Annotated in this window: 209 protein-coding genes and 1 tRNA gene (2 of these 210 cut by a window edge); 142 read left to right on the forward strand and 68 right to left on the reverse strand. The window is 42.4% G+C overall.

Features of this window, described 5'->3' with window-relative positions:
- The 24 genes from fliG to NEJAP_RS03760 form a co-directional block, all read left to right on the forward strand.
- A protein-coding gene (fliG, locus tag NEJAP_RS03645; protein ID WP_201349344.1) for a flagellar motor switch protein FliG crosses the window boundary here: on the forward strand, positions 1-824 show its 3' portion. It extends 181 nt beyond the left edge of the window; the window shows 824 of its 1,005 coding nt (coding positions 182-1,005); its start codon lies off the left edge, out of view; its stop codon occupies positions 822-824.
- A 9-nt stretch (positions 825-833) separates the two neighbouring features.
- Positions 834-1,634, forward strand: coding sequence for a FliH/SctL family protein (locus NEJAP_RS03650; protein ID WP_201349345.1), 801 nt, complete (start codon positions 834-836; stop codon positions 1,632-1,634).
- On the forward strand, positions 1,621-2,967 hold the full coding sequence (gene fliI / locus NEJAP_RS03655; RefSeq protein WP_201349346.1) for a flagellar protein export ATPase FliI: 1,347 nt from the start codon (positions 1,621-1,623) through the stop codon (positions 2,965-2,967). Before NEJAP_RS03650 ends, fliI begins: the two co-directional genes overlap by 14 nt.
- Positions 2,968-2,969: 2 nt before the next feature.
- Entirely contained in the window at positions 2,970-3,413 is a 444-nt protein-coding gene (gene fliJ / locus NEJAP_RS03660) for a flagellar export protein FliJ (RefSeq protein ID WP_201349347.1), read from the forward strand.
- 125 nt (positions 3,414-3,538) lie between these two features.
- Positions 3,539-5,230: a flagellar hook-length control protein FliK gene (locus tag NEJAP_RS03665; RefSeq protein ID WP_201349348.1), complete on the forward strand. Its 1,692-nt coding sequence runs from the start codon at positions 3,539-3,541 to the stop codon at positions 5,228-5,230.
- Between the two features lie 82 nt (positions 5,231-5,312).
- Entirely contained in the window at positions 5,313-5,822 is a 510-nt protein-coding gene (locus NEJAP_RS03670) for a flagellar basal body-associated FliL family protein (RefSeq protein WP_201349349.1), read from the forward strand.
- A gap of 20 nt (positions 5,823-5,842) precedes the next feature.
- Entirely contained in the window at positions 5,843-6,823 is a 981-nt protein-coding gene (gene fliM, locus NEJAP_RS03675) for a flagellar motor switch protein FliM (protein ID WP_201349350.1), read from the forward strand.
- Between the two features lie 25 nt (positions 6,824-6,848).
- On the forward strand, positions 6,849-7,253 hold the full coding sequence (fliN, locus tag NEJAP_RS03680; protein ID WP_201349351.1) for a flagellar motor switch protein FliN: 405 nt from the start codon (positions 6,849-6,851) through the stop codon (positions 7,251-7,253).
- The gene (gene fliO, locus NEJAP_RS03685) at positions 7,253-7,678 is read left to right on the forward strand and encodes a flagellar biosynthetic protein FliO (RefSeq protein WP_201349352.1); all 426 of its coding nucleotides are present in this window, start codon (positions 7,253-7,255) and stop codon (positions 7,676-7,678) included. The genes fliN and fliO overlap by 1 nt, the downstream gene beginning before the upstream one ends.
- The gene (gene fliP, locus NEJAP_RS03690; RefSeq protein WP_201349353.1) at positions 7,675-8,412 is read left to right on the forward strand and encodes a flagellar type III secretion system pore protein FliP; all 738 of its coding nucleotides are present in this window, start codon (positions 7,675-7,677) and stop codon (positions 8,410-8,412) included. The genes fliO and fliP overlap by 4 nt, the downstream gene beginning before the upstream one ends.
- A gap of 9 nt (positions 8,413-8,421) precedes the next feature.
- On the forward strand, positions 8,422-8,691 hold the full coding sequence (fliQ, locus tag NEJAP_RS03695; RefSeq protein ID WP_201349354.1) for a flagellar biosynthesis protein FliQ: 270 nt from the start codon (positions 8,422-8,424) through the stop codon (positions 8,689-8,691).
- 3 nt (positions 8,692-8,694) lie between these two features.
- The gene (gene fliR, locus NEJAP_RS03700) at positions 8,695-9,480 is read left to right on the forward strand and encodes a flagellar biosynthetic protein FliR (protein WP_201349355.1); all 786 of its coding nucleotides are present in this window, start codon (positions 8,695-8,697) and stop codon (positions 9,478-9,480) included.
- Positions 9,473-10,609 (forward strand): flagellar biosynthesis protein FlhB, encoded by a 1,137-nt coding sequence (gene flhB / locus NEJAP_RS03705; RefSeq protein WP_201349356.1) that lies wholly within the window; start codon positions 9,473-9,475, stop codon positions 10,607-10,609. The genes fliR and flhB overlap by 8 nt, the downstream gene beginning before the upstream one ends.
- A gap of 120 nt (positions 10,610-10,729) precedes the next feature.
- Positions 10,730-12,847: a flagellar biosynthesis protein FlhA gene (flhA, locus tag NEJAP_RS03710; RefSeq protein WP_201349357.1), complete on the forward strand. Its 2,118-nt coding sequence runs from the start codon at positions 10,730-10,732 to the stop codon at positions 12,845-12,847.
- 39 nt (positions 12,848-12,886) lie between these two features.
- Positions 12,887-14,347, forward strand: coding sequence for a flagellar biosynthesis protein FlhF (gene flhF / locus NEJAP_RS03715; RefSeq protein ID WP_201349358.1), 1,461 nt, complete (start codon positions 12,887-12,889; stop codon positions 14,345-14,347).
- 16 nt (positions 14,348-14,363) lie between these two features.
- Positions 14,364-15,179 (forward strand): MinD/ParA family protein, encoded by an 816-nt coding sequence (locus NEJAP_RS03720; RefSeq protein ID WP_201349359.1) that lies wholly within the window; start codon positions 14,364-14,366, stop codon positions 15,177-15,179.
- Between the two features lie 24 nt (positions 15,180-15,203).
- Positions 15,204-15,914 (forward strand): RNA polymerase sigma factor FliA, encoded by a 711-nt coding sequence (locus NEJAP_RS03725; protein WP_201349360.1) that lies wholly within the window; start codon positions 15,204-15,206, stop codon positions 15,912-15,914.
- Positions 15,915-16,023: 109 nt separating this feature from the next.
- Complete coding sequence (gene cheY, locus NEJAP_RS03730; RefSeq protein WP_028471202.1) at positions 16,024-16,410, forward strand: chemotaxis response regulator CheY; 387 nt, start codon at positions 16,024-16,026, stop codon at positions 16,408-16,410.
- Positions 16,411-16,432: 22 nt separating this feature from the next.
- Positions 16,433-17,245: a protein phosphatase CheZ gene (locus NEJAP_RS03735; protein WP_201349361.1), complete on the forward strand. Its 813-nt coding sequence runs from the start codon at positions 16,433-16,435 to the stop codon at positions 17,243-17,245.
- A 13-nt stretch (positions 17,246-17,258) separates the two neighbouring features.
- A complete protein-coding gene (locus NEJAP_RS03740; RefSeq protein WP_201349362.1) occupies positions 17,259-19,331 on the forward strand; it encodes a chemotaxis protein CheA in 2,073 nt (690 codons plus the stop codon).
- A gap of 25 nt (positions 19,332-19,356) precedes the next feature.
- Positions 19,357-20,547 (forward strand): protein-glutamate methylesterase/protein-glutamine glutaminase, encoded by a 1,191-nt coding sequence (locus NEJAP_RS03745; protein WP_201349363.1) that lies wholly within the window; start codon positions 19,357-19,359, stop codon positions 20,545-20,547.
- A 100-nt stretch (positions 20,548-20,647) separates the two neighbouring features.
- Positions 20,648-21,421, forward strand: coding sequence for a ParA family protein (locus tag NEJAP_RS03750; protein ID WP_201349364.1), 774 nt, complete (start codon positions 20,648-20,650; stop codon positions 21,419-21,421).
- A 6-nt stretch (positions 21,422-21,427) separates the two neighbouring features.
- Complete coding sequence (locus tag NEJAP_RS03755) at positions 21,428-22,327, forward strand: chemotaxis protein CheW (protein WP_201349365.1); 900 nt, start codon at positions 21,428-21,430, stop codon at positions 22,325-22,327.
- A gap of 34 nt (positions 22,328-22,361) precedes the next feature.
- Positions 22,362-22,772: a DUF2802 domain-containing protein gene (locus NEJAP_RS03760; protein ID WP_236591052.1), complete on the forward strand. Its 411-nt coding sequence runs from the start codon at positions 22,362-22,364 to the stop codon at positions 22,770-22,772.
- Here the strand turns inward: NEJAP_RS03760 and NEJAP_RS03765 are convergent.
- Together NEJAP_RS03765 and NEJAP_RS03770 are read right to left on the reverse strand one after the other, a co-directional pair.
- Positions 22,769-23,038 (reverse strand): EscU/YscU/HrcU family type III secretion system export apparatus switch protein, encoded by a 270-nt coding sequence (locus NEJAP_RS03765; protein WP_201349366.1) that lies wholly within the window; start codon positions 23,036-23,038, stop codon positions 22,769-22,771. The genes NEJAP_RS03760 and NEJAP_RS03765 overlap by 4 nt on opposite strands.
- A complete protein-coding gene (locus NEJAP_RS03770; RefSeq protein ID WP_201349367.1) occupies positions 23,035-24,924 on the reverse strand; it encodes a flagellar hook-length control protein FliK in 1,890 nt (629 codons plus the stop codon). The genes NEJAP_RS03765 and NEJAP_RS03770 overlap by 4 nt, the downstream gene beginning before the upstream one ends.
- Positions 24,925-25,070: 146 nt before the next feature.
- Between NEJAP_RS03770 and ccmA the strand changes: the two genes are divergently transcribed.
- From ccmA to NEJAP_RS03830, 12 genes are all read left to right on the forward strand, one after another.
- A complete protein-coding gene (gene ccmA / locus NEJAP_RS03775; protein ID WP_201349368.1) occupies positions 25,071-25,706 on the forward strand; it encodes a cytochrome c biogenesis heme-transporting ATPase CcmA in 636 nt (211 codons plus the stop codon).
- The gene (gene ccmB, locus NEJAP_RS03780; RefSeq protein WP_201349369.1) at positions 25,706-26,413 is read left to right on the forward strand and encodes a heme exporter protein CcmB; all 708 of its coding nucleotides are present in this window, start codon (positions 25,706-25,708) and stop codon (positions 26,411-26,413) included. The genes ccmA and ccmB overlap by 1 nt, the downstream gene beginning before the upstream one ends.
- A 14-nt stretch (positions 26,414-26,427) precedes the next feature.
- Entirely contained in the window at positions 26,428-27,183 is a 756-nt protein-coding gene (locus NEJAP_RS03785) for a heme ABC transporter permease (protein ID WP_201349370.1), read from the forward strand.
- 40 nt (positions 27,184-27,223) lie between these two features.
- Complete coding sequence (gene ccmD / locus NEJAP_RS03790) at positions 27,224-27,370, forward strand: heme exporter protein CcmD (RefSeq protein WP_329610949.1); 147 nt, start codon at positions 27,224-27,226, stop codon at positions 27,368-27,370.
- On the forward strand, positions 27,367-27,828 hold the full coding sequence (ccmE, locus tag NEJAP_RS03795) for a cytochrome c maturation protein CcmE (protein WP_201349371.1): 462 nt from the start codon (positions 27,367-27,369) through the stop codon (positions 27,826-27,828). The genes ccmD and ccmE overlap by 4 nt, the downstream gene beginning before the upstream one ends.
- Complete coding sequence (locus NEJAP_RS03800) at positions 27,825-29,810, forward strand: heme lyase CcmF/NrfE family subunit (protein WP_201349372.1); 1,986 nt, start codon at positions 27,825-27,827, stop codon at positions 29,808-29,810. Before ccmE ends, NEJAP_RS03800 begins: the two co-directional genes overlap by 4 nt.
- Before the next feature lie 61 nt (positions 29,811-29,871).
- Positions 29,872-30,360: a DsbE family thiol:disulfide interchange protein gene (locus tag NEJAP_RS03805; RefSeq protein WP_329610929.1), complete on the forward strand. Its 489-nt coding sequence runs from the start codon at positions 29,872-29,874 to the stop codon at positions 30,358-30,360.
- A gap of 2 nt (positions 30,361-30,362) precedes the next feature.
- Entirely contained in the window at positions 30,363-30,827 is a 465-nt protein-coding gene (locus NEJAP_RS03810) for a cytochrome c-type biogenesis protein (protein ID WP_201349373.1), read from the forward strand.
- Positions 30,824-32,077 carry a c-type cytochrome biogenesis protein CcmI gene (gene ccmI, locus NEJAP_RS03815; protein WP_201349374.1) on the forward strand — a complete coding sequence of 418 codons (1,254 nt, stop codon included), beginning with the start codon at positions 30,824-30,826 and terminating at the stop codon, positions 32,075-32,077. The genes NEJAP_RS03810 and ccmI overlap by 4 nt, the downstream gene beginning before the upstream one ends.
- Before the next feature lie 62 nt (positions 32,078-32,139).
- A complete protein-coding gene (gene zipA, locus NEJAP_RS03820) occupies positions 32,140-33,615 on the forward strand; it encodes a cell division protein ZipA (protein WP_201349375.1) in 1,476 nt (491 codons plus the stop codon).
- A 114-nt stretch (positions 33,616-33,729) separates the two neighbouring features.
- Complete coding sequence (gene ligA, locus NEJAP_RS03825; RefSeq protein WP_236591054.1) at positions 33,730-35,796, forward strand: NAD-dependent DNA ligase LigA; 2,067 nt, start codon at positions 33,730-33,732, stop codon at positions 35,794-35,796.
- Positions 35,793-36,011, forward strand: coding sequence for a YheU family protein (locus tag NEJAP_RS03830; protein ID WP_201349376.1), 219 nt, complete (start codon positions 35,793-35,795; stop codon positions 36,009-36,011). The genes ligA and NEJAP_RS03830 overlap by 4 nt, the downstream gene beginning before the upstream one ends.
- 68 nt (positions 36,012-36,079) lie before the next feature.
- On the opposite strand, the gene NEJAP_RS03835 is transcribed toward NEJAP_RS03830, so the two are convergent.
- Positions 36,080-36,721, reverse strand: a complete 642-nt coding sequence (locus tag NEJAP_RS03835; RefSeq protein WP_201349377.1) for an HPP family protein — start codon at positions 36,719-36,721, stop codon at positions 36,080-36,082.
- Between the two features lie 87 nt (positions 36,722-36,808).
- The gene (mnmC, locus tag NEJAP_RS03840; RefSeq protein WP_201349378.1) at positions 36,809-38,779 is read right to left on the reverse strand and encodes a bifunctional tRNA (5-methylaminomethyl-2-thiouridine)(34)-methyltransferase MnmD/FAD-dependent 5-carboxymethylaminomethyl-2-thiouridine(34) oxidoreductase MnmC; all 1,971 of its coding nucleotides are present in this window, start codon (positions 38,777-38,779) and stop codon (positions 36,809-36,811) included.
- Between the two features lie 401 nt (positions 38,780-39,180).
- On the opposite strand from mnmC, the gene tviB reads away from it, so the two are divergent.
- The 12 genes from tviB to NEJAP_RS03900 all read left to right on the forward strand — a co-directional run bounded on the left by tviB (position 39,181) and on the right by NEJAP_RS03900 (position 53,933).
- A complete protein-coding gene (gene tviB / locus NEJAP_RS03845) occupies positions 39,181-40,461 on the forward strand; it encodes a Vi polysaccharide biosynthesis UDP-N-acetylglucosamine C-6 dehydrogenase TviB (protein WP_201349379.1) in 1,281 nt (426 codons plus the stop codon).
- A 9-nt stretch (positions 40,462-40,470) separates the two neighbouring features.
- Positions 40,471-41,490, forward strand: a complete 1,020-nt coding sequence (locus NEJAP_RS03850) for an NAD-dependent epimerase/dehydratase family protein (protein ID WP_201349380.1) — start codon at positions 40,471-40,473, stop codon at positions 41,488-41,490.
- Positions 41,491-41,579: 89 nt separating this feature from the next.
- Complete coding sequence (locus NEJAP_RS03855) at positions 41,580-42,770, forward strand: hypothetical protein (protein WP_201349381.1); 1,191 nt, start codon at positions 41,580-41,582, stop codon at positions 42,768-42,770.
- Positions 42,767-43,825, forward strand: a complete 1,059-nt coding sequence (locus tag NEJAP_RS03860) for a glycosyltransferase (protein WP_201349382.1) — start codon at positions 42,767-42,769, stop codon at positions 43,823-43,825. Before NEJAP_RS03855 ends, NEJAP_RS03860 begins: the two co-directional genes overlap by 4 nt.
- A 103-nt stretch (positions 43,826-43,928) precedes the next feature.
- The gene (locus NEJAP_RS03865; RefSeq protein ID WP_201349383.1) at positions 43,929-46,067 is read left to right on the forward strand and encodes a bi-domain-containing oxidoreductase; all 2,139 of its coding nucleotides are present in this window, start codon (positions 43,929-43,931) and stop codon (positions 46,065-46,067) included.
- Entirely contained in the window at positions 46,067-47,884 is a 1,818-nt protein-coding gene (locus NEJAP_RS03870; RefSeq protein ID WP_201349384.1) for a heparinase II/III family protein, read from the forward strand. The genes NEJAP_RS03865 and NEJAP_RS03870 overlap by 1 nt, the downstream gene beginning before the upstream one ends.
- A 2-nt stretch (positions 47,885-47,886) precedes the next feature.
- On the forward strand, positions 47,887-49,104 hold the full coding sequence (locus tag NEJAP_RS03875; protein WP_201349385.1) for a glycosyltransferase family 4 protein: 1,218 nt from the start codon (positions 47,887-47,889) through the stop codon (positions 49,102-49,104).
- Positions 49,101-49,709: a sugar transferase gene (locus NEJAP_RS03880; RefSeq protein WP_201349386.1), complete on the forward strand. Its 609-nt coding sequence runs from the start codon at positions 49,101-49,103 to the stop codon at positions 49,707-49,709. The genes NEJAP_RS03875 and NEJAP_RS03880 overlap by 4 nt, the downstream gene beginning before the upstream one ends.
- Positions 49,702-50,376 carry an acetyltransferase gene (locus NEJAP_RS03885; protein ID WP_201349387.1) on the forward strand — a complete coding sequence of 225 codons (675 nt, stop codon included), beginning with the start codon at positions 49,702-49,704 and terminating at the stop codon, positions 50,374-50,376. The genes NEJAP_RS03880 and NEJAP_RS03885 overlap by 8 nt, the downstream gene beginning before the upstream one ends.
- On the forward strand, positions 50,373-50,801 hold the full coding sequence (locus NEJAP_RS03890) for a MaoC family dehydratase (RefSeq protein ID WP_201349388.1): 429 nt from the start codon (positions 50,373-50,375) through the stop codon (positions 50,799-50,801). The genes NEJAP_RS03885 and NEJAP_RS03890 overlap by 4 nt, the downstream gene beginning before the upstream one ends.
- Before the next feature lie 17 nt (positions 50,802-50,818).
- Positions 50,819-51,994: a DegT/DnrJ/EryC1/StrS family aminotransferase gene (locus NEJAP_RS03895; RefSeq protein WP_201349389.1), complete on the forward strand. Its 1,176-nt coding sequence runs from the start codon at positions 50,819-50,821 to the stop codon at positions 51,992-51,994.
- 1 nt (position 51,995) lies between these two features.
- Positions 51,996-53,933: a polysaccharide biosynthesis protein gene (locus tag NEJAP_RS03900; RefSeq protein WP_201349390.1), complete on the forward strand. Its 1,938-nt coding sequence runs from the start codon at positions 51,996-51,998 to the stop codon at positions 53,931-53,933.
- A 46-nt stretch (positions 53,934-53,979) separates the two neighbouring features.
- Here the strand turns inward: NEJAP_RS03900 and NEJAP_RS03905 are convergent, their stop codons facing one another.
- Positions 53,980-54,834 (reverse strand): LysR family transcriptional regulator, encoded by an 855-nt coding sequence (locus NEJAP_RS03905; RefSeq protein ID WP_201349391.1) that lies wholly within the window; start codon positions 54,832-54,834, stop codon positions 53,980-53,982.
- Positions 54,835-54,986: 152 nt separating this feature from the next.
- On the opposite strand from NEJAP_RS03905, the gene NEJAP_RS03910 reads away from it, so the two are divergent.
- On the forward strand, positions 54,987-56,186 hold the full coding sequence (locus NEJAP_RS03910) for an MFS transporter (RefSeq protein ID WP_201349392.1): 1,200 nt from the start codon (positions 54,987-54,989) through the stop codon (positions 56,184-56,186).
- A gap of 183 nt (positions 56,187-56,369) precedes the next feature.
- Here the strand turns inward: NEJAP_RS03910 and NEJAP_RS03915 are convergent.
- The 5 genes from NEJAP_RS03915 to rpsU form a co-directional block, all read right to left on the reverse strand.
- Positions 56,370-56,446, reverse strand: a tRNA-Ile gene (locus tag NEJAP_RS03915).
- 126 nt (positions 56,447-56,572) lie between these two features.
- Positions 56,573-58,411 (reverse strand): RNA polymerase sigma factor RpoD, encoded by a 1,839-nt coding sequence (rpoD, locus tag NEJAP_RS03920; protein ID WP_201349393.1) that lies wholly within the window; start codon positions 58,409-58,411, stop codon positions 56,573-56,575.
- A 161-nt stretch (positions 58,412-58,572) separates the two neighbouring features.
- Complete coding sequence (gene dnaG / locus NEJAP_RS03925; RefSeq protein WP_201349394.1) at positions 58,573-60,372, reverse strand: DNA primase; 1,800 nt, start codon at positions 60,370-60,372, stop codon at positions 58,573-58,575.
- A 32-nt stretch (positions 60,373-60,404) separates the two neighbouring features.
- Entirely contained in the window at positions 60,405-60,854 is a 450-nt protein-coding gene (locus tag NEJAP_RS03930) for a GatB/YqeY domain-containing protein (RefSeq protein WP_201349395.1), read from the reverse strand.
- A 52-nt stretch (positions 60,855-60,906) separates the two neighbouring features.
- Entirely contained in the window at positions 60,907-61,122 is a 216-nt protein-coding gene (gene rpsU / locus NEJAP_RS03935; RefSeq protein WP_028471240.1) for a 30S ribosomal protein S21, read from the reverse strand.
- Between the two features lie 172 nt (positions 61,123-61,294).
- Between rpsU and tsaD the strand changes: the two genes are divergently transcribed.
- From tsaD to folK, 3 genes are read left to right on the forward strand one after another with little or no spacing between them, the layout of a single operon-like run.
- Positions 61,295-62,323 (forward strand): tRNA (adenosine(37)-N6)-threonylcarbamoyltransferase complex transferase subunit TsaD, encoded by a 1,029-nt coding sequence (tsaD, locus tag NEJAP_RS03940; protein WP_201349396.1) that lies wholly within the window; start codon positions 61,295-61,297, stop codon positions 62,321-62,323.
- Positions 62,324-62,364: 41 nt separating this feature from the next.
- On the forward strand, positions 62,365-62,721 hold the full coding sequence (gene folB / locus NEJAP_RS03945) for a dihydroneopterin aldolase (RefSeq protein WP_201349397.1): 357 nt from the start codon (positions 62,365-62,367) through the stop codon (positions 62,719-62,721).
- The gene (gene folK / locus NEJAP_RS03950) at positions 62,718-63,242 is read left to right on the forward strand and encodes a 2-amino-4-hydroxy-6-hydroxymethyldihydropteridine diphosphokinase (protein WP_329610930.1); all 525 of its coding nucleotides are present in this window, start codon (positions 62,718-62,720) and stop codon (positions 63,240-63,242) included. Before folB ends, folK begins: the two co-directional genes overlap by 4 nt.
- On the opposite strand, the gene NEJAP_RS03955 is transcribed toward folK, so the two are convergent.
- From NEJAP_RS03955 to NEJAP_RS03990, 8 genes are read right to left on the reverse strand one after another with little or no spacing between them, the layout of a single operon-like run.
- Positions 63,233-64,348, reverse strand: a complete 1,116-nt coding sequence (locus NEJAP_RS03955) for a hypothetical protein (protein ID WP_201349398.1) — start codon at positions 64,346-64,348, stop codon at positions 63,233-63,235. The two genes, folK and NEJAP_RS03955, sit on opposite strands and share 10 nt — an antisense overlap.
- Before the next feature lie 10 nt (positions 64,349-64,358).
- Positions 64,359-64,676, reverse strand: coding sequence for a thiosulfate sulfurtransferase GlpE (glpE, locus tag NEJAP_RS03960; RefSeq protein ID WP_201349399.1), 318 nt, complete (start codon positions 64,674-64,676; stop codon positions 64,359-64,361).
- Positions 64,677-64,691: 15 nt separating this feature from the next.
- Complete coding sequence (locus NEJAP_RS03965; RefSeq protein WP_201349400.1) at positions 64,692-65,513, reverse strand: symmetrical bis(5'-nucleosyl)-tetraphosphatase; 822 nt, start codon at positions 65,511-65,513, stop codon at positions 64,692-64,694.
- 28 nt (positions 65,514-65,541) lie between these two features.
- Positions 65,542-65,928 (reverse strand): Co2+/Mg2+ efflux protein ApaG, encoded by a 387-nt coding sequence (gene apaG / locus NEJAP_RS03970; protein WP_201349401.1) that lies wholly within the window; start codon positions 65,926-65,928, stop codon positions 65,542-65,544.
- A gap of 10 nt (positions 65,929-65,938) precedes the next feature.
- Positions 65,939-66,748: a 16S rRNA (adenine(1518)-N(6)/adenine(1519)-N(6))-dimethyltransferase RsmA gene (gene rsmA, locus NEJAP_RS03975; RefSeq protein WP_201349402.1), complete on the reverse strand. Its 810-nt coding sequence runs from the start codon at positions 66,746-66,748 to the stop codon at positions 65,939-65,941.
- The gene (gene pdxA, locus NEJAP_RS03980; RefSeq protein WP_201349403.1) at positions 66,738-67,745 is read right to left on the reverse strand and encodes a 4-hydroxythreonine-4-phosphate dehydrogenase PdxA; all 1,008 of its coding nucleotides are present in this window, start codon (positions 67,743-67,745) and stop codon (positions 66,738-66,740) included. The genes rsmA and pdxA overlap by 11 nt, the downstream gene beginning before the upstream one ends.
- Positions 67,745-69,043, reverse strand: coding sequence for a peptidylprolyl isomerase (locus NEJAP_RS03985; RefSeq protein WP_236591055.1), 1,299 nt, complete (start codon positions 69,041-69,043; stop codon positions 67,745-67,747). Before NEJAP_RS03985 ends, pdxA begins: the two co-directional genes overlap by 1 nt.
- Positions 69,030-71,723 carry an LPS-assembly protein LptD gene (locus tag NEJAP_RS03990; protein WP_201349404.1) on the reverse strand — a complete coding sequence of 898 codons (2,694 nt, stop codon included), beginning with the start codon at positions 71,721-71,723 and terminating at the stop codon, positions 69,030-69,032. Before NEJAP_RS03990 ends, NEJAP_RS03985 begins: the two co-directional genes overlap by 14 nt.
- A 66-nt stretch (positions 71,724-71,789) precedes the next feature.
- Between NEJAP_RS03990 and NEJAP_RS03995 the strand changes: the two genes are divergently transcribed.
- The 3 genes from NEJAP_RS03995 to djlA are packed head-to-tail and all read left to right on the forward strand — an operon-like array spanning position 71,790 to position 74,336.
- Positions 71,790-72,821 carry an aminoglycoside phosphotransferase family protein gene (locus NEJAP_RS03995; RefSeq protein ID WP_201349405.1) on the forward strand — a complete coding sequence of 344 codons (1,032 nt, stop codon included), beginning with the start codon at positions 71,790-71,792 and terminating at the stop codon, positions 72,819-72,821.
- Complete coding sequence (gene murU, locus NEJAP_RS04000; protein WP_201349406.1) at positions 72,818-73,489, forward strand: N-acetylmuramate alpha-1-phosphate uridylyltransferase MurU; 672 nt, start codon at positions 72,818-72,820, stop codon at positions 73,487-73,489. The genes NEJAP_RS03995 and murU overlap by 4 nt, the downstream gene beginning before the upstream one ends.
- Before the next feature lies 1 nt (position 73,490).
- Positions 73,491-74,336 (forward strand): co-chaperone DjlA, encoded by an 846-nt coding sequence (djlA, locus tag NEJAP_RS04005; protein WP_201349407.1) that lies wholly within the window; start codon positions 73,491-73,493, stop codon positions 74,334-74,336.
- Between the two features lie 2 nt (positions 74,337-74,338).
- Here the strand turns inward: djlA and NEJAP_RS04010 are convergent, their stop codons facing one another.
- Positions 74,339-75,454: a DUF3530 family protein gene (locus NEJAP_RS04010; protein WP_201349408.1), complete on the reverse strand. Its 1,116-nt coding sequence runs from the start codon at positions 75,452-75,454 to the stop codon at positions 74,339-74,341.
- A 107-nt stretch (positions 75,455-75,561) separates the two neighbouring features.
- Here NEJAP_RS04010 and rpe point away from each other — a divergent pair, with 107 nt between their 5' ends.
- The 16 genes from rpe (at position 75,562) to NEJAP_RS04090 (ending at position 94,433) form a co-directional block, all read left to right on the forward strand.
- On the forward strand, positions 75,562-76,245 hold the full coding sequence (gene rpe / locus NEJAP_RS04015) for a ribulose-phosphate 3-epimerase (protein WP_201349409.1): 684 nt from the start codon (positions 75,562-75,564) through the stop codon (positions 76,243-76,245).
- The gene (locus tag NEJAP_RS04020) at positions 76,239-76,916 is read left to right on the forward strand and encodes a phosphoglycolate phosphatase (protein WP_236591056.1); all 678 of its coding nucleotides are present in this window, start codon (positions 76,239-76,241) and stop codon (positions 76,914-76,916) included. Before rpe ends, NEJAP_RS04020 begins: the two co-directional genes overlap by 7 nt.
- 234 nt (positions 76,917-77,150) lie before the next feature.
- Positions 77,151-77,792 (forward strand): XrtA/PEP-CTERM system exopolysaccharide export protein, encoded by a 642-nt coding sequence (locus NEJAP_RS04025; protein WP_201349410.1) that lies wholly within the window; start codon positions 77,151-77,153, stop codon positions 77,790-77,792.
- A 30-nt stretch (positions 77,793-77,822) separates the two neighbouring features.
- Entirely contained in the window at positions 77,823-79,406 is a 1,584-nt protein-coding gene (locus NEJAP_RS04030) for an XrtA system polysaccharide chain length determinant (RefSeq protein WP_201349411.1), read from the forward strand.
- Positions 79,403-80,341 carry an XrtA-associated tyrosine autokinase gene (locus tag NEJAP_RS04035; RefSeq protein WP_201349412.1) on the forward strand — a complete coding sequence of 313 codons (939 nt, stop codon included), beginning with the start codon at positions 79,403-79,405 and terminating at the stop codon, positions 80,339-80,341. The genes NEJAP_RS04030 and NEJAP_RS04035 overlap by 4 nt, the downstream gene beginning before the upstream one ends.
- A 14-nt stretch (positions 80,342-80,355) precedes the next feature.
- Entirely contained in the window at positions 80,356-81,774 is a 1,419-nt protein-coding gene (locus NEJAP_RS04040) for a TIGR03016 family PEP-CTERM system-associated outer membrane protein (RefSeq protein ID WP_201349413.1), read from the forward strand.
- A gap of 111 nt (positions 81,775-81,885) precedes the next feature.
- Positions 81,886-82,758 carry an XrtA system polysaccharide deacetylase gene (locus NEJAP_RS04045; protein ID WP_236591057.1) on the forward strand — a complete coding sequence of 291 codons (873 nt, stop codon included), beginning with the start codon at positions 81,886-81,888 and terminating at the stop codon, positions 82,756-82,758.
- Positions 82,759-82,842: 84 nt separating this feature from the next.
- Positions 82,843-83,871, forward strand: a complete 1,029-nt coding sequence (locus NEJAP_RS04050) for a FemAB family XrtA/PEP-CTERM system-associated protein (protein ID WP_201349414.1) — start codon at positions 82,843-82,845, stop codon at positions 83,869-83,871.
- The gene (locus NEJAP_RS04055) at positions 83,871-85,091 is read left to right on the forward strand and encodes a TIGR03087 family PEP-CTERM/XrtA system glycosyltransferase (RefSeq protein WP_201349415.1); all 1,221 of its coding nucleotides are present in this window, start codon (positions 83,871-83,873) and stop codon (positions 85,089-85,091) included. Before NEJAP_RS04050 ends, NEJAP_RS04055 begins: the two co-directional genes overlap by 1 nt.
- Complete coding sequence (xrtA, locus tag NEJAP_RS04060) at positions 85,088-86,653, forward strand: exosortase A (RefSeq protein WP_201349416.1); 1,566 nt, start codon at positions 85,088-85,090, stop codon at positions 86,651-86,653. The genes NEJAP_RS04055 and xrtA overlap by 4 nt, the downstream gene beginning before the upstream one ends.
- Positions 86,650-87,795, forward strand: coding sequence for a TIGR03088 family PEP-CTERM/XrtA system glycosyltransferase (locus tag NEJAP_RS04065; protein WP_201349417.1), 1,146 nt, complete (start codon positions 86,650-86,652; stop codon positions 87,793-87,795). Before xrtA ends, NEJAP_RS04065 begins: the two co-directional genes overlap by 4 nt.
- A 50-nt stretch (positions 87,796-87,845) precedes the next feature.
- A complete protein-coding gene (locus NEJAP_RS04070; protein ID WP_201349418.1) occupies positions 87,846-89,747 on the forward strand; it encodes an XrtA/PEP-CTERM system amidotransferase in 1,902 nt (633 codons plus the stop codon).
- 25 nt (positions 89,748-89,772) lie between these two features.
- The gene (locus NEJAP_RS04075; RefSeq protein ID WP_201349419.1) at positions 89,773-90,981 is read left to right on the forward strand and encodes a TIGR04063 family PEP-CTERM/XrtA system glycosyltransferase; all 1,209 of its coding nucleotides are present in this window, start codon (positions 89,773-89,775) and stop codon (positions 90,979-90,981) included.
- Positions 90,981-92,159: a glycosyltransferase family 4 protein gene (locus NEJAP_RS04080; RefSeq protein WP_201349420.1), complete on the forward strand. Its 1,179-nt coding sequence runs from the start codon at positions 90,981-90,983 to the stop codon at positions 92,157-92,159. Before NEJAP_RS04075 ends, NEJAP_RS04080 begins: the two co-directional genes overlap by 1 nt.
- Entirely contained in the window at positions 92,152-93,423 is a 1,272-nt protein-coding gene (locus NEJAP_RS04085) for a putative O-glycosylation ligase, exosortase A system-associated (protein ID WP_201349421.1), read from the forward strand. Before NEJAP_RS04080 ends, NEJAP_RS04085 begins: the two co-directional genes overlap by 8 nt.
- 41 nt (positions 93,424-93,464) lie before the next feature.
- Complete coding sequence (locus NEJAP_RS04090; RefSeq protein ID WP_201349422.1) at positions 93,465-94,433, forward strand: polysaccharide deacetylase family protein; 969 nt, start codon at positions 93,465-93,467, stop codon at positions 94,431-94,433.
- A gap of 6 nt (positions 94,434-94,439) precedes the next feature.
- Here the strand turns inward: NEJAP_RS04090 and NEJAP_RS04095 are convergent, their stop codons facing one another.
- Positions 94,440-94,829: a tetratricopeptide repeat protein gene (locus NEJAP_RS04095; RefSeq protein ID WP_201349423.1), complete on the reverse strand. Its 390-nt coding sequence runs from the start codon at positions 94,827-94,829 to the stop codon at positions 94,440-94,442.
- 402 nt (positions 94,830-95,231) lie between these two features.
- Between NEJAP_RS04095 and NEJAP_RS04100 the strand changes: the two genes are divergently transcribed.
- Both NEJAP_RS04100 and NEJAP_RS04105 read left to right on the forward strand, forming a co-directional pair.
- A complete protein-coding gene (locus NEJAP_RS04100; RefSeq protein WP_201349424.1) occupies positions 95,232-96,518 on the forward strand; it encodes a 3-deoxy-D-manno-octulosonic acid transferase in 1,287 nt (428 codons plus the stop codon).
- A 3-nt stretch (positions 96,519-96,521) separates the two neighbouring features.
- Positions 96,522-97,949 (forward strand): oligosaccharide flippase family protein, encoded by a 1,428-nt coding sequence (locus tag NEJAP_RS04105; RefSeq protein WP_201349425.1) that lies wholly within the window; start codon positions 96,522-96,524, stop codon positions 97,947-97,949.
- Between the two features lie 28 nt (positions 97,950-97,977).
- Here the strand turns inward: NEJAP_RS04105 and NEJAP_RS04110 are convergent, their stop codons facing one another.
- From NEJAP_RS04110 to NEJAP_RS04120, 3 genes are all read right to left on the reverse strand, one after another.
- A complete protein-coding gene (locus NEJAP_RS04110) occupies positions 97,978-98,991 on the reverse strand; it encodes a polysaccharide pyruvyl transferase family protein (protein ID WP_201349426.1) in 1,014 nt (337 codons plus the stop codon).
- Positions 98,992-99,057: 66 nt separating this feature from the next.
- The gene (locus NEJAP_RS04115) at positions 99,058-100,047 is read right to left on the reverse strand and encodes an acyltransferase family protein (RefSeq protein WP_201349427.1); all 990 of its coding nucleotides are present in this window, start codon (positions 100,045-100,047) and stop codon (positions 99,058-99,060) included.
- Between the two features lies 1 nt (position 100,048).
- Complete coding sequence (locus NEJAP_RS04120) at positions 100,049-100,681, reverse strand: GDSL-type esterase/lipase family protein (RefSeq protein ID WP_201349428.1); 633 nt, start codon at positions 100,679-100,681, stop codon at positions 100,049-100,051.
- Positions 100,682-100,940: 259 nt separating this feature from the next.
- Between NEJAP_RS04120 and NEJAP_RS04125 the strand changes: the two genes are divergently transcribed.
- Together NEJAP_RS04125 and NEJAP_RS04130 are read left to right on the forward strand one after the other, a co-directional pair.
- Positions 100,941-103,535, forward strand: coding sequence for a VanZ family protein (locus tag NEJAP_RS04125; protein WP_201349429.1), 2,595 nt, complete (start codon positions 100,941-100,943; stop codon positions 103,533-103,535).
- 117 nt (positions 103,536-103,652) lie between these two features.
- Positions 103,653-105,980, forward strand: coding sequence for a hypothetical protein (locus tag NEJAP_RS04130; protein WP_201349430.1), 2,328 nt, complete (start codon positions 103,653-103,655; stop codon positions 105,978-105,980).
- Positions 105,981-105,994: 14 nt separating this feature from the next.
- On the opposite strand, the gene NEJAP_RS04135 is transcribed toward NEJAP_RS04130, so the two are convergent.
- The 4 genes from NEJAP_RS04135 to asnB form a co-directional block, all read right to left on the reverse strand.
- Positions 105,995-107,572 (reverse strand): hypothetical protein, encoded by a 1,578-nt coding sequence (locus NEJAP_RS04135; protein WP_236591058.1) that lies wholly within the window; start codon positions 107,570-107,572, stop codon positions 105,995-105,997.
- Positions 107,573-107,774: 202 nt separating this feature from the next.
- Entirely contained in the window at positions 107,775-108,830 is a 1,056-nt protein-coding gene (locus NEJAP_RS04140) for a GNAT family N-acetyltransferase (protein ID WP_236591059.1), read from the reverse strand.
- Entirely contained in the window at positions 108,802-109,998 is a 1,197-nt protein-coding gene (locus NEJAP_RS04145) for an aminotransferase class I/II-fold pyridoxal phosphate-dependent enzyme (protein ID WP_201349433.1), read from the reverse strand. Before NEJAP_RS04145 ends, NEJAP_RS04140 begins: the two co-directional genes overlap by 29 nt.
- 2 nt (positions 109,999-110,000) lie before the next feature.
- On the reverse strand, positions 110,001-111,899 hold the full coding sequence (gene asnB, locus NEJAP_RS04150; RefSeq protein WP_201349434.1) for an asparagine synthase (glutamine-hydrolyzing): 1,899 nt from the start codon (positions 111,897-111,899) through the stop codon (positions 110,001-110,003).
- 212 nt (positions 111,900-112,111) lie between these two features.
- On the opposite strand from asnB, the gene NEJAP_RS04155 reads away from it, so the two are divergent.
- The 3 genes from NEJAP_RS04155 to NEJAP_RS04165 are packed head-to-tail and all read left to right on the forward strand — an operon-like array spanning position 112,112 to position 115,432.
- The gene (locus tag NEJAP_RS04155; protein ID WP_201349435.1) at positions 112,112-112,363 is read left to right on the forward strand and encodes a phosphopantetheine-binding protein; all 252 of its coding nucleotides are present in this window, start codon (positions 112,112-112,114) and stop codon (positions 112,361-112,363) included.
- Between the two features lie 19 nt (positions 112,364-112,382).
- Entirely contained in the window at positions 112,383-114,176 is a 1,794-nt protein-coding gene (locus NEJAP_RS04160; RefSeq protein WP_201349436.1) for a hydrolase 1, exosortase A system-associated, read from the forward strand.
- The gene (locus NEJAP_RS04165) at positions 114,146-115,432 is read left to right on the forward strand and encodes a glycosyltransferase (protein ID WP_201349437.1); all 1,287 of its coding nucleotides are present in this window, start codon (positions 114,146-114,148) and stop codon (positions 115,430-115,432) included. The genes NEJAP_RS04160 and NEJAP_RS04165 overlap by 31 nt, the downstream gene beginning before the upstream one ends.
- 44 nt (positions 115,433-115,476) lie before the next feature.
- Here the strand turns inward: NEJAP_RS04165 and NEJAP_RS04170 are convergent, their stop codons facing one another.
- Entirely contained in the window at positions 115,477-116,709 is a 1,233-nt protein-coding gene (locus NEJAP_RS04170; RefSeq protein WP_236591060.1) for a pyridoxal-dependent decarboxylase, exosortase A system-associated, read from the reverse strand.
- Positions 116,709-118,295, reverse strand: coding sequence for an acyl-CoA ligase (AMP-forming), exosortase A system-associated (locus NEJAP_RS04175; RefSeq protein ID WP_201349438.1), 1,587 nt, complete (start codon positions 118,293-118,295; stop codon positions 116,709-116,711). Before NEJAP_RS04175 ends, NEJAP_RS04170 begins: the two co-directional genes overlap by 1 nt.
- 133 nt (positions 118,296-118,428) lie before the next feature.
- Here NEJAP_RS04175 and NEJAP_RS04180 point away from each other — a divergent pair, with 133 nt between their 5' ends.
- The 6 genes from NEJAP_RS04180 to pepA (NEJAP_RS04205) all read left to right on the forward strand — a co-directional run bounded on the left by NEJAP_RS04180 (position 118,429) and on the right by pepA (NEJAP_RS04205) (position 124,652).
- Positions 118,429-119,208: a S1 family peptidase gene (locus NEJAP_RS04180; protein ID WP_201349439.1), complete on the forward strand. Its 780-nt coding sequence runs from the start codon at positions 118,429-118,431 to the stop codon at positions 119,206-119,208.
- 90 nt (positions 119,209-119,298) lie between these two features.
- Complete coding sequence (locus tag NEJAP_RS04185; protein ID WP_268927849.1) at positions 119,299-119,760, forward strand: low molecular weight protein-tyrosine-phosphatase; 462 nt, start codon at positions 119,299-119,301, stop codon at positions 119,758-119,760.
- 457 nt (positions 119,761-120,217) lie between these two features.
- On the forward strand, positions 120,218-121,084 hold the full coding sequence (locus NEJAP_RS04190) for an N-acyl amino acid synthase FeeM domain-containing protein (RefSeq protein WP_201349441.1): 867 nt from the start codon (positions 120,218-120,220) through the stop codon (positions 121,082-121,084).
- A 366-nt stretch (positions 121,085-121,450) separates the two neighbouring features.
- Positions 121,451-122,257, forward strand: a complete 807-nt coding sequence (pepA, locus tag NEJAP_RS04195) for a flocculation-associated PEP-CTERM protein PepA (RefSeq protein WP_201349442.1) — start codon at positions 121,451-121,453, stop codon at positions 122,255-122,257.
- Between the two features lie 354 nt (positions 122,258-122,611).
- Positions 122,612-123,418 (forward strand): flocculation-associated PEP-CTERM protein PepA, encoded by an 807-nt coding sequence (gene pepA / locus NEJAP_RS04200; RefSeq protein ID WP_201349443.1) that lies wholly within the window; start codon positions 122,612-122,614, stop codon positions 123,416-123,418.
- Positions 123,419-123,845: 427 nt separating this feature from the next.
- Positions 123,846-124,652: a flocculation-associated PEP-CTERM protein PepA gene (gene pepA / locus NEJAP_RS04205; protein ID WP_201349444.1), complete on the forward strand. Its 807-nt coding sequence runs from the start codon at positions 123,846-123,848 to the stop codon at positions 124,650-124,652.
- Between the two features lie 176 nt (positions 124,653-124,828).
- On the opposite strand, the gene NEJAP_RS04210 is transcribed toward pepA (NEJAP_RS04205), so the two are convergent.
- From NEJAP_RS04210 to NEJAP_RS04220, 3 genes are all read right to left on the reverse strand, one after another.
- Entirely contained in the window at positions 124,829-125,713 is an 885-nt protein-coding gene (locus NEJAP_RS04210) for a ThiF family adenylyltransferase (protein ID WP_201349445.1), read from the reverse strand.
- Between the two features lie 38 nt (positions 125,714-125,751).
- Entirely contained in the window at positions 125,752-126,639 is an 888-nt protein-coding gene (locus tag NEJAP_RS04215) for a GNAT family N-acetyltransferase (RefSeq protein WP_201349446.1), read from the reverse strand.
- A 188-nt stretch (positions 126,640-126,827) separates the two neighbouring features.
- Positions 126,828-127,589: a PEP-CTERM/exosortase system-associated acyltransferase gene (locus NEJAP_RS04220; RefSeq protein ID WP_201349447.1), complete on the reverse strand. Its 762-nt coding sequence runs from the start codon at positions 127,587-127,589 to the stop codon at positions 126,828-126,830.
- Positions 127,590-127,873: 284 nt separating this feature from the next.
- Here NEJAP_RS04220 and NEJAP_RS04225 point away from each other — a divergent pair, with 284 nt between their 5' ends.
- The 3 genes from NEJAP_RS04225 to NEJAP_RS04235 all read left to right on the forward strand — a co-directional run bounded on the left by NEJAP_RS04225 (position 127,874) and on the right by NEJAP_RS04235 (position 133,658).
- The gene (locus NEJAP_RS04225; RefSeq protein ID WP_201349448.1) at positions 127,874-128,728 is read left to right on the forward strand and encodes a ThiF family adenylyltransferase; all 855 of its coding nucleotides are present in this window, start codon (positions 127,874-127,876) and stop codon (positions 128,726-128,728) included.
- Positions 128,729-129,033: 305 nt separating this feature from the next.
- Positions 129,034-131,850 carry an XrtA/PEP-CTERM system TPR-repeat protein PrsT gene (prsT, locus tag NEJAP_RS04230; RefSeq protein WP_201349449.1) on the forward strand — a complete coding sequence of 939 codons (2,817 nt, stop codon included), beginning with the start codon at positions 129,034-129,036 and terminating at the stop codon, positions 131,848-131,850.
- A gap of 314 nt (positions 131,851-132,164) precedes the next feature.
- On the forward strand, positions 132,165-133,658 hold the full coding sequence (locus NEJAP_RS04235) for a TIGR03013 family XrtA/PEP-CTERM system glycosyltransferase (protein ID WP_201349450.1): 1,494 nt from the start codon (positions 132,165-132,167) through the stop codon (positions 133,656-133,658).
- A 63-nt stretch (positions 133,659-133,721) separates the two neighbouring features.
- On the opposite strand, the gene prsR is transcribed toward NEJAP_RS04235, so the two are convergent.
- Both prsR and prsK read right to left on the reverse strand, forming a co-directional pair.
- A complete protein-coding gene (gene prsR / locus NEJAP_RS04240; RefSeq protein WP_201349451.1) occupies positions 133,722-135,086 on the reverse strand; it encodes a PEP-CTERM-box response regulator transcription factor in 1,365 nt (454 codons plus the stop codon).
- Positions 135,087-137,195: an XrtA/PEP-CTERM system histidine kinase PrsK gene (gene prsK, locus NEJAP_RS04245; RefSeq protein WP_201349452.1), complete on the reverse strand. Its 2,109-nt coding sequence runs from the start codon at positions 137,193-137,195 to the stop codon at positions 135,087-135,089.
- Between the two features lie 507 nt (positions 137,196-137,702).
- On the opposite strand from prsK, the gene NEJAP_RS04250 reads away from it, so the two are divergent.
- The 4 genes from NEJAP_RS04250 to NEJAP_RS04265 are packed head-to-tail and all read left to right on the forward strand — an operon-like array spanning position 137,703 to position 140,774.
- Positions 137,703-138,470, forward strand: coding sequence for a hypothetical protein (locus NEJAP_RS04250; protein ID WP_201349453.1), 768 nt, complete (start codon positions 137,703-137,705; stop codon positions 138,468-138,470).
- Positions 138,471-138,496: 26 nt separating this feature from the next.
- The gene (locus NEJAP_RS04255; RefSeq protein ID WP_201349454.1) at positions 138,497-138,784 is read left to right on the forward strand and encodes a hypothetical protein; all 288 of its coding nucleotides are present in this window, start codon (positions 138,497-138,499) and stop codon (positions 138,782-138,784) included.
- On the forward strand, positions 138,781-139,686 hold the full coding sequence (locus tag NEJAP_RS04260) for an HprK-related kinase A (RefSeq protein ID WP_201349455.1): 906 nt from the start codon (positions 138,781-138,783) through the stop codon (positions 139,684-139,686). The genes NEJAP_RS04255 and NEJAP_RS04260 overlap by 4 nt, the downstream gene beginning before the upstream one ends.
- Positions 139,683-140,774, forward strand: coding sequence for a nucleotidyltransferase family protein (locus NEJAP_RS04265; RefSeq protein WP_201349456.1), 1,092 nt, complete (start codon positions 139,683-139,685; stop codon positions 140,772-140,774). Before NEJAP_RS04260 ends, NEJAP_RS04265 begins: the two co-directional genes overlap by 4 nt.
- A 148-nt stretch (positions 140,775-140,922) precedes the next feature.
- Here the strand turns inward: NEJAP_RS04265 and NEJAP_RS04270 are convergent, their stop codons facing one another.
- Both NEJAP_RS04270 and NEJAP_RS04275 read right to left on the reverse strand, forming a co-directional pair.
- The gene (locus NEJAP_RS04270) at positions 140,923-141,546 is read right to left on the reverse strand and encodes a GAF domain-containing protein (RefSeq protein WP_201349457.1); all 624 of its coding nucleotides are present in this window, start codon (positions 141,544-141,546) and stop codon (positions 140,923-140,925) included.
- A 20-nt stretch (positions 141,547-141,566) separates the two neighbouring features.
- Positions 141,567-142,409, reverse strand: coding sequence for an ExeA family protein (locus NEJAP_RS04275; RefSeq protein WP_201349458.1), 843 nt, complete (start codon positions 142,407-142,409; stop codon positions 141,567-141,569).
- 282 nt (positions 142,410-142,691) lie between these two features.
- Between NEJAP_RS04275 and NEJAP_RS04280 the strand changes: the two genes are divergently transcribed.
- The 6 genes from NEJAP_RS04280 (at position 142,692) to NEJAP_RS04305 (ending at position 148,284) form a co-directional block, all read left to right on the forward strand.
- Complete coding sequence (locus tag NEJAP_RS04280) at positions 142,692-144,023, forward strand: ExeA family protein (protein WP_201349459.1); 1,332 nt, start codon at positions 142,692-142,694, stop codon at positions 144,021-144,023.
- Between the two features lie 27 nt (positions 144,024-144,050).
- Positions 144,051-144,956 carry a D-alanyl-D-alanine carboxypeptidase family protein gene (locus NEJAP_RS04285; RefSeq protein ID WP_201349460.1) on the forward strand — a complete coding sequence of 302 codons (906 nt, stop codon included), beginning with the start codon at positions 144,051-144,053 and terminating at the stop codon, positions 144,954-144,956.
- A 441-nt stretch (positions 144,957-145,397) separates the two neighbouring features.
- Positions 145,398-145,976: an anthranilate synthase component II gene (locus NEJAP_RS04290; protein WP_201349461.1), complete on the forward strand. Its 579-nt coding sequence runs from the start codon at positions 145,398-145,400 to the stop codon at positions 145,974-145,976.
- 40 nt (positions 145,977-146,016) lie between these two features.
- A complete protein-coding gene (gene trpD, locus NEJAP_RS04295; RefSeq protein WP_201349462.1) occupies positions 146,017-147,039 on the forward strand; it encodes an anthranilate phosphoribosyltransferase in 1,023 nt (340 codons plus the stop codon).
- A gap of 4 nt (positions 147,040-147,043) precedes the next feature.
- A complete protein-coding gene (trpC, locus tag NEJAP_RS04300) occupies positions 147,044-147,856 on the forward strand; it encodes an indole-3-glycerol phosphate synthase TrpC (RefSeq protein ID WP_201349463.1) in 813 nt (270 codons plus the stop codon).
- 17 nt (positions 147,857-147,873) lie between these two features.
- Positions 147,874-148,284, forward strand: a complete 411-nt coding sequence (locus NEJAP_RS04305) for an OsmC family protein (protein WP_201350461.1) — start codon at positions 147,874-147,876, stop codon at positions 148,282-148,284.
- 32 nt (positions 148,285-148,316) lie between these two features.
- Here the strand turns inward: NEJAP_RS04305 and NEJAP_RS04310 are convergent, their stop codons facing one another.
- Positions 148,317-148,604: a DUF4124 domain-containing protein gene (locus tag NEJAP_RS04310; RefSeq protein ID WP_201349464.1), complete on the reverse strand. Its 288-nt coding sequence runs from the start codon at positions 148,602-148,604 to the stop codon at positions 148,317-148,319.
- Between the two features lie 224 nt (positions 148,605-148,828).
- On the opposite strand from NEJAP_RS04310, the gene rpsF reads away from it, so the two are divergent.
- From rpsF to dnaB, 4 genes are all read left to right on the forward strand, one after another.
- The gene (gene rpsF, locus NEJAP_RS04315; RefSeq protein ID WP_028469697.1) at positions 148,829-149,254 is read left to right on the forward strand and encodes a 30S ribosomal protein S6; all 426 of its coding nucleotides are present in this window, start codon (positions 148,829-148,831) and stop codon (positions 149,252-149,254) included.
- 23 nt (positions 149,255-149,277) lie between these two features.
- A complete protein-coding gene (gene rpsR, locus NEJAP_RS04320) occupies positions 149,278-149,505 on the forward strand; it encodes a 30S ribosomal protein S18 (protein ID WP_028469698.1) in 228 nt (75 codons plus the stop codon).
- 154 nt (positions 149,506-149,659) lie between these two features.
- On the forward strand, positions 149,660-150,109 hold the full coding sequence (rplI, locus tag NEJAP_RS04325; RefSeq protein WP_028469699.1) for a 50S ribosomal protein L9: 450 nt from the start codon (positions 149,660-149,662) through the stop codon (positions 150,107-150,109).
- An 82-nt stretch (positions 150,110-150,191) separates the two neighbouring features.
- Positions 150,192-151,577, forward strand: a complete 1,386-nt coding sequence (gene dnaB, locus NEJAP_RS04330) for a replicative DNA helicase (RefSeq protein ID WP_201349465.1) — start codon at positions 150,192-150,194, stop codon at positions 151,575-151,577.
- Positions 151,578-151,677: 100 nt separating this feature from the next.
- On the opposite strand, the gene NEJAP_RS04335 is transcribed toward dnaB, so the two are convergent.
- A complete protein-coding gene (locus NEJAP_RS04335) occupies positions 151,678-152,109 on the reverse strand; it encodes an acyl-CoA thioesterase (RefSeq protein ID WP_201349466.1) in 432 nt (143 codons plus the stop codon).
- 53 nt (positions 152,110-152,162) lie between these two features.
- On the opposite strand from NEJAP_RS04335, the gene NEJAP_RS04340 reads away from it, so the two are divergent.
- Positions 152,163-152,789: a class I SAM-dependent methyltransferase gene (locus NEJAP_RS04340; RefSeq protein ID WP_201349467.1), complete on the forward strand. Its 627-nt coding sequence runs from the start codon at positions 152,163-152,165 to the stop codon at positions 152,787-152,789.
- A 31-nt stretch (positions 152,790-152,820) separates the two neighbouring features.
- Here the strand turns inward: NEJAP_RS04340 and bioA are convergent, their stop codons facing one another.
- From bioA to NEJAP_RS04370, 6 genes are all read right to left on the reverse strand, one after another.
- Positions 152,821-154,116 carry an adenosylmethionine--8-amino-7-oxononanoate transaminase gene (gene bioA / locus NEJAP_RS04345; protein WP_201349468.1) on the reverse strand — a complete coding sequence of 432 codons (1,296 nt, stop codon included), beginning with the start codon at positions 154,114-154,116 and terminating at the stop codon, positions 152,821-152,823.
- 114 nt (positions 154,117-154,230) lie between these two features.
- On the reverse strand, positions 154,231-155,214 hold the full coding sequence (locus tag NEJAP_RS04350; protein WP_201349469.1) for an SLAC1 anion channel family protein: 984 nt from the start codon (positions 155,212-155,214) through the stop codon (positions 154,231-154,233).
- Between the two features lie 74 nt (positions 155,215-155,288).
- On the reverse strand, positions 155,289-156,005 hold the full coding sequence (tsaA, locus tag NEJAP_RS04355) for a tRNA (N6-threonylcarbamoyladenosine(37)-N6)-methyltransferase TrmO (protein ID WP_201349470.1): 717 nt from the start codon (positions 156,003-156,005) through the stop codon (positions 155,289-155,291).
- Positions 156,006-156,065: 60 nt separating this feature from the next.
- On the reverse strand, positions 156,066-156,806 hold the full coding sequence (locus NEJAP_RS04360; RefSeq protein WP_201349471.1) for a sulfite exporter TauE/SafE family protein: 741 nt from the start codon (positions 156,804-156,806) through the stop codon (positions 156,066-156,068).
- Positions 156,807-156,833: 27 nt separating this feature from the next.
- Positions 156,834-158,471: a Na/Pi cotransporter family protein gene (locus NEJAP_RS04365; RefSeq protein ID WP_201349472.1), complete on the reverse strand. Its 1,638-nt coding sequence runs from the start codon at positions 158,469-158,471 to the stop codon at positions 156,834-156,836.
- A 123-nt stretch (positions 158,472-158,594) separates the two neighbouring features.
- Positions 158,595-159,299, reverse strand: coding sequence for a ComF family protein (locus NEJAP_RS04370; protein WP_201349473.1), 705 nt, complete (start codon positions 159,297-159,299; stop codon positions 158,595-158,597).
- A gap of 88 nt (positions 159,300-159,387) precedes the next feature.
- Here NEJAP_RS04370 and bioB point away from each other — a divergent pair, with 88 nt between their 5' ends.
- The 7 genes from bioB (at position 159,388) to NEJAP_RS04405 (ending at position 165,281) form a co-directional block, all read left to right on the forward strand.
- On the forward strand, positions 159,388-160,431 hold the full coding sequence (gene bioB / locus NEJAP_RS04375; RefSeq protein WP_201349474.1) for a biotin synthase BioB: 1,044 nt from the start codon (positions 159,388-159,390) through the stop codon (positions 160,429-160,431).
- A 77-nt stretch (positions 160,432-160,508) separates the two neighbouring features.
- A complete protein-coding gene (bioF, locus tag NEJAP_RS04380) occupies positions 160,509-161,663 on the forward strand; it encodes an 8-amino-7-oxononanoate synthase (protein WP_201349475.1) in 1,155 nt (384 codons plus the stop codon).
- Positions 161,663-162,466, forward strand: a complete 804-nt coding sequence (gene bioH, locus NEJAP_RS04385) for a pimeloyl-ACP methyl ester esterase BioH (protein ID WP_201349476.1) — start codon at positions 161,663-161,665, stop codon at positions 162,464-162,466. The genes bioF and bioH overlap by 1 nt, the downstream gene beginning before the upstream one ends.
- Complete coding sequence (gene bioC / locus NEJAP_RS04390; RefSeq protein WP_201349477.1) at positions 162,459-163,259, forward strand: malonyl-ACP O-methyltransferase BioC; 801 nt, start codon at positions 162,459-162,461, stop codon at positions 163,257-163,259. Before bioH ends, bioC begins: the two co-directional genes overlap by 8 nt.
- Positions 163,259-163,945, forward strand: a complete 687-nt coding sequence (bioD, locus tag NEJAP_RS04395) for a dethiobiotin synthase (RefSeq protein ID WP_201349478.1) — start codon at positions 163,259-163,261, stop codon at positions 163,943-163,945. Before bioC ends, bioD begins: the two co-directional genes overlap by 1 nt.
- A 95-nt stretch (positions 163,946-164,040) precedes the next feature.
- Entirely contained in the window at positions 164,041-164,286 is a 246-nt protein-coding gene (locus NEJAP_RS04400) for a hypothetical protein (protein ID WP_201349479.1), read from the forward strand.
- A 62-nt stretch (positions 164,287-164,348) separates the two neighbouring features.
- Complete coding sequence (locus NEJAP_RS04405; RefSeq protein ID WP_201349480.1) at positions 164,349-165,281, forward strand: putative metalloprotease CJM1_0395 family protein; 933 nt, start codon at positions 164,349-164,351, stop codon at positions 165,279-165,281.
- Between the two features lie 102 nt (positions 165,282-165,383).
- Here NEJAP_RS04405 and NEJAP_RS04410 read toward each other — a convergent pair whose 3' ends face one another.
- The 4 genes from NEJAP_RS04410 to xseA are packed head-to-tail and all read right to left on the reverse strand — an operon-like array spanning position 165,384 to position 169,091.
- On the reverse strand, positions 165,384-166,145 hold the full coding sequence (locus tag NEJAP_RS04410; RefSeq protein ID WP_201349481.1) for an alpha/beta fold hydrolase: 762 nt from the start codon (positions 166,143-166,145) through the stop codon (positions 165,384-165,386).
- 60 nt (positions 166,146-166,205) lie between these two features.
- Positions 166,206-166,832, reverse strand: a complete 627-nt coding sequence (locus NEJAP_RS04415; protein ID WP_201349482.1) for an FKBP-type peptidyl-prolyl cis-trans isomerase — start codon at positions 166,830-166,832, stop codon at positions 166,206-166,208.
- A gap of 44 nt (positions 166,833-166,876) precedes the next feature.
- Positions 166,877-167,719: a M23 family metallopeptidase gene (locus NEJAP_RS04420; protein ID WP_236591061.1), complete on the reverse strand. Its 843-nt coding sequence runs from the start codon at positions 167,717-167,719 to the stop codon at positions 166,877-166,879.
- Positions 167,712-169,091: an exodeoxyribonuclease VII large subunit gene (gene xseA, locus NEJAP_RS04425; protein WP_201349484.1), complete on the reverse strand. Its 1,380-nt coding sequence runs from the start codon at positions 169,089-169,091 to the stop codon at positions 167,712-167,714. Before xseA ends, NEJAP_RS04420 begins: the two co-directional genes overlap by 8 nt.
- A gap of 144 nt (positions 169,092-169,235) precedes the next feature.
- On the opposite strand from xseA, the gene guaB reads away from it, so the two are divergent.
- The 3 genes from guaB to tadA all read left to right on the forward strand — a co-directional run bounded on the left by guaB (position 169,236) and on the right by tadA (position 173,027).
- Positions 169,236-170,705, forward strand: coding sequence for an IMP dehydrogenase (gene guaB / locus NEJAP_RS04430; RefSeq protein ID WP_201349485.1), 1,470 nt, complete (start codon positions 169,236-169,238; stop codon positions 170,703-170,705).
- Positions 170,706-170,798: 93 nt separating this feature from the next.
- The gene (gene guaA / locus NEJAP_RS04435; RefSeq protein ID WP_201349486.1) at positions 170,799-172,379 is read left to right on the forward strand and encodes a glutamine-hydrolyzing GMP synthase; all 1,581 of its coding nucleotides are present in this window, start codon (positions 170,799-170,801) and stop codon (positions 172,377-172,379) included.
- 87 nt (positions 172,380-172,466) lie between these two features.
- A complete protein-coding gene (tadA, locus tag NEJAP_RS04440) occupies positions 172,467-173,027 on the forward strand; it encodes a tRNA adenosine(34) deaminase TadA (protein WP_268927826.1) in 561 nt (186 codons plus the stop codon).
- Here tadA and mltF read toward each other — a convergent pair.
- A complete protein-coding gene (mltF, locus tag NEJAP_RS04445; protein WP_201349487.1) occupies positions 173,022-174,503 on the reverse strand; it encodes a membrane-bound lytic murein transglycosylase MltF in 1,482 nt (493 codons plus the stop codon). The genes tadA and mltF overlap by 6 nt on opposite strands.
- Positions 174,504-174,597: 94 nt before the next feature.
- Between mltF and purL the strand changes: the two genes are divergently transcribed.
- Entirely contained in the window at positions 174,598-178,500 is a 3,903-nt protein-coding gene (purL, locus tag NEJAP_RS04450) for a phosphoribosylformylglycinamidine synthase (protein ID WP_201349488.1), read from the forward strand.
- A 58-nt stretch (positions 178,501-178,558) separates the two neighbouring features.
- On the opposite strand, the gene NEJAP_RS04455 is transcribed toward purL, so the two are convergent.
- The 5 genes from NEJAP_RS04455 to NEJAP_RS04475 form a co-directional block, all read right to left on the reverse strand.
- Positions 178,559-178,900: a rhodanese-like domain-containing protein gene (locus NEJAP_RS04455; protein WP_201349489.1), complete on the reverse strand. Its 342-nt coding sequence runs from the start codon at positions 178,898-178,900 to the stop codon at positions 178,559-178,561.
- Positions 178,897-179,334, reverse strand: a complete 438-nt coding sequence (locus NEJAP_RS04460; RefSeq protein ID WP_201349490.1) for a DsrE family protein — start codon at positions 179,332-179,334, stop codon at positions 178,897-178,899. Before NEJAP_RS04460 ends, NEJAP_RS04455 begins: the two co-directional genes overlap by 4 nt.
- 71 nt (positions 179,335-179,405) lie before the next feature.
- Positions 179,406-180,005, reverse strand: coding sequence for an OmpA family protein (locus NEJAP_RS04465; protein ID WP_028469724.1), 600 nt, complete (start codon positions 180,003-180,005; stop codon positions 179,406-179,408).
- 191 nt (positions 180,006-180,196) lie between these two features.
- Positions 180,197-180,496, reverse strand: coding sequence for a YciI family protein (locus NEJAP_RS04470; protein ID WP_201349491.1), 300 nt, complete (start codon positions 180,494-180,496; stop codon positions 180,197-180,199).
- 13 nt (positions 180,497-180,509) lie between these two features.
- On the reverse strand, positions 180,510-181,046 hold the full coding sequence (locus NEJAP_RS04475; protein ID WP_028469726.1) for a septation protein A: 537 nt from the start codon (positions 181,044-181,046) through the stop codon (positions 180,510-180,512).
- Positions 181,047-181,115: 69 nt separating this feature from the next.
- Between NEJAP_RS04475 and NEJAP_RS04480 the strand changes: the two genes are divergently transcribed.
- The 4 genes from NEJAP_RS04480 to rluB all read left to right on the forward strand — a co-directional run bounded on the left by NEJAP_RS04480 (position 181,116) and on the right by rluB (position 184,027).
- Positions 181,116-181,952 carry a PHP domain-containing protein gene (locus NEJAP_RS04480; protein WP_201349492.1) on the forward strand — a complete coding sequence of 279 codons (837 nt, stop codon included), beginning with the start codon at positions 181,116-181,118 and terminating at the stop codon, positions 181,950-181,952.
- A 25-nt stretch (positions 181,953-181,977) separates the two neighbouring features.
- Complete coding sequence (locus NEJAP_RS04485; RefSeq protein ID WP_201349493.1) at positions 181,978-182,598, forward strand: L-threonylcarbamoyladenylate synthase; 621 nt, start codon at positions 181,978-181,980, stop codon at positions 182,596-182,598.
- Positions 182,599-182,708: 110 nt separating this feature from the next.
- Positions 182,709-183,101, forward strand: a complete 393-nt coding sequence (locus tag NEJAP_RS04490; protein WP_201349494.1) for an H-NS family nucleoid-associated regulatory protein — start codon at positions 182,709-182,711, stop codon at positions 183,099-183,101.
- Between the two features lie 80 nt (positions 183,102-183,181).
- On the forward strand, positions 183,182-184,027 hold the full coding sequence (rluB, locus tag NEJAP_RS04495) for a 23S rRNA pseudouridine(2605) synthase RluB (RefSeq protein WP_201349495.1): 846 nt from the start codon (positions 183,182-183,184) through the stop codon (positions 184,025-184,027).
- Positions 184,028-184,104: 77 nt separating this feature from the next.
- Here the strand turns inward: rluB and NEJAP_RS04500 are convergent, their stop codons facing one another.
- From NEJAP_RS04500 to ubiG, 3 genes are read right to left on the reverse strand one after another with little or no spacing between them, the layout of a single operon-like run.
- Positions 184,105-184,845, reverse strand: coding sequence for a YciK family oxidoreductase (locus NEJAP_RS04500; protein ID WP_201349496.1), 741 nt, complete (start codon positions 184,843-184,845; stop codon positions 184,105-184,107).
- 30 nt (positions 184,846-184,875) lie between these two features.
- Positions 184,876-185,556 (reverse strand): HAD family hydrolase, encoded by a 681-nt coding sequence (locus NEJAP_RS04505; protein WP_201349497.1) that lies wholly within the window; start codon positions 185,554-185,556, stop codon positions 184,876-184,878.
- A gap of 2 nt (positions 185,557-185,558) precedes the next feature.
- Positions 185,559-186,281 (reverse strand): bifunctional 2-polyprenyl-6-hydroxyphenol methylase/3-demethylubiquinol 3-O-methyltransferase UbiG, encoded by a 723-nt coding sequence (gene ubiG / locus NEJAP_RS04510; protein WP_201349498.1) that lies wholly within the window; start codon positions 186,279-186,281, stop codon positions 185,559-185,561.
- A gap of 209 nt (positions 186,282-186,490) precedes the next feature.
- On the opposite strand from ubiG, the gene gyrA reads away from it, so the two are divergent.
- The 10 genes from gyrA to pyrF all read left to right on the forward strand — a co-directional run bounded on the left by gyrA (position 186,491) and on the right by pyrF (position 198,807).
- Positions 186,491-189,157 carry a DNA gyrase subunit A gene (gyrA, locus tag NEJAP_RS04515; protein WP_201349499.1) on the forward strand — a complete coding sequence of 889 codons (2,667 nt, stop codon included), beginning with the start codon at positions 186,491-186,493 and terminating at the stop codon, positions 189,155-189,157.
- A gap of 66 nt (positions 189,158-189,223) precedes the next feature.
- Positions 189,224-190,306 (forward strand): 3-phosphoserine/phosphohydroxythreonine transaminase, encoded by a 1,083-nt coding sequence (serC, locus tag NEJAP_RS04520; RefSeq protein ID WP_201349500.1) that lies wholly within the window; start codon positions 189,224-189,226, stop codon positions 190,304-190,306.
- A gap of 22 nt (positions 190,307-190,328) precedes the next feature.
- Positions 190,329-191,426, forward strand: a complete 1,098-nt coding sequence (pheA, locus tag NEJAP_RS04525; RefSeq protein WP_201349501.1) for a prephenate dehydratase — start codon at positions 190,329-190,331, stop codon at positions 191,424-191,426.
- Positions 191,427-191,500: 74 nt separating this feature from the next.
- Complete coding sequence (locus NEJAP_RS04530) at positions 191,501-193,717, forward strand: bifunctional prephenate dehydrogenase/3-phosphoshikimate 1-carboxyvinyltransferase (protein WP_201349502.1); 2,217 nt, start codon at positions 191,501-191,503, stop codon at positions 193,715-193,717.
- Positions 193,704-194,393, forward strand: a complete 690-nt coding sequence (gene cmk / locus NEJAP_RS04535) for a (d)CMP kinase (protein WP_201349503.1) — start codon at positions 193,704-193,706, stop codon at positions 194,391-194,393. Before NEJAP_RS04530 ends, cmk begins: the two co-directional genes overlap by 14 nt.
- A 52-nt stretch (positions 194,394-194,445) precedes the next feature.
- Positions 194,446-196,128: a 30S ribosomal protein S1 gene (gene rpsA / locus NEJAP_RS04540; protein WP_201349504.1), complete on the forward strand. Its 1,683-nt coding sequence runs from the start codon at positions 194,446-194,448 to the stop codon at positions 196,126-196,128.
- 83 nt (positions 196,129-196,211) lie between these two features.
- Positions 196,212-196,508 (forward strand): integration host factor subunit beta, encoded by a 297-nt coding sequence (locus NEJAP_RS04545; RefSeq protein ID WP_028469740.1) that lies wholly within the window; start codon positions 196,212-196,214, stop codon positions 196,506-196,508.
- A gap of 43 nt (positions 196,509-196,551) precedes the next feature.
- Complete coding sequence (locus NEJAP_RS04550) at positions 196,552-196,857, forward strand: LapA family protein (protein WP_201349505.1); 306 nt, start codon at positions 196,552-196,554, stop codon at positions 196,855-196,857.
- A gap of 1 nt (position 196,858) precedes the next feature.
- Positions 196,859-198,040 carry a lipopolysaccharide assembly protein LapB gene (lapB, locus tag NEJAP_RS04555; protein WP_201349506.1) on the forward strand — a complete coding sequence of 394 codons (1,182 nt, stop codon included), beginning with the start codon at positions 196,859-196,861 and terminating at the stop codon, positions 198,038-198,040.
- Positions 198,041-198,096: 56 nt separating this feature from the next.
- Complete coding sequence (gene pyrF, locus NEJAP_RS04560) at positions 198,097-198,807, forward strand: orotidine-5'-phosphate decarboxylase (protein WP_201349507.1); 711 nt, start codon at positions 198,097-198,099, stop codon at positions 198,805-198,807.
- Here the strand turns inward: pyrF and NEJAP_RS04565 are convergent.
- The 8 genes from NEJAP_RS04565 to NEJAP_RS04600 all read right to left on the reverse strand — a co-directional run bounded on the left by NEJAP_RS04565 (position 198,800) and on the right by NEJAP_RS04600 (position 207,393).
- Positions 198,800-199,789 carry an ROK family protein gene (locus NEJAP_RS04565; protein ID WP_236591062.1) on the reverse strand — a complete coding sequence of 330 codons (990 nt, stop codon included), beginning with the start codon at positions 199,787-199,789 and terminating at the stop codon, positions 198,800-198,802. The genes pyrF and NEJAP_RS04565 overlap by 8 nt on opposite strands.
- A gap of 68 nt (positions 199,790-199,857) precedes the next feature.
- Positions 199,858-200,751 (reverse strand): AEC family transporter, encoded by an 894-nt coding sequence (locus NEJAP_RS04570; RefSeq protein WP_201349508.1) that lies wholly within the window; start codon positions 200,749-200,751, stop codon positions 199,858-199,860.
- A 21-nt stretch (positions 200,752-200,772) separates the two neighbouring features.
- Positions 200,773-201,261, reverse strand: coding sequence for a universal stress protein (locus NEJAP_RS04575; protein ID WP_201349509.1), 489 nt, complete (start codon positions 201,259-201,261; stop codon positions 200,773-200,775).
- 36 nt (positions 201,262-201,297) lie between these two features.
- A complete protein-coding gene (locus tag NEJAP_RS04580; RefSeq protein ID WP_201349510.1) occupies positions 201,298-204,195 on the reverse strand; it encodes an FAD-binding and (Fe-S)-binding domain-containing protein in 2,898 nt (965 codons plus the stop codon).
- Entirely contained in the window at positions 204,164-204,304 is a 141-nt protein-coding gene (locus NEJAP_RS04585; RefSeq protein ID WP_201349511.1) for a hypothetical protein, read from the reverse strand. Before NEJAP_RS04585 ends, NEJAP_RS04580 begins: the two co-directional genes overlap by 32 nt.
- Positions 204,305-204,315: 11 nt before the next feature.
- Positions 204,316-205,704, reverse strand: a complete 1,389-nt coding sequence (locus NEJAP_RS04590; RefSeq protein WP_201350464.1) for a TRAP transporter large permease — start codon at positions 205,702-205,704, stop codon at positions 204,316-204,318.
- A gap of 2 nt (positions 205,705-205,706) precedes the next feature.
- Positions 205,707-206,231, reverse strand: a complete 525-nt coding sequence (locus tag NEJAP_RS04595; RefSeq protein WP_201349512.1) for a TRAP transporter small permease subunit — start codon at positions 206,229-206,231, stop codon at positions 205,707-205,709.
- Between the two features lie 94 nt (positions 206,232-206,325).
- Positions 206,326-207,393, reverse strand: coding sequence for a TRAP transporter substrate-binding protein (locus tag NEJAP_RS04600; protein ID WP_201349513.1), 1,068 nt, complete (start codon positions 207,391-207,393; stop codon positions 206,326-206,328).
- Positions 207,394-207,795: 402 nt separating this feature from the next.
- On the opposite strand from NEJAP_RS04600, the gene pdhR reads away from it, so the two are divergent.
- The 6 genes from pdhR to NEJAP_RS04630 all read left to right on the forward strand — a co-directional run bounded on the left by pdhR (position 207,796) and on the right by NEJAP_RS04630 (position 216,853).
- Positions 207,796-208,554: a pyruvate dehydrogenase complex transcriptional repressor PdhR gene (gene pdhR, locus NEJAP_RS04605; protein WP_201349514.1), complete on the forward strand. Its 759-nt coding sequence runs from the start codon at positions 207,796-207,798 to the stop codon at positions 208,552-208,554.
- A 269-nt stretch (positions 208,555-208,823) separates the two neighbouring features.
- A complete protein-coding gene (gene aceE / locus NEJAP_RS04610; RefSeq protein WP_236591063.1) occupies positions 208,824-211,484 on the forward strand; it encodes a pyruvate dehydrogenase (acetyl-transferring), homodimeric type in 2,661 nt (886 codons plus the stop codon).
- A 91-nt stretch (positions 211,485-211,575) separates the two neighbouring features.
- A complete protein-coding gene (aceF, locus tag NEJAP_RS04615; protein ID WP_201349515.1) occupies positions 211,576-213,513 on the forward strand; it encodes a pyruvate dehydrogenase complex dihydrolipoyllysine-residue acetyltransferase in 1,938 nt (645 codons plus the stop codon).
- 164 nt (positions 213,514-213,677) lie between these two features.
- Complete coding sequence (wecB, locus tag NEJAP_RS04620; protein WP_201349516.1) at positions 213,678-214,799, forward strand: non-hydrolyzing UDP-N-acetylglucosamine 2-epimerase; 1,122 nt, start codon at positions 213,678-213,680, stop codon at positions 214,797-214,799.
- 96 nt (positions 214,800-214,895) lie between these two features.
- Positions 214,896-216,149, forward strand: a complete 1,254-nt coding sequence (gene wecC, locus NEJAP_RS04625) for a UDP-N-acetyl-D-mannosamine dehydrogenase (RefSeq protein ID WP_201349517.1) — start codon at positions 214,896-214,898, stop codon at positions 216,147-216,149.
- A gap of 122 nt (positions 216,150-216,271) precedes the next feature.
- Positions 216,272-216,853 (forward strand): PEP-CTERM sorting domain-containing protein, encoded by a 582-nt coding sequence (locus NEJAP_RS04630; protein WP_201349518.1) that lies wholly within the window; start codon positions 216,272-216,274, stop codon positions 216,851-216,853.
- A gap of 102 nt (positions 216,854-216,955) precedes the next feature.
- Here NEJAP_RS04630 and NEJAP_RS04635 read toward each other — a convergent pair whose 3' ends face one another.
- The 3 genes from NEJAP_RS04635 to NEJAP_RS04645 all read right to left on the reverse strand — a co-directional run bounded on the left by NEJAP_RS04635 (position 216,956) and on the right by NEJAP_RS04645 (position 220,373).
- Complete coding sequence (locus NEJAP_RS04635; protein ID WP_201349519.1) at positions 216,956-218,299, reverse strand: UDP-glucose dehydrogenase family protein; 1,344 nt, start codon at positions 218,297-218,299, stop codon at positions 216,956-216,958.
- A gap of 56 nt (positions 218,300-218,355) precedes the next feature.
- A complete protein-coding gene (locus NEJAP_RS04640) occupies positions 218,356-219,699 on the reverse strand; it encodes an O-antigen ligase family protein (protein WP_201349520.1) in 1,344 nt (447 codons plus the stop codon).
- A 128-nt stretch (positions 219,700-219,827) separates the two neighbouring features.
- Positions 219,828-220,373 (reverse strand): hypothetical protein, encoded by a 546-nt coding sequence (locus NEJAP_RS04645; protein ID WP_201349521.1) that lies wholly within the window; start codon positions 220,371-220,373, stop codon positions 219,828-219,830.
- A gap of 264 nt (positions 220,374-220,637) precedes the next feature.
- Between NEJAP_RS04645 and NEJAP_RS04650 the strand changes: the two genes are divergently transcribed.
- From NEJAP_RS04650 to NEJAP_RS04690, 9 genes are all read left to right on the forward strand, one after another.
- Positions 220,638-222,083 carry an undecaprenyl-phosphate glucose phosphotransferase gene (locus NEJAP_RS04650; RefSeq protein WP_236591064.1) on the forward strand — a complete coding sequence of 482 codons (1,446 nt, stop codon included), beginning with the start codon at positions 220,638-220,640 and terminating at the stop codon, positions 222,081-222,083.
- 205 nt (positions 222,084-222,288) lie between these two features.
- A complete protein-coding gene (locus tag NEJAP_RS04655) occupies positions 222,289-222,711 on the forward strand; it encodes a serine O-acetyltransferase (protein ID WP_201349522.1) in 423 nt (140 codons plus the stop codon).
- Positions 222,712-223,180: 469 nt separating this feature from the next.
- Positions 223,181-223,849: an O-antigen ligase family protein gene (locus tag NEJAP_RS04660; protein ID WP_329610931.1), complete on the forward strand. Its 669-nt coding sequence runs from the start codon at positions 223,181-223,183 to the stop codon at positions 223,847-223,849.
- A gap of 62 nt (positions 223,850-223,911) precedes the next feature.
- Positions 223,912-225,090 carry a hypothetical protein gene (locus NEJAP_RS04665; RefSeq protein ID WP_201349524.1) on the forward strand — a complete coding sequence of 393 codons (1,179 nt, stop codon included), beginning with the start codon at positions 223,912-223,914 and terminating at the stop codon, positions 225,088-225,090.
- Entirely contained in the window at positions 225,087-225,845 is a 759-nt protein-coding gene (locus tag NEJAP_RS04670; protein WP_201349525.1) for a polysaccharide pyruvyl transferase family protein, read from the forward strand. The genes NEJAP_RS04665 and NEJAP_RS04670 overlap by 4 nt, the downstream gene beginning before the upstream one ends.
- A gap of 17 nt (positions 225,846-225,862) precedes the next feature.
- The gene (locus tag NEJAP_RS19335; RefSeq protein ID WP_329610950.1) at positions 225,863-226,222 is read left to right on the forward strand and encodes a polysaccharide pyruvyl transferase family protein; all 360 of its coding nucleotides are present in this window, start codon (positions 225,863-225,865) and stop codon (positions 226,220-226,222) included.
- The gene (locus tag NEJAP_RS04680; protein WP_201349526.1) at positions 226,219-227,289 is read left to right on the forward strand and encodes a glycosyltransferase family 4 protein; all 1,071 of its coding nucleotides are present in this window, start codon (positions 226,219-226,221) and stop codon (positions 227,287-227,289) included. Before NEJAP_RS19335 ends, NEJAP_RS04680 begins: the two co-directional genes overlap by 4 nt.
- Entirely contained in the window at positions 227,286-228,623 is a 1,338-nt protein-coding gene (locus NEJAP_RS04685; RefSeq protein WP_201349527.1) for a hypothetical protein, read from the forward strand. Before NEJAP_RS04680 ends, NEJAP_RS04685 begins: the two co-directional genes overlap by 4 nt.
- A gap of 24 nt (positions 228,624-228,647) precedes the next feature.
- A protein-coding gene (locus NEJAP_RS04690; RefSeq protein ID WP_201349528.1) for a bi-domain-containing oxidoreductase crosses the window boundary here: on the forward strand, positions 228,648-230,686 show its 5' portion. 136 nt of this gene lie beyond the right edge of the window; only the first 2,039 of its 2,175 coding nucleotides appear in the window; the start codon lies at positions 228,648-228,650; its stop codon lies off the right edge, out of view.

The raw sequence follows: 230,686 nt of genomic DNA on the forward strand, positions 1-230,686 counted from the left end.
ATTTCATGCATTTGGTAAGTGATCAGACGGGTATCGGTATCAATAATGACCGTTATATCCGCGCTATGCTGAATCAGGCTTTGGGCGAAGAGAAAGCTAAAACATTGCTTGATCGAATACTTATGAGTACCAATACGTCGGGTCTGGATACTATGCGTTGGATGGAGCCTCGACAAATTGCGGAAACTATCCGTTTTGAGCATCCGCAAATACAGGCTGTTATTGTTTCTTATCTTGATCCTGACCAAGCGGCGACTGTGCTGGCATTTTTTGATGATAAGGTGCGTTTAGATATTGTTATGCGTGTAGCGGCATTGGATCAAATACAACCTCAGGCACTTCAAGAGCTCAATGACATGTTAGAAGGGCAGTTTAGTAGTGCTCGTTCTGGTAAATCTCGAACGCTGGGTGGCGTGAAGCAGGCTTCTGAGATCATGAACTTTATTGACAGTACAATCGAAGCTGAGTTGATGGAGAGTATTAGAGAGGTCGATGATGGCCTCGCTACACAAATACAAGATCTGATGTTTGTGTTCGATAACCTTATCGATGTGGATGACCGAGGTATTCAGGTTATTCTGCGCGAAGTTTCTACTGATGTATTGATTATTGCTCTTAAGGGGGCTGAAACTGCTTTGCAGGAAAAAATCTTCAAGAATATGTCTAAGCGTGCAGCTGAGTTGTTGCGCGATGACCTTGAGGCGAAAGGCCCTGTTCGTGTGAGTGAAGTAGAAGAAGCACAAAAAGAAATTCTTACTGTTGCACGTCGTTTGGCTGATGAAGGAGAGATCATGCTGGGTGGTGGCGGTGATGAGATGGTCTAGGCTATCGATATGAAGTCATCAGAAAAGTTGCCTATTCGCTTTGAGTCTTCTGAGTTGGTTAAGCCTGTTGAAAGCTGGCTGCTTCCTGAAGTGAATAGTCGCCATGTTGTCGGTTTTCATACAAAACCTGTTGAGCCCAAAGTCGATGCTATTACTGTTGTTGATGAAGAGATTGTTGCTGAAAAGGTAACGCTTGCTGAGTTAGAAGAAATACGCGAGCGGGCCTACGAAGAGGGTAAGGAAGCGGGTCGGCTGGCAGGATACGATGCTGGTTTTCAGGAAGGTGATCAGCGTGGTTTTGCAGAAGCATTGGATAAAGGTAAGGTCGCAGTTGACGAGCAGTTACAAAAAGTAGAAGCGTTGATTAAGTCATTGGATCTACCGTTGCAAAACCAGCATGATCAGATAGCTGAGTTGGTGACAGAATTGTCTTTGCATGTCGCAAGCGTGATAACTAAGCAGCAGTCCTCTGACTATAAAAATATTGTGCGTTCTTCTGTTTTAGAGGCTGTAGAGCTGCTCCCTAAGCAGTCGGGCGAGCTAGTAATTACAGTGCACCCAGATGATGTGGAAGCGGTGTCGCTTATGGCTGATCAACAGCCAAGGTGGCGAGTAATCGCAGATGAGCAACTGGCTATGGGTGGCTGTTTGGTATCCACGGATGATAGTGTTATTGATTACTGCATAGAAACTCGATTCTCTGATGTATCCGAGCAATTGAGAGAGAGGCTTCAGAAGTTTCGGCATTCTAGCGTTTCTGAAAATGACCTCCCACATAGTCGTAAAGAGGCTGGTGATGAGTCGTCCTGATTTATCGCAAACAATTAAAAGCTTGGTTAGTCCCTCTTTGTCTGAGCCAAAGCCACGTATTGAAGGGCGAATAACGCGCTTAATAGGTTTGACTATTGAGGCGGTAGGTTTGCAAGTGGCGGTTGGTGATAATTGTTTGATTATTCTGTCTGCAACTCATGAAATTGAAGCTGAGGTTGTCGGTTTTTCTGGAGATCGAATTTACTTAATGCCTTTGCATGCAGTCGAAGGGCTATCTGCAGGAGCTAAGGTGGTTCCGCTTCGAGCGGGTCGAGACGTGCCTGTTGGCTTTGGTTTGTTGGGTCGAGTCTTGAATGGTGTGGGTGAGCCGCTTGATGGTAAAGGGCCCCTAGATTGTCAGCAGTCGACGACTCTGGCGGGAGAGGTTATTAATCCGCTATCGCGTTTTCCTATTGTTAATACGCTTGATGTGGGAATCAAAGCTATTAACGCGCTATTGACGGTAGGAAAGGGGCAGCGTTTGGGGTTGTTTGCTGGAAGTGGTGTAGGTAAGTCTGTATTGCTGGGAATGATGACGCGGGCTACTGAGGCTGATATTACGATTGTTGGTTTGATTGGTGAACGTGGTCGAGAGGTTAAAGAGTTTATTGACCATAACCTTGGAGCGGAAGGTTTAGCTCGTTCTGTTGTCGTTGCTTCGCCTGCTGATGACTCTCCTTTAATGCGTTTGCGTGCTTCTCAATTAGCTACCCGTATTGCTGAATATTTTCGAGCCCAGGGTAAAAATGTATTGCTGTTGATGGACTCTTTAACTCGTTATGCTCAAGCACAACGTGAGATTGCGCTGGCGATAGGTGAGCCGCCTGCAACTAAGGGCTATCCTCCTTCTGTGTTTGCAAAGCTTCCGAAAATAGTTGAGCGTGCGGGTAATGATGCTACGGGTGAAGGCTCGATAACGGCTTTTTATACAGTGTTGACCGAAGGTGATGATCAGCAGGACCCTGTTGCGGATGCCGCGCGAGCTATACTAGATGGTCATATAGTGTTATCGCGACGTCTTGCAGAGCAGGGGCATTATCCGGCTATTGATGTAGAGGCTTCTATAAGCCGTGCTATGCCGCAAATTGTTACGCAGGAGCATATGGCGGCGGCGATGCGTTTTAAGCAACTGTTCTCAAAATTTCAGCAGAATGAAGATTTAATCGCTGTTGGTGCTTATGTGCGAGGGAGTGATCCAACAACGGATTTTGCTATTGAGCGGATGCCAACAATGCAGCAGTTCTTGCAGCAGGGGTTGCATGATGCTTATGATGTTGATGGTAGTTTGAAAATGTTAACAATGGCCTTGCAGCCAAGTGAGCCACCAAGGTAAGTATGAAGAAACGTTCTGGGCGCTTAAAAGTTGTATTGGATCTGGCTGAAAAGCGTAAGAAGGATGCAGAGCGCTTTTTGGCAGAGCATATTCAGCGGGTTGAAACTGATAAAGGTCAGTTGGTTCAATTGGAACAGTATTTAGCTGAATATCAACAGACTTTCCGCCAAGCAACTGAGCAAGGTTTGACGATCGATCAGTTGCAAAATTATCAGGCCTTTATGAATAAAATTGCAGTAGCGATTGAGCAGCATAAAAAATCTATGCAGTTGAATAAAAATCAGTTAGAGCATGTGAAGCAATATTGGGCACAAATGCATGGTAAGTTTAAGGCAATAGATTCATTGGTTGATAAGGCGATTGATGATGAAAGGAAGGTGGTTGATAAAGCGCTTCAAAAGCAGCTTGATGAGCGCTCTCAGCTGAGTAGGACAAATTATATTTAAAATCCACTGCTTCGGTTTGTAATAAAGTACGTTTCTTTCCTGTCATGAACTGTTTTGTCGTTTCTGATTAATTGGCCTCGTTTTTGCTGAGATAATTATGTTAAGTCTAATTGGCGGAAAACTATATGGCTCCTCAAGTTGCTCAGCTCAGTGTTCTTCTTCAACCTGCTAGTGTAAAAAATTTACCAACTATGGCTGGTATTCCTTCTAGTGCGCCATTAACAGATGGTTCGCTAGTGCCTGCTCAATTTAGCGAGCTGTTAAAAGAGATGGGGTTGGTGGCGAATAATGATGTGACTCCTTCTTCGTTAGCCGCAGGAATGGAATTGCCTGTTGAGGGACAAGAGTTGCCTGTTTTGCCCTCGGAATTGCCGTATTCTCCATTTCCTTTATCAGAAGCTGTTACTGACAAAGGTGGTGAAGAGCCTGTCATTGTTGCCGCGTCAGGTTTTTTGCCTGAATTAGATATGACAATGCAGGGAGATATAACAGGAGGGGGTGCTCAGGTAGTAGAGCCTTCTCTGGTGCAGACAGCACAGGCAGCGCAGGCAGCGCAGGCAGCACAGACAGCACAGGCAGCGCAGGCAGCGCAGGCAGCGCAGGCAGCACAGACAGCACAGACAGCACAGACAGCACAGACAGCACAGACAGCACAGACAGCACAGACAGCACAGACAGCACAGACAGCACAGACAGCACAGACAGCACAGACAGCACAGACAGCACAGACAGCAACCGCACAGACAGCACAGACAGCGCAGGCAGCGCAGGCAGCGCAGGCAGCACAGACAGCACAGACAGTACAGACAGCACAGACAGCACAGACAGCACAGACAGCACAGGCCGCACAGGCAGCACAGGCAGCACAGACAGTACAGGCCGCACAGACAGCGCAGACAGCACAGACAGTACAGGCCGCACAGACAGCGCAGACAGCACAGACAGCACAGACCGCACGGACAGCACAGACAGCACAGACAGCACAGACAGTAGAGACAGCACAGACAGAAGAAAATGGACAGGTAATACAGGCCACTGCAAGTGCACAGGTGATGCCAGTGCAGCAGGTGGCTTCTGAACCGCGTATAGATTCAAAGAAGGAGCCACTGCAGCAAACTCGTGATAATAATGTGTCTTTATCTTCTGCAGTTGTTGGTGTGAATGGCTCTCGTCAAGAACCTGTTGCAAATGGTGTCATTGGTCAGCAGGCCGCTGTTTTTCCTGTGATTCCTATAGGTCAGAAGGAGGTGTTGGCAGGCGGGAATACGTTGTCGCAAGGCAGTGCTGCTGAGTCATCTGATGTTGCTGCGCAAATGCGAGATCGGCCAGGTGATATATATTCATTAGGGTCGACTCATCAACCAACGCTTGTGAAGCCTACAGCGAGTATCCAAATGCAGATGCCGATAGGTATGCCACCAATGCATCCGGGTTGGCAGCAGGCGATGTCTGAACGGGTCATGTGGGCAGCAGGTCAGCAAGTACAAACCGCAACCATGCAGTTGGATCCTCCTGAATTAGGTGCTTTGCAGGTTAAGCTGCAAATCTTTCAGGATCAGGTAAATGTTACTTTTACATCACCTAATGCTGGCGTTAGGGATGCAGTTGAGCAGAGTTTGCCTCGATTGCGGGAAATGCTAGCTGAACAGGGTATGGATCTTGGTGAGTCTTTTGTTAATGATGAATCGTCCGACCAAGGGCGCCAACAAAGAGAGCTGCTCTCCGATGGGAGTTATCCAACAGTAGGTGAGCAAGAGGTGGTCGGATCGCCAGAAAAAGGCAGTGTAGGATTATCTTTAGTAGATTATTATGCATAGACGATAGTTAGCTATCTATATGTTATATTTAAAGGATAGTTTTGTATCTTGTTGTTGTGTGGTAATAATTTAGGGGTTTGTAATGGCTGAAGAGATAGCTGCGGAAGGTGCTGAGGGCGGAAAATCAAAAAAGAAGCTCATTATATTTATAGCGATTGGTTTTGTAGTTGTTGCATTACTGGGCGCAGGAGCTGCTTATTTTTTATTAGGTAATGAGGCTGCTGAGCCGGCCGTTGCTGCTGAGCCAGTACGTAAAGATGCAATATACTCTAAAGTACGTACGTTGGGTGGTAAACCGTCATTTGTCGCGACACTTAAATCTGCGGATGGGAAAAGGCATTTTTTGCGTACTTTTGTTGAGGCTAAAAGCAGAGATCAGGATGTTGTTGATGCATTGACTTTACATATGCCATTGGTTGTTTCTCGTTTGAATCATCTTTTTAGTTCGCAGTCATTTGATGAGTTACAAACGATTGAAGGTAAAGAAAAATTGCGACAAGCGTCCACACAGCTAGTGCAAGAATTTTTGCAGGAAAAAATCGGAAAGCCTGGTATTGAGAAAATTTTATTTACTGATTTTGTGATGCAGTAAAGTCAGGAGACTGAATATCAATGTCGGTTAAAGATCTACTATCTCAAGAGGAAATTGATGCGCTTCTACATGGTGTTGATGACGGAGATGTTGAAACTGTAGAAGAGCCAGAAGAGTACGAGTCTGGCGATATTCGGCCTTATGATCTTGCCAGTCATGAGCGTATCGTCCGTGGCAGGATGCCGACACTTGAGATGATTAACGAGCGCTTTGCTCGTTTTACTCGAAGTAGTTTATTTAATTTACTAAGAAAAACGACTGATGTGACCGTTGGTGGTGTTCAGGTCATGAAGTATGGTGACTATATCCATACACTTTATGTCCCAACTAGCATGAACTTAGTAAAGGTAGCTCCGTTGCGAGGTACTGCCTTATTTATTATGGATGCTAAATTAGTCTTTAAATTGGTAGATAATTTTTTTGGTGGAGATGGGCGGCACGCTAAAATTGAAGGGCGTGACTTTACTCCGACAGAAACACGTCTAGTTTATAAAACACTGGATCTACTTTTTTTAGACTTGGTAGAGGCTTGGAAGCCTGTGATGGAATTGAATTTTCAGAAGGTGGGTCACGAAATGAACCCGGCAATGGCTAATGCTGTAGGGCCTTCTGAAGTTGTGGTTGTGAGCACTTTTCAAGTCGATTTGGAAGGCGGTGCAGGCGAATTCCATATAACCATGCCTTACTCTATGCTAGAGCCTATCAGGGACCTATTAGTTTCAGGTTTTCAGCGTTCTGAAGATGAAAAAGACGATCGTTGGGTTAAAGCATTGCGGCGCGATATTATACTGGCTCCTATGAAGTTGGATTTGTGTATTGCTAAGCGAGAATTAACGCTGCGTAATGTAATGGCATTGGAAGCGGGCGATATTATTCCCATAGAAATACCTGAAAACTTAACCTTGAAAGCCAATTCCGTCCCTGTTTTTAATTGTAAAATGGGCACGTCGCGTGGCAATCTTGCCGTTAAAATTGTTGATCAAATAGCTAAGCATGAATAATGTATAAACTACCAGAGTTGCCTGTATGAGTGATGAAACAGAAAATAACGAAATGGACAGTGATCAGCAAGCAATGGCTGATGAGTGGGCTTCTGCATTAGAAGAGCAAACAGAGGAAGCTGCATCAGTTGATTTTGACGAGCTTTTAGATGAGTCCGTTCCTATCTCGGATCCTAAGTTAGATGTTATTCTGGATATACCAGTGACGTTGTCAATGGAGGTCGGGAATACGGATATTTCTATTAGAAACTTACTGCAGCTAAGTCAGGGGTCTGTAGTTGAGTTGGATCGCGTGGCAGGGGAGCCGCTAGATGTAATGATCAACGGGACTTTAATAGCTCATGGTGAAGTTGTTGTTGTTAATGATCGTTATGGTATCCGGTTAACTGATGTGATTAGCCCGCAAGAGCGAATTAAGCATTTACGTTGATGAATAAATACTGTCTGAAAGGTCTTAAGTTCGCACTTTTATTGTTATCGAGCATCTCTTTGGCTGCGGAGGATGTGCCTGCATCTAATGTTAGAGAAGATGTTTTGACTTCACAGGCTATTATGCAGGTGCTTTTTGGTCTCGCGTTAGTAATTGTCATTATTCTTATACTTGCCTGGGTCCTGCGTCGAGTATCTAATCTTCAGCAGTCTCATCAGAAAATGAAAATTGTGTCTTCTCTTTCTCTTGGTACGCGTGAAAAGGCTGTGTTGATTGAGGTTGGTGATAGACAAGTTTTGTTAGGTGTGTCTCCTGGCTCAGTATCGTTATTGGAATCTTTCTCTGAGCGTGTCATAACAGCTTCACCTGATAGTGAGTTTGATAAAAAGTTAAAACAAAGCCTTGATGCGGGGAGCTCTGAATGAGGCTTGCATGTGTAGTTATGCTTGCGTTATTTTCGGGGCACGCGATGGCTGCTGATGTCGGAATACCTGCATTTAATCTGACGACCAACGAAGCAGGTGAAACTAGTTACAGCGTGACGATTCAAATTCTTGCGCTAATGACTATGCTGACTTTCTTGCCAGCTATGTTGATGATGATGACGTCTTTTACGCGCATTATTATTGTTTTTGCTATATTACGCCAAGCTTTGGGTTTACAGCAGTCGCCGTCAAATCAGGTGATGATGGGTTTGGCTTTATTTTTAACTTTTTTTATTATGACTCCGGTACTAGAAGAAGTTAATGAAGTGGCGATTCAGCCATATATTAATGAAGAGTTGGATACACTGAGTGCTCTTCAGGCTGCGGGAGAGCCTTTTCATCGTTTTATGATTCATCAAACGAGGGAGAATGACCTAAACTTATTTCTACGCATCTCAAAATCGCCTCCTGTTGAGTCTGCGGATCAGGTGCCTTTTACTGTGCTTGTTCCCGCCTTTGTAACCAGTGAGTTGAAAACAGCCTTTCAAATTGGCTTTATGCTGTTTATTCCTTTCCTAGTTATCGATTTAGTTGTAGCTAGTGTGTTGATGGCGATGGGGATGATGATGCTTTCACCTGTTATTATATCTTTGCCTTTCAAAATTATGCTGTTTGTCTTGGTGGATGGGTGGGCTATGATTATAGGTACGCTTGCTGCCAGTTTCGGAATCTAGGAGTGCTGCATGACACCTCAGATAATGCTAGATGTTTTTGGTGAAGCCATCTGGCTTGTAATTACTTTGGTGTTGGTTATTGTTGTACCTAGTTTGCTTGTAGGGTTGTTAATTGCTATTTTTCAAGCAGCAACCCAAATCAATGAGCAGACGCTAAGTTTCTTACCGCGTTTGATGGTTATTTTATTGATTATTTTGTTTATGGGGCCTTGGATGGTCACTAAGCTGACTGATCAATTTCATAAGATTTTCGAAAGCATTCCTGTCATGATTGGGTAGCCTATGTTGGATATAGGTTTGCTTCAGTTAGAGCAATGGACATCCACCTTTCTATTTCCTTTTTTTCGTATAGCATCATTTTTAATGGCCATGCCCATGATTGGTACACAGCTAGTGCCTATGCGTATTAGGCTGGGGTTAGCTTTGGCGATGACGGCTGTGCTATTGCCAGTGCTCCCTGTACCACCTGTTGCTGATGGTTTGTCGTTTCAAACGTATATTTTGATAGCTCAGCAAATCTTGATTGGGGCGATACTAGGGTTTACATTGCATATTATGTTCCAAATATTTGCTGTAGGTGGGCAGTTGATTGCAAACCAGATGGGGTTGGGGTTTGCGTCTATGACTGATCCTGTCAACGGCGTTTCAGTCGTTGTGTTGGGGCAGTTCTACCTCATGTTGACGATGCTGATGTTTCTTGCCATGAATGGTCATTTAGTGATGATTAATGTGGTTACGCAAAGTTTCGATATACTGCCTGTTGCAGTGGTGGATTTTTCAGCTATCAAATTTATGGATGTTGCGTTAGCGGGCACTTGGATGTTTAGTGGTGCATTGCTTATGTCGCTGCCGGCTGTTACATCGCTGCTAGTGATTAATTTATCTTTCGGCATTATGACTAAAGCCGCTCCTCAGTTGAATATCTTTGCGATCGGTTTCCCCTTTACGATGGTGATGGGGCTTTTAATTACGTGGGTTAGTTTGTCAGGCTTTTTGGGGCAGTTCGAATTAATTGCTGATCATGCGTTGGGTGTAATAAGTCAGTTGATCGAGGTGACTGATGGCTGAAGAGTCGGGCCAGGAAAAAACCGAAGACCCCACCCCCAAGCGCCTGCGGGAGGCGCGAGAAAAAGGGGATATACCACGTTCAAAAGAGCTCAATGCAACTGCGCTGTTGCTGGCCGCTGCTGGCGCTATGCTGTTATTTGGTGCCAGCGCTGGGCAGCGAATAGCAGCAATGATGGTGGGGAACTTTGATTTAAGCAGAGAGGAACTCTTTGATAGTCGTTTGATGTTGATTCACTTTGGTGCCTCTGTTGTAGAGTCTATATGGGCTGTATTGGGGTTTATGGTGATGGTCGCGTTAGCTGCTTTGATTGGGCCTATGGCATTAGGAGGGTTGAATTTTAGTGCGCAGGCCATACAGCCGAAAATGAGTCGGCTTGATCCTTTGGCGGGCCTTAAGCGTATGTTTTCTGTTAAGGCGTTGGTGGAACTAGCTAAAGCGTTTGCTAAATTTTCTTTGGTTACTGGGTTTGCTATTACTGTCTTGATGCTTCTCATGCCGGAGCTTTTTGCCTTGGGTGGGCAGGATGTGAGAGTGGCTATTTCTCATGCTGTTGAGTTGGTTGGTTGGGCATTTTTGGTGATTAGCAGTAGCTTGATTATTATTTCTTTGATAGATGTGCCTTTTCAACTTCATGATTATGCTGAAAAGTTAAAAATGACTCTTCAGGAAGTAAAAGATGAAATGAAAAACACGGAAGGTAAACCTGAAGTGAAAGGGCGGATCAGGCAGATGCAGCGTGAAATTGCGCAGCGTCAAATGATGACGGATGTGCCGACTGCCGATGTGGTTATTACAAACCCTACTCACTATTCGGTTGCGCTTAAATATATGTCTGGAGAACGAGATGCTCCTATTGTCGTGGCTAAGGGGGCTGATTTTGTTGCGTTAAAGATTCGTGAAATTGCCAAGGAGCATGATGTTCCTGTCTTATCTACGCCGCCTTTGGCGCGCGCTCTGTATCACAGTACGGAAATTGACCAAGAAGTTCCCGCTGCGCTTTATAAGTCGGTAGCGCAAGTGCTTGCTTATGTCTTTCAGCTGAAACGCTATAAGAGTAACCAGTCAGAAAAGCCTATGCCATTAAATGATAATGACATGGAAATACCTAAGGATTATCTGCATGACTAAATTCTGGCTTAAATCTTGCAAAAAAACTCGCTAAGTTAGTTGTTTATTTGAATATAGATGTTTTTGTGTCAAATAAATGGCGTTGTGTCGTAAGTGTTGTTTTTTTGACGTGAGAATGTATTGGATAGAACCGCTTTATTAAGTACTGCGCGTGGTGCCAGTCGGGGTAACTTGGGTGTTCCCTTTTTATTGCTAATTATTTTAGCGATGGTGACATTGCCTGTACCGACCTTTCTTCTTGATGTTCTTTTTACGTTTAATATTGCCCTGTCTATCGTTGTTCTTCTTGTTGGAATTTACGCTCTTCGGCCATTAGATTTTGCTGTTTTTCCTACGATTTTGCTAGTAGCGACATTGATGCGTTTGGCACTTAATGTTGCTTCAACTCGTGTTGTACTCCTTTATGGTCATGAGGGGGGGGATGCCGCCGGGAAGGTAATTGAAGCCTTTGGTTCTGTTGTTATTGGCGGTAATTACGTTGTCGGTATTGTTGTGTTTTTGATATTGGTTATTATCAACTTTGTTGTTGTTACTAAAGGCGCGGGCCGTATTTCTGAAGTGAGTGCTCGCTTTACCTTGGATGCCATGCCAGGTAAGCAGATGGCAATTGACGCTGATTTGAATGCAGGTCTTATTAATCAAGAAGAGGCCAAAGTAAGGCGCGAAGATGTTACCCAGGAAGCTGATTTTTATGGCTCGATGGATGGTGCCTCTAAGTTTGTTAGAGGTGATGCTGTTGCTGGAATATTGATTCTTGTTATCAATATTCTAGGTGGGTTGATGATTGGCATGATTCAACATGATTTGTCGTTTGATACAGCGGCTGAATACTATGCTTTGTTAACCATTGGTGATGGGTTAGTTGCACAGATACCTTCGCTATTACTTTCGACGGCTGCTGCCATTATGGTGACAAGGCAAAATAGCTCCCAAGATATGGGTAAGCAAATTTTTAGCCAGTTATTTGCTTCACCCAAAGCGCTTGTAGTGGCATCAATTATTTTGGCAGTGATGGGAAGTGTGCCAGGTATGCCGCATGTAGCCTTTCTGTCGCTTGCTGCCGTTGCTGGTGCAGCTTCATGGTTAATTATTAAAAAGAAAGAAGAGGAGGAGGCGCTGGCAGGAGAAGAGGCTAAGCAAGCGCAATTACCTGTTGATTCGGAGGCATCAGGAGAGCATAAAGAGCTTGATTGGGCAGATGTTATGCCGGTTGATATGATTGGGCTAGAAGTGGGCTATCGTCTAATCCCTATGGTCGATAAGCTACAAGGAGGGCAACTGCTTAATAGAATTAAAGGTGTTAGGAAGAAGCTCTCACAAGATCTTGGTTTTTTGGTGCCTTCAGTGCATATAAGAGATAATTTAGATTTGATGCCGGGTGCTTATCGGATTACGTTGATGGGTGTTATTGTTGGGGAAGCTGAAATATATCCGGACCGTGACTTAGCGATTAACCCAGGACAGGTTTTTGGCTCTCTAAAGGGGGTTGATGTGAAGGACCCTGCTTTTGGCCTTGATGCCACGTGGATTGAATTAAGTTTACGCGAACAAGCTCAAACGCTTGGTTATACGGTTGTGGATGCAAGCACCGTTGTTGCTACTCACTTAAATCAGATACTGCAAAGCCATGCACATGAGCTCTTAGGGCATGAAGAAGTTCAGCAGTTATTGGATATGTTAGCTAAGGGCTCGCCTAAGTTAGTAGAAGACCTTGTACCTGCAAAACTATCTATTAGTAGTCTCTTAAAGGTATTGCAAAGTTTGTTGATGGAGCAGGTGCCGCTTAAAGATTTCAGGAGTATTGCAGAGGCTTTATCGGAAGCGGTAACGCGTACGCAAGACCCGGTTGCATTAACAGCGGCGGTGCGAGTGGCAATATCTAGGTTGATTGTTCAAACTATTAACGGTTCTGAAGCTGAGATCCCCGTTATTACTATGGACCCCCAATTGGAGCAGCTGTTGCTTAATTCAGTTCAGCAAAGTCAGCAGGCTGGAGAAAGCGGTATGGTGCTTGAGCCTGGTATGGCAGAGCGATTGCAAACTTCATTAATTGCAGCGGCTCAAAAGCAAGAGATGTTGGGGCAGCCTTCGATTTTATTAGTAGCGGCACCTGTTAGGCCTTTGATGTCTAAATTTGTGCGCTATAGTGAACAGCTGATTCATGTTCTTTCTTATCAAGAAATACCTGAAAATAAAAAAATTACTATTGTGGCAACTGTAGGCGGTCAGAATGCTTAAGGTTGAGGTAATTAGTAGCTCGCCACGGGTGAGGTGTTTATGAAAGTGAAACGTATCTTTGCCCCCGATATGCGTCAAGCTATGCGGCGTGCTAGAGAGGAGATTGGGCCCGATGCGGTTATTGTGTCAAATCATCGGGTGGCTGGTGGTGTCGAGGTTGTTGCTGCGCATGAGCATGAGTTTGAAGCAGCTCAGGCAGAGTTTAAGCGAGACTACGAGAAGAAGAAGCGCAAGGATGAGCAGGTACGTATTCTTACGGCAGATAAAAGTAGGCAAGGCTTGGATGATGAGCTAAAAAAAGCGCGCTTGCGTATTGCAGAAGCAAACGATCAAGTGGAAAAAGAACCTCTTTATCAGGCAGAAGGTAAGCGGAATCTTCAAGTTGAGCAGGATGAAGAGGATGACTTACAGACAATTCTTGAGTCGCTTAAAAATCGTCAAGAAGCACGTAAGGCCACATTTCTAGATGATTTGGATGAAGAGGATGTGCCCTCTATAGATGTTGAGCGTGCCCCTGTTATCTTGCAGAAAGAAAATGCTGCGATAGAGAGAATGCAACAAGAAATACAGCAGTTGAAGTCTCTGCTTGAGCAGCAAGTTCAGGTGCCTTCACGGAAGATTTGGGTTGAAGAGGCTGTGCAGCGTAAACCCGTCGCTCCTTTAGATGTATCAGAAAAGCTGGTTAAGCGGTTTGAAAAAATTGGTCTCACTAGTACTTTAATTACTCAGCTTACACGGGGTCTTGAAGCAGATCTTGAGATAGCAAAGGCTTGGCGGGTTACATTGTCAAAACTAACGGATGCTGTGCCTGTTATGAGTGAAGACTATATAGACAGGGGAGGGATGATTGCCTTTGTTGGTCCTACTGGTGTTGGTAAGACTACTTCCATTGGAAAGTTAGCCGCGCGTTATGTGCTTCAGCATGGTAGCGCTAGTTTGGCGCTTGTTACGACAGATACTTATCGTATTGCAGCACATGAGCAGTTAAGAACCTTCGGTCGGATTTTGGATGTGCCAGTTAGAGTGGTGGATGAGAATAACCCCTTGGAAGATGTATTGTTGTCGTTGCGGGGAAAACGTCTAGTATTAATTGATACAGCAGGTATGAGTCATCATGAAGGTCCAAGTGAAGCTCAAAAAGAGATGCTTACGAGCGTTTCCGTTAGGCTCAAAAAACTGTTGGTACTTTCGTGTTCAAGTCAGCGCCAAGTGTTGGAAGATGCCTATGATAACTACCAGAGCATTGGCTTAAACGGGTGTGTTTTGAGTAAGCTGGATGAATCGGGCAGTTTAGGGGAGGCTTTAAGTCTGGTGGTAGAAAAGTCGCTGCCTATAGCTTATGTCACTGATGGTCAAAAAGTACCCGATGATATTGAAGTCGCACAACGTAATGATCTCGTGAGCAGGGCGGTAATTACTGCACAAAAAACACTGGAAAGGGAGCGTGAGCGCGCGTTGTCTTCAACGGGAGGATCGTCTGAACTGTCGTCAGCCGGCTAAGTACAGATCATAATTGATGAAAAAACAGCACTCAGTGAAAGTTATCGCGGTTACCGGTGGTAAAGGTGGCGTTGGTAAAACGAATGTTTCGGTTAATTTGTCTATAGCCTTGGGTGAGATGGGGCGCCGAACCGTGTTAATGGATGCAGACCTTGGTTTGGCTAATGTTGATGTTATGTTGGGTTTGCGTCCCAAAAAGAATATTAGCGATGTGCTGTCTGGAGAGTGCCGGCTAACTGATGTGATGCTCGATGTGACTGATAATGTGAAAATTGTTCCAGCCTGCTCGGGAACTCAGGAGATGACATCACTTAGTGCTCATGAGCATGCAGAGTTAGTCTATGCTTTTAATGAAGTAGCAGAAGAAATTGATGTGCTAGTAATTGATACTGCTGCCGGTATTTCCGAGTCGGTGGTGAGTTTTGTGCGTGCCGCTCAAGAGGTGCTTGTGGTGGTTTGTGATGAGCCTACTTCCATAACTGATGCTTATGCGCTTATCAAGTTATTGAATAGAGATTATCGCATGACTCGCTTTAGAGTCTTGGCGAATATGGTAGAAACTGATGTTGAAGGTAGAAATATGTTTAGTAAACTTTCAACGGTAACGGATCGTTTTCTGGATGTAACACTTCAATACGTTGGCTCAATACCTTATGATGAGCATGTAAGGAAATCTGTTCGACGCCAAATACCTGTTTTGAAAGCATTTTCTAAATGCAAAGCAGCAATTGCGTATCGGCAACTCGCTAAGAAAGTAGATGACTGGCCAGTCCAAGATGCTCCGCGAGGGCATTTGGAGTTCTTTGTGGAGCGCTTGGTTCAGGGTGTTTAAATTTCGGGTCTGGAAAGGGGCTCCATGTATAACCCGCTAGAAATTTCGTCAAGTCATGAGCTCATTGAGCAATATGCACCGCTTGTAAAACGTATCGCCTATCATTTGATGGGGCGTCTTCCCGCAAGTGTTGTTGTGGATGATCTAATACAATCGGGTATGATCGGTCTATTAGAAGCTGCAAAAAAATATGATGCCGCCAAGGGGGCCAGTTTCGAAACCTATGCAGGTATTCGTATACGTGGTTCTATTATTGATGAGGTACGTAGAGGCGACTGGACTCCTCGTTCAGTTCATCGTAACAGCCGTCGTATTACTCAGGCTATGCAAACGTTAGGAGCATCGTTAGGACGAGACGCAACGGATATTGAAATTGCGACTGAGATGGGTATTAGTGTTGTAGATTATCATGACCTACTTAAAGACTCAGTAGAAAGCCGCTTGTTTAGCTTTGAAGAGATGACAAGCTCTGATGGAGACAGTCCAGGAGAGCAGTTGCCAGGTGTCGAGCCCAGCCCCGTAGCCCACACTGAAAAAAATGCTTTTAAACTAGCTTTGGCAAATGCTATAGATTCTTTACCCGAACGCGAAAAACTAGTCCTAGCACTTTATTATGATGAAGAACTGAACCTGAAAGAGATAGGTGAAGTTTTAGGTGTTAGCGAATCACGAGTGAGCCAAATTCATAGTCAAGCAGCCCATCGACTTCGTGGTCGATTAAGAGAATGGCAATAAAATTTTCTCTATCTCTCCATTTTCTTGAAAAATGGTCTAAATTCTAATCAGGCTAAAATGATAAATCGGGTGCATTAATCCATATGCTTCTGAATTGGGGGATATTGTCTTGAAAAAAGACATCAAGATTCTAGTGGTGGACGACTTTTCTACCATGAGACGTATTATAAAAAACCTACTCCGTGATCTTGGATTTAATAATGTCATTGAAGCGGATGACGGCAAAACGGCATTGCCGATTTTGCAACAAGGTGGTGTGCAGTTTCTTGTGACTGACTGGAATATGCCTGGTATGACTGGTATTGATCTTGTCCGGGCAGTACGTGCTGATCCAAAGTTGGCAGGTATGCCTATCTTGATGGTTACGGCAGAGGCTAAGCGAGAGCAAATTATTGCTGCTGCTCAAGCAGGGGTTAATGGCTACGTTATTAAGCCATTTACGGCAGCTGTCTTGAAAGAAAAGATAGACAAGATTTTCCAACGTATCGGAAGTTAATCTGTTAAGGAACTAACTAATTATGACTGAAGCAGATTTGCATCGTGGGTTGGATGGTTTTGAATCCTTGCTGCAGGAAAAAGCGACTGAGCTGGTTACAGTGTTGGAAAGTGGCGATATAAACAATGCGCTGACTATTATAAATGACCTGCAGCAAGTTAAGCATTTGGCCTTTTATAATGAAGTCGGGTATCTGACAAGAGGCCTTCATGAAGCAATTAAGTCTTTTTCTGATGATGTGAAAGTTCAAGGCGAAGCTGAAAATGCACAAGATGACTCTATTCAAGGCATGGCTGATGCATCTGAAAGGCTAAGCTATGTTATTGAGCTGACTGAAAAAACTTCTCATGAAACAATGGATCGTGTCGATAAGTCGTTAGCGTTAGTTGATAAAATGGATGATCAGAGTAGGCGCTTTGCCGGTTTGTTATCGATGGTAGGGCAGCTGGAAGCTGAGTTTGAGGGGTTGAGAGGTGGATATGACCGTACTTGCCAGCTTAAACAAGAGTCAGAACAAACAGTTAAAGATTTGCGGGCTGAACTCACAGAGATATTAGTCGCTCAAAGTTACCAAGATATAACGGGGCAGCTTATCCGTCGTGTAATAACTCTAGTAACTCAAGTGGAAGGTAGCTTAGTGCAGCTTATGGATATGGCTGCAAAAGTTGAGCGCATAAGCGGTTTAAGTACAGAGAAGCCAGCAAGTAACACTAACCAGAAAGCTAAAAAAGACCCAATTGAAGCAGAAGGGCCACAACTCTCGGGGAAAAATAATCCAGACGTGGCCTCTGATCAAGATGATGTTGATGATTTGTTATCAAGTTTGGGTTTTTGAATAGGAGCTTCTAATGAGCTTGGATGTTGACCACGAAATTCTCGAAGATTTTCTTGTTGAGGCAGGAGAGATACTAGAACAGCTATCTGAGCAGCTAGTTGATCTTGAAAAATCCCCAGATGATAATGATCTTTTGAACTCGATTTTTCGGGGCTTCCATACTGTAAAGGGTGGTGCTGGTTTTCTTCAATTAGATGCAATGGTGGATTGCTGTCATAAAGCTGAAAATTTATTCGACTTGCTCCGTAATGGAAGTGTCAAAGTAACTCCTGAGCTCATGGACGTAGTGTTACAGTCGCTAGATGCCGTAAATATAATGTTTGGCAATGTGCGAGCGGGTGAAGTGCTAGAAGCGGCTTCGCCGGCCTTGTTACAAAAATTGGCAGATTTTGCGTCGGGCAAAGTTGAATCTGAACATGAGCCTGTACTTGATGTAATAGTTGCTCCTGTTGAAGAGGTCTTTGTAGAGGAATCAGCTCAATCTAGTGCGCCTTCGGTTCCCAGTGCAGACTCTGCAAATGATGAGTTTGATATGTTGCTGGATGATGTCCTTCCTGAGGCAGAGGCCGTCGTCGAAGATGACGGTCTCATTACTGAAGATGAGTTTGAAGCGTTACTGAATGACCTGCATGGTGATGGTGCACCGGGGGTCTCCTCTGAACCTGAGATTGTTGAAAGCAAAGAGGCTGCTGATAGTGGTTTAATTTCAGAAGATGAGTTTGAGAATTTACTAGATGAATTGCAATCTCATGGTCAGGGAGCCTTTGCAAGTACTGAGAATGCTGCACCTGCTATGCCTGTTGAGACTGCGCCTGCGCCGGAACCGGAACCTAAAGTCGAGCATCAGGTAAGTGAACCTGCTAACACTGTGAAAAATACGGCAGCTACACCCGCTGCAGCTTCTTCTAATAAAACCGTAGTAACTGAAAGTAATGTTCGAGTTGATACGCGCTTATTAGATAAAATCATGAACATGGTTGGAGAGCTGGTTTTAGTACGAAACAGATTGGTTCGTTTAGGTGGTGCTCGTGAAGACGAGGAGATGACCAAAGCGCTAGGCATTCTTGATATGGTGACAGCGGACTTGCAAATGTCCGTAATGAAAACCCGCATGCAGCCAGTCAAGAAAGTGTTTGGGCGCTTTCCCCGCTTGATCCGTGACCTATCACGCAGCTTGAAGAAAGAGATACGTCTTGAGCTGCGCGGTGAAGAAACCGACCTTGATAAAAATCTCGTTGAAGCGTTAGCCGATCCTCTAATACATTTAGTTCGCAACTCTGTTGATCATGGTATTGAATCTCCTGAAATTCGTGAAGGAACCGGAAAAGCCCGTGAAGGACATGTCCTATTATCGGCGGAGCAAGAAGGTGACCACATTCTGTTGATAATACAGGATGATGGCGCTGGAATGGATCCTGAGAAGTTGCGTATGTTGGCGGTTGATCGTGGGATGTTGGATCAAGAAGCAGCTAACCGGCTTTCAGAGCAAGAGTGCTTCAACTTGATCTTTCAAGCAGGCTTTTCAACCAAAACTGAAGTGTCAGACGTATCTGGTCGTGGCGTTGGCATGGATGTGGTTAAAACTAAGATTACACAGTTAAATGGCACTTTGCATATAGATTCTGTTTTAGGACAGGGCACTCGAATTGCTATTCAAGTTCCGCTGACATTGGCGATTATGCCAACCTTGATGGTTATGCTGGAGAACCAGGCCTTTGCATTACCATTAGTTAACGTTAATGAAATTTTTAATCTTGATCTAACAAAAACGAATGTAGTTGATGGCCAGCAGGTGATCATTGTTAGGGATCAGGCTTTGCCTTTATTTCATATGAAACGTTGGTTAGTGGAAGGGCAGGAAAACGCTGAACTTCCTGAACAAGGACATGTGGTTATTCTTACTGTCGGGACTTTGCGGGTTGGCTTTGTGGTTGATCAGCTAGTAGGGCAAGAAGAAGTCGTGATTAAGCCTTTGGGCACTATTTTGCATGGTACTCCTGGGTTATCAGGAGCCACTATTACTGGTGATGGTCGAATTGCTCTAATTATTGATATTCCTAATTTGTTGAAGCGTTACGCGTCTTAGTAATATTGTCTGAATAGGGGCTGCTATGCCGGTAAAAGTGTTAATAGTCGATGACTCCGGTTTTTTCAGGCAGCGTATTAATGATTTCTTATCGAATGATAACCGCTTAGAAGTTATTGGCACGGCTTCTAATGGCCGTGAGGCTGTTGAGTTAACTAAGCAGTTGAAGCCGGATGTTGTGACTATGGATGTAGAGATGCCGTTGTTAAATGGCATCGATGCTGTTCGTATTATTATGCGAGACAATCCCACTAATGTTTTGATGCTGTCATCGCTTACCCATGAGGGTGCTCAAGTCACCTTGCAGGCTTTGGAGGCAGGAGCTGCTGATTATCTAACAAAAGATATACGTTCTTGGATTAATAAATCCAATGCCATGCAAAATACGTTAGTTGAGCGTGTTGTTGCGCTGGGGAAAAGTAGGGGAGGGAGGTATCGATCACCAGCCTTTACTACTAAACCGTTGAAGGCGGGTGCTACCTCTAGTATTCACAGCTTTGGTGCAGCCACTCCTGCTGTACATTCTAAAAGGGTAGAGGCAAAAAGCGCTGGTTTGCCATCTGCTCGAGCCTCTGTTGATTTAAAAGCGGCTTTGCAGACTCGCTCTTCGCTTGTAAAGAGAGCGAGCCATGCGGCTAGTTTTCCGAGCAGTTGCAAGTTAATTGTTATAGGTTCCTCTACAGGGGGGCCTGCAGCTTTGCAGACTATTCTAACAGCCTTACCTGCTAGTTTTCCTTACCCTATATTGCTTGTGCAACATATGCCTAAGACTTTTACATCAGTCTTTGCCTCCCGTTTAAATCAGCAGTGTGCTATCGAAGTGAAAGAAGCTGAAGATGGCGATAGATTCAAGGCTGGGCGCGCTCTATTAGTGCCTGGAGGGCAGCAAGTAATGATTGAAAGTCGACAGCCTGACCGTGTGAAAATTTTGCCCGGGGATGAGCGATTAACCTACCGTCCCAGTGTTGATATTGCATATGCGGCTGCTGCAAAAACTTATGGAAATAAAGTGCTGGCGGTGATTTTGACCGGTATGGGAGCTGATGGGGCAGAAGGTGCTCGCCTTCTTAAGCAAGCTGGGGCTGTTATGTGGGCACAAAATGAAGCTAGTTGTACTATTTATGGCATGCCTCAAGCGGTTGTTAAAGCAGGGCTTGCGGATGATGTCTTAGATTTGAATGATATTTCTAGGTTGTTAATGAGTGGCGGAAAATAGCAAAGCATTTCTATGATTTTAAATGTAATGCATTGTATTAAGTAGATATATCATCAGTTATCCTCATTTTAAATAGACACAGTCATACCGGGAATATGCTATGCAGGTTTGGGCAATTGCAAATCAAAAAGGCGGTGTTGGGAAAACAACAACAGTTGTGACTTTAGCTGGGTTATTGGCAGAGGTTGGTTACAACGTTTTGATGATTGACCTTGATCCGCATGGCTCTTTGACTAGTTATTTCCACTATGATCCTGATGAGTTAGATCATAGTATCTATGATCTTTTTGTTACGCAGAATGAAATCACGCAGAATCAAGTTAACTCTTTGTTATGTAGCACATCTGTGGATCGTATACAGCTGATGCCTGCATCAACAGCGATGGCAACATTAGAGCGGCGTGCAATCGATCATCAAGGGATGGGGTTGCAGATTGCGAAAGCGTTGCGGCATGTTAAGGATCGTTATGATTTTGTTTTGATTGATAGCCCGCCAGTATTAGGCGTACTAATGGTAAATGCGTTAGCTGCATGTAATCACTTAATTGTTCCTGCCCAAACGGAGTTTCTTGCGCTTAAAGGGCTAGAAAGGATGGTTCGAACAATTAGTATGATTAATCGTGCTCGCAAGAAAAAGTTGAACTATACCATTATTCCCACGTTTTATGATCGAAGAACTCAAGCGTCGGTAAGCTGCTTGAGAGAGCTTCATAAGTGCTACCCAGATGAGCTGTCCAGTGCAGTTATTCCCGTCGATACAAAATTTAGAAACGCTAGTATGAAGGGGGTTGTGCCTTCTTCGCTAGATGCTGGTAGTCGAGGCGTTCATGCCTATGCTCGCTTATTACGCTCTTTAATTGAGCAGCGAAGGTAACTGTTAATGGATAAGAAACCCCCAGCCGGTCGTCAGCATCAAGTAGTTTTCGAATACCTTGAGGCATTGTTGTTGGATCCTTCTGAGGAAGATGGGAGTCATCTTGAACAGGGTAATGAGAAGAAGCCCGTAGAAGATGAAACTACTTCTCATGATGTATTGCTTGCAGATGCTGAATTAATGAACACACTAAAAGCAGAGCCAGAGCCAGAGCCAGAGCCAGAGCCAGAGCCAGAGCCAGAGCCAGAGCCAGAGCCAGAGCCAGAGCCAGAGCCAGAGCCAGAGCCAGAGCCAGAGCCAGAGCCAGAGCCAGAGCCAGAGCCAGAGCCAGAGCCAGAGCCAGAGCCAGAGCCAGAGCCAGAGCCAGAGCCAGAGCCAGAGCCAGAGCCAGAGCCAGAGCCAGAGCCAGAGCCAGAGCCAGAGCCAGAGCCAGAGCCAGAGCCAGAGCCAGAGCCAGAGCCAGAGCCAGAGCCAGAGCCAGAGCCAGAACTTAATTGTGTTTTGGTGAATGTTTGTGGTCTTAAGCTGGCTATTCCTTTTGAAGGAATAGAGGGCGCGTTGTCATTGAGCACCGTAACCCTGCAGTTGAGTAACCAATACGATTGGGTTCTTGGTAGTTTTGAGCGTTCTTCATTCTCTACTGCGATTGTTGATACCGGGCAATGGTTGCTAGCAGATAGGTATGATGCTGCTCTCTCTCGCTATGCTGAACTGATTGTTTTGGATGGTAAAAATTGGGCTTTGATGTGTGATGAGCTTGTAAAGTCTGTACGCATACCGCACAGTCGTATTAATATGAACAGTAATAAGCAAGGTCGCCCCTGGATGCTTGGTACATATATGGAAGAGCGTTGTGCGATTGTGGATGTGGCGGCATTAGTAGAGCAGTTTGAGCAAGCAAGCTAACATCGCGATATTAAGTTTGTAGTAGGGTAGTGCATTGGCAGAATCAAGTGTGTGGTTAGTCTCTTTTCTGAGTGTCATGGTTGTTATCTTTGCGGGAATCAGTATTTATACTTTTTATCGGCAAAAGCAGCATGAGCGCCAATATAAGGCTTTAGTGACAGTCTTGCGTAATGAAATTCGCTCAATTACCGGTAGTTCCATTGGCATGGGGAAGCGCTTGGTTGATATAGAGCAGAAGCTTAATATTACGGTAGAAAAACAACTTGAGCTTGAGAATAGGGATCCTGGTGAGTTGGCTTATAATCAGGCGGCACGTCTCATGGAGATGGGTGCTGATGTTGATGATCTAGTCAAAGATTGCGGTATCGGTCGCCCGGAAGCAGAGTTGATGGCTTTATTGCATAAAGAGCTACATACGCATCAAGGTGTTGAGCACAAAAACTAGCTTTTATTCTTTAGCTTGTAAGCAAACGCGATTACTTCTGCAATAGCCTTGTAGAGCGCTTCTGGTATTTCTTCGCCAATTTCAAGGCGTATTAACACTTCTAATAATTCAGGGCTTTGGTGAACATGAATTTCATGTTCATTTGCCAAGGCTAAAATTTGTTGGGCAATATCTCCCTTACCTTTCGCGACAATAGTGGGCGCTGTGGCAGTGCCGTGATTATATTTTAGCGCAATAGCAGATGCGTTTTTTTCTTCATCGTTCATGTTTTGATATCAATTAATTGCTTCTGGATAGGCGTCTTTTGGGGTTTAGGTTTCCCTTGCTTACAGATAAGAGTGGGTACGTTAAGCCCGAGTGTATTGAGTTGCTCTCTAAAACCACCTAGTTGGTTTCTTATCGACGTTACTGTGTCATGGTGTGAGCAAGTGAAAGCGGCGGTTAACTCACTCTGCTCCTGATTGAGGCTAAGTTCTGCATCAATGCTTTTTGATGCGTCTAAATCAAAATGTAATCGGACTTTCCAGACTGTTTCCAGTTCTTGGCGGCTATTTTGCTGACTTCTATGGCTAATACGTAATTCAACATTGTCTAGTGTTTCTTGGTTACGGATAGGAAGGTCTAATTGAAAGAAGCGCTCATTTGACTCTATTCTCTCTTGTCGGCTTTGGATGCTCGTTAATTGGTTGGTCGTTACACGCGCCAGCATTTTATCGACGGTTGATTGGACAAGCTGTTTTTGTGAATCCGGTAGTTGTTCTGCAAGAGCCTGTAGTTTTCCTAAAAACTGCTTCATATCTTTTGGGGATGATTGGTTGTTGGCTAGCCTGTTCTCGGTAAAGAGCCCGCCATAGTGAATATTTTGTTTAATAGTTTGCTGCGCTTCTGCGGTACCGGGGCGTACGCCAAACAGCTGCATTAATGACTGCACTACTTTGTCTATTTGCCCAGCAGCGGTTGAGTTGGTGGCTGCGGTGCTGTTTAAAAGCTGTTGTATACCTGCGCCTAAAGAGATTTGTTGTGGGAGTTGCTCGCGCAAGCTGTTTTGTAGAGACGTTGCTTGTTGAGGCGTCAGTTGTGATGTGACTGTTCCTCCTTTATCTTTCGGAAGAGGTTGAGTCCAGCTAATGTTAATTTGATCCGTATGGTTTCGGGATACTTGTATTTGTTGTAGTGGAGGCAGGTTGGCTGAGGTTTGTAGTGTTACTGTTGCCCCCTTAGCGTTGAGTGTCAGTATATTGGCAGCTTGTTCTGTCGAGTATTTAGTGTTTGGTAGTGCTAGTGTATTTGGTTGTGTTCTTATCAGCTGAGCTGTCGGTTGCGCTTGTTGTGTCGTTGTTTGTGGGTTCATTTGGGTCAAAGTGTTTTTTGTTTGCTCTGGGGGCGCTTGGACTTGTGTCGCTGGGGTGGGCGTCGTACTTGTCTTTGCTGGCTCGGAAGCTACTTGAACTTGTGTAGCTGGAATAGGCGTCGTACTTGTTTTGATTGGCTCTGCTGTTGGTAGCGATACCAGAGGTGTCGTTTGTGTTGTTGGCTGTGTAGAGGGTGCTTGAGTTGAAACGGCTGGCTGTATTGTGTTTGTGGTAGTAAGCGCTGGTATGCTTGTCGTTGGTGTTGTCATCTGAAGAGGTGCTGGTTGTTGCGGTGGTGAAAGTGTAGGGCTGCTCTGAGGTGCTGTTGTCTGAGAAGGCGTTATAGGTAGACCTTGTGTTTGTGATATGACTTGAGCATTAATCGTTTGTCCACGTGGGATGGTATTGGCAAGCGTAGTTATATCTTTTTCTGAGCGAATAACTGGCACCGCAGGTGTTTGGTAAGTCCTAGTAGTTGTGATCTTTTCTGCCAAGGGGGGAGTTATAGGTTTCTCAGAGGCTGGTGTTGAGGCTAATTTAATAGCTAATTGACCATTGTTAGTACGAGAAATAAGTACCTTGCTACCCGCCGGTATAGGTTGTTGGGCTTTCAGCTCCATCAATACGCTATTGCTTTCTAATTTTAGCCTGAACACGTTGGGGCTTAATTGATCCTGAGACACTTGCCGAACTGTTGCCTGTAAGCTTCCGCTGGCAGGAATGAGCTTTTCGGCACTCCCTGTGCGTGTGCTTCCTGATGAATCCAGTAAAGTAAGTGATTGAGGAGTGATGGTGTTCATGAATAAACACTTTTTACAATAAATCTGATCAAGAGCAATGCCCCAGCTGAGTCTAATTTGTATATAATGCCCTGCTTATGCATCGGCCAGTAACCTATTTAGTGTAGCGCTATACTTTTTAAAGCGCAGTTTTTGAGGAAAAGGTGTTGTTAGAACCGCTGTTAAACATTGTTGATCTGTATTGCGAACGAGATGAACGTGTTCTGTTTGAGGGGCTTTCTTTTGGTCTTGTAGCCGGGGAATTAGTTCAGATTGAAGGTGCTAACGGCAGTGGGAAAACGACTCTTTTAAGAATTCTAAGTGGTTTGTCTGGCGACTATGAAGGTGACGTTTTTTGGTGTGGCGAATCTGTCGAAAAAGTGAGAGATGACTTTTTCTCATCCTTGTTGTATTTCGGTCACCAGCCAGGCGTTAAAGGTATGTTAACGCCTGTAGAAAACTTGCAATGGTATAGTGCTATACATCCGGCTTTATTAGCCGAGAAAATTTTTCCAGCATTGGAAGTGGTGGGTCTTAAAGGTTACGAAGATGTACCTTGCCACTCTTTGTCTGCTGGGCAAAATCGACGTGTTAGTTTAGCGCGATTGTATATGAATACTGCCAAGTTATGGATTCTAGATGAGCCTTTTACTGCAATCGATAAAAGCGGAGTTGCAGCTAAAGAGCGCTTACTAGCAGATCATGTTGCTTCGGGAGGAAGTGTTATTTTAACAACACATCACGATTTGACCTCCTGTGGGTCGGTAACAAAGATTAATCTTGATCAATTGATGGGAACTTGATGGCTGAATTGTGTACTAACTCTGCGGAAATATCGTTGGGGAAATTATTTTCAGCTGTGTTGAAAAGAGACCTGTTGCTGTCTTTTCGGCGTAAAAGTGATTTGGTTAACCCGTTGATTTTCTTTGTGATGGTAGCGACTTTGTTTCCTCTAGGTGTCAGTCCTGAGCCAAATTTCTTGGCCGACGTAGCGCCTGGAGTGGTATGGGTGGCTGCTCTTTTAGCAACGCTGTTGTCTTTAGATGGTATATTCCGCTCGGATTATGAAGACGGCACTTTAGAACAAGTGATTTTAAGTCCTCAGCCGCTTATGGTGGTTTGTTTGGCAAAAGTAATGGCGCACTGGATGACAACAGGTTTGCCACTGGCGTTGATGTCTCCTTTACTCGGAGTCATGTTGTTTTTACCTGCCAGTGCGATGTTTGGCATGGTGCTAAGCTTGTTAATTGGCACCTTGGTACTGAGTCTTATTGGCGCTATTGGCGCAGGATTAACAGTAGGTTTAAAACGTGGTGGTGTGTTGATCTCTTTACTGGTCTTGCCACTGTATATACCCGTACTGATTTTTGGTTCAGGCGCAGTACAAGCTGCTGTTGCCGGGTTGCCTTTAGAAGGATATTTGGCATTGCTTGGGGCCATGTTGGCTTTAGGGATAGTATTGGCGCCATTTGCAATTAGTGCATCTGTACGCATTTCAGTTAGTGGTTAAGAGGTAAATGAAATATGGCAGGAAGTAGTTGGTTGCCACGCTGGTTTTATCAATTAGCATCCCCTCGGTGGTGTTATGATTTTACGGGTAAGTTACTGCCGGGTTTTCTTATAGCAGCTATTTTATTATTAATAGCAGGGGTGGTTTGGGCGTTGGCGTTTGCGCCACCGGATTATCAGCAAGGCAATAGCTTTCGCATCATGTATTTGCATGTACCTTCCGCTATTCTTGCGCAGTCATGTTATATGTTGATGGCAGTTGCCGGTGCAGTGGGTCTTATTTGGAAGATTAAAGTGGCCGATATGGTGGCGTATGTATGTGCACCTATTGGCGCATCTATTGCTGTCATGGCGCTTGCCACCGGTGCTATTTGGGGGAAGCCTACGTGGGGTTCATGGTGGGTGTGGGATGCACGTTTGACCTCTATGCTGATTTTACTTTTCCTCTATATGGGGGTGATGGCGTTGTATGCTGCCATGGATAATGAATCCATGGCTGCAAAAGCCGCTTCTGTTTTATCTTTAGTTGGTTTGGTCAATATTCCAATCATTAAGTATTCCGTGGAGTGGTGGAATACTCTGCATCAACCCGCGACATTTACGTTAACTGAAAAGCCCGCGATGCCTGTTGAGATGTGGTTGCCTCTATTAGTGATGGTTGTAGGTTTTTATTGTTTTTTTTCTGTGTCTTTAATGCTCAGATTGCGAAATGAAATTATTCGTCGTGAGCGCCGCTCCGGCTGGGTTCGTGAGTTAATAGCTTCTAAGTGAGGTCGTAGTGCAGTTCGAAACGATGTCTGAATTTATTACAATGGATGGCCATGGACTTTATGTATGGCTGTCATATGGGATTGGATTATTGATAATTATCGGCAATTTAGTCTTACCATTATTTAAACGTAAAGAGCTAATAAAAAGCCTAGCTCGGCGCCTACGTAGGGAGAATAATACTCAATGAATCCTAAACGAAAAAAGAGGCTTACCCTCGTTATCTTTCTTGTTGTTGGCGTCAGTGTGGCAGTAAGTTTGGCATTATATGCGTTAAATCAAAATATAAATCTATTCTATTCACCGCTGCAGATTGTTAATGGAGAAGCGCCTCAAGGTACGCGTATTCGTGCTGGAGGAATGGTTGTTGAAGGCAGTGTCGTGAGAGACCAAAAAAGTTTACATGTGAAGTTTGAAATGACTGATTATGCTAAGACGGTACCGGTTGAGTTTACAGGCATTCTTCCAGATCTGTTTCGTGAAGGGCAAGGCATTGTTGCACAAGGGTCATTAGATTCGCAGGGTGTTTTTCAGGCTGTAGAAGTGCTGGCTAAACATGATGAAAACTATATGCCACCTGAAGTGGCTGATGCATTGGAAAAGTCCGGGCAAATGCCGGTACCTCCTAAAGAGGCGTTTAATAAATGATTCCTGAGCTTGGGCAATACTCACTCATATTGGCGTTAAGTCTTTCTGTTCTATTATCAGTAGTGCCGCTTGTTGGCGCTTACACTTCTAATAGTTTGTGGATGGGCTTTGCCCGGCCTTTATCAAAAGCACTATTTTTATTTTTACTGATTAGCATGATATGCCTTGGTTATGCTTTTTTGACAGATGATTTCTCAGTAGCCTATGTTGCGGGTAACTCCAATTCAGCTTTGCCAGTATATTACAAGTTTAGTGCTATCTGGGGAGGGCATGAGGGATCTTTATTGCTGTGGGTCTTTATTCTAAGTGCTTGGACCTACGCTGTTGCAGTGAAAAGTTCAGAATTACCTTTGGATATTGTGGCTCGCGTATTGTCAGTCATGGGGATGATTAGCGTTGGCTTTACATCGTTTACCTTGATGACCTCGAGTCCCTTTACACGTTTACTGACCAATACTCCGCTTGAAGGTGGAGATCTAAATCCTTTGTTGCAGGATATCGGTCTGATTATTCACCCTCCAATGCTTTATATGGGATATGTGGGTTTCTCTGTTGCTTTCGCTTTTGCCATTGCTGCTCTTATGAGTGGTCGCTTGGATGCCGCGTGGGCGCGCTGGTCACGCCCGTGGACAAATGTTGCATGGGCATTTCTGACGTTTGGTATTGTGTTAGGCAGCTGGTGGGCTTATTACGAACTTGGTTGGGGCGGTTGGTGGTTTTGGGATCCTGTTGAAAACGCATCCTTTATGCCGTGGTTGGTCGGAACTGCATTGGTTCACAGCTTAGCTGCTACTGAAAAACGTGGTGTGTTTAAGAGCTGGACAGTTCTGCTTGCCATTTTTGCCTTCTCGTTAAGTTTATTAGGTACCTTTTTAGTACGTTCTGGTGTTTTAACATCGGTACATGCTTTTGCTTCTGATCCTGAGCGTGGTTTTTTTGTATTAGTCCTGCTCAGTATAACGGTGGGAGGCTCATTTCTTCTGTATGCGATTAAAGCTGCCCATGTCAAAAGCGAATCGTCTTTTGAATTAGTTTCTCGAGAAAGCTTCTTGCTGATCAACAACATTATGTTGGTTATTGTTTGTATGATGGTTTTGTTGGGTACTTTATATCCATTGATTATCGATGCGATGTCTCTGGGTAAAATATCGGTAGGGCCTCCTTACTTTAATGCGTTATTTGTACCATTGGTTGCTGTGATGGTGGTTTTCATGGGTATTGGGTCTATTGCTCGTTGGAAAAAGACAGAGCCAAACTACTTATTAAAACAACTCGGCATTCCCGCGGTTTCCGCTGTTTTGCTAGGGTGTGCTTTTCCGTTGATTTACGCTGGTACATTTGAGCTTAAAACGGCATTAGGTATGGTGCTGGCTTTTTGGGTGGTAATTGCAGTCGTGCGTGATCTTTTTAATAAAATCAAAAACAAACGCACTGTTTCAGCAGGCTTTACAGGTTTGTCTCGTAGCTATGTTGCTATGGCGTTGGCGCATGTTGGCGTGGCTGTCTCTATTGTCGGTGTCGCGCTAGTCTCGATTTATAATGAAGAGCGTGACCTGCGTATGGCGCCTGGTGATACGTTAGCATTTGAAAATTTTACATTCATCTTCGAAGGTTCGAAAAACATTGAAGGTCCGAATTATACCTCAGATATGGGTGTTCTGACCGTACTAAAAGACGATAAACCGTATTCTGTAATGTACCCTGAAAAACGTCTTTATACCGCTCGTGGTAATGTGATGACAGAGGCAGATATTGACCCTGGTTTATTTGGTGATCTGTATGTTGCTATGGGTGAACCTTTAGAAGGCGATGCTTGGGCGATTCGTGTTCAATATAAACCTTTCGTACGTTGGATTTGGTTAGGTGGTTTAATGATGGCGCTGGGAGGGGTGTTAGCAGCAAGTGATCCACGTTATCGAAAGCAGCTGGCGCGTAAATCGACTAAAAATAAGTCGCTTTCCTCTGAAAGCGTAACCGCATAAGGAACATGAACATGCGTCGTTTAGTACTTTTTGTTCCATTGTTTATTTTTTTGTAATGGGCGTGTTGTTTTGGAAGGGTTTACAACTTGATCCTACCGAGCTGCCATCAGCGCTTTTGGATAAACCGATACCTGAATTTAGTTTGCCTTCATTGCTAGATGATGGTCGTATGCTCACACAAAAAGATTTACAGGGTAAGCCTGCATTACTTAATGTTTGGGCAACGTGGTGTCCTACGTGCAAGCAAGAACATGCTCAGTTAAATAAAATAGCACGCGAAGAGGGCGTTGCTATTTACGGTATTAACTACAAAGATGATCGCGGAGCAGCAAAGGAATGGTTGCGTCGTTATAGAGACCCTTATGTATTGAATATCTATGATGAGCAAGGAACATTAGGTTTGGATCTGGGTGTCTATGGTGCACCTGAAACTTATGTTTTAGATGCCCAAGGAGTTATTCGTTATAAGCATGTGGGCGCAGTAACAGAGAAAGTATGGTTAAAACTGCGTACTGTAATGCAACAGGTTTCTACAGAGTCTCAGGGGTAGTGATGAGATTAGTTATAGTAATTTTTACATTGCTGTTCTCAATGGCTGCTACTGCAACCATTGATACATATGAATTTAAAGATGATGCAACGCGCGAGCGCTTCCAACAATTGACCAATGAGTTACGCTGTCCGAAATGTCAGAATCAAAACTTGGCAGGGTCAAACTCTCCTATAGCTTCTGATTTACGCAGAGAAATATATCGGATGGTGGAGGACGGTCAAAGTGATGGGCAAATTGTTGATTTTATGGTGGCTCGTTACGGAGAGTTTGTGCTCTATCGACCTCGAGTGACAGGTAATACATGGATTTTGTGGTATGGCCCTTTTGTCTTGCTTGCGATCGGTGCTGTTGTGCTCTTAATGCTCACCCGTAAACGTAAAAAAACAGCTGTTATAGATAAGAAATTGAACGAACAAGATAAAGCACGTTTAGCAACACTGCTGGATAAGGGAAAGTCTAAATGATTCAATTATGGCTAGGTATAGCACTACTCACATTGGTAGCGCTTTCGTTTATTTTTATTCCTTTTATTAAAGCAAAGAGAACGCAACAGACGGTAGCTGAAGTTGGTCGTAAGCATAAAAATATCGATATATTTCAAGAGCGCTTATCTGAATTAGATGCGGAGCGTGCTGCAGGTAATTTGCAAGACCAAGAGTATGACGCTTTAAAATTAGAGCTTGAAAAGAACCTGTTAGAAGATGCCAGTGAAGATGATTCAGCTGTTGTTGAAAATCCGATTGGCACAAAGCAATTAGTGACTGTTACGTTGATGGCATTGCTTGTACCTGTTATTGCTTTTGGATTGTATTTTGAATATGGAAGTGCGCGACAGTTACAGGTGGCTATAGATCATCCCAAACAGTTTGATTTTGAGAATGGTAAGCAACCGACAGTTGATGAAGCAATTCAGATGTTGGTGAGTGAGCTTAAGGAAAATCCAGAAAATGCTGAAGGGTGGTACATCTTAGCGACAACGTATATGAATTTGGGTAAGTTTGAGGAAGGCGTCTCAAGTTTTAAGCGCGTTCTTGATATATTACCCAATGATGCACCTCAGTATGTTGGTGTGATGGGGCAGTATGCTCAAGGTCTGTACTTTGCTAAAGGTGGCAAAATGGATCAGGAAGTAAGGCAGCAAATTCAGCGTACGCTGGACCGAGAACCGTTGGAAGTAACCTCTTTAGGTTTGTTGGGAATAGATGCCTTTGAGCAGTCTCGTTTGGAAGATGCTATCGCTTACTGGCGAAAGGCTTTGGCTAATGCAGAGCCTGGGGCTGCAGAGTCTTTAAAAACAGGCATTCAAAGAGCATTGGAGCAACTAGCTAAAGAGGGTAAGGCTGTACCTGATGTTCCAGAGCTTGCGAGTGCTTCAGTTCAGCTGAACGTAGCTATAGATCCACAGTTAAGTGATCAGTTATCAGCAGATCAGGTTGTTTTTGTCTTTGCTAAGCCTGTTGGAGGAAGAATGCCGGTAGCTGCAGTGCGCTTAACGGTTGGCGAATTACCAACAATGATAACGCTTGATGATAGTTTAGCAATGACGCCGCAAGCAAAGCTGTCTTTGCATCCGAATGTTGAAATAGCGGCACGAATTTCCATGACTGGCCAACCTGAGGCTGTAGCAGGTGATTTACAGTCAGCAAATGTTCTGGTTTCAGTTAAAGAACTATCTGAACCGGTAAACCTTCTTATCGATCAGATTGTTCAGTAAGGCTGTTCGGTTTATAGTAAGCGTATGATTGAGTTAATGTTTTCTGAGGCAAGTGTTTAAACATGGATATCGGCTTAAAAGAGTGGTTAATAATTGGGGGGCTTCTGCTTATCGGCCTAATTATTTTCGATGGCTGGCGCCGGATGAAAGGACAACGTAACACTTTGAAAATTGATATTGACAGAGATTTTACAGACTCTGACGATACTGATGTGGCTGAGGGCGCTCATAATCCAGAGTTACCCAATGGCGGTGCTAGGGCATTGCCAGATGATTATCATGATCAGTCTTACGTTCATGAGAGAAAACCTTTAAACACATCGGAGCGAATTGATCCTGGATTTGATCATTTGAATGATCGTGTTGAGTCTAAAGCTGAGCCCCAAACAGAAAGCACTTATAAAACAGAAGAAAATCCTAAGGTTGCTTATCATCAGTCAGAAAGTAACCACTCAAATGCTCTAGCTTCAAAGCCGCAGCCTGAGTTTGATTATAACGAATCGCCTGAACATGTAGCTGAGCAGCCTTACTCTCAGCCAGAAGAGCTGCCTGTAGAGCTAGATCCTTTATTTGATGATATTCCTGAAATATTATCTCCTGTTAGGCAAGCAACGGTTGAGCAATTAGATACGACACCAGCAGAGCACAATACAAGCGATAATGAGCCAGCAGTTCCTGAAAAGTCTGAATACCTAGATCTTGAGCAGCCCATTACAGTGCTGATGCGTCAGGCCTCTGAGAAGCAGGCTGACGATAGTCCGCAACAATCGCAAGAAGAGATGTTCTTCTATCCTGATGAGCAGGTACCTAGTGACGATGATAGTGATAGTCTTTCAGGAGCGAATCTGGAACTTGGTTCTGAATCTCATATTGAGCATCAAGAAACTGAAAGTGTTGCTCACTATGAGGAGCCGAAGGTTTTACATAATGCTAATGCTGACAACATTGGTGAGCCTGTTATTGATACAGAGCATGAGAGTAATTCGATTACAGAATCTACGGTTGAAGATTTAGAGCTCAAGCCCGAACAAGACTCTCTGTTTGAAAGTGAGCATTTAGATAGTGCTAGGAGTGAGCGTAAAGCTCTTGAACAAGCTCCTGAACCTGAAGAAGTGTTAGTCATAACGGTGGTTGGAAAACAGCAGCCTTTAGATGGACAAACACTGCTTCAAGTCGTACTGGCGTGTGGGATGCGCTTTGGTGATATGAATTTGTTTCATCGATTTGAAGAAGGTGTCGACAAGGGCCCTGTGCAGTTTAGTATGGCAAATGCGGTTAACCCAGGAACATTCGATTTAGATCATATGTCCGAGATGACGACGCCGGGTGTTAGTTTCTTTATGTCGATGAGTGAACCTGAAGATGCTAAGAATGCCTTTGAGTGTATGTTAGCAACAGCCGAAACGGTTTCAAAGCATTTGGGAGGTGATCTGCTAGATGAAAATCGTTCAGTGATGCGTCCACAAACCAAAGCGCATTACCGTGAACGTATCCGCGAATTCGAAATGCATAACCTTCACCGACGTAATCTTTCTTAAGATATTCTTAATTTAATCTGTTGGTCTTTTGATGGTTCTTTTGAGTATAAGTATACCCAGAACCTCAAAAGGCTTTAGTGCGCTTGTTCATATAATATAGTTCCAAAATACCTTATGTCTGATAATAAAACATTGTTTCAGGGTGATGCTGCTATGGCTGATATATTGATAGAAATTAAGCAGCTTCGCGCTGAGATTGATCAGCATAATTACCGGTACCACGTACAAGATGAACCAAGTATCCCCGATGCTGAGTACGATCGACTATTTAAGCAGTTACAGGCTTTAGAGCAGACTCATCCTGAACTTATATCAGATGACTCACCGACTCAGCGAGTAGGTAGTACGCCTATAAGCGGATTTGAAGAAGTTAAGCATGAAATGTCGATGCTATCACTTGATAATGCTTTCTCTGAAGAAGATTTGCGTGACTTTGATCGGCGTGTACGTGAGCGCTTAGATGGTTTGCTAGAAATTCCTTATGCCTGTGAGCCTAAGCTTGATGGTATTGCTGTTAGCTTGATGTATGAAAAGGGAGAACTGATCAGAGGCGCAACGCGTGGCGATGGCTCAACCGGTGAAAATATCACGCACAATGTTAGAACGATTCCTTCTATTCCGTTAAGGCTTATGGGTGAAGGTATCCCTGAACGCCTTGAGGTACGTGGCGAAATTTATATGCCTAAAGCGGGTTTTAATGCGTTGAATAAGCGCGCGTTGGCTAAAGGCGAGAAAGCATTTGTTAATCCTCGAAATGCGGCAGCAGGAAGCTTACGTCAATTGGACGCACGTATTACAGCTACGCGGCCATTAGAAATGTGCTGCTATGGTATTGGCGTCTTTTCTGGTGGTGTAATGCCAGATACTCATGTGGGTTCTATGCAGCAGTTGAACCGTTGGGGTTTCAAGATAAGTCGCTACCTTGAATTAGTCGAAGGTGCAGAAGGTTGTTTTGGCTATTATCAACGCATGGCCGAGTTGAGAAATACCCTTCCTTATGAGATAGACGGTTTGGTATTCAAGGTAGATCAATACCAGTTACAAAAAAACCTTGGCTTTGTATCAAGATACCCGCGTTGGGCCATTGCGCATAAGTTTCCTGCACAAGAAGAGATGACTCAAGTTGATAGTGTGGAGTTTCAGGTAGGCCGTACAGGCGCTATTACGCCTGTCGCTCGCTTACAACCCGTTTTTGTCGGTGGTGTTACTGTCAGTAATGCAACGCTGCATAATATGGATGAAATCGAGCGATTGGATTTGCACGTAAAGGACTGGGTTGTTATCCATCGCGCCGGTGAAGTAATTCCTAAAGTCGTTAGAGTGGTTGCTGACAAGCGTCCGGCTGATGCCAAAGAGGTCTGTTTTCCGAAGCGTTGTCCTGTTTGTGGATCAGACATAGAAAAAATTGAAGGTGAAGCGATTGCGCGTTGTAGTGGTGGCTTGAGTTGCTCGGCGCAACGTAAAGAGGCTTTACGCCATTATGCGTCCCGTAAGGCCATGAATATTGACGGTCTTGGTGAGAAACTGATTGATGCGCTAGTAGATAAAGACTTATTAAAATCTATTGCTGATATTTATCTATTGAAGCATGCCGACATAGCGGGCCTAGAGAGGATGGGAGCTAAATCAGCAGATAACCTTTTGGTTGCCATTGAAAAGTCTAAATCAACAACATTGGCTCGTTTTATCTATTCGTTAGGTATTCGTGAGGTGGGAGAGGCCACTGCACGAAATTTAGCCAACGTTTATGGTGATCTCGATGCCGTAGTTGCTGCGAATGAGGAGCAATTATTGGCCGTGCCTGATGTGGGAGAAGTAGTAGCGCACCATATCAGAACGTTTTTCCAGCAAACGCATAATCTTGAAGTGGTTACTGCCTTGACAGAAGCGGGCGTTCATTGGCTGCAGCAAGAGTCAATGCCACTGGAAAACCAGCCTTTACTTAATAAAGTGTATGTTCTGACTGGTACACTTGAACTAATGAGTCGAGATGATGCTAAAGCAAAGTTGCAGCAGTTAGGCGCTAAAGTGTCTGGCAGTGTTTCGAAAAAAACTGACTGCGTAGTCGCAGGGCCAGGGGCAGGTAGTAAGCTGGCAAAAGCAGAATCTCTAGGTGTGTTAGTGTTAGACGAAAAAGCGTTTGTGGCGTTATTAGTGTCTTATGGAGTGGTTTCGTCATGATAGTGCCAATAGAGTCTATTTCTGCTGAAGCTTTAGAGGGTTTGATAGAAGAGTTTGTTACACGCGATGGTACTGATTATGGCTACGAAGAGACGCCTCTTATTTCGCGTGTGGAGCAAGTTAAGAAGAAATTGAAAAATAAAGAAATCGTAGTCTTGTTTAACGAAGCGACAGATGAAGTTAACTTGGTGTTGAGTGAACGCCTAAAAGGCTAAGCTCTTGAGTATCAGTTTTTGTTTCAAGATTAAAATCATTCCTTGGTTTTTGCTAACCGCTTAATTGTTTACGCCCAGCTTTCAATATGCGATCCACTGATTAATAAACGTAAAAGGTCTGAACGACACACTATACCGAGGAGTTGGTTGCTCTCATTAAAAACTGGCATCGCGTTAATTTCATATTCTATGAAGCTAGATGAAATAACGGAGATGTCTGTTTCTGGAGATGCAGCAATCAGCTGTTGAGTATAGAAGTTGGCAATGCTAACGGGCGAGTCTTTGCCGTGCTCTATGATATCGATATGTGAAATGATACCAACAGGGTCGTCTTCTGCATCTGTCACCATTAAATGGCTGACATGTAACTCCTGCATTCTTGCCCATGCTGTTTTGAAGGTTACTTCGCGAGCAATAGTATGAACAGGATGACTCATTACCTGGGCAGCTTTAAGTTTGGTAGCTTGCGGTTTCTTTTTTTCAGGGTTGAGCGCACTGTAAGTATTTGCTGATTGTTCTTGTGGCTGTTTGGCTGATTCTTTGTTTAGGATGTGAGTAAAGTTTTCACCGTCGGCGTGTACCTTTTTTTCTATGCCTGCACTGTCGTGTAGGCCTTTGGAAGGTGCAGTGCTTTCGACGCCACGGGTTGGGAAAACCGACTTCACCGGCGTTTCAATTCGGTTGCCGTGGTCAATTACTATTAACGACATAGGTTGTTTTCCATAGGTTACTACCTTGTTTATATTAGCTCATGGCTTGAGTATCGGCTGTTATTGCAACTCCTTGATAGTAGCCATCTATTTCTTTCCTTTAATAAGTGACTTGATGATAAAGCGTGCCGGGTGCAGTGCTTGGCTTATCTCTCGTGGGATAGGCAGCGGTTCAGAGCATATGCTTGAAGCCAGATACTCTGCTATTAGCGGTGCAGTAATTAGGCCTTTAGAGCCGTGTCCTACATTCAGGTAAAGACCCTTATGTAATTCAGGGGGGGCATTCTTAAACCTCCAATTTTTATCATCCCGTAACTTAGCGTATTGTTCAAAATAAGCTGCAGCGACGGGTGCTGGGCCTGCAATAGGTAAATAATCAGGTGTTGAGCATCGGTAACCGACTCTTCCGTTCCAGTGATTAGGGGGCGGAAGGTGTCTCGCAAAAGAGCTGGCCGCATTGGATATCATACTTAAATTACTATGGTGGTCGGCCTCTCTTACCTGTGGAGACTGGTCGTGTAGATCAAATGTTGCGCCGAAGGTATAAAGGTTGTTTAAGGGGGGAGATATATAGCCTTCACCGCAGATAACCGTTTGTAACTCACTTTGGGAGTCATCAGTTTGACTAATAGAGACTTGTCCACGGATCTTTTTAATAGGTAAGTGATTGAGTTGTTCAAACTCTTTTGCATGGGCTGCAGATGCAACAATAACAATATCGGCAGCATGCATTTGATTGTTATGATCTAGCACTGCCCAACGTTGATCAGATGTTTGGGTTAATGATGAGATCGTTGTGGAAAGTGTTAATTGTATTTTTGGATGATCAGTTATTTTTTCGCAAAAAGCTTTGGGTTGTACCCATCCAGCTCTTGGAAAAAATAATGCTTGGTGTGCTATGGGCGTACCGGCAATTTGCGAAGCTTCAGTAGCTGATTTAAGAGAAACCACATCGCTAGAGTAATCTCCACTGTCTGCGATAGCATTTTGCTTCGTTGCTTCTTTTTCAGACATGGCGAGCTGTAATACACCGCATTGTGATGCTGTTTGATTATCTAAGCATTGATAAGTGCCCAGCAGTCGCAGGGTATATTCTAGGCCACACAGGTGTAACTCCCCTCCCAATGTGGGCTTGGTTGGTAGTTTTGCATAAAGCGCTCCTTGACGATTCCCGGAGGCTTCTTGGCAAATGTCATTACAGCGATCAATTAACTGGACTTTGATGCCTCTTCGGGCGAGGGCTTCTGCCGTACTGCAGCCTGCAAGTCCTGCCCCTATAATAATAGCGCTTCTTGGTTTCTTGATTTTAGGGAGAGTAAACCAGGGGAGTTTTGTTGGTGTTGTCGCTGTTTTGGGTTGAGTCATTGTTCCTGAGAGCATGTCTCTTTTCTTCCCAAAGCCTGGTCTTTTCTTAATATCAAAGCCTTCTTCAGCCAACCCTTTTCTAACAAAGCTAGCAGCCGCGTAAGTAGCTAGTGTTCCGTTGTTTTTTGTAAGCCTAGCGACATGAAAAAAAAGTTCTTGGCTCCACATGGCAGGGTTTTTTGCCGGGGAAAAACCATCGAGATACCACGCATCAATCGCAGAGTCGATGCGCTGTAAGCTAGTAGCTGCATCGCCAATACAAAGGGTTAAATAAAAACGGCCTTTATCGAAGATGAAGCGATGCATACCCTGAATATAAGGAGGGTATTGCTCCAGCAACTGCTTTGCATAGTGTTGGAATTGAGGTTGTTGTGTGAGTACTTTTTTTAAGTCGATGTATGTAAGAGGATGCAGCTCGGTCGAAATGAAATGCGCTCCATGTAGATGGGGTGTAGGTAGTTGGTTTAATGTGTCTAGGGTGCAAAGTAAGTTTGAGCCGGTCCCAAAGCCTGTTTCAGCAATTGTTAGATCGCTCATTAGCTTTTCATTGCAGCGTTCGGATAATTTATTGCCATCAATAAATACGTATCGACTTTCAGCAATACCATCTGCAAGGCTGCAATAAAAATCACCGAATGATTCCGAAAGTAGCGTTCCTTCGGACCAGGCAAGCCGGGCATGATGTTGCTTCATTTAAAGCCTATTCGTTAGTTAAAAAGTGTATTGTAAGGTAAGAAAGAGTGGGGATCGAATATAGCGCAAAATGAGCCTGGAAATGCGAGGTGTAAAGGTTAACATTACCTGACTAAACAGTGAATATTGATAATGGATTATCATTTTTTTTTGGTGAGGAGTGCAGCATAGTACAGGCCTTTTTGCTGTGCTAAACTTGCCAGCTATCTTATAAATTAAAAGAAGATTTCCGGCCTTATGTGAACTACTCTTTAAGGCTGTATGGCTAGTTTATTGCTTCTTTTGAATATTTGATCTCAAAAAAGAGTGGTTTAAAAATAATCTCATATTGAGTAAATATTAATTAACTGAATTTAATGACATTTGGCTCTTTTTCGAGCTTTTTATTGAAAGGCATTTCGATGAACTTTACAACTCATGATACTCGTATAGCAATTCTTGGTTTAGGTTATGTTGGACTTCCGCTGGCTGCCGAGTTTGGTAAGCACATACCAACATTGGGTTTTGATATTAATAAAGCTCGATTAGAAGAGTTGCAAGGCGGTTTTGATAGTACTTTAGAAGTCAGTAAGGAAGAGCTTGTACAAGCATCACTGTTAACATATAGCTCTGAAATCGATGCACTTAAAAAATGTAATGTGTTCATTGTGACAGTGCCCACTCCAATCAATGAGCATAAACAACCTGATCTTACTCCATTGCTAAAAGCGAGTGCAGTGATTGGGAAGGCTCTGAAGCAGGGCGATGTTGTCATTTATGAATCCACTGTGTATCCAGGAGCTACAGAAGAGGAATGTGTGCCTGTTTTAGAGCGTGAATCTGGCCTTGTGTTTAATAAGGATTTTTACTGTGGATATAGCCCTGAGCGAATTAACCCAGGCGATAAAGAACACCGTGTTACCAGCATCCTAAAGGTAACTTCGGGTTCAACACCGGAGGTTGCTGATTTTGTTGACAACCTTTACCGCTCAATCATCACAGCAGGGACTTATAAAGCAAGCTCTATCAAAGTAGCTGAAGCTGCTAAGGTTATTGAGAACACGCAACGTGATGTCAATATTGGTTTGATCAACGAACTCGCAGTGATTTTTAATAAGCTAGATATCGATACTGAAGAGGTCCTCAAAGCAGCTGGGACTAAGTGGAACTTCTTGCCATTTCGTCCGGGCTTGGTTGGCGGTCATTGCATAGGTGTAGATCCCTACTATCTAACTCATAAAGCTCAATCTGTTGGCTATCATCCCGAGATAATTTTAGCTGGGCGACGTTTGAATGATGGTATGGGTGCTTATGTTGTAAGCCAATTAGTTAAATCTATGTTGAAGAAGAGAATTCAAGTAGATGGTGCTCGTGTGCTGGTATTAGGTCTTACTTTTAAAGAAGATTGCCCTGACCTGAGAAACACGAAAGTAGTTGATATTGTAGGTGAGCTTTCAGATTATGGCATTAATGTTGACTGCTATGACCCATGGATTAATGCTGCTGATGCAGAGCATGAGTACAACATCACCCCAGTATCAGTACCTGCTCAGGGGGCTTATGATGCAGTAATTATCGCAGTAGCTCATAAGCAGTTTAAAGAGATAGGTGTTGAAGGTATTCGTGCATTCGGCAAGACTGAGCATGTTCTTTATGATCTTAAATATATTCTACCAGCCGATGCTGCCGACCTTCGTCTTTAAGGAAATAAAATGACTCGTTACGAACAGATTAAAACAGAACTGTTGGCTAGCCCTAAAACGTGGTTAGTAACAGGTGTGGCTGGCTTTATTGGCTCTAATTTATTGGAAACATTGCTGAAATTGAATCAGCGAGTAGTTGGCTTAGATAATTTTGCAACGGGGTTTCAACATAACCTAGACGAGGTTGAATCCCAGGTGAGCGCTGAGCAATGGGCGTGCTTTCAATTTATTGAAGGAGATATTCGTCAGCTGAGAGATTGCCATACTGCCTGTGCCGGTGTGGATTATGTACTTCATCAAGCTGCATTGGGGTCTGTGCCACGTTCAATTGATGACCCTATTGCGACTAATGAAACAAATATTAGTGGCTTTTTAAATATGCTGGTAGCAGCGCGCGATGCAAAAGTTACAAGCTTTACTTATGCCGCAAGTAGCTCAACTTATGGTGATCATCCTGCCTTACCTAAGGTAGAAGAAAACATAGGTAATCCATTATCTCCTTATGCCGTAACAAAATATGTCAATGAACTGTATGCCGATGTTTTTTCTCGCACTTATGGTTTTAATACAATAGGGCTGCGCTATTTTAATGTTTTTGGTAAACGTCAAAACCCAAATGGTGCTTATGCTGCCGTTATACCTAAATGGGCTGACTCTATGATTAGCGGTGAAGAAATTTTCATTAATGGTGATGGTGAAACGAGTAGAGATTTTTGTTATATCGAAAATGCAGTGCAAGCAAATTTGTTGGCTTCAACTGCTGATGAGAATGTTAAGAATGAAGTGTATAACGTTGCGGTTGGTGATAGAACAACACTTAATGAATTATTCGATGAGCTGAAAAATGCACTCGAAAATAACAGTGTTGTATATCAAGTTGATCGAATTTATCGTGACTTCAGAGTTGGTGATGTAAAACATTCTCAAGCTGATATAAACAAGGCGGCAGAGAAGCTTGGTTACTCTCCTAATTACCGCATATCAGAAGGGATTGAAATAGCGATGCCTTGGTATATAGCTAATAGATAAATACTATTATTTTTTGTTGAATTATTAGGGTGTTTAGTAAATAAACACCCTTTTGTTTTTTGTGAGCTAGTCCCATAAGGTAGGGTCTATTGAGTCGTATTTTATCAAGCAAGGCTTCTTTACTATTATCACCACTTGTTTTTAGTGCTGGAGTTGCTGCTGCTCGTTTGTCACCAATTTTAATTGGTATTGTCCTTACTGCTTTTTTGGGCGAGGGGTTATCTGATTTTGTTTCTTTTCTTTTGATAAGTAATATTTTAATTTCTTTTTCTTCGCAGGGTGCTCAGTCTTTAATAATTAGTTCTGAAGATAAAAACAATACTACAGAGTACAGCGGTTTTTCGTTTTTTGTTTTGGTTATTCTTTATTTGTTATTCGCTACCGCAGATTTTATTTATTTTAACTTGTATTCTTTTTTTGAAAGCCTTTTAGTGCTGTGTTACTCATCAGGTTATCTTGGTATTAATTTATATTGTGCAGTTCTTAATAGAAATAAAGAAAATGTTAAAGCCGGTCTTTGTTGGTTGTTTACTGCTGCGGTTGTTTTTGTTGCTTCATTTTTAGTAGTTATTTTTTCTGAGTCTTATTTGGTTTTTTTAACTACCTACTCAATGTTATGGTTTTTTTGGTGTCTCTATGTATTGAAAGATGTTATTGAAGTAAAAGTTTTCAAAATATTGTCTGTATTGAAAATTAATAAAAAGAGTTTTGCAATGCTCTCAATGTTTGGTTGTATTCCAATGCTGGGGATGTACCTATTAAAGGTCGATTACGATAGTGGTGCTTCGGAATCTCAAATGTTAGGCTTTGCAGTAGGTTTTCAGATGTTCTCAATGTCTTTGTTTTTACCAGGGATCCTAGGTGCTTTGGTTGTGCCGCGTTTAGTTGAACTATTATCGAAGTCTAAAGAAGTAGGTTTTCGCTGGAAAAGCTTACCGTTGCTTTTTTATGTATTGTTAAGTAGTAGTCTTGCTGTTCTTGGTAGTGTTTTTTCATTCGATATTTTTTCTTTATATGTAGATGCCCCATTAATTGAACAAATTGACTTGCTGAGGTCGTTTTTATGGGTGGCGGTGTTAGGCGCTGTTAATGCTTATTTTATTCAAATAGTAATGGCTAAAAGGCAATATGAAAGTTTGTTTATGTCATCTATTTTGTGGTTGCTGGTTATTGTATTTGTTGGGTCTGTATATGCACCTGCTCCGATATATTTGTCGTTAGGGAGTGCATATGTTGCATCAACATTTTATCTGCTTATTACTAGCAGGAGAGTAGTATGAAAAAAGTGTATTTCTTAGCTAATGCCTATAGCCCTCATGTAAGGCAATGGCTTTATAAAAATAAAGAAATTAATGTTGATGTTGATGTTCTTACTATAGATGTTGATGGGCCGGTTAAGCCGGAGGCCAACATTAGTTACATAGGTCTTCCAATTTTAAGAAAATTCAAGTTGTTACAGTATATCTATGCCGGACTTTATTTACGCTGTAGCAGAAAATATATTGGCTTGTTACATGCTCATAACACGTCCGGATACGGGTTAGTTGCATATCTGTCAGGGCGAGATTACTACCTCACAACCTATGGCAGTGAAATCTATTCTTGCGATCATAAGAGCGCTCTCTATTATAGAGTCATAAAGATGATACTTGATAAAGCATTAAGAGTGTCATCTACAACGCAAAAAATGAAATGTTATCTTATTGAAGAGTTAAAGATTTCTCAAAATAAAATATTTAATTTTTCCCTAGGTGTTAATGATGCCTTTTCAAAATCAACTATTACTGAAAAAAAGCAATTCATAATATTTTCTAATAGACGTATTGGAGAGTTATATAATACTGATCTTATAATCGATGGGTTTTATGAGTTTGTTAAGAAAGTTCCTAGCGCTAATGCCAAACTTATATTGTTGGAAGGTGATCTCGATCCTAAATATGCTGAACTTATTTACAATAAAGTAGATAGTTATGGGTTGGGAGCTAGTGTTGAGTTTGTTAAAGGGTTTGTTGCTGAAAGTGAGCTAGTAGAGTGTTTTAATAGATCCAGTTGCTCTATTTCTATACCAAAATCTGACCAGTTATCTTCATCGATTTTAGAGTCTATATCCGCAGGTGTCTTGCCAATAGTGAGTCAATTATCAGCATACGATATTTTGATTTCTTCAGGTGTCGTCTCTGTTGTTGAAAATTCAGTGGTTGATAGTTTTGAAGATGTTTATGATAAATTTATTAATAATGAGTTGGATGACTTTAGAGTAAAGTTAATGAATTTTTCTAATAATTTAAATCAAGATGTTAAGGGTGATTTGAAGAAATTCTATTCTGAAAATTGAAATTATTGAATTCTTGCTTGTGAGTGATTTGTAGATTAATTTTTTATCTAAATTGTAATTTTGATAAAATAAAACCAATAATATATGGCTGATGGGTTTATAAATGAAACAGGTTTTGCAGGATATGATAAAAGGTGGATCTACTATTGTTGAGTCTCCTACACCTCAAGCTACCCAAGGTAACCTAGTCATAAATACAACGACTACCTTGATTTCAGCTGGAACTGAGCGAATGTTGGTTGGTTTTGGTAAAGCCAGTTTAGTTGAAAAAGCGAGACAGCAGCCTGATAAAGTCAAAATGGTGCTTGAGAAAGTACAAACAGATGGACTGATGACAACGATAGATGCAGTAAAGTCAAAGTTAGCACAACCTTTGCCTCTTGGTTACTGCAATGTAGGCGTTATTGCCGACCTAGGAAAGAATACTGATGGGTTTAAAGTGGGCGATCGTGTTGTTTCTAATGGCCCGCATTCTGATGTAGTTCGTGTAGGTAAAAATCTTTGCGCAAAGATACCAGAGAGCGTAACTGATGATGAAGCAGTTTTTACTGTTGTGGCAAGTATTGGGCTTCAGGGTTTGCGACTAGCTGAGCCAACTATAGGTGAGTGTTTTGTTGTAACCGGTGTTGGTTTAATTGGGTTACTTACTGTGCAGTTGTTGAGGGCGCAGGGGTGTCGTGTACTTGCTATTGATTTTGATGATTCAAAATTAGAGCTTGCTCATAAATTTGGTGCAGAAGTTTGTAATCCTGGCAAAGGTGAAGACCCGGTTGCCGCTGGTATGGCCTTTAGTCGTGGTGTTGGTGTTGATGGGGTCATCATTACCGCTTCTACTAAATCGAATGATCCTATTACTCAAGCAGCAAGAATGAGCCGTAAGCGTGGCCGTATAGTGTTAGTTGGTGTGATTGGTTTAGAGTTAGATAGAGCAGATTTTTATGAAAAAGAGCTTAGTTTTCAAGTGTCCTGTTCATATGGGCCAGGTCGATATGACCCTAGCTACGAAGAGGCTGGACAAGACTACCCATTAGCGTTTGTTCGCTGGACTGAGCAACGAAACTTTGAAGCGATACTCGATATGATGGGCAGTGGAGCCCTTAATGTTAAGGAGCTGATTAGTCATCGATTTAAATTTGAAGATTCTGCTAAAGCTTATGATTTGTTAGTAGCCGATAGCACAGCTTTGGGTATTTTGTTGCAATACACGAGTAGTCTGTCTTCTCGGCATGTAGCCACTGTTAATCTAACTCCCGTTTCTGAATATCAAAAAGAGGGGCCTATTGTAGGCTTTGTAGGTGCTGGCAATTATGCATCTAGAGTGTTAATTCCTGCCTTTAAAGCAGCCGGTGCTGAAATGCATAGTATTGCTACATCTGGAGGAGTTAATGGGGTAATACATGGCGGTAAAGCAGGTTTTTCAGAAGCGACCACTGATACTTCATCTATGATAAGCAATAACAGCATTAATACTATAGCTATTGCGACTCGACATAGCAGCCATGCAAGTTTTGTTGTTGAGGCATTGAAAGAAAATAAAAATGTATTTGTCGAAAAGCCATTAGCTATTACTCATAATGAATTAAATCTCGTCAAAGAAATATATAACCAAAAATTGTTAGAAAACAAAGCGCCAAGGCTAATGGTTGGGTTTAACCGTAGATTCTCACCCCAAATACAAAAAATGAAAGCGTTACTCGAGCCGATAAAAGAACCTAAAAGTTTTATTATGACAATGAATGCCGGCCGCATACCTTCAGAGCACTGGACTCAGGATAATTTGATAGGAGGAGGGCGAATTATTGGTGAAGCGTGCCATTTCGTTGATTTAATGCGTTTTTTAGCAGGTTCCAAAATTGTATCGGTTCAAGCCAGGCGAATGGGACAGGTTGAAGGCATTGATATAGTGGAGGATAAAGCGGCTATTATATTGGGCTTTGCGGATGGTTCTTTTGGAACTATACATTATTTGGCCAATGGCTCGGCAAGCTTTCCTAAAGAGCGAATTGAAGTTTTTGCAGCGGGTGGCACTTTGCAGCTCGATAATTTTAGGAAGCTGACAGGCTATGGTTGGAAAGGTTTCAAAAAAATGAATTTGTGGAAGCAAGATAAAGGGCAGAATGCGTGTGTTGCTGCCTTTTTAGATAGTATTAAAGCAGGCAGTGAAGCTCCGATAGATGCTAATGAGCTATTTGAAGTCGCCAAGGTAACAATTGAAATTGCTGAACAGTTGCGTGCGCAATAGTGTTTATTATTAAAGTGAAAACAGCACTTTCATTAGGTGTTGTGAATTTTTTACGCTTTATTGTCTATAAAATAGGTATATCTACTGGATTGAACTCAGTAAGAAAAATTAATGCTCAAACGGAATTGGGTGATTTCTTTCTTCCATACAAAGGTCAGATACAGCACCTGAAAGTGAACGATCAATGGCTTGGTGCACATACTTTTTTTGGGAAAAAGAGTAGTGTTCTGGGCGTGCCTAATTGGCAGTTGAACTGTTTGACTCATGACTCTGTATGCTACGAAAAAAAACCGTGGTTTCTTATTTCAGATTTTGATAAAAACATAGGTGACATTAAAGGGATATGGGAAGCATCTCGATTTGACTGGGTCCTCTGCTATGCCCAAAGTGCAGCTAACGGTAATGAAAATGATTTAAACCGTTTGAACCTCTGGTTGAATGACTGGTTATCTAAAAACCCTCCATATTTAGGTATTAACTGGAAGTGCGGTCAAGAAGCATCCATTCGTGTTATGCATTTAGCTATGGCGGCAAAAATTTTAGGACAGTCACAAAGAAGCAGCATTGTACTGATGGCGCTTGTTAAAGCGCACCTCAAACGTATATCACCAACTATTATGTATGCTATTGCTCAAGATAATAACCATGGCACTTCAGAGGCTGCTGCGTTATTTATCGGTGGAAGCTGGCTGTCTATTAATGGTGATATTGACGGCCTAAAATGGGAAAAACAAGGTCGTAAGTGGCTTGAAAATAGGGCTGAACGACTCATTGAGAGTGATGGTAGTTTCAGTCAATACTCAATGACTTATCATCGCGTAATGTTAGATACATTCTGCATGGCAGAAGTTTGGCGTAAAGAGCTAGCTTTACCGGCGTTCAGCCCGCATTTATACGCTAAGTTAGACGTTGCTATTTTGTGGCTTTTCCAGATGACTCAAAGAATATCAGGAGATGCTCCAAACTTAGGTGCAAATGACGGCGCTCGGTTGTTGCCCCTAACGGGTACTGACTATCGTGATTTTAGGCCTTGTGTTCAACTTGCTTCATGTGTTTTCTTGGGTAAGTCTGCTTATCCTGAAGCCGGCGACTGGGATTTACCATTACAATGGCTGGGTTACTCTAAACCAAGCATAGAGATAGAAGAAGCTACTTCAGTAGACTTAGAAGGTGGCGGCTATGCTTTGTTGAGAAGAAAGCATGTTTTTGCTGTACTTAACTATCCGCACTTTAAATTTAGGCCCAGTCAGTGCGATGCGTTACATGTTGATTTTTGGTACTACGGCGAGAATATTCTTCGAGATGGCGGGACTTACAGCTATAACGCAGGTCAAAAATTTATCGATTACTACGGTGGAGTTGAGAGTCACAATACCGTGCAGTTTGATTCGCATCAGCAGATGCCTCGTTTAAGTCGTTTCTTATTGGGGAATTGGCTTAAAACGAAAGAGAAATCAGGGGTGGTTGAGAATAAAGAATGTACTATGTTTTCAGCATCATACCAAGACGGGCTCGGTTGTACTCATAAACGATACCTCTCCCTGAGCGATAATAGCTTTCAAGTGATTGATGCTGTAAGTGGCTTTAAAAGTAGTGCTATTTTACGTTGGCGCTTACAGCCGGGAGAGTGGGAATTAATAGGTTATACCCTTATAAGCCCTAAATTTCGTATTCAAATTAGCGCTGATGTATCTATTACACGATTGGAATTAGTACATGGGTTTGAGTCTAAGTATTACTATCAAGAATCTGAATTACCTGTTTTGGAAGTTGAAATAGAACAGGCTGGCCATATCACAACGGAAATAATTTTTTAATTATGCGTATTCTTTATTTTCATCAGCATTTTTCCACACCAGAAGGTTCTGTTGGAATTCGTTCCTATGAAATGGCGCGCCGGCTTATTTCTCATGGCCATCAAGTTACTATGGTTTGTGGTAGTTACGGCGGAGGCCAAACCGGCTTAGAAGGCCCTTTCCTATCGGGTAAGCGTATAGGGACGGTTGATGGAATAGATATTATCGAATTTGATTTGGCTTACTCTAATGCTGATGGCTTAACCGCCCGTGCTTCTACTTTCTTAAAATTTGCTCTAAAAAGTATCGGTGTTTCTTTAACGCATAACTATGATGTATTGTTTGCTACATCGACCCCTCTCACGGCTGGAATACCGGGGATTTTTGCTCGCTGGTTACGTAGAAAACCTTTCGTATTTGAAGTGCGCGATCTTTGGCCCGAATTGCCAAGAGAAATGGGTGTCATTACTAACCCTATAGTTTTATCAGCCCTGTCTATTTTAGAGTGGCTTTCTTATCGATCTGCTTATCGCTGTATCGGTTTGTCCCCTGGAATTGTTGAGGGTATTCAAAAAAGAGGTATCAAAGGTGAGGACGTTGTATTAATTCCTAACGGCTGTGACTTATCCATCTTTTCTGGAAACATTAAACCATGGCGGCCTGAGGGGGTTGAGAAAACTGACTTAATGGCTGTTTTTGCGGGTACTCATGGTGTGGCTAATGGTTTAGATGCTGCACTTGATGCTGCTATAGAGTTAAAAAAACGTGGCCGTCTAGATATTAAGATAGTTTTAATAGGGCAAGGAAAATTAAAGTCTAAGTTACAACAGCGAGCAAATGTCGAGCAGCTTGAAAATGTGCTTTTCTACCCCCCAGTAAATAAGAAAAAACTGGCTGAGTTGATGGCTTCAGCTGACATCGGTTTACAGTTACTGGCAAATGTACCCGCATTTTATTTTGGTACATCGCCCAATAAGTTTTTTGACTACATATCAGCTGGACTACCAGTATTGAATAATTACCCTGGTTGGCTTGCTGAGATGATCATTGATAATGACATTGGCTATTCGGTTCCACCAGAAAGTGCATCAGCTTTTGCTGATGCACTTGAGCATGCCGCCGATAATCGTGCTTTATTACCTATGATGGGGCTAAATGCTCAGGTTTTAGCTGCAAAAGAATTTGATCGTCAAGTTTTGGCTGAGCAATGGGTTACGTGGGTTGAAGGAGCTAAGAGGTGAAAAGGTGCTTCGATTTTTGTATAGCTTTATTTGCTTTGCTCGCATTGTTGCCTGTGATTTTTGTCATATCAATACTGATTTATTTCAAATTAGGGTCGCCTATAATCTTTATTCAAGAGCGGCCTGGATTACGTGAAAAAGTTTTTAAAATGATGAAGTTTAGGACAATGCTCAATAGTCTTGATAAGGACGGAGTTATATTGCCCGATGAGCAGCGCATGACGAGATTTGGTAGTTTTTTACGTTCATCAAGCCTTGATGAGCTGCCGGGGCTGATAAATGTGTTGAAAGGTGATATGAGCTTGGTCGGACCCAGACCTCTACTGGTAGAATATTTACCTCTTTATACAGAGGACCAGGCCCGCCGACATAATGTGAGGCCTGGTATTACTGGCTGGGCGCAAGTTAATGGTCGCAATGCAATTAGTTGGGACGCCAAGTTTATCTTAGATGTTTGGTATGTGGATAATCGCTCTGTTTGGCTGGATATTAAAATACTGCTTATGACAATCAGAAAAGTTATTCTTCGTGATGGCATTAGTGCTGAGGGTGAAGTGACAATGTCGAAGTTTGTAGGTGCGCCAAAAGGTAACGACAATGAGTAATGCAATATATGCTGTGTTTGGTGCTAGCGGCTTTGGTCGAGAAGTAATGCCTTTGGTAAGGCAGCAGTTACAATCTAATGGAGTGCCTCTAAGCGATATTTATTTTGTTGATGACTCACCGCAATCTGACATATTAAATGGACATGTTGTGTTGAGCTACACTCAATTTCTATTGTTAACCGCTGTAGAAAAGTATGTGGTAGTAGCAATTGCTGATGCATCTATACGTACTCTGATTACAGAGCGCTGTTCTTCCGATGGCTTGGGAATGCTTAGTGTGGAGGCTGCAAATGTATTTAAAATGGATAATGTTTTGATTGGAAAAGGAAGTATTTTATGCCCTTTTGTAACACTGACTTCTAATATTCGAATCGGTAAAGGCTTCCAAGCAAATATTTATAGTTATGTTGCACATGATTGTGTTATCGGTGATTACGTTACTTTTGCTCCAGCAGTGAAGTGTAATGGAAATATTGTGATTGCTGATAATGCATATATAGGTACAGGTGCGATAATAAAGCAAGGTCAGCCGGGTAAACCTCTTGTGATTGGTAAGGGAGCAGTTGTTGGCATGGGTGCGGTTGTAACCAAGAATGTAGCAGATGGTGCGGTTGTTGTAGGCAACCCTGCGAAGCCATTACGACGAGTAGGATTGGGTGGTAAATGACAGAGCTAATTCTAGGTAATATTCCTATAGAGGATATTTGTGAAGGAATGAAGGCTAGTTATTCCCAAACAATTACAGACGCCGACGTTAAAGCGTATGCGGGTTTATCAGGCGACCATAACCCTGTTCATGTCAGTGATCACTATGCTGAATCCTCTCATTTTGGTAAGCGAATTGCACATGGCTTAATGTCTGCAGGGTTCTTCTCTGCATTATTTGGTATGAGGTTGCCAGGTCCTGGTTGTGTATATGTCTCCCAGAATTTGAAATTTCTGCGTCCTGTCTATATAGGCGATACAGTCATCGCTTCTATTGAAGTTAAATCTGTTGACGCGTTGCGACGTAGAGTTCAATTTAAAACTGTTTGTACTGTATCTGATAAAGTTGTGATTAATGGTCAGGCAGAGATCTATATACCTGCATAAATGTATAGGAGCTTTTAGTGTTAAACACCCCTTTTTCCCCTTGGCCAAGCTTTACTGAAGAAGAAGCCCAGGCAGTTCAGCGCGTTCTACTTTCCAATAAAGTTAATTATTGGACGGGGCAAGAAGGGAGGCGATTCGAGGAAGAGTTTGCTGTATTTTCTGAATGTTCGCATGCAATAGCTGTCGCTAATGGTACGCTGGCATTAGATTTGGCTTTAAAGGGCGTTGGGCTGGTTGTAGGTGACGAGGTCATTGTTACAAGTCGAACTTTTATAGCTTCAGCCTCTTCAGTTGTAACAGCAGGCTGTGTGCCAGTGTTTGCTGATGTGGATAGTGACAGTCAGAATATTACGGCTGCTTCCATTGAGGCGGTTATAACATCGAAAACACGCGCTATTATTTGTGTTCACTTGGCTGGCTGGCCATGTGATATGGACCCGATAATGGCGTTGGCTGCTAAATATGATTTAAAAGTTATTGAAGACTGCGCACAGGCTCATGGCGCAAAATACAAAGGACGTTCAGTCGGCTCTATTGGTGATATCGGATGCTGGTCATTTTGCCAAGATAAAATCATGACTACCGGTGGTGAAGGTGGGATGGTAACTACCAATGACAGGATTCTTTGGCTGTCTATGTGGGCTTATAAGGATCATGGGAAGTCTTGGCAAGCTGTTTATGAGAGGCAGCATGAACCTGGTTTTCGTTGGTTGCATGATAGTTTTGGAACCAATTGGCGCTTAACTGAAATGCAGTCTGTTATAGGAAGAATTCAGCTCAAGCGGATGCCTGCTTGGTTAGCGAGCAGAACAAAAAATGCTCATACGATCCTTAATAGTGCGCATGACTGCTCAGCATTACGAGTACCTCTTATTGAAGAGGGAAGTGTACATGCATGGTATAAATGTTATATGTTTATCAGGCCTGAATTATTAAAAGAAGGTTGGAGCCGCGATAGAATAATCGAAAATATTATTGCCCAAGGTGTTCCTTGCTTTTCTGGTTCTTGCTCTGAAGTGTATTTAGAACGTGCTTTTGATAACACTAATTGGCGTCCTGAACCTCGTTTATCAATAGCAAAAAAATTAGGTGAAACAAGTTTAATGTTTTTGGTTCATCCTACTTTGACAAAAGCCGAAATAGATAAAACATGTGCAGCTTTACGGCAAGTAATGTCCGAGGCAACTGCCTGATATGTTATCGTCGATTCTGTATCTCTCACGTAACCTTAAACGTTTGCTGTTTGTATTGTTTGATATCTTCGCATTGGTAATGTGTTGCTGGTTAAGTTTTGTTTTACGTTATGAAGATTGGACGGCTAACGGCTTTGTTCACTGGCCATCTTATTTTATAGCGCCGTTAGTAGCGATTCCTATTTTTGTCCGTATGGGGCTTTACCGGGCAGTGATTCGCTATATTGGTTATAAAGCGCTCTGGACGGCAGTTAAAGCCATAACAATTGCAATACTAGTATGGGCTGTATTCACCCATTTTCTGGGCTTGGAGCTAATAGTCCCTCGGTCAGTAATCCTTATTTTCTGGTTTATTTCTATTGTTGTTATTGGTGGTTCTAGAATAGTGGCTAGGTGGGTGATTTTGCATCAATTCCCTGGAGGAGAGCAGAAAGCTAAATCGCAATCGGAGCGAGTGATTATTTATGGTGCAGGTGCGGCAGGGCGGCAGATGGCAACTGCCTTATATCACTCTAAAGAGTTTTCTGCTGTGGCTTTCGTTGATGATGATGAACGACTCAAAGGCGGCGATATTCACGGCATTCGGGTCTATTTACCGAGCGATATTGATGATGTTATCGAAAAGTTTGATGTGAATGCTATTTTGCTTGCGTTGCCTTCGGCTTCAAGGCTGCGTAAGCGCGAAATAGTTGATTCGCTTGTTAGTTTTAACCTGCGTGTGCTTACTCTACCTGGTCTTTCAGATATAGCTGGTGGGAGAATCAGTGTTAATGATGTTCAAGAAGTCGATATTGCTGATCTGTTAGGAAGAGATGAAGTGAAGCCTGATCAAGCTTTGTTAGATGCTTGTATCACTAATCAGAGCGTAATGGTTACCGGAGCGGGTGGGTCAATTGGCTCTGAGTTATGTCGACAGATTTTGCAACAAAAGCCGTCCTGTCTAGTGCTATTTGAGCTATCTGAATTTGCTTTATATAGTATTGAACATGAGTTGCGCGCTTTGGCTGGAGACTCGATTAAGCTGGTCCCTATTCTGGGTAGTGTCTTAGATAAAACATACTTAGAAAGGGTCTTGAATCAGTTCCAAGTAGCCACGGTGTATCATGCAGCCGCTTATAAGCATGTGCCACTCGTCGAGAGTAATATTTTAGCAGGTGTACGTAATAACCTCTTTGGTACTTACTTTACTGCAGAGGCTGCCATAAATTGCGGTGTCAAAAATTTCGTTTTGATCTCTACTGATAAGGCGGTAAGGCCTGCTAATGTAATGGGGGCCAGTAAACGTTTTGCGGAGTTAGTGCTCCAAGCGTTAAGTGAAAGAGAAGAGGGTGTTTCCCCTATTCGTTTTGCCATGGTGCGTTTTGGTAATGTACTGGGTTCTTCTGGTTCAGTGATACCGCTGTTTAAGAAGCAAATTCAAAGTGGCGGGCCTGTTACTGTGACGCATCCAAAAATCACGCGCTATTTTATGACAATCCCTGAAGCAGCATCTTTAGTTATACAAGCCGGTTTTATGGGGGCTTCTGGTGATGTATTTGTGCTTGATATGGGGGAGCCGGTGAAAATTAAAAATTTAGCAAAGCAGATGATAAATCTAACGGGTTTATCGGTAAGGGATGATAGTACCCCTGATGGTGATATAGAAATTGTATATAGCGGCTTGCGAGATGGTGAAAAGCTATATGAAGAGTTGTTGATAGGCGATGATGTGCTGGAAACTGATCATCCAATGATTATGCGAGCCGAAGAAGTAATGCTGGCTTGGGATGAGTTGAAACCAATATTGGACAGTATGATGGCATCGCTTGATGAGTACGAATATGAAAAAGTCAGGCAGCTGTTGTTAGATACGGTTAATGGTTATGCTCCTCAACATGAGATTAGAGACTTAATGTTTTTAAAAGGTAAAGAGAGTAAGCCAGCACTCTATCACCACTAGAAGAGATTTGTGTACCTGAATATAAAGCTCTTTTTGTCATATTAAATTAGTTGTTAGCAAATAGTGGGCTCTCTTTAATTGTTTGTGCTAGTCGCTGGGTTGCTTCATTTATCTGGGTTGCGGTAAACATTGTAATCTCAGTTTCTGGCAGAGATGGTAGCTCTTTCTCTATTACCACTAGATCCTCTTCCAGAGTATGGCGTGGAATAACTCCAATGCCGATGCCTGCGCGAACTGCGGCCAAAACACCTGCACGACTTTGGCTAGTAAAAGCAACTCTATAGGCTCTAGATGACTCCTCAAGTGCCTTTCTAGCATAACTTCTGTGGTAGCAACCCTCATCAAAAACAGCCAGTGGCAAAATAGACTGCTGATGGACATTATGATCCTCAGCGCGAACCCACACTAGATCGTCACGACGCAAGCGTATACCGCCGCCAGAATTGGCAGGCATCTCTACTAGTGCAATATCAATCTTCTTTTGTTCTAGCATATCCGTTAGATGGTTTGGTCTGTGGTCGCAAAAGACTTCTAGCTGAGCTTCAGGATAACTAAGATTAAAGGCTTTAAGCAGTGGTGTTAGTGTACGGCTTGCGTATTGATCGTGAGTGCCTAGGCGGACTTGTCCTGTGATATCAATATTCTGAAATGAACCGACAATCTGGTCATGCAGGTTAAGCAATTGTTGGGCATGCGATTTGAGTTGTATGCCTGTGGCCGTCAGCCTAACGCCGTGCTGCCCTCTCTCCATAAGTGGGTTGGTAACTAGCTCTTCAAGCCGGTTGAGCTGCATGCTGATTGTTGAGGGAGCCTTGTGTAGCCGGTTTGCGGCTGCCGTTAGATTAAGTGTTTCAGCAACGACCATAAAGGTACGTAACAGAGTAATTGGCAGATCTCTCATATTTTCAAACCAGAATTCATTAATATTGAATGTAACTATCAATATTTATCGATTTACCGAATAAAGGCAAGTGCTTAGGATAACTCGATCTAGTTTTAGGCTGGTATTTATAAGTTATTAAGTAGTGGCTCAATAGTTATGGAGAGTATTTGATGCGTATGACCACCACCTTTGGAATGAACCAGATCGTCAGTCATGGTTTTGGTGTATTTCTGTTTGCTGCACTAGTGCCTATGATGCGTGAATCTATAGATATCAGTCATTGGCATTTGGCAATGATTGGTGCGCTGACTCAACTATCTTATTTAGGAGGAGCTATGCTGTTAGGGCTAATAGGCCATCGTATAGATTCCGGTCGATTGGTTCTTATAAGTGGTTCTATAACTAGTTTACTGCTGTTCGTGATGGCTGCTCTTAATGATCCGATAGAGGTTTTGTTGGTGCTGACTTGTATGGCAGCCAGTGCTGCAATTAGTTGGGGAGCGATTGTTGAATTGATTACTCGCTACGCACGCCCAGCGCTTTGTTCTACGTGTTTATCTAGTGCTTCCAGTGGTACCGCTTGGGGTTACGGTTTGAACGGTTTGTTTATTCTGCTGTTGGTGCCATTCTTTGGCTGGCGTAGTGGCTGGTTGCTTGCTGGAATGTTGGGTTGTCTTAGTATTATTCTAACTTTCATATTGTTGAAAACGCTTAAAACACCTGCTGCTACCGGCTCGGAAGATGAAGTAACCGCTTTATCTTCTCGGGAGTTATTTCGTGTTATTGCAGGCGAGCGAGCAGCATTCTTTGCTTGTCTCATATGTTTTATGGTTGGTTTTGCCACGATGCCATTTTCTACTTGGTTAAATATTTATCTGGCAGAATTAATGCTGCCTCCTGCTCTGGGTGGCTATGCATGGACGGTAGCTGGAATTACTGGCATGGTCGCTGGTTTTCTCTCAGGTAGGCTGGCGGATAGCAAAGGGCATGGTGTGGCGCTATTAGTCGTGTTTGGTGGGTTTGCTATGGGGCTTGTGGCATTTGCTTACAATCCCGCATATTTTGCGGTATTTGCTGGGTTTGGTTACGGTCTAATGTATTTCCCTATGTGGGGAATTATCGCTGGTTGGGTTAATAAGCATTATTCTTCTATAGCGACGATGCAGATAAACGGTATTGGAATGGTTACTTTTGGCTTAGGAGGGGCGTTAGGTAACCTTATGGCTGGGTTAATTCAGGATATCAACCAAAGTTTAGAATACGTCTATTGGGTAATTACAACGGATGCTTTTTTCTTAGTATTGCTGGCTATATATATTTGTCGGACTGAGCGGGAAGTAGAGAAGCACTATGTGGGTAGTCTGCTTTGATAAAGATTGTTTTATGTTGAAATATTCTGAAATTATGAATAGTTGTAGATATTCGGCATTAGTGTAATGGTTTTGTGCGTATCTAAAGGAAGTGAGATCAATTAAATCGTATAGTGCTAGATAATTTAGATGGTATTTAGCCATCAAGAGGAAAGGGTAACTTGTTGCTTTTATAAGTAAAAATGGTGGGCCTTGCAGGACTTGAACCTGCGACCGTTCGATTATGAGTCGAGCGCTCTAACCAACTGAGCTAAAGGCCCATTTTTACTTTTTTTGGGTAACTCATCGGTTATGATTCTAACCAACTGAGCTGTAGGCCCTAAAAGAGACGCCAATAATACAGATTCTGTATCATTGGCGCAATAGGTTGATATGCAAAGAGAAAACTATTCGTCTAAGAAGCTGCGCAAGTGATCAGAACGGCTAGGGTGACGTAGTTTTCTCAACGCTTTTGCTTCAATCTGGCGAATACGTTCGCGAGTAACATCAAACTGTTTACCCACTTCTTCAAGTGTATGATCAGTGTTCATGTCGATACCAAAGCGCATTCTAAGCACTTTAGCTTCGCGAGCAGTTAGGCCTGCCAGTACTTCGCGTGTTGATTCTCGTAGACCTTCGCCAGTTGCTGAATCAACAGGTGATGTATGGTTGCCATCTTCGATAAAGTCTCCAAGGCTAGAGTCTTCATCATCACCGATAGGTGTTTCCATCGAGATAGGTTCTTTAGCAATTTTAAGAACTTTTCTGATTTTATCTTCTGGCATCTCCATGCGTTCAGCTAATTCTTCAGGTAATGGTTCACGCCCCATTTCCTGTAGCATTTGACGAGAGATGCGGTTCAGTTTATTGATCGTTTCGATCATATGAACTGGAATACGAATCGTACGTGCTTGGTCAGCGATAGAGCGGGTGATAGCCTGTCGAATCCACCAAGTAGCATAAGTAGAGAACTTATAACCACGACGGTATTCGAATTTATCAACGGCTTTCATCAAACCGATGTTACCTTCCTGAATAAGATCTAGGAACTGTAAACCGCGGTTGGTGTATTTTTTTGCAATAGATATAACCAGACGTAAGTTGGCTTCCACCATCTCTTTTTTGGCACGTCGAGCGTGAGCTTCGCCGATAGATAGGCGGCGGTTAACATCTTTTATATCTGACAAAGAGATCTGTGCTTCATCTTCGAGCTGGATCAGCTTGCGTTGAGCGCGCTGAAGGTCGGGTAGATTGATCTTCATTGCTCTTGAATAGTCTGCACCTGATGCAATCATCTTTTCAAGCCAAGCTGTATCTGTTTCGTTACCTGGGAACTCTTTGATAAAGAAAATTCTTGGCATTTTACAGCGTTGGACACAGATACGCATAATGGTGCGTTCTTGTTGTCGCGTACGTGCGATGAAATCTCTTACGCGTACAACGAGTGTTTCATAGAAGCGTGGAGATAGTTTTATCGGCGCAAAAGAAACAGCAAGTTCATCCATCGCAATAGTAAATTCTTTGCTATCCCGGCCATGTTGTTCAACGGCCCCGTAGACGGCGAGCAAATTTTCTTTAATGAGAGTGAAACGAACACGTGCTTCTTCAGGGTCTGGGCCGCGATCACCTTCTTCTTCGTCATCGCTGTCATCGCCGTTTTCGTCTTCTTCTGCCTCAGCGTCTTCACCGAGCTCTTCTTGAATAGCCGCAGCTTCAGCAGCTTGCGCTGCAATAACGCTATCAGGGTCGATGTAACCGCTGAATATGTCACTGAGACGGCCTTCTTCTTGAAGTACTGAATTGTAAGCTTCAAGGATGATCTCTACAGAACCTGGAAAAAAGGCTAAAGCAGACATGACTTCTCGAATGCCTTCTTCTATACGCTTAGCGATGACGATTTCGCCTTCGCGCGTCAGAAGTTCAACGGTACCCATTTCGCGCATATACATGCGGACAGGATCAGTTGTGCGTCCAGCGTCAGATTCAACTAAGGCAGCAACCGCTTCTTCGTCAGTATCTACTGAAGAATCACCTTCTTTCATCAATAGCGTTTCGGCGTCAGGGGCAACTTCAGACACAGGAATACCCATGTCGTTGATCATGCGGATTATATCTTCCACCTGATCGGGATCGGCGATATCCTCAGGCAGGTGATCATTCACCTCAGTATATGTGAGATAGCCTTGTTCTTTACCGCGAGCTATCAGTTCTTTGAGACGAGATTGCTGCTGAGAGATGCCAGTCATAGATGTCCTACGATGATGCGATTTTGAACTACAAAAAATGTGAGCGCGATATTATAACGTTGAGCTCTTGTCAAAGCTAGCTTAAACCTATGATACGTACTTCACAGGTTTAACCTTAGCCTATTTTTAGAATGTTGGGGTGAAATTAAAAAAACAACCGCTCATTTTATAGATGTTAATGATCGCAAGCGCTCTTTTTCATTAGGCGTGAGCGAAGATAAGGGTTTTTTCTGTAACTCTTCGAGTTCGTGCTCTTGTTGTCTTGATAGTAGTCTTGCCCATGCTTCATCAAAAAGAAGGTTAGGGTCGCCATTTAAAACAGGATCAAGATGGGATATTTCGCTGAGTTGTAGTAGGTGGTTGTTCAGGTTTGAATCGTCACGCCAGTCTATAAGCAGAGGGCCGAGCGAGGTGGTATTGGTGTTTTTAAGGTAATCGATTAATAGGCAAAGTAAGTCAATATGAGGCTCGTTCAAATCTGCAAGTTGTTTTGAGTCATACACCTTAGTGGCCAGTTTTGGGTAGTGTAATAGTAGCGAAATAATATGGCTACAGAGGCTAGCGGTTTGTTGTTTTTGACTTGTGATTGAACGCTTTTTTGTTGGTGTAAATGAGTGTGCCTTTGTGTCTTTGGGGGGGCGAGCAGTTGGTTCTGGTGTGCTTTGTGTTAAATTGATGGTGCTATTAATTTGCTCAAGACTCAGGCCAGTTACTTTACAAATGCGGTCGAGCATCATTTGCTGGAGTAGGCTTGTTTGCATTTGATGAATGAGGGGTAGTGCTTTGTTGCTAAATCTTGCTTGCCCGTCCATGGTTGTCATGTCGGTGTCTTCTGCCAAAGAGCGAAAGAAAAATTCTGAAAGAGGTAGTGCTTCGTCGAGATGTTTTTCAAACCCTTGCTTTGATTCACTGCGTACTAATGTGTCAGGGTCTTCGCCTTCGGGAAGAAATAGAAAACGAGCTTCTTGCCCGTCTTTAATCACAGGCAGTGTTGTTTCAAGAGCACGTTCAGCCGCTTTTCTGCCGGCGTTGTCGCCATCAAAGCAAAATATGATTTCAGGTACGGTCTTGAATAGGCGCTCAAGGTGCTGAGTTGTTGTGGCTGTGCCGAGCGTAGCGACGGCGTATGTTATGCCAAATTGAGCAAGGCTAATAACATCCATATACCCTTCAACTATAATGATGCGCTCTAACTTTTGTGAAAGTTTACGTGCTTCATAAAGGCCATAAAGCTCGCGGCTTTTGTGAAAAGTATCAGTCTCTGGGGAGTTTAAGTATTTGGGTTTGTCGTCGCCAAGTACTCGTCCGCCGAAAGCGATCACACGACCGCGCATATCACGAATAGGGAATATGATTCTTTCTCTAAAGCGGTCGTAAAGACTGTCTTTTTCTTCATGCCTAATGAGCATGCCGCTTTTCTCAAGCAGTTCTAAGTTGGTTGGAGTGCCGCCTATCTTCTTCAGTAGGTTGTCCCAGCCAGGAGGGGCGTAGCCAACACCAAATATTTTTGCAATTTGTCCCGTTAGCCCTCTGGATTTAAGGTAGGCAACGGCCTGGTCGCGATGAGCGTGTGTCTTAAGTTGGTCTTGGTAAAAAATGGCGGCTTCATCAAGAATATTGTATTGCGCTTTGTATTCGTTGCGCTGTTGCTCTTGATGTTCGTCTCTAGGTACGTCAACACCAACAAGTTTGGCGACTTCTTCCACAGCTTGGGGGAATTCAAGGCGATCATATTCCATAAGGAATCCGATAGCATTGCCGCCTGCGCCACAGCCAAAGCAGTAATAAAATTGCTTATCAGGGCTTACTGAAAAGGAGGGAGACTTCTCTTGATGGAAAGGGCAGAGTCCAGAGTAATTTTTGCCGGATTTTTTAAGTTTTACACGACCATCAATCAGGTCAACAATGTTGACACGAGCAAGAAGGTCATCAATAAAGTTTTGCGGTATACGTCCGGCCATCTTCTACTCAATCATGGGGATTGAAGAGAATCTTAACGTGCTAGACGCTCTTTTACGAGTTTCGAAACCATACCCATGTCGGCACGGCCTTGTAATTTTGGCTTTAATGCAGCCATGAGTTTGCCCATATCTTGAGCTCCGCTCGCGCCAGTGGCAGCGATAGCTTCGTCTAAGGCAGTACTTATTTCTTCATCCGTTAGCGATTGCGGCAAGTAGGTTTTAATCACCTCCAGTTCTTGTCGCTCGATATCCGCCAGGTCAGTGCGGTTCGCTTTATCATATTGTGAGATTGAATCACGTCGTTGTTTAGACATTTTGTCCAATACGGCAATAATTCTTGCATCATCCAACTCAATACGCTCATCGACTTCGATGCGTTTGATTTCTGCCAAAATTAAGCGAATGGTGCTCAGCAGTGCTTTTTCTTTTGCACGCATTGCTGCTTTCATTGCTTCAGTAATCTGTTTTTTGAGTACTGGCATTATGGCCTGGCCTGTGTTGGATAATGGTTAAATCTCGAAAAGATGCTGCGTCTTAGTACATGCGTACGCGACGTGAAATATCACGAGATACTTTCTTAGCATGACGCTTAACAGCTGCTGCTGCTTTACGCTTACGAACAGATGTTGGTTTTTCGTAGAATTCGCGCTTACGTACTTCAGCTAGAACACCAGCTTTTTCGCAAGAACGCTTGAAACGACGAAGTGCAACATCAAATGGCTCGTTATCTTTTACTTTTACTGCAGGCATGTTTATTTAACCTAAATCTATTGATATAAACCCATTCAAGAGAATGTTCTCAAATGAGGCGCTAAATTTTAAGGCCAAGCTTATTAATTGTCAAAGTGATATTCGTGTAATTATGCGATATATAAGTGATAATGCAGTTGTTCTTAGGTATTTAATTGAGTGATAAGTAAAGATGATAGTGTTGGGGATTGAAACCTCTTGTGATGAGACCGGTGTGGCTCTTTATGATCATGAGAAAGGCTTGCTGGCAGATACTCTCTACAGCCAAGTAGCGATGCATTCTGAATACGGGGGTGTTGTTCCTGAGTTAGCATCGCGAGACCATATTCGTAAGCTCTTACCATTGGTAACTGAAACACTAAAACTGGCAAAGTTAACAGCAGCTGATATAGACGCTGTTGCCTATACAGCAGGCCCCGGTCTCGTTGGTGCGTTGATGGTGGGTGCTGCTACCGGCCGTTCAATGGCGATGGGGTGGGGAGTGCCAGCTATCGGTGTACACCATATGGAAGGGCATTTGCTTGCTCCTATGCTTGAAGATAATCCGCCTGCTTTCCCATTTGTCGCGCTCTTGGTGAGTGGAGGGCATACACAACTTGTTAAAGTTGAAGGTATCGGCCAGTACCAGTTGCTCGGCGAGTCGTTAGATGACGCCGCCGGAGAAGCTTTTGATAAAGCGGCTAAAATGCTGGGCTTAGATTACCCGGGTGGGCCACTAATTGCTAAGCTTGCTGAAAAAGGCGACCGTACACGGTTGCGCTTTCCCCGTCCAATGACTGATAGACCTGGGTTGGATTTTAGCTTTTCTGGTTTGAAAACTTTCACGATGAACACGATTCGTGATCTTAAAGTTGATGGACTGCTTTCTGAAGCTGATAAAGCCGATATTGCTGCTGCATTTGAAGAAGCTACTGTGGATACGTTGGCTATTAAGTGTCGTCGCGCCTTGCAGCAGACAGGGTTAAAGCAACTTATTATCGCCGGTGGTGTTAGTGCTAATCAGCGTTTACGCGATGGCCTTGAAAAAATGGTTAAGAAGGAAAAGTCTCAACTTTTTTACGCGCGCCAAGAGTTTTGTACCGATAACGGCGCAATGATTGCCTACGCTGGATGTCAGCGCTTGCTCGCAGGGCAATCAAGTGGCTTGGCGATTGAGGCTAAACCGCGCTGGGCAATGGATCTTTTAGAATCTTGTCGTTAACTTAATACGAATTGAATATTTAATAATCAGGTGGTAGTTGCGTGGATATTGTTTATATCAGGTCCTTACAGGTGGAAACGGTCATTGGTATTTATGACTGGGAAAGGGAGATTCGCCAAGCAGTTGTATTGGACTTGGAAATGGGTACTGATATTCGACAAGCAGCACTCACTGAAGATATTGAAAGTACATTAAACTATAAAAGTGTTTGTGATCGTTTAATAGAGTTCATAAGCAACAGTGAGTTTTTGTTAGTTGAGACGATGGCAGAAGAGATTGCGGCGCTTGTTATGCAGGAGTTTAACGTACCTTGGATTAAGCTCAGTTTAGGAAAGCCAGCGGCTATTCCGGCAGCAGCCAGTGTTGGCGTTGTTATCGAAAGAGGAGCGCCTCTTTGATTTCGCGCGTATATCTGAGTATTGGTAGTAATATTGAACGTTACCATCATGTGGCGGCAGGTTTGGATAAGCTGGAGATGCTTTTTTCTCCTCTAATTATCTCTTCTGTTTATGAAAGTGAAGCGGTAGGTTTTAACGGAAACCCATTTTTGAACTTGGTAGTTGGCTTAGATACAGAGTTAAGCGTGGGTGCTCTGTTACAAGTGCTTAAAGGCATTGAGGATGAAAATGGACGAGTGCGTGGTGGGCCTAAGTTTGCTCCTCGAACATTGGATGTGGATATTCTGACCTTTGGAGCGCAAGTAGGTGAGATTGATAAGGTTCAGTTGCCACGAGACGAAATTCTGACTAATGCATTTGTTTTATGGCCCTTGTCAGAGTTGGCGCCGCGTGAAATTCATCCTGTTGTTAATCAGTCTTATCAGTCTCTCTGGGATGAATACGATAAAAAACAGCAGAAGTTATGGGTTGTTGATTTTCAATGGAAAGACCAGTTGATCTCAGCGGCTGATCAACCCTGACATATCTCTAATTGTAGACGCTTTAACTCGCTTCCTAGCGCCGCTCCTTTATAGCCTTTCGTGATCAGTTCTTGAGGTTTAATACCGTTTAACTTGGTCAGAAGGGCTTCCAGCTTTTCAGTTTCTAATTTCTTTCGGTATAGCGCTAGGCTTAGTAGCTGGCATGCCTCTAATAATGGTTTAAGACGCTCAGGGCGCCGCAGTAAATCAAGCGCTTGAATGAAAGAGAGTTTCTGTTCAGCGCTTGTTGTTTCCCAGTGGTGCAATGTTACGATACTTTTACGTACTTGGGTCGCTAAATCCCTATAATGATTTGGTGTTTTTAGTTGTTGGCAAAGGTTGCGTAATTCGCTATCTGGGGCGGATTCGTCCATAAAACACAATGAGGATAATGCCGCAAAACGGACTTCTTTGCTTGTGCTTTTGGAAAATGATTTCTGTAGAACCGCTGCTTCTTGTGAGTCAATGAGCATAACGAAGTGTGGGAAGAGTGTCTTAAGTGCATGGGCATCATGGAGCACTTGGAAAAAAGTGAGTGGGGATGTTTCTCCTAGAGAACGCTCCATTTCTTGCCAGACTCGTTCCCGCGTTAAGTGCTCCAATTCGTCAGTAGCTGAAATGTCTTGCATTAACCCTAATGTTTCAGGAGCGAGTGTAAAGCCCAAGTGGGCGTAGCGTGCAGCGAAGCGAGCAACGCGCAAAACGCGAAGAGGGTCTTCGCTAAAAGCTGGAGAAACATGACGTAAACTTTTAGCTATTAAGTCTTTTTGGCCTCCGTATGGGTCAAATATCTGTCCATCATCAGATTGCGCCATAGCGTTAATGGTTAGGTCGCGGCGTGAAAGGTCTTCTTCTAAAGTTACATCTGGACTGGCGTGATATTGAAATCCACTATAGCCCTTGCCGCTCTTGCGTTCTGTGCGAGCTAAGGCATACTCTTCGCCACTTGTAGGATGGATAAAAACAGGAAAGTCACAGCCGACAGGTTTGTACTTCTGTTCTAGCATCTCTTGAGGGGTGGCGCCGACAACAACCCAGTCTCTATCATAAACAGGATAGTTAAGAAGTTGATCTCTAACGGCGCCGCCTACAAGGTATATTTTCATGGTGATCCTGTTATGCTTCTATTTTATCAGGATGGGATGCTGACCAAGCTTCAAACCCACCATCAAGACTGCTAACTTCTTCAAAGCCCTGCTTTGCTAAGTAGTCCGCTGCTGATTGGCTGCTAATACCGTGGTAGCAGCAAACAATCAATGGTGTTTCAAACTCAGCAGCCATCATAAATTCATGAAGGTTGTCATTAGATAGGTTAAAAGCACCGGGGATATGGCCTTGTTGGAAGCTCTGGGCATCTCTAATGTCTGCAATGACAGCACCTTTATCTAGCCATTCAATGGCTTGTGCAGAACTAATACAAATATACTGACTCATGATAGTTTTCCAGTTCTAAAAATTGTTTTTTTGTAAGCTGGGTGTTTCAAAGTAAGCTAAATCATCTAATCGCAATGCCGTTAGCTTATCTCCCCAAATGCAGCCCGTATCCAGTGCATAAATATTAGCAGTGTCGGTTTTTCCTTGTAATGCAGCCCAGTGTCCAAAAACAATACGTTGTTCGGCTGATTTCCTATTATCGTGTTTGTACCAAGGAAGGAAGCCATTGGGTTGGGTTTCGAGGCCGCCCTTTGAAGCAAACTCAAGCTCATTTTGGGAGGTGCAAAAGCGCATGCGTGTGAAGTAATTAGTAATCAGCCGAAGGCGGTCCCAGCCGCTGAGTTGGTTGCTCCATATTTTAGGGGTATTGCCATACATGTGCTCAAAAAATGCTTTCGCTTGAGGTGATTTGAGAGTGCTTTCTACCTCATTGGCTAGTTGATGTGCTTTTGTAATAGACCAGCGAGGTGGAATGCCCGCATGTACCATTGTAAAGTTAAGGCTTTTATCTGAATGTAATAATGGCTGTTGCTGTAACCAGTCCATTAGCTCGCTTCGATCAGAAGCATTCAGAATTTCGTCAAGTGTATCGCTCTTTTTTTTCTTTACTGCACCGTTATGAATAGCGAGTAGGTGAAGGTCGTGATTTCCAAGAACGCTAATGGCTTGGCGGTCTAGCTGCTTAATGAAGCGTAACGTTTCTAATGATTTAGGGCCTCGGTTTACTAGGTCACCACATATCCAAAGAGTGTCACTCTTGTTGAAACTGATGGCTGCTAAAAGATTTTGTAGTTCATCGAAACAACCTTGAATATCACCGATAGCATAAGTTGCCATGCATTACCTTTTATTAATTCAGAGACCTTCAGTGTAGGGCGTTTGGTTGTGCTAGTGTGAATGCTGGGATGGGAGCATTGAAGCGCTCACCTTCAGCAGTTTCCATCGTGTAGTGGCCAAACATACTGCCAACCCGCGTGGCTAAAACAGTGCCGCTGGTATATTGATAGCTACTGTTAGGTTGAATTAATGGCTGTTCGCCTACAACACCTTCGCCTTCTATTTCTTGTACATGCTCATTGCCATCAGTTACAACCCAGCGTCGGCTGAGTAGTTGCACTGCTTGGCTGTATTCATTGGTGATAGTTATATTGTAAGAGAACACAAAGCGGTGCGATTCTGGGTCCGATTGCTGAGGAAGAAAGCGCGTCTCAATATCTATTTTTATTTGTGTGCTGGGGTCAAGTTGATCCATATAAGCTCTGTTATCTCTCTTGTGGCGTCAAAAAATCAGCAATGGTAATAAAGTCCTTTAACGATAAGCGTTCTGGACGTAGCGAAGGATCGATATTAAGCGCTTCTAACTGCTCCGTGCTGATAATCTCTTTTACGTTATTACGCAATGTTTTACGGCGATGAGCGAAAGAGGTTTTGACAACCTGTTTTAGCAAAGCAGGATCTTTAGCTACAAAAGGAAGTTTTTTATGGGGAGTTAGCCGCACAATAGCTGAATCTACTTTAGGGACCGGGTTAAAAGCTTCTGGGGGAACAATAAATAAAGGTTCAACATCGCAATAATATTGCGCCATAATGCCCAGTCGCCCGTAATTGTTTTCGCCTGTTTTTGCGGCTAATCGGTCAACCACTTCTTTTTGTAGCATGAAGTGCATGTCTAAAATATCGCCAGAGTGGCTTAATAAATGAAAGATTAGCTGTGTAGAAATATTGTAAGGTAGGTTGCCAACAATTCTTAGCGGGCGGCCATCGTCGCATAAGCTCTTGAAATCAAATTTCATTGCGTCAGCTTCGAAAATTTGAAATTTATCTTCGTACCTGAAAAACTTAGTACGCAGGATAGGTGGTAAATCTCTATCTAGTTCAATAGCATCGAGTGCTCCAGCTTCTGCTAGAATTTCTTCTGTTAAAGCACCAAGACCCGGACCAATTTCAACCATGTGGTCGTTAGGGTGAGGGGCTATTGATCGAATGATTTGCCTAATAATTCCTTGGTCTTGTAGAAAGTTTTGACCAAAACGTTTGCGGGCTTTATGCATAGCGGGTTGTTTATTGCTCATGAAAACTCTTTGACTTGTTGCGCGACATCTCGCCCGCATAATGAATAGCTAACGTTAAGCTGCCTGTATCTGCTTTACCTGTTCCAGCAAGGTCTAAGGCCGTGCCATGATCAACAGATGTTCTAATAATCGGCATGCCAAGTGTAATGTTGACTGCGTTGCCGAAGCCTTTGTATTTCAAGACAGGTAGGCCTTGATCGTGATACATCGCTAGCACAGTATCGCATTGATCTAAATATTTAGATGTGAATAGTGTGTCAGCTGGGAGCGGCCCTTGTAACTGGTAGCCTTTACTGCGTAACTCTTCGAGAACGGGCTCTATCGTATCGATTTCTTCTCTTCCCATATGGCCGCTTTCGCCAGCATGCGGGTTGAGACCTGCCACGATTATTCTGGGATTTTCTATACCAAATGTATGTGCCAGATCGTATTGTAATACTTCAATTACATCATGCAATAAGGGTTGTGTAATTGCTGTTGCAACTTGGCTAAGAGGGATGTGAGTGGTGACAAGAGCAACTTTCAACCCTTCTGTTGCAAGCATCATGACTACTTTTTTTGTGCCAGTAAGCTCTTCTAAAAACTCAGTATGGCCTGAGAAAGCGATGCCTGCATCATTAATAATTCCTTTATGGACCGGTGCTGTCACCATCGCATCGAATTGACCATTCATACAGCCATTTGCCGCTAGTGTTAATGTTTCCAGAACATATTTGGCGTTTTCGCTGTCTAGCTCTCCAGGTGTAGTTGTTCTACTTAATTGAACAGGTAATACTTTTATGGTCCTTGCTTGCGTTGGCGATGGATCATCCTCGACATTAAACTTTTCGATTACGATGGGTAAGTCTAATTGGCGCGCGCGTGCATACAGAAGCTCAGGGTCGCAAATGGCAATCAATTCATCAGAGTGTGAGTTTTGTGCTATCTGAATGATTAGGTCTGGGCCAATACCCGCTGGTTCTCCGGCGGTAATGGCGAGTCGTTTACAGAATGTCATTATTGTTTTATCTCAACGTAAGCTGCCGAACGCATTTCGCGAATCCAGTTACCTAGTTCTTCCGTAAATTTACGTTTACTAATGGTTGCTTTGGCTTGAGACTCTAATAGTTTTTCGCCCATGTCTTGCGTGCGTCGATCTTGGACTTCAAGAATATGCCAGCCAAAACGAGATTCAAAAGGAGCACTGACTTCATTAATAGAGGTGCGAGCCATCACTTGTTCAAATTCAGGTACCATTTGTCCTGGAGTAGCCCAATTCAGATCTCCTCCTTCTGAGCCGCTTGCTTGGTCGTCGCTTAGTTCTTTAGCTAAAGCAGAGAAAGATTCACCGTCTTGAATGCGAGTGTAAAGGCGCTGAATTAGTTTTTGTGTTTGTGCTGGCGTGCGGATTTCACTTGGTTTTAATAAAATATGGCGCACTTTGGTTTGGTTGACAAGCTGCTCCTTGCCTCCGCGCTTGTCCCTGAGTTGAGTGATGTAAAAGCCACTAGGTGCTTTGACCGGAGCGCTTATATCACCAGGTTTCATGTCGCTAACAATAGCAGCTAGTTTTTCAGGTAACTCTGTACTTTTTCTCCAGCCTAAATCGCCGCCATTGAGTGCGTTTGGAGCACTGGAAGCGGCGATAGCCATTTCTGCAAAATCAGCATTATCCATCAATGTTTGATGGATTGAGTTTGCTTTTGTCTCAGCTGCTTGGATTTGTTCAGCCGATGCCTGCTCTGGGATGCCTATTAAAATGATACTAAGTAACAACTCTGTTTGATTGGCGGTGGCGGCATCCGACTTAAGGAAATTCTTTATTTCTAAATCTGAGACGCGGATGCGACGGCTAACATTGCTCTGTTGAACTTGCGCGATGAGCATCTCTTTACGAATCTGCTCACGTGCTGCCGTATAGTCCTGGCCTTCAGCAAGTAGGGCCTCTCTAAACTGAACAAGTGTCATGCCATTGCGACTGGCAATATTGTTGATAGCATCATTAAGCTGTCGATCGGTAATTTTGATACCTTGCTTTTTTGCCAATTGCAGCATGAGGTTATCAAGCACTAGGCGATCGAGTACCTGCGGTCCCAGTATGTTATCAGGTGGAATGCGCTGGTTTCTTGCCGTTAGTTGATCACGGATGATTTTAATTCGCTGTGTGAACTCAGACTCTAAAACGATATCATCATTGACAATTGCGACAACGCTATCCAGCTTAACGGGAGCTGCGTGTAAGTGACTAGCCAGTATTATTGAAGCCAGAGTTGTAAGGCTGAAATTACGTATTTTCATAAAGTTAGAATTGATCATTTGTCTCTTCGCGTTGTTCAAAACCAGTTATTTTTTCGATGAAATCGGAGTCGCCGCTGCTACCAACACTACCCAGTCCTTTAAGGACAAACTGTAAATATAAGGCGGTGTCTTTTTCATCATTATCTTTTAACCATTGTCGTGTAATTACCCTTGTTTTCCAGCAACAGCTTTCATACTCCAAGCCGAAAGCGATATCTATATTATCACTTGTCATCCAATCATATTGCCAAACACCTAGGGTTGACCAGTTTTTACTGACAGGCCATAAAAAAGAGGTGGTGCTTTGTTCTCGAACATCTTCAGAAAAGCGGTAGCTGAGGCTGATGAGTCGGTTAATATCTTCTTGATACCTGACTGCTAGGTTGTTTTCTGTATTTCGGATGTCTTCATGGTTGAAGTTGGCATTAAATGTGACATTCACACGCTGGTTAGGCCGCCAGTTTACTCGTGTGGCAATATCTGAATATTTTGACGTGCTGTCGGTTGGCGTTGTGCTGTCAAGCGATACTGCCCTGTCGGCGAAATAAATAGCTTGCCCAACACTGGCGCTGACTGCTTCGCGACCTTTTGGGTCTATGAGTCGAGAAGTTAGCCCAAGAGATAGTTGTTTGGTATCGCCAATACGGTCGTAACCACTGAACCTGTTATTCCTAAAAAGTGAAGCATAGTCAAAGCTGTAGGTTGTGGTATCAAAAACAGGGGAGGCGGACTGGTCGTGTTCTGGTACGTATAAAGCGAAAAGGCGAGGTTCCAATGTTTGCTGATAACTATTGTTTAATAATTTGAAATCTCGCTCAAAGAATAGACCTGAATCGATGCTAATAATGGGCACACTAAGAGAGGGGGAGTCGTTTAACCCATTTACTTGATTGTTAAGAGAGTATTGGGAATACCAAAGTTTTACTCCGGGTTTTATGTATCCACTATCATTGCGAAAAGCAGCAGTGAGTTCTGGTTCTATATGTAAGCGGGTGCCAGTAATTCGGTCACGCCCTGTTAATCCTGTTAAATCTCTATCAAATTGTGTGAGCTGTGCGAAGTAGCTAGCTGTTAACCACTTTTGATTAAGCGTGGGTGTTCCAGAGATTTGTATCTGTGGGAGGCGACGGTAAGGGGTAATGTTATCATCAATAGTTTGGTAGCTTTGCAATAACAGCTCTGATTTCCACTGATTTCCATAGTAAGTTAGTGCTCCACTGCGGTTTAGGTGAACTTCCTCTGAAACGCTTAATTTGGTGCCTAAATCGTCAAAATAGTCATTATCACTAACATGGAGATAATTTATGTCACTTCTCCAGTTTTCTGCAGGGGTGCCTGTGTGGCGTATACCCAGTAACCATCTGTTCTTATCGGTTAGATTATCACCTGCTAAGTAGGAGGTGTTAAGGGTATTTGTCGAAAAGGTATTCATATATCTGAATTCATTTTCTAACAGGAGTCCGCGCTTTTCAAAGAAGCGGGGAGTAAGGGTGTCATCCATGTTCGCGGCTATGTTGAAATAGTAAGGCGTGTCAATATTTAGCCCTTCTGACTCTGTGTAGCGAATGGATGGGTATAAAAATCCGGATTGCCGTCTGTCATCAATGGGAAAACGGAAATAAGGTACGTATAGCACGGGAACGCCAGATAAACGCAAGGTTGCACTTTCAGCTAAGCCAAAGCCTTTGTCTTGGTCTATCTTTATTTTTTTAGCAGAAACTTCCCAGGTGTCTGAAGTCGGCGGGCATTGGGTGTAAGTGCCTTCTTTAATGCTGATGGTTTTGTCTTCATTGCGGGATATTTGCGCGACTGAACCACGGATGCTGTTTTTGTATAATACGTACTGAGCATCGTCTAATGTTGTTATTTTAGTTGATGTGTTGGCTTGAGCGCTTTTCCCCGTAAATAATAACCCAGGTTCTCTGTATGTGGCTCCACCTGTTAGGTTGATGAGCCCTGTTTCCTTATTGATAGTTGCTGAGTTGCTAAAGAGGCTGCGAGAACCTTGAATAATTTTTACGCTACCGGAAAGCGCGGTGCCTTGACCAAGTTCAGTGTGGGCCTCTGATGCATTAGCGATAATGGGTTTGAGGTTGAAGGGGGTTCCATCATCTTCTGGGAGTTCTGGTTCAATATAGCGACCGCTACAATGGCTAGGTGTATCTTCGGTATTAAGGTAAGGATACCAACCTAAGTGAGCGTATGATGCGTCAGTTTGTGAAGAAGTTGCAGAGGTTTCTGGATGGTTTTCCTGCGACTTTGTTGGCGTCTTGCTTTCTTTTGCATTGGCTTGAGGTTTCGGCTCGGTTGCTGATAAAACGGCGGGTGTTGTTTTAGTCGGCAAAGCTCTTTTAGTATCAATCTTTGGGTAAAATGTTGCTGGCTTGTTTTTTGTGGTCGTTAATTGGTCGGGGTAAGCCGCTGGAGTTTTTGTCTTTTCGGAAATTAACGTAGGTAGTATTTTGTTGGGCGGTACTTGTTTGGCTTCCTGCGGAAGGGTACTTGAACAATCCCAGCTGCCATTTTCCTGACGGCAGTTCCATCCGTCTTGATTTGCTAAAGCGGGCTGATGTTGTGCTAAAAGCGCCGTTGTTATAGCAATGCTGAGTTTGTGCGAAGTGTGTTTGAAAAAAGACATTCCAGAAGTTCCATTAACGGATAAACGGCCAGTATATTTAGCGATAGACTCTTTATTCATTTGTGTAACTGGCAAAGTCTGGAATAATAAACATTCAAACGATGATGTACCAGAGGAATCAGCACAATGGGCCAACGGTTATCTGCTTTATTAGAGTGGATTGAAGAATTAAGGGCTTCTCTGGAAGTGGATATCGATGACGGCTGGGAGTTGCAGCCTGTTTCTGGTGATGCGAGCTTTAGGCGGTATTTTCGAGTTAGCTCTAATGGGAACTCGTGGATTGCTGTTGATGCGCCACCTGAACATGAGAATAGTAAAGCTTTTGTAGAAATTGCTGAAGCTTGGCGTCGGCAGGGTGTTCATGTACCTAAAGTAATTAGTGTTGATTTGAAGCAAGGTTTTATGCTGCTGAGTGATTTTGGTGATCGTTTGTATTTGCCAGCTTTACTTGAAGTTGGTTCTGAGCAGCTGTATCGATGCGCTGTTGATGAGTTATTTAAGATTCAGCAATGTGAAAAGGACTCTCTTCCTCATTATGATGGCGCTATGTTACAGAGAGAGATGTCTCTATTTTCCGAGTGGTTCTTAGAAAGGTTGTTGGATGTTGACTTAACCTCTTTCGATAGAGGTGGTCTTCGAGTGTCATTTGAGTCTTTAGAGCGCAGTGCTCTGGAGCAGCCGCTTGTTTGTGTACATCGTGATTTTCACTCACGTAACTTGATGGTTACATCCGAAGATGCGCCAGGGATTATTGATTTTCAAGATGCTGTTAAAGGCCCGATAACTTACGATCTTGTATCGCTGTTTCGTGATTGTTATATAAGCTGGCCTGATGATGAAGTTTATGCGTGGGTTGAGCAGTTTCGTGCTGGGCTTATTGTAAAAGGACAGTTGTCTGATGATGTTTCTATAGCTTCTTTTGAGCGTTGGTTTGATTTAATGGGAATGCAAAGGCATTTAAAAGCCATCGGGATTTTTGCTCGCCTAAGCATCCGTGATGATAAGCATAGTTATTTGCGGGATATACCGAGAACCTTGAAATATATAATTGCTGTTTGTGGTAAGTATCCAGAGCTAAGCTTATTTAAAGAAATAATCGACTTGAAAGTAGTGCCTGCTATGCGCGCTGTTCGCCATTTTGATGATGTGTCTCTATGAAAGCGATGATATTGGCAGCGGGCCTTGGAACTAGGTTGCGCCCTTTGACGTTAACAACTCCTAAGCCTTTGGTGTTGGTTAATGGGAAGGCATTAATTGAATATCATATAGAGAATCTCTCTAGGGCTGGTTTTACAGATATTGTAATTAATCATGCATGGTTGGGTGAGAAGATTGAAGCTGCATTGGGTGACGGTTCACGGTGGGGCGTTAGTATTTCTTATTCTGCAGAGGCGGAACCGCTAGAAACGGGAGGTGGGATTTTTCAAGTGTTGGATCACCTTTCGGGTGATGGTGAAGCATTTGTTGTTGTTAACGGGGATATCTTGTCGGATTTTGATTTTTCTTTGTTGCAGCAATTAACACCTGATGTTGCTCACTTGATACTAGTGGATAACCCAGAGCACAATTTAGAAGGAGACTTTTCTTGTAAGCCAGATGGCTTACTGAGTATGCAAGGCGATAAGCAAACTTTTTCAGGTATAAGTGTATTAACATCTAAGCTCTTTGTTGATTGTGGCATCGGTGCTTTTTCTTTGGGCCCATTGTTGAAATCCGCAATTGCTAAAGGAAGCGTTAGTGGATCGGTTTATCATGGCGCTTGGATTGATGTTGGTACTCATGAGCGATTAGAGCAAGCTGAAAATTATATAAAAGAGAGCAGATGAAATGGCATTTGACCCGCAGTCAGTAGGACAAAACTTTGGCGCATCAATTTTAAAATATCGTAACGGAATAATAATCGGCGCTGTAGTGGGGTTGTTAAGCGGAGGTTTTTGGGGGCTGGTTTTTGGTGGTGTTGTTGGAGGAGTGTTAAGTAAGGCTGTTGTTAAAGCGTTGACTGGAGGTGCTTCTCCTCAAGCAGCTTTTTTTAGAGCAACATTTGCTGTGATGGGAAAAGTGGCTAAAGCAGACGGTCGTGTAACAGAGGAAGAAATACAGTTTGCGCGTGATGTCATGGCGCGAATGAACCTGTCTGAAGAGCGAAGACGTGAGGCTATGGAGTATTTTTCCGAAGGGAAGGATGCCGCGTTTGATATTGCTGATGTGTTAAGGCCGCTGTCTCGTGTTATTCAATCACAAGCGTCTGTAAAAATTATGTTTGTTGAAATTCAGCTGCAAGTTGCGATGGCAGATGGGCAGATGGAGCCTGCTGAGCTGGCTGTGGTGCAAGAGGTTTGTACGCTTTTGCGTATGTCTGGTGTTGAAATGGCTGCTCTCATGTCTCGAATGCAAGCGCAGCAAGCTTTTCAGCAGCAAAGCTATCGACAGCATCAGCATTTTCAGAAAGCGTCTGAGCAGGGGTTGTTAAAAGAAGCGTATGGTGTGCTCGGTGTTAAAGATAGTGATTCTGAAGCTGATATTAAAAAGGCTTATCGTCGATTAATGAGCCAGCATCATCCTGATAAATTGGTAGCAAAAGGGTTACCTCCGGAAATGATGCAGCTTGCAAAAGAAAAAACTCAGGAAATTCAAGCTGCGTACGATCGTATTAAAACGGCTCGTAAAAATTGACTCTAGATAGGGTTCTGTTTTGGGGGGCGAGTAGCGCCGGGTTGTTGGTTGATGCTAGGGGCTGGTTTTGGCGGGATGTTAATGATTTGTTTTTCAGCTTTGATAATGTAGCTTGTTAGAAGTCCGCGAGTATAGCGAAGCAACCATTCTTGTCCTGATAGCTGGTTGGTTATTTGTGGGAGGCGGCTTTGGTGGTAGTTACTTAAGTTGTGTCTGCGTGCCGTTTCGATTCGTAGTTTAGAGGCGTCTTTATAGGGTTTTATTGTGTGTCCTGGGGGCGCGCTATAAATGTCTAAGCTGATTGTTTTTAATTTAGGGATTAAGTCCAGAAGTATGGGCGCGCTAACGTCTTGAGATTGCTGGGCATTAATAATGAGTAATTTTATATCGGCTTGATCTTGTAGGTTGTCTGCAAGCGCTGTTGCCCAGGTTGCTCCTGTACCTACGCCAATTATTACGAAGCGCTTAATGCTTTTTTGTTGCAATGCTTGGATGGCTGCTGCGCCACGTTGCATAATAAGTTTATAGTTTTCAGGAGAATGGTCGGTTTTTGGTGTTGCTTCTTGGATGCTTTGCGCCATGTTTTCTGACGGAGTAACGGGAGGATCTATCTCATCAGCTACTGACCTATCTCTGATGATTTTTAGTGACGGTAGTGTTCTTATTGGATTTGCGTTTGTCGCTGTTTGTGGGAGAGAAAGAGCAAGAGTCGCCCATCCATAGTTACTTAAACCGATTCTAAGAGGATTGGTAACAATTGGCCAGTTGGGGTGCGTTCTATCATCAGGAAAAATAATGGCGCCACCATGTATTATGGCTGAGCTGCTTTCTTTGTAAAAAGCATGAAACTCATTTTCGCCAGAGCCAAGTTGAATGATTTCGGAGTCTGCGTCTTGTTGTAACTGAGATAGGTCGGTTAGTAGTGAGTTTAGAGGATTGGGTTCGCTTCTCGGTATCGATTTTTTTTGCGTTGATGGTGTGAGGCTTGAATCGTTGGTTGTTTCTTCTGCTAATACTGGTTTTTGGTCTTCTTGTGCCCATGACGATTGGCTGTAGCTGATAATTAAGCATAAGGTCGAAATAAAAATATAATAAATCTTGTGAGTTTTAGTTTTCATATGCTGATTATCGGGAAAAATAACTATCCTGCAAGTCTGGCGCTGTTTATATGATTCTGCTTGGGTACAATGGTGCTTCTTAAATACTGTGATGGAAAGTGAATATTATGTCCGATTTTAAAATAGCCCCTTCAATCTTGTCTGCAGACTTTGCTCGCCTGGGTGAAGAGGTTGAGAATGTTTTGAAAGCTGGTGCTGATATCGTTCATTTTGATGTGATGGATAATCATTACGTTCCAAACTTAACGATTGGTCCTATGGTATGTAAAGCTTTAAGAAATCACGGTATAACAGCGCCTATTGATGTGCATTTGATGGTGAAGCCGGTTGATCGAATGATTGCTGATTTTATAGCGGCAGGGGCTACTTACATAACATTTCATCCAGAGGCATCTGAGCATATAGATCGATCCTTGCAGATGATTCGTGATGGTGGATGTAAGTCGGGATTGGTGTTTAATCCAGCGACTCCTTTGCATTATCTTGATTATGTGATGGATAAAGTGGATATGATTTTGCTGATGTCGGTTAACCCTGGTTTTGGTGGCCAGTCCTTTATCCCAGGTACATTGGATAAACTAAGAGATGTTCGAAAACTAATTGATGAAAGTGGTCAAGATATTCGTCTAGAAGTGGATGGAGGGGTTGGTGTAGCTAATATTGCAGAAATAGCAGCGGCAGGCGCTGATACCTTTGTGGCAGGTTCGGCTATTTTTAATACCGATAATTACGAGGAAACCATAGCGGCAATGCGTGTCGAACTAGCGAAAGCTGGTGGCCTTAATTGCTAGTTAAAAATCTGTTTGATGGAGAGCTTCCTCGGCTGGTAATGTTTGATTTGGATGGGACGCTAGTTGATAGCGTTCCAGACCTGACTTCGGCCATTAATAGTGCGTTTAATAGTCTTGAGCTTTGTTCGGTGGAAGAAGCTGACGTGCGGTTGTGGGTTGGCAATGGCGCTCAGAAACTTGTTGAGCGGGCGTTAAGGTATGTTGTGTCAGAATGGTCTGATGCTATGTATGAGCAGGCTTTTTCACATTTTATGGCGAGCTATGAAGATTGCCTTGCTGAGAAAAGTTGTTTGTACTTAGGTGTTCGGGAAGTGTTAAGTAGTTTTCAAGAACTAGATGTGCCAATGGTTATAGTGACTAATAAGCCTATCGCTTTCGTTGGTCCGCTGTTGTCTAGCTTAGATATTGATTCATTTTTTTCTTTAGTGTTGGGTGGTGATTCTCTGAGTGTGAAAAAGCCGGACCCTCTGCCTTTGAATACTGTTTTAAGTGAATACAAAGTGCGCCCAGAACAAGCGTTAATGGTTGGGGACTCTGTTAGTGACTTTTTAGCGGCAAGGTCTGCTGGGTGTCCCGTTGTTTTAGTTTCGTATGGGTATAATCATGGGAAGGGTGTTGTTGAAATGGGTGCGGATGGGGTTGTTTCGAATTTGTTTGACTTGTTTAGATGAGTTTGTTTGAAATGTTCTCTGCAGTACTTATTTTAAAGGGGTATAATTATTTTTTTTGTTTTAAATGAAAAAAATAAAAGAAGTTAAGAGGTACGTTCTTGATAATTTAGTAGGGGTAAATGATTTAATCGACTGATGTTATTCGTAATGTTAGGAGATTATGCTAAATTTAGTTGTATTAAAGCGCGTAGGTTAATGATTGCGTTTCTAATTTAGATGTGAGGAGAGCTGTAGATGCTTATTTTTCCAGGGAAAATATCAAAAAAATTTTTGGTGTTGATTACAGCGTCATTCGTAGGAATGATGTCAGGTTGTGCTAGTAATAATTCATACCCCCCCGTTTCTGAAGAGTCGCGATATGAGCAGCCCGACTATAACTATGTTATTGGTGCGGGAGATGATGTTCAAATTTTTGTCTGGGGTAACGCTGAGCTTTCGACAACTGTACCTGTTCGCCCAGACGGAAAGATTACAACTCGTTTAGTTGAAGACTTAGAGGCAAGCGGTAAGACGTCGACTGAGCTGGCTAGAGAAATCGAAACCATATATTCAGAATATATTAAGAACCCTGTGGTTACTGTAATCATCGATGACTTTATCTCCATACCTACTCAGCAAATTAGAGTTGTTGGGGAAGGCGCTAAACCTCTTAAAATCCCTTATAGCAAGCACATGACACTTCTTGATCTTATGATTGAGGTTGGTGGATTGACTGAGTTTGCCGATGGCAACAAAGCTGTCTTAGTAAGAAGCTTCGAAGGTGAACAGAGCACTTATGGTTTAAGGCTTGATAGCCTTCTGAAGGATGGAGATATAACCGCTAACTTGGCATTGAAGCCGGGCGATATAGTGATTATCCCTGAAGCGTGGTTCTAGTTTTAATAATTACTTGGCGTGCTATAACTTATGCGTGACATTTTAAATCAGCTTTCTGAATATATTTGGGGTGTCTGGCGTTTTCGCTGGATTGGACTTCTTGTTATCTGGCTTGTGGCTATTAGTGGGTGGGTGTTTGTTTCACTCACCCCAGAGAAATATTTGGCGACAGCAAGAGTGAATGTAGATACAAACACCATACTAAGACCGTTGCTGCGGGGGTTGGCTATTCAGCCCGATGTTGATCAGCGTATCGCCCTTATGAGCCGGACGCTGTTGAGTCGTCCGAATCTTGAAAAGCTTATGCGTATGGCCGATATGGACCTATATATAAGAAATGAATCGGACAAGGATAAGTTGCTCGATGAGATTCTTGGTTCAATAACGCTTGCTGGCGACAGGCGAAATGCATCCTTGTATTCGATCTCTTTTAAGCATGAAAATCGTGATACGGCGAAAAAAGTAGTTCAATCGTTGATTACCGTTTTTGTTGAAAGTGCCTTAGGTGATAAGCGTAAGGATAGTTCTGGGGCTCAAGAGTTCTTAGACCGTCAAATTGCTGATTATGAGCAGCGTCTTGTCGATGCTGAGAAGCGCTTGGCGGACTTTAAGCAGCGCAATGTTGGAATACTTCCTGGAGAGACAGGGGGGTATTACAAGCGTTTAGAGGGTGAAACCAATAAATTGGAAATAGCCCAGCTGCAGCTCCGGGAGCTAGGAACACGTCGTGATGAGTTGAAACGTCAGATTGAAGGTGAAGAGCCTGTTTTCTTATCAAGCCAAGTCGAAAACTCTCCTGAAATTAGAGCTTTAGAAGGCCGTATTTTGGCATTAGAGGGCTCTCTAGATGGGCTGTTGTTGAAATATACAAAAAAACACCCTGATGTTCAGCAGACAAATGACATGATTGCTGCTTTGAAATCTCAAAAGCGAGCAGAGGAAGCTAAGGTAAAGGCATCGCTACCTGATCAGTTTTCTGGCTTGCTAGACAGCCCTGTTTATCAGCAGATGCGAAGTATGCTAGCTGAAACAGAGGCTTCTGAAGCAGAGCTTACAACGCGTGTTGAGGAATATCAGAGACGAGTGAAAGAGCTTGCTCAAAAAGTTGATAATATTCCTTTAATCGAAGGTGAGCTCCAGCAGCTAGACCGCGATTACGATGTTATCTCACAGCAGCATAAAACGTTATTGAGTCGAAGAGAGTCTGCGCTGATATCGGAAAACGTTGGGCAGCAAGCAAATGACGTGAAGTTTCGTGTGATAGATCCTCCGTTTGTTCCGCAGCGCCCTAATGAGCCCAACAAAACATTAATGAATGCAGCCGTACTAGTGTTGGCACTCGGTGGTGGTTTGGGTATGGCTTTGTTGATATCCCTGTTTCGTCCAGTGATTAGTAATCGAGCAACCTTGGCTCAGGTTACTGGTCTTCCTGTGCTAGGAACAGTGAAAATGCTTGATTCACCTGTATTAAAGAGGAAGGCGCTTAGGAATAATCTTGCTTTCTTTTCTCTGGTTGCGTGTTTGTTTGCAGTTTATATAGGTATTTCTGTATTTCATGGGATGGATTTTCTTGTGGCTGGGGTTGATGGTTATCTAAGGATGGTATTTGTATGAGTATTATAGAAAGAGCTATACAAAAGCTAGACCCTAAGGCAAGCGTTGAAAAGAGTGAGACTCCTCTTAATCAGGCGCCGATAGCTGCAACTTTAGAAAAAAAATCTGCTCCACATGAAGAAAAGAAGCATTTAAAGGAAGCAAATATAGAGCCAGCCATAGCGGATAGCATTATTCACATACCACTGGCGCGTTTAAGTGCGCTGGGTATGGTGACTCCTAATGCACCAAGGACTCCAATAGCAGAAGAGTATCGTGCTATTAAGCGTCCACTTCTTCTTAATATTGAGGGAGAGGGGGCCGCTCAAGTAGAGCATGCAAATCTAGTGATGGTTGCGAGTGCACTTTCTGGGGAAGGTAAAACGTTCTCTGCTATTAACTTAGCAATGAGTATCGCAATGGAGCAGGATAAATCAGTTCTTTTTGTTGATGCTGATGTTTCTAAAGCAGCGGCAGGTGAATTACTAGGTGTTCCTGATGAGGCGCCAGGTCTGATTGATCTTTTGGAAAATAAGGGTGTTAAATTTAAAGACGTAGTTCTTAAGTCTAATATTCCCAATCTGCGCATTTTGCCAGCGGGTAATTTGCATCAGCGCTCAACCGAACTATTAGCCAGTGAGAATATGCGTTCATTGATGCTAGAGATATCACGACGCTATTCTGATCGAGTCATTGTGTTTGATTCTCCTCCTTTGTTATTAACAACGGAAGCTAGGGTTTTATCAAACTTTATGGGGCAGATTGCTTTTATTGTTGCTGCTGAACAGACATCCCAAGAAGCGGTTGTTGAAGCTTTACAGCATCTCAGTAGCGATAGCATTGTTGGTATGGTGCTAAATAAATCTCAGCGGCAAACAGCTGGGGGTTATGGTTATGGTTATGGTTATGGTTATGGTGGAAGACAAGGTGAAAACCAAACTGTTGCGGTGAAATAAAGGATTGTTGAATAATGTCTCGCAAACTGAATAACGTATTGGCGCTCGGTGCGCTGCTTGGTGGAGCTGTTTCGGTTAGCGCTAGTGCGGCTGATTGGACATCAACTAAGTCGGTAACCCTAAGTGAAATTTATACCGATAATGCTGACCTTTCACATGATCAGCAGAAAAGTGAGCTGATAACCACGATAACGCCCAACCTTTCTCTTCAGGGGAAAGGGGGACGAGCTAACCTTACGTTAAATGCTTCTTTGGAAGTTAATAATAGTAGTGGTGCTTCAAGCTCATTTAATCCGCGTTTAGGTGCAGACGGGGATGTTGAGATATTAGAAGACTTTTTGTTTGTTGATGCATCGGCAAATATTACGCAAAATACTATTGATGCCTTTCGCCCTAGTGGTACGGACCGACTAAGTGACACCGATAACACGACTAATACATATAACTACCAATTAAGCCCGCATTTCACGCAACGCTACAAAGGAGTTGCTGAGCTTACCGGTCGTTACACATATAACTATCAGTTAAACAGTGATAATGATGTTGGTGATAGTAGCAGTCAGGCTTTTGTCTTAAGCTTAGATAATGGTACGGATTTTACCCAGTTAACATGGGGTGGAACTCTTAACTATAAAGATTCAGGTGGTGATTCAAGTAGTGAGTTGTTATCAACAGATGCGAGTTTAGGTTATAAGTTTAACCGTTCTTGGCAAGTTCGTGGATCGACCGGGTTTGAATGGAACGAATTTGATACTCAGAGAAGTGATAATGACGGGGTTCGATGGGATGTATCTGCTATCTGGACACCAAGCAGCCGAACTTCTTTGAATATAGGCTATGGCGATCGATTTTTTGGTAGTACGCCCACTTTAGATTTTACTCATCGTAGCCGCAGGAGCCTTTTCTCTGCAAGCTATTCTCGAGAGCTTACAGATTCGGCATCGTTGTTGAGTGAGCAGAGCGCTTTTAATACAACTAATGCCGCTGGGCAAGCAATTGATCCGATTACTGGAGATCCGTTACCTCTGACCAATTCGACATTTAATATTGCCGATGGTGTTTTTGTTAATGAAAAATTTCAATTGTCTTATACTTTAACAGGTAAGCGCAGTTCGTTAACGGTTGGTGCTAGTCATTCTATTCAGAAGTTTGAGAGTGGCCGTACTGATGAAACGTTGGAGAAGTATAATGCTTCAGCAAGTCGACGCTTATCTAGTGTTCTGGATGTTGATCTAGGTTATGTTTTAAGTCGACAGCAGCGTGACGGTGATGAGGACGCTATTACATCTGAATATAGTGCTGGGCTGGCTCGTAAGCTAGGCAAGGATAGTCGCTTAAAATTGACTTATCGTTTTATTGATAGGGAGTCAGACGACCTTACGAATGATTACCAAGAAAACCGCCTGCAGTTATCTTTTACAACAAGTTTATAGCACCTCAATATATATGATTAGTTTGCTTGTCGGGCATTCATTGTGAAGTGGCTTGGATGAGCTGCTTTTGTTGTGCGAGCTAAGTTAAATGCTAACCCTAAGGCTAATGTTATGAGTGAAAAAATGTCTGAAACGGTAGGGTCAATTGTAAATGCAATGACAGTTGATGTAGAAGATTATTTTCAGGTGTCGGCTTTTGAAAAAAATATTTCGCGTGATGACTGGGCTAGTCATTCTAGTAGAGTAGAAGAAAATACAGATCGTATTTTGGCCTTGTTTGCTTCACATAATGTTAAAGCTACTTTTTTTACGTTGGGTTGGCTTGCAGAGCGTTATCCAACGATGATTCACCGTATTGTAGAGCAAGGCCATGAGCTAGCAAGCCATGGATGGGATCATCAGCGTGCTACTAACCAAAGCAAGAGTGAGTTTCGCCAAGATATAAGTCGTGCTAAGTCTATGCTAGAAGATGTTTCTGGGCATGTAATAAAGGGCTATAGAGCGCCCAGCTACTCCATATGTGAAAAAAACCTTTGGGCGTTAGATATTCTTGCTGATGAAGGGCACTTATACAGCTCTAGTATTGTTCCAATAAAGCATGACCACTACGGTATGCCTGATGCCTCACGATTTGCCTTTGAAGTAGCGCAAGGTCGTTTGCTTGAAATTCCTGTCACTACCGTTCCGGTTTTTAACAGGAATATAAATTGCGGTGGCGGGGGGTGGTTTCGCTTATTTCCATATGCGTTTACACGCTGGGCACTGAAGCAAGTTAATCAAGATGAAAATATGCCTTGTAACTTTTATTTTCATCCATGGGAGATTGATCCTTATCAGCCTAAAATTGATGGGCTCTCCTTTAAAACAAAATTCAGACATTATCTTAATTTAAACAAGATGCATGGCCGATTGGAGGACCTGTTGCAGGACTTTCGCTGGGGTCGTATGGATGAAATATTTTTGGATCATACTAAGCTTCGTTAATTGGTAAGTGTGATCTTTATAAATTCTTAAATTATATATGCAGAATGTATAAACGCTTTCTGCAAGAAAAGTAACGGAGTACCTATGAGTCTCGAGGTCTTGGCACTACAAAGCAAAGACATTGCAAAATGGGATGCATATGTTGAAAAAAGTGATCAATCCACCTTTTTTCATCGGGCTGGCTGGAAAGAGGTCCTTGAAAAAGCATTTGGACATAGCACTCACTTTCTATTTGCAGAAAGAGACGGCGTTGTCGAGGGGATTTTACCTCTAGCTCATGTTAAAAGTATGTTGTTTGGTAATAATTTAGTATCACTTCCTTTTTGTGTTTACGGGGGATTGGTTGCTGATAGTGATGAAGTAGCTATTCGTTTAATTAATGCTGCATCGAGTCTTGCTGATGATTTAAAAGTAGATGCACTAGAGTTGCGAAATACGAGCCCTTCGGGACAAGATTGGCCGAGTAAATCGCTTTACTATACGTTTCGCAAAGAGATCACAGGCGATAACGAAGCGAATATGCTGAGTATTCCTAGAAAACGCCGAGCTATGATTCGCCAAGGTATTAAAGCCGGGCTCTCAAGTGAGGCTGATGATGGTTGGGAGCGTGTTTATAATACTTATGCGGAAAGTGTTCGAAATCTAGGCACGCCAGTATTCTCCGCAAAGTACTTTCGTGTTCTTCGAGAGGTTTTTAAAGAGGATTGCCGAGTACTCATGATTACTCATGACGGCGAAGATGTTGCTGGTTTGATGAGCTTTTATTTTAAAGACCAGGTTTTACCTTATTATGCAGGTAGCTACGACTCAGCTAAGACTCATAAAGCGCATGATTTCATGTACTGGGAGTTAATGCGACGTGCTAGTGATGAGGGCGTGAGGCTGTTTGATTTTGGGCGAAGTAAAGAAGGAACGGGTCCTTTTCTATTTAAAAAAGGGTGGGGCTTTGAGCCGGAGCTGTTGCACTATGAATACTACCTTGTAAAGGCGACCTCCATTCCAGAAGTAAACCCGAATAACCCTAAGTATAAATTGTTCATTGACGCATGGAAAAAATTACCAGTACCAATAGCAAATAAGCTCGGTCCTTTATTGTCTAGGAGCTTAGGTTAATGAAGCCTGCGCTATTACTGTTATGTCACCGAATTCCGTATCCGCCTAATAAAGGAGATAAGATTCGTGCATTTCATCTATTAAAGTTTTTAGCCAGCCACTATAGAGTCTACTTGGGCGCTTTTGTTGATGACCCAATGGACTGGCAGTACGTTAAAGATGTCGAAGCTATTTGTGAAGACTGTAAATTTTTAGAGTTAAACCCATTACGCGCCAAGGTAAAGTGTATGAAAGGTTTCATTACAGGAGAGGCGTTATCAGTGCCTTATTACCAAAGTAATGAATTGCAGGAATGGGTACGTTCAGTAATCGCTGATCATGATATTACAAAGGCTATGGCAGTATCTTCAGTAATGGCGCAGTTTTTAAGCGACCCTAAACTGAACTTAGATAAGAAAATAATTGATATTGTCGATATTGATTCAGATAAATGGCTGCAGTACTCCAGTATGAAGTCTTGGCCTTTGAGTTGGGTATATCGCAGAGAAGCTAAGACTCTATTACAGTATGAAAAATTTGCAGTAGAAAACTTTGACGCTAGTTTGTTCGTATCTTCTCCTGAAGCCGAAATGTTTAAGAAGAAAATGCCAAGCGATGCTCACAAAGTTGGATATTACAATAATGGCGTTGATAGTGAGTATTTCTCTCCGTCTGAAGATTACCCCCTTCCATATGAGCAAGATTCACTTCCAATCGTTTTTACAGGGGCAATGGATTATTGGCCCAATATTGATGCTGTTTGTTGGTTTGTCAGTGATGTGTTACCAGAAATCAGAAAATTAGATACACGATTTTGTTTTTATATAGTCGGCAGTAAGCCCAGCGACAAGGTTATGCAGTTAGGCTCGTTAGAAGGCGTTGTCGTTACGGGGCGTGTAGAAGATATTAGGCCTTATATTCATCATGCGTATGTTTGCATCGCTCCGATGAGAATAGCTCGTGGTGTACAAAACAAAGTATTAGAAGCTATGTCTATGCAAAGGCCTGTTATCGTTAGTGATATGGGACTTGAAGGCATAAATGCTCAGCATGGTGTCGACGTGCTGATTGCCAATACGGCAAAAGAGTATGTAAGCGTTACCAGCGCATTACTTGATAATAGTTACAATGATATTGGTCTAGCGGCGAGACGGACGGTAAAAAAAGATTTTAATTGGAGTGAGAGTCTCCCTATAGTAAGAGAGCTGCTAAATAAGGTTCAGCAGGAGAAGCACGTATGACAAGTGCCGCAAACGATAGCATGACTATATCAACACGTTCGTCATGGCGTTACTTCTTGCCTATAGTTGTTGTTTACCTTTTATTACTGACAGTCTTTTTTTATGACACCGTTGAGTCTATGGTGTCTATTTGGAGCCGTTCAGAAACATTTACACATGCTTTTCTAATATTGCCTATCTCTATTTGGTTGGTTTGGGAAAAGAGAACACATCTGAAAGTGATGACTCCCAAACCTTCTTGGCAAGGTATGGCAGTACTCTTTGCTGTCGGCTTTTTATGGCTTTTTGGCTACCTCGTTGATGCACTTGTTGTGCAACAACTTGCGTGGGTAGCTGCATTTGTCGCTGGTGTATGGGCGATACTTGGAAATAGAACGACATGGGTTATAGCATTTCCGTTGGCATTCTTAATATTCATGGTTCCTTTCGGCGAAGATTTGGTGCCAGGGATGATGGAGTTTACAGCTGATTTTACGATCGGGCTGATAAGGCTAACAGGTATTCCTGTTTATAGAGAAGGGCTGTTTTTCACACTGCCTTCAGGGAACTGGTCGGTAGTTGAGGCTTGCAGTGGTATCAGGTATTTGATTGCTTCGGTTACTTTGGGATGTTTGTATTCTTATTTAACTTATACCAGTGCAAAGAAGCGCTTTATATTTATTATTGTTTCGATAATCGTTCCGATTATCGCCAATGGCCTAAGGGCATATATTATTGTCATGCTTGGGCATGTTAGTGATATGACGATTGCGACAGGTGTTGATCATCTAGTTTATGGCTGGGTGTTCTTCGGCATTGTTATTTTTATAATGATTACCATTGGTGCTCGGTTCAGAGATGATGTTGATAGCACGGTGCATATTGAGCCCTCAATATCCGCAAGCACGAAGGAATACGGTTTTAGTAAGGTTTTGCCGTTAGCTGTTCTCACTATTTGCCTAATTGGTGTTTGGCCAGCTTTGGCATACGTTATAGATCAAAATGAAGATTCTTCAGGCCAGCCTACAGAGATGCTTACTCTTGCAGACGTTGCTGATTGGAGTTCATCAAATCAAGCTGCCTGGGCTTGGAAGCCCTCAAACCGAGGAACTGAGAAACTTGAACAGTTTTTTGAAAAAGACGGTTTCAAAGTAGCGGTCTACTTACAGTACTTATTTAAGAAGCGCAATAATGTTGAGCTAATTAATTCACAGAATACTTTGCTTGATCCTGAGCAGAGTCAATGGCGAATTGTAGGAAATGATAAAAGACAGCTAACGCTTTCTACTAGAACAATTGAAGTTAAAGAAACCTTGTTGAAAGGTGAAGATAAACAGCTAATGATCTGGTCATGGTATCGAATTGGTGAGCGTTACACTTCTAATAAGTATGTAGCGAAACTTCTTGAAGGGTTTAATAGATTAACGTTTGGTCGCCAAGATGAAGGTGAAATCATTGTGGCTATGGAGTTTGATGAGAATATAGATTCTGCCGATCAGGTGGTTGTACTGCAAAGCTTTGTAAAAGGCTTGTTACCCAATGTTGAAAAATCTGTCGATAGTAAAGTGGCTAGCGCGAAATGAGTATTAGAAATAAGCCGCCACTCATTGTGCATATTATTTACGCTTTGGGGACCGGCGGGTTAGAAAATGGTTTAGTTAATATTATTAATCGCATGCCACCTGATCGGTATAAGCATGTCATTATTTGCTTAACGCACGCTACTGATTTTGCGAAACGGATAACGGCTCCAGACGTTAAAGTAATAGAACTGCATAAACGTGAAGGTCATGACCTGGGTGTGTACTGGCGGCTCCAAAAACTACTTTGGCAGCTTAAGCCAGATTTAGTGCATACTCGAAATCTTGCAGCGTTAGAGATGCAAGCTCTTACTCTTTTATTACCAGGTGTTAAGCGTGTTCATGGCGAGCATGGTAGAGATATCTATGATTTACATGGACAGAATAAAAAATATAACCGTTTAAGAAAGGTTATGAGTTATGTGATTCACCGCTATATAGCAGTCAGCCAAGATTTAGAAAGCTGGCTTCTAACGACAGTAAATATTCCTCGTGAGAAAGTTGAGCAGTTATACAATGGGGTCGATTTAGCACGCTTTAATCAATTTGATGACTCCGTGAAGATAGGCGTGCTACCAACTGAGTTTGAAAATGATTGTTTGATTATCGGTACTGTGGGCCGGGTTGCTGCAGTCAAAGATCAGCAAACACTTTTAAAAGCGTTCGATATTCTTGTTAAAAGTGGCTCAGAACTTTCGGATAAGCTGCGATTAGTAATAGTCGGAGATGGTCCACTTTTTACTGCATTAGAAGAGCAGGTTCATGACTTAGGTTTAGATAAAAAAGTATGGTTGGCAGGGGATAGAAAGGATATTCCGGCCCTACTTAGATCGATGGATATGTTTGTATTACCATCTTTAGGTGAAGGTATATCAAATACAGTATTAGAAGCGATGGCAACAGGCTTACCTGTTATAGCAACACGGGTAGGTGGTAACCCAGAGCTTGTAGACGATCAGAGTACTGGTGCATTAGTACCTGTAGGTAATAGTGAAGAGCTGGCGCGTGTTTTATTAGATATCGTAAATGATAAAGACAAATTATCCGCAATGGGTGCTGCAGGCTTAGCAAAAGTGCAGAAGCAATTTCATTGGGATATAACCGTAGCCAATTACTTAGCAGTTTATGATGAGTTGTTGAAGTAAATCAGCAGCAGATCATTTAGAGCAAAAATAGATAAGGATAATAGAAATCGATGTGTGGAATCGTCGGCGTTTTCGATTTAGCAGGTAAAAGAGAGTTCTCGCGTGAGCTTATTTCACGGATGAATGAAACCCAATTCCATCGTGGCCCAGATGAAGGCGGAATCCATATCGAACCCGGAGTAGGTTTTGGACATCGTCGTTTGTCGATAATTGACCTTTCTAGTGGCCAGCAACCGTTATTTAACGAAGATGGTTCTGTAGTCGTTACATACAACGGTGAAATCTATAATTTCCCTGAGCTTTCTGAAGAGCTTAAAGCTTGTGGTCATCAGTTTAAGACACATTGCGATACTGAAGTGATTGTTCATGCTTGGGAAGAGTGGGGTGAGGCATGTGTTGAGCGCTTTAGAGGGATGTTTGCATTTGCTATCTGGGATAGAAATCAGCAAACACTTTTTCTGGCTCGAGACCGTTTGGGAATAAAACCTTTATTTTATTCAGCGTTACCTGATGGCTCATTTGCTTTTAGTTCAGAGTTAAAGGCACTCAAGACCCTGGAGAACTTACCTCGAGAAATTGACCCTACTTCTATAGAAGATTATTTCACGTTTGGTTATGTGCCAGAACCAAAAACAATTTTTAAAGGCGTTTGTAAACTTCGTCCTGGTTATACGTTGCTAATTAAGCATGGTTCGAGTGTTATTGAACCGAAAGAGTATTGGGATATACCGTTCACACCCGTCAATTATACCTCTGAAGAAAACTTAAAAGCAGAACTCATTGAACGTATGAGAGATGCGGTTGATGTGCGTATGGTTGCGGAGGTTCCTTTAGGGGCTTTCTTATCTGGTGGTGTGGACTCTAGTGCAATTGTTGCCATGATGGCGCAGTTACAAGAAAAACCAGTACATACCTGTGCGATAGGTTTTGATGTAAAGCAGTTTAACGAAACCGAGTTTGCCAAGCAGGTAGCTGATCAATACAAAACGGATCACTTTGAAGGGCTTGTTGGTAGTGATGATTTCGACCTACTAGATACATTGGCTGACCTATACGATGAACCTTATGCAGATAGTTCGGCTATACCTACTTACCGTGTATGCCAACTTGCGAAAAAGCAGGTCACTGTAGCTTTATCCGGTGATGGTGGTGATGAAAACTTTGCCGGTTATCGTCGTTATCGCTGGCACATGAATGAAGAAAAGCTAAGAGCGGCTATACCGTTGAGTGTTAGAAAGCCAATATTTGGCTTGTTAGGCAAGCTTTACCCTAAAGCAGATTGGGCGCCACGCGTATTTAGAGCAAAAACAACTTTTCAAGGTTTGGCAAGAAGCTCCGTCGAAGCGTATTTGCATACTGTTTCTTTGTTATCAGAAGAGCAGCGTGACCAGTTGTTTAGTGATAAGTTAAAAACGGCTCTAAAAGGATACCAGTCGATAGAAGTCTTTAATGAGTATGTGGCAAAAGCACCTACACAGGACCCGTTGTCACTCATTCAATATCTGGATATGAAAACCTACCTAGTTGGTGACATTCTTACTAAGGTGGATCGAGCAAGTATGGCACATGCGCTTGAGGTTCGAGTTCCGCTATTAGATCATAAATTTATTGAGTGGGTTTCAGGCTTACCATCAAACCTCAAGTTAAAAGGGCAAGAGGGGAAGTACGCACTGAAAAAATCTCTGGAGCCATACTTGCCTAATGACGTGCTGTATCGAGCCAAGATGGGGTTTGGTGTACCTCTTGCTAAGTGGTTTAGAGGCCCATTAAAAGAGAAGGTAAATGAAAGTTTGCTCGGCGATACCATACGCCAGAGTGGTCTTTTTAATATGGAGTTTATCGAACAAGTGATAAAACAGCATCAAAGTGGAGCACGCGACTACAGTGTGATTATTTGGACTTTGTTAATGTTTAATGCATTTCTTGAGCGTGAACTCGATATTACGGCTTGATACAGATATAAGGGAAAGATAATACGTGAAAATTTTACACATTCTAGACCACTCTATTCCGCTGCATAGTGGCTATACATTTCGCACTCGCTCAATTTTAAAGCAGCAGCGTGTCTTAGGGTGGGAAACAGTTCATGTTACGTCTGGTAAGCACACGCTAGACTCTGCGCCTGTAGAAAGTGTAGAAGAATTTTTATTTTATAGAACGCCAGCTAAGTCATCTGTTCTTGATAAGCTGCCATTACTTAATCAGTTATCAATTATTGACCAGCTAACAAAAAGAGTCTGTGAAGTAATAGAAGAAACGAAGCCGGATATCCTGCATGCTCACTCTCCTGCGCTAACCGGTGTTGCAGCATTAAGAGCAGGGAAAAAATACGGTATACCGGTAGTTTATGAGTGTCGAGGCTTTTGGGAAGATGCGGCTGTTGATCACGGTACTTGTAAAGAAGATGGTGTGCGATACAAGCTGACTAGAGCGCTAGAAACTTACGTATTTAAAAATGCTGATGCGGTGACAACGATTTGTGAAGGTTTACGTAAAGATATTGTTGCCAGAGGTATTGGTAACGAAAAAATAACAGTGATTCCTAATGCTGTTGATATAGATAAGTTTAGTGTGATAACCCACAGTGACCAGGGTTTAGCAGAAAAACTACAGCTTCAAGGGAAAAAAGTTTTGGGGTTTATAGGCTCATTCTATGCCTATGAAGGACTGCTTCTTTTACTTGAATCTCTCCCTGAGATGATAAGCAATGATCCAGATATTCGTTTGTTGCTGGTAGGTGGTGGCCCACAAAATGATTTAATAGAAAGTAAAATTAAATCATTAAATTTACAACAGTTTGTAGTGACTACAGGGCGTGTTCCGCACACAGAAGTGCAGTCTTACTATAGCTTGGTGGATATATTTATATATCCTCGCTTGGCAATGCGTTTAACGGAACTAGTAACACCTCTAAAGCCACTTGAGGCAATGGCCCAAGGCAAGCTAGTTGTAGCATCAGATGTCGGTGGACATAAAGAGTTAATCGATGATGGTAAAACGGGGCGTTTGTTTAAAGCCGGTGATAAAAAAGATCTGGCTCGGGTTGTGCTTGAAGTGCTGGATCAAACGGAAAATTGGGACTCCTTCAAGCAGCAAGGAAGAAAATATGTAGAAGAGCAACGGAATTGGCCTGTGAGTGTCGGCCAGTATCAACATGTGTACCCTAAGATTTATAAAAACGGATAATGGTTAATTTACTTGTAGTAACGACACTATTCCCTAACAGTGTTCAACACCGTCATGGGATTTTTGTAGAAACCAGACTGAAAAAAATTATGGAAACAGGGCAAGTTAATGCAGTCGTTGTTGCGCCTGTTCCTTGGTTTCCTATTAAAAGTAAATACTTCAGTCAATATTCACAGTATGTCGATATACCATCCAAAGAGCATCGAAACGGTGTGGAAATATACCACCCGCGTTATTTGGTCATTCCTAAAGTTGGAATGCTACTTACGCCATTTTTTTTAGCATTGGCTATTTTTCTTACTATTTTTAAGGTTAGAAAGCAGGGCTATAAGTTTGATCTAATCGATGCTCATTATTTTTATCCCGATGGCGTTGCTGTAGCTTTAGCTTCATACTTTTTGAAGTTGCCCTTTGTTATTTCAGCTAGGGGATCAGATATAAACTTAATTCCCAATTATTTATTGCCACGAAAAATGATTTTATGGGCCGCCTCAAAAGCTCAAGCATCCATTACCGTTTCTTCGGCATTGAAAGAGAAAATGCTTGCCTTGGGGGCTGTAGAAGAAAAAATACATGTTTTAAGAAATGGTGTTGATGATGTTTTGTTTTCACCAAAAAATTATCAACAAATGCGCCACAATTACTCGTTAAAAAGAGCAACACTTCTTAGTGTGGGGAATTTAACAGAGTTGAAAGGTCACGACCTAGTTATCAAAAGCTTATTAGAGCTCCCGGACTGTGAGCTCATCATTGTTGGTGGCGGGGAGCTGGATAAACCGCTCAAACAACTTGCTGAGACATTGGGTTTATCGGAAAGGGTTCGTTTTATGGGTACGCTAAAGCAGCCAGACCTAGTTGAGTTGTACAGTGCAGCTGATCTGCTCGTACTAGCCTCTAGTCGTGAAGGTTGGGCTAACGTGCTGTTAGAAGCAATGGCTTGCGGGGCTCCTGTTGCAGCAACAAGTGTTGGCGGGACTCCTGAACTGGTTAAATCACCTGAAGCAGGAGTGTTGGTCAAAGAGCGCAATGCTTCTGGTTTGGTTAAGGCGATTAGTAAGGCTTTATCGCTGAATATAGATAGAGATTTAACACGAGAATACGCAAAAAAATTCTCATGGGATCAAACGGTAGAAAATCAAATTAACTTATATACAAAAATAGTGGAATCGCATGCGTGACCTTCTCATAACACTGATTGTATTTGGGAGCATTCCATTTATTTTACGTAGGCCCTATATAGGGATACTGATGTGGTCATGGTTAAGCTATATGAATCCACATAGGTTGGCTTATGGGTTTGCTTATGACATGCCGTTTGCGCAGGTGATTGCCATCACCATATTTATGGCATTTGTATTTAATAAAGATAGGCAAAGCATACCATTTAGTGGGACTGTAGTTGTTTGGGTCTTATTCTTGATATGGGCATCCCTAACAACCTATTTTGCTATCTATCCAGACTTTGCAGCTGAACAATATATACGAATAATTAAGATACAAATATTTACTTTCTTAACTATGGCGCTGATTACCAATCAAGATAGAATTAATAAGTTGATTTGGGTTATTGCTCTTTCCATTGGTTTTTATAGTATTAAAGGTGGGATATTCACAATAATGACCGGTGGTTCCTTCCGCGTGTGGGGCCCAGCAGGTTCATTTATAGAAGATAATAATGAGTTAGCATTAGCCTGTTTAATGGTTATACCTCTTATGTATTATTTGATGGTTCAGTTAAATAATCGTTGGTTTAAATACGCAATGGGCGGGGCAATTTTCTTGAGTTTAGCGTCTGTTATTGGTTCACAATCCCGCGGTGCACTCATAGCTATTGCTGCTGTACTTGGCTTTTATTGGCTTAAAACCAAAAGTAAATTCGTTTCGGCATTTGTTATTCTTTTTATAGTAGCAGCCGGCTGGAATTTTATGCCAACGAGTTGGCATGAGAGGATGGATACAATCGGTAACTACGAAGAAGATGCATCAGCGATGGGGCGAATTAATGCTTGGATCTACAGCATTAATATAGCAAATGATCGACTGTTAGGAGGAGGCTTCAGCTCTTGGTCAACGAATACATATGCAGTTTATTCTCCCGATGCTGAATTGGTAGTTGTTGCGCATAGTATCTATTTTAATGTGTTGGCTGATCATGGCTGGATTGGGCTTATCCTGTTTCTTTTAGTTCTAATATTCACCTGGAATAATTTATCCCGAATTATTAAACGTACTCGCGGTGATCCGGGCATGTCACAACAAAATTTATTAGCAAGAATGTTGCAAATAAGCTTTATAGCCTACCTAACAGGTGGGGCATTTTTAAGCCTCTCTTATTTTGATTTGCCATGGCATTTAGTCGCTATAACGTTATTGATCAGCTCACAAATAAATTTGAAGAGTGAGGCGCTACCAAAAACGAAATTTAAAAACTCCATGGTTTAGTTTTTAGTGGTTCTCGATATAACTTTCAGGTGTTAAAGAAGATGAAACAGTGCATCTTAAAGGCAATAAGCGTTGCATTGCCTTTAGTTCTTAAAACAAAAGGTAAACAGCATTTATCAATACTGATTTACCACCGAGTGTTGCCTGAATATGATTTTATGAGGCCATCAGAGCCAACGATAAAAGAGTTCGACTGGCAAATGTCGTTAGTTTCACGTTACTTTACTCCACTCTCATTAGCCCGGGCTTTAGAGTTAATGGATAGAGGCGAGTTACCTGAAAATGCTATATGTGTGACTTTCGACGATGGTTATGCCGACAATGAAAGCTGTGCTCTACCTATCCTTAAAAAATGGAAGATTCCTGCCACTGTATTTGTGTCTACCGGTTTTATAAATGGTGGCCGCATGTGGAATGACACAGTGGTGGAAACTATCAAGTGTGCTGGAGAGTATATTGATTTACGTAAAGTAGGTTTGGACGAATATGCATTTAAGGATTCTGAATCTAAAAGAACAGTCGCGCAAAAAATACTGACAGAAATTAAGCACCGAGAGGTGGGACAGAGAGCCGAGACCGTTGATTTTATAGAATCACTTGCAAAACAATCACTACCTAATGACCTTATGGCGACTGACCAACAGATTTTAAACCTAGATGCAGCGGGTGTCGAAATAGGTGGTCATACAGTTAATCATCCTATATTGGCAAAATTAAATGATGCGCGGGCAGAACAAGAAATAATCGACGGTAAAGTACATCTCGAATCTGTTCTTAGTAAGAAGTTAAGATATTTTGCGTACCCGAATGGGAAGCTCGGGGATGACTACTTGGAAAGTCAGGTCAGGATTGTAAAAGAGGCAGGGTTTGAAGCAGCTGTTTCGACTACGTGGGGAGTCTCCACGCGCAATAGTGATCGTTACCAACTTGCGCGCTTTACACCCTGGGATAAGAGTCCAGATAAATTTTTACTAAGATTGCTTCTAAATCAGAAGAGTGTGAAATTGTAGTATGGATTACCACTTACCGGCTTTTTCTAGTTTTCTTTTTAAGCCTTGTAATGGGAACTTATTATTATAAGCTTTTACTGCGTAGAGTTTAGCTTCTTCGTAGCGCTCCATTTCTAACAGCAACAATCCTAAGTTGTATTGGACTTGGGCGTTTTTTGGTACGATTTTTTCAGCTTGTTTGTACTGAATTAGTGCTTTATCTAATTTATCTAGCTTATGTAAGAGGATTCCGTAAAGCATTAAAGTAGTGGCATCTTCTGGAGAGAAGCTGATAGCTCTTTGCAGGTAGCATTCGACTGGGCTAATTTTTGCTGCTTTATACTTATTAATACCATGAAGTGTTCGTAATTTTATAGCTGTATTTAATGCGCGATGATGGTTCGGAAAGGCGCGCAACGTATAGTCTATGTCGCCATATAAGTTATGCTTTTGCTTGGCCCCTCCCTGTAAACTCTCTACATTTTGATTAAAATGAGCTCCTTCAACTAAACGTAAGGCTTCATGGTGTTTATTTCTCTTAGTGTAATCATAAGGGCCGTAGGCCTGTTTTTTTCCTTGACAGGAGATACCAGAAAAATCTTGTCCTATCCATGGAGCACTTAGGCCACTACTGTTAGCGCTGGTACTAGTTGCGAGTATTAAACTGCCAGTACATAATAATAATTTATAGTACTTAAAAGTATTTAAAAAAACATTGTTGTATGCTCCCGTTTACTTGCAATGTTATCATAAACACAAAGTATTTCTCAGGCAAATATTGTTTCTGTGAAGCATTTAAATAATTACAGAGAGTTCATAGTGATATATGTAAAAAAAATTAAAGAAATTATTTTTTGGTTTATGTATAAATTTTTGCTAAAAATGGTTTCTAGTAATTACGATGAACCTGAGCTTAACTCTGATCTGCAAGAAAGTAGTAATGGAGTTGAGGAGAGCATATGGTTCTTTTGTTCAACAATTGGTGAGCTTAATGCATGCTCTTCATTTATAGATAAAAAATATGCTAAAACTAAGATAGTGTTTATAACGGATAGGATTTTTTATAAAGATTCTTTCTTGGATAAATATCCCAATGCTAGTGTTTTAGAAGTTAAAAGCGAAAGCTCAAATATAGAGTCAATTTTAAATAGATATTCTCCTCAAGAATTTTATATATGCGAAATCCCCTGCTCTCCGAATGATGCGCCTTGTCGATTTCCATATGAAGTTCTTAGGGCTATTAAAAAATCAGGGGCTAAAATTTATATTATAAATGGCTGGCTATATCAATATGAACCAGCATGTATGCAAGATAAAATCGAGCGTTTTTTGTTTAGCCGTTATTACATTCAAATGTTTGACGGTATTACAGTTCAAGCTGAATCAGTAAAGGATTTTCTGGTTGAGAAAGGTGCTGATAAAGATAGAATATGTGTGACAGGAAATATGAAGTTTGATGCTTTGTATAACCAAAAAATATATACGAGAGATAATGTGAGTGAGTTTTTAATAAAACAACTTTCCAAAACTAAACATGTAGTTGTTGCTGGTTGTTTAATAAATGAATTTGAGTACGAACAGGTAGCCAAAGCATTCTCGGAAGTGTTAATGGTTTTTCCTGATGCAGTTTTTGTATTTGCACCTAGGCATCCAGAGAAGCAAGATCAGCTAAATTTTATTGAAAAAATATTAAATGAGAATAATCTAACTTATGAATTTAAAAGCAAGATAACAAATCTTGTAGATTTCAATAAAAAAGTTCTGGTTCTTGATACATTAGGTGAACTTAAAGTATTTTATTCTGTGGGCGCTGTCTGTTATGTTGGGAGAGATCATAATATTTTGGAGCCATTGTTTTTAAATAAAAAAGTTATTGTTCCTGAAGGATGGAATAATCAGTACCCTAGTTATCCCGTCTTCGACATTGTTAACAAGAAGGGACTCGTTACTGTACATAAAGAAAAAGAGCTAGGAAATGATCTAATAACACTTATGCAAAGTGGCTCTCAAAATTTTGATATTAATAAAGCTCTTGTAGCTTTGAGCGGAGTAACGGAAAGAAATGAAAAATTTTTTAAATCCATCGATTCTGAAATTGGTAGTTGATTTGTGAGTACGTTTAAAAAATCATTAATATTGTCGTTTGTGCAAAAGTACAGTGAGCTTTTGATTGGGTTTATAGCAAGTATTATTTTAGCTCGTTTATTAATGCCTGAAGAAGTTGGATTATACTCTATCGTAGCGACTATTATTGTGGTTGCTCACATGATTCGTGATTTTGGAGTATCTTCATATATCGTACAGGAAGATGATTTAGACGATCAAAAGCTAATATCAGCATTTCTAGTCACATGTTTTTGGTCATACTCAATAGCTTTAATTCTTTATACTAATTCAACAAATATTGCGGTTTTTTTTAATCGAAATGAAATCGTATCCATTTTGAATCATGTGATTATAAATTTTTTAATTATACCTTTCGGATCTGTTTCATTAAGTTTACTCCGTAAAGAAATGAATTTTTCTGCTTTGTTAAAAGTTAATTTAATCTCGGCATTATTTGGAGCGATAGTGTCTGTAGGAATGGCATTTTCAGGTTATAGCTATATGAGCTTGGTCTGGGGGAGTATAGCGACAACGGCTATGACAGTTTTATTAAGTAGCTTCTTCAGGCGAGAAATTTCTATTGTTGTTCCAAGTTTGGCGAGCATTAAAAATGTTTTTATATTCGGCTCAAAATCATCATATATACATATATTGTTTGTTTCCGTAGCTCAACTACCAGAGATTTTAATTGGAAAATTTTTTGGTATGGCTAATGTCGGTTTATATAGCCGTGCAAATGGCCTAGTAAAGTTATTTCATATGGGAGTGATGCAGGGCATTATCCCAGTATTATTGCCGCATTTGGTTAATAGAATGAAAGAAAAAGGTGACGTTAAGGCAGAATATTTTAAAAGTATAGATTTTATTTGTACAATATCTTGGCCGTTCTTTATTTTTTTGGCATTAATGAGCGAGGAAATTATAGAAACATTATATGGTGTTTCATGGGTGTCCGCAGCGCCATTGGTTATATGGCTTTCTTTATCCGCTGCTGTTGGAAGTGTATATTCAATTAATACACATTTTTTTGTAGCAGTAAAAAGTATTGATTTAGATGTGAGGAATCAGTCTGTTTCTCAAATATTTTCTATTATTGTAATGGTAGTAGCATCTTTTTATGGGTTATACCCATTATTATTCAGCATTGTTATAAGTAAGATTTTTTCACTTTTAGTTTCAGTATATTATTTATGTAAAGCTATTAATTTTCAATACTCAGATATATTGAAAAATTTAAGAAAGGCTGGTGTGGTTTCTCTTACTTGTTTTGTTTTTTTATATTACGTAAAGAGTATTGCCTTTTTGGATAGTTCGAACCTCTTTATACAATTGTCAATAATTGGTGCTTTGTTTTCTATTGTATGGATAGCTTCTTTGATAATAGTTAAATCTGAAATTATAAATTTTTTCAAAAAAAATGATAATGTATAAGGAGGGAGCAACTCCTTATACCTGTTTTCTAAAGATATCTTTTTAAGATCCTTTTTATTTTTTGTGATTTGTTTTCACTTCTAGGTTCAATTTTAGATAGTGTTTTTAAAAAAATAATTTGATCATGCTTAGCTCTTACTAGGTTTCTATCCTTAATAGCTATTGTTAATGATTTATAATACTCATAATTGCTTTTAAGTAATACTATTGCATTTTCTAAAGCCTGCGTGTTGTTAAGAGGAACACATAATTCGGGGATGCTGTTTTCAGAAAACAAATTTTTTGTTTTGTTGTGATAATCAAAGCCTATAATAGGTATCTCGGCTCTAATACTTACTAATAATGCATGGAACCTCATAGCAATAGTTGCTGAGGAGTGCCTTAGGCAGCTTATATCAAATGATTCAGGAGTATTTTGGTACCCTAGAGACTCTGAAAGTTCATAATCTTGAATAGATGCCTGTGATTCATGCCGAGCTGAACCAAAATAGAAGGGGAAAGGTTGTACTGTTTTATAGTGTTCATTGATTTTATTATTAAGTGAGTTTACATCCCATTCAGAGCCATCCCAAGGTCTTAAGTTGAGCGATACTGCACTCATGTCAATATCATCTGCTTTTGGAATATGATGTTTTGACCACCAATATAAGTCAGTCCCTACAATAATTCTATCGTCACCAATTATTTCTTTTGATTGACTATCCCTGACATGAAAATATGTAGCTATATCCAATAAATACTTTGTTTCCTCTTGAATCTTTTTATCGCTGTTCTTTGCTGATATTCCGAGAACGACTAAAGGGGTTTTAAGTTTCTTTGAGAGTTCTTTTCCATGTTGAAAAAAGCTATAATTTGGCCAGATGCTTCCACCTCCTACAACTATGAGGTCAACTGAGTTCATTATGTCGATACCAGGGAACCATGAGGTGAACATTAAATCGTGATCTTTGAAAATTTGGCACATTGATAGCTGCAGTAAATCGTCCCCTGCGTTTAACTTTCCATAGTATCCTATGATTATTATCTTAAGCTTTTCTTTCATAATAACTCTTTTAATTTAGGTAGCTGATACTTATAAACTAAGGCGGACTTTATCTGCTGACTGTCCTTATTTTGTGTATTTTCGAATGCTCAACATGATAGGCTTTTCAATGTGCTTACTGATAGTGCTAGCTATTAATAGGCACGTTGTTAGTGCTATTAATATGCTAACCGTACTGGGCAAGCCGTTTTCATTAAGTGTATAAATTATTTTAAAACCAATCATCTGGTGTACTAAATAAAGTGTATACGAGATGCTTCCGAGCCATATCAGAGGCTTCTGTTTTATAAAACTTAACCTATCATTGATCGCAAGTGCAAACAATATAAAGAATGAAGTACAAAATGCACTGCTGATCACATCGCCTGTAATGAGTTCTGCTGCTAAGCAGGATAGTAAAATTATCAATTTGTATAAAGAGAAGCCTTCTTCCTTCCATTTATAAAAATAAATTCCAGCAATAAATAAGTGGGTGAATTGCAAAACAAAAAATGTTTGTATACGCCAAGGCACATCAATGTTAGCGTTTAGTAAATAGTAAGTAGTAATCATGGCGCTAAGCCATAGTGGTGCTATAAAATTTATGTTTTTCAATCTAGAAGTTAAGAACAAAAATAACATAACGAAATAGAAATTTAACTCCCATGCTAAACTCCAGTAAACACCATCTACTGCTGGAACATAGAAGAATGCTTGGAGCATCGTTAAGTTCACTATGAGCTGTGAAAAAGTCAGGCTTTGATTTGGTAGGGGAGAGAGATAGCCTAGTGTAAATGTGAGTAATACAGCAGCCCAGTAGGCCGGATAGAGTCTTGAAAGACGTGAAACACTAAAGTCTTTCCAGGACTGGCATTTTTCTAATGTCATGAATATTACAAAGCCCGAGATTATGAAAAAGAATTGCACGCCTAAATGCCCCCAGGGTATTGAGAAGGCCGTGGGAGTTGTATGTTGGTATACTTGCTCATATCTTGTTGTATAGTGGAATAAGACAACACTCAGCGCCGCTAGGCCTCTAAATACATCTAATTCTTCAAATCTATTATTTTTTGTCATTTTAAATTACTTGAGAAAGTATTGATTTTAAAGTTGAGTAGCCGCTTTCATTTAAATGGACTCCATCACCTGAATGATACTCACTCTTCAATTGCTGTTTCGAATTAATAAGGCTCTGATAGTTATCGATAAATGTACAATTTTCTTTTGTTTTACAAATAGCTTTATATTCTTTATTAGTAGCAGCTATTGTTTTGTTTATTTTTTTTGTCTTAGACTCATCAACAGGCAAAATAGCTAAGAGAAATATGGATACGTCTGCATTAATTAAATTTAGAATACGCTCAACATTCTTCACTGTGTTTGTGAATCCTTGCTGAATATCATTAACGCCAATTTCGATGATTATTTTATCAGCCTGTTTTATTGATTCCATAGTGGTGATTCTAGAGAGAAGGTTTTCAGATGTATCCCCTCCTAGCCCAAAATTGACTGATTTATTTGAAATGTCAGATACAGACATTCCTTGAGTTATGCTATCGCCTAAAAATAGAACCGATCCTGATGTTGTATTTTTGTCTACACGTCTTAAGTGTGCCTGCATCTCCACTTGGAATGCTGTCAAAACCGGCTGCCCTTTACTCGTTATTGTTTTAGCGCTCAGTAATTGAGCAATACTGGCTTTAGGGATCATTATAAGAATTATTATTGTTGTTATAATTGAATATAGTGTTAATAGTTTCTTGTGATTTTTCATAGATAGTTTTGTATTTTAGCTTATATTCAGGGTAGCAGAGTTAGTGTGAGTATTCTTTTATCTTCCATCATTAATTAAGTACTTGTCTTTATCTTTGTCAGTATCTATTGTTCGGTTACGAATCATAGTTGAAATGTTATGATTTGCCACTGATCGATAGTTTACATGTTACTGTTACTTAAGAGTGATCTATTTAATGCGATTTGTTTTTTATTTTGTATGCTTTCTCATAGCTTATGGCTCTCTTTTTCCTTTCGAATTCTCAAAAAACATTGATGATGCTGTTTTTCTAGCATTTGTTAATTCGTGGAACGGCCAAACCAGTCTAGGTGATGTGTTAGGTAACATTATTCTTTTCATGCCCTATAGTTTTTTTGGCTTGGTAGCATTTTCAAAAAGCAAAGCCAGTATGACGTTAATTGCTACTCTTTCTGTATTCGGAGTTCTCCTTGCGTTCGCATGCCAAGTTGCGCAATTGTATTTGCCAAGTCGTTCGCCTGCTTTAGTTGATGTGTATTGGAATACCCTTGGTTTAGTGCTAGGTATAGCTTTTGCTTATTCTGATAGAGTACGTACTTTTGTTAGGAGTGTTGAGCTATATTCGTTTTCACTTCCTCTTGTTTTGCTTGGCTTATGGTGTGCTTCAAGATTAGTTCCTTTTGTTCCCAGCATTGATCTGCAGTCGTATAAAAACGCACTTAAGCCTCTGCTAGTTGCTCCAGAGTTTGATTTTTATCAGTTTCTTTTTTTTGTTGCGGCTTGGTTAGTTGCAGCTCATTTGTTTTTTTACTTATGCAAATCAAGAGTGAAATTTTTACTCTTGATAGGCGCTGTTCTCACTGTTTCTTTACTCGAAATTATTATTGTAAAAAATGATTTGTCTGTAACGGATGTAGCGTCATGGGTGTGCGCTTTATTGCTGTGGCCGTTACTTCCAAAAAAAATCTCTAAAAGGTCACTCTACTTAGTTTTTGTATTGTTGGCGGGCGTTGTATCAGGGAGTTTGTTGCCTTTTGAGTGGCAAGTAAATAGCGGTGCTTTTGAATGGGTTCCGTTTTCCGGATTTTTGAGTGGTTCTATGTTAACAAGTGCGGGTGTCTTTGCTCAAAAGTTGTTTGTTATAGGGGCTATATTCTTTTTGCTTTGTGAGTCTGGCCGATTGTCTCAAAAAGCTATTGCCGTTGTTTTTTCTGTTTTTCTTGCTATTGAAGTTTTGCAGAATTGGCTTGTTGGGCATTCAGCAGAAATTACCGACCCATTATTAGTATTGTTCTGTGGTTTATTGTTTCGCAGGGTTCTTCAGAGCTCCCTTAAAAAGCCTGTACTTCTTACTGAAACAGAAAGTGTTGTTACGCAGGTTTCAAAACCTGTTGAAATGGCGAGCCTTTCAAGCTCCTGTGATTTTAAACGGCGTTGCTTGGTTGTTATTGCAGGTATTGTCGTTGCTGTGTCCATTATGATCGCTTTTTATTTTCTGGTTCGCCTGCCGGGTGTCCCCTACAACATTCGTGAATTATTTAGGTTTGAAGCCTCTGGGTTCGATCTGCTTTTTGTAAGTCTGGCATTGTTGTGGTTTGGTGTGGGGGCTGCATGGATGGGAGAAGTCATTGCTAAGAGCCGTCGGCCCGTTATAGTTGCACCTGTTGCCGCTACGGTAGTCGCTATTATATTGTACTTCTTATTCTTTTTTGGTGTAACAGGCGAAAGTATTAGTGATGTTGCGGGCTCATCTGTGTGGGTTCATCGTGTAGGAACTAGAGGTGTCTTTGGGCCGTTAGGCGTCAGTTTTGTTGAGTTCTTTGGTGCAGATAACTTGCGTTTGTTAACAGAGCCTGTAGAGCCTATTGTAAGATTTGGGGCATTATTCGGGCCGGTTCTTATTTTGTTAGGCATCTTTTTTGCTACATTGTTTAAGACACGATGGCTTCCATTACCCTGGAGGAAAAAAGGTGTTTTACGATACTTCCTTATCTATTGCCTATACATGTTGCCTTGGTTTCTTGTATGCAAAGTTATCGCATTTGATTTATCTTCAACTGACAACCTTAACGAGTTAATTGCACGTGATGGGCCGTGGGGGCTCGGAGGTGGAGGCTATCTTTATTTGTTAGTATTCATCGTCGTTTTTTCGGCAGTACTACTTTCAATATCGCTTATTCGAGTTCGTTTTTTGACCATATCAGCTGCATGTTTAGCCGTACTCGCCTTAATCCCTGTTGGCTGGTTCTTATTGAACAAAGGTTTGGTTGAGAATGTTGGTAAATACGGGTTGAATTACTCTGGTGTCGATTTTTTGTTAGGACCCGACCGGAAAAATTTGGTTTCATCAGATGCATTATTCTTACGATGGATCGTAGTGCAGTTAAGTGGCGTTATCGTTTTAGCTATTGGCGCTCATTTATACCTACGCTGGGTTGGCGTGTCTATCTTGAGTAGGCATGAAACTGTTTTATCGAAAAGTGCTGTCACAATGTTACAAGATATTGAAGTGAACTTGAGCACTTCACAGTTGGATTTTTTAAATGAACTAGCGTCCGTAAAAAAACAAACGATATCATTTATCGTAAGGTCTATTATAGATAACGCGATGAGTGAAGAGCTGGGCAGTTCAGATGAATTTCTCGAAAGTTTAGAGAAAAGCATTTCTGAATACTCTCGTATGAAAGTATGTGTTATTCGTGTAGAGCTAAACCAAATAAAGTGGGTTGCTGTAGTGGCCGCTAAAGGTAATGTGAGCGATTCAAGAGTAATTCGCAAAACGCTTGAGCAGTTTATGAAGAGTTGCTCATAAGGGTGTTTTTAATGTATAGCTTTTATTGTTAGTAATTAATGTATATAGGAATTCATGATTAAGTTCCGTACTGCTTTAAGAATACTGGTTTGCTATTTGCTTTTTATGAACTCATCTATGGCAGCTGAGCCCTCACCTGCATTGCCTTTTGGTAATGTCGGTGCACTACAGGCTTTAGGGTTGCTTCCTGTGTTTGATAATACGGGCCGAAAAATATCAGCGGACACTGATATTAAATGGTCTGGTGAAGGTGGCGAGCGAGGTGAAATTGGACTTTTCCCAGAAGACCACGCTGCATTTTTAGCCGGTAATACTGATTTGTTACCAGGCATTTTGCAGTCTGCTGATCAAGCACCTCCGGCGTCTTTTAGTTTTGGTCATGCTCCCAATTTATATTGGTTACCTTATCTGATGACGGGTGATAAAAAATACCTAGGTCATATGGAAAATTACTATCGTAAATTCTGTGACAAAATGAGTAAACCGTATGATAACTGGGTGGGCTGGCAGCAATCGGGTCGTTATCTGGCCTGGACTTTGCGGCAGTTAGTACAATTGGCTTATTTAGAAAAAAAAGGGCTGACAAAAAATACGTATTACTTAACGGCTTTGAGTAATGCAAAAAAATATTATTTAAATAATGTCATTACAGCCTCTAATGAAAAGCCATACTACGAGGTTTGGAGGGTCTTAGCTTTCAACTCTGTTACCTATAAGTCCTTCGGTTGGACTGGGTGGATGGAGAGTATGGTAGGTCAAACGCTCAACTATACTGTTCGTCTTGGATTTAATGATTGGCTCCCTATAGCACAGTGGCAATTCGAACACTTAAATCGACGTGTGAATTTATGGTCTGTTAAAGCGGTAGATAATGATCATGTGTTTTTTTATGACCGGGCTAAGAAAGGAGAAATTACGGATTATAAGAGTGCTAAGTTGTGGGCTACCACGCACGGCTGGGAAGAGGTGGCGGAGTATTCAACTAGTATTATGAACAAACCCACTTATAAAAAGTGGGACAAAGGCACTTTGTTTACTGCTGATGCTAAAGTTGATGGTAGGTTTTTTACTTACCGTAATCGCGCTCAGTATGCATACGCATGGGCTGCTTTGGCCGCTCAAAATGACATTGAAGGTGCTGCTGAAATTGCAAACCTTCTGCGTGAAAAAATTGATGAACGTGGCGATCGTTGGGATTACAAGAATTATCAATCGGGATATCCATTTAGCATTAAGCCGTCAAAAAATCTTACACATAAAGTGTGGGATCCTATTAGAGACAATAAAGGCAAGGTAGCAAAATCTTCTTGGAGCTCTCTGCCAATTAGTTCCAAAGATAATCCGCATATCTTAAAGATTTCAAATTTGGACCCTTCTGGTGAAATTACTGACTTATTAGAGAGTCGTGGTTTTAATTCCTCCAAAATGTATGGTTACTCTCATGTGAAGGGGACTTTTACTGCGTGGGTAGGACAAGCATTCGATAGACATTCCAAGGTTGTTTATTACCCTTGGGGTGGGGGGCATGCCGACTCTTCAATTAATGGAATCTGGAAGCTGGACCTCAATAAGTTAAAATTTGCGGTGGAATCAATGCCATCCGATCCTGACTTGCAAGGCTCTGAGTGGTCTGACAAGTATAAAAAGCTGGGAGGTAATGGCTCATTTACTACGTATATGGATAGAGATGGTGTGATTTCTTACGTTCTCCCTGATGGGCGGCCGCCATCTCAGCATACATATGGAGGTGTAGCGAAAGTGGGGGATATATTGTTCACTACTCGAAATCGTAAATATGCTTACAATGTGAAGACCAAAGAATATAACGTTGATGGTTGGAAAAAAAATGGATCCCTGTTTCAGACAAGTATCCAAAATGTGGTGTTTCCATATAAAAACAAAGTGTTTGGTATTCTGAAATCAGAACTCCAGTACTCAGGATGGAATAAGCTTGAGTCGGCTGAAAGCACAGATATTGTAGATATTGATGCCCCTCCTAGAGGAATCAACTTTGTGGGCCAGCATTTGATATTTCAGATGACTGAATCAAAAATTATGGCGATGAATTTTCATAAGAAAAGCGGTAAAAACGTTTATGCCGTATTTGATATGAAAACTGAGAGTTGGAGTGATCTAGTAGAAACGTATGGGTTGCCAGCGCATAACTATACGCAAGAAATGCAGGCAGGAGTCTATATCCCTTCTTGGGGGACTAAAGGCTCGGTTTTACGTGAGTTTAGTTATGGCTCGTTAAGAGGGCAGTGGTATTTGTTGGATTTGGCAACCAGTCAGTACACGCCATTTTCGTTTACTGGCTATGAGGTTCAAGCAGGTACTTTTGTTGGTAATAAAGCATTTATAGCAGATATTGGTGGAATTAAAGCACTTTTCTACCTTGCGGTTAATAGCAAAGTATCTGAAGTATATGTAATGAGAATTGAGTAATTCAGCATTACTTGTTATTTAACTTCTAAGTTATAACGCTCACCTAAATATTCTAGCGTAGCTATTAGGCCATATTGTTTGGCAGAATTTATCAAATCAATATTGAAGAGGTTTCTCATAATAGGGAAATCTTCATCAATGACGCGTGATAAATACGGCTGAGATAGTGGCATATCCGGTGTTTCTTTGTGTCTATTTTTCAATCTAAATGACAGTTTTCGAGTAAACGGTGGTCGTTGAGTGCTCAAAAAAGTTTTTAATCGATATTTTAGAGGCCTCGCACCATTTAAAGAGAAACCATAATCACTAGGATAGTTAGCCAGACGAGAGTTTACTTGGGATATCATGCGGCCTTGAAGGTAGCCTAAATCTTTATAATTTAAAGGTATCTTTGATGTGTTTGAAATGGCTGCGGGCTCAAGAAACGGGAAGAGCATCTTACCAAAGCGCTGGTTTAATTGTGCGTCACGGCCTGTCCAAAAGCGTCCTCTAAAATGAGGATATAGCTGCTCTATTTGGTAGCGTTCTAAATGTTCATTGCTGCTATTAATGGCGCTCTTCATACACGCAGCCATTTCTTGTCGGTATTCTGTTTCTTTAAATGTTGAACTAAAGGCGCTTCGGTTATATTGAGAGTAAAATGTAGAAACAACATCCTGAGCTCTCATCTTCTTATTAGGGATATAAAAGAAGTTTCTATAGATTTCACCTAAAGATCCATTTAAAGGGATCTGCTCGTTTGCATGGCGTTTGAGCCGATCGCTGCGGTCAGTGCCAAAATCAAAGATCCCATATTCAACTTTCCAGCCATCAAAAGCATAAAAATTGGCTTGAGTTATTTCATTATAACTATCTGGTTCGATGACTGGTGCTTTGCTTTTATTTATACACTCCAACTCTAGGCTTTCGGCCTTTGCGACGGTTTGTGCAATGACAACATCTTCATCATTATCGTTGCCATAGACGAAAAGCTTTGGTTTCACGCCATGTCGCATCAACATTGCTAATGATAACCGCGAGTCAAACCCCCCAGAGAATGAAAGTTTTATATTATCACCGTATGCGCTAGCAACAGGCTCAAATACGCAATCAAGCTGCTTACAATGGTAGCTTGCTACTTGATCTAGCGTCATATGGGCGGCGCAGTCATCGCTATCTAAAACTGGGCTGGTGAGTTGAAGAGTTTGCGTTTCTTGACTTGTGATTTTTAGAATGGAATTTGCTGGTAAAGTGCTAACGCCTTTGAGAAGTGACTTATTCCCAAAAACAGCACCATTGATAACATATTCATAGCAAGCCTGAGTATCGAAAAATTTAGGCTCTGTTATATCGCACATGGATACAAATGAGTTTGAGTATACGCACTGCTGAGAGTCAACGTAGATTTGACTGCAACCTAATCCGTCTGAGATGAGGTAAGTGCAACCTGCTTTTCTCAGTATGACAACATATGTTCCTGTCATCTCTTGCCATGTAAAAGTTTCGGCATTGAAATTATTTAGGAGGCTACTTAATCCCAAAAGTGATTTACTGCCTTTATAGGAAAAAGTCCCTAGCGATACAATAAAATCCCCATTTTCAGCTTCTTTCAATGCCGGCGTGTTACCTGATAGGTCGTTAAATAAGATCAGCTTCTTACTGCCCAAATCAATTGTGAGGTATTTCGAAAAGCCGTTTTCAGCCATGATGTTGATATGGCGTTCGACGTTATTTTGAAATTTCTCTTTGTCACATAAAACAAAAAAACTCATTGAGTTCTCCAATTAATACAGGCAGCCGAGCGTACAGGTGTTTTTATGGTTTTAATTTTTTTAGTAAGGTTGCCGCTTTTGAATAAGCACTAATGTGGTACATGGTGCGAATTTCATCACTCCATTTGGTGTGCCATTCCATAACTTTTCCATAGAATTCAATGCGATCTACTAACTTATTGTCGAAAATATACTCAAAAGCATCTTGTTTAAGTAATAATGCTGGTGAGGATATTTTGATACTTTCATCATAAGTTGTTTTTAATATGATAATTGAACCATTACCCATGATGCATAAATCAGTGGCTACTAAGTCATCGTTATACCAAAACTGAAAAACGATAGCGTTACCTTTTTCTGCAAAGTTGGTCAGCATATCAGTGTAAAAGCGCCCTTGATCATTATCAGCACTAATAGCGGTATTTAATTCAGATTTCCAGCCTGCGCCCTCAAGTTTACCGTAAGCCTGAATCGCTGATGACATTTCGTTAGCAGATGTCAATTGAACAAGGCGGGTAGTAACTTCTTCTCTTTCTAAGCGGTTTCTCTGCTTACGAAGGTTTTGTCTTAGGTTTTTTCCGCGTTTAGCCCAATATTCCTCAAAGCTTTCTTTTATAGTCACTCTAGCCGTTTCGATATAAGGCATAGTGCTGAATTGGTTGCTCTGTTCTGGCATAACCAGTAATTCTGGATCTTGTTGAGTAATACTTAGGGCCAGAGAAGTAAATGAGAGTTTTTTGCGTAGAGACTGAGCCAAGCTTTGCGTTGAAACGTCAGCTTTTTGCATCCAGCATCCTATTGGTGCTTGAGATGGTTGGAATGTGCTCCAAAAGCCTAAACGAGACTCTATAACAATAGCCATGGCCGTTATTGAGTTGCCTTCTTGGTATATAGCGAGTTTTTCAGTGCCTGCGCCAAAGTGCTTAATCAATGGAGCTACAAAACTACTGTCCAATAACGGTGTAGATGTCGTCTCGCTATTAAGTTGGTCCCATTGGTTTTTATGCGTATTAAAATCACTTATAGGGTAAAGGCTCCAGCCTATCGCTTGCATTGTTTCGTCCACTTCGTTATTTGATTGCGAGTATGATTTTTTCAATCATCCAATCGAGTTCTTTTAATGTTAGTTCTTGATGGCAAGGAAATTGAAACACATGAGAAGAAAGCGTCATGCTATTTGGGCAAAGCTCTTGATTTATTTCCTCATCAAGAAACTCACCAAATCTCCAAATAGGTACTCCTTGGCGCTTGAGCGTATCAAATGCTTGTTCTGGGCTATTCACAAATAGCGGGAAAACAAGAGGTACACATTCTTTGTCTAAAGCGTCAAATAATGGATGAGCATTTGCAAGACCCGCAAGAGCAGTGTGTAGCTTTTCGTAGTTGGCTCTGCGTTTAGAGATGATTCGCTTGTAATCACTCTTTTTGATGGTCGTCAAAGAGGGGGTTGAAGTGTTTTTATGAATCCAGTTTTGATCAAGGCCGTAGCCGCCTTCTGAAGATGAAGGGCTGATAGCGGTGCTAACACTACTTTTTCGTAGGCGTTTGATAGAGTTCCACGTCAACTCTTTTACTTTCAATATGGCTTTTAAAAACTTACCGAGAAAGCCAAAGCGACCGTAATTGATGGCTCTCTCGACAATGTTAAAAAATGATTTTAATTGCAGTGAGGCAGGTTGGGATTCAAGAGCAATTGTGTTGAGTGAGTGCTTTGATGACGCTAATACTCCACCGTCGAAGCAAGGGAAGAACTTCATGCTGCTGGCAATCGAATAATCCCCTACAGTGCCTACAGGCACGCCATCTTTTGAACCAAAAAAAGCATGAGCGCAGTCTTCTATTAAAACAATACTGTTTTCATCACAAAGCTTTTTTACTTTACAAAGATTTTGGATACGACCGAAGTAATGAGTAACAATAATTGCCTTAGTAGATGAAGTGATTTTATCTAGGATATCGTCATCGTTAATTGATGTATCTGCGTTAATTTGATAAAAAACAGGCGTAGCTACACGCCATAATACTGGCGATATCATTGATTCACAGTGGTATGCAGGAATCAAAACTTCGTCATTTTCAGTGACCCCGGCATGTTCTAGGGCAAGTGCTATTCCAGCACGTCCGCTAGTTACATGTATTTGCTCAGAGTTTGATAGTATTGACTTAACATCTCTGGATTTAGACGATAGTTTGATCGATTTTTCAGACAATACTGGTGCTAAGGGGATTGCCGGTGAAGGGTAGAAAACCCGATTGTTTTGTTGCATGTTCATCCCTTGCCCTTACTCTCTAACCATAACTCAAGCACCATAAGAATCCAGATAAGCTCGCCATAGTATGCTGCGTGTCCATCGCGATGCAATTTTATCAAATGATCTAAAAACTCTACTTTAAAATATGAACGCTCTTTTAGTTTCAGTAAGCTTTCATAGGCTAAGTCCTGCAAGGGTTTGTGCGTTTGCATCCAAACCCCGAATGGCAGGCCAAACCCTTGTTTTTTCTTGGTAATCGTTTCATTTGGAAGCCAGTTCGTCATAGCTTCTTTATAGAAGTAGCGTAGTTTTTGTCCTTTTAGTTTCCAATCATCGGGTATTTCGCAGGCTAGTGCCAGCATCGCATCATCAAGCATGGGGTAGGCAACTTCGACCCCCGCTAGCGCACACATGTGGCTGACTTTCCTTAAGTCGTTGTCAGCGAGCGTAAACTGCCAATCTAAAAATAGCATTCTGCTCAATGATGTTGCATTTTCAGGAGCATTATAGACTGACTCTAATAATTCTAGAGGGTAACTAGTCGAAATTTGATTAATAAAGTCATCATTGAAAATTTCTGACGGTGCATGCTGGTTAAGAAAGTTATAAGTCTGCATACGACCAGGCAGAGGTACGTTTGCCTGATTGACGTAGCTATTAGCTTTGCTTACTAATGGCAATTGTTTTGGAAATGCTTTCAATAAAGGTTCTATTGCATTGTTGCGTAAACCTTTAGGGATGCTGTTGTATACTTCAAATACTTTTTGTTTCGCATAGCGTTCATTACCAGCAAAAAGTTCATCACCACCATCACCACCTAATAGTAGCTGCACTCCATCTTTGGCGGCTTCTTTGGCACAAAAGTAGGCAGGAAGTGCCGAGGAGTTGCCAAAGGGCTCGTCATAACTAGCGACGATCTTAGGTAAAGCGTCGACAATGTCTTCAGGCGTAACATAATATTCATGTAGTTTAACGCCAAAATGTTTTGCTGTTATGCGAGCAAAAGCCATTTCATCATAGCCTTTAGCAGAAAAGCCGATGGAATAGGCATGTGCTTGGTTGCCGCTTAATTCAGAGAGCATTCCTGTAACAGTTGAGCTATCTAAACCACCACTCAGAAATGCAGCTACTGATTTGTTTTGTGGGATTGATCGCTTCACTGAATCTTTTAATGTGACGCGCAGCTCTTCGCACTTATCTTCAAAGCTTGATGATTGAGTTTGTTTGAAGGTCGGTAGCCAGTATCTATCTTGGCTTATAGCACCATCTTTCCAGCAGATAGAGTGGCCTGCTAGCAGTTTGCTCATGCCTTCATAAATAGGCGTTGGGCTTGGAACCATATGAAAGTACACATAGTTATACAGGCCTTGATCTCTTAGCTGAATGCTTACAGAGTCGTGTGCTAGTACGGTACCGGCGGTACTTCCAAAGATAATGTGTTTATCGCACTGGGTATAATACAGTGGAATACTGGCTAGGCGATCAACACCGCAAAACAGTGTTTGATTGTTATTGTCAATGATAATAAAGGCAAATGATCCTTGGATTCGCTTGGCACATCCTTGGCCTTCTGCTTCATATAAGCTGAGTAACGTAGCAGCATGGCTCTGTTGTTTTGCTAACGCTGTTAATTCTTTTGTAGGCCACCAGGGTGTACCGATGACAGTAACGCTAATGTTATTCGCTGTGTGAACTTCAGCAGTGGAAGCTAGATAATTTTTCGAAGCGCTATCGCTTGCTGTCGATGTAATTGTTAGCGGACTATTCAGTGCTTGTTTCATGTTCATGGCATTTGTGGTGCCATTAGCTTTAGCGCCTGAAATACCTAACCAACCATAAAATGCAGGGGCTAGCAGTGGTGTAGAAGAATTATTACTTTCATGGTTATGTAAGGTATTTACTACATTCCCTGTCATTATATGTCCTAGTGTCTGCTGATGTTAAGATTTCATGGTTTATGATTTGTATGTATGACGTTCAGTTTATCGTGCTTTTTTAATAATGTCGTTATTGTTCTCTTGATCGGTTTATTATTTTACTGTTGAACAATTTTGCTGATTAATCCTGAGATGCTAACATTACAATCGTGAGTTTTACCTTAATAGCATGACAATAGTAGGAGTTTTGTGTGATTACATTGGATGAAGTGAAGCAGCTTATTGGAGATGCTTTACAGCTTGGCTCTAGAGTTGATGATTATGATGAGTCTACCCCTTTGCTAGGTAGTATTCCTGAGTTTGATTCAATGGCTGTAGTGATGGTGATAACCGCCATTGAAGAGAACTATGGCGTAGCGGTTGAAGATGACGAAATTAGTGCTGAAGTGTTTGAAACGATAGGAACACTTTTTAGTTTCGTTAACAACAAACTTTCGGCGTAATTAATACAGTAAAAACTCTATGACTCCCCAGTTCGTGAATGGCCCTTCGGGGCGACTATTTATCACACAACATTCTGCTAACGCTGTTGCCTCATCCGAATGGATTATTTATTTACCTGCATTTGCAGAAGAGATGAATAAGTCAAGAAGCATGGTGCGTGCCCAAGCTGCGGCTTTTGTAAAAGCCGGTGCTACAGTCATTGTGCCTGATTTATTTGGGACGGGTGATAGCGAAGGTGATTTCGGCGATGCGAATTGGGGTGTTTGGAAACAGGATATCCGTTATCTGGTTCTCAGTGCTCGCCAACAAGGTGCTAGAAAGATTACCTTGTGGGGGTTACGAGCGGGCGCCTTAATGGCTTTAGATCTAATGGATGAAGGTTTAGATGGTGTGTCTGAGTTAATACTATGGCAGCCCGTCCATAGTGGAGAGCAGATGCTGACGCAGTTTTTAAGGCTGCGTATGGCTGCTGGAATGATGACCGGGGAGCAAGAAACGGTTGCACAGTTGAGAGAACGGCTGAGTGCAGGAGAGAAGCTTGAAGTGGCTGGATATGATGTGGCTCCTTCAATGTTGTCTCAATTGGATCAGGTTTCATTAAAGAAGATGGCTCTAAAGCAGCCGCTAAAAATTAATTGGTTGGAAATAGTTGCTTCCGAAGGTCGAGCGTTATTACCTGTATCACAAAAGCTGATTACGTTATGGCAATCTCAAGATATAGAAATTTATTCTAAAGCAGTTGTTGGTGAGCCTTTTTGGACAACTCAAGAAATAACGTTAGCGCCTAATCTAATTGATGAAACGGTGCAGTTGATTTCGCCTTCTTTGACATCAGGTATCTCCTCTGCAGAATTGCCGGCATCTAGATTACCTGACTCTGACCTTGTGGTTCCTGAGTATAAGCTTCAGGGAGCAGTACAAGCACTAGATTCTGAGCAGCCGTTTGTATTTTCTTGTGAAGGTGAGGAGTTAGTTGCTGTACTGCATTTGCCTAAAACCCCTGAAAAAGCAGGGGGAATTGGCGTGCTAGTGATTGTTGGGGGGCCTCAATACCGTGTTGGTAGTCATCGTCAGTTTTTACATCTTGCGCGGCACTTAGCGAAAGAAAATATTCCTGTCATGCGTTTTGATTATCGTGGGATGGGAGATGCTTCCGGTGAATTATTAGGTTTTGAGAATGTCCAAGTTGATATTCAAAATGCTATAGATAACTTTATGCAAAAAGTACCTGAACTTGAGGGTGTTGTGTTGTGGGGGTTGTGTGATGCGGCGTCGGCGGCGTGCTTTTATGCACCAAGTGATAAGCGAGTTGCAGGGTTAGTGATTTTGAACCCTTGGGTTCGAAGTGAGGCTGGTGAGGCCAAGGCATTTTTGAAGCATTATTATTTGCAGCGTTTATTTTCTCGTCAACTTTGGTCAAAAGTCCTTAAAGGCAATTTCAATATATCCGCATCTTTGGCTTCTTTAGTGTCTATGCTCAAGCGCTCTAGTAGTTCTGAAGATAAGAGCGTTGTGGAAAGTGAAATAGCTTGTACTGTTGAGCCTCTTAAGCAACCTTCTACAAACTTGCCAGAAAAAATACAGTCTTCACTCAAAGCTTATCAAGGCCCTGTTCAATATATTATGAGTGGAAATGACCTCACTGCTGCTGAGTTTGATGATGCGGTTAAAGGGTCAAAAAGTTTTACGCGATTACTTAAACAAAAAAGAATGCAACGTGAAGACTTAAAAAGTGCTGATCATACTTTTTCTAAACGTGAATGGAGAGATAAAGTAGCAGCATGGACAGTGAATTGGATTCGCACGCTCTAAATAAGGTTCTTTTAATTGCCTTTCATTATCCGCCGGTTAATGTAAGTAGCGGGATTCAAAGAACGCTCGCTTTTTCGCGTTATCTGCCCGACAGTGGCTGGCAACCAATAGTGCTTTCTGCTCACCCTAGAGCTTACCCTTTTGTTAGTGATCAGCAACTGAGAGATATACCCCAAGGTATGCTTGTTAAGCGCGCATTTGCGCTAGACTCTGCCCGGCACTTTTCTATTAAAGGGCGTTATCTCGATATTTTGGCTTTACCTGATAGGTGGGTAAGTTGGTTGTTGGGTGGTGTTATATCGGGTTTGAAGCTTGTTAGATCCCAAAAGCCTGCAGTTATTTGGTCGACTTACCCTATCGCTACGGCACACTTGATAGGTTTAGTGCTACAGCGTTTAACGGGGTTGCCTTGGGTGGCTGATTTTCGAGATGCCATGCTAGATGATGTATATCCAGCTCCAGGGGCTAGAAGGCGGTGCCATGCTTGGCTTGAAAGGAAAGTAGTAGAGGCTTGTTCTGCTGCTGTTTTTACTACGCCGGGCGCGGTTGAGTTGTATAGGCAACGCTACCCTTATATTTCTGATAGTAAGTGGCATCTGATACCCAATGGCTTTAATGAAGACATATTCGAAGAAGTTGAAATTGAATCCAAGAAAAATCTGGAATCAAGTGAACAGAAGCCTTTTCTATTGTTGCATAGTGGAGTGTTGTACCCTTCCGAGCGTGACCCTCAGCCTTTTTTTGATGCAATCTCTGAGTTGAAAAATGAGGGTAAGATATCTTCTAAACGCCTATGCGTAGTTTTACGGGCGACAGGACATGACGAACTTTATCAGCCTGTGTTGGATAGACTGGATATTAATGATGTGGTTACGTTAGCTGGTGGGATTTCTTATCGAGAGGCGCTGTCAGAAATGCTTAGTGCTGATGGCTTGTTGATTTTTCAGGCATCGAACTGTAATCACCAAATTCCAGCCAAAATATATGAGTACTTTCGTGCTCAACGGCCTATCTTTGCTTTGACTGATAACCAAGGGGATACTGCAAAAGCGTTGCTTGAAGCGGGCCAAGGTTCCATTGTTGCTTTAGATAATAAGGATGCTATCAAGGCCGGACTAGATGATTTTCTTCAAAAAGTTAGAGCTGGAGAAGAAGTTGGCGTAACAAAAGAGGCTGCACAGAGATATTCTAGAAGAGCTTTTTCAGCTGATTTGGGGGAAGTTCTGTATAAGGTTAGTTGTTCAAATAAAGAGTAAGCCCATACTGATATGGGCTTACTCATGACATCTTTTTTAGTTGCTTATACCAAAATTTCTGCAGGATGAGGGTGGCTTAGAAAGTCCCTTGGGCTAGCGCTCAGGCCATAAGCCCCCGATTGGTAAACGGCTATCAAGTCACCTATAGATACTTCAGGCAATACTGTTTTATCAGCGATAATATCTAACGGTGTGCATAAAGGGCCCACAATGCTAACCTTTTCAGTCGTTTGGCTTGTTACGCGGTTAGCGATGCAAACCGGATAGTTTTTGCGAATGATTTGCCCAAAGTTACCGGAAGCGGATAAATGGTGATGTAGCCCACCGTTAGTGATCGCGTATTTTTCTCCGCGAGATTCTTTGCATTCCACAACTTCACTGATATAAAGCCCTGCCTCACCTACAAAGTATCGGCCTAGCTCCATGACAATTTCTGCTTCAGGTAGGCGTTCTTGTGCTTCTTTTATCAAAGGCTTGAGGTTTTCTGCAATGTCATCTAGGGGTAATGTTGCTTCGCCTGGGAAATATGGGATTCCTAAGCCGCCACCAATGTTTAGCCAGGTGATGGGTTGTGGAGCAAACTCTGCTAATCGGTAAGCTAAGGCAAATGTTTTTGTTTGTGCTTCGATAATGGCTTCAGGACGAAGGTTTTGAGAGCCGCTAAAGATATGAAAACCTTTGAAATTAAGGTTCAGTTGTCCACAGCGTTTCAGCATTTCAGGTACACGTTCTGCATCAACACCAAAAGGCTTTGGTCCGCCACCCATTTTCATACCAGATGTTTTTAATTCAAAATCTGGATTAACACGAATAGATACATTTGGAAGAGCAGAAATGGCATCACCTATTTGGGCGATACGCTCCATTTCAGCTTCAGATTCCATGTTGATGATAATCCCAGCCGCGACAGCTGATTTTAGCTCATTATCTGTTTTTCCTGGACCAGCAAAACTAATGGTGAGTGGATCAATGCCTGTGTTTAATGCTACTTGCATTTCTGCTACTGAAGCGACATCAATACCATCGGTTAATTGAGAAAGGTGTTGGACTACAGCAGGCATAGGGTTTGCTTTCATTGCGTAATGTAGATGCAGCCCTTCAGGCAATGATTCGCGTAAGGTTTCAACTTTTTTTGTCATGATGTTGCGATCATAAACATAAAAAGGTGTTTTCCCTGTACGTATAGCAAGGCGCTCTATAGAAATTCCGCCGGCGTGAAGGTGGTTGTCAATCACCGGAAACCAGTCCATATTGGCATGCTTAGGTACTTCTTTCATTAAGATGCAGACTCCTGGAAAATGTCTTTATATTCGGTAGCAAGTGTCTTTCGGTCAATCTTGCCATTTTGGTTTCGCGGTAAAGTATCTATAAATATGATTTTTTTAGGTAGCATGAAATTAGGCAATTCTTTTTGGCAATACTGTACTAGAGACCGCTCATTGCAGTCAGGGCCGGCAATTGCTAATAGCAGGATAGCCTGCCCTAATTGTGGATGTGCTACTCCCAGAGCGACTACTTCTTTTATGAGGCTAGAGCTATAAAGAACCTCTTCGACCTCTGTTGGGCTGACTCGGTAACCAGATGTTTTTATCATTTCATCTTTTCTGCTAATGAAATATAAAAAGCCTTCCTCATCTTTTTTAACTTGATCACCAGACCATACAGCTATCTCTGTTAATGGTATTTCAGGGTGCCTGTTGGGGATGGCTTTAAAGCGCTCAGCTGTTTTTGCTGGATCATTCCAATATCCCATAGATACAAGAGAGCCTCTATGCACCAGTTCGCCAGGCTCGCCAGGAGCACATTCAGTACCATCTTCTCGTAGTACGAGTATTTCCGCATTAGGAATTGCCTTGCCCATGGATTCAGGTCGAATGGCAACTTGCTCTGGTGGTAGGTAAGTTGATCTAAATGCTTCGGTTAAACCATACATTAAATAAACAGCTGTTGTAGGGAGTGACTTGACTAGTTTGTGGGTGGTTGCAACGGGCATTGCGCCACCAGTATTGGTTATGTAACGCAGAGATTTTTTAGTTTCTTCTGGCCACTCAAGTTCTGCTAGCTGGTTCCATAAAGGAGGTACTGCTGCCAGCCCTGTTATCTGAAAACGAGCGGTTGCTTTAATAACATCTCTTGGCAGTAGGTAATCCATTAAAACCACAGAGGCGCCAACCGAAAAGGCTGTCGTTAATTGGCTAAGGCCGTAATCAAAACTAAAAGGCAGTACCGCTAATAAACAGTCTTGTGCTGTGTTTTCTAAATAACTGGAGACGCTATGTGCGCCTGTAAGCATGTTTCTATGCGATAAAACGACACCTTTTGGGTTGCCTGTGCTGCCAGAGGTATAAAGAATGGCCGCCATATCTGTGTCTATAAGTCGCACACTCGTTCTCGTTTCTACTTCAGCGCAAGGTGAGTGCCAGCGAACAATAGTTATTTGAGGTAGGAGGTTTTCAGGGATATCCCCTTTATCCACCAATATAATAGAGCGAAGATCGTGACAATCAATCAGTGTGTCTTTGAGTAGTTTGAGGCGGTCAGATGATGTAACTAGCGTGCGAACATTGCAGTCTTTGAGAATGTAAGAAACTTGCTGGGGCTTTAATAATGGGTTGACGGGTACAAATACGCCACCTGCCTGAGCTGTGCCAAAAATAGTAAATACAGTTTCAGGTATCTTGGGAAGGTACACAGCCACTCTTTCGCCAGGCAAGGTGTTTAAGCTGAGAAGTTTTTGGCAAGTTTGGTCTGTTTGAAACTTCAAATCAGAATAGGTAAAGACCTCATTTTTATGAAGCAAAGCATTTGCCGTTGGAGTGATATTAGCTTGCTTCTCAATTAGGTCGTATAGCAATTCTGGCATGTTGCATCCTTATAAGCGGAAACGGTATGAATAATTCCTTGATAATCTCTATTATAGCTTTTTACATTCGGCTGTATATGTTGACTCTACAGGTTGTATACTGATTTTTAAGAATAATATCAAAGGAAGGGTTATGTTCAGTAGAAAATTTTTAATGTGCTTTATTTTCCTATGTTTAGGTGTATGGAGCCTTAATTCGCGTGCAGCATTGCCAGATACAATTGATAAAATTAGAGGGAGTATTGTAGCAGTAGGTAGTATTTATCCGAGTAAGCGTGTTTCAGGCAATAAACCAAAAGCAATCTACAGTGGTACAGGCTTTGTTGTTGGGAATGGACGCCAAGTTGTGACAAATTATCATGTCATTACTGCGCGTGAATTAGATGTAGTTAAAAATGAAACATTTGCTATTTTCAGTGGGCGGGGAAAGGCGGCAAAAGCGCGTGCTGCAAGGGTTGTTCGTACAGATCCTGAGCATGATCTTGCATTATTAGAGTTTGAGGGGCCTGCATTGCCAGCAATGAAGCTTGCTAGTACCAAGTGGTTGCGTGAGGGTAGTGAAGTCGCTTTCACTGGTTTTCCTATTGGTATGGTTTTAGGTATGTACCCCATTACTCATAAGGGAATTATTGCCTCAGTGACGCCTATCGTTATTCCTGCTCAGTCATCTAAGCAGCTAACATCTGCTCAGATAAAACGGTTGAGAAACCCGCTTCAAGTGTATCAATTAGACGCTATCGCTTATCCCGGTAATAGCGGCAGCCCTGTCTACGAAGTTAACAGTGGCCGTGTTGTTGGGGTGGTTAACAGTGTGTTTGTTAAAGGGACGAAAGAGTCGGTATTGGAGCGCCCTTCAGGCATAAGTTATGCAATACCCGTGAGGTTTGTGCATCAGCTGTTGAAAAGTCATTAATTTAGTTTCGCTTTTTGAGAGGTTACTTTGCTTTCTGAATTGTGTCGTAAGTTTTTTGGGAAGCCGTCTGCGTCTGTATCGGTGCTGGTGGTGTGTATGGAAAATATATGTCGTTCACCGATATTAGAGGGAGTCTTAAAGAGGGCGTTGGCTGAGCAGGGGCTTTCTGGGGTGGTAAGAGTTGATTCTGCGGGTACATATGCTTCTCAGCCAGGAAGTAAGCCTGATGTGAGGGCTGTTAAGGTTGCTAAGGAAAAGGGTGTTGATATTAGTCGGGTTCGTTCGAGAAAAGTAAAAGTGGAAGATTATGACGAATATGATTACATCGTTGCCGTGGATGATAGTGTTTTGCAGTTTTTAAATGAGCATTCTTCTGGAAGTGAGCATTGTCAGATAAGAACGCTTATGTCTTTTATGGAAGAACCTGCATCGAATGAAGTTCCTGATCCGTATTATGGGAATGCGGCTAGTTTTCTGCTGGTATATGATCTTATTGAAAAGGCGTCGAGTGAAACTGCATTATATATTTCAAACACTTGTTTTAAAAAATAAGTATCTATTCTGTTTGTTAGCGATATTTACTATAAAAACTTAAAGACAGATGAATATTATGTAGTATGCAAATTTATATATATATCTTTAGTATGCGAAGTATCAAAAAGGAGACACTATAACTGTTTGTTTTTAATTGGTTTCTTTGTTTTTGTTTATAAATTGTCTGCTTTTTTAGACGGCGTTTTTTGTTTTTTTACTTATATAATCATTTTAAATAATGTTTTCCTGTGAAATCATAGGGTTTTTAGTGGATAGCTGAATGGTATGTCTCTTGCATAATTGTCTAGTGTCAGTATTTTCTGAGCAAAAGAATGTTAAGGTGATGAGGCTTGAATATGAAAATGTTACATTTCAGTAAAAAATTATTTATCTATGCCTGTGAGAATATTGTTTCTTTACCTTTTGGTACCCATGGGCAGGGTGGCTCGATAACGACTTTAAAGAATAATTAAAAATGTCTATTCAACCGTCTAAAATATCGCTTCTTCATAAATCTGAGATTTCGCAGCCTCCTGTTCGTTATAAGCTGGCTACTACGCAAGATGAGCTTATGCAGGCATTTGAGCTAGTGTGGCAGAGGTATACAAAGGTAGGTCTGCATCCGTTGGATAGTATCGGAAAGCGAATTACTAAGTACCACCTTTTACCTAAGACAAAAGTGTTTATCGCTTCGTCATTTGAGTTGTGTGATAAAGGTGGGAAGCCGGAATATAAAGATAAAGTTATTGGAACTCTCACTGTAGTGCATGACAGCTGCTTTGGGTTGCCGGCTGAAGAGGTGTGTAAAAAAGATATTGTTGAGCTGCGCCGTAATGGTGGGGAAACAGTAGAAATCACCAGTTTTGTTTGTAATCAAGACGGGCAAGATAAGCGTGTCTTTTTGAAGTTATTTCGTTTGGCTTATGAGTATTGTTCTCGGAGTAATGTGTCGGGAGTCATTGCCTCACTGACTCAAAGGCACATAGGTTTCTATCGTAGGTTTTTAGGCTTTCAGGCTCTCGGTCAGCTTTCTGGCTATAAATTTGGTAATGGTACGGTGGTTCAGGCTCATTTTGCCCATTTAAAGAATGGTCGTGACTTGCTGGAGAAGCGTACGGCAGCATTATTCGAAGAAGATGAGTGGAGAGATTTCTGGGAAAATGAGGCTGAAGAGATGCTTCAGAAATCTCTTGAGGTGAAGCCTTTGGAGAGTCGGCAATTAAAGTCCATTATTGCAAACTGTGCTAGCCTGCGGTCAGAAATTGATCAACAAACAGCAAGTGCATTAAATATTGAATATGCTAGGTATGGTGTTGAATTGGGGTTGGCTCCAATAAAGTAGAGGGCGAGGTTGTTTGTTGGTGAGTGCTACTTGGTTGTACGAGCTTTTACGTGTTTTATCAAAATAGTTGGGCGTAGCTCTTTTTGATGAGTTGTTCCTTGTGTGATACGAGCAACCTGTATAGTTATTATTGGCCATATCTTTTGATATGGCTTTTTGGTTTTAGCTTGTTCGGTTCGCTTTGATTCTTGTGACTGATGCGTGGCTGTCAGTTTTTTTTACATTCATGCTTGTGTGTGTGGATGTGATTAATATAACTGGTTGATAACCATTGTTTTTTAAAAGTTGGCCCATTACGTGCATTTACTAGGTGATAAGCAAGGGGCAGGTTAAGTGGCTCCTCATAACATTTTAAGGAACCATATAATGATGAAATCAGCTAAGAAAATGTTTTATCCTGCAGCACTAGCCGCAGGCGTATTGTTAAGCTCAAGTGCAATGGCATTTGAGGACTTTCAAATAACTGAAAGTTCAGTGCCTGGCGCTGCAGTAAACACTTTCACTGCTGACCGTATTGTAGGTGGTTATCAGGAGATCGTTACTTTTGGTGCGGGTACATTTGATGTATCTATTCTTTGGACTGCGGGTCAGTTCTTTGATGATGGTACTGGTATTGCGAGTCAAGTAGGTGGTTTTGGTCCTAACACGTACGACATGTACGGATTGTTCCAGGCAAGCGGTACTTTCGTTTCTAATGGTGCTGGTGGTTCACTCTTCTCTTTTAACAGCGGTGGAACACTAGACCTGTTAATCGATGCGGATAAAGATAATGCGTACACAGCACCGTTAACGGGTGACTTGGCGTGGACTGCAACCGGTAATACAGCTGATGACATCTTGCTTGCTACTGGTGAAGTATTAAGCGGTGCGGGTGTTTTAGATCCTACGCTTAGCACATGTGGTCCTGGTGTAAACTGTGGTAGCTTCGGTACTAACACTGATTTCAATCTAACAGATGCAGGTAAAGACTTCTTTACAGCTCCTGTTCCTTTCTACAACGTATCTTTCCAGTCAGGGCAGTTTGACCAGTTCAATGTTTCTGGAACACAGTCAATCGTAGGTTCTTTGGATGCGGTATTTAACGTTCCAGAGCCAAGCGCTTTAGCGTTGTTTGGTTTAGGTTTATTAGGTATGGGTGGTGTTGCAAGACGTAAAACTAAAGCAAAAGCTTAAGTTCTGCGGCAAGTATTACTCTCTACTTGTTAAGTAAGGTCGTAAAAGAGCCCTGAAGTTTTCTTTGGGGCTTTTTTGTGTCTATTTGTTTGTTCTCTAGTTCTCGCATCAACGGTTGGTCTCAGCTTTTTGCTTAGCTCATTAGCTGGCTAAGCGTCGTATTGCTTATGTTTTAGAATTGCTTCTACAGCGAGTGGGTGTAGGTTTTTTTTACACTTTAGCTTTTTTGGAAAAATCAATTTTTATAACTTTCTGATAAATATGATTTTTTAATAATTGGCACGTAGCATGCTCTATCTATACTAGCAAGGGGCAAGGTTAGGTGGCTCCTTCATAATAATAAGGAGTCATGCAATGATTAATTCAGCTAAGAAGATGTTTTATCCTGCAGCACTAGCCGCAGGCGTATTGTTAAGCTCAAATGCAATGGCATTTGAAGACTTTCAAGTAACTGAGAGTTCAGTTCCTGGCGCTGCAGTAAACACTTTTACTGCTGACCGTATTGTGGGTGGCTATCAGGAAATCGTTACTTTTGGTGCAGGTACATTTGATGTATCTATTCTTTGGACTGCGGGTCAGTTCTTTGATGATGGTGTCGGTGTTGCAAGTCAAGTAGGTGGGATTGGTCCTAACACGTACGATATGTACGGATTGTTCCAAGCAAGCGGTACATTTGTTCCTAATGGTACTGGTGGTTCACTTTTCACCTTTAACAGTGGTGGCACATTAGATCTTTTGATTGATGCGGATAGAGATAATGCTTACTCGGCACCGTTAACGGGTGACTTGGCGTGGGCTGCAACCGGTAACACAGCCGATGATATCTTGCTTGCTACAGGCGAAGTATTAAGCGGTGCGGGTGTTTTAGATCCTACGCTTAGTACATGTAACCCTGGTGTGAACTGTGGTAGCTTCGGTACTAGTACAGATTTCAATCTTACCGCTGCAGGTGCAAATTTCTTTACTGCTCCTATTCCTTTCTATAACGTATCTTTCCAATCAGGACAGTTTGACAACTTCAATGTTTCTGGAACGCAGTCAATCGTAGGTTCTCTGGATGCTGTATTTAATGTTCCTGAGCCAAGTGTTTTAGCGCTGTTTGGTCTAGGTTTGTTGGGTATGGCTGGTGTTGCAAGACGTAAAACTAAAGCAGCAGCTTAAGTTTCGCGGTTAGTATTACTCTCTATGTATTAAGTAATATTGTAAAAGAGCCCTGAAGTTTTCTTCGGGGCTTTTTTATGTCCGCTGGTTTGTTCTTTTGTTGGGGGTGGTATAGTTATCATATTTTAGGCTCTGTCGTTAATCGGTTGTATTTCGGATGTGTGAAGCTGATTTTGGTTGTGAGGTCTGTGAATATTACTAATCGGTATAGCCCTTTATTTCTTTATAAGTCTGCGAAATATTGATCATAGCTAAGTAAATATGATTCGGGGTGTAGGTTTTTTTTACAATTATATGTTTTTTCAAATATTATATTCCGTAATTGTCTGATAAATAAGAGTTTTAAATAGTTGGCACGCTGTATGCTTTATCTGTATTAACAAGGAGCAAGTTAGATGGCTCCCGCATAATATTAAGGAGCTACACAATGATTAAGTCAGCTAAGAAAATGTTTTATCCTGCAGCACTAGCCGCAGGCGTATTGTTAAGCTCAAGTGCAATGGCATTTGAGGACTTTCAAATAACTGAAAGTTCAGTGCCTGGCGCTGCAGTAAACACTTTCACTGCTGACCGTATTGTAGGTGGTTATCAGGAGATCGTTACTTTTGGTGCGGGTACATTTGATGTATCTATTCTTTGGACTGCGGGTCAGTTCTTTGATGATGGTACTGGTATTGCGAGTCAAGTAGGTGGTTTTGGTCCTAACACGTACGACATGTACGGATTGTTCCAAGCAAGCGGTACTTTCGTTTCTAATGGTGCTGGTGGTTCACTCTTCTCTTTTAACAGCGGTGGAACACTAGACCTGTTAATCGATGCGGATAAAGATAATGCGTACACAGCACCGTTAACGGGTGACTTGGCGTGGACTGCAACCGGTAATACAGCTGATGATATCTTGCTTGCTACTGGTGAAGTATTAAGCGGTGCGGGTGTTTTAGATCCTACGCTTAGCACATGTGGTCCTGGTGTAAACTGTGGTAGCTTCGGTACTAACACTGATTTCAATCTAACAGATGCAGGTAAAGACTTCTTTACAGCTCCTGTTCCTTTCTACAACGTATCTTTCCAGTCAGGGCAGTTTGACCAGTTCAATGTTTCTGGAACACAGTCAATCGTAGGTTCTTTGGATGCGGTATTTAACGTTCCAGAGCCAAGCGCTTTAGCGTTGTTTGGTTTAGGTTTATTAGGTATGGGTGGTGTTGCAAGACGTAAAGCTAAAGCAACAGCTTAAGTTCTGCGGTAAGTATTACCTTTCTGCTTGCTAAGTAAGATCGTAAAAGAGCCCTGAAGTTTTCTTTGGGGCTTTTTTATGTCTGTGAAGGGGTGTTGTAAAAAGCCGGCACATGTTTGTGTCGGCTTAATATTGGCTCCAATTCTATTAGAGTCAATTGTTGCATTTCAATTGTGTTACTTTTGATTCAGCGCGTCGGCCTGATCTCTGAACTGGCGTGCTACTAGCCACCTTTTTAGCTTTTGTATGGGCCCGCGATTACCAAAATGAAGACGCCCGGTGCGGTATATTCTGCGATAAGGGTCGAATTGCGTGTAATGAGGAGCGGCCTTTACTTGTCTCTCGTCTCTATTGAGTAGTAGGCAAAGGGCTTCTGTAGTGAGTAAGCCGGATGCTATATTGCATGCGCTTGATAAGGATGGACCTGATTGTGAAGTTAAATCAACCTTTGATGAGTCCATATATTTCCAATGAGTGCCTCTAGGGCATAGGCCTACTGCAAACGCTACTAGTTTGGTGTAGTTGTCCATATCGTCATTGATATCAAAGTATTCATCAAAACTCATGGAATCTGCTGTGAATACATGTAATGTCCCAGAGAAACCAAGGGGTGCTGAAAATACAACTGGAATTTTTAGTTCTCTCGCAGTTTTATGGAGTAAGCGCCTTGCTTCCATTTGAAAAAAATCGATACTATCAACAACTACGTCAACGTCTTTCAAAAAAGCGTGTACGTTTTCAGGTTGAACCCCTTCATTAAAAACCTGCATGGATAGCGATGGGTGTATATCTTTAGCCATTTCAGCTAGGACTTCTGTTTTCTTGCGATCAACAGTACTGCTCGTTGCACCAATTTGTCTATTAGAATTAGCGGCAGAAAACTCGTCTAGGTCAGCTATATTAAATGCACCAATGCCCATTCTAACTAAAGTAAGTAGGTTTATTCCGCCAAGTCCTCCTAAGCCGGCGACAGCAACGCGGCTTGAGAGTAATTTTTGTTGTTCGTCTGGGTTTACAAGACCGAGGTTTCTGCAAACAGCTGTTTCGTAGTACGTGTTCATTATGTAAGTGGCTCCCTATAAAGCACCAATTGCTTTAATCAGAAAGGAAAGACAGAAGAAGATTTTTTGTGTTCTTCTCTCAATAAATTTATTGTGGGCCCATCTAGTTGGCTGAGCATCTGAGTTCGTTCAGATAAAAAGTACTTTAGTTGCTCCGGAGTTTGAGCTACTCCTTCGCCTTTAAGGCGGTCTGCCTCAGGTGTATCGGTAAAGAAAAATGTGAATAAATTAGCATCAAAGTGGTCCGAGTTATAAACTTTTTCAGCTGCAGATTCTGCTTCAGGTATGTTTAAAATATGACATTGTGTTTCCAGTTGGTTCGCTGCTGCATATTTTTTCACTTCACCAATCGGTCTGAATAACAGCATTCTTCTGTAGAAGCTTAAGTGCTTCTTCGTGACAGAGCAGGCAACATCAGTTGCATTTTTATGCCTCACAAATTCAAACATTAGCTTGTAAAGGTACATGGCAATATTATGCTTGCGATAATCAGGGTTGATCGCTAATGAAGTGACTTCTATTAAGCGATGCCCTTCTTTTCGTAATTGTTTAATGTTGTTGCCGCAAATCTCCTCCATAGGTAATCCTAAAGAAGAATCTGTAACGATAGTCAGTGTTCCAATTATTAGGCTTCCTTCATCTAGTTTAGAAAAGTTTGGCTTTTCTTTGTCTAGTTCAGGATGATAAACCGCAATCAGAATGCGCGTATTGGGTAATAAATGATATTTGGTGAAACGTATCTTATCACCGGTGTCGCTCTGAAGCCCTGCTTGGACATAAGAGTCCCAAACTAGTTCGTAAGCTTTTTCAATTTCTTCTGTTGATTGGGCTATCTTAAAAGTAATTGCGCAACTGTCGAGGCTATCAATCAGGTTGCTTCTACGTAACCTAACTGCACGTCGACGTTCAATATTGTTGTTATCCACACTTGGCCTCATTGATTCGTCGCTAGGTTTGTCAAATGTGCTGCTAACTGGGGGCAGCAGCGATACATCAAAAATATGACAATTTATAAAGTATTTAATCTTTACAAATTAGTGTAGGACAATCTGTCGCAGAAGCAAATTTTGCACTTGGTATTAGTGTTATGTTGATTTGGTTTTTAGGTGCTGCTTTATTTGCTCAGACTGCCCTTTATATGTGCTGCGTAGTCTTGGCTTATACTGTTGTGAATAGCATTGTATAGTTCTTTGAGTTCAGGCTTCATGTTTTCGACTGCAGACTCAGTTCTAATAAAATATGGAGCCCTTATTCCATGATAGTCTATATCCTCGCCTGCTTTTTTAAATACGATGCCTGATCTTTTTAATAGCCTAGGTAGAAATGGTTCCATCATAGCGAAAACACTTGTGCGTCCTGATAATGCGGTAAGTGAAGTAGAGGCTAAAAATGCGGAAACTGCTATTAAGGGAAAATACCTTCGTTCCTCATCAGTGAATTGAAACTGTTGAGCATTTCCGTATCTGTCAGTTGTCTCGTTGGCGCGCCGTCTAAAGGCCCCATCCACGGCTAAGCGGGAAATTTCGCAAATTTCATTTCGGTCCAAATTAAGCCTGTCTATAAATTCAGAATCGAGGCTTTCGCCGCAATGCTTTTCGAAAGGAAGCAGTGATTGGGGGTCATTAACATTAGTAGGTACGAGTCGAACGCAGCCAGCTGTTTTTCCAGAAGCCTTGTGTTTAATGAGACAGTGCAGAGAGATAGAGTCAAACTCATCGGTTTCTTCTTCATTAGGAAAGTGCTCGGCAGGTTCGTAATTAAACTCTCTGCAATAGACATTAAATCGTGTGCGAAAACTTTCTTTCTTAAGCTCATTATTGAAGGCTAGGTTAACAGTGAAGTATTCCTGAAAATTATTAGCTAATGTGCCTTTCATGCAGCATACCATCCATAGTGTTAGATAAAAGTAGTATGTAAAATTTACAACCTTAAGTGCTTGAAAATGCCTGTTTACATAGTTGCTTAAGGCGGTTTTTAGTTGGTTAGTCAGTTTCTTAGTGTGATGATAATTTTGCTCGACATTAGTTTATACAAATAAGGAAAGCGTCTGTAAAGTTATTCAGGCTTTAGTGGTTGGGTCGATCGTAGCGGCTAAGTGTTAGGTTTATATTAGCTTTTTGGGTGAAACAACCTAGAATCTGTTTTTAAAAGGAGCTTAGCATGTTTGATTATTCTCAAGCCTTTTCTAGGAATATAGGATGGGTTACTAAGGAAGAGCAGCTGCAACTAAAAAATAAGCGGGTTGCAATTGGGGGCTTGGGTGGCGTTGGAGGTAGTCATCTAATTACACTGACACGACTTGGTATTGGCTCTTTTACTATTGCTGATTTGGACGACTTTGACTACCCCAATTTTAATAGGCAATACGGTGCTACCTTAGAATCTGTTGGGCATTCGAAAGCTTCTGTGATGCGTGAAGCGGTTCTTGATATCAACCCTGATCTTGATATTAAGTTGTTTGATAAAGGTATTTCCTGCGAGAATTTGGACGACTTTTTAAAGGATGTTGACGTTTATGTCGATAGTTTAGATATTTTTGCCTTAGATATTAGGCGACAAGTTTTTGCTCGATGCTATGAGTTAGGTATACCAGCAATAACAGCGGCCCCTATGGGGATGGGAACTGCATTTTTAATTTTTTTACCTGGGAAAATGAGCTTTGAAGAGTACTTTGCTTTAGAGGGTTTGAGTTTCGAGGACCAGGTTATTTATTTCATCATGGGGGTTTCTCCGACAGTTCTACAAAGGAAGTATCTCGTTGATAGGAGTTCTGTTAATTTTCTCAATGAAAAGGTTCCTTCAACCGCAATGGGTATAGAAATTAGTGCTGGAGTTGCCTGTACGCAAGTGCTCAAGTTGCTGTTGGGTAGGGGGGATGTTGTGTCTGCTCCAAGAGGTCTGCATTTTGATGCTTATCTCAATAAACTAAAGAAAAGCTGGCGTCCTTTTGGTAATCGTAATCCTTTACAGAAAATTATGTATAGCCGCATTAAGAGAATTCTTGATGAAAACTAGGTTTTTGCGTGACCATAGTGCATTGCTAAAACTGATTCAGCCCTTATTTATATAGCCTCAAGTATTATGTGCTAATTGAAAGGCATCTCATAACAACAAGATTGACATTGAGTTTGTGTTAGACGCTAGTGAGGTATAAGAAGCTACTAGGTAGCGAAAATCTATCACTCCAGTGTTATGATGGCTCGCATCTATGTGCATCTAGTGGTGCAAAAACATTAGCTCTTTTGCATGCGTGGTATAAAAACACATAACGTGTGTCAATAGTCAGTACATTGTAGTGATTTAGGAGATGGATTTTGAAGATGATGGACAATAAGCCGGTTTTCCAGTTCAAGCGCAAAGCAATCGTTTCGTTGTTTTTATGTGGGTTTCTTACCTTGCCGGTTTCTCATGTTGTAGCAAGTGTTGAGCCTGAGTATATGCAGGATGTAAACGAGTATTTACAACAAGGCAAGGCACGTAGTGCCGTTATTACTTTGAAAAACGTTCTTCAAGATAACCCAAGTGATGCGAATGCTAGATTTGCTTTAGGTAATATTTATTTAAGTTTAGGTAATTTACCTGCTGCCGAGAAAGAGATTAGTGATGCGTATCTTTTGGAGCCTGAAAATCCTGAAATAAGCATAGCTCTTGCGAAAGTCCTTCTTCAGTATCGAAAATTTGAAAAATTACAAAATGTTTTATCTGTAAAAGATGGATGGTCTTCTGCTTTTATTGCTGAGGCTTTTGCATTAGAAGCGCAAGTGAAAATATTCCATGGGGAAGCAGGCGAAGCAGATAGGTTGTTGCTTGAGGCTGCTGAGCTTGACCCTAACAATACGACAGTGTTGTTTGCCAAAGCTCAGCTACAGGCTAGCCTTTCTAAACCAGATTTAGCAAAAAAAGATTTAGAGCAATTGTTTAATATGGATCCGGATCATGTTCAGGGTCTGGTTTTGCAAGGCAACCTGCTTTTTCTTGAAAAAAAATACCCTGCCGCTATAAAGTCTTTTGAAAAGATTATTGAAATACAGCCTCAGATTGGAATAGCTAATTTGCTTTTGGCAAAAGCTTTAATGGCCAATGAACAGTTTGATCTAGCAAGCCAGCAGTTGAAAATGGTTTTATCAACGGCTGTAAATCACCCTGAAGCAAATGCATTACAAGCAAAAATAGACTTTTTTAATAAGAACTATCAGGCCGCGACTGAGCATGCAGAAGCTAGCTTGCAGCAAATAGAAGGTGATCCTGAAATTCTATATATTGCGGCGGCATCATATTATTCGCTAAATAGGTATGAAGCGGCATTAAGCCAGATAAACAAAGTCTTGGCAGGTAACCCCACTCACGTAGACTCATTAAAGTTAAAAGCCGCTATTTCTCTTAAGCTAGATCTTGTTGATGATGCCGCAAAAAGTTTGTCTGGGATTAAAGGTGACGCTTTCAAAGAAAGTGACAGTCAGTTGCTTACTTCTACCGGTCTGGCATTACTGAAAACTAACAAGAATGAGCTTGGTAAACGTTTACTAAAACTGGCGGCAGGCTTAAATAGTGACGACCCTAGAGTTTATTTAGGGCAGGCTTCTATAGCCTCTCAAGAGGGGGATCGTGAGGCTGTAATTTCAGAGCTATTAATTGCGCTAGATAAAGCCCCTGATGCGTTGCAAACAGAAACAGCACTTATCTTGACTTATTTGCAAAATAATCAAGCAGATTTCGCGCTTAAACATGCTAAAAATTTGGTCGTAAAACATCCTGAAAACCCTAATGGCGCTACTTTTGAAGGGTTGAGCTACGTCATGATGAAAGATTATGACAAAGCAGAAAAATCTTTCTTAAATGCTTTAGTGGTTGAACCAGGTAACCCTAACGCTAGTCATAACCTCGCGTCTCTTTTGTTGCGTAAAGGTGCTAGTGATAGTGAAATAAGTAAAGTGCATGAGAATGTTATTCAATATCACCCGGAAAACTTAGGCTCTTTGATCGAGTTGGCTATCTTGGATCAAAAGTCAGGAGATGTAGAGCAAGCTACTCGTAGGCTTGAGCTGGCTATTGGAAGTCATCCTGATGCTTTAAGGCCACGAATGGTGTTGTCTGAGTTTTATTTAAAGAGTAAACAGCCCTTGAAAGCGATGGCTGTTATTGATGATGCACTTGTCTTAAGGCAGGACAGTTCGGATTTATATATATTGTCAGGCAATGCAAGGCTAAGAGCGGGGCAGCAAGAAAAAGCTATTGAGCATTATAAAAAAGCTATTCAAATCTCACCAGAAAAGACGCCACCATACTTTGCATTGGCTCAATTATATACAAACCTAAATCAGTTTGATCTTGCTCTTGATGCAGTTGATAAAGTGCTTAGGCTTGAGCCTGACCACTTTGGCGCGCTGTTGATTAAAGGTCGATCAGCTCTCAAAAAAGGTGATGTTAGTGAGGCGCAATCGATATCTAAGCATTTGTATAAGGTTGCTCCAGAAAGTTCGTACTTAAAAGAGTTTGAAGCGCAAATAGCTTTTTCTGACAAGCAGTTTGATAAAGCAGCCTTATTATATAAAGAGACGCTTTTGACCCGAGAAAGCAGTCAAGTAAATGTGCAGCTCGCTTCTTCGTTATGGCAGCAGAATAAGCGTTCTGAAGCTATATCTACACTTGCGGGTTGGTTGGATCGATTTCCCAAGGATGTACTAAATACTAATGTATTAGCTAGTTATTATTTGGCAGATAAGCAAGTTGATGGGGCCATTGAACAATTCACAAATTTATTGGTACTGACACCGAATAACGCTGTTGCTAATAACAATTTGTCTTGGTTGCTAATGCAGCGTGGTGAGTTAACTAAGGCTGAAGGTTACGCAGAGAAAGCATTAGAGTTGATACCGGATAACCCTAAAATTATAGATACACTTGGTACTATATTGTTTAAAAAAGGAGAGTTTGATAAAGCAAAAACTTTATTTCTAAATGCTTTGGCTCTCGATTCCAGTAATTTAGATATTCAGTTGCATTTGGCGCAAACGCTTTTGGAGACTGGTGAGGCGGTTAAAGCTAAGAATTTACTCACAAAAATTCTTAGCGAGGAATATTCTGGCGTTGCCTTTGTAGGGCGGGGGGTTGCTCGTAAGTTGCTAAGTGGCTTGTAAGTTCCCTATGGGGAATGTAAGGAAATATCGTAATTAAAGGTGTGTGCATAGAAATAGTGTCTATAATTTCTATGCTCGTGCTAAAACGGCAGTCTAGAGTATCTGATAAAAGTTTTTTTATAATCAGTGTAAAAATAGGTGTGCCAAGAGAGTGTGGTTGATGACTTGTTAGTTTTCAATGCGGCCTAGGTGAGAGAGTTTGTAGTGAAGAATTAGCTAGTCTGAATTAGAGTCTTCTGACTAATAGCGCTAGTTTTCTTTTGATTAAAATACATGCGATGCACAGTGTAATTGTTATAAATTAGGAAAGTTTCATGGATAAAGTAAATGCTCGTTATGATAGATCTGATTCGTTATCTGGTAAAAAAGAGTCAAGAGCGTCGGCCAAACGAGTGAAGCTGCATTTTTGCCATGGGAAGTTCAGAGTATTTGGACACTATGTGCATGCTCAGTTTTTGTTGCTTGCGCTGCTTGAGTTTGTTTTATTAGGGGTGGGGAGTTATTTAGTCCATATTTCTTTTGCTGATAGCAGTGTTGGCCAAACGCTGACAGGGTTAGCTGCCAGCGTTCTATTGCCAGCCGTTTTGTTATCGCTAAGTCTGTCAGCAATGGGCTTGTATGATACTCGCCAAAGGCAGTGTTTAGTTGGTGTGCTGTCGCGTATTGTAGTAGCTATTGTGTTTGGTATTACACTGACCATCATAATTAACTACTTTTTCCCATATACTTACGGCGGCTATGCGGTTTTGCCTGTGACAGCTTTGGTGTCACTTGCTGGGTTGATGCTGGTTAGAGCGCTTTTCTATAGCTTTGTAGATGGGAAGCTTTTACGACGTCGTGTTCTTGTATTGGGCACAGGTGATAGAGCCTCTTATATTGATAAGTTACGCCGTAAGGCGGATATGAGGGGGGTGAATTTATTGGGCTTTATTCAGCTTAATCCAGCTGATGAAAGCGTGGTATCAAAAGAAAGAATTGTTTCTCCCGGTGATTGTATTCGAAATTACGCAGTATCTAATGATATTGATGAAATTGTCATCGCATTAGACGATCGACGTGTGAAATTTCCTGTTAAAGAGCTTTTAGATTGCAGGATGAGCGGCATAGATGTAATTGACATGCTGGACTTTTTTGAGCGCGAAAGGGGGTTGATTCAATTAGACTTGTTGCAGCCTGGGTGGCTTATATTTGCTAAAGGCTTTTCTCCTGATATGTTTCGTGCATTTAAAAAGCGTACAGTTGATGTGATGGTTAGTTTGGGGTTGTTAGTGGTGTTCTCTCCATTTATGTTGTTGACTGCACTGGCTATTTATATTGAAAGCCTCGGCTCAGGTGATATTCTTTATAGGCAGAAACGGGTGGGTCGAAATGGTCGCCCATTTGATGTGATTAAATTCAGAAGCATGAGAACAGATGCTGAAGCTGATGGTAAAGCTCGTTGGGCTACGGAAAATGATACTAGGGTTACCGTAGTCGGTAATTTTATTCGTAAATATAGACTTGATGAGTTACCGCAGTTATGGAATGTATTGTCTGGTGACATGAGTCTAGTAGGTCCAAGGCCTGAAAGACCTGAGTTTGTGACAAGGTTAAATCATTTGAACTCCTTGTATGAAGAACGACATAGATTAAGTCCTGGCGTTACAGGGTGGGCTCAGCTTTGCTATCCCTATGGAGCTTCGGATGAGGACTCAATTCAGAAGCTTGAATATGACCTGTATTACGTTAAAAACCACAGTATTTTTCTGGATATGTATATATTGATTCAGACTGTAGAAGTGGTTTTGTTTAAGAAGGGCTCTCGTTAATATTTAGTGCTTATCGACAAGGAAGGGGGAGGTGCTTTCCTTGTCGAAGGCAGAGTAATTCAACTATTCCGTTTTGGGGTGTAGGTTGTACTTATCTAGCATGCTGTAAAGAGTAGGGCGTGTAATTCCAAGTGCTTTTGCGGTATCTGAAATGCTAAAGTCAGCATGGTGTAGCGCTCTTTTGATTGCTTTCTTTTCTGCTTCATCTCTTATTTGCTTTAGATTGAGCGGGGCGTAATCCGCGTCTTCTGAACAGAGCTCCAAGTCTTCTGTTGTGATGTATGCACCATCCGCCATTATTACGGCTCTTTTAATTTTGCTTTCAATTTCTCGTACATTTCCAGGCCAGTTGTAAGATTCAATTGCTGCTATTGCCTCTGAATCAAAATTTCTAATGGTCTTTCCATATTCTTTGTTTAGTCTTGTTAAAAAGGACTTCGCGAGTAAAAGGGCATCACCCTCTCTGTCTTTTAGCGAAGGTATTTGGACCGTTATTTCGCTTATTCTGTAGTATAAGTCTTCTCGGAAGCGCCCTTCTTTTATATGTGTTGTTAAGTCTTGATGTGTTGCGCATACAATACGTACGTCAATTGGGATTTCTACCCTGCCACCAACTCTTTCAATAATGCGCTCTTGAAAAAAGCGTAGAAGCTTTGCTTGCAACTCAAAAGGAAGGTCGCCTATCTCGTCAAGAAACAGTGTTCCTCCGTTAGCTAGTTCGATTTTTCCTATTGTTTGTTTTGTGGCGCCAGTAAAGGCACCTTTTTCATGACCAAAAAGCTCGCTTTCAAGTAAGCTGTCAGGGATGGCTGCACAGTTGATAGCAACTATTTTTTCATTAGCGCGAGGGCTTAGTTTATGGATGGCCTGAGCAAATAGCTCTTTACCGGTTCCGCTCGCGCCTAAAAGTAATGTAGTGATGTCAGATGGAGCAACTTTTTCAATTGTTCTGCATGCTTTGAGCATCGGGGCGCTTGCTGCAATAATGCCATCTAACGGCATGCTGTGATGACTTTGTTGTAGTTGTTTGTTTTCAACTTCTAGCTGATAAACTTTATATGCTCTTTCTACAATAAGAGTTAATATTTCAGGGTCAGCGGGTTTTTGATAAAAGTCATAAGCACCTAGCGCTATTGCTTTTACCGCGTTAGTGCGATCGTTATCACCTGTGACTACAATGACTTTGCATTCAGGAGTTAACGATAATATTTCTTTCAATGTGGCGAAGCCTTCTGTAACTCCGCCAGGATCAGGAGGGAGTCCTAAATCAAGGAGGACTACACCAGGTTGAAGGCGTCTTAGCTGTGTAATGGCGTCAGCTCTTGTGCCGCAGATGGCGACTTCAAAGCCATCAAAGCACCAGCGTAACTGGCTTTGCAAACCTTCATCATCCTCAACGATAAGCAGGTTCTTTTTAGATCCATTCATTTAATAGTTCCTTATTTGCGCATCTTGTATATTAGGATGGGGTTTGTTGTGTAATGGTAGTGTGATGTGGAATGTTGTTCCGCTACCGGGTGAGCTTGTTACTTGGATGTCACCGCCAAGAGAGCGAACTACTTCCCTGCTTTCAAAGGCGCCGACGCCCATTCCTGTTAAGCCTTTGGTTGAGTCAAAAGCTTTGAATAATCTGTGTTGAATAAAGCTTTCATCCATACCGCAGCCACTATCTTTGATTTCAATAATAGCACTAGAAAGAGAGCTGCATAAATTGATCTCTATACTTCCATGCTCTTCAGTTGCTTCTAAAGCGTTTTGGATGATGTGGTTAAAGACATTAGATAATTGCTCATTATCAGCAAAAACAAAAGCTTGTAGCTCTGTGTCAATAAGTGTTGGCGTAGGTTGGCGAGTGTTAAAGCGCTGAATGACCGCTTTCAGTAATTGCTTGATATCAATGGATACGGGAGTGGCGCCGCGCATTCCATTGCGCATTTGTTCCATTAAGCGGGTCATTCTTGTTACCGAATTGCGAACGGTTAGAATGACATCATCTACAAACTCGGGTTTATGTTTATGTTTTTCTGCATTGGATACAATGAGCGATTGTTGAGCTAGGATATTTTTTAGGTCATGAACAATATAGGCAGACAGGCGATTAAATGCTTCAAACTGTTGGGCTTGTATGAGTGCTTGGCTTGCTTGATATTGGGCTAAAAGACTGGCTGCTTGTTTGCCAGCAATTTTTAGTAGGTCTCTATCTTCCCAATTGATATTCTTTTGAATATCAGAGTGCTTTACGAGTACAAAACCATAAACTTCTGCGTTAAAGAGTAAAGGGACCATTAGCCATGCATTTGGTATTTCTAATAAGCTTGTTGGAAGGTTTAGATCGTCGTATATCCCGGGAGTCAGTTTGTATTCATCAAAATCAATTACCCATTCAGTGCGTTCAAAAAACTGGCTAATTTCGAGTAAGTGAGAGGAGCTTATTGCTGGGGCTGCCATATCCCAATTGGTAAGCAAGTGATAAGTTGAGTGTTCGTTTCTTCCCCAGATAACACCGCCTTTGCTTTGTACTAATGAGCCAATAGCTGAGCAAATTCGTTCAGGAGTTTCGAGTTCGTGTTCGGAAAGTTGGTGAGTGAATTTTTGCCACTCCTCTCTATAGTCATATTTATAGCTAAAGAAATGCTTACTGAGGATGACGCGGACGCTAGAGCGGATTTTATCTGAAAATAGCAATATAAAAAGAAGCAGCCCCGCTCCGAAAAGAAAGGTTATTTGTAATACTGATCCCCATGTGCCGCCATAGTATCTAATGAAATAACCAGCTCCTGACATGAGGACAAGGTAAAAGCCAGCCCCTGTTAATGTAGCGGTGTGGAAGACCACTTGACGCGACACTTGTAAATTAAGTGACCAGTTAGGGTTTCTTGTCAGGGATATCATGATCAGAGGCATTGCGATGCCATTGATTACACCACGAGCATCCCAAAGCTGTTGATCTAAGTGTTTAAAGAGTAGAGCGTCTGCATATATAAAAAAATCGTAGGCGAAAATACTTCCTAGCCCTAAGCAGAGGTGTTTAAGAAACCAGTGTTGCTCTTTGGATGAATTCCTATAAAGCTGCTCTATCAGCAAAAGCCCCGTAATAGAGAATACCATCCAGGCTATTAGTGGGATGTCATGTTTCAGATTTTCAGGCGGTTCGCCTAGGATTGAACTGCTCATGAGCAAAATCATGCAGCTAAGAATAAATACTATGCTTATTAGGAGTAACGGGGAGTTGATTAACCTAGTAGCAATAGATGAGCTAATGTTGGTCGAACTCTTATTCGGTGAGATTATTTTTAGTAAGAAAAAGCACCAGGCAACATCACGTAAGATCTCTGTTATCTGTATAGCTTGGAGAGGTACTTCTGGCGAGAAGTAAGAAAACGCTATCAACGCAGCCCAGGTAAAAGTTGCTATGGTTGCTGCTTTTATAGGTAAGCCTGATTTGTCGGCTTTTGATGATGAGATTAATACAATGCCGAGTATTAAATAGCTAGCGCAAGCAAATAAGTAACTATAAAAGCCGACATTGTCGAGCATCGTTGTTTGTCTCTCTTTGGTTGGTTAATTAGGCTGAGGTATTTGTATATTGTGCCACTCGGCTTTAGGGTAAACTGTTTTTGATAAATAGCTGGTTATCTACGTGCATCGATTGCTTATTCTTAATGGATTTAATTGTAGCATGTGGTTTGAAAAATTTTATTAATCTTATATAAATCAGACATGTTTAAGATTATGTGCATAGAACAAGTGCTAAACTAATAGGTATTTAATGAGGGATGTCGTTTGATGGCTAAAGTAGCCTTGTGATATTCCTATTTGTATAAGCTAAGTGTTTCAAACGATGTCATACTAATGACCTGAGTTGACGTCAGTATTTTTTACAGCGCAGTGTTTGATGTTGCCACCATATGCTTGATAATAGTGAAAAATACTTATGAATCATGCTTTAGGGGTTTAGGGCATGTTTTTTGCAGAACGTATATGTATATATGAATGCATTTTTAGAAATGCATCACTTAACAGATTAACAGTAGGGCTACTCAGATGAAGGATAAAATGGATCGTCCGAAAAATGACGAATTGCTTACAGAACAAAAGGTAAGCACTGGTCACGAATCATCGGGTGTTGATTCATCACGCCGACGTATTTTTGGTGCTGGTGTTGCTGCTCCAATTATTTTGAGCATGTCTAGTCGTACAGCGTGGGGTGGTGCTTTGTGTGCACCATCTGCGTTTAATTCGGCAACATTTGCTTCTCACCACCCAGGTGATCCTGCATGTAGCGCTTTGGCTGGAGCTCGCCCGTCTACTTGGGCTGCATCTCCAGGCGCTTGGCCGGCAGCCTATGTGGCAGACTCTAGTATTGGTGCGCCAACTTCCGATTCCGAGCAACAAACAGCATGTCAAGTTCAAGCGACAACTGCAGGGTATGCTTACGCAGGGTACTATGTAGATGCTAGTAGCACGGTATACTGTCGTGGACCGCAGACGCAGAGCTTTAATGCTATTTTTTCAGTGAACACGCTTCCTCCTGAAACATCATTGTTAGAAGTGTTGCTTACAAAACCGAACTCTAGCATTGAGTCTCATGCTGTAGCGGCTTTGTTGAATGCTGCTTCTGGGAAAATAACACTAGGTCTTGTTAGTGGCGGAACGTCCGTTGTTGAGAGAAAAGTTATTGATATCTTCAGAGCTCTGATGAATGGAAGTGGTTATACGCTTCCAGAAACAGGGCAGGTAGTGTTTTGGGATACAGACCCAAATGGCGTCGGTCTTACTATGCAAGGGTATTTCGATACATATGCAGAGTAATAGGCACTAGTAAGGGGTGAGTGTCTATGGTTATCTATAACTCTGCTATAGACTTATCCACTGCCTTGATTGCTGAGTTTGGTGATATGTCTGTTGTGCATGAGCAGGAAAATGATGGTTTGCATATGTTAAGTGCTTCCATCGTTTCTCTATTAAAGAGGATTTCTGTAGCAGGTGAGCAAGAGGCTGACATATTACAGTTAATTCAAGAAACTACTTTTTGTGTTTCTGCACAAGAAAATATGGCTATGGATAGCAGTAAAGAGTATTTAATGTTGCTGATCAGCCAGGGAATTATTAAAAAAATCCAATGATAGTGTCTGATTTTTCAGTGGATGAATGTGCCGATCAGCTAGCTTGTGACGGTTTGAGATTGAATGTAGGGCCTTTTTGGTGTCATATTCGATCCTCTCTCCCATTGGTGGCTTCTCATATTTATCAGTTGTACCCCGATGCGATAATTGATCAAGATAGAGCGTTCGTTGATTTTCCTATACAGATTTCGAGAAAATCAGGTATGCGTGGCTGGGTTAAACCCTTGGTTGAGTTTACGTTTAATGGGAATGTGCCTTTTACCCCCTTGTCTTTGAATCAATCCCCGGCATTAACAGAGTGGGGGATTAACTGGTGTGTGTCAGCACACGCTCATCAGTACTTGATTTTGCACGCTGCAGCAGTAGAAAAAAATAATAAGGCCATTATTATGCCAGCGCCTTCGGGTTCTGGTAAAAGTACTTTATGTACTGCTCTTGTTGCTCGTGGTTGGCGTTTATTGTCTGATGAGCTGACAATGATTTCTATTAAGAACTCAATGCTTCAGCCATTACCAAAGCCCATGAGCCTTAAAAATGAATCTATACAAGTAATTCAAGAGTTCTGGCCAGAATCAGTATTTGGTCATGTCTGTACTGATACGCTAAAAGGTTCTGTGGCTCATGTAAAGCCACCCACTGAGAGCGTCAAGCGCTCATCTGAGGAGGCGAAGGCGGCCATTGTGCTTTTCCCTCAATATCAAGCAGACGCTGTATTGCAGCTGAAAAGCAAAGAAAAGGCTTATGCTTATATGTCTTTGGTTGAGAATGCATTTAATTATCACTTGCTCGGGTCTCATGCTTTTCATGCATTGTCTAGCTTAGTGCAGCAATCTGATGCTTATGAGCTTACCTACAGTGATTTAAATGATGCGATCTCTCAATTAGAGTTGTTGGTTTCATGACTGCTAATAAATTTAAAGTGCTATGCGGCTTGCTTACAGGAGACTGTGCAGCTAAAGATGTTTCTTTGGCTCAGTGGAATTTGGTAGTTCAGCAAGGGCGTAGCACGCATGTTTTGAGCATGCTGTACTACCGACTTAAACAGAGGGAGCAATTGCTTGATGTTCCTAAGGTGGTTATGTGGCACCTTGAAGCAGCCTCAATAGTCTCAGAAAAATATCTACGTGATACGCGCTCTGAAATTAAACGCTTCCTTCCGGTTTTTGCCTCTTTAGGGGTGAAGTTTACTTTGCTGAAAGGGGCTGCCTACGTTATTTCCGATAAGCCTTGTGCTAAAGGAAGGACGTTTTCTGATATTGATCTTTTAGTCCCAAAGGAGAATATTGATAGATTAGAAGCAGCGCTTCAATGGCATGGCTGGGCGAGTTCTAATCAAAGCGCCTATGATCAGCGTTATTATCGGGACTGGATGCATGAAATTCCTCCTTTAGTGCATATTAAGCGGCATACAGTTATTGATATTCATCATACTATTTTGCCTTTGACTGCCTCTCTTAAGCCGGTAGCTAGTAATCTTTTTGCAGGCCTGCAAGAAGTTGAAGATGGTGTTTGGACATTGTCTGACATTGATATGTTATTGCATAGTGCTACACACTTGTTCATGGATACTGAGTTTGATCATGCGTTTAGAGATCTATTGGATTTTGATGGGTTAATAAGAGATGTTTTGACGCGGGAGTTTGACTGGCAGGCCCTTTTGGTTAGGGCCCGAGAAATGGATCTTATACAGCCTTTATATTACGCCCTAAGATATAGTCGTCGTATGTTTAATACCCCTATTCCGTTAGATATAGTTACTTCCTGTGAGCAGGAGTGGGCGCCTATGCTCACCGCAGGTTTTATGGACGTATTGTTTAATCGCGTTATTATGCCACCACACAATAGTGCGCGACTGGCCGGTACAGCTTTGGCGCGTAAACTTCTTTTTATCCGCGGGCATTATCTGAGAATGCCATTTGGGCTTCTAATCAGGCACCTTTTTCATAAGGCTTTTATTTCACCTAATGAAAAAGAATCCTCGGCAGCTTAAACTCTATTAAGGCTGTATCAGTGGCTCTAATCTTGCTCGTTTTTATTCTCTAATTGCTCATTTAGCAGTGTGATTATTTCTGATACTGCAACAATAATATGGTCTGATTCAATCCCGGCATGGCAAAGCTCGTGATAAAAACCCTTGGCTAGAATTTTGGCAACTTTTTCTGGACTCTGAGTAAAATCACCGATAGATTTTTTTGTGCATTTTGCTCTCGTTCTAAAGCGGCAATCGCAAATTTTGACCTGAGAATGTATTGTAAATGGAGTGTTTGAATGGATTTGGCAACAAACATTCCTAGAATGGTTGCTAGTTCAAGATCAGATTCTGCGAAAGTTCGACCATCAGATGGTTTGCTAATGTTTATGACACCTATAACGACTTTATCGGTCCAAATTGGCAAGGATATGAATCCTCCCTCTTGGCGGGCTGATGCAGAAAACTGACTGTTTTTAATATCTGGGACCAGCAAAGGCTTGCCGGAACGAGCAACATATTCAGAGATACCTGATGCAGATGCTGGTTTAGTATAAGCGCTATCAGGTAGAGAACCGGAATGAGCGTGTAAACGAAGAGGGAATGACTCGTCGACATGCTGGTCTTTGAGTAGCATGATTGAGCAGTTTTCTGTTTTGAGGGTTTTTGCCAGAAGCGTTGCTAATTCGCTTAGTGAGGCATCAATGTTTTCATGATTATGTAAGAAGTGGGATAGACTTAAAACGCTGTCAATAAAGTCAGTACTAGCTTCTACTTCTGTGGGTTCTGTCATGATGAAATCCTTTTTATTATTTATGCTTCAGTAAGACTTTTACTTATTGGAAGAAGCTGCTCTTGGATGAGTTCGTGAATAATAATGTGTAAGTCTTGTATTTCGAAGTAGCTTCGCTTTGTTAGCCAGCCGTGTAAAAAAAGCCTGCTGCATATAAGATTTATTATTCGTGGTATACCGTTACTGAACCGATAGATATAGTAAAATATTTTGCTATCAAATTCGGGATTTTCCTGCCAGTTGCAGTGTGTAAGACGATATAGAATATACTCTTTAGTATCTACTTCGTTTAGAGGGCGCATATGGTATGAAGCGGTAACGCGCTGTCGTAACTGTGTTTGGCTTGGGGATGAGACGGTAGAGCGAAGCTTTTCTTGTCCGACAAGAAAGATTTGTAATAACGGTTTGTTTGTTGTTTGAAGAGTAGTGAGAAGTCTTAACTCTTCAAGCGCTTTTTCTGAGAGGTTCTGGGCTTCGTCTATAATTAGTAAAGTATGTTTGCCTTTTTTCTGCTGTTCTAAAAAGTAGCGATGAAGAGAATGTAATAGTTTGGCGCTGTTGCCTTCTTCAGGAAAAAGACCAAAGTTCAGGCAAATTAAGCACAGTAGGTCTTCAGCTATAAGTTGTGATGATGTGATTTGGATGAACGTAATTGTCTCTGGCAAGTGTTCGATGAGATCGCAAATTAGAGTGGATTTCCCCGTGCCAGGTTGTCCGGTTATCAGAACAAAACCTTCTTGGCGATGTAGGGCGTAACTCATTGATGCTTTCGCTTTCTGGAATCCAGGGTGTAAAAAGCACAGGCTTGCATCCGGGGTCAGACGAAAGGGGTCTGCGGTTAAGCCATAATGTTCTTCGTACATCTGATCTCCAGAACGGGTAACTATAAAAACATGAAGCTATATTTAAATCAGAATGAATTGATTTTTATTTGGAAGTTAGATTTTAAATGAATAATTTAGAATATAAAGCCTTGTTAAGTGTCTGTGAATCTTCTTAATGCTATGCTAAAGATTACTCGTTCATGCTCAGCGGCTCAAGTCCGATTCGTGGTTTACAGCTGGATGCTATTTCAGGGACGGAGTAAATGAATTATATGTGGCGATATATCGCTAATGATGTTTTCAGGTTATGGAATAATACTGATGTATGAAGCTTATTATCACCTTGCAGAAGAGCCATTTCGCTTAAGTTCAGATTTTCGTTTCTGTTATGGGCATAAGAGCTTTGCTCGTGCTCGTGCCTATATGCAATACGCTTTTGAGCGTGCCGAAGGCTTTGTCATGATTACTGGACAGCCTGGCACCGGAAAGACAACACTGGTTAATGATTTGGTTCATAGTCTTGAATCTACTAGTAGTGTAAAAGTGGCTATGTTGGTTTCCACTCAGATGGAGGCTAATGATCTTCTGCGCATGGTTGCATACTCTTTTGGCATTAAAGAAGAGATAAGTAATAAAGCGGTTCTGTTGCAGCGTATGTCAGAAATGCTTATTAGTAACCATAAGAATGGTGGTCGTGCATTATTGATTATTGATGAAGCACAAGGGCTTTCTATATCGGCACTTGAAGAGTTGAGGCTACTCACCAATATTCAATTGAATAGTGTTCCGTTAATACAGATTTTTTTACTAGGCCAAGAGGCGTTGCAGGACCTTATTCATGGTCCCGAAATGGAACAAGTGCATCAGCGACTTGTAGCCACCTGCTTCCTAAAGCCTTTATTGGAAAGTGAAACGAAAGAATACGTTAAGCATCGTCTTGAGATCGTTGGTTGGAAAAATGATCCCGCGATAAGTGAAGCTGTTTTCCCTATTATTTTTAAGTACAGCCAAGGAATTCCTAGAAGAATTAACTTGATTTGTAGTCGTTTGTTTTTATACGGCAGCTTAGAGGAATTAAATGAGATTGGCGTTAAAGCATCTGAGTTGGTGATTTCAGAGCTTCGCAATGAGCATTTATTGCCGGCGGGAATTCCACCAGGAAATGAATTTGACGTTGATGACGTGTATGACGTTACTGTGTCAGCTTTAGAGCCAGAGCCAGAGCCAGAGCCAGAGCCAGAGCCAGAGCCAGAACCAGCGCCAGCGCCAGAACCTTGCACTGTTGAGGAGCCAGTAGTTATTGCTGAAAGTGAATCAGCTGGGGTTGGACGAAATGATGAAAGCCATGCTGCTACCGATTTCTTGCAAGAAAGTGCTCAGCTTTTTGATAGGGCGGTTGAAAGGCCAGTGACTCATGTTTCTGCTTCCCAAGATTCGAGTGGGCGATTTGGGCTGTTAGTAGCCTCTGTTGCTCTTATCGCCATTATTGCGGTTGCGACATTGTATTTTATCAAGCCTGCTGTGTTCACTCAGGCTAAAAGTTGGGTTGAGCGATCTTTGGGGCAAGAAAGTGCTGTCATAAAGAATACTGATGTCAGTTCGAACAGTCTTGTGAAAGTTGGCTGTTCTGAAAATCCCAAAAAGCTTGCTTGAAGCTGTTGTTCATAAAAGATAAAAAACATGTGTATTATAAAAAATAGCCGTAATACTTTGATGGTGGCTTTTTTGTGCACTTTTTTTGGTTTTGCTCTCAATGTGCAGGCAGGTGTGCCTTACATAGTTGTTGAGGCGAAGTCGGGAACAGTTATTAAGCAGTCAGATGCTGATGTGCCTTGGTACCCTGCGTCGCTGACTAAAATGATGACGTTATATCTCACATTCCAGAGTTTGAAAAAACAGAAATTGTCACTGGGTAGCGCGTTGAGTGTTTCGGGGAGGGCGCAACAGCAACCGCCAATGAAGCTGGGGGTGCTAAAAGGGGAAAAAATTACTGTAAGAAAAGCCATTAAGGCCTTGGCTACAGTTTCGTCTAATGATGTGGCTGTGGTTTTGGCGGAAGCGATAAGTGGTACTGAAAAGAAATTTGCCATCAAAATGAGTCAAGAAGCCCGAAAGTTAGGTATGCGAGACTCGGTGTTTAAAAATGCCACAGGGCTTCCTAATGCAGGGCAGGTGAGTAGTGCTCGCGACCTAGCAATCCTAGCGCGAAGATTGTTATTGGATTTTCCAGAGTATTATCACTTTTTTTCTAATCGCACACTTAAATATCGGGGTGAGTCATTTGTCTCGCATAACGGCTTTTTAAATTCTTACCCTGGTGCCGATGGTTTTAAAACGGGCTATACATGCGGCTCTGGATACAACTTAGTAGCATCTGCGTTGAAAGGTGATAATCGATTAATAGTGGTTTTGCTAGGTGCGCAAAGTACTAAGCAAAGGCGAAAGAAGGTAAAAGAGTTAATGGATCAAGGTTTTAAAGTTAACCCTGATGCGCCAGGGTTGACTCTATTAGCTTTGCGTGGAAGTGTATCGGTTCGTTTAGGTGCGCCAGCTGTTTTAAAGGGGGCGCACTGTCAGTCTTTGTAAAAGTGAAAGGCTAATTTTTAGCTCTTTGTCTAGTATGTTAAATTCTTCGCTGTAACACCGTCACGGCTAAGCTCAACTGTTGAGCAATCGAATAATCCAGCAAATCGTACACTGTTCTACTATTGGGAAAAGATGCTATTAGTATGGTTTGTGCGCAAACTAATGCTTTAGCGAAGTTGTATGAATTTAAGAGAGATGAGTGCGTAAAGATGGGGAGTAGGCGTTAAATTAAACTAATAAGAGTATTATTTTTTCGATATTTAGAGAGGTGTAAGAATAAACCGTACTGATATTACCGTGTGGTATATTTGGTTTTTTAGCGTCTATTCCTATTGTAGTGGTTTAGGCATCGGTGGGTGCACTTACTCAAGCTAAATGTGTTAAAGTTTATTTTTCAGACCTTGTAATAGCATTGAGTCTGTGTGGGAAGTCGGACTATATATGCTGTTGATGATTGATAATTTTGATTCGTTCACCTTTAATATTGTGCAATACCTAGGTGAGCTCGGTGCTGATGTTCAAGTGTATCGTAATAATGAGATTAGCTTGGAGCAAATTGAGGCGCTTAGCCCTAGTCATCTGGTTATTTCTCCAGGGCCTTGTTCTCCCAATGAAGCAGGTATTTCGTTAGCTGCTATTAAGTATTTTGCGGGCAAAATTCCTATATTAGGTATCTGTTTAGGGCATCAAAGTATTGGGCAAGTTTTTGGTGGTAAGATTGTGCGGGCAAAAGAGGTGATGCATGGGAAAAACTCGCCTATATATCATCATTTTTTCGGCGTCTTTAAGGGCTTAAATCGCCCGCTTAATGTTACGCGTTATCATTCGCTGGTGGTTGAAAAAAACTCATTACCGGATTGCCTTGAGGTGACCGCTTGGACAGAGAGCTCTGAGGGTGAAATTGATGAAATTATGGGCTTACGGCATCGAGAGTATGATATTGAAGGTGTGCAATTTCATCCGGAAGCTATTTTGACTGAGCAGGGGCACTCTCTGCTAGCTAACTTTTTACGTCGGTAACAATAAACACGCCGTTAATAATAAGAGAAAGGAGCTATTGATGGATATTAAGCAGGCGTTGGCGGTCGTTGTGGAGCGTCGTGACCTTTCTATCGACGAGATGGAAGCTGTAATGCATCAAATAATGTCTGGGCAAGCAACAGATGCTCAGATAGGAGGGTTGTTAATCGCTTTGCGTATGAAGGGCGAAACAGTTGATGAGATTACTGCTGCGGCAAGTGTTATGCGCTCTTTGGCGATACCTGTTTCTATAAAAGCTACCCATGCAGTGGACATTGTAGGGACCGGAGGAGACAGTGCTAACCTATTTAATGTTTCTTCTGCTTGTGGGTTCGTTGTAGCAGCAGCGGGCGGGCATGTTGCTAAGCATGGTAACCGTTCGGTTTCATCAAGTTCGGGTTCGGCTGACTTACTAGAAGCTGCGGGCGTTAATTTATCACTCACTCCTGAACAGATAGCACGCTGTATTGATGAAGTGGGTGTTGGTTTTATGTTTGCTCCTCAGCACCATAGTGCAATGAAATATGCGATAGGCCCACGAAAAGATATGGCGCTTCGCACGTTGTTTAATGTTTTAGGACCGTTGACCAACCCTGCTGGCGTCAAGCACTATTTGTTAGGTGTTTTTGACAAGGCATTATGCCGTCCTATGGTTGAGGCGTTGAAGGCATTAGGTGCAACTCATGCACTGGTAGTGCATGCAGCTGAAGGGCTTGATGAGATCAGTCTCGCGGGTGAAACTCACGTTGCTGAGTTAAAACAAGGTGAAGTAACTGAATACACCTTGGTACCAGAAGATGTCGGGTTGCATAGGCAGTCGTTAGAAGGTTTGCAGGTAGGCAGTTCGGCCGAAAGTTTAGCGCTAATTCAAGCTGCATTTGCAGGCATTAATGAAAAAGCTATTGATATGATCGCGCTTAATTCTGGCGCTGCTTTATATGCGGCTGATAGGGCAGCTACTCTGAAAGAGGGAGTGGCTTTGGCTAAAGAGGCGATGCTTAACGGCTCGGCTGCTAACAAACTGGCTCAACTGGTAGAGTTTGGCCAAGGATTTAAAGAGTAAAAAAATGTCTGATACTCCCACTATTTTAAAGAAAATTTTACAGCGTAAATTTGAAGAAATTGAAGAACGAAGCGCAACAGTTTCTTTGGGTGACATAGAAAAACAAATCAAAAATCAGTTAAATGATGAAGATATGAAGCCTAGAGGCTTCACTAATGTGATGGCTCACTCCATTGCGGGTGGCATCTCTGCAGTTATTGCTGAAATTAAAAAGGCTAGCCCTTCTAAAGGATTGCTAAGAGACCCTTTTATACCGGCGGATATCGCTCAATCTTATCAGCGAGGCGGTGCGAGTTGTCTTTCAGTACTCACTGATGCGGACTTCTTTCAAGGGCATGAAACTTATCTTAAAGAAGCGCGTGCGGCATGTTCGTTGCCAGTGATTCGTAAAGACTTTATTGTAGACCCGTACCAAGTCTTTGAAGCGCGAGCTATTGGCGCAGATTGTATTCTTCTCATCGTATCAGCGCTTGAAGATGCGCAGATGCAGGAATTAAATCGTATTGCTCATAAGTTGGGTATGGATGTGCTGGTGGAAGTGCATGGCGGTGATGAGCTGGAAAGAGCGCTGCGACTAGATAACAGGATGCTAGGTATCAATAATCGTAACCTGCATACTTTTGAAGTCACGCTAGACAATACATTTGATTTATTGCGAGAGATTCCGGACAACCGTATCGTAGTGACCGAAAGCGGAATACTGACACGTGCAGATGTAAAAGCAATGCGAGATCAGAAGGTGTTCAGCTTTTTAGTAGGTGAAACCTTTATGCGTGCGGATGACCCGGGCGAAAAATTAAAAGAGCTTTTTAGTTAAGGAGCAGAGTAGTGACGATGAATGCAACAGTTAAGTGGGATGGTGATGTGCGCTTTCAAGGAACCACCGGGTCTGGTTATGACATTACCTTGGATGGAGAGTTAAAAGCGGGTCCGCGCCCAATGGAACTGATGCTGCTAGGGCTCGGCGGTTGCACTAGTTATGATGTTGTTGGTATTTTGAAAAAAACAAGACAAGATGTTGTTGACTGTGTTGCAGAAATTTCTGCACAAAGAGCGGATGCTGTCCCCGCCGTTTTTACTAAAATTCACGTTAAGTTTATTGTTAGTGGTCGTGGTTTAAAAGAAAAGCAGGTGGCTCGAGCCGTTAAGTTATCTGCGGAACAATATTGCTCTGCTTCTTTGATGCTTGAGCGTGGCGGTGTGGAAATTACACATAGTCACGAAATTGTAGAGGTAGGTGAGTAAAACGAAAGCAGCGTTAATACCTATTGACGCTGTTATTTTTTCTTTGAGCCTTTATCGTTAGAATTTTGCATATCTTCTTTGCTTGATGCTGTACCGTTAAGTAGTTCTCCTTGTCGAGGTGGTAAGTCTTCAGCGACTTTACGAGCGGGAGCAAGGTTTCTGTATTCTTCTCTAGTGGCATGTGGTCCACAAGGTAAACCACTAAATACTTTCCTGCCTTCTGAGCTTTTACACTTATATACAAAATCCGCACTAACAGCAGAAGATAATGTTAACAATATTAGCGTTAACAGCAGCGGTTGCGGTTTCATACAAGCCATGTTTCACTCCGAAAGTGTTGGGGTTCCAGTCCCTTTATCAAATTAAATATAGCACACACATTTTAATGAGTGTCTTGATTTTGCGTGTATTGCAAATATAGCTCTAAATACGTATAATTTCGCGCTCTCTTTGAGAGAATACTATTAACCTCCTTGTTTTTGGCACTGTTTAAATTTTTAAATAGCTTAGTTTGTCCAAAGACTTCAAACCGTAAGGAGCTACAATGCGTCATTACGAAATCGTATTCATGGTTCATCCGAACCAGAGCGAACAAGTTCCAGCAATGGTCGAGCGTTACACCGGTGTTATCGAAGGTGCTGACGGTAAAATCCATCGTATGGAAGACTGGGGCCGTCGTCAATTGGCTTACCCAATCAACAATGCTCACAAAGCACATTACATTCTGATGAACATCGAGTGCAACCAGGAAACTCTGGATGAACTAGAAAACATGTTCCGTTATAACGATGCTGTTTTGCGTAACATGATGATCCGTCGCAAAGAAGCGGTCACAGAAGTATCTCCAATCAAAGCATCTGAAGCACGTGAAGAGCGTAAGCCTCGTCGTACTGAAGAGCCGCGCCAGGAAGAAAAACCTGCTGCTGCCCCTGTTGCTGAAGCGCCTGCTGTTGAAGCGGCTGCTGAATAATTTAACAATTAGGAGATATCAAGATGGCTCGTTTTTTTCGTCGTCGCAAATTTTGCCGTTTTACCGCTGAAGGTGTTACTGAGATCGATTATAAAGATCTTGAAGTACTAAAAGGCTACGTAAGCGAAACTGGTAAAATCGTACCAAGCCGTATTACAGGTACTAAAGCTCGTTACCAGCGTCAGCTGGCTACTGCTATCAAGCGTGCTCGTTTCCTAGCATTATTGCCTTACTCTGATAGCCATCAGTAAGTCATAGTTATTTGTTTTTGTCTTATCGACATTAATAGATAGCGCTTAGGTGATTGCGGGGTTGGTAAGTAACTTTCTTGAGAATAGAAAGTAATGAATCAGCTGAGATTTAGTACTGCAGTAAGTAAGCTGCAGAACAAATGAGGTTTACGAGATGGAAGTTATCCTGCTCGAGAAAATTGGTAAGCTGGGTGCATTAGGCGATAAAGTGTCTGTGAAATCTGGTTTCGGACGTAACTACCTGTTTCCACAAGGTAAAGCAGTCCCTGCAACAGCTGTTAATGTTGCAAAATTCGAAGAACGTCGTGCTGAACTAGAAGCAACTGCTGCTGAGAAGCTAAACGCTGCTAACGTTCGCGCTGAAGCGTTGTCTGGTCTTACTGTTACTATCGCGTCTAAAGCGGGTGACGAAGGTAAATTGTTCGGTTCTATCGGTACTCGCGATATTGCTGAAGCAATTACTGCAGCTGGCCAGGCTGTTGATAAGAGCGAAGTTCGTTTGCCAGAAGGTGCTTTGCGCCACACGGGTGAATTCGAAGTTGTTCTACATTTGCACGCTGAAGTAAATGCGACTGCAATCGTGAGTGTTGTTGGCGCGAACTAATTCGCAAAAAAACATTCAAGTAATGAAAAGCACTGCGTAGAATATACGTGGTGCTTTTTTATTTTCAGGGGTATGGTTTTCGATGGATTTTGCCGAGCTGCATGATGAAGAGGTTGCGAACGTTAAGGTTTCTCCTCACTCAATAGAGGCTGAGCAATCTGTGCTCGGTGGTCTAATGCTTGATAACAATGCTTGGGATACTGCATCTGAAGTGGTGACTGAAGAGCATTTCTATCGTCATGATCATCGCCTAATATTTCGGGTAATGCAGAAACTGGTGAATAACCAGCAGCCTGTCGATGTAGTGACTCTGTCAGAAGAGCTGGATCGCATAGCGGAGCTTGATAAAGCAGGTGGTCTTGATTATCTCGTTAAGCTAGCTCGAAATACACCCAGTGCCTCAAACATCCGCGCTTATGCTGAGATAGTGCGTGACCGCGCATTACTGCGCCAGATGATCAGTGTAGCGCATGAAATAGCAGAAAATGCTTTTAGCCCTGAAGGTCGGGGCTCCGAAGAGATTTTAAACGACGCTGAACAACGCATTTTTGAGATTGCTGAGAACCGTCCAAACCAAGGTGGTCCAGAACCCGTCAACCCGTTGTTAAAACGTGCTGTTGATCGCATAGATTTTTTGTTTAACAACAGTGATCAAATAACAGGGGTTACCACAGGTTTTGATGACCTTGATGATCGTACCGCAGGTATGCAACCGTCGGATTTGATTATTGTTGCGGCGCGTCCTTCCATGGGTAAAACTACCTTTGCCATGAACCTTGTCGAAAACGCACTGATGGCTGAGGAAAAGCCTGTGTTAGTTTTTAGTCTAGAGATGCCTGCCGATCAACTGCTTTCTCGTATGCTATCTTCTGTTGGTAGAATAGATCAGACCAAGGTTCGCTCTGGTCAGCTAGATGAAGAAGACTGGCCGAAGCTGACTACCGCCGTTAATATGTTAAGGGATAAGCCATTATTTATTGATGACACCTCAGGCATTAGCCCAAATGAGATGCGTACAAGGGCACGGCGTATTGTGCGTGAGCATGGTGATCTAGGCATGATTATGGTCGATTACCTTCAGTTGATGCAGATTAAAACAGGAAAAGCCAACAGTCGTACTGAAGAGATATCAGAAATTTCTCGCTCTTTAAAAGCTTTGGCTAAAGAGATGCAGTGTCCAGTGATCGCGCTCTCTCAGCTTAACCGTAGTTTGGAGAACAGACCCAATAAGCGTCCGGTTAACTCTGACTTGCGTGAATCTGGAGCGATAGAGCAGGATGCCGATGTCATCATGTTTATTTATCGTGATGAAGTGTATAACGAGGACTCAGTAGATAAGGGCATCGCTGAAATCATTATTGGTAAGCAACGTAATGGGCCGATAGGCTCTTTGAAGCTGGCATTTATTGGTAAATATACACGTTTTGAAAATCTGGCTAAAGGAAGTTACGCCGACTTCGACGAGTAGTAAGTTGTTGCCTAGTAGGTAAAGCGCTTGCGTGTTGTTGCAGTTGAATAATGTTAATTAGGGCAATGTTGTCACTATTGCCCTAATGTCATCTTCTTAGTTATGCGTCTTTTTCCATGCTGGCTTTGAAGCCTTCTGGTACAGGTATTACTTTACGTTCTTCATAATCAAAAAATACAATGCCAGTTTTGGCGTGGGCAATTTCTGCCGCGGTTTTCTTGTTGGATAACACGTAATAGATATCACATCCGTACTTGTTAAAATCTCCCACCGTAACATCAAGCTGTATCATATCTCCATGAAAGCCCTCAGCTCGATAGACTATCGCCGAGTCGGTCATAATGATGCCTGCGCCTTCAACATCTAACTCAGTGTAGTGGTAATAGTTGAGAAAACGAATTCTGGCTTCGTGAATCATAGAGAGCACAGCATCATTTCCTAAGTGGCCACCATAATTGATATCACTTATTCTGACCGGAAGCTCAGTTGTAAATGTATAATGATCCGGCATGTCAATTTTAATTCGCGCCATATAGGTTCCTTTTAAATTACAGCAATTTCTAACATCTTAGCAGAGCGGGCGAGATGATAAACCTCTATCGAAAGCATATTTTTCCATACCTTCTAGATAAGGTGTCTAGAAAGTTAAATACAGACAGGCAGCGGATTTTACCGTTTCTGACGGGTGATGTGCTTGAGTTAGGAGTAGGAACAGGCGTTAACTTCTCGTTTTATTCTCCAAATATTAATTCATTGATTGCTGTAGAGCCTGATGCAGCGTTATTGCAACGAGCGGCTAAACAAAAAGCGGTATTGGAAGTTGTGCAGGCGGATAAATTTTACCTTGTGCAGGGGGATGGGCATGAGCTGCCATTGGCTTCTAACAGTTTAGATACAGTACTTTGCTGCTTGGTATTGTGTTCTATTCCGGATCCACTGCGTGCATTGTCAGAAATATATCGAGTCTTAAAACCTGGTGGTCATCTAGTTTTATTTGAGCATGTTAAAAGTGAGCATAGAGTGACGCATGCTTTTCAGCAGGTTTTGAACCCTGTTTGGCGTCCATTGGCGTGTGGCTGCTGTTTGCAAAGAGATACCTTGCAGCTGATTAAGCAGGCTGGTTTTTTAACGGATGATCTGCTGATATATCGCCATAATGACCTTCCAGCACTTGTCGGTACCATGCTGGAAGGTGTAGCTACTAAACCCTAAGGCTGCTAGTTTTTTGAAGGTGTTGGGCTATTTAATTCTGTAGATAGTTGTGAAGTACGTCAATGATGCTTGAGGTAAGTTGGTTGAGTGTCTCAGTATCCATGATGTAGGGGGGCATGATATAAACGAGTTTGCCAAACGGTCTGACCCAAATGCCTTTTTCAACAAACATCTTTTGTATTTTAGCTGAGTCCACGCCTTGCTGTAGCTCGATGACACCAATGCCTCCTAAGCAGCGCACTTCTGCGACACCATTCATTGTTGCTGCAGGCGCAAGGCCTTGTTTAAGGACGGTTTCAATGCGCAGCATGTTCGGTTGCCAGTCAGACTCGGTTAGCAGCTGTAAGCTTGTGTTGGCGACGGCGCATGCTAATGGGTTGCCCATGAAAGTTGGGCCATGCATGAAGCAGCCAGCGCCACCGGCTGAAATGGTTTGGGCAATTTGTGTTGTAGTAAGGGTGGCAGCTAATGACATATAGCCCCCCGTTATTGCCTTCCCTAGGCAGATGATATCGGGTATTACATCGGCATGTTGGCAAGCAAACATCTTTCCTGTTCTAGCAAAGCCAGTAGCGATTTCGTCAGCAATTAAAAGGAGGCCATATTCATCGCATAGCGTTTTTGCTGCTTTTAAGTAGCCTGGAGAGTAAAAGCGCATACCGCCAGCACCTTGCACAATAGGCTCAAGTATTAATGCTGCAAGTTTATGGTGATTTTGTTCGATAATGCTTTTTAGTGAAGCTATATCGGCGTCATCCCATGCTTGGTGAAAGCCTATTTGAGGTGCTTCGGCGAAGTGATGTTTAGGTAAAACGGCCGTAAATATTTCATGCATACCATTGACCGGGTCGCACACGGACATCGCACCGAAGGTGTCTCCGTGATAGCCATTTCGGATAGTGACGAGCTTATGCTTTTCAGGTTTACCCAATGCGTGCCAGTACTGTATTGCCATCTTAATAGCGACTTCGACAGCGACCGATCCCGAGTCTGCAATAAAGACTTTATCTAAGGATTCTGGTGTTAGGTCTACTAGCTTTCTAGCTAACTCTATAGCAGGGGCGTGAGTTATGCCCCCAAACATCACATGAGACATTTGGTCGATTTGGTTATGCGCAGCAGCATTGAGTGCTGGGTTGTTATAGCCATGAATAGTCGACCACCAAGATGCCATGCCATCAATGAGTTCTCGCCCATCTGCCATTTTAAGGCGCACCCCTTTGGCAGAAACAATAGGATAAGCCGGTGGTGGGTTGATCATTGATGAGTAGGGGTGCCAGATGTGATCCTGATCATAACGGATCTGTTCGGCGCTAATGGTTGTCATCCTGAGGGCCTCTGCGATAAAAAACGGGCTTTATTAGAGCCCGATCCAGAGATGAGTGCAAGAGTGTAAGTTTTTTAGGTGCAGAGCTAGTGGTAAAGACCTTGCCTGCTGAGGCTAATCTGGCTTAAAGACATTTCCACTAATAATCGCTTTGATTGTTTTATAGAGAAGAATACTGACGACTAATGAAACAATTGTAAGCATCAAGTAGCTTATCGTTGCAAACCCAGGGCTACCTGTTCTTGCATACATAACGAGTGAGGCTATTGTGAAAGCTGCCAGAGGGAATGAGTAGGCCCACCAAGACATGAAAAATTGAATACGCAAAAAGCGACTAAACTGTGTCATTAAGAGCAGTACTAAAAAGGCCGCTGTGTAATATAGGATGCGTGCAAACCCATCGACAACGTCATGGTTTAATTTCATGTAAGAAAGAAAGCCAACAGCAGGGGGAGCTATTAGAATAAATAAAGTGGGCAGTAGCTTTTCAGGTAGTGGGTCATGAAAAATAATACGGTTAAAAATTAATGTTTTCAGAATGATCCAATAGATAATACCAATGCTGAAGAAAAGCCATGATATTTCATAAAAGCCATGCTCTACACCTGAAATAGGTACCAGAATATTCCCGACCACAGGAATGAACCATGCAGGGGTACTGTGTGCTACCTGAAAATGCTGGTGGTGAATCCAGCGTGTGAGAACATTTAGGGTGAAAATTAATTGCAGTGTACTACCTAGTACCCACAGAAACCGAGATAACTCACTTGAAACCTCCAGCGTTGCGATGCTGGTTAGAATAATGCCGATAGAAAAAGCAGGGAAAAAACTCATCTTAATGGGGTGGTTGAATTCGGCAATGACTTCGGGAGCATGGCGTATTGTTTTCAGCAGGTAAACGCTCACAATGACGGCAAATATCGTAGCGGATACGATCAGTAATACGTGCGAGATAATGGAAGGCAGCGCTAAAACATGAGCTGATTTTTGCCAAGCCAGTGTTAAGCCAAGCGTCCCCATAACCATAGCGAAAAAGGCCACGGGAAAATGTTGTAAGCGTCTGCTGGCCGTTGTGTTTGCAGAGGATGAATCTGACATATGCTTTCCAGTTATTAATTTAGAATATTCTAATATAATAGTGTTTTTGTGCTCTCGGGCCAAGCGCAATTGCATTAATTATTTAAAACATCGATGGCCATTTCTATCGAGTGTACATAAATTGCTTCTTCGTCGGTAATTGACCAGCGAATATTGTAGTCGTGTAAGCGTATTCCATATTCGCGCTCTGCTGAACGTTGGTAAGCAGGGCGAGGGTCACAGCGTAAAATCTCTGTGATCTGCTGCTCTATAGGCAATTTTGTTTTTTGCTTAATAATATCGCACTGATGTTTGGCTTCACTCTTAAATATGATAGGAACCTCTAAAGCTTGATAGCTCTCCGCTAAAGAGAACTCTGCTGTGGGGATCTGATCTGAGTAAGGTAGATAAGGTTTAATATCTAAAATGGGCGTTTGATCCATCAAATCAGCTCCGCTTACTTGTAGCTGAACTCTGCCGTGGCTGCACATTACGCTGTCGAGTTTTACAGCAGAAAGGCCAATAGGATTGGGCCGAAAGGGAGATCGGGTCGCTAAAACCCCAACACGGCGATTTCCTCCTAGTCTTGGAGGGCGAACCGTTGGTGCCCAGCCTTTATCCGCGCATGCACTGAAGATAAATATGAGCCAAATGTGTGAGCAGCCTTCTAGTCCTCTGACGATCTCTTCAGATGCGTAGTCTGGTAGTAGTTCAATGGTTGCTTGCATTGAGCTAGCGAGCCCTGGTTGGCGTGGAATACCAAATTTTTCTTTAAATCCAGAGTGGATTATACCTATTGGTTCAAAGTTCATGGTTGTAGCCGTTATTGGTTGGGTAGTTATGACATGGAGTTGCTAATTAACTTTTAGCTATCAAAACGCATCAAAGAGTAGTTTTAAACCCATTATAAACAAGAATGCATAGCAGATCTGGTAGAACCACTTGTCGGGTATTTTATGATGTAAGCGCACGCCTAACAGGACCCCTATAGGCGCGAAGATGGCTAAGGCGGCCGCTGTGCTTAGCGTCTCATAAGTGAATTGTCCTAAAAAGGTGTAGGGCACTAGTTTAATAAAATTGATGGAACTGAAAAAAATAATACTGGTGCCGACATAATCATATTTTTCTAGCTTGAGTGGTAAAAGGTAAGCGTTAAGTGGTGCACCGCCAGCATGTACGCCAAAGCTAGTAAAGCCTGCAATGGTTCCCCAAAAACTACCACGCAATCGGCTAGGCTTTTTAGGTGTGCTGTTTTTAGGTTTTAACCAGAAGTTAAGTGAAAAAGTGACGGCGATGAGCCCAACAATAATACGGATGCTATCGGCTGAAAAATACCTAAAAGTTAGAGCGCCAATGATAATGCCAATGCAAGCCGAAGGTAGTAGTGTTTGCAGAGCATGACGGTTAGCTTTGCCTCTGAAGCTCCATATGCCGACGATGTCCATTAAGCACAGGATGGGCAGTAGAATGGCCGCTGCCTGTTGGGGGGCTATGATCAGCGCCATAATGGGAACGCCGAGCAAGCCGAGACCGCCACCGAAGCCTCCTTTTGAAATGGCAGTGATTAATACTGCGGGTATGGCGACAGCATAAAACCATGGATCAGAAATCATGTGGTTATCAACTCAGATGATTAAACATTATGCTGAAGTAGCAGAAGATGCGCCGCGTGAATGTATAGGCAACATGCTACTCCAATATGATGAAGACTTTTCGGCTTGTTCGGCTAGGCGGCGCAGGTGGCTTAGAGCGTCCAGCAACGTAACACTTTCTGTTGAGTCTAATTTTCCTGAGGTGGCAGCGTTGAGTATTTCTGTTTTTAGCGCTTGGTAATTATATTCTAATTTATGCAAAATTTTTCGTGCGGGTTCGCTTTGAGTATCACTCTCTCTTTCAATCCGGCTAGCTTGTAGTAGTTTGCTAATATCCTTTTTAAAGATGAATACGTTTTGCTTGATGCTGCTATCTGATATGTTTTCAAGCGTTTCGTGGTAATCGACCAAGCGAGTGGATAGCCTTGCGATTTCGTTGAGATAGCGAGCGGTACGCAAAGAAGAAGGTAGAATATCGGTAATATCGGGATCAAGGTTCTGCTGAGCAATCTGCTGGTTAAACTTTCCAACTGCGGATACTAGCGTCATTACACTAGTGAGTTCTTTCTCTAGCTGGGGTGGATTTGGGCCTTCTTCACTCACTGCGGCAAGTGCCATTGAAGAGCATAGCCGACTGACTCTTCCTAGTTCCATGCTCATTGCTTCAACAGCTAGATAAGGCGTTGAGAGTATGTTTTTATCGAGGTATTGAGGTTTACTGATGTTCTCTTCTTGAGAGAGGAAGCGGCGCTGCAATAGTTTTACCATCATGTCAGTTAGGGGCCACATAATAGCTACTCCGAGTACATTGAAGATGGTATGAAACAGTGCAAGTAAGGTGACTGTGCTGATGATGTCTTGGTTGTGCAGGCTATTTACTTGTGACGAGAAGAGTATTAAGAGCGAAAAACCTACGGCACCCGTAATGACGTTAAAAATTACATGAGCGGCAGCAATCCGCTTGGCATTGGGCGTTGCTCCAATGACAGCCAGCATGGCAGTAGAGGTTGTGCCTAAATTAGCGCCGATAACAAGCGCTGCAGCAGCGGTAATGCTAATAGAGCCGGTAGCAGCCAATGACAAAGTAATAGCCATTGAAGCAGCTGATGCTTGCATCAAAAAAGTGAGCATGAAGCCCGCGACTAAAAACAACAATAGACTGAACGGTAGGACGCTAATAACAGTGAGATCAATATTTTTTTCCAGATCTTCGAAACTTCCTTTGAGAAAATCTAGACCAATGAAGAATACACCGAAGCCAGCTAAAGCGAAGCCAATTTGGCGGAAGCGCTCTTTTGATGCCACAGTATTCAACAGCATGCCTAAAGCGATGATAGGCAGAGCAAATGCGCTTATTTTAAATTTAAAGCCTATTAAAGCAACGAGCCAGCCAGTCATTGTTGTGCCAATGTTACATCCATAGATAACGGCAACTGACTGTGGAATAGTTAACAAGCCGGCATTTACAAAGCCGATAGTGGCTACGGTGACCGCACTGGATGATTGCACGAGAGCTGTAATTAATGTGCCGGATAGCAAGCCTTTTAGGCGACTTTGAGTGGCTGCATGGAGGACGTTCTTTAAAGATTTACCGGCTGCTTGGCGCAGCCCTTGCGTCATAAGATGCATACCCAATAGAAACAGGCCAATACCACCCGCTAGGCTACCTAAAATCGCAATATCCAATTACGAACTCCTTTAATTAACACTTATCATAATCATAGTCTCAATAAATAGGAGGATCTATTTATTAAGAAAAACTTTGTAAATCAATCCAAAACGCTATGTCTTTGTATATTTAAATAGTTTTCAGCTAGGTGCTGGTGTACGTGCAATAACCCAGATATCTATACGCTGTATACCGGCTTGTCGTAGAACGCTACTAATCTCTTTTATTGTTGTGCCAGTGGTCACAACATCATCAACGAGTGCAATATGTTTGAGACTCGGGCCATTATAAGTAAACGCATGTTGGAGGTTTGTTTTTCTTTGTTGAGCCGATAATGTTGATTGAGATTTTGTACGCCTTACCTTTTTGAGATGGTTAAGCAATAAGGGGATTTTTAAGTGTTGGCTTAGTTGGCCTGCGATCAGTGAGGATTGATTAAATCCGCGGCTAATTAATCGAAATGAGTGGATGGGGACTGGAATAATGGCTTGTGGCCAAGCTTGAGGCTGTTTTAATAAACGTTTTAGTAAGCAGTTGGCGAGCCATGTTGTGTGGTGTAATCCGTGGTGGTGCTTAATTTTAGGGATAATGGCATTGATCGGAAAACGGTAAAGGAAAACTGCCTGTGTGCTGGAAAAAGCAGGCGGGTTTTTCAGGCACTCCCCGCAGATGCGAGGAGCCCCTGTTGTTGTAATAGGCAGGGCACAAATATGGCAAGCAGAGGTTAGCCATGGAAGGTCTTCATAACAGTTGTTGCAAAGGGCTATGTCTGAAGAGCCTTCTGAGTGACATAATGCACAGTTTTGGTTTGTTTTTGTACAGATGTTTTTAAATAAAGTAAACATAAGTTGACAGTTCCTTCTGTCGAATTATCATAAGTGGCTATCAGCAGTATTTTTTAGCTCAACGCCAGATTAAAAGGGGAAAGCACGTATGACCGGTAAAGCACCTGTTCGTAATGATTGGACTGTAGAAGAGGTGCAAGCCCTTTTTGATCTTCCCTTTAATGATCTTATGTTTAATGCACAAACAGTGCATAGGCAATATTTTAATCCTAATGAAGTACAAGTAAGTACTTTATTGTCTATCAAAACGGGTGCATGTCCTGAAGATTGTAAATACTGTCCTCAAAGTGGGCATTACAATACCGGTCTTGAAAAAGAACGCCTGATGAAAGTAGATAAAGTGCTTGAGAAAGCGCGCCAGGCAAAAGCTTCAGGCTCAACACGTTTCTGTATGGGAGCAGCTTGGAAACATCCCGCTGATAAAGACATGCCTTATGTCGTTGATATGGTGAAACAGGTTAAAGCACTCGGGTTAGAGACCTGTATGACGTTAGGTATGTTGGATGAAGGTAAGGCTGACCAGCTTGCCGATGCGGGTTTGGATTACTATAACCACAATTTAGATACTTCTCCTGAGTACTACGACAAGATCATCACAACCCGTACTTTCCAAGATCGCTTGGATACATTGCAGAATGTACGCGATTCAGGCATGAAAATTTGTAGTGGTGGTATTTTAGGTATGGGCGAAACAGCGACTGACCGCATAGGTTTGTTGCGCCAGTTGGCAAATATGCCGGTTCAGCCAGAAAGTGTGCCTATTAATATGCTAGTGAAAGTTCAAGGCACGCCAATGGAGAACGTTGAAGACCTCGATCATTTGGTGTTTATTCGTACCATTGCTGTTGCTCGTATTATGATGCCAGCGTCTCATGTTCGCTTATCCGCAGGCCGTGAGAGCATGAGTGATGAGATGCAAGCGATGACTTTCTTTGCTGGGGCAAACTCGATCTTTTACGGAGACTGTCTGCTGACTACACCAAACCCTGAAACAAACCGTGATCTACAGTTGTTTAAGCGTTTGGGTATTAACCCTGAGCAGCGTATCTCTGTCGATGATGATATGCAGGAAGCCGCTATCATTAAAGACTTACAAAAGCAGCAAGATAGTAAGCACTTTTACGAAGCTTAATGTGCCATCAGGCAGCCTTTTATGTAATACGGCTGCCTTCTTCTCATTATTGTCTAAATACTCTCAGGTGAATAAACATGTCATTCGATCAGTTAGCATCTGAGTTGCAAGCGCGTAAGCAAGTATCTTTGTATCGTGAGCGTAGGGTCTTGCAAAGCCCGCAACAGCCTGATGTGATTGTTGATGGTAAGAGCTACCTAGCTTTCTGCTCAAATGACTATCTTGGCCTTGCTAATCACCCCGCTATTGTTGCTGCTTTCAAACAGGCTGCTGATGAGTATGGTGTAGGTGGTGGAGCCTCGCACTTGGTGAATGGTCATAGTTTTCATCATCATGCACTTGAGGAAGAGTTGGCTGAGTTTACCGGGAGATCACGAGCTCTGCTGTTCTCAAATGGCTACATGGCGAATATTGGAACGATTAATGCCCTGTTAAATAAGCAAGATGCCGTGTTTGAAGATCGTCTTAATCATGCATCACTACTCGATGCGGGCTTGCTCAGTGGAGCGCGCTTTCAGCGTTACTTACACAATGATGTGAATAGCCTTTCGCAACGTTTAAGCAAAGCGACTGCAAGACGTTTATTAGTAGTGACGGACGGTGTGTTTAGCATGGATGGCGATATAGCTGATTTGCCTGCTATATGTGACACCGCCAATGCGCATAATGCTTGGGTAATGGTAGACGATGCACACGGTATCGGTTGTTTAGGTGGTAAGGGGGGCGGTTGTTCTGAATATTTTGGACTGTCTCAGCAGCAATTACCTGTGTTGATGGGGACATTAGGAAAAGCGTTTGGTACTTCTGGCGCCTTTGTCGCAGGTAGTGAGGAGCTGATTGAAACCTTAATTCAACACGCGAGAACGTATATCTACACCACCAGTATGCCTCCAGCGGTTGCTGCCGCTACAAGAGCAAGTCTTAAATTAGTGCAAGCCGATCAGTGGCGACGCGAGCATTTGAATGAGCTCATTAAATGCTTTCGTGATGGTTGCGAGCAGTTGGATCTAGACCTTATGGACTCACCTACACCGATACAGCCTATTCTTATTGGTGATGCAGATAAGGCGATGTCTATGAGTGAGGCGTTACGTGAGAAGGGAGTATTGGTTACAGCTATTCGGCCGCCAACTGTTCCTAGTGGTAGTGCGCGGCTTCGCGTTACTCTAAGTGCTAGTCATTCATTGGCGCATGTTGATCGTCTGCTTGATGCTTTGGATCAGGTGAAATAATGGGCTTATACCATAAGTCTTTTGGCAGTAAAGCTAATCCGGCACTGATTTTATTACATGGCTGGGGGATGAGCTCTTCTATTTGGAGCACTTTACTTCCCATGCTCACACCATATTTTTATGTGACTGTCGTTGATCTTCCCGGGCTGGGGCGTTCATCGAGCGCTGATGCCTTCATGACATTAGAGGCGATGGCCTCATCTATTGTTAGTGAATTAGAAAGCAGTTCCGCTGAACCGTTAGCGCAGCCAACTTATTGGCTGGGCTGGTCTTTGGGTGGAATGGTTGCTTTGCAAATTGCCAGTCAATACCCTGAAAAAGTACATGCTTTAATGACCGTCGCTTCTAACCCTTGTTTTGTACAAAAAGAGGACTGGGAGCATGGGATGAACCCGGTGATGTATCGACAATTTAAAGCCGCGATAGAGTCTTCACCCGAAAAAACCTTATCACGCTTTGCTATGTTGCAAATACAAGGTGGGGATGCAGCTAAACCTATTTTAAAGCAGATAAAGGCTGTTTTGGCTGCTAGCCAGCCTACACAGCTGTTAGCAACATTAGCGTTATTGGAAAATGACCTTAGAGAGCCTTTGTCTAAATTGAATTGCCCTGTTCTTCACATGTATGGAAGTGAAGATCATCTAGTGCCTAATAGTACGATTACTGCTATCCAGGCGCTGGCTACAGCGCAACAACAAACAGTGAGTTTTCAGGGCGCGGGTCACCTACCATTTTTGTCATCACCTGAGGCGTTTTTACAGGCAATTCTGGTCTTTATTGAATCGATAAAAAAATATGGGTGAATTAATAAATAAACAGCGTGTGGCTGAGTCTTTTAGTAAGGCTGCCTCAACTTATGATAGCGAGGCTGCTTTGCAGCGAGATATCGGCCATCAGTTGTTGCTTAAACTACCTGTTGATTTAGAGGTTAGTAAATCCTCTAGGATCTTAGATCTAGGATGCGGTACTGGTTATTTTACTTCTCAATTGCACAACATGTTTACGGAAAGTCGTTTAGTCGGCTTGGATATTGCTTCGGGTATGTTATCTCATGCTCGCAGCCATCGCGAGCTGGGTTGTGGGGTTTCCTGGGTGTGCGGTGATGCCGAGAGTCTTCCTTTAAAAAGCCAATCATCTTCAATGGTATTTTCAAGTTTAGCGATTCAGTGGTGTGAGAATAGCACCGCGCTGTTTTCTGAAATTTCTCGGGTACTACAGTCTGATGGTATCGCATGCCTTGCTACCCTCGGACCTAAAACTTTGTTTGAGTTGCGCGAGTCATGGTCAAGCGTAGACGATTACCGGCATGTTAATCAGTTTCAGTCTATGCAAAACCTTATTGAAGCGCTGCCGAGTGACCTTGAAGTTGTTCAACGTGAGAGTGAGATGCGAGTATTACATTACTCACACTTAAAAGAGCTGACGCATGAACTCAAAGGGATCGGAGCGCATAATATGAATGCAGGGCAGGCCAAAGGCTTAACAGGTCCTGCTAGGGTGAAAGCCTTTAGAAAAGCATATGAGTTGTTTCGTGATCCGCAAGGGTGGTTGCCGGCAAGTTATGAAGTGCTCTATTTGATTTTGAGGAAGCGTTAATGGCCAAACAACAGTTTTTTGTAGCGGGAATTGATACTGACGTAGGTAAGACGGTAGTAACCGCAGGTTTGCTTGAAAAAGCTAATCAGCAAGGTTTGCGAACTATTGGTTTGAAGCCTGTTGCCGCGGGCTGTGTGCAAACAGAAGAAGGGTTGCAAAACAGTGATGCGCTGTTATTACAAAAAACCGCCAGTGTTAAATTGAGTTATAGCGAAGTAAATCCTATTGCTTTTGAGGCAGCTATTGCTCCGCATATTGCTGCAGAACAAACAGGCAGGCGCTTATCAGCGGATCGAATCGCAGCAATATGTCGAGGTTCTATGATGAATCCTTCAGATTTTCTGCTAATAGAAGGGGCGGGCGGTTGGCGTGTTCCGTTTAGCCGTAAAGAAACTTTTGCTGATGTCCCCAAACTGTTGGGTACTCCTGTAATTCTCGTGGTTGGAGTGAAGCTGGGATGTATTAATCATGCATTATTAACGGCAGAGGCGGTTGTGAGAGATGGGCTGCAGCTTGTTGGATGGGTGGCTAATCGTATAGATCCCGATATGAGTTGCTACGAAGAGAATGTCGCGACGATAGACACTATGTTCCAAGCTCCTTTGTTGGGAGAAGTACCTTATCTGGATGATTTATCACCGAGCTCTGTTGCTGAGTTTCTGGATATTAGTAGTTTAATAGAATAAAGCTGTACAAAAAACAGCCAGATTTGTGATGTTGTTCTATACTGAGGGTGTAGTATATTATTTTGCATTTTAAACTTAGTATGTAGGTTAGTATTATGAACGTGACTGGAGCCTTACAAACGGGCGTTATTGGTTTAAACCGCACGTTAGACAATACACTTAAATCTTCTAGTGATCAGGTCGGTAGTGGCAAGCCAGAAGTGCCTGAACTTGCTTCTGGCAAGGCATTAAATAGCGCGCTAACTGAAACAACATTAGATGCCAGTGCACAGGCGCCATCAACTAAGGTGGTGACGGATGCTGGTGAAGTGTTAGGGACGAATATTGATACACGAGCTTAATTCTTAAAAGAATGAAGTGTAGCTCGTTATTAAGTTGGGTTAAATAAAGAAAGGGTAGCAGGGTGATTATTAGCAATTACTCTTCAGCAGTGGCCATATCATCGCAGACTGAGAATACTTCTGCGAACAAAGCTACTATCTCTGATCAATCTAAAACCCATCTGTCCTCTTCTCATTCTCAAACGCAGCCTGCGATTGCTGATCCAGCAAAAAATATTGATAAGCTCTCCTCTCAAGGCGCGTCTGTTAGCCAAACGAGTGTCTCTGCAACCCAAGCCGTTATGCACCAATCATCGGATAAATCTGCTCAGCAGATAGAAGCAGATAAGACAGCCATTCAGAATCTTGTCCAGCGTGATCGAGAAGTTAAAAACCATGAGCGAATACATGCCTCAATTGGTGGCGCTTTCGCATCGGCTCCCAACTTTACTTACCAAAAAGGCCCGGATGGTCAGCTTTATGCGGTAGGGGGCGATGTTAGTATTGATACCTCTGCGGTGGCTGGTGATCCACGTGCCACGTTAGAAAAGGCTCAAGTTATTATTCGTGCAGCGCTTTCGGTACCTGAACCGTCTGTGCAAGATCGACGAGTGGCCGCTCAAGCACGTGTTATGGCGACAGAGGCTCAAGCAGAAATGGCGTTGCTTGAATCGACAAATGAAAAAGTTGTGCAAACCAGTGAGGCTGATGTAATAGATGAGTCAAGTCGTATTAGTCGTGATGCGGGAAATGATAAAGAGATAGGCGCTTCTGTAAAGAGTTCTGAAAAAGACGAAGAAGAATCGGATGGGAAAAATAAAGACAGGAATAATATTGCAGATATAAACGCAGAAAGCAGCGCATCGGCACAGGCTGTGACAGAGTCTTTACAAGAGTTTAATAGTCGTTTAAACGATATCAATAAAACTCTGCATGATATTAATCTACGTTTAGTTGATGCAGGAGTATTTCAAAAGCTTTTTCCTGAAGGCACTATTATTGATAAAAATGTTTAGTGCACTAGCCCGTTGAATTTACCAGTATTTAAGCGTTAGTCTTTTTAAAAGCCATCCTAGTAATACCGTACGTTGGTGCGTCTTATAGCAGAGGCTTTATTATCAAGCTTGTAAGAAGTTGAGTAGTAGCTTGGTGAAGACGGCAGGTTTTTCGGCATGAGGCCAGTGTCCTGCACCCTGTATTAGCTTATATGTAGCTTGTGGGAACAGCGCTAGTATTGAGTCACGATGTTCTGCTTGAATATAGTCAGACTCGATACCTTTAATGAATAGTGTATTACCAGTAAAGGGTGTGCCTGATGGTGCTTCGCTGATATTACTATATGCCTTGCTGAGTACAGGTAAGTTCATTCGCCATTGGAATTGTTTGTCGTCATTCCGGTAGAGGTTTTTTAATAAAAAAGCTCTGACTCCCGGCTCGCTAATGTAAGTGCTGAGTTGTTTGTCTGCTTCTGTGCGAGACTTGATTTTCTGAAGGTCTATTGAGAATAGCCCTTTTAAAACATCTTTATGGTGATGTGGGTAGGTGACCGGTGATATATCAACAACTATCAGTTTTTGTATGCGCGCAGGGTAGGTGAGTGCCAGTTGCATGGCGGCTTTTCCACCCATCGAGTGTCCCATTAAGTCGACTGAACCCAGCTCTAGTTCATCGAGCAGCTCGATAATATCTTCCACCATAGCAGGGTAGTTCATGGTATCTGAATGAGGGCTGCGTCCATGGTTTCGTATATCAACTGCGATGACTTGAAAGTTCTCAGACAGTGCTTTAATTTGGCTACCCCAATTTTCCAGCGTACCAAATAAGCCATGAAGGATAACCAGCGGAGTTCCTGTACCATGTTGTTGGTAGTGAAGTTTCATGAAGGCCTCGGATAAAATGGGACATAAAACCGGGCATAGAGTACCCGGTTTCTACATTGCTTACAGAATGTCGAGTAGTTCTACATCGAACACGAGTGTCGCAAATGGAGGGATGCCGCCTGGTGAACCCTGTTCGCCGTAAGCAAGGTGGTAAGGAACGGTTAAGCGCCACTTAGCTCCCGTGTTCATTAGCTGTAGAGCTTCCGTCCAGCCTGCAATAACGCCGTTTACTGGGAACTCAGCTGGTTGTCCACGATCATACGAGCTATCAAAAACCTTACCGTCAGGGAAGGTGCCGTGATAATGCACACGAACAGTAGATGCGGCAGTTGGTTTGTCGCTTTCAGCGTTACCAGCTTCAGTAATTTCGTATTGAAGACCAGACTCAAGTACGAAAACGCCTTCACGTTTTGCATTTTCAGCCAAAAGAGCTTCGCCAGCAGCACCCGCTTCTTTTGCTGCTGCTTCACGTGCTGCCTGAATGCGAGTGTTGATTTCGTTAAAAGCAGTTTGAATGCTTTCAACAGGTACTGCTAGTTCTTCGCCTGCGTAAGAATCTTTCAAGCCTGCAGCCACTGCATCAAGGTCAATACCTTCGAAACCGTTTTGTGCAAGTTGGTCGCCCATTTGGCGGCCAATACCATAGCTAGCATGTTGTTCTAGTGTTTCAAATTTTAGTTCAGACATTCTTTTTTCTACCGATAAAAATGAAGCTGCAGATTAACATATTATTATTGGCTTTTCTCGGTCACAAAGAGAAGAGGATCAACGCGTGTATTGTTTAAGCTAACGCTCCAGTGAAGGTGCGGTCCAGTAACACGTCCCGTCTTACCAATTTTGCCTATTACATCGCCTGTACTGAGGATGTCGCCTACTTTTACATCAATTTTACTCATATGGCAGTACATAGTCGTTAACCCATTGCCGTGATCCAAAACAACGGTGTTGCCATTAAAAAAGTAGCTGCCAACGGCAGCTACAGTAGCGTTTGCTGGAGCCCAGATGGGGGCGCCCAACGGAGCTGCGATATCTAGCCCACTATGGGGGTTGCGAGCTTGCTTGTTAAAAAAGCGTTTTAAGCCAAAAGGGCTACTAAAAGGCCCTTTTGCGGGCAGAATGAATTCGCTGACGGTCTGCTCGGGTGTTGTCCACAGTTTGAAAGCCGCCGTCATTTCTGCTTTCTCACGTTTCCAGCGCTCTATTTGCTTAGGGTCTGGGTTGACATGCTTCTTATTTTTAATGGTGAGGTACTGTGCTTTGTATTCTTTACCCTCAATAGTAAAAGGGTAGGAAATGCCGTTGGCAACCAATAACTGCTCTTTCGCATGTTTAGCCGAGAGGCGAATACCCACAATAGCTAACCACTTTGCCTTATCTGCATAAGGTGTGGCTTTACTAGTAACTACCATAACTCGGTTGCTTCTGTACCAAGCATTAGGTAAGCGCTCAGAAGTAATGCCTTCTAGTGGCACAATGACTATGCCACCCGGAGTGTTGGAGGCTTTCGGTAAGGTTAGTGCGTAGCTGTTAACTGAAAGTAAAAGGCTGATAAAAACTATGAAAGATCTAATCATGCTCATTCCTTGGATTAGTCGGTTTTTTTTCTGAATAGATGGCTTCAACACGGCTATTAAATGAACCTTTGTGAAGCCGGTTAGTAACTATATCACCCACATTTATCTGGTCTGTTTGCGTAATTACTTCGCCTTTGCTGCTTTGAACAATAGCATAGCCTCGTTCAAGGGTTGCCAAAGGGCTAACAGCATTAAGGCGTGTAATAAGTTGCCCTAGAGAGTAACGTCTTTGGTCGCTGCGCTGATGTAGTAAGTGTGTGAGTCGCTCCTCATGTCTCAGCAGTTGTGAGCGCCTTTGCTCAATTTTACTGCTGGGGTGTAATTGTTTGAGCTTTTGCTCTTGTAAAGAGTAGCGGTGTTTGGCGTTTGTTAAATGTTGGTTGATTGTCGAGAGCAAACGTTGCTCTGTCGTGTTCAGTTTATTTTGTTGTTCTCTTATACGCTCTCCGGGGTGGCGTAGCCGTTGGCGTAAATGTAAGGCACGCTGATGTTGACGAAATAATAGCTCTTTGACTTGCCTGCCTAAGCGGTTAGCTTGCTGGTCAAGCAGTATACGCAGGGCGTCTTGATCGGGGCTGATGAGCTCAGCGGCAGCAGAGGGTGTAGGGGCTCTAAGGTCAGCGACTAAGTCTGCTATAGAAAAATCGACCTCATGCCCAACGGCGCTAATAATAGGAACTGGACAGGCAAATATAGCCCGTGCTAGTGCTTCATCATTGAATGGCCAAAGATCTTCTAAAGAGCCGCCGCCACGGCCGATAATAATTAGGTCGGCTTGTTTGTGTTGTTGGGCTAGTGTTAATGCAGCTTTTAACTGTAGGGCCGCTTCTGCCCCCTGTACGGCAGATGGGTAAATAGTGACAGGAAGGCTAGGAAAACGGCGTTTAAGAACGGATAAAATATCATGAATCGCGGCCCCGCTTGGTGAAGTGATAACGCCCAAATGCTTAGGGTGACTTGGGATAGGCTGCTTATGTTCATTGGAAAACAATCCTTCTTTGGAAAGCGCGGCTTTTAGTGCTTCGTAGGCTTGTTGTAGTTGGCCTTCACCGTCAGCTTCAAGCATTTCCCCGATGAGTTGGAAGTCACCACGGCCCTCATAAAGACTAACTTTGGCCGTGAGAACTACTTGATCGCCGTCTTTAGGTAAAAATTTAACGCGAAGGTTTCTATTGCGAAAAAGCGCGCATTTAACCTGCGCCTTTCCATCTTTCAAGGTGAAATACCAGTGGCCAGATGAGGGCTTGGCAAAGTTGGAAATCTCCCCTTGAACCCTGACTTGTAAAAAGGAGGATTCGAGTAGTGACTTCACTTGGCGGTTAAGTTCGGAAACGCTAAAAGCGTGATGAGGTCGGTCAGAGAATGAGTACATGCTGCTATCTTAATCGAAGCTTTGCAGAATAGTCATTAAGCTAAAACATTTTAGCGCTTAAAATGCAAATATGATTGTTCGTATATGGCTAAATCTGTATAATCGATCGATTAAATTTTTCTTAAAGAACGGGTTGTTTAGACAATGTTACGAATCGTTGAAGAAGCACTGACTTTTGATGATGTTTTACTGATGCCTGGGTATTCAGAAGTTCTGCCGAAGGACGTTTCTCTGGCTACTCAGATCACTAAAGGGATCTCTCTAAATATACCATTGGTATCTGCTGCGATGGATACGGTAACTGAGTCTCGGTTGGCAATTGCCATGGCTCAGGAAGGTGGTATTGGTATTATCCATAAAAACCTGACCATTGAAGAGCAGGCAAACGAAGTTCGTAAAGTTAAAAAGTACGAAGCGGGTGTTGTTAGCGATCCTATCACTTGCTCTTCAGATATGACGGTTGGCGAACTTCGTCAAATTGCTGCTCGATTAGGTTTTTCTGGCTTCCCTGTGATCGATAATGGCGAGCTAGTGGGTATTGTGACTAGCCGTGATATGCGTTTTGAAAACTACCTAGATGCTACCGTTGCTTCTGTTATGACACCTAAAGATCGTTTAGTGACGGTTGATGAAGGTGTTGATAAAGACAAAGTTCGTAATTTGCTACGTAAGCATCGCATTGAAAAGATTTTAGTAGTCGATGGTGCCTTCAAACTAAAAGGCATGATGACTGTTAAAGATATGTATAAAGCTGAAGCTTTTCCGCTCGCGGCAAAAGACAGCAAAGGCCGTTTGATTGTAGGGGCGGCTGTTGGTACCGGTCCAGAAACACCAGATCGTGTAACTGCACTTGCTGAAGCTGGGGTTGACGTTATTGTTGTTGATACAGCCCATGGTCACTCTAAGGGTGTAATAGAACGTGTATCTTGGGTTAAGAAAAACTTTCCTAAGGTTCAGGTTATTGGCGGAAATATTGCCACGGCCGCTGCAGCAACAGCATTGGCTGATGCCGGAGCAGACGGTGTTAAAGTGGGTATTGGTCCTGGTTCTATCTGCACAACACGAATTGTATCGGGTATTGGCGTTCCACAAATTACAGCCGTAGCGAATGTTGCTGAAGCGCTAAAAGGGCGTGGTATTCCTTTAATTGCTGACGGTGGTATTCGTTTTTCGGGTGATATCGCTAAAGCGATAGCCGCAGGAGCCTCTGCAGTTATGGTTGGGTCCATGTTGGCAGGGACTGACGAAGCACCGGGTGAAGTGGAACTTTTCCAGGGGCGTGCTTATAAGTCATACCGTGGAATGGGTTCTATTGGTGCTATGGCACAAAGCACAGGTTCATCTGACCGCTACTTCCAAGATGCTTCAGAAGGTGCTGAGAAATTAGTGCCAGAAGGTATCGAAGGGCGTGTTGCCTGTAAAGGGCCTATGGTAGGCGTAGTTCATCAATTGATGGGTGGTGTACGTGCTTCCATGGGGTATACCGGTAGCCAAGATATTGAAGAGATGCGTACTAAGCCTCAGTTTGTACGCATTACCAATGCAGGTATGAATGAAAGCCACGTACATGATGTGAGCATCACTAAAGAAGCTCCTAACTATCGCGTCGGTTAAATTTCTAGATTCTTATTAAGTGGGGCGCTGCTATGGTTGCCCCATTTTTAGTTTTAAGGGCTGTTAAACAGCCATTCGGTGGAGCCACTGAGCATGACTACAGATATTCACGCACAACGTATACTAATTCTTGATTTTGGATCTCAATACACGCAATTAATCGCACGCCGTATCCGTGAGATTGGCGTGTATTGTGAGATTCGTGCCTGGGATATGGAAGAGGCAGAAATTCGTGAGTTTAATCCAAAAGGTATTATTCTAGCGGGCGGCCCTGAGTCAGTAACAGAAGGTGATTCACCAAGAGCCCCTGCATTGGTGTTTGATCTGGGTGTCCCTGTGTTGGGTATTTGTTATGGCATGCAAACTATGGCAGCTCAGCTGGGAGGTAAAGTAGAGACCTCTGATCAGCGTGAGTTTGGTTATGCTCAAGTACGCTTGTCTGATAGTGCGAGTCGTTTGCTTGAAGGTATAGAAGATCATATTGCTAATAATGGATCTTTGTTATTGGATGTGTGGATGAGTCATGGCGATAAAGTAACAGCCCTACCAGAAGGCTTTGCTGTTATTGCCTCTACGGATTCCGCACCCATCGCAGCTATTTGCCATCCTGCTAAACATTTTTATGGTGTTCAGTTTCATCCAGAGGTTACGCACACTAAGCAAGGTGGACGTATTCTTGAGCGTTTTGTTCGTGAAATTTGTCAAACAGAAGCATTGTGGACGGCTGAAAATATTATCAGCGATCAGATCGAAAAAGTGCGTGAGCAAGTTGGCGATCAAAAAGTGCTTTTGGGGCTTTCGGGAGGGGTTGACTCCTCTGTGGTGGCTGCATTGTTGCACAAGGCAATTGGTAGTCAGCTAACATGCGTTTTCGTTGATAACGGTTTGTTGCGCAAGAATGAAGGCGATCAGGTGATGGATATGTTCGCTAAGAACATGGGCGTAAAAGTCATTCGTGCCGATAGCGCAGATCTGTTTTTGGGACGTTTGAAAGGTGAAAATGACCCTGAGAAAAAACGTAAAATCATTGGTAACTCTTTTATAGAGGTTTTCGATGAAGAAGCGACCAAGCTTAAGGATGTTAATTTCCTTGCGCAGGGGACCATTTATCCTGATGTGATTGAGTCTGCTGGTGCTAAAACGGGTAAAGCTCATGTCATAAAATCTCACCACAATGTGGGTGGTTTGCCGGATGATATGAAGATGGATCTGGTTGAGCCTCTTCGTGAACTATTTAAGGATGAAGTACGCAAAATTGGCCTTGAGCTAGGCTTGCCGTACGATATGGTTTATCGCCACCCGTTCCCGGGGCCGGGGCTAGGTGTTCGTATCTTGGGTGAAGTGAAAAAAGAATATGCTGATATCTTGCGTGAAGCGGATGCAATATTTCTTGAAGAATTGCATAAAGCGGATTGGTATCATAAAACCAGCCAAGCATTTGCTGTTTTCTTGCCGGTGAAGTCTGTCGGAGTGGTAGGTGATGGTCGTCGATATGAGTATGTTATTGCTATTCGTGCGGTGGAAACGATCGACTTTATGACAGCTCGCTGGGCGCACTTGCCTTATGAGTTACTAGAAACTGTATCGGGTCGTATTATCAACGAGATACCGAAGGTTTCCCGTGTTGCTTATGATGTATCTAGTAAGCCGCCTGCGACTATTGAGTGGGAATAAGCGACGAGTAATTTACGCTTAAGTAATTGATAACATTTAAAAGCTCACATAAGGTGAGCTTTTTTGTGGGTGTGGTGGAATAGTTAAATGCAACACAAAAATGATCAAGGGATGGCTAAGGAAGGTGAAGTGTCTCAGTCAGGCTCTCAACAAGAATTAATAGATCAAGCTTGGATGCTAAAAGCTTTGTCGCTTGCTGATAAGGCCGCAGAGCTTGGTGAAGTGCCAGTAGGTGCTATCGTGGTATTAGACGGAGAAATTATCGGGCAAGGATGGAATCAGCCGATCGGCCTTCATGACCCTACCGCGCATGCTGAGATAATCGCATTGCGGGAAGCTGCGTCTACTGTAGGTAATTATCGTGTGGTGAATGCTGATCTTTATGTGACGCTTGAGCCTTGCTCTATGTGTGCTGGGGCTATGGTGCATGCGCGTGTTCGTCGGGTGGTTTTTGGTGCTTACGAGCCCAAAGCCGGTGTGATAGTGAGCCAGCAGCATTTCTTACAGCAGAGTTGGTTAAATCATAGCGTAGAATATACGGCTGGGGTGTTGGCAGATGTCTGTAGTAAAAAATTGAGCCAGTTTTTTAAAAGTCGACGAGTACAAAAGCGTCGTGATAAAGATCAAGACGCGGATCAAAAACTATAGCGTTGCGGGGATGCTTTGTAATTCAATCAATGCTGCGGGTTCGTTTTTTTCTTTTTGTTCAGCGCGTATTGATGCATCGCGTGCTTTTCTTATCTGCTGAATCTGTTTTTCCCACTCAAGTAGCTCGATATATTTCTTGATGTTTGCAACGTATTGAACCGGCTCTTGGCCGCGTGCATAGCCGTATTTAACAGTAGAAAAATATTTCTTCTTAGACAGTAGTGGCAAAAACTCTTTAACATCATCCCATTTGTCGGGGTCTTTGTTGGCGCGTTGTGTTAGTACTCTGGCATCTTCTAAGTGGCCAAAGCCTACATTGTACCCGGCTAGCGCAAACCATGTATGGTCAGGCTCTTTTATGCGCTCAGGGATTTTTCTTTTTACGTTGAGTAAGTATTCGGCGCCTCCTCGAATGCTCTGAATAGGATCGGTTCGGTCTGCAACCCCGACTTCTTTTGCTGCGGCATTAGTGAGCATCATGATGCCCCTTACGCCTGTTGGTGATACCGCATCGGCTTTCCAGTGTGATTCTTGGTAAGCAATTGAGGCTAATAGCATCCAATCAAAGTCTGTTTCTTGTTCGGCTATATAGAAATATTGCTCTAAACAGGAAAGGCGAGTGTCCATGTCTTGCTTAAATGTGACAGTGTCAAAATAGTTGAGAGGGTTGCGTTTTTCGTAGTATTTCTCTGTTAGTTTTTTGATTAATGCTTTTGTTTTGGGTTTTAGCAAAAATTTATTAACCGCGCGTTTAAGAGAGCCATCTTGGTTTGGTGTTAATACCCAAGCAATAGGTTGGCTATGCCCTATAGTAAATGCAGAATTTAAGCCGGGGTAGAATGAGCTTTGAGATTCGTAAACATTTGAATCAACAATGGCGTAATCTACTTCTTGTGAAAATACCTTGTCGAGAATATCTGTGTTGGTTAGTTCGCTGGTTACTTGCCAAGTTAAGTTGGGGTGTGCAGGTTTTATATTTACAAGTTGCTCTTCTTGAATTGAGTTTGCCAGTACAAGAGTCTTTTTGCCGATTAGGTCATCAATGCTTTTGGGGGCGGGGGTGCCTTGTTTTAGACGATAGATGACAGTAGAAATACTTTGAGCATAAGGAGTAGAGAACTCAAAAGAGTTTTGTCGTGCGCTGGAAATATTAATGCCTGCGGCAACGATATGAGCATCACGCTTCTCGATAGTTTGGAAAAGTCCGTTGATTGTGTCTGGGATGATGAGATCTATCTCTACATCTAAATCATCTGCAAAGGCCTTCGCTAGTTCATATTCGAATCCAGCAGGCCCGCTTTTATCAATATAGTAAGCGCTTGGCGTATTACGAGTGGCGACTCTGATGCTGCCGTTAGCTTGGATTACTTCGAGCTGAGATATCGTGTTATAACTGACAAGCGCAGGCAAACTGATGATTACGAGGATCGTCAGTAAGTGTAAAACGTCTTTTCTTCTGCGTAAGTTAAATAACATAGGGTGGTTTTCTGGTACTCAAGTGATAATTTCGGGTAAAATGCCTGTTTTCTTTCCTGTCTGTTTTTGCTCATTCAAGAGGCTCGAGATCAACATGCTAGTAATGCGTGGAGCGCCTGCTCTTTCTGCCTTCCGTCACGATAAACTGTTAGCCGCTTTACAGAGTGAAATTTCTGTAGTGACCGCTGTTTATGGTGAATTTTATCACTTTGCCGACATCTCTGAAGAGTTAACTGATGACGAGCAGCAAATACTGTCTCGCATTCTTCGTTATGGCCCTAAAGCTGAGGTTCAAGAACCTGTAGGCTTGATGCAATTGGTTGTCCCTCGTCCCGGTACTATCTCTCCTTGGTCAAGCAAGGCAACAGATATTGCCAGAAATTGCGGCCTAAGCAAAATTAATCGTCTCGAAAGAGGGATTGCTTACTCTGTAGAATCATCGGTTGCACTCTCTGAAGAGCAAAAATCTGCTGTAGCAGCGTTGTTGCATGACCGTATGGTTGAGCGTGTATTGTCTGATATTGAAGCGGCTGCTGAGTTGTTTGTTCATACTCAACCTAAGCCACTTAACCTTATTAGTCTTAAGGGAGATGGCCATAAGGCATTAGCCAAAGCCAATGTTGATTTGGGTTTAGCGCTGGCTGAAGATGAGATTGATTATCTGGTTTCTAGTTTTACCACGTTGCAGCGTGACCCTTCTGATGTTGAGCTGATGATGTTTGCGCAAGCCAACTCTGAGCATTGTCGTCATAAGATTTTTAATGCGTCGTGGGATATAGATGGCGAAGCACAGGAAAAGTCACTCTTTTCGATGATCCGTAATACCAATGAGCTGGGTGGCGAAAATGTACTATCGGCTTATTCTGATAACGCGGCTGTTATTGCGGGCAGTAAAGCAGGACGTTTTTTCCCTGATCCGCAAACGGCTGAGTACTCTGCTAATCAGGAAGATATACATATCTTGATTAAAGTAGAAACGCATAACCATCCTACGGCTATAGCTCCACATCCCGGTGCGGCAACCGGTTCCGGTGGTGAAATCCGAGATGAGGGTGCAACAGGTAAAGGAGGTAAGCCAAAAGCAGGTTTGTCTGGGTTTACAGTATCAGATCTTAATATTCCGGATTTTGGTCAGCCTTGGGAGTCTCAGTACGGTAAACCCGGGCGTATAGTTTCCGCCTTAGATATCATGCTTGAAGGGCCTATCGGCGGCGCTGCATTCAATAATGAGTTTGGTCGTCCTAACCTGACAGGTTATTTCAGAACATTCGAGCAAAAAGTTAATGGTGCTGCGGGTGAAGAAGTGCGTGGTTATCATAAGCCGATCATGATTGCCGGCGGTATGGGTAATATCCGTGATGGTCACGTTGATAAAGGCCAGATTAGTGTTGGCGCTAAGCTGATCTGTCTAGGTGGTCCTGCCATGTTGATTGGTTTAGGTGGCGGTGCTGCATCTTCTATGTCATCGGGTACGTCCTCTGAAAATTTAGATTTTGCATCGGTTCAACGTGATAATCCTGAACTAGAACGCCGTTGCCAGGAAGTGATTGATCGCTGTTGGCAGCAAGGCGAAGACAACCCTATCGCATTTATTCATGATGTGGGGGCGGGCGGCTTGTCTAACGCATTCCCTGAACTCGTTAAAGATGGTGGGTGTGGTGGTCATTTTGAGCTGCGCAATGTGAATAATGATGAGCCAGGAATGTCTCCTTTGGAGATCTGGTGTAACGAAGCTCAAGAGCGTTATGTGCTGGCTGTGAAGCCTGAAGATATGGCGCGCTTTGAAGCTTTATGTGCACGCGAGCGTTGCCCATATGCTGTTGTTGGAGATGCGACTGAAGAGCATCATCTAACGCTGGGCGATACGCACTTTGATAACAAGCCTGTTGACCTGCCAATGAGCGTGCTTTTTGGTAAGCCACCAAAAATGCATCGATCAGTTGAGCGTATAGCCTATGAAGTTCCTGAGTTCGAAACGAGCGATATTCAACTGGATGACGCAATTGAGCGTGTACTTAAGCTCCCTGCGGTCGCCTCTAAGTCATTCTTGATTACGATTGGTGACCGCTCTATTACGGGGCAGGTTGCGCGTGACCAGATGGTGGGTCCATGGCAGGTTCCTGTAGCTGATTGTGCTGTTACTACGGCGGCATATGATACTTATGCTGGTGAAGCGATGGCTATGGGTGAGCGTACACCGCTAGCGTTGGTTGATGCTGCTGCGTCAGGGCGAATGGCTATTGGTGAAGTGCTCACAAATATTGCAGCAGCGCCTATCGCTGATATTTCTGATGTTAAGTTATCAGCTAACTGGATGTGTGCTGCGGGGCACCCTGGTGAAGATGAGAAGCTATATGACACAGTGAAAGCTGTCGGTATGGAGTTGTGCCCAGAGCTAGGCATTACTGTGCCTGTGGGTAAAGATTCAATGTCGATGCGGACAGTATGGAAAGATGGTGAAGAAGATAAGAGCGTAACGGCGCCATTATCACTTATCATCTCTGGTTTTGCTCCGGTGACTGATGCCCGTAAAGCGTTAACACCGCAATTGCGTTCTGACCAGGGTCATACCGATCTGATTCTGCTTGATCTTGGTAATGGCAAAAACCGTTTGGGTTTGTCTGCCTTGGCGCAGGTTTATAATAGAGTTGGTACGACGGTGCCTAATGTCGATGATGCGCAGCAGTTGGCGACATTCTTTTCTGCTATTCAAGAGCTTAATAACTTAGGGCTGTTGCTGGCTTATCATGATCGTTCGGATGGTGGGTTATTAGCAACTATTACTGAAATGTCTTTTGCGGGGCATGTTGGCGTTGATCTTAACCTAGATCTCATTGCTGAAGATAAATCAGAATGGCTTGCGGCTCTCTTTAATGAAGAGTTGGGTGCTGTAATTCAGGTAAGACGTGAAGATACTGAGCGTGTATTAGTGGAGCTAAATGCTGCAGGCTTGGGTGATATTGTCATGGTTGTCGGCTCGACTAACTCGGATGATGAGGTACGTCTGCACTTTGACGAAGATGAGATTTATAGTGCATCGCGTGTACAGCTGCAGCGCTGGTGGTCTGAAACTTCTTATCGTTTGCAGTCTTTGCGAGATAACTCTGCGTGCGCAGACCAAGAATTTGATCGTGTGTTGGATAAAGCGGATCCAGGTATTCAGGTGGCATTGTCATATGATGTTAATGAAGATGTGGCAGCACCGTTCATTGCTACAGGCGAGCGTCCGCGCGTTGCTATTCTTCGTGAGCAAGGCGTTAATGGTCAGATAGAGATGGCAGCTGCATTTGATCGTGCAGGTTTTGCGACTATCGATGTTCATATGAGCGACATACTTGAGGGGCGCGTTTCTTTGGATGCGTTTAAAGGCTTGGTAGCGTGTGGTGGATTCTCGTACGGTGACGTATTGGGAGCAGGTGAAGGTTGGGCTAAGTCCATTCTTTTCAATCAGCTTGCGCGTGAGCAGTTTAGTGCATTTTTCAAGCGTGAAGACACGTTTACGCTAGGGGTTTGTAATGGTTGTCAGATGCTGTCCAACTTGCATGAGCTTATTCCTGGTGCAGAGTTATGGCCTCACTTTGTGCGCAATGTGTCTGAGCAATTTGAAGCGCGTGTAGCTACGGTTGAAGTGCAAAAAAGCGATTCTATTTTCTTGAAAGGAATGGAGGGTTCTCGTATGCCGATTGCGGTGGCGCACGGTGAAGGTCATGCTGAATTTGCATCCTCTGAGCAGCTAGATGCTTTGCAGTCGTCTGGTACAGTTGCCTTAAAGTATGTCGATAACTACGGTAAAGTTACTCAGGAATATCCTCTGAATCCAAATGGTTCTGTGGGGGGGATTACAGGGTTAACTACGCCAGATGGCCGCGTCACTATTATGATGCCTCACCCGGAGCGTGTCTTTAGAGCCGTTCAGAACTCTTGGGCGCCAGATGAGTGGAGTGAGGATGGTGCGTGGATGCGTATGTTCCGCAATGCGCGTGTTTGGGTTGGCTAATTGCTTAATTAAATACTGAGCAGGTTCATTTAAAAGGCAGCTGATTTAGCTGCCTTTTTTATGACTTTTCTGTAGGGAAATCGTGTTTCCACCAGAGGCGCATGCCGCCGTGAAGCTCATAGGCATTATAGCCGTGGCGTAATAATTCTCTAACAATAGGTGTGCTTCGGTGGGCTGTAAGGCAGATGCAGATAATGGTTTTGTCTTTGGGGATTTTGGTTAAATCTACGCTGAAAACCGAGCGGGAATGGCTTGAAGGAATGTGGCTTAATTTCCACTCAGTATGGCTGCGTACGTCAAGTAAAAACAGGTTGTTGTGTTCCTCTTTCAGCTGTTTGTGTAATGCTTGAGCTGTAATCTGAGGGGTTGGAGTAAATGAGAGCCAGTCTTTTATTTTCATGGGCGTACGTATATGTAGCCTTTCTGTTGAAGGTCTACGATGGTGGGTAGGCCTGCTTGAACAACATCGTCTTCTTCAACTTCGTATAGATCTTCGCGTGTAATGTTATAGCCATCGAGTGTGTTGCCGCACATGATAAACTGCACATCCCTAAGGCGAAGGGAGTCTATGCTTATCTGTTTTTCCTGATTTTCTACTGCATCCATAAAATATTCAATGGCTCTTCCGTGAACAACTACCTTTACATCGATATGGTCTTCTCCGAGTGATTGAAGGTGGTTCGATATGTTAGTCATTGTTTCGGCGATGCGGCTCTCATCATGATAATTCATGTGGTAGACAACTTTTTGATCGTTGTATAGAGGGGCCGAAAAGCTATTGAGGCTTAGTAATAATAGGCCGGCGGTTAAAATAAGTGTTTTAAGGGTGCTCATAAAATCACCTGTTAAAAAAAAGATTAAAAAAAAGGCCGACACAAGGTCAGCCTTTTTCTAAAAGCAAAGTATTACTTCTTGCCAGAGATCTGAACGTCTACACGACGATCAGCACGTAGGCAGCTAATCAAAGCAGCGCCACGGCCAGAACATTGAGCGATAGGAGCTGTTTCACCTAAAGCGTCAACAGTCATAGCGTTGCTATCAACACCAGCAGAGCGAAGAGCTGCTGCAACGTTGTCAGCACGGCGACGAGATAGAGCGTCGTTGTATGCGCTTGAACCGATAGGGTCAGCATTACCGATTAAACGGATGCTCTTAACAGTAGCCAAGCCGTTAACGTAGTTAGCGATGTCAGAAACGCTATCTACAACAGCGCTATCGAAATCAAAGAATACAGCGAATTTTTTATCAGCAGCCATCATTGCTGGAGCTGGAGCAGCTGGTGTTGGAGCTGGAGCAGCGGCAGTCATTTTCTGGTAACCGTCACAGCCTTCAACTGTTGCGTCGTCTTGTCCCCAGGTACCAGTATGCCAGCACTCACCAAAACCTGTGCGCCATACAGTATCACCAGAGTCAGTAACGTAACCGCTGTTTACTGGGTGAGCCAGGGCAGCAGCTGACATGCTCATCGCAAGAGCGAAACCTGCGGTCATAGCGAGCTTTTTCATATTAATATCCTTGTAAAAAGTGGGTTATAGCATTCGTAATATTTCATGAATCTAGCCCACTGTCTATTAATCTACGTTTAACAGATCTAAAATGGGAAAACATTCACACACATAAACTGTATAGTATTTTACGTTGACTATCGCAAGTTTGGAACCATTTAAAGCCACTATTATTAATAATTTAGCTTTTTTTAGGGTAATACTTTCTTATAAGGCTTTACAGTGACTTTGGCATAAACACCGGCGGCTATATAAGGATCGGCATTAGCCCAATCTTGCGCCTCCGCTAGTGAGTCAAATTCTGCAATCACGAGGCTGCCAGTAAAGCCGGCCGATCCTGGGTCTTCTGAATCAATAGCAGGATGTGGACCTGCTACAAATAGCTTGCCTAGTTCTTTCAATGCAACCAGCCTGCTGAGGTGGTCGGGTCTGGCTGCCATGCGAGCATCGTGAGTGCCGGGCTTGTCTTCAGCGATAATAGCGTAAAACATAAGGTAAGGTTTCCTAGTCTGTGTTCTTTATATATTTAGACATATAAAGCCCCTGAAGGACTATAAATACAATAGTAAGTCCTAGCATGCCAAATAGCTTAAAGTTGACCCATGTTTCTTCGGAAAAGTTATAGGCAACAGCCAAGTTGATCACACCCATAGCAAGGAAGAAGGCAACCCAGGCTATATTTAGTGTTTTCCACGCATGTTGAGGTAATTCGATATTGCCAGACATGATCCTTTCAATAATGGTTTTAGTGCCGATGAATTGGCTTCCTAAGAAAGCGATCCCAAACAACCAGTTGACGACAGTAGGTTTCCATTGAATGAAGGTCTTGTCTTGAAATATAACAGTAGCGCCGCCCATAATGATGACAAGCACTAGAGTGACTAGCTGCATTTTTTCGATTTTGTGCTCTTTGAACCATGTGTAAAGCATCTGAATCAGGGTTGCGGGAATCAATACGGCAGTTGCCATGATGATATCGTCCGTGTACTTGTACACGCCGAAAAAAATAATTATTGGGAAAAAGTCGAGAAGTAGTTTCATAGTCGTATAATTAGTTAAAGGGCTCTAAAGTATATAGAGCTGTCTCCTGCTTATAAACCCGGAATTGATATGCTGGCACATTCTTATGACTTTCATACTCACTCGACCGCGTCGGACGGGACTTTAGCGCCGCAAGTGCTGATAGAAAAAGCGAGCGAGGCGGGTGTAAAGCTGATAGCGTTGACGGACCACGACTCTATGAGCGGTTACCAGGCATTGGTCAGTTCAGGGATTAGTGCTGATATAGAGTTGGTTGCTGGTGTGGAGTTAACCTGTCGGTTGGATAAGCAGGTGGTTCATGTAGTTGGTTTAAATCTTGATGCAAGCAACGAGCAGCTAAATGCCCATTTGCTAGGGCTTGATCAGTTGCGTATGGAGCGGGCTAAAGCGATAGCATTACGCTTACATAAAGCCGGTTTGCCTGATTTACTCGAGGCGGCAATTGGGTGCGCAGGTGGCGGGCAAATAGGGCGGCCTCATTTCGCGCAAGCGCTCTTACAAATGGGTTTGGTGAATGATCAGCAGCAGGCCTTTAAAAAGTACTTAGGCGCGGGTAAAAAAGGTGATGTTAAGGTTGAGTGGCCGCAGCTTGCTTCAATTATTGAGATTATTCATGCGGCGGGCGGTGTAAGTATCTTGGCACATCCTACGAAATATAATTTAACCTTAAATAAGGTTCGCTATTTGGTGGCGCAATTTAGTGAGCTGGGTGGCGATGCATTAGAGGTTGGTTATCCTGCAGTGACGGCGGATCATCAGAAGTCGTTATCTGTTTTGGTTGAGAAGCACCAGTTAATGGCTTCTGGTGGGAGTGATTTTCATAATCCGGATTATCATTGGACAGGGTTGGGGCGTTTTCCGAAAGTGCCAGAGCATCTGCCGCATGTATTAGATGCGATTCGTTAGTGGGTATTAACTTTGGGGTTATATTGTGAGCCAGTTTTTTCAGATACACACAGAAAATCCGCAAAAAAGGCTAATTCAGCAAGCGGTAGATATTATTAATAAGGGTGGGGTTATTGTATACCCAACGGATTGTGCTTATGCGCTAGGCTGCCATTTAGGTGATAAATCAGCCCTTGATAAAATAAAACGTATTCGCAAGTTGGATGATAAACATAACTTTACATTAGTTTGTCGTGATTTAAGTGAGATTGGAACTTATGCAAAAGTTGATAACCAAATGTATAGGTTTTTAAAGGCGCATACTCCTGGTGCATATACTTTTATATTAAAAGCGACAGCAGAAGTTCCGCGGCGCTTATTGCATCCTAAAAGGAGGTCGATTGGACTAAGGATTCCTGATAATAAAATAGTTCAGGCGCTACTTGAAGCTTTGGGTGAGCCTATTATGAGTACCTCCTTAATTATGCCTGGAGAGGATGAGCCGCTTTCAGACCCTTATGATATTCGTGATGTATTACAGCATGAAATAGACTTGGTTATAGATGGTGGTTATTGCGGGGTGGCGGCTACAACAGTTATTAGTTTAATAGATGATCGGCCTGAAGTTATCAGAGAGGGGGCGGGTGATATTTCCGATTTTGTATAAATAAGCTATTATTGTTAATTATATTATGTAATAAAATGTTAATTTCTTGAATTAATATTTTATTTGACGATAATGCCTTGCAAGCTAATTAATATTTATTGAGTTGAATAATGACTGATATCGTAAAAATCTTAACAAGGAAAAATTCTCTGCGTAAGCAGTGTCAGGACTTATCAATAACGGACATTGAAAAAATAATCGTTGATCTTTCAGATATATTGAAAGAAAAAGAAGCATTTGAATTAGAGCGTGTAGAAGCTGATCGTGAGAAAAATGCGAAAATTGATATGATCCGCAAAACGATGCAAGAAGCGGGCATAGGCTTTGATGATATTAAAGATTTGGTTGCAACTTCTCCTAAGAAAAAAGTAGAAGCCAAATACCGTATTACAGATGCAAATGGTGATACACATGAATGGTCTGGTCGTGGTAGAACGCCATTAGCATTCCAAGAATACTTTGATACGCAAGGTGTTACTAAGGATGCTTGTTTAATTAAGTAAGTCTATCGTTTGCGATTTGTTATTATAAGCTCTTCGGTTTTTGCTGAAGAGCTTTTTTGTTTTCTGCGTAGGAGCGTCACATGTCAGATGAAAAGTTACAGAAAGTGTTGGCGCGCTCTGGATATGGCTCACGTCGTGAGATGGAGCGCTGGATAGGTGAGGGGCGGGTGTCCGTTAATGGGCGCACTGCAACTTTGGGGGATCGGGTTAGTCATCGCGACCAGATTCAAGTCAATGGGCGAGCAGCAAATATAGTTTCTGAAGCTGAAAGCCCTCGTCGGGTATTAATTTATAATAAGCCGGTTGGTGAAGTGTCTACTCGACACGACCCTGAAGGGCGTCCTACTGTGTATGATCATCTTCCGCCGTTAAGAACTGGGCGCTGGATTGCTATAGGGCGTTTGGATTTAAATACCAGTGGTTTGTTGGTGTTTACAACGGATGGCGAGTTGGCGCATATGATGATGCACCCATCTGCCAATATTGATCGCGAATATGCTGTGCGTGTTTTGGGTAATGTGCCTGAAGAGATGCTGGCGCGTCTTAAAGAGGGTGTGTTGCTTGAAGATGGGATGGCTAAATTTACAGACGTTCGTTTCTTTGATGGTGATGGTGCCAATAAGTGGTACCACTGTGTGGTAATGGAAGGTCGGAACCGTGAAGTGCGTCGCTTGTGGGAGTCGCAGGGTCTGCAGGTTAGTCGCTTAAAGCGTGTGCGCTACGGTTCATTGTTTTTGCCTAGTGATGTTAAGGCGGGAACTTGGAAAGAACTTACCACTAAAGATATTAAAGTGTTGGCTAGCAAGCTGGGTATTGATCAGAAGAAACCCGTGCGTATGAAGCCGGCAGAAAAAGAAAAGCTTGAGCGTCGCTACAAGCATCAGCAGATACGTCATTCTGTTGGTCCTAAGCATCGTAAGGACTAATTTTTTTTGAAGTAATGGGTATGATAAAAACGCAGCCAAAGGGCTGCGTTTTTTGTGGGTTGCGTAATGACGATTGATTATTGAGCGTTTAGTGATTGTCCGTTCACATCATTGCTATCGTGACCCATTAGATACAGGTAGAGCGGCATAATGTTAGCGGGTTCTGGATTATTTTCTGGTTGCTCCCCAGGGTATGCGTAGGCGCGCATTTTAGTGCGTGTGGCGCCAGGGTTGATGCAGTTAACTCTTATGTTGGCAGTGTTTTCCACTTCGTCTGCCATGACCTGCATAAAGCCTTCGGTTGCAAACTTTGACACGCTGTAAGCACCCCAGTATGCGCTCCCTTTTCTTCCTACTCCTGAAGAGGTGAAAATAACGGATGCGTTCTCAGAGCGGTGTAATAGAGGCATAAGCGTTTGCGTTAGGATAAACGGGGCGTTGATGTTTACCTGCATGACTTGTTGCCAAATAATAGGATCGTATGACTCTATGGGCGTTCTTACGCCAAGTAGTGAGGCGTTGTGTAGTAACCCATCGATATGACCAAACTCATTGTCTAAGATGTTAGTTAGATCAATGTAGTCATGTTCTGTCGCTGTTTCTAGATTGAGCGGTACTATCGCAGGTTTAGGGCCACCTGCTGCTTCTATTTCGTCGTAAACGTTTTCAAGTTTTTCAGTTGTTTTGCCTACGAGTATGACGGTGGCACCATGTGCGGCATACGTTAATGCAGCCGCGCGCCCGATGCCGTCGCCAGCGCCGGTGACAAGGATTATCTTGTTTTCAAGAAGGTTGTTGGGAGCGTTGTATTCAAACATCGAAAGCGTCCTTATTCATTGTGACGGCTCTCAAAAATGCGCGTCTATTACAGATAGAATCTGATCTGCATGCTGAACATAGGCGTTAGCATTCCAGTTATCAGCGTTCTCCGATTCGTTAATATAGCCATATAAAGCACCAATTGTGAACATATCTGCGCGATTTCCGGCATCGATATCACGTATATGGTCACCAATATAAATACAATTTTGTGGCGTGACCTGTATTTGTTGGCAAGCTAAAAGTAGTGGCTCAGGGTCAGGTTTTGTCTTGTTTACATGGTCTGGGCAGATGGTACTTGCACTTCGTGTGCTTAGTTTTAGCGCGGATAAAATAGGTGCGGTGAAGCGTTTAGGCTTGTTGGTGACTATGCCCCAAGGAATTTGTTGTTCTTCTAGTGTGGCTAGTAGTGATTTAATGCCCGGAAATAGCTTGCTGTCGTTGGCGAGGTGTTGGTCGTAAAGACTGAGCATCTGCTGGTTCAAACTGGGCAGTTTGCTGTCGCCATCGCTGAGCTTGAATGCTGCTTTTAACATGGCGTTCGCACCATTGGAAACGTGCTTGCGTAGTTCGACGTAAGGTTGGGCTGGTAAGTTGTTCTTTGTTAGTAGTTGGTTGATAACCCAGTGAAAGTCGGGTGCAGTATCAAGAAGCGTTCCATCAAGATCGAACAGAACGGCTTCTGGTTTTCTTATTTTGCTTGTTTTCACGTTTATAGCTCAGGGCGGGTGGTCGCAATGATAAAGTTGACGTCGACATCGGAAGTATCTAAGCGGTATTGCTTAGTAAACGGGTTGTACGTCATGCCCGTAATGTCGTTGGTTTTAAGCTTTGATTGACGGATCCATGTGGCCAGTTCGGAAGGGCGGATGAACTTTTTGAAGTCGTGAGTGCCTTGTGGAACAAGCTTTAGCACATGTTCTGCACCTAGTATGGCAAATAAATAGCTCTTTGGGTTGCGGTTAAGTGTCGAGAAGAAGACATGTCCGCCCGGCTTTACCATTTTAGCGCACGCCTGAACAATGGATGATGGATCAGGAACGTGCTCTAGCATTTCCATGCACGTGACAACATCAAACGCTGCTGGGTTGGCTTCTGCCATCTCTTCTGCTGTGATTTGTTGGTACTTAACCGATACGCCGCTTTCTAAACCGTGAAGCTTGGCTATTTTAAGTGGCGCTGCTCCCATGTCTATGCCGGATACTTCTGCGCCACGTAAGGCCATGGATTCAGATAAAATCCCGCCGCCGCAGCCTACATCAAGTACTGTTTTTCCTGCGAGTGATGCAATGCGGTCGATATAGCCAACACGCAATGGATTGATATCGTGTAGTGGTTTGAACTCACTGTCTTTGTCCCACCATCGGCTAGCCAATTCTTCAAATTTGGCAATTTCAGAAGGGTCAATGTTTGCAGAAAAAGTTTGATCGGTCATAGGGAATGGTATCTAAATAGTATTTCGAATGCCTCTATTCTAACACTGGCTAGTGCTCTTAAACAGCTAGCGCAACATATTCATTTTGCGGGAATCTTTTTGGAATCTTGTGGTATACTCGTTCGGTTAAAAACAGGTCCTGTTTTTCTGGGCTTGATTGACTAGAACGAATCAAGATTAGCAGACCGAATCAAGGAAAGCTGAAACGCATGGGTGATTTAACCAAAGAAATTTTGCCGGTAAATATCGAAGATGAGATGAAGCAGTCTTATCTCGATTATGCCATGAGTGTTATCGTTGGCCGGGCCTTGCCTGATGTCCGTGATGGCTTAAAGCCTGTTCACCGTCGTGTTTTGTTTGCGATGAGTGAGCTTAGCAATGACTGGAATAAACCGTATAAAAAATCTGCACGTGTGGTGGGTGATGTAATCGGTAAGTATCACCCTCATGGTGATAGCGCTGTTTATGACACCATTGTCCGTATGGCGCAGGATTTTTCGATGCGTTATACGCTGGTCGATGGACAAGGTAACTTCGGTTCCGTCGATGGCGATTCAGCAGCAGCAATGCGATATACCGAAATTCGCATGGATAAAATCTCCCATGAGCTGCTATCTGACTTAGATAAAGAAACAGTCGACTTCGTACCTAACTACGATGGCACAGAATTTATTCCAGAAGTGCTGCCTTCGCGTGTTCCTAACCTATTGGTTAATGGCTCGTCCGGTATTGCCGTAGGTATGGCGACTAATATTCCGCCACATAACTTGCGCGAAGTTGTTAACGGTTGCCTTGCACTGATAGATAACTCAGAACTCACCGTTGATGAGTTAATGGAACATATTCCAGGACCTGACTTTCCAACGGGCGCTATTATTAATGGGCGCGCAGGTATTCTTGAGGCGTATCGTACCGGCCGTGGCCGTATTTATATTCGCTCCAAGTACCATGTAGAAGAAAACAGTAAAGGTCGCAGCGCCATTATTGTGACTGAAATACCTTACCAGTTGAATAAAGCCCGCTTGATTGAAAAAATCGCGGAGCTAGTTAAAGAGAAAAAACTAGAAGGTATCAGTGAGTTACGTGATGAATCCGATAAAGATGGTATGCGAATCTATATCGAATTAAAACGTGGCGAAATGCCAGAAGTTATTGCTAATAACCTGTTTGCCCAAACACAGATGGAAGGTGTTTTTGGTATAAATGTGGTGGCATTGGTTGATGGTCAGCCGAAAATTCTGAACCTAAAAGAATTGATCGAAAACTTTATCCGTCATCGCCGAGAAGTGGTGACGCGTCGTACTGTTTACTTGCTGCGTAAAGCGCGTGAGCGAGGTCATGTTCTAGAAGGTTTGGCGATTGCATTAGCTAATATTGATGAAGTTATCCAGCTGATCAAGCAGTCTCCAACACCATCAGAAGCTAAAGAGCGACTGACAGAGATGGCATGGGCGCCAGGTTCTGTTGTCGATATGCTTGAGCGCGCGGGTGAGAATGCTTGCCGTCCTGATGATCTAGATCCTCAGTATGGTATGCGCGAAGGTAAATATTACCTTTCTCCAGTGCAGGCTCAAGCTATTCTGGATCTTCGACTCCATCGTTTGACTGGCCTTGAACATGAGAAGCTGATTAACGAATACCAAGAATTGCTGGTTAAAATTGCTGAGCTACTTGAAATCTTGGGTTCTTATACGCGTTTGATGGAAGTGATTCGCGAAGAGCTAGAAGCGATTGTGGCCGAGTTTGGCGATGAGCGCCGTACTGAGATTATCGCGTCTCGACGTGATTTGACCGTTGCTGACCTAATCACAGAAGAAGATATGGTGGTAACCATCTCTCATGGTGGTTATGCGAAGACGCAACCGTTAACGGATTACCAGTCACAACGTCGTGGCGGTAAGGGTAAATCAGTAACTGCAGTAAAAGATGAAGATTTTGTTGAACACCTTCTTATTGCCAGTACGCACGCCACTATTTTGTGCTTTACCAATAAAGGGAAGGTTTACTGGTTGAAGGTATATGAGATACCGCCAGCGAGTCGGGCTGCTCGTGGTCGCCCAATTGTAAATATTTTGCCATTGGATGAAGGTGAACGTATATCGACTATTCTTCCGGTAAATGAATACAGTGAAGAGCGCTTTGTCTTTATGGCAACAGCGAGTGGTACCGTTAAGAAGACCTCTTTGGTTAACTTCTCACGCCCAAGGTCATCTGGCTTAATTGCTGTTGATCTACTCGACGATGATGCGCTAATTGGTGCTGCTATCACTGAGGGAGATGACGATATTCTACTGGTAACAGATGCCGGTAAAGTAGCGCGTTTCCATGAAGGTGAAGTTCGTGCGATGGGCCGTACAGCGCGTGGTGTACGCGGTGTTAAGATGAAAGGTGCCGCACGTGTGATCTCTCTGATTATTCCTCAGGAAGGTGGCAAGGTATTAACAGCGTCTGAGCGTGGTTTTGGTAAACAGACGGCAGTTGAAGACTTCCCTTGTAAAGGGCGTGGTAACCAGGGTGTGATTGGTATGCAGTGTACTGATCGTAATGGTAACTTGGCGGGTGCAGTGCAGGTCTTTGAAGGCGATGATGTGATGCTGATCAGTGATCAGGGCACTATGGTTCGTACACGCACTTCTGAGATATCTGTCTTGGGTCGTAACACGCAGGGTGTAATGCTAATTCGCGTTGCCGGAGATGAAAATCTGGTGAGTCTGGCGCGTATTGAAGAGCCAGAAGTGCCAGATGAAGCTGTTTTGGATGCCGAAGGTAATGTTGTTGAAGGTAGCGTAGTTGACGGTACTGAAGAGGTAGTGGCAGCGCAAGATGCTGCAATACCGTCTGATGATGAAAGCGACGTAGAACCCGACGCAGAGTAAGTTAATAAGCGCGGCTCAGGCCGCGCTTATTATTTATGCTTGGTAAATTTAAGAGAAAAAGTAGAAATGATCCGTAAGTTGAATTTCAGTGCAGGGCCTGCAGCTCTTCCCGAAGAGGTTTTGAAACAGGCACAGGAAGAGATGCTCGATTGGCATGGGCATGGCCTCTCCATTATGGAGATGAGCCATCGCAGCAAAGAGTATGTTTCAGTTGCCGAACAAGCAGAGCAAGATCTTCGTGATCTCATGCAGATACCTGACAACTATAAAGTGTTGTTCTTGCAAGGTGGTGCAACTACTCAATTTTCGATGATTCCGCTGAACCTCTTACGCGATAAAAAGACAGCTGATTATATCAATACCGGCGTGTGGTCTAAAAAGGCTATCGCTGAAGCGAAGCGCTATTGTGAAGTGAACATTGCAGCAACAACGGAGCATAATAACTTTACATCAGCACCCTCTCAGGATGAGCTTAAATTGAATCTTGAAGCGGCTTATGTGCATTACACACCAAATGAAACGATTGGTGGTGTTGAGTTTGACTATATTCCTGAGACTGGTGACGTACCATTAGTAGCGGATATGTCATCCAGTATTCTGTCGCGGTCTATCGACGTGTCTCGTTTTGGTTTGATCTATGCGGGCGCGCAAAAAAATATCGGCCCTGCTGGTTTAACCGTTGTCATTGTGCGTGATGATTTGATTGGTCAAATGCTACCTAGCGCACCGACTATGTTTGATTATTCAATACATGCTGCAGCAGATTCAATGAATAATACCCCGCCAACGTTCGGCTGGTATTTAGCGGGTTTGATTTTTCAATGGCTTAAACGTCAAGGTGGCGTTGAAGGGATGCAGATGATCAATCAGCGTAAAGCAGAAAAACTCTATGCTGCTATTGATCGAAGTGCTTTCTATGCCAACCCTATTGCGGTTGCTAATCGCTCTTGGATGAATGTTCCTTTCACGCTTGCAGATGCGAACCTAGATAAGCGCTTTATTGAGGAAGCTGATCAAGCCGGGCTACTGAATTTAAAAGGGCATCGCTCTGTAGGGGGGATGCGTGCCAGTATTTATAACGCAGTACCCGAATCCGCTGTGGACGCTTTGATAGCATTTATGGCTGAGTTTGAACATAAACATAGTTAATCTGTTGAAATAGGATCTTTGGATGACTGAACAAGAACAGGCGCTCAAAGTACTGCGCGACCAGATTGATTCGATCGATAAGCAAATCCATGTGCTGCTGAATCAGCGAGCTATGTGTGCGCAAAATGTAGCGGAAGTGAAAGAGCAGTATCAGGGTGAAGAGGTTGCTGTTTTTTATCGCCCAGAACGTGAAGCGCAGGTGCTTAAGCGGGTAATGGAACGCAACGAAGGCCCTCTTGCTGATAAAGAAGTGGCGCGTTTATTTCGCGAAATTATGTCTGTTTGTCTCGCGCTTGAAAAGCCCATGCGAATTTCGTTTCTTGGGCCTGAAGGGACTTTTACTCAGCAGGCTGCACTCAAGCATTTTGGTCTTTCCGCTGAAAGTGCGCCCATGGCTACATTGGATCAGGTGTTTAGAGAAGTAGAAGCCGGTGCTGCTCATTATGGTGTTGTACCAATTGAAAATTCATCTGAGGGTATGGCAACTCATACACTAGATCTGTTTAAGCGTTTCAGTTTGCGTATTTGTGGTGAGTTGGAGTTGAAAATTCACCACCATTTACTGGCGCAAGAGAATACGGATTCAGAACTCATAAATCGTATCTATGCTCATCAGGAATCGTTTGCTCAGTGTCGAAGCTGGCTAGATACGAATTACCCACAAGCAGAGCGAATAACGGTTAGCTCTAACGCAGAAGGGGCAAGACTTGCGGCTCAAGAAGTCGGTACGGCTGCGATTGCTGGCGATATGGCTGTTGAATTATATGGCTTACAGATCCTAGAACGTAATATCGAAGACCAGTCTGATAACACCACACGTTTTCTCATTATTGGCGATCAAGATGTTGGCCCAAGCGGTGATGATAAAACATCAATATTGATGTCTGCACATGACACACCGGGTGTTCTTTATACACTTTTAGAGCCTTTCCATCGCCATGCGATTAGCCTTACTCGAATAGAAACACGGCCAGCCAGACAGGGCGGCTGGAGTTATATGTTTTATATAGACTTTGAAGGTCATGTAGAAGAAGAAAAAGTGCAGAGCGTGCTTTCAGAGTTAGAGTCTAGTTCTGTAGAGTTAAAGCTATTGGGGTCTTACCCTAAAGCGGTATTATAAAAATTATAAAGAGCGCATATGAAGCCAATTTTTCTAGTAGTTAGGCTGCAGCGGAGCATGACCCTGTGAGCTGTATGGCCAATCGTGTATTAATTATAGGTCTGGGCCTGATTGGTGGGTCTTTAGCTAAAGCACTCAAAAAGAAGCATTTTGTAAATGTCGTAGTGGGTTACGACCGTAACCTTGATGAGCTTCAGCAAGGTATTGATCTTGGTATCATCGATGAGGGCTGTAGTGACTTTTCTAGTGCGGTAAAAACGGCAGATATTATTGTTTTAGCTGTTCCCGTTAAAGCAACTGAAGCTGTTTTATTTGATATAAAACCTTATCTTCAGCCTCATACTGTTATTACTGATGTTGGTAGTACTAAGGGCAATGTCATTGTTGCAGCACAAAATGTATTCGGCTCAGTTCCCCGTAATTTTATTCCTGGGCATCCCATTGCGGGTTCAGAAAAGAGCGGCGTTGCGGCGGCTGATGATACGTTATTTGTAAAGCACAAGGTTATACTGACGCCGTTGCCTGATTCGGATAAAAGTGCAACACGCTTGATCGCTCGGATGTGGCAAAGTACGGGGGCAGAAGTGTTACAGATGGCAATAGAACGCCATGATGAAGTGCTTGCAGCAACGAGTCATCTACCGCACCTCCTTGCGTTTTCATTAGTTGATACCTTGGCTAAAGAGCAAGACAGTACTGAGATCTTTCGTTATGCCGCGGGTGGTTTTCGGGACTTTACTCGTATTGCCGCTTCAGATCCGACGATGTGGCATGATGTCTGCCTAGCAAATAAGAAACAAATATTGGATCAAATTGATAATTTCACCGCAGGTTTAGCGTCATTACGCCGGGCTATTGTTGACGGTGACAGTCAGTCGATGTTGGGTGTATTTACACGCGCAAAATCTGCCAGAGAGCATTTTAATAAAATGCTAAGTGGTACCGCATATTCACAAACACATCATAATTTACAGGTAACCTTCCACATTCGCTCCGCCGGGCCGTTACAAGGTCGAATTAGCGTCTCGGGTGATAAGTCTATGTCTCACCGGGCCATAGTCTTGGGTGCATTAGCGGAGGGCGTGACAAATATTAATGGTTTTCTAGAAAGTGAAGACAGTTTGGCAACAGTTCAAGCTTTTCGAGATATGGGTGTTGTTATAGAAGGGCCTCATCAAGGTGCTGTAAAAATTTATGGCGTGGGCCTTCATGGATTGTACCCACCTCCGGGGCCTTTGTATTTAGGTAACTCAGGCACGTCGATGCGACTATTAAGTGGTTTGTTAGCCGCTCAAAAATTTGATACAGAGTTGCTAGGTGATAGATCCTTGTCAAAGCGGCCGATGGAGAGAGTTGCGGAACCTTTACGTGAAATGGGTGCCTCTATCAATACATCAGAAAATGGAAGCGCACCTGTTTATATATCAGGCGGTCAGCAATTATCCGCTATTAATTATCAGATGCCAGTAGCCAGTGCTCAGGTTAAATCAGCTCTGCTGCTGGCTGGGTTATATGCTCAAGGTGTTACGCAAATCAAGCAATCTGCTATTACGCGTGACCATACTGAGCGGATGCTAAAAAACTTTGGTGTTGAATTAACCACACAGAACAGTGTCGTCAGTATTGCTTCAGGGCAAATACTGAGAGCGACAAATTTAGATATACCTGCTGATATTTCTTCAGCTGCATTTTTCATAGTAGCGGCGGCTATTAATCCGGGCTCTGATTTAGTAATTGAGCAGGTGGGGGTAAACCCGAGTCGCTCTGGTATTTTAGATATCATGAAAATGATGGGGGCCGACCTTACACTAGAAAACCCAATGACACTCAATGGCGAACCCGTAGCAGATGTACATGTGCGTTACACGCCATTGAAAGCGATTACTATTCCTGAAGAGCTAGTGTCGGTTGCTATTGATGAGTTTCCTGTGATCTTTGTAGCAGCCGCTGCTGCTACAGGAGTGACCTGTTTAACAGGCGTTGGAGAGTTACGGTATAAAGAAAGTGATCGTATTGAAGCAATGCAGCAAGGACTGCTGCGAATGGGTATAAATGTTGTCGTTGAAGGTGACAACATTCTTATTACCGGTGGTGAACTACAGGGAGCAAATATTAGTAGTTATGATGATCATAGAGTAACAATGGCATTTGCTGTTGCAGGTACCATTGCTAAAGATGAAGTAAGGATTGAAGCCTGCAGTCACGTAGCAACCTCATTTCCAGAGTTTATTGAGGTTGCTCAAAAAGCAGGTATACGCATTCATAAGGAGGAGACGAATGTCTCAAGTTAACACTAGTGTGCCCGTTATTACCGTTGATGGACCTAGTGGTTCAGGTAAGGGAACTGTGTGTAGGTTACTGGCAGAAAAATTAGAGTGGAGACTGTTGGATAGTGGTGCGCTATATCGATTAACAGCTCTGGCGGCCAGTCACCATGGTGTATCAATTGATGATGTAGAAGCTTTGGTGGTATTGGCAGCTCATTTGGACGTACAGTTTTCTACACGTGATGACGGTGTTCAAATTGTGCTCGAAGGTGAGGAAGTCACTCAAGCTATTCGTAATGAAAGCATCGGAAATGATGCCTCTAAAATTGCGGCTATAGGTCCAGTAAGGCAGGCTTTACTTGAGAGGCAGCGTGCTTTTGCAGAGTTACCAGGTTTAATTGCAGATGGTCGAGACATGGGGACCGTTGTCTTTCCTGCCGCTACCTTAAAAGTCTATTTAGATGCGAGTGTGCAAGAAAGAGCAACTAGACGATATAACCAGTTGATAAATAAGGGGCTCGATGCTAGCCTTGAAGTGATATTGGAAGACTTGCAAGAACGTGACACGCGTGATATGAACAGAAGTGTGGCACCATTAAAGCCTGCAAGTGATGCGATGGTACTGGATTCAACCAGTATGAGTATTGAAGAAGTTCTGAGTGCGGTCCTAGAAGAAGTACGTCACAAGGGGTTGCGTTAGAACGTTAAAAACGGATGTGATAACCAACAGCGAACGTTGTGAGGGTATTTAGATGAGTGAAAGTTTTGCTGATCTCTTCGAAGAGAGTCTGCAAGGGCTGAATATGGCGCCTGGATCCATTGTGACAGGCACAGTAATAGCGATAGAGAATGATTTCGTTGTTGTTCATGCAGGACTTAAATCTGAAGGTGTAATACCGCGAGTACAATTTCACGATGACAAAGGTGAACTTACCGTCGTTGTTGGTGATGAAGTTCAAGTTGCACTAGAAAGTGTTGAAGATGGTTACGGTGCAACAAAACTTTCCCGTGATAAAGCAAAACATGCCGAAGCCTGGGCTGTGCTTGAGCAAGCCTTCGAAAAAGGTGAAACCATTAATGGGACGATTACAGGTAAGGTTCGAGGTGGTTTCACGGTAACCGTTGGTAACGTAGATGCTTTTTTGCCAGGTTCATTGCTAGATATTCGACCGCTACGAGACAGTACTCATCTTGAAGGTAAAGAGCTTGAGTTTAAGTTAGTTAAACTCGATGCAAAACGTAATAATATTGTTGTTTCGCGCCGTGCCGTTCTTGAAGAATTAAACAGTGCTGATCGTGAGCAGTTGATTGCAACGCTAGCGGAAGGTATTGAGTTAAAAGGTATTGTTAAGAACCTAACAGACTACGGTGCATTTATAGATTTAGGTGGCGTTGATGGCCTGTTGCATATTACCGATATTGCTTGGAAGCGTGTTAAGCACCCAAGTGAAGTATTGACGGTTGGCGACGAAATTAATGTCAAAGTACTGAAATATGACCCTGAGCGTACCCGCGTCTCTTTAGGTATCAAGCAGTTGATGGCTGATCCATGGGAAGAAACTATCGCTACGATTAACGTAGGTGACAGAAAAAGTGCCCGCGTAACCAATCTGACTGAGTATGGTTGTTTTGCTCAAATAGCTGATGGCATTGAAGGTTTGGTGCATGTGTCTGAAATGGATTGGGCGAATAAAAATATCCATCCTTCCAAAGTGGTGCACGTAGGACAAGAAGTCGATGTGATGGTGTTAGCAATCGACAAAGAGAGGCGCCGTATTTCGTTAGGCATGAAGCAGTGCCAGCAGAACCCATGGGATGCATTTTCTCAGAAGTATAAGAAGGGTGATAAGTTAACCGGCCGCATTAAATCTATTACTGACTTTGGAGTTTTCCTTGGTCTTGATGGCAATATTGACGGTCTGATTCATCTTTCAGACTTATCTTGGGATTTGCCAGGAGATGAGGCTGTTAAGCAATACCATAAAGGCGCTGAGGTTGAAGCCGTTGTTGTATCAATCGACATTGAGCGCTCCCGTATAGCGTTGAGTATTAAGCAATTAGAAAGTGACCCTTTTAGTGAATTTGTATCATCTAAAGGAAAAGGGCATGAGGTAAGCGGCACGGTAACGGCTGTTGATAAGCAAAGAGCTAACGTGCAATTAGCAGACGGTGTTGATGCTGTTTTGAAAGTTGCAGACTTCTCGCAAGACCGCATTAACGACCTTTCTGAGCACCTAAGCGTTGGAAGTTCGTTGTCGGCATTTATTTCGGCCATCGATAGCAAGAATAGAATAATCAATCTTTCTATAAAACAGAAAGAACTGCAACAAGAGAAAGAAGCGTTGCAAGCAGTACAGCAGCAAGTGGTTGAGGCCGCAGGGCCTACCACAATTGGTGATCTGATAAAGCAACAGATGAGTAAAAAGGACTCCTGAACCCTGAGGCGCTATAGGCGCCTTTCTAATTTACAGGGCATGTTAGGAGATATGATAGTGTATGAGGCAGCGGAGGGAGTATAATGACAAAATCAGAATTGATAGAGCATCTGATTGATCGGCATCCTGAACTTTCTGTAAAAGATGTAGAGCTGGCAGTTAAAGCAATGCTTGACCATATGACAGAATCACTGGCCAATGGTGACCGCATAGAAATTCGCGGCTTTGGTAGTTTTTCTCTTCATTTTCGAGCCCCTCGTATAGGGAGAAACCCTAAAACGGGTGATTCTGTATCGCTAACGGCCAAATATGTTCCTCACTTTAAACCAGGAAAGGAACTACGGGAGCAGGTTAATGAGAGTATTGAACAAGGCTTTTAAGCGGTGTTGAGGCCGTTATAAAGTAGTATCTGGAGGTTACATAGTGCGTTGGTTAAAAATCTTAATAGTATTCCTGCTATCAGCTGTTATTTTGATGGTTGGTATTATGTTTACGATACATAACACTGAAAAAGTATCGATTGATTTAGTGTTTCTTACATTGCCTGAAGCGAGCTTGTCGCTTTGGTTGATAGCTGCTTTTGTTTTGGGTGGTATCTCTGGGATCTTGCTGAGCAGTGTGGCTGTTGTTTCTCTTAAGGCTCGCTTGATGGGCAGCCGTCGTAAAGTTAATGCGACTAACAAAGAGCTTGATCAATTGAGGACGGCAACGCTTAAAGACGCTGCATAACGTGCAAAATATTTGGCTTATCGTACCGTTAGTAATCGCTATTTTTATTGGCTGGTTACTCGGTCGAAAAAGCTTTAGCCAAGAAATGAAACCTGCATCTGAAGGTGTGTTGGGCCGCGATTATTTTATAGGGCTTGATCATCTTTTAAATGAAAAAACAGATGCAGCCATAGAAAGCTTTATTCGCGCGCTTGAAGTAAATAGTGAAACCATTCCTGCTCACTTAGCTTTAGCTAAATTGTTCCGGCGTAAAGGTGATGTTGAGCGTGCTATTAATATTCACCAAAATCTCTTAGCTCGGCCAGACTTATCACGTCAAGATTCACTAAGAGTGCAGATGGCGCTTGCACTAGACTATGATGCTGTCGGTTTATTAGATCGCACTGAGAATCTTCTTAAAGATATTGTTAAGCAAAACCCTCCACGTGAAACTCGTCGTAAAGCACTAACTGTGTTAACCAAACTGTATGAAAAAGAACAGGAATGGCACGACGCGTTGAGTACAGCACAAAAGCTTAGTCCTGATGAAACGCTCGATATCCGCCATGAATGCGCACACTACTATTGCGAGTTGGCTGAAAAAAGCTTAAAAGATCAGCAGTATAAAGAAGCTGCAGATTTTACAAAGCAGGGGCTGCAGTTAGACCCTCTGTCAGTGCGTGGATCACTGTTACAATCACGTATTGCGATAGATCAGCAACAATGGAAAACGGCGATTCGAGCTTTGCGTAATGTTGAAAAGCAAAATGTAAAGTTTGTATCTGAAACGATTAAAGACCTAGAGTGTTGTTACTCTGCGCTACAAAATCGTACAGAGTATGAAGCTTACTTGCGTCACTGTTTATCAGCTGCGCCCTCGGCAACCGTGATTTTAGCATTAGCTGAAGTGATCAAAGATGATCGAGGAGTATATGCTGCAGGTTCGTTTATTACTGATGAGCTAAAACATCGTCCATCAATTAAAGGTTTTAACCGTTTAATAGCGATGCATATTGAGCACGGAAGTGAAAATGCCAGAGACAGCCTAAAGGTGTTACGTAGCTTGATTGGTACACTGGAAGCGAGTAAACCGCGTTACCTTTGTCAGCAATGTGGGTTTTCTGGACGGGCGCTGGTATGGCAGTGCCCATCTTGTAAAAGCTGGAGTACAACCAAACCCATTCAAGGTTTGGAAGGCGAGTAAATAGTAGTGGTTTCGTACTACAAAAGTCAGTTAATAGTGAAAGAGAGCAGAGTAAAGTGACCCTTGATAAAAAGCGCATCATTGTTGCATTGGATTACCCGACTGTTGAACAGGCCCTTGATATGGCTAATCAACTTGACCCTATGCGTTGTAGATTGAAAGTGGGTAAAGAGCTATTTACTCGTGGCGGTCCTGCAATAGTTGAGCAGTTACAGCGTAAAGGCTTTGAGGTTTTTCTTGATCTGAAATTCCATGATATTCCTAATACAACAGCAAAAGCAGTAAGAGCCGCTGGTGAGTTAGGCGTGTGGATGGTGAATGTTCACGCTACCGGTGGACGCCGAATGATGGAAGCTGCTCGTAACGAATTGAGCCAGGTAAAGAACAATAAAACCTTGTTAATTGCAGTGACCGTTCTGACAAGTATGGAACGTGAGGATTTGCAAGAGGTCGGCTTGGACCTTGATCCTCTAGATCATGTAAAACGCTTAGCGGCGCTGACAGAGTCTTGTGGGTTAGATGGCGTAGTCTGTTCTGCTCAAGAAGTAACACCATTAAGAGCAATCATTTCACCAGAGTTTAGCTTGGTAACGCCAGGTATTCGCCCTGCAGACAGTGTTGCAGGTGATCAGCGCCGCATTATGACGCCTTCTGAAGCATTACAAGCTGGCAGCACGTATCTTGTTATTGGACGTCCAATTACTCAGGCCGAAAACCCGTTACTCGCGCTAGAGTCGATTGAGAAAGAGATTGCTGCATTTATCTAGTTGATTGCTCATAATTAGCAGGCCATAACCAAGCGGCGCCTCTAACGCCGCTTGAGTCTCCATGGACTGCTTTCGCTAATTGCGTGTTTACGGTATCTGAAAAGATATACTGCCCCCATGCCTTAGGTAATTCTTCATAGAGGCTGTGTATATTTGATAGCCCTCCACCTAATACAATGATGTTAGGGTCAAGTATATTGATAACACTCGCAAGACTACGAGCAAGCCTGTCGATGTAAATACGGCAATAAGCTTGAGAGAGCGAACAACCTTTCTCCGCTCTCTGCCAAATAAGATCGGGGCTTGTTGCAAAGCTTAAAGGGTGGGTGAGGTTATTAATCTGGTTTTCTCTAAGAACCTCTGCATTGTAGCGTTGTATAGCACCCGGACCTGACAGATAAGTTTCAATGCAGCCCTGTTTTTTACAGTAGCATTCTTGGCCGGGTAACTCATCGTACTTTGGCGAGGGCAGTGGGTTATGCCCCCATTCGCCTGTTATTGAGTTTGCGCCATTAATGACCTGTTGATTCACGGTAATACCAGCACCTACGCCTGTTCCTAAAATAACACCGAAAACTACAGCGTGTCCTTTCCCCGCCCCATCGATAGCTTCAGAGAGAGCAAAGCAATTTGCATCATTACTTAAGCGCACTGGGCGATTAAGGGCGCTTTCAAGGTCCTGCTGTAGAGGCATTCCAATAAGGCAGGTAGAGTTCGCGTTTTTAATTAATTGTGTAGATGAAGAGACTGCTCCAGGAATACCGATGCCAATAGTGGCGTGCTGTCCAATGTGTTTTTCAGTATCTAAAATCAAATTAGTGATGGCGAGAAGAGTAGCCTGATAATCGTGTTGTGGTGTTGCTATGCGTTGACGATAAAGAATATCACCATTATTCGGTATGCCAGAGCTGTGTTGTTGAGCTTCGTCGTTAAGAGCAACGATCTCAATTTTTGTACCGCCAAGATCTATCCCAATGCGCATAGTTATTCACAGTGATGAAGTATGCTGTTTAGAATAGATCTAACGTCACAGAGAATAAAGCCAAGTAATTAAAGAATAAAAAATAGGGTGGCAGGGATAATTATTAAGCTTCCGATATTACCTAATAGAACAATGGATGCTACTTGATGGGGTTCCTGTTGATAGCGCTCTGAAACCATGTAATTGAGTACAGCGGGCGGCATAGCACCAAACAGGACAAGATAGGTAAAGTGGGCTGGTTCAAGTTGGAGTAAGGGTTGTAGAGCAAGCGCAATAACAAGGCCGCTAAGAGGGCATAAAATAGCACCCCAAATACCAATTTTCCAATGAGTAAGGTCGACATTGGTCATGCGTACGCCTAATGCAAATAGCATAAGAGGAATAGATATTTGGCCTAACATATCAATAAAAGTAGCAGCGCCAACAGGAACATGTAAGTCAAAAGTGCTCCAGATTAAGCCTGCTATTGTAGCGATAATCATGGGCATTTTAAGTACATTGATCGGGTTAGTTTTATGATCAAGAATATATAAACCCACTGTAAAGTGCAGCAGATTCTCGACTAAAAAAAGTACCACGGCAGCCGGTAATGCGTGTTCTCCAAAAGCGAGCACGGCTAGCGGTAATCCTAGATTTCCACTATTGCTGAACATCATTGGAGGAAGGAATGTTTTAGGGCTAACGCCTAATAACTTACATACCGGTAAGAGTAATAAGCCTGATCCTAAAACAACGATAGCTGCCCCAATAGCTAGCATTTGAAATTGGGGTAAATCAAATGATTTTGCAGAGAGTACTGAAAAGATCAGTGCTGGTACAAATACATCGATATTAATAGTGTTCGCAGTCGACATGTCCGTATGACGTTTGCGAGCATAAAAAAAGCCCACACTAACAATTGCGACAAGCGGGAAAACGGTTAAAAAGATCCGCTCAAGTAGTGCTAGTGTGGTGCTTTCCATAGATGCGTTTAATCCGTTGTGTTAGTCGTATTTTTTACCAGTAGGGACAATAACGACAGGCAGCTTAGCATGTTTAACAACTTGCGCTGTAGTATGGCTATGGCGGCCGAAAGTGTTCTCAGCGCCCATAACAACCATCTGTACATTACGTTTTTTAGCTTCATTGAGAATGGAATCAGTGTGATTGCCTTCAACAATGACATATTCCATTTCCACGTTTATTTCTTCAGGCAGGCTGTTCATCTCTTCTGCACAGAATGTTTTGATTCTTTCATGCATTTCTTGATGGATTGTATTAATCCCCTCATCATGCATTTTCTTTACCATATCATCAGGCAAATAGTTTTTGATAAGCGCAGAACCCATTTCTCCGATAGGCTCTACCACGTGCAAGATAACAATCTTGGCATTAAGAGCACCGGCTAGTTTCACTGCATGGCGAAAAACCGGACGCGTATGCTTACCAAGAGATGTAGTGTAAAGAATGGTATTGATATCAGGTAAAGCCATGTTGGCATCCTCACAACGTTTTGTTTGAGTATTCGTTCAGGCCTTGTTGGCCTGAATACGATTGTTTTCTTCAGTCGATGGTGCGTCAGTCAGTTTAGACTGAGTACAGCGATCCACCAGGTAAATAATAGATTTATAATCAATCCCACTATGATGGCTTAAACCAATTTCGCAGGTGCGACTGGTCGAATAGCCAACATCACAACTTTGTACAGCGCCTTTTAGCGTACGCAGTGCTGATGCATTTAGTTCAGGGGTTGAGAAGCCTTTGTCACCAGCAAAACCACAGCAGGTTATCTGATCAGGAATAACAACCTGTGTTGAGCATGCTGACATGATGCGTTTGAGTTTTTCTGCTTGTCCCATACGGGTTGCGCTACAAGTAATATGCAGTGCAACGGGCTCATTACCAGCGGTAAACAGCAAGCGATCCATCAGGAACTCATCAATGAAATCGACGGTATCGTAGAGTTTGATACGAGAGTCAATTTTATCCTTTAGTAGTAGGCTGCAAGGGCTGGTGTCAGAATACACAGGAAGCGCCCCGTTTTCTGTGATCTTAAGCAATACTTTTTCAATTTCAGACGATTTTGAATCAGCGGCGGCGAACATTCCTTTGGACTGGAACGGCATACCGCAGCATAGATTATCCATATCAGGTGGATAGATGACTTCAAAACCTGCTTTGCGCAGCAGTGCTTCAGTTTTATCTGCTAAAGGTGTTTGGTCAGCATCCCCTCTTGCGGGTCCCATTGTCCGGCTAGCGCAGCTAGGTAGGTAAACAACTTTTGGTGCATTGCTAGCTGTTTGGCTAAGCTGTGCTGCTGGCTTTGGTTTGATTTTAGGTGCACCGGTTGGCATTGACGGTGTCCATTGCTGGATGCGCCCGCCCGATAACTTACGAGACGCGCCAGTAATAGCCGACATTGCCTTAGTGCCTATTAAACCATGGGTTACATCGGCTGCTGCGAAGGTAAACCGGCTGGCTTTTGCTAATGTACCGTAATGATCAGCTAACCATTGAGCCAATTTAGAGTGTTTCTCGTTGTTCTGGCTGCGGATAGAGCGTGTTAAGTCGCCGGTATTAATACCGACAGGGCAGGTGGTAGAGCATAAACCACAGGCTGCGCAGGTATCGGTTCCTTGGTATTTATACTCTTGGCGTAATTCGGCAAGTCGCTCGGGGTCTGCATTAGGGGTATCGCTGGCGGCTTCAAGGCGAGCAATCTCACGCCAAATAACGATGCGTTGTCGAGGTGTTAACGTCAATGCACGAGAGGGGCAGGTTGGCTCACAAAAGCCACACTCAATGCACTTATCTACTAATGGATCGGCAGCGGGCAAAGGTTTAAGGTTTTCAAGATGTACATGGCTGTTTTTATTGAGTAATACACCTGGGTTCAAAATATTTTTTGGATCTAAAAGCTCTTTTAGTTCCCACATTAGCTGGTAGGCATCTTTTCCCCACTCCAGCTCAACGAAAGGAGCCATGTTGCGGCCAGTACCATGTTCTGCTTTAAGAGAGCCATCATAGGTGCCCACTACCATATGAGCGACATCAGCCATTAAGCCGTCGTAGCGTTCTATTTCAGCTTGAGTATCAAAAGCTTGAGTGAATACAAAGTGTAAATTACCCTCCAGAGCATGACCAAAAATAAGGGCTTCATCGTAATGCCACTTTTTGAACAGCTGGTGGAGGTCATTCACAGCATCGGCGAGCTGCTCAACAGGGAACGCAACATCTTCAATGATGACAGTTGTACCAGTAAGGCGAATAGCGCCTACTGCTGGAAACAAACCTTTACGAATAGCCCAGAACTTTGCGTACTCTTCTGGTTTGTTAGTGAACTCGATAGGACGCGCTGTTTCTAGGTTAGCAATTGATGCCTTTATCTCTTCAACTTGCTTGGCCAGCGCATCAGGGTCTGGTGAGCGAGTTTCAACCAATAACGCCGCTGCATCTTCAGGTAAGTCTTTGATGAAATCGGGCATGCCGGGCTTGTCTTCGACAGAGCGCAAACCTGCACGGTCCATTAGCTCTACGGCTGACACCGGTGTTTTCTTAAGAATGGCGACGGCATCACAGGTCGTGCGCACTGTATTAAAAAAGATTAGAGCAGAGGCTTTGTTAGGGTGCTCGTCTACGGTTCGGTAGGTTATCTCGGACATGAAACCAAGCGTACCTTCAGAGCCAATCATGAGGTGTTGAAGTATATCGATTGGGTCGGTGTAGTCTACCAATGAATTGAGCGCATAGCCGGTAGTGTTTTTTAAGCGGTATTTATGATGAATACGCTCATGTAGCGCTTGGTTGGCGCGTGTTTGCAGGCTGAGTGCCTCTAGAGCATCTAATAACGGTTTATGAGATTGTCTAAACTGTTTTATGGAATCAGGGCTGCCGGTATCCAGTTGTGCACCATCGGCCAGTACAAGCTTCATGCTTTTGAGTGTTCGATAGCTATTTTGTGCTGTACCACAGCACATGCCGCTCGCATTATTGGCAGCAATACCACCAATCATTGCCGCATTAATAGAGGCTGGGTCGGGTCCGATTTTTTTATTGAAAGGGGCAAGGTAGCTATTGGCCTGGCCTCCGATAACGCCGGGCTGGAGGCTAATCTCTGTGGCGTCATTATTGATATGATAGCCTTTCCAGCCATCGCCTAGTTGAATCAAAACCGAGTCAGTAATGGCTTGTCCGGACAAACTAGTACCGGCGGCTCTAAACGTGACAGGGACTTGAGTTTTATCAGCGAGGGTAACGATGCGTGCAACTTCTTGTTCGCTTTCTGTTCTCACAACTATTTGTGGAATTAAACGATAAAAACTCGCATCTGTACCGTATGCTAATGTACGCAATGGGTCAGTAATTAAGCGTTCTTCAGGAATAAACTGCTGTAGTTCAGCCAGAAATTTTTGATGTGTCTGTTTCATAGTATTCCCTGAAGCCACTTGGATGGGTTTGTTGAGTGGAGCGTGCTTGGGGAGCGAGCACGGCTATATAAGCCGCGGCATCAGCAGGGATGCCGCGGTTGTACATCATGTGTTGGTGCACTATTTAGCGTAGGCGATTGCCGGCAGCCATAGTACAAGTTGTGGCCAGAAAACCAGAATGAACAAGGCAATTAGCTGTAGGCCGATAAATGGCAAAACACCCTTGTAAATATCTTTTAATTTGACGTTCGGAGGGCATACGCCTTTTAAGTAGAAAAGGGCAAAGCCGACCGGCGGTGTTAGGAAGGATGTCTGTAATGCCATGGCGACTAACATGACGAACCACACCAGTTCTGGATTATCTACTACGCCATAACCGTTAATATCTAAGCCTAGGGCCGATATGACCGGTGCTAACAGTGGCAGAATAATCAGTGTGATCTCTATCCAATCTAGGAAGAAACCTAGTAAGAAAATCACGCCAAGAATAAAGAAGATAATGCCGTAAGGGCCAAATGGAAGGCCGGTTAGGAATGATTCAATAAGCTCATCACCACCGAGTTCACGTAATACCAAAGCAAAGCAGGTCGCACCAATAAAGATGGCAAAGATATATGCCGTAGTATTGAGTGTTCCACCCATAACTTCTCTTAGTACAGGAATGCTGAAGCGACGGTTATAGATCGCCAGTAAGGTTGCACCCATTGCGCCCACACCAGAAGCTTCTGTTGGTGTAGCAAAACCACCAAAGATAGAGCCCAACACCACAAATATGAGTAATAGCGTAGGCAAAACCGCTTTCAGCACATTAGCGACAACAGGCCAAGTCACCGCTTTAGCATCTTCAGGAACCGGTGCAGCATTTGGTTTTACATAGGAGTAAATCAGAATGTAAGTAATATACATACCCCCTAGCATTAACCCTGGGAATACAGCGCCCATGAACAGATCACCAACGGATAAACCGAGTTGGTCAGCCATGATAACCAGCATGATGCTTGGTGGTATTAAAATACCCAGTGTGCCAGCTGAAGCAATCGTACCTAATGCCAATGGCATTGAATAACCCTGCTTGGTCATCGATGGTAAAGACATAACAGCGAGTAATACAACCGAAGCACCGATGATGCCTGTTGATGCGGCCAAAATAATACCGATGGCTGTTACAGTAACGGCTAAACCGCCACGAACACGACCAAACAGTTCTTGCATTGAATGCATTAGTTTTTCTGCGACACCAGATTTATCAAGCATAATACCCATGAAAATAAACATAGGTAATGCGACTAGAATCCAGTTGTCCATGATTTTCCACAGACGGTTTACGACCAAGCCAAGCGTGGTGTAATCAAGCCCGGTCATGGTGTCTAAATTAGCATCGGCAAACTGACCGATAAAAGCAAAAATAATACCGACGCCGCCTAGAACCCAAGCAACAGGAATACCGGTAAAAAGAAGTGCGATGAATGATAAGAACATCGCAATGACCATAATTTCATTGGCGTCCATCATCACTCTCCACGTATTAGTAAAACAATATCACGATATAGGCGTGATAGAACGGCTAGGCCGAGTAAAGCAAAGCTAACAGGAATAACCCCTTTTATAACCCAGCGATAAGGTAAGCCAGATGGGGATTGAGAGCTTTCGCCGATACGATAAGAGTCGTAAAAGAAATCGAGACTATGCGCAAAAATAATAAAAATGAAAGGTAAGACCAAGATCAAGATGCCCAGAATTTCGATGATGTGTTTCGTGCGTGCTCGAAAGTGAGAATAAAATAGATCTACACGAATATGTGAATTAGTGGTTTGCGCATAAGAAAGGCCAAACATAACGCCAACAGCATAAAGGTGCCATTGAAGCTCTTCTAATACGATTAAACCGTTTGAAAATCCTTTTCGAAGTACGACCTGCAAAATGATTACAAGAACCAGCAGGACGTAGCACCAAGCAACTGACATACCGATACGCTGGATAAAGCGATCGATCTTATCGGCTAAAGGCACTGAGGGGAGAGTATCGTTCTCAGTCACAGGAAGGCACCTACATCGATTATTATTGTATGGAAATAAAGCAGGCAGTGAATCACTGCCTGCTTGAACTTACGTGTTGCGGTTAATAGAGCTATTAACGGCTACGTGGTAGGAATGCGTTTGATTCCCACAAGTTATAACCTGTACGGAATGTGTCTAGATCATCCCATACTTTTTTGAAGAACGGGTCAGCTGCAGATTTTTCATCAACAACTTCGCCCCATTTTTCTTCAAAGGCAGCAAGCATAGTGTCATTCCAGTAGCGGATTTCAACACCGTTCTCTTTCGCTTTAGCCATAACAGGGAACTGCATTGCTTCACCTTCAGCAATCGCATTCGTCATAGACGCTTTACAAGTGTTTTCAACCGTTGCTTGTTGCCCTGCAGACATTTTGCCCCACGCATCTTTGTTTACTAGCAATTCAAAGATAGTGGCTTGTTGATGCCAGCCAGGGAAGTAGTTGTACTTCATGATTTTATGGAAGCCAAGACGCTGATCGATAGCTGGCTGAGAGAACTCAGATGCATCGATTGCACCTTTCTCAAGAGCACCAAAGATTTCACCGCCAGGTAGCTGTGATGTAGAAACACCCATCTTTTCCATGACCGAAGCGCCAAGGCCGAAGAAGCGCATATTCAGACCTTTAAGGTCGTCTGGCGTGTTGATTTCTTTGTTGAACCAGCCTGATGTTTCTGGAGAAATAATCGCACAAGGAATAACTTTAACGTTGAAGCCGCTAGTGTCGTACATTTCTTGATAAAGTTTCAGGCCGTTACCGTAGTACATCCAAGCCATATATTCGCCCGCTTCAGGGCCAAAAGGTACTGCAGAGAAGATAGCAGCGGCTGGCATTTTACCCTGCCAGTAACCTGCTGTAGCGTAACCTGAGTTCACTTTACCTGAAGATACAGCATCAAGAATTTCTGGAGGGCTAACGAGTTTACCTGGCTCATAGATTTTCATCTTCATTTTGCCATCAGTAACCAGTTTTAGCTGGTCAGCAACCCAAACAATAGGAGTACCGAGTGCAGGCAGGTGTGAGCCAAAAGCAATCGGGGTTTTCAGTAACATTTTATCAGCTGCTTGAGCAGGCATAATAGCAGTAGCGGCAACACCTGCCAAAACAGCAGCAGAGATCACAGACTTGGTAAACTTTTTCATGTCTCATCCTCAATAACGATATTATTTTTTTTTATACTCGGTACTGAATATACAACAGATTCGTTGTTATAACAGTGTTAAAAACGTGCTTGCTAAATTGGTATTACCAATTTACCATCATCTAGATTGCTACTGTATTTTTTTTAACCAGTGCTTGTCAACGATTTTTATAAACTAAATATATATTGGTTTTGTAGTTGATAAACGCTAGTTTCACATTTAAGTTAATATTTAATTAGTGGTAAGACCAATTGTGCAAGTGCGTAATTTGAGTCTTTTTAGACGTTAGTTTTATAAAGATCTAAGTAGTAATACTGACTCAGTGAGAGTGTAGAAAGACTATGTGACAGTTTATCTGTGCTGAGAATTTTTAATTTAGTAAGTGGTTGGAAGAATAATAACATGGCGTATCAAAAGGTCAGACAGCCGAAAATATCAGATGTCATCGTTGATAGAATGGAAGAGATGATATTGGAAGGAACCTTAAAGCCTGGACAAAAGCTGTTGCCAGAAAGGGAGTTATCGACTCAATTTGAAGTATCTAGGCCCTCGTTGCGTGAAGCAATACAGAAGCTTACGGCTAAAGGCTTATTGGTTAGTCGCCAAGGAGGGGGTACATATGTTTCAGAGGATTTAGGTGGTTCCTTTATGGATCCGCTATTAGAACTCTTTAAAAGCCACCCGGAAGCGCAATATGATTTGCTTGAGTTTAGGCATGCACTAGAAGGGGTGACTGCATATTACGCAGCATTGCGTAGTACGCCAGCTGATAAAAAAGCAATAAAAACCAGCTACGACGCACTACAAGTGCACCACGCAAATAAAGATTTTGTAAAAGAAGTGGCAGCAGATGTTGATTTTCATCTTACCATCGCCGCCTCCACGCACAATATGGTGCTTCTTCATATGATGCGTGCTTTGTTTAGCTTACTACGACAGCATATTGGAGATAACTTACAAAATGTCTATCCCAAGCCTGGCTACCGACAAAAAATACATGATCAACACTTTAAGCTGATGGAGGCTATTTTCTCGGGTGAGCCTGATCTAGCACAAAAAGCAGCGCATGATCACTTGGCTTATGTAGAGGAGTCTTTATTAGAGCAGGGTAAAGAAAACACCCGAGTAGAAAGGGCTTTGCGTCGCTCTACTCATATCTGAAATTAGACTTTAGGCTATTAATACTTTTATGTATAAATACTACATAAATACCATTTTATGACCTGAATCAGTACGTTTTGTAGACAAGTTTTTCAAAATTTTGTAGTATTACTACAAATCAAAAGAAGGAAGCAGATGTTGCGGTGCGGCATTAAAAGCTTCTCAAGATAAAGAACAGGCTCGGTTTGCACTATAAAAGCATTAAAAAAGAAGCCTGCTGTTTATAACTACAAGGGATAAGTGCTTAAAGCATACGTGGAGAAGGCAACGTGCAAGACAAATATATTGATGACATCGATCCAATTGAAACAACTGAATGGTTAGAAGCACTTGAGTCCGTCGCAAATAATGATGGCGATGACCGTGCTCGATTTTTATTAGCACAGCTAGGGCGTAAAGCGTCTGACATGGGTGTTGATAGCTTAGGTTCTGTTACTACCCCTTACCGCAATACTATTTCCTCCAAAGATGAAATCCGCATGCCGGGTGATCTGTTTATGGAGCGTCGCATCCGTTCATTCATTCGTTGGAATGCAATGGCAATGGTTATGCGAGCGAACGACAATAAAGATGGCCTTGGTGGTCATATTTCTAGTTTCTCTTCTTCTGCAACATTATATGACATTGGCTTCAACTACTTCTTCCGTGGTAATGAAGGCGGGCAAGATTCAGATATGGTGTTTTTCCAAGGCCATATCTCTCCAGGTATTTATGCGCGTGCTTACCTTGAAGGCCGATTAACAGAAGATCAGCTAGATAACTTTCGTCGTGAAGTAGATGGTCACGGTCTTTCTTCATACCCGCACCCGTGGTTGATGCCTGATTTCTGGCAGTTCCCAACGGTATCTATGGGTCTTGGTCCGATCCAGGCAATCTACCAAGCGCACGTGATGCGTTACTTGTCTGCACGTAGCCTAATTAACCGTGGCGATCGTAAAGTATGGGCATTTTTGGGTGATGGTGAGTGTGATGAGCCAGAGTCTTTGGGTGCTATTGCATTGGCAGGTCGTGAGCAGCTAGAAAACCTCGTATTTGTAATCAACTGTAACCTACAGCGTCTTGATGGCCCTGTTCGTGGTAACGGTAAAATTGTCCAAGAGCTCGAAGGTGTATTCCGCGGTGCTGGTTGGAATGTTATTAAGTGCTTGTGGGGCCGTCATTGGGATCCACTATTTGAAAAAGATGAGCACGGTTTATTGCAAAAACGTATGGATGAGGTTTGCGATGGTGAATTGCAAAACTTTAAAGCCAACGGCGGCGCATACACGCGTGAGCATTTCTTCGGAAAATATCCTGAGCTACTAGAAATGGTTAAGGATATGTCAGATGACGAGATCATGAACCTTAACCGTGGTGGTCATGACCCGTATAAAGTTTATGCCGCTTATCAGCAGGCAATGAACAGCACAGGGCGTCCTACAGTAATCCTAGCGCAAACGGTTAAGGGTTACGGTACAGGTAAGTCTGGCGAAGCGAAAAACGATACTCACTCAATGAAAAAAGTAGCGATCGACGATCTTAAAGATTTCCGTGATCGTTTCTCTATTCCATTGAATGATGAGCAGTTGAAAGAGGTTCCTTACTACCGCCCTTCAGCTGAATCACCAGAAATGAAGTACATGTTAGAGCGCCGTAAAAAATTGGGTGGTTTCTACCCAGTACGCCGCAACGAAGTACAACAGCTTGAAACACCAGCACTAGAAGCTTTCTCTAACAACCTAAAAGGTAGTGGAGAGCGTGAGCTTTCAACGCAGATGTCTTTGAACCGTGTATTGAATACATTGGTTAAAGATAAAAATATCGGAGAGCGTATTGTTCCGATTATTCCGGATGAAGCGCGTACTTTCGGTATGGAAGGTATGTTCCGTCAGCTAGGTATTTATACCTCGGAAGGTCAGCGTTATGTGCCACATGATAGCGACCAGATCATGTTCTACAAAGAATCTAAAACAGGCCAGATTCTTGAAGAAGGTATTAACGAAGCCGGTGCAACGTCTGCTTGGATTGCATGTGCAACATCTTATGCAAACAACAACTGCCCGATGATTCCGTTCTACATCTTCTACTCAATGTTTGGTTTCCAGCGTGTAATGGACTTGATCTGGGCTGCTGGCGATATGCAGGCGCGCGGGTTCTTGATCGGTGCTACCGCAGGTCGAACAACGTTGAACGGTGAAGGCTTGCAGCATCAAGATGGCCACAGTCACTTGATGGCGCAGATGATTCCTAACTGCGTATCTTATGACCCTACTTATGGTTACGAGCTAACCGTTATTGTTCAAGACGGTATTCGTCGTATGTATCACGAAGGCGAGAATCGCTTCTACTACATCACGACCATGAACGAAAACTACTCGCACCCAGAGATGCCTACTGGCGCTGAAGAAGGCATCATTAAAGGTATGTACATGCTCAAAGAAGGTAAAGATGCTGAGCTAAAAGTTCAGTTGATGGGCTGCGGTACTATCTTGCGTGAAGTTGAAGAAGCCGGTGTGATCTTGCGTGAAGAGTACGGTATTGAGTCTGATGTATGGAGCACAACGTCTATCAACGAATTGCGTCGTGATGCGCAAGGTGTTGAGCGATACAACCTACTGCATCCAGAAGCAGAGCCGCAAGTGGCTTATGTAACTGAGTGCTTGAAAGATCGTCAGGGTCCGGTGATTGCTGCTACAGATTACATTCGTTTGTATGCTGATCAACTACGTGAATACATTCCAGCACGTTATAAAGTGTTGGGTACCGATGGTTACGGTCGTTCTGATACGCGTGCAAAACTACGTGAATTCTTCGAAGTTAACCGTTATTACGTAGTCGTTGCAGCGCTAAGAGCACTGCAAGAAGATGGCAAGGTAGAAGCTTCAGTCGTCGCTAAAGCCATGCAGAAATTCAATCTCAACCCAGAAAAACCAGCGCCGTGGACTGTGTAAGTCCTTATAAATGCCTGAGCGTTTGCTCAGGCCTGCTGATTTTACAAGTTGAATTGAACGCAATGGCGAAAAACGAACAGAGGACATTATCGTGAGCACAATCACAATTACAGTTCCAGATTTAAGCGGCGCAGAAGATGTTGATGTTATCGAAGTATTGGTTAAGGCCGGTGACGTAGTCGCTGAAGGCGATAGCCTAATGGCTTTGGAAACAGATAAGGCATCGATGGAAGTCCCAGCAGAACAAGCGGGCACCGTCGTAGAAGTAATGATTAATGAAGGCGACACCTGCAACGAAGGTGACGTTATCCTAACGCTAAGCACAGATACAGCAGAAGTTGCCGCGCCAGTGGCTGCCCCTGTTGAAGCGGCTCCGGTTGCTGCAGCACCTGCACCAGCTGCAGTCGCGGCACCTACTGCCACATCAATCGAACAGGTTTTAGTGCCTGACTTGAGTGGCGCAGCAGATGTAGATGTTATCGAAGTAATGGTTAAGCCGGGCGATGTGATTGAAGAGGGTGATAGCCTGATCGCATTGGAAACCGACAAAGCATCAATGGAAGTGCCTGCTCCAATGGGCGGTAAAGTCGTTGAAGTGAAAATTTCAGAAGGTGGCACTTGTAGTGAGGGCGATCTATTAGTACTGCTTGAAGTGGGTAGTTCTACAGCGCCAACAGCCGCACCTGTAGCTGCGCCGGCTCCAGCGGCTTCTGCTCCGGTAGCCGCGCCTGCTGCGCCGGTTGCTGGTGGTGTTGAAGACGTATTAGTGCCTGACTTGAGCGGTGCTACCGACGTTGATGTTATCGAAGTGATGGTTAAGCCTGGCGATGTGATTGCTGAGGGCGATAGCCTAATCGCACTAGAAACTGATAAAGCATCAATGGAAGTGCCAGCCCCTAAGGGCGGTACAGTTAAAGAAGTTAAGATCACTGAAGGCAGTACTTGTAACGAAGGCGACGTGCTTATCGTTCTGGAAGTTGCAGGAAGTGTTGCTCCAGTCTCTGCGCCAGTTGCAGCAGCGCCTGCATCGGCACCCGCTGCACCCGCGCCAGTTGCTTCTCCTGCAGCGCCGGCACCGGCTGTTAATCAGGTTGATCTTGAGAAGAAAAATCGCAAAATCAATGCGGGGCCTGCTGTTCGTGCGGTGGCGCGTGAGTACGGCGTTGATCTGAGTGAAGTAAAAGGGAATGGCCGTAATGGCCGTGTTCTTAAAGAAGATGTGCAAGCGTATGTGAAAAGCGCACTGAAGCAACTGAAAGAAAAGCCAGTAGCGGCAGCAGTCACTGGTGGTTCGGGTATTCCGGCAATCCCCGCTGTTGATTTCAGTAAGTTTGGTGAAATCGAAAAAGTTAAGCTGAGCAAAATCGGTAAATTAACGGCAGCAAATATGTCTCGCTGCTGGTTGAATATTCCGCATGTCACTCAGTTTGATGATGCTGATATCACTGAGCTAGAAGCGTTCCGTAAAGGCATGAAAGAAGAAGCACTAAAAGCAGGTGTTAAATTGACACCGCTGCCTTTCATGATCAAAGCGGTTGCTAAAGCATTAGCTGAAAATCCAAAATTCAATGCATCACTGGATGCAGACGGTGAGCATGTCGTCTACAAAAAATACATCAATATTGGTTTGGCTGTTGATACGCCAAATGGCTTGATGGTACCCGTGATCAAAGATGCGGATAAAAAATCAATTTATGAGTTGTCTTTGGAAGCAAACGAATTGGCGGGTAAAGCGAAAGATCGCAAGCTCAAGCCAAACGAAATGCAGGGTGCATGCTTCACAATTTCTAGCTTAGGCGGTATTGGCGGAACTGGCTTTACGCCAATCGTCAACGCACCTGAAGTAGGAATCTTGGGTGTCTCTAAAGCAGATATCAAGCCGCGCTGGAACGGTAAAGAGTTTGAGCCACGTATGATGTTGCCATTGTGCTTATCATACGATCATCGTGCCATTAATGGCGGTGATGCAGGCCGGTTCCTTACTTACCTGAACAGCTTGCTGAGTGATATTCGTCGCTTGATGCTGTGATGCCATGTAACGTTTTAGCAAGTCCCTTGGCTTAGCTTACGGGGTTCCTTTTAGGGACCCCGTTTTTTTTGTCTGAAACTCTGCTAAGGCGCTGTTGTGCCTTGCAACATTTTGCTTAAAAAGTTAATTTAGCTGAGATAAAATTTTTACTCTGTAAGGATACTATGAAAAAGATATTGACGGTTTTCGGAACGCGTCCCGAAGCGATTAAAATGGCTCCTCTCGTAAAAGCGCTGGCAAAAGAGGGTGAGTTAGAAAGTCGCGTGTGTGTGACCGCCCAGCATCGTGAAATGTTAGATCAAGTTTTGGGGCTTTTTGAAATAAAGCCTGATTATGATCTAAATATTATGAAGCCCGGCCAAGATCTTTTTGATGTAACCTCGCGTATATTATTAGGCATTCGCGAAGTTCTGCGTGAATTTAAGCCGGATGTTGTTTTAGTTCACGGTGACACCAGCACTACTTTTTCGACCGCCTTAGCTGCATTTTACGAGCAGATTCCCGTAGGGCATGTTGAAGCAGGGCTAAGAACTGGTGATATATACTCGCCATGGCCAGAAGAAGCCAACAGAAAGCTGACAGCAACGCTAACTAAATGGCACTTTGCACCTACGCAGCTATCGTATCAAAATCTCGTCGATGAAAAAGTACCCGCACAATACCTGTCGATTACCGGTAATACGGTTATTGATGCGTTGCATTGGGTTGTGGATAAAATTGCCACGGATAGCTCGCTTGAATCAACATTATCGTCGCGCTTTCCTTTTCTTGATGAGAGCAGAAAGCTCATTCTAGTGACAGGCCATCGACGTGAGTCTTTTGGCGGTGGTTTTGAGCGTATTTGTGAAGCATTGGCTGATATCGCCAAACGTTACCCGGAGTCACAAATTGTTTACCCTGTTCACTTAAACCCTAATGTACAAGAGCCTGTCAATCGGCTTTTAAAGGGTGTTGATAATATCTATCTAATCGACCCGCAAGACTACCTGCCATTTGTTTATCTGATGAATCGTAGTCACCTTATCTTGACGGACTCGGGTGGTATTCAAGAAGAAGCACCCTCGCTAGGTAAGCCGGTATTGGTCATGCGAGATAACACAGAGCGCCCTGAAGCAGTCGATGCAGGAACCGTTGAGTTAGTGGGTACTGACTACGAAAGAATAGTCGCGGGGGTTGTTGAGTTAATGGAATCGCAAGAAAAGTATGATTCTATGGCGAGAGCCATAAACCCTTATGGTGATGGTACGGCATGCCAGAAAATTGTAGATACGCTTAAGTGCAGTTAAGTAAGCAGTATTAAGCGGCATTAAGTATATCTAAAGCATCTTTTTATTATGCTTAGTATCAGTAGCGAATTTCATTTTTAAACAGGTAAGTAAACAATGAGTTTTGAAACAGTATCGGTTATCGGCTTAGGTTATATCGGGTTACCAACAGCGGCAATTATCGCATCGCGTGGCATTAATGTTATAGGTGTTGATGTTGTGCAGTCGGCGGTTGATACCATTAACGCGGGTAAAATTCATATTGTAGAACCTGATTTAGATATCGTTGTACGCAGTGTGGTAACAACAGGTAACTTGCGCGCAACAACGACACCAGAACCTGCAGACGTATTTATGGTAGCAGTACCAACACCCTTTATTGCAAGTAATGATGGTGAGCATAAGCCAGATCTGTCTTATATTGAATCTGCAGTAAAACGTATAGCGCCGGTGTTAGAAAAAGGTAACTTAGTCGTGCTTGAGTCGACTTCACCTGTCGGTACAACAGAGAAGATGTCGGCGTGGTTAGCAGAAGCTCGCCCAGATCTTAGCTTCCCGCAGGATAAAGGTAGCGCCGCAGATATTAAAGTAGCGCATTGCCCGGAGCGTGTTTTACCGGGTTACGTCCTGCAAGAACTTGTATCAAACGACCGTGTTATTGGTGGTATGTCTAAAGCATGTAGTGATAGAGCAGTTGAGCTTTACAAAACGTTTGTACGCGGTGAGTGTATTGTAACAAACGCACGCACAGCAGAGATGGCCAAGCTAACAGAGAACTCGTTCCGCGATGTGAACATTGCTTTTGCAAATGAGCTTTCAGTTATCTGCGACAAGTTAAAAATTAACGTATGGGAGTTGGTAAAACTCGCTAACCGCCACCCGCGTGTCAATATTCTTAACCCGGGGCCAGGTGTGGGCGGACATTGTATTGCTGTTGATCCATGGTTTATTGTTGATAGCTGCCCTGAAGAAGCAAAAATCATCAAGCAAGCACGTTTAACGAACGATGCTAAGCCGCATTATGTGATTGATCAAATCACTAAAGCAGCTGATGAGTTTAAGCGCCCGGTGATTGCCTGCCTAGGTTTAGCATTTAAAGCCGATATTGATGATCTACGTGAAAGCCCAGCGCTACACATTGTAGAAGAGTTGGTTAAACGTAATGTAGGTGAAATTATTGCTGTTGAGCCTAACATTGGAGCTTTGCCCGCTAAGTTGGCTGAATCAGAAATTGAGCTATCTAGTCTTGAGAATGCATTAGATAAAGCCAATGTGATTGTCATTTTAGTGGATCACAAAGAGTTTAAATCAGCAGATAAAACTCAGTTCGCCACTAAAGTCGTGATAGATACTCGCGGTATTATTGGTTAGTTTTATTGGCTTGGCATGTGCTTTATTAAAAGTGTCATGCCAAGAGGCTATCCTTTTGGGTGCTGATAGGTTAAGTTTTAAACATCTGTTTTTTCTGCCAATAATTTACATGGAGGTACGCAATGGCTCGTACGTTTATTAAATCAATTCTGATTGCGTTTATTGTTTACAGTGGAAGTGCAGTTGCTTCTATTATTCCTTTTTCACAAAACCCTAATGTATCGCCTGGTGCGACTGTATACAGTGCTGCAGCTGGGTTTCCTACGCCGCATAATGTAGCAGGGCCTGCTGCTGGTGGCCATTTTGGTGCTGGTGATGAGGTCCGTATTTCTGAGATGCTCGACTTGCAAGCGCTAGCGCAAGCAACGGATGAAACGTTCGGAAGTGCTTCTACATTCCAATGGCTTGTTTTTTGGTATGAAGATCCTTTTGCTGCAACGTATTCGCATTTTAATAATATCGAAATTCTTTGGAGTGACATTAATGCGTGGCAAGCAGGTGGCCAGCAAGCTTTAGCTTTTTGGACAGATGCCTATACGCTGCCAACAGCTGGTAACTGGATTGTAGATACTTATTTTGAAGGTGTATTGACTGCTACATCAGCACGCTTTGATGTACCTGAGCCCTCTAGCCTGTTGTTGCTGTCGTTAGGCTTGTTGGGTGTTGCTGCGCGTAAGCGTATATCGCGTGAGATGACTGCATAAAGCTAAACTAGTTTTATGAGTACTTTTATCTAGTTAAAAGTATGTAGGTAAGACATAAAAAAGCCTGAAATCACTTTCAGGCTTTTTTGTTTGTATAGTGAGCTAGATGCTATCTTTTAATGAATCACCACGGCCAACAGCGTAATACATTAAGCCTGCTTTTTTAACTTCTTCTGGGTTGTAAAGGTTGCGGCCATCAACAATAACAGGGAAGTTGAGCTTCTCTTTTAGCCAGCTAAAATCCACTGCACGAAACGCTTTCCACTCAGTACAAATGACTAATGCATCAGCACCTTCGGCGGCGATCTCGCGTGTGCCCACTAGGGTTAAGTCATCACGCTTGCCATAAATTCTGTGTGTTTCGTTCATGGCCTCAGGGTCGTAGGCAATAACCTTGGCGCCGGCTTCCCAGAGTGACTCCATTAATACGCGGCTTGGTGCTGCGCGCATATCATCGGTATTGGGTTTAAATGATAAGCCCCACAATGCAATGGTTTTGCCTGCAAGGTCGCCATCAAAAGCGCGTTGCAGTTTTGCAAATAAAGTTTCTTTCTGGCGGTAGTTTACGGCTTCAACAGCTTTAAGCAGTTGAGCATCGTAACCAGCAGAGTCGGCGGTGCGTGCGAGGGCTTGTACATCTTTAGGAAAGCAAGAGCCACCGTAGCCGCAGCCAGGATAGATAAACTGATAACCAATACGTGGGTCAGAACCAATACCTAAGCGTACCTGTTCAACATCAACGTTAAGATGTTCAGCTAATTGAGACATCTCATTCATAAAGCTAATCTTAGTTGCCAGCATGGCGTTGGCGGCATATTTGGTTAGCTCTGCAGCGCGAACATCCATAAAAATTAATTTGTCATGGTTGCGGTTATAAGGCCCATAACATTCATGCATTAACTCGCATACTTGCTCAGAATCGGTGCCCACAACAATACGTGAAGGCTTGCTGAAATCTTCAATGGCAGCACCTTCTTTTAAAAACTCGGGGTTAGAGCAAACAGCGTAATCTGTTTGGTAATCGCGTTCTGCTAGGACACCAGCAATAGCGATATTAACTTTATCGGCAGTGCCAACAGGCACGGTAGACTTATCAATAATGACTTTATAGCCGTCCATATGCTGGCCAATAGTCTTGGCAACCGCTAACACATATTGTAAGTCGGCAGAGCCGTCTTCATCAGGAGGAGTGCCTACCGCAATAAACTGTAGCGTACCGTGTTTAACGGCTGTTTCTGCATCGGTTGTAAAGTTAAGGCGGCCTTCTTTATGGTTGCGCACAACCATGGGCTCAAGACCCGGCTCGTAGATGGGAATAATGCCGTTTTTAAGCCCTTCAATCTTGTCTTCATCAATATCGACACAAAGTACATCGTGACCCACATCAGCCAAACATGTACCAGTCACCAAGCCCACGTAGCCAGTACCAAATACTGTAATCTTCATGAAAGACTATTCCTGAAAAATAAAATGATTATACCGAAAAAACATAAGGGATGCTTTTAACGATTAACGACAGTGTTAGGCCCTTTTTGTGGCTTAAAATATAAAGAGATCCAGCCAAAAGCCAGTATCAACATAAAGGACGCAGCGTTAGCGGGTATTTGCAAATTAAAGTCGACAGTTGCATGTAGCCCCATGGCGATCATCGACATTAAGCAGCCGAATGAGAGCCCCCTCATCAGAGGGCTTTTACGCATCCATTGGGCTTTAAGGGCAATAATAAAAGTTAATAAGGCTGCAATAAGTAGCGGGGTAAAGCCAATGAGACCACGCTCAGTCAAAAACTCTAAATAGTCGTTATGCGCATGGTCAATAAATAGTGTTATATCTTTTTTTCGTACTTCAGGAAAGGCGGTATAAAAAGTACCGGAGCCTGTTCCCATTAACAGGTTATTGTTAAAAAGCTCAAGGCTATAAAGATCTACCTCGTCGCGGCTCTCTCTTGTTGCGGTTGTTTGTTCTAGCCTGTCTACCACTTTCTCGATACCAAAAAACGTACCCACAATAAAAACATCAATAACAAGTAGGCTGGTTAGCAGAATAATGGTTGAGCGCGAAGCACGACGCCCTAATAGCAAAGCAAGAGCGCCGGTAATCATCATGGCAGCAAAAAATGAAGTGTTGCCCATTCGAGAGTGTGTGAGCACTAAGGCAATGACCATCATAACAAGGGTGATGCGTAGTAGTGCCTTGGTGCCTAGTAAGGCGTTCATCCAGCGCCGTAGGCGGTTGCGCCAGTTGCCTGATGCAGTTGATTTAAGTGTAGCGATCATCATACCTAAGCCAATAGAAAGGCAAATAACTAGGTAGCCAGCGAGGTGGTTTCTGTTTATGAATGTGCCAGTCGCAACGCCGTTGTAACTGTCTTTATGGGTGAAGAAACCAAACTCGGTACCGGTTAAGGTCATTAGGCTGCCATAAATTGCTTGGAATAGGCCGCATGCAATTAATGTATAGGCGGCAAGTTTTATACGTTTGTGGCTATTAAGAAGCGCCAGAGACAGTGTGAAAAAAGCAATTAAAGCAAAGCTGAGCAGTGTTTGCTGTTGTGATCTAAAGGGCTCTACAGAAAGCGATAAACCGGGTATTGCCTGGAACGTGCTGGCAAACGCAGCCAAAAGAAGTAGGGCAATGGCTGGCCATGCTTTGCGCAATGGTCTGGAGCTACTAACGCGCTGATGCAGAAAAAGAAAACACCAGTATGAAAGTAGTAAGAGGGCGGCCGCACTAAAAAAAGCTAATGACCACAATCTATTGCTGCCCATCGGGAGAGGAAGCCAAACCAATAACCCTAAAAAAGCGTAAAAAATAGAGTTGTCTGCTGTGGAGTGGGGTTTGTCCATAAATGCCTAAAGCCTAATATCATCAATAAATTAGGCATAATCTAAACCAGTGATAACTGGGTGGGTTCGTAATAAACAATCATAAAAAAAGGCATCCTTAAGATGCCTCTAATTGGTTTAGCTAATACTTAGCTTGGGCTGGCGTTACCGCCGCCGCCACCGCCGGCATTAGAACCGAAAGGTGGAGGAGTAACAGGGCGGCCTCTTTGGCCTGGAGCAATGTTCAGCCCTGGCGCTTGTGGGTTACCGGCGGCTGTAGCTTCAAGCAACGTAGTCGGATCTTGCCCGGCTTCTAATGCAGAGGCTAAAAGCTCATCATTAGGTACGCCTAACTCTTGCATACGAGAGAAAACAGCAGGTGCTTGCTCTGGTGCGCATTGCATTGCAGATGTAGCAACAGCAGAGCTAGGTAAGCCACTAGCAATAGCAAATTCAGCAAGAGAGGCCGCATTGGCAGGTTCTAATGTGACAGCAGAACATACTGCTTCTGCACCTAAACCGCTGTTAGACGCGATAACCGAACCAAGAATACTCTCAACGCTAGAGCCTTGTGCTTGAGCATTAGAAAAAATGCTGGCCATAGGTTGCCCAGTTTCTAGATCGGAAGCTACATCAGCGAAGGCAGAAGTAAACGGTAAAATCCCTACCACAACACCTAGTAATAGTCGGCGCATTGCATGCTCCTTGCAAAATCAATTAAATGAAAGATGAGTCGGAATGCTAACAAGCTTATAACCTAGATGCAAAGAAAAACTGATCAAATGTTGCACAGCAGCAACCGAGTGCATTATGATAGCGCTAATTGAAAACATTTGTTTAATTTAGACTGTCGCTTAAAATAGCATAGTACAAATATTAAATATTTGTTGATACTGAAATAGAGTTGTCACGCTGCTTCAGTAAAATGGAATAATTAGAAGTTTTTAGGGATGAGAGCGATGGATTTTAGTCTACATCAATCACCTGCGCCATCTATACAGCGTGGCCGTCGTTTATTGCGAAATCACCAAACGCTTATGTTTTGGATACAGTTGTTCGCAGACCTGTTTATGGTTACAGGCTCCTTAGCTGTACTCACTTTTGTTAAATTGCAAAGCATCCCTGCTCACTATCGTTTTTTAGCCATTATTACGGTATTGGCACTTTTTGCCATTTACTCTGCGCGTGGTGTGTATCGACGCTCGTCTAGCCAGTGGCGCCTAATGGGGCGTGTAACAGCGGCGTGGTGTTTTTTGTTATTAATTTTATTGTTGTTAGGCTTTTTAACAAAAACTACAGAGATGTTCTCGCGCCAAGTATTAATTTTATGGGTGCCAACGGCGCTTGGGCTGCAATTGTTTAACCATCTCTGCTTAAATAAAGCGATTAAGCATTACAACGACCGCTCAACACAACAGCTCCCTGTTTTAGTCATTGGCGATGGAGCCATCGCGCAGCACCTTGCTAAAAGCCTAATGGAAAATCGTTGGTTGCCAGATCGTGTTATGGGCATGATAGTGGCTAATAAAGAAACAGCAGACGCTGCGTCGGTAGCGGCCATGCCAGCTCCGATACTGGGTACGCTACTTGAATTAAGATCAATCATTAAAGAAAGCGGAATCCGGCGTATCTATGTTGCACTGCCGCTAGGTGCATCACAACAAATTGAAAACTTGCATATTGATCTACTGGATATGAACGTAGATGTAATATGGGTACCCGATATTTTTGCGCTCAATCTACTTAACCACTCCGTAAGAGAGGTGGCCGGTGTGCCGCTTATATCGCTGAACGAAAGCCCGCTTACCTCATCGCGAGTGCCTATTGTACTTAAGGGCATAATGGACAGGGTTATTGCTGTGATTGCTTTAGTAGCGTTGTCACCATTATTGCTTGGTATTGCTATCGCGGTTAAGCGCTCATCACCCGGGCCGGTATTTTTTAAACAGCAGCGCCATGGGTTTGATGGCAAAATTATCGAGATCTATAAATTCCGCAGTATGAAACTCCATGCCGATGCAGATGTAGTGCAGCAAGCAACAAAAGAAGACCCGCGTGTCACTAAAATAGGCAGCTTTATACGTAAATCATCTATCGATGAGCTACCACAGCTATTTAACGTATTAAATGGAACAATGTCGCTTGTTGGGCCAAGGCCTCATGCGGTATCGCATAATGATTATTACTCAGGCAAGATTGATGCCTACCTTGCGCGGCATCGCATTAAACCGGGTATTACGGGGTTAGCACAGGTAAAAGGCTACCGTGGCGAGACTGAAACACTTGATAAAATGCAAAAGCGCGTAGAGTTTGATTTAGCATATATCAATAATTGGTCATTGGCGTTGGATATTAATATATTAATGAAAACACCGTTGAGCCTAGTGTCAAAAAATATCTACTAAGAAGTTACGATAAAATAGTCAAGGCCTTTAATAAATATGTTATTTTTTTGTTAGTGTTTTTTTCGTTTCTTTTTTATGTATGACTGTATTCGCTTATTTGAATAAAGGGATTTTTTATAGCTATTGTATTTCTGCTAGTGAGAGAAGAGGAATAAAAAAGATAAATTACCTGACAGTTGTTAGCTTGATACTGCTGGATAGGTCCATGTTAGCTTTATTTCTATATAGATTGAATTATAGATTATCAAAACCCTTGATTGGCCGGGTTATAACAAATTTAGGATATTTTTTAACTGGAATCGAAATATACTATAATGCAAAAATTGGAGAAAAAGTCCAAATATGGCATGGGCAGGGAACTGTAATAGGACAGAATAGCGTAATAGGTGAGGGCTGTTTAATTCTACACCAAGTAACATTAGGAAGTGGGTTTGTTGTTATTGAAAGTGGAGTTAAAATCGGTTGCGGTGCAAAGATATTAGGCAATGTTACAATTGGTAAATCTTCCGTAATATCCGCAAATGCAGTCGTTACGAAAAATATTGATAAAAGAAGCTTAGTAAAAAGTAATGGCGATGTTGTTATTTTAGAACTAGAGAAAGAAGTAGTTTTTGGAACAAAACGATAATGAGGTTCGTTAGCTTTTCATGTAAATACATATACCTAATATACTTAGTTATTTTTGCCGTATTAGGACGTGCATTAAGAGAATATGATTTAGATTACGCAGCCGCTATGCTTTTAATAATCTTAAGTATAGCTTTTCTTCCTTTTTTCAAAAACAAATTCACTAGCTATGACCTTCTTTGGATACCTGCATTCTTTATTGCTATTTGGTATTGCATTGTATATTCAGTAGATGTTGGTCTGCCAGCAGACCCTATTATTCAATCTTTAATTTTTTTATGCCAATAACTAGCTTAATGACAAGGAATATAAAACTAAAATCATTTCAAGCATCAAAACTTTGTTTCTTTTTACTTTTGCTGTGTTTGATTGGAATGCTCCCATTTTATAAAGAGTTAGCATTTGCATTGACTAGCTCACATGAAAGGGCCCGATTTCATACGTATTTTTCAATATCAATATGCTTTGTTATGTTCGCTTTTTTGCTGTCAGGGTGGGTTTCTGGAAAAGTTAAAGTAGTATCTTCATTAATAATAATAATAATATTTTCGGGCGCTGCAGCACATCGGTCAATGTACTTGGCTTTTTGTGTGCAAATTTTATATTGGATTACAATTAATGGCAATATTAAAGCTCTTTATCGACCTTTGGCCGCAGTTTTTATTGGTTTCATTGTTATTATCTTCACAGATTTTGGTAATGTGATAATGAGTAAGTTTATTGATTCGTATTCTGGAGGTGATGGTAACACGGAGTCTAGATTGTTTTATTATAAATCAATATTTATAAATTCGTTTGAAGATTTTTTTGGTGTTGGTTTTGGTGAATACTTCAAATATGGTTTAGATTCTAAAGGAGAGTCGGTATCCTATGCTCTGCAGCATAATTCATACTTAAGTTATTTGTATTTTTTAGGATGGGTTCCATTTGTCTTTGTAGTGTATTTTACTTTTAAATTATTTTCTAGAGGAGTAAATGTAAATGCTGACTCTAAAGTATATTTGACAGTGCTTGTTGGTATGAGCTTTTTTTCTATATTAAATGTTTACTTAGAACAGCCAACGTTTGGTATTCTTTACTGGGCGGTTTTTGGGATTGTTCTGGGTGATTTTAGGCAGTATAAGGCAATAAGGCATTAGCTTTTTCAGTTTTCTAAGTGATATATCACATTTTAATAAGTGTATGATTCAATAGGGTGTTTATGCTGAAAAGTTTTTTTAACTTTTATTTTTTATCATCAATTGGAAATGCTTTTATATCCTTTATTGTGATTGTTTATTTTTCGTATTATGCAACTAATAAAGAATATGTTCAGCTAGGTGTGTTTTCAGCGGTTCTGGGAATGATGCCTTCGATAATAGGAATGCATACAAGAAGTTATTTTATCAGGCAGTCATCCACTAACGATAAAGTCGAAATTGAAGATGTTGATGTTTTAGTATCGACTTTTATATGGATGATTGTATCAGTAGCTTTTCTAACGTTCGTGCTGATTTTTATTGATCTTTCATTTCTTATTGAAAAAGAGCTAAGTTGGATTGTTTTAATTGTTGGTGTTGGGCAGTGGTGTCATCTAACAATAGTGGCTGTGTCCCATTCAAAGAATAATGCACGACGCTATTTTTTATTTACAATATATGCGTCAATTGTGTCTGGGTTAGGAGTTATTGTACTAGGGCAAATTCATGCTTTGGTTTGGCAAGATCGGGCTTATGCACTTATGTTCGGTTATCTGTTATCAATTATTATTTTTATAACTTGGTATCGTGAAAGTATAGTAAAAAAAATACGTATTCCGGCCGTTAATTATAAAATTATTAAGTATTCAATTCCTCTTATTCCCTACAGTTTATCAGTATCAGCATTGATATTTTTTGAGCGACAAGTCGTAGCTCAAAATTTTGACTCTAGTGTTGCTGCTAGTTATTTGTCACAAGTTCAAATAGTTTTAATTTTTTCAATATTTTTGGATTCTTTATATAAAAAAATCACCCCTGTTTATTTTTCAACGGGAAATATTGCGTGCTTATATAAAACATCGTTGGTTGCTGTGTGTGCATTTTTTATTTTTTATTTTATATCACCTTGGATATTTCATTTTGTTTTCCCTGCAACAATGTATTTTAATTCAAATCTTATGTTTTTTATGCTTGTTTCATCTGCAGTAATATATATTCTTAAGTTAATATCATTGATTTTCAATTATAAAAGCAAAAACATTTTTCTTTCAGCAGTAGTCATTTTTTCAAATATTTTTACTGTAATGGGTTTATATTTTTATTCATATGGTTTAGGTGTTATCTCAATACCAATTATTATTTCTGTTTGTAATTTTTTAGCAGTTTTAGTTCTGACTTTTTTTATTTGGAGACATAAATGACAAGGTTGTTGCATGTTGGATTAGCAGAGTGCTCAAATATCGGGGATCAAGCTATAACTGATTGTATAAGGTCAATGCTGTCTGATATGAGCGATTATGAATATAAGTTTTTTAGGATTAACTTTAATCATGCCACTTCTAAAAGTGATGGTGTGGTTGAAAAAAATAAAATTAAGGAGGTTTTAAGAAGTATTCGGGTAATAAAGATTTTATACGATATTTCTTTGCCAGTTATTAAGTGGCGATATTATAAGTCTTTTTACAACGAAGCCAGAAAGTCAGAAAAAATACTTATTGGCGGTGGTAATCTCTTGATGGATATAGACTTTATATTTCCTTTACATTTATTGATATTAGTCTTATTAAGTCGTTTGGCAGGAGCAGAGCCGGCGTTTTTCTTGGCAGGTATTGGTCCTTTAAATAGTAAGTTTGGTAGGTTTTTGGCTAAAAGAATTGCGCTTAGACTTAAATTTTCTATAGTTAGAGATGAGCTTTCAAAATCAATATTAGAGAAATACAACCCTAAATTAAAAGTATCTGTTTTGCCTGATCCTGTATTTTTTGCCGAGGAACTTTTAAAGAGTGCAAAAAAAAATAATAAGACAGATAAATATAGAGTGTTAATTTCAGTCTTTCCTTATGGTAGTAAAAGAGTTTCTCATAATAAGTCGGATAGCGATTCTGATTTTTACTATTCATTTGTCGCTGATATAGTTAACTACTTCAAAAACAAAAAAATCATAATGTTGATATAGATTTTCTCGTTACGGATATCGTAAGGGATTATGAGGTAGCACATTACCTAAGAAAGAGTTGTGGAGGTGGTGGAGAAATTATAGCTCCTACTAACTCATTAGAGCTATTAAGTGTAATTAATAGGTACAATTTTGTTGTAGCAACACGAATGCACGCGGCTATTGGAGCTGCTTGTCTAGGTGTTCCTTTTGTTGCTTTAGCTTGGCAAGATAAATTTAAATATTGTTTTAAAGAAGTTCAGTTGGAACATCGTATATGTTCACTTAATGAGAAAGACGCTCTTGAAAAATTTGAATCTATAATGAAGATAGAAAAATATTCTCCGGTCATGAGTTTGAATCAATATTTAAATGATATAGAGAGACTTTTGTCATGAGAAAATTGCTTTTTGTTGGGCAGTTCCCGCCACCGAAACATGGTGTTTCTATTATCAATGAACTGCTTTGTAGTGAGCTAAAAAGTAGTTATGAAGTATCTAAATATGATTATAGATTTAGTAATGATTTAAAAGATATAGGTGGCAGGCTCTTAAGTAAATTAATTGTTTATATTAAACATTGTTTTTCCTTGTTAAGAATTATTTTTTTTTCTGATTCATTAGATGTTATTTATTTCACTCCGAATGTTAGAGGAGGTGTTTTTTTTAGAGATTTAATTGTTGTTTTAATTTTAAAATTATCTCGCGCTAAGATATTTTTACATTTACATGGTTTAGGGGTTGCTGATAGATCATCGAGTAGAGTTTGGAGGGCTTTATATTTCGTCATGTTCTCGAGAACTTATATCGTTCATGTTAGTAAGAGAGTGGTGCTAGATGAATTTAAATATCATTATGGTACAAAGGGACGGTTTTATTTAAATAACTCTGTGGACCTATCTTTACCTGAACAAATAGCTTCAAAAAAAGTAGATGGTTTTTATGGAAAAACTATAGTACATATGTCTAATTTTCGCCCATCAAAAGGTATTATGGATGTTTTAAAAGCTTATAAAGAGTTAAAGAAAGAGATGCCTTGCTGTTTGAAAATGGTAGGCAGTTTTACCTCTAATGATTTTGAAGCTGAAGTTTTTAGCTATATCCACAAAGAAGAAATTGAAGATGTTGAGTTTCTAGGTTTTCTCGAAACAGATGAAAAAAATAAAGTTCTAGCTATGGCTGATTTGTTTTTGTATCCAAGTTATGACGATTCTTTTGGTTTAGTTGTTTTGGAGGCTCAAGTTTTAGGAGCACCAGTTGTAGCATATGATATTGGTTCTATGAAACAAATTGTAAATCCTAAGCAAGGTTTTGTTGCTGAATTAGGGGATTTTTACTCACTTCTTTCTGCTGGGAAAAAAATATTAAATTCTGATTATAAATCTATTGATTGGGATTTCCTAAAAGACTACGACATAAAAAACTATACGAGTAGACTTGTTGATATTTTGGAGAGTAGTAAGTGAAGAAGTTTTTATTACTATATGCAAAAAAAATTGTAAGTAGGCTTCCTGCATTTGTCGGTACGAGGCTAGCCGGTATTCCATTTCAGTATAGATTAGGAAATGATTATATTAAATACAATAAAGGCCTAGAGAAAAAAGCTAGTGAGCAAGATGTTTTTTTAAGCATGAAAAATTTAACGATACATGCTTATGAAAATGTTTATTTTTATCGAAAGTTTTATGATAACCATGGCTTTAACCCCAATTCATTATCAGAATTTAAAGATCTTTGTAATATACCAATATTAAGAAAGTCGGATCTACGTGGTTATTCACTAGAGCAACGATCTGTTGTCGGTTCCGTCGGAATACCCACTAATACTGGAGGCACAAGCGGGCAGCCATTGAGCTTACTTATTGATTCTGAAGCATATGCTCGTGAATGGGCTCATATGCATAAAATATGGTCTAGGTTGGGATATACAACAAATGATGTAAAGTTAACTTTACGGGGCATGAATATTGGAGATGAGCCTATTAGATATAATTTCATTCACAATGAGTTCCAGGTTAATGCTTACTGTGACTTTGATAAAGTAGTTAATGCTCTAGAATTAATAGTTAAGAAATATTCTATAAGTTATCTTCATGGCTACCCTAGCGCTATTTATGAATTCCTGCTTAAAGTATCTCAATCATATCCAGATGTAATGACTGTTTTGAAGTCTTCTGTAAAAGGTGTTTTTTTGGGATCAGAACTCCCTGCTGGCATATATCGTAATTTTATAGAAGAGAGTTTAGGCGTTAAGGCTATATCTTGGTATGGACACTCTGAAATGTGTGTTCTGGCTGGAGAAATGGAAGAGAAGGATGTGTATTTTCCATTTCATAGTTATGGTTACGCTGAGGCATGTAAAGTAGAAGAAAATTATCATTTGATCGGTTCTACTCTCCACAACTGGAGTAGTCCGCTTATTAGATATGACACCGAAGATTTGATTGAACCAGTTTCAGTGCAAAATGGTTTCCTTTCTTCTTTTAAGATTAAGCAGGGACGTATTGGTGAATTTGTTGAAGATTTTAATAGTAGAAAAATTTCTTTGACTGCTCTTATATTTGGAAGGCACCATAAAATTTTCGAATATGCTGACTTTATTCAAGTTAGCCAATTTGAACAAGGAGAGCTAACTATCTGGATAACATCTTCTAAAGACAATATATCATGGTCGAGCTACTTTGATTCTAAAGAGATTGCTATGAACATTGAATTTGTTGTTATTGATAAGCCTTTTAAAACCAGTGCTGGGAAGACCCCTCTAATTGTAAATAAGCTCATTGAATTAGTTAATGATTAACAGTATTCCAAGGATAGTAATAGGATGAAACAAGTAACACAAACTTTACGGACGGGTGTAGTCGAAGTAAATGAAGTACCTGTACCTACTTTAAATGATAAGTTCGTATTAGTTAGAAACACTGCTTCTGTTATTAGTGCTGGGACTGAGAAAACTAAAATCGATATGGGAAAAAAAAGCCTTTTGCAAAAAGCAAAAGCTCGCCCAGATTTGGTTAAACAAGTCCTGCAAAAAATTAAAACAGAAGGCTTACAAAAAACCATACAAACGGTTAAATCCAGATTAGACTCTCCTTCACCGTTAGGCTATAGCTGCGCGGGTGAAGTTATTGCTGCAGGTGGTTTGGTCGAAGGTATTCAGCCGGGCGATCGCGTTGCATGTGGCGGGGCTGATTATGCAAATCATGCTGAGTTTGTGGCCATTCCTAAAAATCTTGTAGTTAAAATACCTGCTAATGTTACAGATGAAGAAGCAGCATTTACTACGGTGGGTTCCATCGCGATGCAAGGGGTTCGTTTAGCCGATCCTAAACTTGGTGAGACTTTCCTTATTTTAGGGCTTGGTTTATTAGGCCAAATCGCTGTCCAATTATTAAGAGCTAATGGATGTCGAGTTATAGCAACTGATTTAGATAGTGATTTAGTTCAGCGAGCCGAAGGCTTTGGCGCAATTGGTGCTTATCCAGGGTCTGATGTTGATGGATTGTGTAAAGAGTTAACTGCAGGCCATGGCGTTGATGGTGTTCTTGTATGTGCAGGGACTTCAAGTAACCAGCCAATAGAACTATGTGGTGCTTGCACTCGTGAGAAGGGCCGTGTCGTTGTTGTTGGCGCTGTTCGTATGGATATACCTCGAGAAGATTATTTCAAGAAAGAAATAAACGTTGTTATTTCACGCTCATACGGTCCTGGGCGTTATGATCCTTTTTATGAGGAAAACGGTAACGATTATCCTTTGGGTTACGTTCGCTTTACCGAACAACGCAATATGCAGTCTTTTCTTGAGCTGATTGCTGAAGAGAAAATGGATGTTAAATCCTTAATTTCTCATCGCTATAACGTTGATGAGGCTGCAGAAGCTTATCAGTTAATTGAAGGTGCGAAAACAGAGCCTTACCTTGGTATCATTATGCAATACGATGCTAAAGCCTCCTCACAGGTAGCGCTTTCGCGTATCTCTACTGCTAGTAAGCCTATTACATCAAGCAAAGTAGGTATTTCATTCTTTGGTGCAGGTAATTATGCGACAGCTAGTTTATTGCCGCCGCTAAAAGATGATTCTGATATTGAGCTTCGTGGTTTAGTGACCGCGAGTGGTCGTACAGCGCAAGGTGTTGCTAAGCAGTTTGGTTTTTCTTTTTGTGCAGGTGACTACGCAGAGCTATTAGAAAAAGATTCTGATGCCATTATGGTTGTTACACGACATGACACACATGCCGATTCAGTGAGTAGAGCGCTTGATGCGAATAAACATGTTTATGTTGAAAAACCACTAGCGTTAAATGTAGAAGAGTTGCAGATAGTTCAAGCTGCCAAGACGAAGTCTATGGCTACTGTTATGGTAGGTTTTAACCGCCGATTTGCCCCGTTGACTGTTGAAGCTATTAAGCACTTTGACACGGTTAAGTCTCCTTTAGTTGTTAATATTCGTATTAATTCAGGGCAAATTCCTGCAGACCATTGGATTCAAGACCCAGAAGTTGGTGGCGGCAGAGTCATTGGCGAAGGGTGTCACTTTGTTGATCTTGCTTCAGCATTAACACAAAGCAATCCTGTCAGTGTTTCTTGTATCGGTACAGCAAAAGCAGATAAGTCTGCGATGTTGAATGATAATGTTGTTATTACTTTAGCTTTCCAAAATGGCAGCATTGCGAACATCATCTACTGTGCTGATGGGTCAAAGGCGATGGCAAAAGAGTATGTCGAAGTTTTTGGTGGTGGTCGCAGTGCTATTATTAAAGATTTCAAAGAGTTAGATTTATTTGCTGGTGATACTTCGGTTCAATCTACTAAACTCGGCGCTCAAGATAAAGGACAAAAAGCTATGCTCAAGTCTTGGCTTAA

This window comes from Neptunomonas japonica JAMM 1380 (assembly GCF_016592555.1).
GTDB classification, from domain to species: Bacteria; Pseudomonadota; Gammaproteobacteria; order Pseudomonadales; family Balneatricaceae; genus Neptunomonas; species Neptunomonas japonica_A.

What these genes read in the sequence shown, in the direction of transcription:
- NEJAP_RS03650 (WP_201349345.1), top strand. Translation starts at nt 834, where the DNA reads ATGAAGTCATCAGAAAAGTTGCCTATTCGCTTTGAGTCTTCTGAGTTG.
- fliI (WP_201349346.1), top strand. Translation starts at nt 1,621, where the DNA reads ATGAGTCGTCCTGATTTATCGCAAACAATTAAAAGCTTGGTTAGTCCC.
- fliJ (WP_201349347.1), top strand. Translation starts at nt 2,970, where the DNA reads ATGAAGAAACGTTCTGGGCGCTTAAAAGTTGTATTGGATCTGGCTGAA.
- NEJAP_RS03665 (WP_201349348.1), top strand. Translation starts at nt 3,539, where the DNA reads ATGGCTCCTCAAGTTGCTCAGCTCAGTGTTCTTCTTCAACCTGCTAGT.
- NEJAP_RS03670 (WP_201349349.1), top strand. Translation starts at nt 5,313, where the DNA reads ATGGCTGAAGAGATAGCTGCGGAAGGTGCTGAGGGCGGAAAATCAAAA.
- fliM (WP_201349350.1), top strand. Translation starts at nt 5,843, where the DNA reads ATGTCGGTTAAAGATCTACTATCTCAAGAGGAAATTGATGCGCTTCTA.
- fliN (WP_201349351.1), top strand. Translation starts at nt 6,849, where the DNA reads ATGAGTGATGAAACAGAAAATAACGAAATGGACAGTGATCAGCAAGCA.
- fliO (WP_201349352.1), top strand. Translation starts at nt 7,253, where the DNA reads ATGAATAAATACTGTCTGAAAGGTCTTAAGTTCGCACTTTTATTGTTA.
- fliP (WP_201349353.1), top strand. Translation starts at nt 7,675, where the DNA reads ATGAGGCTTGCATGTGTAGTTATGCTTGCGTTATTTTCGGGGCACGCG.
- fliQ (WP_201349354.1), top strand. Translation starts at nt 8,422, where the DNA reads ATGACACCTCAGATAATGCTAGATGTTTTTGGTGAAGCCATCTGGCTT.
- fliR (WP_201349355.1), top strand. Translation starts at nt 8,695, where the DNA reads ATGTTGGATATAGGTTTGCTTCAGTTAGAGCAATGGACATCCACCTTT.
- flhB (WP_201349356.1), top strand. Translation starts at nt 9,473, where the DNA reads ATGGCTGAAGAGTCGGGCCAGGAAAAAACCGAAGACCCCACCCCCAAG.
- flhF (WP_201349358.1), top strand. Translation starts at nt 12,887, where the DNA reads ATGAAAGTGAAACGTATCTTTGCCCCCGATATGCGTCAAGCTATGCGG.
- NEJAP_RS03720 (WP_201349359.1), top strand. Translation starts at nt 14,364, where the DNA reads ATGAAAAAACAGCACTCAGTGAAAGTTATCGCGGTTACCGGTGGTAAA.
- NEJAP_RS03725 (WP_201349360.1), top strand. Translation starts at nt 15,204, where the DNA reads ATGTATAACCCGCTAGAAATTTCGTCAAGTCATGAGCTCATTGAGCAA.
- NEJAP_RS03735 (WP_201349361.1), top strand. Translation starts at nt 16,433, where the DNA reads ATGACTGAAGCAGATTTGCATCGTGGGTTGGATGGTTTTGAATCCTTG.
- NEJAP_RS03740 (WP_201349362.1), top strand. Translation starts at nt 17,259, where the DNA reads ATGAGCTTGGATGTTGACCACGAAATTCTCGAAGATTTTCTTGTTGAG.
- NEJAP_RS03745 (WP_201349363.1), top strand. Translation starts at nt 19,357, where the DNA reads ATGCCGGTAAAAGTGTTAATAGTCGATGACTCCGGTTTTTTCAGGCAG.
- NEJAP_RS03750 (WP_201349364.1), top strand. Translation starts at nt 20,648, where the DNA reads ATGCAGGTTTGGGCAATTGCAAATCAAAAAGGCGGTGTTGGGAAAACA.
- NEJAP_RS03755 (WP_201349365.1), top strand. Translation starts at nt 21,428, where the DNA reads ATGGATAAGAAACCCCCAGCCGGTCGTCAGCATCAAGTAGTTTTCGAA.
- NEJAP_RS03765 (WP_201349366.1), bottom strand. Translation starts at nt 23,038, where the DNA reads ATGAACGATGAAGAAAAAAACGCATCTGCTATTGCGCTAAAATATAAT.
- NEJAP_RS03770 (WP_201349367.1), bottom strand. Translation starts at nt 24,924, where the DNA reads ATGAACACCATCACTCCTCAATCACTTACTTTACTGGATTCATCAGGA.
- ccmB (WP_201349369.1), top strand. Translation starts at nt 25,706, where the DNA reads ATGGCTGAATTGTGTACTAACTCTGCGGAAATATCGTTGGGGAAATTA.
- NEJAP_RS03785 (WP_201349370.1), top strand. Translation starts at nt 26,428, where the DNA reads ATGGCAGGAAGTAGTTGGTTGCCACGCTGGTTTTATCAATTAGCATCC.
- ccmD (WP_329610949.1), top strand. Translation starts at nt 27,224, where the DNA reads ATGGATGGCCATGGACTTTATGTATGGCTGTCATATGGGATTGGATTA.
- ccmE (WP_201349371.1), top strand. Translation starts at nt 27,367, where the DNA reads ATGAATCCTAAACGAAAAAAGAGGCTTACCCTCGTTATCTTTCTTGTT.
- NEJAP_RS03800 (WP_201349372.1), top strand. Translation starts at nt 27,825, where the DNA reads ATGATTCCTGAGCTTGGGCAATACTCACTCATATTGGCGTTAAGTCTT.
- NEJAP_RS03810 (WP_201349373.1), top strand. Translation starts at nt 30,363, where the DNA reads ATGAGATTAGTTATAGTAATTTTTACATTGCTGTTCTCAATGGCTGCT.
- ccmI (WP_201349374.1), top strand. Translation starts at nt 30,824, where the DNA reads ATGATTCAATTATGGCTAGGTATAGCACTACTCACATTGGTAGCGCTT.
- zipA (WP_201349375.1), top strand. Translation starts at nt 32,140, where the DNA reads ATGGATATCGGCTTAAAAGAGTGGTTAATAATTGGGGGGCTTCTGCTT.
- ligA (WP_236591054.1), top strand. Translation starts at nt 33,730, where the DNA reads ATGTCTGATAATAAAACATTGTTTCAGGGTGATGCTGCTATGGCTGAT.
- NEJAP_RS03830 (WP_201349376.1), top strand. Translation starts at nt 35,793, where the DNA reads ATGATAGTGCCAATAGAGTCTATTTCTGCTGAAGCTTTAGAGGGTTTG.
- NEJAP_RS03835 (WP_201349377.1), bottom strand. Translation starts at nt 36,721, where the DNA reads ATGTCGTTAATAGTAATTGACCACGGCAACCGAATTGAAACGCCGGTG.
- mnmC (WP_201349378.1), bottom strand. Translation starts at nt 38,779, where the DNA reads ATGAAGCAACATCATGCCCGGCTTGCCTGGTCCGAAGGAACGCTACTT.
- tviB (WP_201349379.1), top strand. Translation starts at nt 39,181, where the DNA reads ATGAACTTTACAACTCATGATACTCGTATAGCAATTCTTGGTTTAGGT.
- NEJAP_RS03850 (WP_201349380.1), top strand. Translation starts at nt 40,471, where the DNA reads ATGACTCGTTACGAACAGATTAAAACAGAACTGTTGGCTAGCCCTAAA.
- NEJAP_RS03860 (WP_201349382.1), top strand. Translation starts at nt 42,767, where the DNA reads ATGAAAAAAGTGTATTTCTTAGCTAATGCCTATAGCCCTCATGTAAGG.
- NEJAP_RS03865 (WP_201349383.1), top strand. Translation starts at nt 43,929, where the DNA reads ATGAAACAGGTTTTGCAGGATATGATAAAAGGTGGATCTACTATTGTT.
- NEJAP_RS03875 (WP_201349385.1), top strand. Translation starts at nt 47,887, where the DNA reads ATGCGTATTCTTTATTTTCATCAGCATTTTTCCACACCAGAAGGTTCT.
- NEJAP_RS03885 (WP_201349387.1), top strand. Translation starts at nt 49,702, where the DNA reads ATGAGTAATGCAATATATGCTGTGTTTGGTGCTAGCGGCTTTGGTCGA.
- NEJAP_RS03890 (WP_201349388.1), top strand. Translation starts at nt 50,373, where the DNA reads ATGACAGAGCTAATTCTAGGTAATATTCCTATAGAGGATATTTGTGAA.
- NEJAP_RS03900 (WP_201349390.1), top strand. Translation starts at nt 51,996, where the DNA reads ATGTTATCGTCGATTCTGTATCTCTCACGTAACCTTAAACGTTTGCTG.
- NEJAP_RS03905 (WP_201349391.1), bottom strand. Translation starts at nt 54,834, where the DNA reads ATGAGAGATCTGCCAATTACTCTGTTACGTACCTTTATGGTCGTTGCT.
- NEJAP_RS03910 (WP_201349392.1), top strand. Translation starts at nt 54,987, where the DNA reads ATGCGTATGACCACCACCTTTGGAATGAACCAGATCGTCAGTCATGGT.
- rpoD (WP_201349393.1), bottom strand. Translation starts at nt 58,411, where the DNA reads ATGACTGGCATCTCTCAGCAGCAATCTCGTCTCAAAGAACTGATAGCT.
- dnaG (WP_201349394.1), bottom strand. Translation starts at nt 60,372, where the DNA reads ATGGCCGGACGTATACCGCAAAACTTTATTGATGACCTTCTTGCTCGT.
- NEJAP_RS03930 (WP_201349395.1), bottom strand. Translation starts at nt 60,854, where the DNA reads ATGCCAGTACTCAAAAAACAGATTACTGAAGCAATGAAAGCAGCAATG.
- rpsU (WP_028471240.1), bottom strand. Translation starts at nt 61,122, where the DNA reads ATGCCTGCAGTAAAAGTAAAAGATAACGAGCCATTTGATGTTGCACTT.
- tsaD (WP_201349396.1), top strand. Translation starts at nt 61,295, where the DNA reads ATGATAGTGTTGGGGATTGAAACCTCTTGTGATGAGACCGGTGTGGCT.
- NEJAP_RS03955 (WP_201349398.1), bottom strand. Translation starts at nt 64,348, where the DNA reads ATGAAAATATACCTTGTAGGCGGCGCCGTTAGAGATCAACTTCTTAAC.
- glpE (WP_201349399.1), bottom strand. Translation starts at nt 64,676, where the DNA reads ATGAGTCAGTATATTTGTATTAGTTCTGCACAAGCCATTGAATGGCTA.
- NEJAP_RS03965 (WP_201349400.1), bottom strand. Translation starts at nt 65,513, where the DNA reads ATGGCAACTTATGCTATCGGTGATATTCAAGGTTGTTTCGATGAACTA.
- apaG (WP_201349401.1), bottom strand. Translation starts at nt 65,928, where the DNA reads ATGGATCAACTTGACCCCAGCACACAAATAAAAATAGATATTGAGACG.
- rsmA (WP_201349402.1), bottom strand. Translation starts at nt 66,748, where the DNA reads ATGAGCAATAAACAACCCGCTATGCATAAAGCCCGCAAACGTTTTGGT.
- pdxA (WP_201349403.1), bottom strand. Translation starts at nt 67,745, where the DNA reads ATGACATTCTGTAAACGACTCGCCATTACCGCCGGAGAACCAGCGGGT.
- NEJAP_RS03985 (WP_236591055.1), bottom strand. Translation starts at nt 69,043, where the DNA reads ATGATCAATTCTAACTTTATGAAAATACGTAATTTCAGCCTTACAACT.
- NEJAP_RS03990 (WP_201349404.1), bottom strand. Translation starts at nt 71,723, where the DNA reads ATGAATAAAGAGTCTATCGCTAAATATACTGGCCGTTTATCCGTTAAT.
- NEJAP_RS03995 (WP_201349405.1), top strand. Translation starts at nt 71,790, where the DNA reads ATGGGCCAACGGTTATCTGCTTTATTAGAGTGGATTGAAGAATTAAGG.
- murU (WP_201349406.1), top strand. Translation starts at nt 72,818, where the DNA reads ATGAAAGCGATGATATTGGCAGCGGGCCTTGGAACTAGGTTGCGCCCT.
- djlA (WP_201349407.1), top strand. Translation starts at nt 73,491, where the DNA reads ATGGCATTTGACCCGCAGTCAGTAGGACAAAACTTTGGCGCATCAATT.
- NEJAP_RS04010 (WP_201349408.1), bottom strand. Translation starts at nt 75,454, where the DNA reads ATGAAAACTAAAACTCACAAGATTTATTATATTTTTATTTCGACCTTA.
- rpe (WP_201349409.1), top strand. Translation starts at nt 75,562, where the DNA reads ATGTCCGATTTTAAAATAGCCCCTTCAATCTTGTCTGCAGACTTTGCT.
- NEJAP_RS04025 (WP_201349410.1), top strand. Translation starts at nt 77,151, where the DNA reads ATGCTTATTTTTCCAGGGAAAATATCAAAAAAATTTTTGGTGTTGATT.
- NEJAP_RS04030 (WP_201349411.1), top strand. Translation starts at nt 77,823, where the DNA reads ATGCGTGACATTTTAAATCAGCTTTCTGAATATATTTGGGGTGTCTGG.
- NEJAP_RS04035 (WP_201349412.1), top strand. Translation starts at nt 79,403, where the DNA reads ATGAGTATTATAGAAAGAGCTATACAAAAGCTAGACCCTAAGGCAAGC.
- NEJAP_RS04040 (WP_201349413.1), top strand. Translation starts at nt 80,356, where the DNA reads ATGTCTCGCAAACTGAATAACGTATTGGCGCTCGGTGCGCTGCTTGGT.
- NEJAP_RS04045 (WP_236591057.1), top strand. Translation starts at nt 81,886, where the DNA reads ATGAGTGAAAAAATGTCTGAAACGGTAGGGTCAATTGTAAATGCAATG.
- NEJAP_RS04050 (WP_201349414.1), top strand. Translation starts at nt 82,843, where the DNA reads ATGAGTCTCGAGGTCTTGGCACTACAAAGCAAAGACATTGCAAAATGG.
- NEJAP_RS04055 (WP_201349415.1), top strand. Translation starts at nt 83,871, where the DNA reads ATGAAGCCTGCGCTATTACTGTTATGTCACCGAATTCCGTATCCGCCT.
- xrtA (WP_201349416.1), top strand. Translation starts at nt 85,088, where the DNA reads ATGACAAGTGCCGCAAACGATAGCATGACTATATCAACACGTTCGTCA.
- NEJAP_RS04065 (WP_201349417.1), top strand. Translation starts at nt 86,650, where the DNA reads ATGAGTATTAGAAATAAGCCGCCACTCATTGTGCATATTATTTACGCT.
- NEJAP_RS04070 (WP_201349418.1), top strand. Translation starts at nt 87,846, where the DNA reads ATGTGTGGAATCGTCGGCGTTTTCGATTTAGCAGGTAAAAGAGAGTTC.
- NEJAP_RS04080 (WP_201349420.1), top strand. Translation starts at nt 90,981, where the DNA reads ATGGTTAATTTACTTGTAGTAACGACACTATTCCCTAACAGTGTTCAA.
- NEJAP_RS04085 (WP_201349421.1), top strand. Translation starts at nt 92,152, where the DNA reads ATGCGTGACCTTCTCATAACACTGATTGTATTTGGGAGCATTCCATTT.
- NEJAP_RS04090 (WP_201349422.1), top strand. Translation starts at nt 93,465, where the DNA reads ATGAAACAGTGCATCTTAAAGGCAATAAGCGTTGCATTGCCTTTAGTT.
- NEJAP_RS04110 (WP_201349426.1), bottom strand. Translation starts at nt 98,991, where the DNA reads ATGAAAGAAAAGCTTAAGATAATAATCATAGGATACTATGGAAAGTTA.
- NEJAP_RS04115 (WP_201349427.1), bottom strand. Translation starts at nt 100,047, where the DNA reads ATGACAAAAAATAATAGATTTGAAGAATTAGATGTATTTAGAGGCCTA.
- NEJAP_RS04120 (WP_201349428.1), bottom strand. Translation starts at nt 100,681, where the DNA reads ATGATCCCTAAAGCCAGTATTGCTCAATTACTGAGCGCTAAAACAATA.
- NEJAP_RS04125 (WP_201349429.1), top strand. Translation starts at nt 100,941, where the DNA reads ATGCGATTTGTTTTTTATTTTGTATGCTTTCTCATAGCTTATGGCTCT.
- NEJAP_RS04130 (WP_201349430.1), top strand. Translation starts at nt 103,653, where the DNA reads ATGGCAGCTGAGCCCTCACCTGCATTGCCTTTTGGTAATGTCGGTGCA.
- NEJAP_RS04145 (WP_201349433.1), bottom strand. Translation starts at nt 109,998, where the DNA reads ATGCAACAAAACAATCGGGTTTTCTACCCTTCACCGGCAATCCCCTTA.
- asnB (WP_201349434.1), bottom strand. Translation starts at nt 111,899, where the DNA reads ATGACAGGGAATGTAGTAAATACCTTACATAACCATGAAAGTAATAAT.
- NEJAP_RS04160 (WP_201349436.1), top strand. Translation starts at nt 112,383, where the DNA reads ATGACTCCCCAGTTCGTGAATGGCCCTTCGGGGCGACTATTTATCACA.
- NEJAP_RS04165 (WP_201349437.1), top strand. Translation starts at nt 114,146, where the DNA reads ATGGACAGTGAATTGGATTCGCACGCTCTAAATAAGGTTCTTTTAATT.
- NEJAP_RS04170 (WP_236591060.1), bottom strand. Translation starts at nt 116,709, where the DNA reads ATGAAAGAAGTACCTAAGCATGCCAATATGGACTGGTTTCCGGTGATT.
- NEJAP_RS04175 (WP_201349438.1), bottom strand. Translation starts at nt 118,295, where the DNA reads ATGCCAGAATTGCTATACGACCTAATTGAGAAGCAAGCTAATATCACT.
- NEJAP_RS04180 (WP_201349439.1), top strand. Translation starts at nt 118,429, where the DNA reads ATGTTCAGTAGAAAATTTTTAATGTGCTTTATTTTCCTATGTTTAGGT.
- NEJAP_RS04190 (WP_201349441.1), top strand. Translation starts at nt 120,218, where the DNA reads ATGTCTATTCAACCGTCTAAAATATCGCTTCTTCATAAATCTGAGATT.
- pepA (WP_201349442.1), top strand. Translation starts at nt 121,451, where the DNA reads ATGATGAAATCAGCTAAGAAAATGTTTTATCCTGCAGCACTAGCCGCA.
- pepA (WP_201349443.1), top strand. Translation starts at nt 122,612, where the DNA reads ATGATTAATTCAGCTAAGAAGATGTTTTATCCTGCAGCACTAGCCGCA.
- pepA (WP_201349444.1), top strand. Translation starts at nt 123,846, where the DNA reads ATGATTAAGTCAGCTAAGAAAATGTTTTATCCTGCAGCACTAGCCGCA.
- NEJAP_RS04210 (WP_201349445.1), bottom strand. Translation starts at nt 125,713, where the DNA reads ATGAACACGTACTACGAAACAGCTGTTTGCAGAAACCTCGGTCTTGTA.
- NEJAP_RS04220 (WP_201349447.1), bottom strand. Translation starts at nt 127,589, where the DNA reads ATGAAAGGCACATTAGCTAATAATTTTCAGGAATACTTCACTGTTAAC.
- NEJAP_RS04225 (WP_201349448.1), top strand. Translation starts at nt 127,874, where the DNA reads ATGTTTGATTATTCTCAAGCCTTTTCTAGGAATATAGGATGGGTTACT.
- prsT (WP_201349449.1), top strand. Translation starts at nt 129,034, where the DNA reads ATGATGGACAATAAGCCGGTTTTCCAGTTCAAGCGCAAAGCAATCGTT.
- NEJAP_RS04235 (WP_201349450.1), top strand. Translation starts at nt 132,165, where the DNA reads ATGGATAAAGTAAATGCTCGTTATGATAGATCTGATTCGTTATCTGGT.
- prsR (WP_201349451.1), bottom strand. Translation starts at nt 135,086, where the DNA reads ATGAATGGATCTAAAAAGAACCTGCTTATCGTTGAGGATGATGAAGGT.
- prsK (WP_201349452.1), bottom strand. Translation starts at nt 137,195, where the DNA reads ATGCTCGACAATGTCGGCTTTTATAGTTACTTATTTGCTTGCGCTAGC.
- NEJAP_RS04250 (WP_201349453.1), top strand. Translation starts at nt 137,703, where the DNA reads ATGAAGGATAAAATGGATCGTCCGAAAAATGACGAATTGCTTACAGAA.
- NEJAP_RS04255 (WP_201349454.1), top strand. Translation starts at nt 138,497, where the DNA reads ATGGTTATCTATAACTCTGCTATAGACTTATCCACTGCCTTGATTGCT.
- NEJAP_RS04260 (WP_201349455.1), top strand. Translation starts at nt 138,781, where the DNA reads ATGATAGTGTCTGATTTTTCAGTGGATGAATGTGCCGATCAGCTAGCT.
- NEJAP_RS04265 (WP_201349456.1), top strand. Translation starts at nt 139,683, where the DNA reads ATGACTGCTAATAAATTTAAAGTGCTATGCGGCTTGCTTACAGGAGAC.
- NEJAP_RS04270 (WP_201349457.1), bottom strand. Translation starts at nt 141,546, where the DNA reads ATGACAGAACCCACAGAAGTAGAAGCTAGTACTGACTTTATTGACAGC.
- NEJAP_RS04275 (WP_201349458.1), bottom strand. Translation starts at nt 142,409, where the DNA reads ATGTACGAAGAACATTATGGCTTAACCGCAGACCCCTTTCGTCTGACC.
- NEJAP_RS04280 (WP_201349459.1), top strand. Translation starts at nt 142,692, where the DNA reads ATGTATGAAGCTTATTATCACCTTGCAGAAGAGCCATTTCGCTTAAGT.
- NEJAP_RS04285 (WP_201349460.1), top strand. Translation starts at nt 144,051, where the DNA reads ATGTGTATTATAAAAAATAGCCGTAATACTTTGATGGTGGCTTTTTTG.
- NEJAP_RS04290 (WP_201349461.1), top strand. Translation starts at nt 145,398, where the DNA reads ATGCTGTTGATGATTGATAATTTTGATTCGTTCACCTTTAATATTGTG.
- trpD (WP_201349462.1), top strand. Translation starts at nt 146,017, where the DNA reads ATGGATATTAAGCAGGCGTTGGCGGTCGTTGTGGAGCGTCGTGACCTT.
- trpC (WP_201349463.1), top strand. Translation starts at nt 147,044, where the DNA reads ATGTCTGATACTCCCACTATTTTAAAGAAAATTTTACAGCGTAAATTT.
- NEJAP_RS04305 (WP_201350461.1), top strand. Translation starts at nt 147,874, where the DNA reads ATGAATGCAACAGTTAAGTGGGATGGTGATGTGCGCTTTCAAGGAACC.
- NEJAP_RS04310 (WP_201349464.1), bottom strand. Translation starts at nt 148,604, where the DNA reads ATGGCTTGTATGAAACCGCAACCGCTGCTGTTAACGCTAATATTGTTA.
- rpsF (WP_028469697.1), top strand. Translation starts at nt 148,829, where the DNA reads ATGCGTCATTACGAAATCGTATTCATGGTTCATCCGAACCAGAGCGAA.
- rpsR (WP_028469698.1), top strand. Translation starts at nt 149,278, where the DNA reads ATGGCTCGTTTTTTTCGTCGTCGCAAATTTTGCCGTTTTACCGCTGAA.
- rplI (WP_028469699.1), top strand. Translation starts at nt 149,660, where the DNA reads ATGGAAGTTATCCTGCTCGAGAAAATTGGTAAGCTGGGTGCATTAGGC.
- dnaB (WP_201349465.1), top strand. Translation starts at nt 150,192, where the DNA reads ATGGATTTTGCCGAGCTGCATGATGAAGAGGTTGCGAACGTTAAGGTT.
- NEJAP_RS04335 (WP_201349466.1), bottom strand. Translation starts at nt 152,109, where the DNA reads ATGGCGCGAATTAAAATTGACATGCCGGATCATTATACATTTACAACT.
- NEJAP_RS04340 (WP_201349467.1), top strand. Translation starts at nt 152,163, where the DNA reads ATGATAAACCTCTATCGAAAGCATATTTTTCCATACCTTCTAGATAAG.
- bioA (WP_201349468.1), bottom strand. Translation starts at nt 154,116, where the DNA reads ATGACAACCATTAGCGCCGAACAGATCCGTTATGATCAGGATCACATC.
- NEJAP_RS04350 (WP_201349469.1), bottom strand. Translation starts at nt 155,214, where the DNA reads ATGTCAGATTCATCCTCTGCAAACACAACGGCCAGCAGACGCTTACAA.
- tsaA (WP_201349470.1), bottom strand. Translation starts at nt 156,005, where the DNA reads ATGAACTTTGAACCAATAGGTATAATCCACTCTGGATTTAAAGAAAAA.
- NEJAP_RS04360 (WP_201349471.1), bottom strand. Translation starts at nt 156,806, where the DNA reads ATGATTTCTGATCCATGGTTTTATGCTGTCGCCATACCCGCAGTATTA.
- NEJAP_RS04370 (WP_201349473.1), bottom strand. Translation starts at nt 159,299, where the DNA reads ATGTTTACTTTATTTAAAAACATCTGTACAAAAACAAACCAAAACTGT.
- bioB (WP_201349474.1), top strand. Translation starts at nt 159,388, where the DNA reads ATGACCGGTAAAGCACCTGTTCGTAATGATTGGACTGTAGAAGAGGTG.
- bioF (WP_201349475.1), top strand. Translation starts at nt 160,509, where the DNA reads ATGTCATTCGATCAGTTAGCATCTGAGTTGCAAGCGCGTAAGCAAGTA.
- bioH (WP_201349476.1), top strand. Translation starts at nt 161,663, where the DNA reads ATGGGCTTATACCATAAGTCTTTTGGCAGTAAAGCTAATCCGGCACTG.
- bioC (WP_201349477.1), top strand. Translation starts at nt 162,459, where the DNA reads ATGGGTGAATTAATAAATAAACAGCGTGTGGCTGAGTCTTTTAGTAAG.
- bioD (WP_201349478.1), top strand. Translation starts at nt 163,259, where the DNA reads ATGGCCAAACAACAGTTTTTTGTAGCGGGAATTGATACTGACGTAGGT.
- NEJAP_RS04400 (WP_201349479.1), top strand. Translation starts at nt 164,041, where the DNA reads ATGAACGTGACTGGAGCCTTACAAACGGGCGTTATTGGTTTAAACCGC.
- NEJAP_RS04410 (WP_201349481.1), bottom strand. Translation starts at nt 166,145, where the DNA reads ATGAAACTTCACTACCAACAACATGGTACAGGAACTCCGCTGGTTATC.
- NEJAP_RS04415 (WP_201349482.1), bottom strand. Translation starts at nt 166,832, where the DNA reads ATGTCTGAACTAAAATTTGAAACACTAGAACAACATGCTAGCTATGGT.
- NEJAP_RS04420 (WP_236591061.1), bottom strand. Translation starts at nt 167,719, where the DNA reads ATGATTAGATCTTTCATAGTTTTTATCAGCCTTTTACTTTCAGTTAAC.
- xseA (WP_201349484.1), bottom strand. Translation starts at nt 169,091, where the DNA reads ATGTACTCATTCTCTGACCGACCTCATCACGCTTTTAGCGTTTCCGAA.
- guaB (WP_201349485.1), top strand. Translation starts at nt 169,236, where the DNA reads ATGTTACGAATCGTTGAAGAAGCACTGACTTTTGATGATGTTTTACTG.
- guaA (WP_201349486.1), top strand. Translation starts at nt 170,799, where the DNA reads ATGACTACAGATATTCACGCACAACGTATACTAATTCTTGATTTTGGA.
- tadA (WP_268927826.1), top strand. Translation starts at nt 172,467, where the DNA reads ATGCAACACAAAAATGATCAAGGGATGGCTAAGGAAGGTGAAGTGTCT.
- mltF (WP_201349487.1), bottom strand. Translation starts at nt 174,503, where the DNA reads ATGTTATTTAACTTACGCAGAAGAAAAGACGTTTTACACTTACTGACG.
- purL (WP_201349488.1), top strand. Translation starts at nt 174,598, where the DNA reads ATGCTAGTAATGCGTGGAGCGCCTGCTCTTTCTGCCTTCCGTCACGAT.
- NEJAP_RS04455 (WP_201349489.1), bottom strand. Translation starts at nt 178,900, where the DNA reads ATGAAAATAAAAGACTGGCTCTCATTTACTCCAACCCCTCAGATTACA.
- NEJAP_RS04460 (WP_201349490.1), bottom strand. Translation starts at nt 179,334, where the DNA reads ATGAGCACCCTTAAAACACTTATTTTAACCGCCGGCCTATTATTACTA.
- NEJAP_RS04465 (WP_028469724.1), bottom strand. Translation starts at nt 180,005, where the DNA reads ATGAAAAAGCTCGCTATGACCGCAGGTTTCGCTCTTGCGATGAGCATG.
- NEJAP_RS04470 (WP_201349491.1), bottom strand. Translation starts at nt 180,496, where the DNA reads ATGTTTTACGCTATTATCGCTGAAGACAAGCCCGGCACTCACGATGCT.
- NEJAP_RS04475 (WP_028469726.1), bottom strand. Translation starts at nt 181,046, where the DNA reads ATGAAACTACTTCTCGACTTTTTCCCAATAATTATTTTTTTCGGCGTG.
- NEJAP_RS04480 (WP_201349492.1), top strand. Translation starts at nt 181,116, where the DNA reads ATGCTGGCACATTCTTATGACTTTCATACTCACTCGACCGCGTCGGAC.
- NEJAP_RS04490 (WP_201349494.1), top strand. Translation starts at nt 182,709, where the DNA reads ATGACTGATATCGTAAAAATCTTAACAAGGAAAAATTCTCTGCGTAAG.
- rluB (WP_201349495.1), top strand. Translation starts at nt 183,182, where the DNA reads ATGTCAGATGAAAAGTTACAGAAAGTGTTGGCGCGCTCTGGATATGGC.
- NEJAP_RS04500 (WP_201349496.1), bottom strand. Translation starts at nt 184,845, where the DNA reads ATGTTTGAATACAACGCTCCCAACAACCTTCTTGAAAACAAGATAATC.
- ubiG (WP_201349498.1), bottom strand. Translation starts at nt 186,281, where the DNA reads ATGACCGATCAAACTTTTTCTGCAAACATTGACCCTTCTGAAATTGCC.
- gyrA (WP_201349499.1), top strand. Translation starts at nt 186,491, where the DNA reads ATGGGTGATTTAACCAAAGAAATTTTGCCGGTAAATATCGAAGATGAG.
- serC (WP_201349500.1), top strand. Translation starts at nt 189,224, where the DNA reads ATGATCCGTAAGTTGAATTTCAGTGCAGGGCCTGCAGCTCTTCCCGAA.
- pheA (WP_201349501.1), top strand. Translation starts at nt 190,329, where the DNA reads ATGACTGAACAAGAACAGGCGCTCAAAGTACTGCGCGACCAGATTGAT.
- NEJAP_RS04530 (WP_201349502.1), top strand. Translation starts at nt 191,501, where the DNA reads ATGGCCAATCGTGTATTAATTATAGGTCTGGGCCTGATTGGTGGGTCT.
- cmk (WP_201349503.1), top strand. Translation starts at nt 193,704, where the DNA reads ATGTCTCAAGTTAACACTAGTGTGCCCGTTATTACCGTTGATGGACCT.
- rpsA (WP_201349504.1), top strand. Translation starts at nt 194,446, where the DNA reads ATGAGTGAAAGTTTTGCTGATCTCTTCGAAGAGAGTCTGCAAGGGCTG.
- NEJAP_RS04545 (WP_028469740.1), top strand. Translation starts at nt 196,212, where the DNA reads ATGACAAAATCAGAATTGATAGAGCATCTGATTGATCGGCATCCTGAA.
- NEJAP_RS04565 (WP_236591062.1), bottom strand. Translation starts at nt 199,789, where the DNA reads ATGCGCATTGGGATAGATCTTGGCGGTACAAAAATTGAGATCGTTGCT.
- NEJAP_RS04570 (WP_201349508.1), bottom strand. Translation starts at nt 200,751, where the DNA reads ATGGAAAGCACCACACTAGCACTACTTGAGCGGATCTTTTTAACCGTT.
- NEJAP_RS04575 (WP_201349509.1), bottom strand. Translation starts at nt 201,261, where the DNA reads ATGGCTTTACCTGATATCAATACCATTCTTTACACTACATCTCTTGGT.
- NEJAP_RS04580 (WP_201349510.1), bottom strand. Translation starts at nt 204,195, where the DNA reads ATGAAACAGACACATCAAAAATTTCTGGCTGAACTACAGCAGTTTATT.
- NEJAP_RS04585 (WP_201349511.1), bottom strand. Translation starts at nt 204,304, where the DNA reads ATGATGTACAACCGCGGCATCCCTGCTGATGCCGCGGCTTATATAGCC.
- NEJAP_RS04590 (WP_201350464.1), bottom strand. Translation starts at nt 205,704, where the DNA reads ATGGACGCCAATGAAATTATGGTCATTGCGATGTTCTTATCATTCATC.
- NEJAP_RS04600 (WP_201349513.1), bottom strand. Translation starts at nt 207,393, where the DNA reads ATGAAAAAGTTTACCAAGTCTGTGATCTCTGCTGCTGTTTTGGCAGGT.
- pdhR (WP_201349514.1), top strand. Translation starts at nt 207,796, where the DNA reads ATGGCGTATCAAAAGGTCAGACAGCCGAAAATATCAGATGTCATCGTT.
- wecB (WP_201349516.1), top strand. Translation starts at nt 213,678, where the DNA reads ATGAAAAAGATATTGACGGTTTTCGGAACGCGTCCCGAAGCGATTAAA.
- wecC (WP_201349517.1), top strand. Translation starts at nt 214,896, where the DNA reads ATGAGTTTTGAAACAGTATCGGTTATCGGCTTAGGTTATATCGGGTTA.
- NEJAP_RS04630 (WP_201349518.1), top strand. Translation starts at nt 216,272, where the DNA reads ATGGCTCGTACGTTTATTAAATCAATTCTGATTGCGTTTATTGTTTAC.
- NEJAP_RS04635 (WP_201349519.1), bottom strand. Translation starts at nt 218,299, where the DNA reads ATGAAGATTACAGTATTTGGTACTGGCTACGTGGGCTTGGTGACTGGT.
- NEJAP_RS04640 (WP_201349520.1), bottom strand. Translation starts at nt 219,699, where the DNA reads ATGGACAAACCCCACTCCACAGCAGACAACTCTATTTTTTACGCTTTT.
- NEJAP_RS04645 (WP_201349521.1), bottom strand. Translation starts at nt 220,373, where the DNA reads ATGCGCCGACTATTACTAGGTGTTGTGGTAGGGATTTTACCGTTTACT.
- NEJAP_RS04650 (WP_236591064.1), top strand. Translation starts at nt 220,638, where the DNA reads ATGGATTTTAGTCTACATCAATCACCTGCGCCATCTATACAGCGTGGC.
- NEJAP_RS04655 (WP_201349522.1), top strand. Translation starts at nt 222,289, where the DNA reads ATGTTAGCTTTATTTCTATATAGATTGAATTATAGATTATCAAAACCC.
- NEJAP_RS04660 (WP_329610931.1), top strand. Translation starts at nt 223,181, where the DNA reads ATGTTCGCTTTTTTGCTGTCAGGGTGGGTTTCTGGAAAAGTTAAAGTA.
- NEJAP_RS04665 (WP_201349524.1), top strand. Translation starts at nt 223,912, where the DNA reads ATGCTGAAAAGTTTTTTTAACTTTTATTTTTTATCATCAATTGGAAAT.
- NEJAP_RS04670 (WP_201349525.1), top strand. Translation starts at nt 225,087, where the DNA reads ATGACAAGGTTGTTGCATGTTGGATTAGCAGAGTGCTCAAATATCGGG.
- NEJAP_RS04680 (WP_201349526.1), top strand. Translation starts at nt 226,219, where the DNA reads ATGAGAAAATTGCTTTTTGTTGGGCAGTTCCCGCCACCGAAACATGGT.